At 57.5% G+C, this 230,686-nt stretch carries 198 protein-coding genes, 2 tRNA genes and 6 pseudogenes (2 of these 206 only partly in view); 98 read left to right on the top strand and 108 right to left on the bottom strand.

Translation table 11 applies throughout. From position 1 onward, the window contains the following. The 5 genes from ABFX35_RS05640 to ABFX35_RS05620 form a co-directional block, all read left to right on the top strand. A protein-coding gene (locus ABFX35_RS05640) for an ABC transporter permease (RefSeq protein ID WP_346079734.1) crosses the window boundary here: on the top strand, nt 1–495 show its 3' portion. Its footprint begins 369 nt before the window's first position; only the last 495 of its 864 coding nucleotides appear in the window; the start codon falls outside the window, past its left edge; it ends in the stop codon at nt 493–495. Beyond that, nucleotides 492–1,304 (top strand): ABC transporter ATP-binding protein, encoded by an 813-nt coding sequence (locus ABFX35_RS05635; protein ID WP_346079732.1) that lies wholly within the window; start codon nt 492–494, stop codon nt 1,302–1,304. Before ABFX35_RS05640 ends, ABFX35_RS05635 begins: the two co-directional genes overlap by 4 nt. Nucleotides 1,305–1,372: 68 nt before the next feature. Next, the gene (locus ABFX35_RS05630) at nt 1,373–2,743 is read left to right on the top strand and encodes an arylsulfatase (protein ID WP_346079730.1); all 1,371 of its coding nucleotides are present in this window, start codon (nt 1,373–1,375) and stop codon (nt 2,741–2,743) included. A gap of 5 nt (nt 2,744–2,748) precedes the next feature. Continuing rightward, nucleotides 2,749–3,735, top strand: coding sequence for a formylglycine-generating enzyme family protein (locus ABFX35_RS05625; RefSeq protein ID WP_346079728.1), 987 nt, complete (start codon nt 2,749–2,751; stop codon nt 3,733–3,735). A 47-nt stretch (nt 3,736–3,782) separates the two neighbouring features. Then, nucleotides 3,783–5,027: an anaerobic sulfatase maturase gene (locus tag ABFX35_RS05620; protein WP_346079726.1), complete on the top strand. Its 1,245-nt coding sequence runs from the start codon at nt 3,783–3,785 to the stop codon at nt 5,025–5,027. On the opposite strand, the gene ABFX35_RS05615 is transcribed toward ABFX35_RS05620, so the two are convergent. The 6 genes from ABFX35_RS05615 to ABFX35_RS05590 form a co-directional block, all read right to left on the bottom strand. Then, nucleotides 5,024–6,097 carry an iron-containing alcohol dehydrogenase family protein gene (locus tag ABFX35_RS05615; RefSeq protein WP_346079725.1) on the bottom strand — a complete coding sequence of 358 codons (1,074 nt, stop codon included), beginning with the start codon at nt 6,095–6,097 and terminating at the stop codon, nt 5,024–5,026. The genes ABFX35_RS05620 and ABFX35_RS05615 overlap by 4 nt on opposite strands. A 345-nt stretch (nt 6,098–6,442) precedes the next feature. After that, the gene (gene tldD / locus ABFX35_RS05610; RefSeq protein WP_346079723.1) at nt 6,443–7,900 is read right to left on the bottom strand and encodes a metalloprotease TldD; all 1,458 of its coding nucleotides are present in this window, start codon (nt 7,898–7,900) and stop codon (nt 6,443–6,445) included. A gap of 17 nt (nt 7,901–7,917) precedes the next feature. Further along, on the bottom strand, nt 7,918–9,291 hold the full coding sequence (locus ABFX35_RS05605; protein WP_346079721.1) for a TldD/PmbA family protein: 1,374 nt from the start codon (nt 9,289–9,291) through the stop codon (nt 7,918–7,920). Between the two features lie 2 nt (nt 9,292–9,293). Next, a complete protein-coding gene (locus tag ABFX35_RS05600) occupies nt 9,294–10,547 on the bottom strand; it encodes a thioredoxin family protein (RefSeq protein ID WP_346079719.1) in 1,254 nt (417 codons plus the stop codon). Between the two features lie 19 nt (nt 10,548–10,566). Beyond that, nucleotides 10,567–12,282: an ABC transporter ATP-binding protein/permease gene (locus ABFX35_RS05595; protein ID WP_346079717.1), complete on the bottom strand. Its 1,716-nt coding sequence runs from the start codon at nt 12,280–12,282 to the stop codon at nt 10,567–10,569. A gap of 11 nt (nt 12,283–12,293) precedes the next feature. Further along, nucleotides 12,294–14,726, bottom strand: a complete 2,433-nt coding sequence (locus ABFX35_RS05590) for a TonB-dependent siderophore receptor (RefSeq protein WP_346079716.1) — start codon at nt 14,724–14,726, stop codon at nt 12,294–12,296. Nucleotides 14,727–15,289: 563 nt separating this feature from the next. Here ABFX35_RS05590 and ABFX35_RS05585 point away from each other — a divergent pair. The 5 genes from ABFX35_RS05585 to ABFX35_RS05565 all read left to right on the top strand — a co-directional run bounded on the left by ABFX35_RS05585 (nt 15,290) and on the right by ABFX35_RS05565 (nt 19,051). Beyond that, on the top strand, nt 15,290–15,808 hold the full coding sequence (locus ABFX35_RS05585) for a sigma-70 family RNA polymerase sigma factor (RefSeq protein WP_279027180.1): 519 nt from the start codon (nt 15,290–15,292) through the stop codon (nt 15,806–15,808). A gap of 11 nt (nt 15,809–15,819) precedes the next feature. Further along, entirely contained in the window at nt 15,820–16,776 is a 957-nt protein-coding gene (locus ABFX35_RS05580) for a FecR family protein (protein ID WP_279027181.1), read from the top strand. Between the two features lie 131 nt (nt 16,777–16,907). After that, entirely contained in the window at nt 16,908–17,759 is an 852-nt protein-coding gene (locus tag ABFX35_RS05575; RefSeq protein WP_346079714.1) for an energy transducer TonB, read from the top strand. A gap of 58 nt (nt 17,760–17,817) precedes the next feature. Further along, nucleotides 17,818–18,573 carry a MotA/TolQ/ExbB proton channel family protein gene (locus ABFX35_RS05570; protein WP_346079712.1) on the top strand — a complete coding sequence of 252 codons (756 nt, stop codon included), beginning with the start codon at nt 17,818–17,820 and terminating at the stop codon, nt 18,571–18,573. Between the two features lie 52 nt (nt 18,574–18,625). Continuing rightward, nucleotides 18,626–19,051, top strand: coding sequence for an ExbD/TolR family protein (locus ABFX35_RS05565; RefSeq protein ID WP_183096545.1), 426 nt, complete (start codon nt 18,626–18,628; stop codon nt 19,049–19,051). A gap of 70 nt (nt 19,052–19,121) precedes the next feature. On the opposite strand, the gene ABFX35_RS05560 is transcribed toward ABFX35_RS05565, so the two are convergent. Continuing rightward, nucleotides 19,122–19,310 carry a hypothetical protein gene (locus ABFX35_RS05560; protein WP_147439825.1) on the bottom strand — a complete coding sequence of 63 codons (189 nt, stop codon included), beginning with the start codon at nt 19,308–19,310 and terminating at the stop codon, nt 19,122–19,124. Between the two features lie 77 nt (nt 19,311–19,387). After that, entirely contained in the window at nt 19,388–20,716 is a 1,329-nt protein-coding gene (locus ABFX35_RS05555; RefSeq protein WP_346079710.1) for a CapA family protein, read from the bottom strand. Between the two features lie 218 nt (nt 20,717–20,934). Between ABFX35_RS05555 and ABFX35_RS05550 the strand changes: the two genes are divergently transcribed. The 3 genes from ABFX35_RS05550 to ABFX35_RS05540 are packed head-to-tail and all read left to right on the top strand — an operon-like array spanning nt 20,935 to nt 23,145. Further along, the gene (locus ABFX35_RS05550; RefSeq protein ID WP_279027187.1) at nt 20,935–21,726 is read left to right on the top strand and encodes a transporter substrate-binding domain-containing protein; all 792 of its coding nucleotides are present in this window, start codon (nt 20,935–20,937) and stop codon (nt 21,724–21,726) included. Between the two features lie 7 nt (nt 21,727–21,733). Next, nucleotides 21,734–22,402 (top strand): amino acid ABC transporter permease, encoded by a 669-nt coding sequence (locus ABFX35_RS05545; protein WP_095844882.1) that lies wholly within the window; start codon nt 21,734–21,736, stop codon nt 22,400–22,402. Nucleotides 22,403–22,413: 11 nt separating this feature from the next. Further along, nucleotides 22,414–23,145 (top strand): amino acid ABC transporter ATP-binding protein, encoded by a 732-nt coding sequence (locus ABFX35_RS05540; protein WP_279027189.1) that lies wholly within the window; start codon nt 22,414–22,416, stop codon nt 23,143–23,145. 63 nt (nt 23,146–23,208) lie between these two features. Here ABFX35_RS05540 and ABFX35_RS05535 read toward each other — a convergent pair whose 3' ends face one another. Then, nucleotides 23,209–25,530 (bottom strand): molybdopterin-dependent oxidoreductase, encoded by a 2,322-nt coding sequence (locus tag ABFX35_RS05535; protein WP_346079708.1) that lies wholly within the window; start codon nt 25,528–25,530, stop codon nt 23,209–23,211. Nucleotides 25,531–25,943: 413 nt separating this feature from the next. Here ABFX35_RS05535 and ABFX35_RS05530 point away from each other — a divergent pair, with 413 nt between their 5' ends. Genes ABFX35_RS05530 through ABFX35_RS05510 form a run of 5 tightly spaced genes read left to right on the top strand, consistent with a single transcriptional unit; the run spans nt 25,944 to nt 31,428 of the window. Then, nucleotides 25,944–26,924: a sugar ABC transporter substrate-binding protein gene (locus ABFX35_RS05530; protein ID WP_279027193.1), complete on the top strand. Its 981-nt coding sequence runs from the start codon at nt 25,944–25,946 to the stop codon at nt 26,922–26,924. A 47-nt stretch (nt 26,925–26,971) separates the two neighbouring features. After that, entirely contained in the window at nt 26,972–28,471 is a 1,500-nt protein-coding gene (locus tag ABFX35_RS05525) for a sugar ABC transporter ATP-binding protein (protein ID WP_346080862.1), read from the top strand. Then, the gene (locus ABFX35_RS05520; protein ID WP_095844886.1) at nt 28,468–29,454 is read left to right on the top strand and encodes an ABC transporter permease; all 987 of its coding nucleotides are present in this window, start codon (nt 28,468–28,470) and stop codon (nt 29,452–29,454) included. The genes ABFX35_RS05525 and ABFX35_RS05520 overlap by 4 nt, the downstream gene beginning before the upstream one ends. After that, nucleotides 29,454–30,458 carry an ABC transporter permease gene (locus tag ABFX35_RS05515; protein WP_346079705.1) on the top strand — a complete coding sequence of 335 codons (1,005 nt, stop codon included), beginning with the start codon at nt 29,454–29,456 and terminating at the stop codon, nt 30,456–30,458. The genes ABFX35_RS05520 and ABFX35_RS05515 overlap by 1 nt, the downstream gene beginning before the upstream one ends. Before the next feature lie 19 nt (nt 30,459–30,477). After that, a complete protein-coding gene (locus tag ABFX35_RS05510) occupies nt 30,478–31,428 on the top strand; it encodes a carbohydrate kinase family protein (protein WP_346079703.1) in 951 nt (316 codons plus the stop codon). A gap of 27 nt (nt 31,429–31,455) precedes the next feature. Here ABFX35_RS05510 and ABFX35_RS05505 read toward each other — a convergent pair whose 3' ends face one another. Genes ABFX35_RS05505 through ABFX35_RS05495 form a run of 3 tightly spaced genes read right to left on the bottom strand, consistent with a single transcriptional unit; the run spans nt 31,456 to nt 34,642 of the window. Then, entirely contained in the window at nt 31,456–32,484 is a 1,029-nt protein-coding gene (locus ABFX35_RS05505) for a 2-hydroxyacid dehydrogenase (RefSeq protein ID WP_346079701.1), read from the bottom strand. 2 nt (nt 32,485–32,486) lie between these two features. Continuing rightward, on the bottom strand, nt 32,487–33,980 hold the full coding sequence (locus ABFX35_RS05500) for an FGGY-family carbohydrate kinase (RefSeq protein ID WP_346079699.1): 1,494 nt from the start codon (nt 33,978–33,980) through the stop codon (nt 32,487–32,489). Between the two features lie 50 nt (nt 33,981–34,030). Beyond that, nucleotides 34,031–34,642: a methylthioribulose 1-phosphate dehydratase gene (locus tag ABFX35_RS05495; protein ID WP_346079697.1), complete on the bottom strand. Its 612-nt coding sequence runs from the start codon at nt 34,640–34,642 to the stop codon at nt 34,031–34,033. Between the two features lie 442 nt (nt 34,643–35,084). On the opposite strand from ABFX35_RS05495, the gene ABFX35_RS05490 reads away from it, so the two are divergent. The 7 genes and pseudogenes from ABFX35_RS05490 to ABFX35_RS05460 all read left to right on the top strand — a co-directional run bounded on the left by ABFX35_RS05490 (nt 35,085) and on the right by ABFX35_RS05460 (nt 42,815). Beyond that, nucleotides 35,085–36,116: an LLM class flavin-dependent oxidoreductase gene (locus ABFX35_RS05490; protein ID WP_346079695.1), complete on the top strand. Its 1,032-nt coding sequence runs from the start codon at nt 35,085–35,087 to the stop codon at nt 36,114–36,116. Further along, on the top strand, nt 36,113–37,270 hold the full coding sequence (locus ABFX35_RS05485; protein ID WP_346079693.1) for an amidohydrolase: 1,158 nt from the start codon (nt 36,113–36,115) through the stop codon (nt 37,268–37,270). The genes ABFX35_RS05490 and ABFX35_RS05485 overlap by 4 nt, the downstream gene beginning before the upstream one ends. 70 nt (nt 37,271–37,340) lie before the next feature. Then, a pseudogene (locus tag ABFX35_RS05480) lies at nt 37,341–39,633 on the top strand (NtaA/DmoA family FMN-dependent monooxygenase). A 10-nt stretch (nt 39,634–39,643) separates the two neighbouring features. Beyond that, a complete protein-coding gene (locus ABFX35_RS05475) occupies nt 39,644–40,165 on the top strand; it encodes a GNAT family N-acetyltransferase (RefSeq protein ID WP_346079691.1) in 522 nt (173 codons plus the stop codon). After that, entirely contained in the window at nt 40,165–41,097 is a 933-nt protein-coding gene (locus ABFX35_RS05470; RefSeq protein WP_346079689.1) for an amino acid ABC transporter permease, read from the top strand. Before ABFX35_RS05475 ends, ABFX35_RS05470 begins: the two co-directional genes overlap by 1 nt. Beyond that, nucleotides 41,081–41,872, top strand: coding sequence for an amino acid ABC transporter ATP-binding protein (locus ABFX35_RS05465; protein WP_095844897.1), 792 nt, complete (start codon nt 41,081–41,083; stop codon nt 41,870–41,872). The genes ABFX35_RS05470 and ABFX35_RS05465 overlap by 17 nt, the downstream gene beginning before the upstream one ends. Before the next feature lie 13 nt (nt 41,873–41,885). Further along, a complete protein-coding gene (locus ABFX35_RS05460; RefSeq protein WP_279028985.1) occupies nt 41,886–42,815 on the top strand; it encodes an ABC transporter substrate-binding protein in 930 nt (309 codons plus the stop codon). 39 nt (nt 42,816–42,854) lie between these two features. Here ABFX35_RS05460 and ABFX35_RS05455 read toward each other — a convergent pair whose 3' ends face one another. Continuing rightward, on the bottom strand, nt 42,855–43,877 hold the full coding sequence (locus ABFX35_RS05455) for an LLM class flavin-dependent oxidoreductase (protein ID WP_279028983.1): 1,023 nt from the start codon (nt 43,875–43,877) through the stop codon (nt 42,855–42,857). A gap of 340 nt (nt 43,878–44,217) precedes the next feature. Between ABFX35_RS05455 and ABFX35_RS05450 the strand changes: the two genes are divergently transcribed. Genes ABFX35_RS05450 through ABFX35_RS05435 form a run of 4 tightly spaced genes read left to right on the top strand, consistent with a single transcriptional unit; the run spans nt 44,218 to nt 48,094 of the window. Beyond that, nucleotides 44,218–45,036: a transporter substrate-binding domain-containing protein gene (locus ABFX35_RS05450; RefSeq protein ID WP_279028982.1), complete on the top strand. Its 819-nt coding sequence runs from the start codon at nt 44,218–44,220 to the stop codon at nt 45,034–45,036. 19 nt (nt 45,037–45,055) lie between these two features. Then, nucleotides 45,056–46,576: an amino acid ABC transporter permease/ATP-binding protein gene (locus ABFX35_RS05445; RefSeq protein WP_279028980.1), complete on the top strand. Its 1,521-nt coding sequence runs from the start codon at nt 45,056–45,058 to the stop codon at nt 46,574–46,576. Further along, on the top strand, nt 46,564–47,256 hold the full coding sequence (locus ABFX35_RS05440; protein ID WP_279028979.1) for a GntR family transcriptional regulator: 693 nt from the start codon (nt 46,564–46,566) through the stop codon (nt 47,254–47,256). The genes ABFX35_RS05445 and ABFX35_RS05440 overlap by 13 nt, the downstream gene beginning before the upstream one ends. A gap of 1 nt (nt 47,257) precedes the next feature. Further along, nucleotides 47,258–48,094 (top strand): urea carboxylase-associated family protein, encoded by an 837-nt coding sequence (locus tag ABFX35_RS05435; protein WP_346079685.1) that lies wholly within the window; start codon nt 47,258–47,260, stop codon nt 48,092–48,094. Between the two features lie 49 nt (nt 48,095–48,143). Here the strand turns inward: ABFX35_RS05435 and ABFX35_RS05430 are convergent, their stop codons facing one another. The 9 genes from ABFX35_RS05430 to exaC form a co-directional block, all read right to left on the bottom strand. Further along, complete coding sequence (locus ABFX35_RS05430; protein WP_346079683.1) at nt 48,144–48,584, bottom strand: GFA family protein; 441 nt, start codon at nt 48,582–48,584, stop codon at nt 48,144–48,146. A 44-nt stretch (nt 48,585–48,628) separates the two neighbouring features. Next, nucleotides 48,629–49,345 carry an ABC transporter ATP-binding protein gene (locus ABFX35_RS05425; RefSeq protein WP_346079681.1) on the bottom strand — a complete coding sequence of 239 codons (717 nt, stop codon included), beginning with the start codon at nt 49,343–49,345 and terminating at the stop codon, nt 48,629–48,631. After that, nucleotides 49,342–50,217, bottom strand: coding sequence for an ABC transporter ATP-binding protein (locus ABFX35_RS05420; RefSeq protein ID WP_095844902.1), 876 nt, complete (start codon nt 50,215–50,217; stop codon nt 49,342–49,344). Before ABFX35_RS05420 ends, ABFX35_RS05425 begins: the two co-directional genes overlap by 4 nt. Next, nucleotides 50,210–51,499 (bottom strand): high-affinity branched-chain amino acid ABC transporter permease LivM, encoded by a 1,290-nt coding sequence (livM, locus tag ABFX35_RS05415; protein ID WP_279029366.1) that lies wholly within the window; start codon nt 51,497–51,499, stop codon nt 50,210–50,212. The genes ABFX35_RS05420 and livM overlap by 8 nt, the downstream gene beginning before the upstream one ends. A gap of 10 nt (nt 51,500–51,509) precedes the next feature. Then, a complete protein-coding gene (locus ABFX35_RS05410; RefSeq protein WP_095844904.1) occupies nt 51,510–52,424 on the bottom strand; it encodes an ABC transporter permease subunit in 915 nt (304 codons plus the stop codon). Nucleotides 52,425–52,531: 107 nt separating this feature from the next. Continuing rightward, the gene (locus tag ABFX35_RS05405) at nt 52,532–53,650 is read right to left on the bottom strand and encodes a branched-chain amino acid ABC transporter substrate-binding protein (RefSeq protein ID WP_346079678.1); all 1,119 of its coding nucleotides are present in this window, start codon (nt 53,648–53,650) and stop codon (nt 52,532–52,534) included. 1,356 nt (nt 53,651–55,006) lie between these two features. Then, nucleotides 55,007–55,717, bottom strand: a complete 711-nt coding sequence (locus ABFX35_RS05400) for an extensin-like domain-containing protein (protein WP_346079676.1) — start codon at nt 55,715–55,717, stop codon at nt 55,007–55,009. A gap of 89 nt (nt 55,718–55,806) precedes the next feature. Then, nucleotides 55,807–56,832, bottom strand: a complete 1,026-nt coding sequence (gene adhP, locus ABFX35_RS05395; RefSeq protein ID WP_346079674.1) for an alcohol dehydrogenase AdhP — start codon at nt 56,830–56,832, stop codon at nt 55,807–55,809. A 38-nt stretch (nt 56,833–56,870) separates the two neighbouring features. Continuing rightward, nucleotides 56,871–58,391 carry an acetaldehyde dehydrogenase ExaC gene (gene exaC / locus ABFX35_RS05390; RefSeq protein WP_346079672.1) on the bottom strand — a complete coding sequence of 507 codons (1,521 nt, stop codon included), beginning with the start codon at nt 58,389–58,391 and terminating at the stop codon, nt 56,871–56,873. A gap of 277 nt (nt 58,392–58,668) precedes the next feature. Between exaC and ABFX35_RS05385 the strand changes: the two genes are divergently transcribed. Both ABFX35_RS05385 and ABFX35_RS05380 read left to right on the top strand, forming a co-directional pair. Then, nucleotides 58,669–60,456 (top strand): sigma-54-dependent Fis family transcriptional regulator, encoded by a 1,788-nt coding sequence (locus ABFX35_RS05385; RefSeq protein ID WP_346079670.1) that lies wholly within the window; start codon nt 58,669–58,671, stop codon nt 60,454–60,456. A 21-nt stretch (nt 60,457–60,477) separates the two neighbouring features. Further along, nucleotides 60,478–60,871 (top strand): annotated as a pseudogene (locus ABFX35_RS05380) (alkaline phosphatase); the annotation flags it as partial. An 84-nt stretch (nt 60,872–60,955) separates the two neighbouring features. Here ABFX35_RS05380 and ABFX35_RS05375 read toward each other — a convergent pair. The 16 genes from ABFX35_RS05375 to phnF form a co-directional block, all read right to left on the bottom strand. Then, entirely contained in the window at nt 60,956–61,273 is a 318-nt protein-coding gene (locus ABFX35_RS05375; protein ID WP_346079668.1) for a chorismate mutase, read from the bottom strand. A 42-nt stretch (nt 61,274–61,315) separates the two neighbouring features. Next, complete coding sequence (locus tag ABFX35_RS05370; RefSeq protein ID WP_095844912.1) at nt 61,316–61,939, bottom strand: LysE family translocator; 624 nt, start codon at nt 61,937–61,939, stop codon at nt 61,316–61,318. A gap of 79 nt (nt 61,940–62,018) precedes the next feature. Continuing rightward, complete coding sequence (gene phnE / locus ABFX35_RS05365) at nt 62,019–62,897, bottom strand: phosphonate ABC transporter, permease protein PhnE (protein WP_346080860.1); 879 nt, start codon at nt 62,895–62,897, stop codon at nt 62,019–62,021. Next, on the bottom strand, nt 62,897–63,763 hold the full coding sequence (phnE, locus tag ABFX35_RS05360) for a phosphonate ABC transporter, permease protein PhnE (RefSeq protein ID WP_346079666.1): 867 nt from the start codon (nt 63,761–63,763) through the stop codon (nt 62,897–62,899). The genes phnE (ABFX35_RS05365) and phnE (ABFX35_RS05360) overlap by 1 nt, the downstream gene beginning before the upstream one ends. A 136-nt stretch (nt 63,764–63,899) precedes the next feature. Next, nucleotides 63,900–64,829 (bottom strand): phosphonate ABC transporter substrate-binding protein, encoded by a 930-nt coding sequence (gene phnD, locus ABFX35_RS05355; protein WP_121555269.1) that lies wholly within the window; start codon nt 64,827–64,829, stop codon nt 63,900–63,902. 46 nt (nt 64,830–64,875) lie between these two features. Then, nucleotides 64,876–65,709 (bottom strand): phosphonate ABC transporter ATP-binding protein, encoded by an 834-nt coding sequence (gene phnC, locus ABFX35_RS05350; protein WP_346079663.1) that lies wholly within the window; start codon nt 65,707–65,709, stop codon nt 64,876–64,878. 105 nt (nt 65,710–65,814) lie between these two features. After that, entirely contained in the window at nt 65,815–66,564 is a 750-nt protein-coding gene (gene phnP, locus ABFX35_RS05345) for a phosphonate metabolism protein PhnP (protein ID WP_346079661.1), read from the bottom strand. Next, entirely contained in the window at nt 66,561–67,097 is a 537-nt protein-coding gene (gene phnN, locus ABFX35_RS05340; RefSeq protein WP_279025223.1) for a ribose 1,5-bisphosphokinase, read from the bottom strand. Before phnN ends, phnP begins: the two co-directional genes overlap by 4 nt. After that, on the bottom strand, nt 67,097–68,233 hold the full coding sequence (phnM, locus tag ABFX35_RS05335; RefSeq protein WP_346079658.1) for an alpha-D-ribose 1-methylphosphonate 5-triphosphate diphosphatase: 1,137 nt from the start codon (nt 68,231–68,233) through the stop codon (nt 67,097–67,099). The genes phnN and phnM overlap by 1 nt, the downstream gene beginning before the upstream one ends. After that, nucleotides 68,230–68,934, bottom strand: coding sequence for a phosphonate C-P lyase system protein PhnL (gene phnL / locus ABFX35_RS05330; protein WP_279025227.1), 705 nt, complete (start codon nt 68,932–68,934; stop codon nt 68,230–68,232). Before phnL ends, phnM begins: the two co-directional genes overlap by 4 nt. A gap of 57 nt (nt 68,935–68,991) precedes the next feature. Then, a complete protein-coding gene (gene phnK, locus ABFX35_RS05325) occupies nt 68,992–69,753 on the bottom strand; it encodes a phosphonate C-P lyase system protein PhnK (RefSeq protein WP_095844919.1) in 762 nt (253 codons plus the stop codon). Next, complete coding sequence (locus ABFX35_RS05320; protein WP_279025230.1) at nt 69,743–70,591, bottom strand: alpha-D-ribose 1-methylphosphonate 5-phosphate C-P-lyase PhnJ; 849 nt, start codon at nt 70,589–70,591, stop codon at nt 69,743–69,745. Before ABFX35_RS05320 ends, phnK begins: the two co-directional genes overlap by 11 nt. Then, entirely contained in the window at nt 70,584–71,660 is a 1,077-nt protein-coding gene (locus ABFX35_RS05315) for a carbon-phosphorus lyase complex subunit (protein ID WP_279025232.1), read from the bottom strand. The genes ABFX35_RS05320 and ABFX35_RS05315 overlap by 8 nt, the downstream gene beginning before the upstream one ends. Next, nucleotides 71,660–72,235, bottom strand: a complete 576-nt coding sequence (gene phnH / locus ABFX35_RS05310; RefSeq protein ID WP_279025234.1) for a phosphonate C-P lyase system protein PhnH — start codon at nt 72,233–72,235, stop codon at nt 71,660–71,662. The genes ABFX35_RS05315 and phnH overlap by 1 nt, the downstream gene beginning before the upstream one ends. Then, nucleotides 72,232–72,681, bottom strand: coding sequence for a phosphonate C-P lyase system protein PhnG (phnG, locus tag ABFX35_RS05305; protein ID WP_346079655.1), 450 nt, complete (start codon nt 72,679–72,681; stop codon nt 72,232–72,234). Before phnG ends, phnH begins: the two co-directional genes overlap by 4 nt. Beyond that, on the bottom strand, nt 72,682–73,398 hold the full coding sequence (phnF, locus tag ABFX35_RS05300; protein WP_346079653.1) for a phosphonate metabolism transcriptional regulator PhnF: 717 nt from the start codon (nt 73,396–73,398) through the stop codon (nt 72,682–72,684). It lies immediately after the preceding gene. Nucleotides 73,399–73,766: 368 nt separating this feature from the next. Here phnF and ABFX35_RS05295 point away from each other — a divergent pair, with 368 nt between their 5' ends. The 3 genes from ABFX35_RS05295 (at nt 73,767) to ABFX35_RS05285 (ending at nt 76,394) form a co-directional block, all read left to right on the top strand. Further along, nucleotides 73,767–75,215: an alkaline phosphatase gene (locus ABFX35_RS05295; RefSeq protein WP_346079652.1), complete on the top strand. Its 1,449-nt coding sequence runs from the start codon at nt 73,767–73,769 to the stop codon at nt 75,213–75,215. Between the two features lie 77 nt (nt 75,216–75,292). Beyond that, nucleotides 75,293–75,784: a hypothetical protein gene (locus ABFX35_RS05290; RefSeq protein ID WP_346079651.1), complete on the top strand. Its 492-nt coding sequence runs from the start codon at nt 75,293–75,295 to the stop codon at nt 75,782–75,784. 427 nt (nt 75,785–76,211) lie between these two features. Further along, nucleotides 76,212–76,394 carry a hypothetical protein gene (locus ABFX35_RS05285; protein ID WP_279025245.1) on the top strand — a complete coding sequence of 61 codons (183 nt, stop codon included), beginning with the start codon at nt 76,212–76,214 and terminating at the stop codon, nt 76,392–76,394. On the opposite strand, the gene ABFX35_RS05280 is transcribed toward ABFX35_RS05285, so the two are convergent. Beyond that, entirely contained in the window at nt 76,391–77,287 is an 897-nt protein-coding gene (locus ABFX35_RS05280; protein ID WP_346079649.1) for a LysR substrate-binding domain-containing protein, read from the bottom strand. The two genes, ABFX35_RS05285 and ABFX35_RS05280, sit on opposite strands and share 4 nt — an antisense overlap. A gap of 96 nt (nt 77,288–77,383) precedes the next feature. On the opposite strand from ABFX35_RS05280, the gene ABFX35_RS05275 reads away from it, so the two are divergent. Further along, the gene (locus ABFX35_RS05275; protein WP_346079648.1) at nt 77,384–78,796 is read left to right on the top strand and encodes a pyridoxal phosphate-dependent decarboxylase family protein; all 1,413 of its coding nucleotides are present in this window, start codon (nt 77,384–77,386) and stop codon (nt 78,794–78,796) included. A 475-nt stretch (nt 78,797–79,271) separates the two neighbouring features. After that, nucleotides 79,272–79,901: a transcriptional regulator RcsA gene (gene rcsA / locus ABFX35_RS05270; RefSeq protein ID WP_279025249.1), complete on the top strand. Its 630-nt coding sequence runs from the start codon at nt 79,272–79,274 to the stop codon at nt 79,899–79,901. Nucleotides 79,902–80,107: 206 nt separating this feature from the next. On the opposite strand, the gene dsrB is transcribed toward rcsA, so the two are convergent. Continuing rightward, nucleotides 80,108–80,308, bottom strand: a complete 201-nt coding sequence (gene dsrB, locus ABFX35_RS05265) for a protein DsrB (protein WP_279025250.1) — start codon at nt 80,306–80,308, stop codon at nt 80,108–80,110. Nucleotides 80,309–80,633: 325 nt separating this feature from the next. Then, on the bottom strand, nt 80,634–80,846 hold the full coding sequence (gene cspE, locus ABFX35_RS05260; RefSeq protein WP_095844931.1) for a transcription antiterminator/RNA stability regulator CspE: 213 nt from the start codon (nt 80,844–80,846) through the stop codon (nt 80,634–80,636). A 384-nt stretch (nt 80,847–81,230) separates the two neighbouring features. Between cspE and ABFX35_RS05255 the strand changes: the two genes are divergently transcribed. Continuing rightward, complete coding sequence (locus ABFX35_RS05255; RefSeq protein ID WP_279025252.1) at nt 81,231–81,440, top strand: hypothetical protein; 210 nt, start codon at nt 81,231–81,233, stop codon at nt 81,438–81,440. A gap of 153 nt (nt 81,441–81,593) precedes the next feature. After that, nucleotides 81,594–82,604 carry an NAD(P)H-quinone oxidoreductase gene (locus ABFX35_RS05250; protein ID WP_346079645.1) on the top strand — a complete coding sequence of 337 codons (1,011 nt, stop codon included), beginning with the start codon at nt 81,594–81,596 and terminating at the stop codon, nt 82,602–82,604. Between the two features lie 36 nt (nt 82,605–82,640). Here ABFX35_RS05250 and ABFX35_RS05245 read toward each other — a convergent pair whose 3' ends face one another. Continuing rightward, a complete protein-coding gene (locus tag ABFX35_RS05245) occupies nt 82,641–83,048 on the bottom strand; it encodes a YidB family protein (RefSeq protein ID WP_279025256.1) in 408 nt (135 codons plus the stop codon). A 515-nt stretch (nt 83,049–83,563) separates the two neighbouring features. On the opposite strand from ABFX35_RS05245, the gene ABFX35_RS05240 reads away from it, so the two are divergent. From ABFX35_RS05240 to yjiA, 4 genes are all read left to right on the top strand, one after another. Further along, the gene (locus ABFX35_RS05240; protein WP_346079642.1) at nt 83,564–84,484 is read left to right on the top strand and encodes a Kdo(2)-lipid IV(A) acyltransferase; all 921 of its coding nucleotides are present in this window, start codon (nt 83,564–83,566) and stop codon (nt 84,482–84,484) included. Nucleotides 84,485–84,766: 282 nt separating this feature from the next. Next, the gene (locus ABFX35_RS05235) at nt 84,767–86,917 is read left to right on the top strand and encodes a carbon starvation CstA family protein (RefSeq protein ID WP_346079640.1); all 2,151 of its coding nucleotides are present in this window, start codon (nt 84,767–84,769) and stop codon (nt 86,915–86,917) included. 65 nt (nt 86,918–86,982) lie between these two features. Then, on the top strand, nt 86,983–87,186 hold the full coding sequence (locus tag ABFX35_RS05230; RefSeq protein WP_004953088.1) for a YbdD/YjiX family protein: 204 nt from the start codon (nt 86,983–86,985) through the stop codon (nt 87,184–87,186). An 18-nt stretch (nt 87,187–87,204) separates the two neighbouring features. After that, complete coding sequence (gene yjiA / locus ABFX35_RS05225; RefSeq protein ID WP_346079614.1) at nt 87,205–88,176, top strand: GTPase; 972 nt, start codon at nt 87,205–87,207, stop codon at nt 88,174–88,176. A gap of 212 nt (nt 88,177–88,388) precedes the next feature. Here the strand turns inward: yjiA and ABFX35_RS05220 are convergent, their stop codons facing one another. From ABFX35_RS05220 to ABFX35_RS05210, 3 genes and pseudogenes are all read right to left on the bottom strand, one after another. Beyond that, nucleotides 88,389–88,718 carry a YciI family protein gene (locus ABFX35_RS05220; RefSeq protein WP_346079613.1) on the bottom strand — a complete coding sequence of 110 codons (330 nt, stop codon included), beginning with the start codon at nt 88,716–88,718 and terminating at the stop codon, nt 88,389–88,391. Between the two features lie 150 nt (nt 88,719–88,868). After that, a pseudogene (locus ABFX35_RS24150) lies at nt 88,869–89,105 on the bottom strand (DUF4260 family protein); the annotation flags it as partial. Between the two features lie 1,619 nt (nt 89,106–90,724). Further along, nucleotides 90,725–90,814: transfer RNA gene (locus tag ABFX35_RS05210), tRNA-Ser, on the bottom strand. A 92-nt stretch (nt 90,815–90,906) separates the two neighbouring features. On the opposite strand from ABFX35_RS05210, the gene mtfA reads away from it, so the two are divergent. From mtfA to ABFX35_RS05190, 4 genes and pseudogenes are all read left to right on the top strand, one after another. Beyond that, nucleotides 90,907–91,680, top strand: coding sequence for a DgsA anti-repressor MtfA (gene mtfA / locus ABFX35_RS05205; RefSeq protein ID WP_346079611.1), 774 nt, complete (start codon nt 90,907–90,909; stop codon nt 91,678–91,680). 117 nt (nt 91,681–91,797) lie between these two features. Then, nucleotides 91,798–91,873: transfer RNA gene (locus ABFX35_RS05200), tRNA-Asn, on the top strand. 161 nt (nt 91,874–92,034) lie between these two features. Next, nucleotides 92,035–92,497: pseudogene (locus ABFX35_RS05195) on the top strand (tyrosine-type recombinase/integrase); the annotation flags it as partial. Beyond that, nucleotides 92,496–92,639: pseudogene (locus ABFX35_RS05190) on the top strand (P-type conjugative transfer protein VirB9); the annotation flags it as partial. The pseudogenes ABFX35_RS05195 and ABFX35_RS05190, both read left to right, overlap by 2 nt. A gap of 182 nt (nt 92,640–92,821) precedes the next feature. Here the strand turns inward: ABFX35_RS05190 and ABFX35_RS05185 are convergent. Next, nucleotides 92,822–93,793 (bottom strand): MFS transporter, encoded by a 972-nt coding sequence (locus ABFX35_RS05185; RefSeq protein ID WP_346080858.1) that lies wholly within the window; start codon nt 93,791–93,793, stop codon nt 92,822–92,824. Between the two features lie 53 nt (nt 93,794–93,846). Next, nucleotides 93,847–94,020 carry a hypothetical protein gene (locus tag ABFX35_RS05180; RefSeq protein WP_346079609.1) on the bottom strand — a complete coding sequence of 58 codons (174 nt, stop codon included), beginning with the start codon at nt 94,018–94,020 and terminating at the stop codon, nt 93,847–93,849. 139 nt (nt 94,021–94,159) lie between these two features. On the opposite strand from ABFX35_RS05180, the gene ABFX35_RS05175 reads away from it, so the two are divergent. Continuing rightward, nucleotides 94,160–95,047, top strand: coding sequence for a LysR family transcriptional regulator (locus ABFX35_RS05175; RefSeq protein WP_346079607.1), 888 nt, complete (start codon nt 94,160–94,162; stop codon nt 95,045–95,047). Nucleotides 95,048–95,459: 412 nt separating this feature from the next. Here ABFX35_RS05175 and ABFX35_RS05170 read toward each other — a convergent pair whose 3' ends face one another. Then, nucleotides 95,460–95,828: a winged helix-turn-helix transcriptional regulator gene (locus ABFX35_RS05170; RefSeq protein ID WP_346079605.1), complete on the bottom strand. Its 369-nt coding sequence runs from the start codon at nt 95,826–95,828 to the stop codon at nt 95,460–95,462. Nucleotides 95,829–95,912: 84 nt separating this feature from the next. On the opposite strand from ABFX35_RS05170, the gene ABFX35_RS05165 reads away from it, so the two are divergent. Next, on the top strand, nt 95,913–96,695 hold the full coding sequence (locus ABFX35_RS05165) for an NAD(P)H-dependent oxidoreductase (RefSeq protein ID WP_346079603.1): 783 nt from the start codon (nt 95,913–95,915) through the stop codon (nt 96,693–96,695). A gap of 58 nt (nt 96,696–96,753) precedes the next feature. Continuing rightward, a pseudogene (locus ABFX35_RS05160) lies at nt 96,754–96,912 on the top strand (hypothetical protein); the annotation flags it as partial. A 259-nt stretch (nt 96,913–97,171) separates the two neighbouring features. Here ABFX35_RS05160 and ABFX35_RS05155 read toward each other — a convergent pair. From ABFX35_RS05155 to ABFX35_RS05140, 4 genes are all read right to left on the bottom strand, one after another. Next, on the bottom strand, nt 97,172–97,942 hold the full coding sequence (locus tag ABFX35_RS05155) for a YdcF family protein (RefSeq protein WP_346079602.1): 771 nt from the start codon (nt 97,940–97,942) through the stop codon (nt 97,172–97,174). 100 nt (nt 97,943–98,042) lie between these two features. Next, complete coding sequence (locus tag ABFX35_RS05150) at nt 98,043–98,933, bottom strand: oxidoreductase (protein ID WP_346079600.1); 891 nt, start codon at nt 98,931–98,933, stop codon at nt 98,043–98,045. A gap of 97 nt (nt 98,934–99,030) precedes the next feature. Then, nucleotides 99,031–99,702, bottom strand: a complete 672-nt coding sequence (locus ABFX35_RS05145) for a hypothetical protein (protein ID WP_346079599.1) — start codon at nt 99,700–99,702, stop codon at nt 99,031–99,033. Between the two features lie 160 nt (nt 99,703–99,862). Beyond that, nucleotides 99,863–100,795: a nucleoside recognition domain-containing protein gene (locus ABFX35_RS05140; RefSeq protein ID WP_346079597.1), complete on the bottom strand. Its 933-nt coding sequence runs from the start codon at nt 100,793–100,795 to the stop codon at nt 99,863–99,865. A 579-nt stretch (nt 100,796–101,374) separates the two neighbouring features. Between ABFX35_RS05140 and ABFX35_RS05135 the strand changes: the two genes are divergently transcribed. Then, nucleotides 101,375–101,704 carry a DHCW motif cupin fold protein gene (locus ABFX35_RS05135; protein ID WP_346079595.1) on the top strand — a complete coding sequence of 110 codons (330 nt, stop codon included), beginning with the start codon at nt 101,375–101,377 and terminating at the stop codon, nt 101,702–101,704. A gap of 408 nt (nt 101,705–102,112) precedes the next feature. Here the strand turns inward: ABFX35_RS05135 and ABFX35_RS05130 are convergent, their stop codons facing one another. The 3 genes from ABFX35_RS05130 to ABFX35_RS05120 all read right to left on the bottom strand — a co-directional run bounded on the left by ABFX35_RS05130 (nt 102,113) and on the right by ABFX35_RS05120 (nt 104,028). Continuing rightward, nucleotides 102,113–102,274 carry a hypothetical protein gene (locus ABFX35_RS05130; RefSeq protein WP_346079593.1) on the bottom strand — a complete coding sequence of 54 codons (162 nt, stop codon included), beginning with the start codon at nt 102,272–102,274 and terminating at the stop codon, nt 102,113–102,115. Nucleotides 102,275–102,418: 144 nt separating this feature from the next. Continuing rightward, the gene (locus ABFX35_RS05125; RefSeq protein WP_346079592.1) at nt 102,419–103,285 is read right to left on the bottom strand and encodes a TetR/AcrR family transcriptional regulator; all 867 of its coding nucleotides are present in this window, start codon (nt 103,283–103,285) and stop codon (nt 102,419–102,421) included. Between the two features lie 113 nt (nt 103,286–103,398). Then, nucleotides 103,399–104,028, bottom strand: a complete 630-nt coding sequence (locus tag ABFX35_RS05120) for a TetR/AcrR family transcriptional regulator (RefSeq protein WP_346079590.1) — start codon at nt 104,026–104,028, stop codon at nt 103,399–103,401. 289 nt (nt 104,029–104,317) lie between these two features. On the opposite strand from ABFX35_RS05120, the gene ABFX35_RS05115 reads away from it, so the two are divergent. Both ABFX35_RS05115 and ABFX35_RS05110 read left to right on the top strand, forming a co-directional pair. Continuing rightward, entirely contained in the window at nt 104,318–105,364 is a 1,047-nt protein-coding gene (locus tag ABFX35_RS05115; protein WP_346079588.1) for a NagC family transcriptional regulator, read from the top strand. A gap of 189 nt (nt 105,365–105,553) precedes the next feature. Then, nucleotides 105,554–107,098, top strand: a complete 1,545-nt coding sequence (locus tag ABFX35_RS05110; RefSeq protein WP_346079586.1) for a nucleoside hydrolase-like domain-containing protein — start codon at nt 105,554–105,556, stop codon at nt 107,096–107,098. Nucleotides 107,099–107,203: 105 nt separating this feature from the next. Here the strand turns inward: ABFX35_RS05110 and ABFX35_RS05105 are convergent, their stop codons facing one another. The 3 genes from ABFX35_RS05105 to ABFX35_RS05095 are packed head-to-tail and all read right to left on the bottom strand — an operon-like array spanning nt 107,204 to nt 110,600. Next, on the bottom strand, nt 107,204–108,553 hold the full coding sequence (locus ABFX35_RS05105) for a peptidase (protein ID WP_346079584.1): 1,350 nt from the start codon (nt 108,551–108,553) through the stop codon (nt 107,204–107,206). 2 nt (nt 108,554–108,555) lie between these two features. Further along, the gene (locus ABFX35_RS05100) at nt 108,556–109,932 is read right to left on the bottom strand and encodes a hypothetical protein (protein WP_346079582.1); all 1,377 of its coding nucleotides are present in this window, start codon (nt 109,930–109,932) and stop codon (nt 108,556–108,558) included. Nucleotides 109,933–109,940: 8 nt separating this feature from the next. Further along, complete coding sequence (locus ABFX35_RS05095) at nt 109,941–110,600, bottom strand: O-methyltransferase (protein ID WP_095844962.1); 660 nt, start codon at nt 110,598–110,600, stop codon at nt 109,941–109,943. A 176-nt stretch (nt 110,601–110,776) separates the two neighbouring features. Here ABFX35_RS05095 and ABFX35_RS05090 point away from each other — a divergent pair, with 176 nt between their 5' ends. Beyond that, on the top strand, nt 110,777–111,424 hold the full coding sequence (locus ABFX35_RS05090; RefSeq protein ID WP_279027122.1) for a TetR/AcrR family transcriptional regulator: 648 nt from the start codon (nt 110,777–110,779) through the stop codon (nt 111,422–111,424). Between the two features lie 45 nt (nt 111,425–111,469). Here ABFX35_RS05090 and ABFX35_RS05085 read toward each other — a convergent pair whose 3' ends face one another. From ABFX35_RS05085 to ABFX35_RS05070, 4 genes are read right to left on the bottom strand one after another with little or no spacing between them, the layout of a single operon-like run. Then, the gene (locus tag ABFX35_RS05085) at nt 111,470–112,891 is read right to left on the bottom strand and encodes an efflux transporter outer membrane subunit (RefSeq protein WP_346079579.1); all 1,422 of its coding nucleotides are present in this window, start codon (nt 112,889–112,891) and stop codon (nt 111,470–111,472) included. Nucleotides 112,892–112,897: 6 nt separating this feature from the next. Further along, a complete protein-coding gene (locus ABFX35_RS05080; protein WP_346079577.1) occupies nt 112,898–115,996 on the bottom strand; it encodes a multidrug efflux RND transporter permease subunit in 3,099 nt (1,032 codons plus the stop codon). Further along, nucleotides 115,993–119,217, bottom strand: a complete 3,225-nt coding sequence (locus ABFX35_RS05075; RefSeq protein ID WP_346079575.1) for an efflux RND transporter permease subunit — start codon at nt 119,215–119,217, stop codon at nt 115,993–115,995. Before ABFX35_RS05075 ends, ABFX35_RS05080 begins: the two co-directional genes overlap by 4 nt. Beyond that, nucleotides 119,214–120,440 (bottom strand): MdtA/MuxA family multidrug efflux RND transporter periplasmic adaptor subunit, encoded by a 1,227-nt coding sequence (locus ABFX35_RS05070; protein WP_346079573.1) that lies wholly within the window; start codon nt 120,438–120,440, stop codon nt 119,214–119,216. The genes ABFX35_RS05075 and ABFX35_RS05070 overlap by 4 nt, the downstream gene beginning before the upstream one ends. Nucleotides 120,441–121,059: 619 nt before the next feature. Here ABFX35_RS05070 and ABFX35_RS05065 point away from each other — a divergent pair. From ABFX35_RS05065 to ABFX35_RS05055, 3 genes are all read left to right on the top strand, one after another. Next, nucleotides 121,060–122,094: an FUSC family protein gene (locus ABFX35_RS05065; protein ID WP_346079571.1), complete on the top strand. Its 1,035-nt coding sequence runs from the start codon at nt 121,060–121,062 to the stop codon at nt 122,092–122,094. 269 nt (nt 122,095–122,363) lie between these two features. Then, nucleotides 122,364–123,074, top strand: a complete 711-nt coding sequence (locus ABFX35_RS05060) for an oligogalacturonate-specific porin KdgM family protein (protein WP_346079569.1) — start codon at nt 122,364–122,366, stop codon at nt 123,072–123,074. Continuing rightward, the gene (locus tag ABFX35_RS05055) at nt 123,037–124,356 is read left to right on the top strand and encodes a histidine-type phosphatase (RefSeq protein WP_346079568.1); all 1,320 of its coding nucleotides are present in this window, start codon (nt 123,037–123,039) and stop codon (nt 124,354–124,356) included. The genes ABFX35_RS05060 and ABFX35_RS05055 overlap by 38 nt, the downstream gene beginning before the upstream one ends. Nucleotides 124,357–124,396: 40 nt before the next feature. Here ABFX35_RS05055 and ABFX35_RS05050 read toward each other — a convergent pair whose 3' ends face one another. The 3 genes from ABFX35_RS05050 to ABFX35_RS05040 are packed head-to-tail and all read right to left on the bottom strand — an operon-like array spanning nt 124,397 to nt 126,779. Further along, entirely contained in the window at nt 124,397–124,912 is a 516-nt protein-coding gene (locus tag ABFX35_RS05050) for a ClbS/DfsB family four-helix bundle protein (RefSeq protein WP_346079567.1), read from the bottom strand. A 44-nt stretch (nt 124,913–124,956) separates the two neighbouring features. Further along, the gene (locus ABFX35_RS05045) at nt 124,957–125,799 is read right to left on the bottom strand and encodes a PhzF family phenazine biosynthesis protein (protein WP_346079565.1); all 843 of its coding nucleotides are present in this window, start codon (nt 125,797–125,799) and stop codon (nt 124,957–124,959) included. A gap of 38 nt (nt 125,800–125,837) precedes the next feature. Further along, nucleotides 125,838–126,779, bottom strand: coding sequence for a LysR substrate-binding domain-containing protein (locus tag ABFX35_RS05040; RefSeq protein ID WP_346079563.1), 942 nt, complete (start codon nt 126,777–126,779; stop codon nt 125,838–125,840). A 93-nt stretch (nt 126,780–126,872) separates the two neighbouring features. On the opposite strand from ABFX35_RS05040, the gene ABFX35_RS05035 reads away from it, so the two are divergent. After that, the gene (locus tag ABFX35_RS05035) at nt 126,873–127,355 is read left to right on the top strand and encodes a GNAT family N-acetyltransferase (RefSeq protein ID WP_346079561.1); all 483 of its coding nucleotides are present in this window, start codon (nt 126,873–126,875) and stop codon (nt 127,353–127,355) included. A 36-nt stretch (nt 127,356–127,391) separates the two neighbouring features. Here the strand turns inward: ABFX35_RS05035 and ABFX35_RS05030 are convergent, their stop codons facing one another. From ABFX35_RS05030 to ABFX35_RS05000, 7 genes are all read right to left on the bottom strand, one after another. Further along, a complete protein-coding gene (locus ABFX35_RS05030) occupies nt 127,392–128,828 on the bottom strand; it encodes a glycoside hydrolase family 1 protein (RefSeq protein WP_346079559.1) in 1,437 nt (478 codons plus the stop codon). 199 nt (nt 128,829–129,027) lie between these two features. Then, the gene (locus tag ABFX35_RS05025; RefSeq protein ID WP_346079557.1) at nt 129,028–129,891 is read right to left on the bottom strand and encodes a ribokinase; all 864 of its coding nucleotides are present in this window, start codon (nt 129,889–129,891) and stop codon (nt 129,028–129,030) included. Nucleotide 129,892: 1 nt separating this feature from the next. Further along, nucleotides 129,893–130,750: a MurR/RpiR family transcriptional regulator gene (locus ABFX35_RS05020; protein WP_095844977.1), complete on the bottom strand. Its 858-nt coding sequence runs from the start codon at nt 130,748–130,750 to the stop codon at nt 129,893–129,895. Beyond that, on the bottom strand, nt 130,750–131,721 hold the full coding sequence (locus ABFX35_RS05015) for an ABC transporter permease (protein WP_121555080.1): 972 nt from the start codon (nt 131,719–131,721) through the stop codon (nt 130,750–130,752). The genes ABFX35_RS05020 and ABFX35_RS05015 overlap by 1 nt, the downstream gene beginning before the upstream one ends. 49 nt (nt 131,722–131,770) lie before the next feature. After that, the gene (locus ABFX35_RS05010; protein WP_346079554.1) at nt 131,771–133,264 is read right to left on the bottom strand and encodes a sugar ABC transporter ATP-binding protein; all 1,494 of its coding nucleotides are present in this window, start codon (nt 133,262–133,264) and stop codon (nt 131,771–131,773) included. Between the two features lie 19 nt (nt 133,265–133,283). After that, a complete protein-coding gene (locus ABFX35_RS05005) occupies nt 133,284–134,324 on the bottom strand; it encodes a sugar ABC transporter substrate-binding protein (RefSeq protein WP_279024783.1) in 1,041 nt (346 codons plus the stop codon). Nucleotides 134,325–134,384: 60 nt separating this feature from the next. Next, the gene (locus ABFX35_RS05000; protein WP_346079552.1) at nt 134,385–135,365 is read right to left on the bottom strand and encodes a TIM barrel protein; all 981 of its coding nucleotides are present in this window, start codon (nt 135,363–135,365) and stop codon (nt 134,385–134,387) included. 297 nt (nt 135,366–135,662) lie between these two features. Here ABFX35_RS05000 and ABFX35_RS04995 point away from each other — a divergent pair, with 297 nt between their 5' ends. From ABFX35_RS04995 to ABFX35_RS04975, 5 genes are all read left to right on the top strand, one after another. After that, on the top strand, nt 135,663–136,577 hold the full coding sequence (locus ABFX35_RS04995; RefSeq protein WP_346079550.1) for a ketopantoate reductase family protein: 915 nt from the start codon (nt 135,663–135,665) through the stop codon (nt 136,575–136,577). 332 nt (nt 136,578–136,909) lie between these two features. Continuing rightward, nucleotides 136,910–138,499, top strand: coding sequence for an MFS transporter (locus ABFX35_RS04990; protein ID WP_279024765.1), 1,590 nt, complete (start codon nt 136,910–136,912; stop codon nt 138,497–138,499). 24 nt (nt 138,500–138,523) lie between these two features. Further along, on the top strand, nt 138,524–139,663 hold the full coding sequence (gene bglB / locus ABFX35_RS04985) for a beta-galactosidase BglB (RefSeq protein WP_095844982.1): 1,140 nt from the start codon (nt 138,524–138,526) through the stop codon (nt 139,661–139,663). 155 nt (nt 139,664–139,818) lie between these two features. Beyond that, on the top strand, nt 139,819–140,580 hold the full coding sequence (gene kduD, locus ABFX35_RS04980; RefSeq protein WP_346079547.1) for a 2-dehydro-3-deoxy-D-gluconate 5-dehydrogenase KduD: 762 nt from the start codon (nt 139,819–139,821) through the stop codon (nt 140,578–140,580). Between the two features lie 33 nt (nt 140,581–140,613). Next, nucleotides 140,614–141,252, top strand: coding sequence for an RpiB/LacA/LacB family sugar-phosphate isomerase (locus ABFX35_RS04975; RefSeq protein WP_346079545.1), 639 nt, complete (start codon nt 140,614–140,616; stop codon nt 141,250–141,252). Between the two features lie 56 nt (nt 141,253–141,308). Here ABFX35_RS04975 and alr read toward each other — a convergent pair whose 3' ends face one another. The 7 genes from alr to ABFX35_RS04940 form a co-directional block, all read right to left on the bottom strand. After that, nucleotides 141,309–142,538: an alanine racemase gene (gene alr / locus ABFX35_RS04970; RefSeq protein ID WP_346079543.1), complete on the bottom strand. Its 1,230-nt coding sequence runs from the start codon at nt 142,536–142,538 to the stop codon at nt 141,309–141,311. Between the two features lie 405 nt (nt 142,539–142,943). Next, nucleotides 142,944–143,927, bottom strand: a complete 984-nt coding sequence (locus ABFX35_RS04965; RefSeq protein ID WP_346079541.1) for an XdhC family protein — start codon at nt 143,925–143,927, stop codon at nt 142,944–142,946. Further along, nucleotides 143,927–144,499 carry a nucleotidyltransferase family protein gene (locus ABFX35_RS04960; protein ID WP_346079539.1) on the bottom strand — a complete coding sequence of 191 codons (573 nt, stop codon included), beginning with the start codon at nt 144,497–144,499 and terminating at the stop codon, nt 143,927–143,929. The genes ABFX35_RS04965 and ABFX35_RS04960 overlap by 1 nt, the downstream gene beginning before the upstream one ends. Beyond that, nucleotides 144,500–148,093, bottom strand: coding sequence for a molybdopterin cofactor-binding domain-containing protein (locus ABFX35_RS04955; RefSeq protein WP_346079537.1), 3,594 nt, complete (start codon nt 148,091–148,093; stop codon nt 144,500–144,502). After that, complete coding sequence (locus tag ABFX35_RS04950) at nt 148,086–148,616, bottom strand: (2Fe-2S)-binding protein (protein WP_279024753.1); 531 nt, start codon at nt 148,614–148,616, stop codon at nt 148,086–148,088. The genes ABFX35_RS04955 and ABFX35_RS04950 overlap by 8 nt, the downstream gene beginning before the upstream one ends. A 54-nt stretch (nt 148,617–148,670) precedes the next feature. After that, the gene (locus ABFX35_RS04945) at nt 148,671–149,141 is read right to left on the bottom strand and encodes a MarR family winged helix-turn-helix transcriptional regulator (RefSeq protein ID WP_279024752.1); all 471 of its coding nucleotides are present in this window, start codon (nt 149,139–149,141) and stop codon (nt 148,671–148,673) included. Between the two features lie 80 nt (nt 149,142–149,221). Then, nucleotides 149,222–150,274 (bottom strand): 2,5-dihydroxypyridine 5,6-dioxygenase, encoded by a 1,053-nt coding sequence (locus tag ABFX35_RS04940; protein ID WP_121555068.1) that lies wholly within the window; start codon nt 150,272–150,274, stop codon nt 149,222–149,224. Nucleotides 150,275–150,586: 312 nt separating this feature from the next. On the opposite strand from ABFX35_RS04940, the gene ABFX35_RS04935 reads away from it, so the two are divergent. From ABFX35_RS04935 to ABFX35_RS04920, 4 genes are all read left to right on the top strand, one after another. Beyond that, on the top strand, nt 150,587–151,735 hold the full coding sequence (locus tag ABFX35_RS04935) for an FAD-dependent monooxygenase (protein WP_279024751.1): 1,149 nt from the start codon (nt 150,587–150,589) through the stop codon (nt 151,733–151,735). After that, a complete protein-coding gene (locus ABFX35_RS04930; RefSeq protein WP_279024750.1) occupies nt 151,732–152,553 on the top strand; it encodes an alpha/beta fold hydrolase in 822 nt (273 codons plus the stop codon). Before ABFX35_RS04935 ends, ABFX35_RS04930 begins: the two co-directional genes overlap by 4 nt. Further along, nucleotides 152,550–153,185 carry an N-carbamoylsarcosine amidohydrolase gene (locus tag ABFX35_RS04925; RefSeq protein WP_279024749.1) on the top strand — a complete coding sequence of 212 codons (636 nt, stop codon included), beginning with the start codon at nt 152,550–152,552 and terminating at the stop codon, nt 153,183–153,185. Before ABFX35_RS04930 ends, ABFX35_RS04925 begins: the two co-directional genes overlap by 4 nt. 160 nt (nt 153,186–153,345) lie before the next feature. Beyond that, nucleotides 153,346–154,656 carry an MFS transporter gene (locus ABFX35_RS04920; protein ID WP_346079532.1) on the top strand — a complete coding sequence of 437 codons (1,311 nt, stop codon included), beginning with the start codon at nt 153,346–153,348 and terminating at the stop codon, nt 154,654–154,656. Here the strand turns inward: ABFX35_RS04920 and kdpE are convergent. The 6 genes from kdpE to ABFX35_RS04890 all read right to left on the bottom strand — a co-directional run bounded on the left by kdpE (nt 154,653) and on the right by ABFX35_RS04890 (nt 162,594). Beyond that, nucleotides 154,653–155,342, bottom strand: coding sequence for a two-component system response regulator KdpE (gene kdpE, locus ABFX35_RS04915; RefSeq protein ID WP_095844997.1), 690 nt, complete (start codon nt 155,340–155,342; stop codon nt 154,653–154,655). The genes ABFX35_RS04920 and kdpE overlap by 4 nt on opposite strands. A 15-nt stretch (nt 155,343–155,357) precedes the next feature. After that, the gene (gene kdpD, locus ABFX35_RS04910; protein WP_346079530.1) at nt 155,358–158,051 is read right to left on the bottom strand and encodes a two-component system sensor histidine kinase KdpD; all 2,694 of its coding nucleotides are present in this window, start codon (nt 158,049–158,051) and stop codon (nt 155,358–155,360) included. Nucleotides 158,052–158,128: 77 nt separating this feature from the next. Then, on the bottom strand, nt 158,129–158,698 hold the full coding sequence (kdpC, locus tag ABFX35_RS04905) for a potassium-transporting ATPase subunit KdpC (protein ID WP_279024781.1): 570 nt from the start codon (nt 158,696–158,698) through the stop codon (nt 158,129–158,131). Between the two features lie 18 nt (nt 158,699–158,716). Next, complete coding sequence (kdpB, locus tag ABFX35_RS04900) at nt 158,717–160,786, bottom strand: potassium-transporting ATPase subunit KdpB (RefSeq protein WP_095845000.1); 2,070 nt, start codon at nt 160,784–160,786, stop codon at nt 158,717–158,719. A 27-nt stretch (nt 160,787–160,813) separates the two neighbouring features. After that, the gene (kdpA, locus tag ABFX35_RS04895) at nt 160,814–162,505 is read right to left on the bottom strand and encodes a potassium-transporting ATPase subunit KdpA (RefSeq protein WP_346079527.1); all 1,692 of its coding nucleotides are present in this window, start codon (nt 162,503–162,505) and stop codon (nt 160,814–160,816) included. Then, nucleotides 162,505–162,594 carry a K(+)-transporting ATPase subunit F gene (locus ABFX35_RS04890; protein WP_121525186.1) on the bottom strand — a complete coding sequence of 30 codons (90 nt, stop codon included), beginning with the start codon at nt 162,592–162,594 and terminating at the stop codon, nt 162,505–162,507. The genes kdpA and ABFX35_RS04890 overlap by 1 nt, the downstream gene beginning before the upstream one ends. Before the next feature lie 290 nt (nt 162,595–162,884). On the opposite strand from ABFX35_RS04890, the gene ABFX35_RS04885 reads away from it, so the two are divergent. Then, the gene (locus tag ABFX35_RS04885) at nt 162,885–163,226 is read left to right on the top strand and encodes a hypothetical protein (protein WP_346079525.1); all 342 of its coding nucleotides are present in this window, start codon (nt 162,885–162,887) and stop codon (nt 163,224–163,226) included. 1 nt (nt 163,227) lies between these two features. Then, on the top strand, nt 163,228–163,734 hold the full coding sequence (locus ABFX35_RS04880; RefSeq protein ID WP_346079523.1) for a glycine zipper family protein: 507 nt from the start codon (nt 163,228–163,230) through the stop codon (nt 163,732–163,734). Nucleotides 163,735–163,756: 22 nt separating this feature from the next. Here the strand turns inward: ABFX35_RS04880 and ABFX35_RS04875 are convergent, their stop codons facing one another. Then, a complete protein-coding gene (locus ABFX35_RS04875) occupies nt 163,757–164,686 on the bottom strand; it encodes an aldo/keto reductase (RefSeq protein ID WP_346079521.1) in 930 nt (309 codons plus the stop codon). A gap of 381 nt (nt 164,687–165,067) precedes the next feature. Between ABFX35_RS04875 and ABFX35_RS04870 the strand changes: the two genes are divergently transcribed. Then, nucleotides 165,068–166,177: a YncE family protein gene (locus ABFX35_RS04870; protein WP_423783646.1), complete on the top strand. Its 1,110-nt coding sequence runs from the start codon at nt 165,068–165,070 to the stop codon at nt 166,175–166,177. A 49-nt stretch (nt 166,178–166,226) separates the two neighbouring features. On the opposite strand, the gene gss is transcribed toward ABFX35_RS04870, so the two are convergent. Continuing rightward, on the bottom strand, nt 166,227–168,098 hold the full coding sequence (gene gss / locus ABFX35_RS04865) for a bifunctional glutathionylspermidine amidase/synthase (protein WP_346079519.1): 1,872 nt from the start codon (nt 168,096–168,098) through the stop codon (nt 166,227–166,229). A gap of 223 nt (nt 168,099–168,321) precedes the next feature. Here gss and yghU point away from each other — a divergent pair, with 223 nt between their 5' ends. Next, entirely contained in the window at nt 168,322–169,188 is an 867-nt protein-coding gene (yghU, locus tag ABFX35_RS04860) for a glutathione-dependent disulfide-bond oxidoreductase (protein WP_346079517.1), read from the top strand. A 10-nt stretch (nt 169,189–169,198) separates the two neighbouring features. Here the strand turns inward: yghU and ABFX35_RS04855 are convergent, their stop codons facing one another. The 6 genes from ABFX35_RS04855 to ABFX35_RS04830 all read right to left on the bottom strand — a co-directional run bounded on the left by ABFX35_RS04855 (nt 169,199) and on the right by ABFX35_RS04830 (nt 176,163). Beyond that, the gene (locus ABFX35_RS04855) at nt 169,199–170,527 is read right to left on the bottom strand and encodes an NAD(P)/FAD-dependent oxidoreductase (protein ID WP_346079515.1); all 1,329 of its coding nucleotides are present in this window, start codon (nt 170,525–170,527) and stop codon (nt 169,199–169,201) included. A 54-nt stretch (nt 170,528–170,581) separates the two neighbouring features. After that, a complete protein-coding gene (locus tag ABFX35_RS04850; protein WP_230469408.1) occupies nt 170,582–171,466 on the bottom strand; it encodes an ABC transporter permease in 885 nt (294 codons plus the stop codon). A gap of 7 nt (nt 171,467–171,473) precedes the next feature. After that, the gene (locus ABFX35_RS04845) at nt 171,474–172,424 is read right to left on the bottom strand and encodes an ABC transporter permease (RefSeq protein ID WP_279026993.1); all 951 of its coding nucleotides are present in this window, start codon (nt 172,422–172,424) and stop codon (nt 171,474–171,476) included. A 59-nt stretch (nt 172,425–172,483) separates the two neighbouring features. Continuing rightward, complete coding sequence (locus ABFX35_RS04840; protein ID WP_346079513.1) at nt 172,484–174,154, bottom strand: peptide ABC transporter substrate-binding protein; 1,671 nt, start codon at nt 174,152–174,154, stop codon at nt 172,484–172,486. A 52-nt stretch (nt 174,155–174,206) separates the two neighbouring features. After that, a complete protein-coding gene (locus ABFX35_RS04835) occupies nt 174,207–175,538 on the bottom strand; it encodes an NAD(P)/FAD-dependent oxidoreductase (RefSeq protein WP_279026989.1) in 1,332 nt (443 codons plus the stop codon). Nucleotides 175,539–175,632: 94 nt separating this feature from the next. Then, entirely contained in the window at nt 175,633–176,163 is a 531-nt protein-coding gene (locus tag ABFX35_RS04830) for a MarR family winged helix-turn-helix transcriptional regulator (protein ID WP_346079511.1), read from the bottom strand. Between the two features lie 379 nt (nt 176,164–176,542). Here ABFX35_RS04830 and ABFX35_RS04825 point away from each other — a divergent pair, with 379 nt between their 5' ends. Together ABFX35_RS04825 and ABFX35_RS04820 are read left to right on the top strand one after the other, a co-directional pair. Beyond that, nucleotides 176,543–178,159 carry an ABC transporter ATP-binding protein gene (locus ABFX35_RS04825; RefSeq protein WP_346079509.1) on the top strand — a complete coding sequence of 539 codons (1,617 nt, stop codon included), beginning with the start codon at nt 176,543–176,545 and terminating at the stop codon, nt 178,157–178,159. A gap of 163 nt (nt 178,160–178,322) precedes the next feature. Next, a complete protein-coding gene (locus ABFX35_RS04820) occupies nt 178,323–179,225 on the top strand; it encodes a MurR/RpiR family transcriptional regulator (RefSeq protein ID WP_279026986.1) in 903 nt (300 codons plus the stop codon). A gap of 39 nt (nt 179,226–179,264) precedes the next feature. Here ABFX35_RS04820 and ABFX35_RS04815 read toward each other — a convergent pair whose 3' ends face one another. Beyond that, nucleotides 179,265–181,319, bottom strand: a complete 2,055-nt coding sequence (locus ABFX35_RS04815; protein ID WP_346079506.1) for a TonB-dependent siderophore receptor — start codon at nt 181,317–181,319, stop codon at nt 179,265–179,267. 279 nt (nt 181,320–181,598) lie between these two features. Between ABFX35_RS04815 and ABFX35_RS04810 the strand changes: the two genes are divergently transcribed. After that, the gene (locus tag ABFX35_RS04810) at nt 181,599–181,841 is read left to right on the top strand and encodes a hypothetical protein (protein WP_346079504.1); all 243 of its coding nucleotides are present in this window, start codon (nt 181,599–181,601) and stop codon (nt 181,839–181,841) included. Here the strand turns inward: ABFX35_RS04810 and ABFX35_RS04805 are convergent. The 4 genes from ABFX35_RS04805 to ABFX35_RS04790 all read right to left on the bottom strand — a co-directional run bounded on the left by ABFX35_RS04805 (nt 181,838) and on the right by ABFX35_RS04790 (nt 185,074). Beyond that, entirely contained in the window at nt 181,838–183,019 is a 1,182-nt protein-coding gene (locus ABFX35_RS04805; protein WP_346079502.1) for a CobW family GTP-binding protein, read from the bottom strand. The two genes, ABFX35_RS04810 and ABFX35_RS04805, sit on opposite strands and share 4 nt — an antisense overlap. 20 nt (nt 183,020–183,039) lie before the next feature. Next, a complete protein-coding gene (locus ABFX35_RS04800) occupies nt 183,040–183,459 on the bottom strand; it encodes a TraR/DksA C4-type zinc finger protein (RefSeq protein ID WP_346079500.1) in 420 nt (139 codons plus the stop codon). 131 nt (nt 183,460–183,590) lie between these two features. Continuing rightward, on the bottom strand, nt 183,591–184,232 hold the full coding sequence (locus ABFX35_RS04795) for a TenA family protein (RefSeq protein WP_279026998.1): 642 nt from the start codon (nt 184,230–184,232) through the stop codon (nt 183,591–183,593). Further along, entirely contained in the window at nt 184,232–185,074 is an 843-nt protein-coding gene (locus ABFX35_RS04790) for a BtpA/SgcQ family protein (protein WP_279026997.1), read from the bottom strand. Before ABFX35_RS04790 ends, ABFX35_RS04795 begins: the two co-directional genes overlap by 1 nt. A gap of 29 nt (nt 185,075–185,103) precedes the next feature. On the opposite strand from ABFX35_RS04790, the gene ABFX35_RS04785 reads away from it, so the two are divergent. Next, a complete protein-coding gene (locus ABFX35_RS04785) occupies nt 185,104–185,973 on the top strand; it encodes a ribokinase (protein WP_346079498.1) in 870 nt (289 codons plus the stop codon). A gap of 6 nt (nt 185,974–185,979) precedes the next feature. On the opposite strand, the gene ABFX35_RS04780 is transcribed toward ABFX35_RS04785, so the two are convergent. Beyond that, nucleotides 185,980–186,927 (bottom strand): ABC transporter substrate-binding protein, encoded by a 948-nt coding sequence (locus tag ABFX35_RS04780; RefSeq protein WP_346080854.1) that lies wholly within the window; start codon nt 186,925–186,927, stop codon nt 185,980–185,982. 380 nt (nt 186,928–187,307) lie between these two features. Between ABFX35_RS04780 and ABFX35_RS04775 the strand changes: the two genes are divergently transcribed. From ABFX35_RS04775 to ABFX35_RS04740, 8 genes are all read left to right on the top strand, one after another. Then, nucleotides 187,308–188,327 (top strand): LacI family DNA-binding transcriptional regulator, encoded by a 1,020-nt coding sequence (locus tag ABFX35_RS04775; protein WP_346079495.1) that lies wholly within the window; start codon nt 187,308–187,310, stop codon nt 188,325–188,327. A gap of 364 nt (nt 188,328–188,691) precedes the next feature. Next, nucleotides 188,692–189,438, top strand: a complete 747-nt coding sequence (locus ABFX35_RS04770) for an ATP-binding cassette domain-containing protein (RefSeq protein ID WP_346080851.1) — start codon at nt 188,692–188,694, stop codon at nt 189,436–189,438. A gap of 20 nt (nt 189,439–189,458) precedes the next feature. Continuing rightward, nucleotides 189,459–190,460 (top strand): ABC transporter permease, encoded by a 1,002-nt coding sequence (locus ABFX35_RS04765; RefSeq protein ID WP_346080849.1) that lies wholly within the window; start codon nt 189,459–189,461, stop codon nt 190,458–190,460. Between the two features lie 3 nt (nt 190,461–190,463). Then, entirely contained in the window at nt 190,464–191,543 is a 1,080-nt protein-coding gene (locus ABFX35_RS04760; RefSeq protein WP_346079493.1) for a phosphotriesterase family protein, read from the top strand. Between the two features lie 13 nt (nt 191,544–191,556). Further along, on the top strand, nt 191,557–192,312 hold the full coding sequence (locus tag ABFX35_RS04755; protein ID WP_346079491.1) for a glutamine amidotransferase: 756 nt from the start codon (nt 191,557–191,559) through the stop codon (nt 192,310–192,312). Further along, nucleotides 192,312–193,433 carry a M20 family metallopeptidase gene (locus ABFX35_RS04750; protein ID WP_346080847.1) on the top strand — a complete coding sequence of 374 codons (1,122 nt, stop codon included), beginning with the start codon at nt 192,312–192,314 and terminating at the stop codon, nt 193,431–193,433. The genes ABFX35_RS04755 and ABFX35_RS04750 overlap by 1 nt, the downstream gene beginning before the upstream one ends. A gap of 469 nt (nt 193,434–193,902) precedes the next feature. After that, complete coding sequence (locus tag ABFX35_RS04745; RefSeq protein ID WP_346079489.1) at nt 193,903–194,835, top strand: AEC family transporter; 933 nt, start codon at nt 193,903–193,905, stop codon at nt 194,833–194,835. Nucleotides 194,836–194,929: 94 nt separating this feature from the next. After that, a complete protein-coding gene (locus tag ABFX35_RS04740; protein ID WP_279028305.1) occupies nt 194,930–196,603 on the top strand; it encodes an acetolactate synthase large subunit in 1,674 nt (557 codons plus the stop codon). Between the two features lie 38 nt (nt 196,604–196,641). Here ABFX35_RS04740 and ABFX35_RS04735 read toward each other — a convergent pair whose 3' ends face one another. Next, nucleotides 196,642–197,802: a glycerate kinase gene (locus ABFX35_RS04735; protein ID WP_346079487.1), complete on the bottom strand. Its 1,161-nt coding sequence runs from the start codon at nt 197,800–197,802 to the stop codon at nt 196,642–196,644. A 19-nt stretch (nt 197,803–197,821) separates the two neighbouring features. Continuing rightward, a complete protein-coding gene (locus ABFX35_RS04730; RefSeq protein ID WP_121525191.1) occupies nt 197,822–198,601 on the bottom strand; it encodes a 3-ketoacyl-ACP reductase in 780 nt (259 codons plus the stop codon). A 482-nt stretch (nt 198,602–199,083) separates the two neighbouring features. On the opposite strand from ABFX35_RS04730, the gene ABFX35_RS04725 reads away from it, so the two are divergent. From ABFX35_RS04725 to ABFX35_RS04705, 5 genes are all read left to right on the top strand, one after another. Beyond that, the gene (locus ABFX35_RS04725; protein WP_346079485.1) at nt 199,084–200,199 is read left to right on the top strand and encodes a sugar ABC transporter substrate-binding protein; all 1,116 of its coding nucleotides are present in this window, start codon (nt 199,084–199,086) and stop codon (nt 200,197–200,199) included. A gap of 188 nt (nt 200,200–200,387) precedes the next feature. Beyond that, nucleotides 200,388–201,350: an ABC transporter permease gene (locus ABFX35_RS04720; protein WP_121525193.1), complete on the top strand. Its 963-nt coding sequence runs from the start codon at nt 200,388–200,390 to the stop codon at nt 201,348–201,350. Between the two features lie 5 nt (nt 201,351–201,355). Continuing rightward, nucleotides 201,356–202,861 carry a sugar ABC transporter ATP-binding protein gene (locus ABFX35_RS04715; RefSeq protein ID WP_346079483.1) on the top strand — a complete coding sequence of 502 codons (1,506 nt, stop codon included), beginning with the start codon at nt 201,356–201,358 and terminating at the stop codon, nt 202,859–202,861. 20 nt (nt 202,862–202,881) lie between these two features. Next, nucleotides 202,882–203,898, top strand: a complete 1,017-nt coding sequence (locus ABFX35_RS04710; RefSeq protein WP_095845043.1) for an ABC transporter permease — start codon at nt 202,882–202,884, stop codon at nt 203,896–203,898. Nucleotides 203,899–203,913: 15 nt separating this feature from the next. Beyond that, a complete protein-coding gene (locus ABFX35_RS04705) occupies nt 203,914–204,957 on the top strand; it encodes a zinc-dependent alcohol dehydrogenase (protein ID WP_346079481.1) in 1,044 nt (347 codons plus the stop codon). Nucleotides 204,958–205,029: 72 nt separating this feature from the next. On the opposite strand, the gene ABFX35_RS04700 is transcribed toward ABFX35_RS04705, so the two are convergent. Continuing rightward, complete coding sequence (locus tag ABFX35_RS04700; RefSeq protein ID WP_346079479.1) at nt 205,030–206,058, bottom strand: aldo/keto reductase; 1,029 nt, start codon at nt 206,056–206,058, stop codon at nt 205,030–205,032. Between the two features lie 205 nt (nt 206,059–206,263). On the opposite strand from ABFX35_RS04700, the gene ABFX35_RS04695 reads away from it, so the two are divergent. Further along, a complete protein-coding gene (locus ABFX35_RS04695) occupies nt 206,264–207,772 on the top strand; it encodes an acyl CoA:acetate/3-ketoacid CoA transferase (protein ID WP_346079477.1) in 1,509 nt (502 codons plus the stop codon). Between the two features lie 731 nt (nt 207,773–208,503). On the opposite strand, the gene ABFX35_RS04690 is transcribed toward ABFX35_RS04695, so the two are convergent. Continuing rightward, entirely contained in the window at nt 208,504–209,658 is a 1,155-nt protein-coding gene (locus ABFX35_RS04690) for a nucleotide disphospho-sugar-binding domain-containing protein (protein ID WP_346079475.1), read from the bottom strand. 737 nt (nt 209,659–210,395) lie between these two features. Here ABFX35_RS04690 and ABFX35_RS04685 point away from each other — a divergent pair. The 4 genes from ABFX35_RS04685 (at nt 210,396) to ABFX35_RS04670 (ending at nt 215,799) form a co-directional block, all read left to right on the top strand. Continuing rightward, a complete protein-coding gene (locus ABFX35_RS04685; protein ID WP_346079474.1) occupies nt 210,396–211,913 on the top strand; it encodes an MchC protein in 1,518 nt (505 codons plus the stop codon). Continuing rightward, nucleotides 211,894–212,331 (top strand): toxin-activating lysine-acyltransferase, encoded by a 438-nt coding sequence (locus tag ABFX35_RS04680; protein WP_428832164.1) that lies wholly within the window; start codon nt 211,894–211,896, stop codon nt 212,329–212,331. The genes ABFX35_RS04685 and ABFX35_RS04680 overlap by 20 nt, the downstream gene beginning before the upstream one ends. 104 nt (nt 212,332–212,435) lie before the next feature. After that, nucleotides 212,436–213,710: an HlyD family secretion protein gene (locus ABFX35_RS04675; protein ID WP_346079472.1), complete on the top strand. Its 1,275-nt coding sequence runs from the start codon at nt 212,436–212,438 to the stop codon at nt 213,708–213,710. Further along, entirely contained in the window at nt 213,703–215,799 is a 2,097-nt protein-coding gene (locus ABFX35_RS04670; protein ID WP_346079470.1) for a peptidase domain-containing ABC transporter, read from the top strand. The genes ABFX35_RS04675 and ABFX35_RS04670 overlap by 8 nt, the downstream gene beginning before the upstream one ends. 1,438 nt (nt 215,800–217,237) lie before the next feature. On the opposite strand, the gene ABFX35_RS04665 is transcribed toward ABFX35_RS04670, so the two are convergent. Beyond that, nucleotides 217,238–217,882 (bottom strand): TetR/AcrR family transcriptional regulator, encoded by a 645-nt coding sequence (locus ABFX35_RS04665; protein WP_121554738.1) that lies wholly within the window; start codon nt 217,880–217,882, stop codon nt 217,238–217,240. Nucleotides 217,883–218,208: 326 nt separating this feature from the next. Here ABFX35_RS04665 and ABFX35_RS04660 point away from each other — a divergent pair, with 326 nt between their 5' ends. From ABFX35_RS04660 to ABFX35_RS04640, 5 genes are all read left to right on the top strand, one after another. Further along, complete coding sequence (locus ABFX35_RS04660) at nt 218,209–219,726, top strand: aldehyde dehydrogenase family protein (RefSeq protein ID WP_346079468.1); 1,518 nt, start codon at nt 218,209–218,211, stop codon at nt 219,724–219,726. A 22-nt stretch (nt 219,727–219,748) separates the two neighbouring features. Then, nucleotides 219,749–221,335: a GMC family oxidoreductase gene (locus tag ABFX35_RS04655; RefSeq protein WP_346079466.1), complete on the top strand. Its 1,587-nt coding sequence runs from the start codon at nt 219,749–219,751 to the stop codon at nt 221,333–221,335. Between the two features lie 114 nt (nt 221,336–221,449). Then, nucleotides 221,450–222,199 carry an electron transfer flavoprotein subunit beta/FixA family protein gene (locus ABFX35_RS04650; RefSeq protein ID WP_095845051.1) on the top strand — a complete coding sequence of 250 codons (750 nt, stop codon included), beginning with the start codon at nt 221,450–221,452 and terminating at the stop codon, nt 222,197–222,199. 1 nt (nt 222,200) lies between these two features. Then, a complete protein-coding gene (locus tag ABFX35_RS04645) occupies nt 222,201–223,130 on the top strand; it encodes an electron transfer flavoprotein subunit alpha/FixB family protein (RefSeq protein WP_095845052.1) in 930 nt (309 codons plus the stop codon). Nucleotides 223,131–223,153: 23 nt separating this feature from the next. Then, the gene (locus tag ABFX35_RS04640) at nt 223,154–224,803 is read left to right on the top strand and encodes an electron transfer flavoprotein-ubiquinone oxidoreductase (RefSeq protein ID WP_346079463.1); all 1,650 of its coding nucleotides are present in this window, start codon (nt 223,154–223,156) and stop codon (nt 224,801–224,803) included. Between the two features lie 500 nt (nt 224,804–225,303). Here ABFX35_RS04640 and ABFX35_RS04635 read toward each other — a convergent pair whose 3' ends face one another. Together ABFX35_RS04635 and ABFX35_RS04630 are read right to left on the bottom strand one after the other, a co-directional pair. Then, nucleotides 225,304–226,149 carry a sugar phosphate isomerase/epimerase family protein gene (locus ABFX35_RS04635; protein WP_346079461.1) on the bottom strand — a complete coding sequence of 282 codons (846 nt, stop codon included), beginning with the start codon at nt 226,147–226,149 and terminating at the stop codon, nt 225,304–225,306. 76 nt (nt 226,150–226,225) lie between these two features. After that, nucleotides 226,226–227,359, bottom strand: coding sequence for an acyl-CoA dehydrogenase family protein (locus ABFX35_RS04630; protein WP_346079459.1), 1,134 nt, complete (start codon nt 227,357–227,359; stop codon nt 226,226–226,228). 276 nt (nt 227,360–227,635) lie between these two features. Between ABFX35_RS04630 and ABFX35_RS04625 the strand changes: the two genes are divergently transcribed. Continuing rightward, nucleotides 227,636–228,799 carry a dihydrodipicolinate synthase family protein gene (locus ABFX35_RS04625; protein ID WP_279026088.1) on the top strand — a complete coding sequence of 388 codons (1,164 nt, stop codon included), beginning with the start codon at nt 227,636–227,638 and terminating at the stop codon, nt 228,797–228,799. A 65-nt stretch (nt 228,800–228,864) separates the two neighbouring features. Here ABFX35_RS04625 and ABFX35_RS04620 read toward each other — a convergent pair whose 3' ends face one another. Together ABFX35_RS04620 and ABFX35_RS04615 are read right to left on the bottom strand one after the other, a co-directional pair. Then, nucleotides 228,865–230,376, bottom strand: coding sequence for an MFS transporter (locus ABFX35_RS04620; protein WP_279026090.1), 1,512 nt, complete (start codon nt 230,374–230,376; stop codon nt 228,865–228,867). A 144-nt stretch (nt 230,377–230,520) separates the two neighbouring features. Beyond that, on the bottom strand, nt 230,521–230,686 hold the end of the coding sequence (locus tag ABFX35_RS04615; protein ID WP_346079456.1) for an aminotransferase-like domain-containing protein. The gene runs 1,241 nt beyond the window's last position; only the last 166 of its 1,407 coding nucleotides appear in the window; its start codon lies beyond the right edge, outside the window; the stop codon is at nt 230,521–230,523.

The raw sequence follows: 230,686 nt of genomic DNA, 5'->3' as shown, positions 1-230,686 counted from the left end.
ATGCCGGCCATTGAGGTCTTGCGGCCCATCCCCGCCATTGCCTGGGTGCCGATCTCTATCATGCTCTGGCCCACCAGCGAATCCAGCATCATTTTCATCACCTTTGTCGGTGCGTTTTACCCGATTCTGATAAACACCATCCACGGCGTACACATGCTGGACGAGGTGTTTATCCGTGCCGGGCGCAGCCTGGGCACCAGCGAGTGGCAACTGTTATGGCATGTGGTGCTGCCAGGCAGTATGCCCAGCGTGTTCACCGGGCTGGAAGTGGGGATGGGCGTCGCCTGGGTCTCTCTGATTGCGGCGGAGATGATCTCCGGGCAATACGGCGTGGGTTATTTCACCTGGGAATCCTATTCATTAGTGAACTATCCCTCAATTGTGTTGGGCATGATCACCATCGGTCTGTTGGGGTTGATATGCAGCGGCGCCATCAGGGCCATTGCCCACTTTGTTTTACCCTGGCGCATCGACATTCACGGGAGGAAACTATGAACGTTAGCCATAAAGGCCGGGTGGAATGCCGCAACGTCGGGGTGGTTTTCGGTGAGGCGGAAGCCCGCACCACGGCGATCGGCGATGTGTCTCTCACCGTGCAACCCGGTGAATTTGTGTCGTTGATTGGCCCTTCTGGCTGCGGTAAATCAACGCTGTTGAATATCGTCGCGGGGTTTACCCAACCCAGCCGCGGCCAGGTCACGCTGGACGGCGCGGCCATCACCAAACCGGGGCCGGAACGGGGCATGGTGTTCCAACAATACTCGTTGTTCCCCTGGCTGACGGTAAGGAAAAACGTGGAGTTCGGTTTGCGCATGGCCAGCATGCCGACGGCCCAGCGCGCGGCCACTGCGCGTACCTTGCTGAGCCTGGCCGGCATGCTGGCATTTGAAAACCACTATCCCGATCAGCTATCAGGCGGTATGAAACAGCGCATCGGCATTGTCCGGGCGCTCGCCACCAATCCCCAGGTGGTGCTGATGGATGAACCCTTCGGCGCTCTGGACACCCAGACCCGCAGCGTGATGCAGGAAGTGCTCACCGCGATCTGGCAGAAATTCAGGCTATCGGTGCTGTTTATTACTCACGATATCGAAGAAGCCATTTTCCTCTCCGATCGTATTTATGTCATGACGGCCCGGCCCGGGCGCATAAAAGCCGAAATCACCGTTCCACTCTCCCGGCCGCGCACGGCGCAAATGACCGATAGCCCCGAGTTCAACACGCTGGTCAGGGAATTGAAAGGGCTGATCCGCGAGGAATCGTTGGCCGCCATGGGAGCCGAATTATCCGAAGGCGGCCCGTAGGGTGCCAAGCCATACACCGACGAGTTTTAACCACGTTTCATTATTAAATCACCAGAAAGGAGCTGAACATGACGGTACGCAAGCCCAACATTTTATTTTTTCACGTGGACAACCTCGGGATGGGAGAACTGGGCTGTTACGGCGGGGGGATCCTGCGCGGCGCAGACACCAAAAGGATGGACGATTTCGCCAGGCAAGGGCTGAAACTGACCCATTACGTGGTTGAGCCGCAGTGCACCCCCACCCGTTCGGCACTGATGACCGGCCGCTACCCTATCCGCTCCGGCAACCATACCATTGCGCTCGGTGGCAATGCCGGCGGCCTGGTGTCCTGGGAGAAAACCATCGCTGAAATCCTGGCAGACGAAGGCTATGTCTCGAGTTGCCAAGGGAAATGGCATATCGGCGCTGAAGATGGCCGTTGGCCGACCGATCATGGCTTTGATGAATGGTATGGCCCACTGCGCACCTATGATGAATGCATGTGGTTGGAGGATCCCCATTACGTGCCGGAACGTGACGGCTATTCCTACATGCACGAAGGCCGTAAGGGCGAAGGCTGTCACCCCATTTTAGATCAGCAGTTAACCCTGCAAATGAAGAAGGACTGCGATCTGGAATACCAGAAGCGCGGCATCGACTTTATGCAGCGCAGCGTGGCGGCAGATAAGCCATTCTTCCTTTACTTCAACCACTCGCTCATGCATTTCCCGATGCTGCCGCGGGACGAGTTCGTGGGCAAAAGCACCAACGGCGACTGGGGCGATTGCCTGCTGATGTTGGATCATGATTTCGGCGTATTGCTGGATCAGTTGGATAAGCTGGGTATTGCCGACAATACCATTGTGGTGATGTGCGGTGATAACGGTGCGGAAGATCATCTGGCTGGCCGCGGCACCGGCGGTTTCTTTGATGGCTCTTATTTCAGTTCAGCGGAAGGCGGGATCCGCACCCCGCTGTTGATGCGCTGGCCAGGGCATATCCAGCCGGGCACCGAGAGCAATGAAATGGTTCACGTCACCGATATGTTTACCACTCTGTTGGGGTTTGCCGGCAGTGAACCACCGAAGGATCGGCTGATCGACGGGATCGATCAACGGGCGTTTTTCCTAGGGGAACAGCCGGTTTCCAATCGGGAGTCCTGCATGGTGTGGTTGAACGATGAGTTGCATGCCGTTAAATGGAAAGATTTCAAAATCAACTTCAAACGGCAACAGCATTTCCACGATCCTGAACTGCCGCTGGGCTTCGCCCGTATTACCCATTTACAGGAAGATCCCAAAGAGCGCGAAGCCGTTAATCAGCGCTATGTGCGGTGGTGGGTGATGCAGCATGCCCATCGGGTGGTGCATGATTTCGAAGAGAGTGTGAAACAGGAAACGGTGATCCCGCCCGGCGCACCGCTCGATTTCGTGCCGCGCAAAACGCCGGCCGAGTAGCCGCCATGAAAATCTATAAACCGGCCGGGGCAATCCCCCCGGCATCCTTAGCAAAGGCCTGTCATGCCGCCCCCGAGCACACCGCAATTGGCCGCCGCGAAGGTATGGTATGGATCCCATCAGGCGAATTCCTGATGGGATCGGAACAGTTTTATCCGGAAGAACGCCCTGTTCGGCGCGTGCAGGTGGCCGGCTTTTGGATCGATCCCTGCCCAGTTACCAACGCACAGTTCGCACTATTCACCAACGAGACCGGCTACATCACGGACATGGAACAGGCGCCCGATGCCGCCCTGTACCCGCAGGCATCCCCCGCGTTACTGGTGCCGGGCTCGCTGGTTTTTACACCACCGGCTGGCCCGGTGAGTTTACAGGACTACCGGGCCTGGTGGGCCTATGTGCCCGGTGCTAACTGGCGCCACCCACAGGGGCCAGAGAGTAGCATTCAGGGGCGGGAACAGCACCCGGTGGTACAGCTCACTTATGGCGACGCCAGCGCTTACGCGGCCTGGGCAGGAAAGGCGCTGCCAACGGAAGAAGAGTGGGAATACGCCGCCCGCGGCGGGCTTGATGGCGCCGCTTACGCTTGGGGAGATGAATTCACCCCCGGCGGCGCCATGATGGCCAACACCTGGCAGGGGCAATTCCCCTGGGAAAACCTGGCGCAAGACGGCTTTGAGGGAACCTCGCCGGTGAAATCCTTTCCCGCCAATGGTTATGGGTTATATGACGTCACCGGCAACGTCTGGGAATGGACCCGTTCGCTTTTTGCCCCTCGATCGGCTGCCGTTAGGAAAAAGCGCTGTTGCCTTCCCTCCAACGGCCTTGCTGCCGATAGCCGTAGGGTGGTGAAAGGCGGCTCACATTTGTGCGCGCCGAATTACTGTCTGCGCTACCGGCCGGCAGCGCGGCAAGGGCAAACGCTGGATACCGCCACCAGCCACATCGGCTTTCGCTGCGTTGCCTATGCCAGGCACACGAGTGAACGTTAGCCGCAAGCTGCGTGCCAGTTCACCCAACGAGGTAAGGAGTTTCAGGCATGACGCATCCCTTTCACCTGATGGCCAAACCCACCAGCTATCAGTGCAATTTGGCCTGTGATTACTGTTTTTATCTTGATAAAGGCATGGGCTGCCTGCCGGCAGGTCGGCCTTTCCGCCATATGGAAGAGAACGTGCTGCGCGCCTACATCCAGCAAAATATCGCCAGTTCGCCGACTGCGGAGGTGGTGTTTGCCTGGCAAGGGGGCGAACCCACATTAGCCGGGCTGGATTTTTACCGCCGCGCACTGGCTTACCAGCGCCAATACGCCAACGGGAAAACCATCCGCAACACCCTGCAAACCAATGGGGTGCTGCTTGATGATGCCTGGGCAGCCTTTTTGGCAGAAAATCAGTTTCTGGTTGGCATATCGGTTGATGGGCCACAGGCCTTGCATGATAAATACCGCAAAAGCCGAGCCGGGAAGTCCGTGTTTCAGCAGGTGATCGGTGCGGTAAAACGGCTGCAACACCACCAGGTGACGTTTAACCTGCTGGCGGCGGTCAATAATGAAACCGCCAAAGCGCCGCGGGAAATATACCATTTCCTGACGCGGGAACTGGGCGCCGACTTCCTGCAGTTTATTCCCATCGTGGAGCGTGACGACCAACGCAAAAGGCCGCCGTTGGGCGAGTTAATCCATCCACAGGCCCTGGGGCAGCATAGCATCACCCCCTGGTCGGTGAGCGGTGAAGCCTACGGGGAGTTTCTGATCGCGGTGTTCGACGAATGGGTGCGGCACGATGTCGGGGAAAAATTCGTGCAGCTATTCGACTGTACCCTGGCCGCATGGGTGGGGGCAGATCCTGGCCTGTGTGTGATGCAACCCAACTGCGGCCGGGCCCTGGTGATCGAACAAAATGGGGATATCTACAGCTGCGACCATTTTGTCTACCCGGAACAGCGGTTGGGAAACATCCTGGTAGACAACCTGGCGGCACTGGTGGACGGTAAACAGCAAACGAATTTCGGCGCGCAAAAATCGGTGTTGCCGCCGGATTGTCGGCAATGCCGCTACGGTTTTGCCTGCCACGGCGGCTGCCCCAAACACCGCATCCTCTTCAAACAGGGCGGCGCGCATAATTTTTTATGCGCCGGCTACCGCGCCTATTTCCAGCATGTGGAGCCTTATATGAACTTTATGGCGCAGCAGTTACAGCTGCGCCGTTCACCGGCCAACGTCATGGCCAACGTTGGCGCCATCGCCGCAGCCCAATATCCCCCAGCCCCACGGGCTGGCTAAAACAAGCGATCCGTGGCCAGCAATGCCTGCTCAATCGCCGCTGGGGCGAGCGAGAAAGGCAAACGGGCGGCGATATCCGCGGAGAACTTCGCTTCGCGCGCAATCGTTGCAAAGGCCGCCGCACGATCGCCCGCCAATGGTGCCAGCGTGAGCGGCGCATCATACTGGCGCAGCAAAGACAGCAGCTTTTGATCTGGCTGCCCGTTGCCGTTTGCCAGCAAAGACTGCACCAGTAAGCAAAAGCCGACTATTTCGCCATGCAGCAACGCATGTACTTCGGGTTGATAGGTCAGCCGGTTGTGGATCACATGCGCCACGCCGGGCACCGGATCTTTACCGCTCATACTATTTGCCAGCCCCGCCAGCGCGATATTGGCGTCAATCACCTTGATCAATGCGGGGGTCACCTGTTGGCGCTGGTTATCGCGCACCGCCGCCGCACCGTATTGTTCGAAGGTATCCAGCGCCATTTTCGCCGCCTGCACTTTAAGACTCAGTGCCAGGCTATCGCTGTCTTTCTGCTGGTAAAGAACATATTCATACCATTTGGCCAGCGCATCAACGATGCCGGCCTTCAGATAACGCGTGTTGCTCTGCGCGATCACTTCGCTGTCCACCAACACCATCAGGGGCATATGGCTTAACATCAGGCGGCGATCCTGGCCGCCCTGCGGGTGGTAGATAATGCTCATCGGCGACCAGGCGGCGCAGGTGGCGGCAATTGTAGGAACCGTCACCGCCGCCACGCCATCCAGCGCATTGGCGACCGCTTTGGCGCAATCCAGCACCCGCCCGCCGCCAATCCCCAATACCAGCTCGGCGCCAAATTGCTGCACACGCGCCTGATGCAGGCTAATGGCAGCGTCGCTACATTCTCCTTCAAAGAAACTCAGTTGGTAGTTTATGCGGTGCGCCTGCAGGCTGGCTTCCAACTGCGGGTTTACCGCCTGCCAGGCATGGGGCGTGGTAAGGATGGCGATGGTGCTAGCGTGCGGCGCAATGTACTCCCCCACGCGGCCAGCCAAGCCAGGCTGCTGCAAATAGATGTTCGGCGATTTTATCGTAAGCACGTGTATACCTGTTTTATTAATGATAAATAACCGGCGTCAACAGCCCTTTCCCGGTGGGGAATAATCAAAACCTTATCGTAAAAATAAAGGCTGCCATGGCGGGGCATTAACCGAATAGCTGTGTTATTCCCAGCATGCTACGAGAAAGGAAAAAATAAGCAACGGCTGAACGGCTATTTCAATTTCGCAAATTTGCATATAGATAGATTAAATTCGGCAATAGAAAATAAAAGGTTTACGGGTTGTGCTGGATCAACGCAGTTATTCGATATCTATAAGCGGCTCATGGCGATGCGATGTTTCTCGGCCTCGCCGGTTGGGTGCCGCAAGCGGCACCTAAGCCGATCAGCCCTGCCGCGTCCCCCCCACCACCAGGTTATCCACTTTCAGCGTCGGCTGCCCCACGCACACCGGCACGCTTTGCCCGGCCTTGCCGCACACGGCAGTACCGTGATCCAGCGCCAGATCGTTGCCGACCATGCTGATTAACTTCAGGGTTTCCGGGCCATTGCCGGTCAGGGTGGCGCCTTTAACCGGCGTGGTGATTTTGCCGTCTTCAATCAAATATGCCAGCGCGGTCTGGAAGCTGTACTGGCCACTGACGATATCCACCTGCCCGCTGCCCAAATCGGCCAGATACAGCCCGCGTTTCACCGAGGCGATAATTTCCTCCGGCGCATATTGCCCGTTGCGCATAAAGGTATTGGTCATGCGCGGCATCGGCAAATGCGCATAAGACTGGCGGCGGCCATTACCGGTAGGCGGCAGCTTCATCAGGCGCGCGCTCAGGCTGTCGTGCATATAACCTTTCAGGATACCGTCTTCGATCAGCGTGGTGCACTGGGCCGGGTGGCCTTCATCATCAACGTTCAATGAACCGCGCTGCCCGGCCACGGTGCCATCGTCGACGATATTCACGCCGGGTTGCGCCACCCGTTCGCCGATGCGCCCGGAATACACCGAGGTGCCCAAGCGGTTAAAGTCACCTTCAAAACCGTGCCCCATCGCCTCATGCAACAGCATGCCGGGCCAGCCAGCAGCAATCACCACCGGCATACTGCCGGACGGCGCGGCGATCGCCGCCAGATTGATCAACGCCCGATGGACGATCGTACGTAACGCAGCCTGTACATGCTCATCCTCGAACAGCGTGAAATCGCCACGCCCGCCGATGCCGCTACTGGCTGTCTCGCGTACGCCCTGTTGTTCAACCACCACGCTCATGCGCAACACCAACATCGGCCGGATATCCGCCGCCTGGTGGAAATCATGGCGCAGAATATAGTTAACCGAATGGGTCAACTCCAGGCTGGCCGTCACCTGCACCACCCGCGGATCAATCGCCCGCGCCATGTGGTTGATTTTCTCCAACAGGCCGATTTTCTGCGCGGCCTCACAGGCCAACAACGGATCGTCGGCGATAAAATTCAGCCGCTGCGCGCGATCGGCCGGCAATGCAACCCGAGCGCGTTTCCCCGGTGCGGCTATGGTTTTGACCGAACGGGCGGCATCCAGCAGATGCTGCTGGTCGATATGCTGGGAATACGCGAATGCCGTCTGGTCTTCTTCCACCGCCCGCAGGCCGAAGCCCTGATCGACATTAAAGGAACCGCCTTTCACCACGCCGTTTTCCATCGCCCAGGTTTCACGGCGCAGGCTCTGAACAAACAGATCGGCATAGTCCACCCGGTGCGCCAGCACCTGATCCATCACCGCCTGTAAATCGGCGTCGCTGATGCCGTACGGTTCCAGCAGTTGCTGTTTCGCCTGCGCCAGATGCAATGTTGTTACTGATTCACTCATGATAAAAATCCTCTGGCTTAGCGCCCCGCCACCTGCAGGCTATCGATTAACACGGAACCGCTGGTCAACGCGCCCTGGGTCAGGGTATCGGCGCCGACGGCAACGATGTTGAGGAATATCTCCGCCAGGTTGCCCGCTACCGTCACACCGTCAACCGCGTGGCGAATTTCGCCCTCTTCCACCCAAAAGCCGCGCAGGCTGCGGGAGTAATCCCCGTTAATCAAACGTGCTCCGCCGCCGCTGAAACTGGTCACCAGCAGGCCGGTATGGAGCTTTTTCACCATGGCGGAGAAATCATCGCTGGCCTGGGTGCGGCTGCTGCGCAGGATCAGGTTGCCCGGCCCGGAACCGTTGCCGGTGGGTTCCATCCCCAGGCGGCGCGCGGCATAGGCGGACAGGAAGAAACCGCGCAGGCTGCCGTTATCCACCACCCTGCGCGCCACCCCGCTGATGCCGTCGCCGTCGAATGCCCGGCTGGCTAACCCCTGCGGGACAAACGGATCTTCCTCAACGCTGATATGCTCGCTGAAAATACGCTGGCCGAGGCGCTCGGCCAGGAAGCTGTTTTTGCGATACAGCGCCGCGCCGCCGGCCGCCTGCACCAGGTGTTCAAGCAGCGACAGAGCGCTGCGCGCATCGAACAGCACCGGGCAGCGGCGGCTGCCGGTCAACGGCGCAACGTCGAGCGCGGCCAGCGCCCCGCTGCCGGCCCGTTGGCCGATCGCCTCCGGCGCCATCAGTGACGGCGCAAGATGCGATTGTGAATACCAGAAATCCAGTTGGCTGCGGCCCTCTTTTCTGGCCAGCGCTTTGGCACTCATCACGTGGCTGGTTTGCCGGCCACCCTCGGCGAATCCCTGGCTGTTCATCAGGAACCACTGGGATTGGCCGCTGCGCACCCAGGCGCCATCGCTGACCACCCCCGCTCCCGCCGACGCAATACCGCTCTCAATACGTTGGGCCAGCGCCTGTGCGCCGGTTTCGTCCACCGCCCAGGGGTGCCACAGATCCAGTTCGCGCGGCGCCTGGCACAGATACTGCGCCGGCGGCAGCCCGGCAAACGCGTCCTCGCCGGTATAGCCGGCAATCCGGCAGGCGGCCTGAACGGTTTCGCTCAGGCGCGCCGGTGAAAAGTCAGTGGTGCTGGTGGTGCCCTGATGCTGCCCGCGATAAACCGTCAGCGCCATGCCGGACTGCGCATCACGGGTGCGCGCCCGCAGCCGGCCCTGGCGCATTTCAATCAACAAGCCGTTGCTTTCGGAGAAAATCACCTGCGCGGCAGAGGCGCCGGCCTGGATCGCCTGCGCGATCACACTGTCGGCCAGTTCCGCCAGTTGCCGTTGGCTATGGGCAAAGGTATTCGCCATGGTGGCCTCCTGGTCATCAGTCATGGTTAAAACTCCGGCGCTTCGGCCAGCAAGCGGTTGAGTTCCTGCTGCATCCGCACTTTCACCGGCAGGAAAAGCTGCGGGATGCTTTGATGGAAAGCGTTTTCTTTAGCGAGGAATTCCGCATTTTCCGCCGCCCACGCCGCCCTGAGCGCCGCGATCTCATCCTGGCTCAGCTTACCCTCTGGCGATTGGCGCTCTTTTTCGTTAAACCAGCCCATGCGTTTACCCGGCGTGGCCCGATCCTCATCACTCCACCCCGAGAGGATCTCCAGGTGTTGGAACTGCGCCCAGTGGATGTTGATCGCGATATGGCCCCATGTATCGCCCTCGGTGGTGACAGGCACCGGCGACAGCAACTGCAACAGCGTGGCGAACATCTGTTCCAGTTGGCGATCCGGCCGTTGATAGCCCTGCCGTAACAACGCCGCCTGTTCGCCCACCGCCGCCCAGGCGCTGGGCGCGGTTTCACGGCCCGCAAGCCGATCGGCGCACAATGCCTGCCAGCGTGCGAGCAACTGCACCAGTTGCGGATCGCGCAAATAGCTGGCCCAGGGCGCCGATGCCTCGCTAAACCACCAGTGCATAAAGCGCAGCGGCACCAGCCGGTAATCCTTGCCGGCGCGCAGCGCCGCGAACAGCGCCGCCATCTGCTCCGCCGTCAGATAACCGCAGATATCGAGCAGTTGCCCAATGGCGATGGGCAACCCGGTGATGCGCTCAAAGGCCTGGCTGTCAGCCTGATGGACCATCGAGGCCGACGTGCTGCCCTTGCCGTCAATCCAGAAACTGCCCAGCCCCACACTGATATCGCCCGCCGCCGCATGGCCAATGGCGCGCTGGGCGATGAAATCGTGCAGCCCCTCGTCGCCATAAAAACTGGCCCAGGCCAGCGCTTCGGTATGCGCCACCGTCGGTTGCGCGCTCACATCCACCTGGTGCCCGGCCAGCCAGGCGTTAAGCTGCCCCTGGGACAGCGCGCCTACCTGCCGCTCCGGCTGCGCGTCTCCCTTGAACAACAGCAGCGTAGGAATACCGCGCACGCCAAAACGCGCCATAACCGCCGGGTATTTTTCCACATCGATCTTGGCCACCAGCAGTTTACCCGCGCTGTTTTTTGCCAGCTTGTCGATAATCGGCGACATCGTGCGACAGGGCACGCACCACGGCGCCCACAGATCGACCAGCACCGGCAATTTCGCGGCGGCCAGGAAGCTATCCAGGCTGGCGTCGGTTAATTCGTTTGGTTTATTCAACATTTGGGATCCTGTCTCGGTGTTAACTGCCCCGTTCGGGCGTCAGGGTAAGCGTATGCTGGTGGAAGTGCTCCAGCTCTTTGCGGTGAGCCACACTGATAATGGTGCTGTTGGGAAGTTGCTCAATCAGTGCCTGGTAGAGCTGGCTTTCCGTTTCCGGATCCAACGCGCTGGTCGCTTCATCAAGGAAGATCACATCCGGGCGATGTAACAGCACCCGCGCCATCGCCAACCGCTGCTGTTCGCCGCCGGACAATACCTGCTGCCAACGATCGAATTGGGTCAGCGAATCAACCCGCTCTGCCAGGCAACAGTCCACCAGCGCCTGGCGGTATTGCTGATCGGTAAAGGTTTCCGGCTCATCGGGATAAGCCAGGGCGCTTTTTAGCGTGCCGACCGGGATATAGCTTTTCTGCGGCAAAAACAGCATGCGCGCCGCCGCGGGGCGGGTGATCTCACCCACGCCAAACGGCCATAGCCCGGCGCAGGCGCGCAGCAGCGTGCTCTTGCCGCTGCCCGAACGGCCGCGCACCACCCAGCGTTCGCCTGCCGCGGCCTGCCATGCCGGCAGGCGTGCAAGCACCGCGCCGTCCGGGCGTTGCAAGGTGACATCCTGGCAGCGTAGCGCCGCGCCGTGGTTTTCCAGCCGGATGCCGGCAGGCTGATCGCGGGCCTTATTTAACGCCCACAACATATCCCGCAGCCGGTTGGCCAGGGCCATCCAGTTGGTGAAGGATTGATAAGCCTGAGGGAAAAAACCAAGCGTACCGAGCACCGTTCCATAGGCCAGGGTAATCTGGGTCATGCCGCCCAGGGTGATTTGCCCCGAGAGCAATAACGGCAGCGCCAACAAGGTCGGCAGCGGTGAAAAGGCCTGGGTGAACAGACTTTGGAAAAACCGCAGCTTAAAGGTTTTGCGCATCATCAGCAGGGTATTGGCCCGTACCCGCTCGAAGCGAGACAGCAGCCGTTGCTCCTCGCGTTCACCACCGCCGAAAAAGGCAATTTGCTCGGCGTTTTCGCGCACTTGCATGCCCAGGAAACGGAAATCCGCCTCCACCGTCTGTTTATTCATATTGACGCCAATCAGCACTTTGCCTAACCAGTGGCTCAGCGCCAGGTGGAGAAATGAATAGAGATAGACGGCAAAGACCATGTAACCGGGGATCGACAATGTCGTGTCCCCCAGGGGGATAGATAACGCGCCGGACAGATTCCACAAAATAACGGTAAACGTTACGGTATTTACCACCACATGGATAATGTTGGTGGAAAGGTTAATGGTGACGTCGGTAAAAAGATTAATATCCTCCGCAATACGCTGATCGCCGTTACTGATTAAATTATCCCGCTCCAACTGGTAATACGCGGAGCGCTGGGTCCAGCGCTCCACATAGCGGGTGGTCATCCAGGTGCGCCAGCGCAGAGTCAAATAATCAATCGCCAATACGCTAATCAGCGGCAGTAATATCGAAATACTACCGATGACCAGGGTTTCCACCATGGTGGTGCTGATTAGCGGCCAATCAAGCGCCACCAACGCGTCGGTTAACTGCCCTTGCAGCTTATTCAAAGCGACATGGGCATAAGTCCCGCTGAAATTAATTGCCAAAATCACGGCAATTAACAATAAAGCCAGCCACTTTTCCGACGATACCCAAAAAGGGCTAATAAGCTGCCATATGCCCGGCCGTTTGCCCTCGCCGGGCAGCGTTTTATCGATTGAATGTTCCGTCATATTTTCCATAATCAGAACGAGTACGTCACAGATAAGCGCGCGGTACGGCCCGGTTTGACGCCGATATAATTCACCGAGGTTGAGTAATAGTAGAGATCGCGATCAAAGATATTGTTCACGCCCAACGTTACCGTGTACTTCGGCTGGTGATAGAAAACGGAGGCGTCGGTTTGCGCCCACCCGCCCATCTTGAAGTAATTATTGGTCGAACCGTTCCAGGTATCGCTGGCCGCCTGCACGCCGATGCCCGCCCCCAGCCCCTGGAACCGCCCTTCCTGCAGTTCATAGGTGGTCCAGATACTGCCGGAATGTTTTGGCTGCGCGGTAACCCTTGCCTGGGATGTCGCGCCAGTAACTGAGGAATTGTCCGGATCCTTAGGCTGAGCAAAGGTATAGCTGGCGGTAATATCCCAGCCCGGCAAGATCCGGCCGTTCAAATCAAAATCGAAGCCTTTGCTCTCCCGCCCTTCCGCACCAACCGCATTACCGGTGATATCGGTCACGACCACGTTTTTCTGCACGATATGGAACGCTGCAGTGGTGATGGTCAGATTATCATCCAATAAACTGAATTTAAGCCCGACTTCCTTTGACTTGCCGGTTGAAGGATCCAACTGTTCGCCGGTAAGGGTATTTATCGTCCCTACGGTCGCAAAACTGTTTAGTAAGTTGGCATAAGCCGTGATTTCCGGCGTGATATCGAAACTGACGCCATAGCTCGGCACCCATTGGGTGACATTTTTCTCTGACGTTTTGGTCGTTGTTGTGCGCAAAGACCATTTAGCCTGTTTGACGGACAGTTGGAAATGCAGCCGATCCCAGAAATCGATCTGATCCTGGAGGATCAGCCCCTTCTGATACTGCAGCATGGTATAGGATTTATAGCTGGGATCCGGGATCGCCGGGAACGAGATGCTGCCGGGATCGTTATAATTAGCGGTGGTGTAAATTCTGCCGGAAGGTAAATCCCAACTGGTGGTTTTCGCACGCTGGAAGTCGTAACCAACCAGAATATTATGGGTCATCGGCCCTATAGAAAACTTACCACGGATATCATTTTGCAGGCTGATGGAGTTCAAATCCTGCTTATTCCCCAGTTCATGGGCGGTTAATGTGCCATCAGAGCTTGCTCCGTACAGTTCATGCAGGCGATAGTTTGTGGTGTTGTCAAGATAGGTCGCCTTGCTGTTAAAGGACCAGTCGTCGAACAAATCCTGGTTCAGTTCGTAATAAACAGTCTTGGCATTAATGGAGAAATGGTTGTCCTTATCGCCCAGGCGATATTCAGGCAGGCGTTGGATACGGCCATTGCTGTACAAGGTGGCCGCCGGTCCGGACGTTCTGCCAGTATTAAACTCCGCCCCGACTTTAAAATTGGTGCTATCCGTCACCCAGGCCAGCACAGGGGCGACATACTCACCGCGTTTACCGTTAAAATCAGGGAAACTGTTATCCGCCCGCATGGTGGAAGCATTAAAACGGTAAAGGAAGGTTTTGTCGTCGTTCAGCGAGCCGCCCAGATCGATGGCGTTTTTCACTTCGCCATATTTTGACACCTCAAATTTATAGGTGTGCAGCGGATCGGCGGTTGGCGCTTTACGCACCACGTTGACCGAACCGGCTGGCGAACTGTTGCCTGCCAGCACCGCCTGAGGGCCTTTTAGCACTTCTACACGTTCAATGCCGTCGATACTGGAATAGCCGGTCGCGCTGCCGTTCACCGTGCTGTTGGGGTTGGAGACGCCGTCGGTCGAACCGCCCGTCACGTTAAAGCCGCGAATATTTATCGTGTTGAGCCCCCGGTTGCCGCCCTGCATCGTGACACCGCCGGCGTTGCGCAAAGCATCTTCCACCGACACAGCCTGACGATCGTCAAGCAGCTTGCGGCTCACCACCTGCACCGACTGCGCCGTCTCTTGCAAGGATAAATTAGTGCGGGTAGCGGTGCTGGACGTCGACGGGTTATACACCGTGGCATCTTCGCTTTGATCCGCGCTGCCAACAACGGTAATGGTCGGCAGCGTTTGCCCGCTGTCCTTTGCCGCCTGCAAATCCGATGCGGCAGCCGTCGGCATTGCCGTGGTAACGGCATCGATGGTCAGCGTGCCGTTAGCCGTCGTGGTGACGGAAAGCGGTGTGCCCTGCAACTGGTGCACGATCGCCTGTTCAAGCGTGAAATTGCCATCAATGGGTTTAGCCTGGTAAGGCGCCACCAGCGTGGGATTGAAAGAAATGGTCTGCTGGCTCTGGCGCGCAATCGTCAGCAGCCCTTGTTCCAGTGAACCGGCCTGCACCGAAAAGTGTATTGGCGTGGCCGCTGCTGCGTAGGCCGCCTGTGGCAGCAATAATGCAACGTTTGCCGCGGCAAAGGTGATATTGATCGCCAACGCCAACTGGCTTGGGCTAAAACGTTTCTTCCAACCACTCTGCAGTGCATCACTCATTAATTCTGCTCCCGGTGAAAAGGCAAATGTTTTGCGACGCCATAGGGTTATGGCTCAGTTAGTTTTCTCAGTGTGTATGTGCAACGGGGGGCGAAATGTGTCACCGGATAGTGAATATTTTTTTGCGATAAATCGTTTTTTTGTATCTAATTAACTAATTCATTTACGTTTTTTTTCGCTAATACGCGTTGCCGTTACGCATTCCACGGCAGGCATGCTGCCCAATAGAGGGGAAAATTACGCCAGCAGCGCACCACGCAAGTGCAAACTGATGGCTTATTGCCCACTCGGCTATCCGTTATTGTGCAATCTCACATTTCTTGTGCTGGGCATATAACAAAAGTTGCCTTAGTAAAGAAAAAAATATACTTATATTCTATAGATATAAGCTAGAGATAAATATTATTGGCTCGTTTATTGCTGGGCAGGTTTGAATTAACCTTCCGCTTTGCACACGGTGCCTCCGTGGCTAAGAACGGCGCCATTCCAGGATCGGCGGTAACGATCCTTTTTGCGGCCTGTGAAAGGTTTTACGCTAAGAATTAAGAAAGACGGATGAGACAATGCCTGCCGAATTTACCAGCCGAACAGATGCATTAACGCTAATTTTTCGTAGCGATTACCGGTGGCTCACGGATAAGCTGAGACGGCGGATCAGCCATGGCACCGGTGCGGAAGATATCGCCTCCGAAGCCTTTGTTCGGCTGGCGGCAATCCCGGATTTGCTTAAAATCCGGGAGCCACGCGCCATGCTCACCACGCTGGCCCAGCGGATATTGTATGAAACCTGGCGCCGGCGCGATCTGGAGCAGGCATATCTCAACGCGCTGGCAAGCAACCCGCAGCATTGCCATCCTTCGCCGGAAGAGCAAGAGATGGTGATCGAATCCTTGCTGGCCATTGACCGCGCGCTGGATGGTTTGTCTGTTAATGCACGCAAGGCGTTTTTATTTAATCAGCTAGACGGTATGACCTATGCTGAGATTGCTAAAGAGTTGAACGTTTCGGCCAGCATGGTGCGCAAATACGTGGCGAAAGCGCTCACCAACTGTTACCTGGCGACCGCCGGCCAGACTGAGTAACCCATAAAATAATGAGAGCATGCCAACGCCCCGATCCCGCCGCCCAACAAGCCATCGAATGGATGGTGTTGCTACGCTCTGGCGAAGCCACGGATGAGGATTTCCGTGAATACGAACGCTGGCGTTATGCCGATGCCAGCCACGACGCCGCCTGCGCCCAAATAGAAACCACGCTGGGAAAAATTCAATCACTGACGCATACCATGCCAAGTGAAAACGTGCGCCAGACCCTGCTCGCCCCCTCCAGCCGCCGCAAGTTTTTGCAAAACACCCTGGGCATTGCCGCCGTAGCCGTGGTTGGCGGCCTGGTGGTGAACCAAAAATATCCGGTGCCTTACCTGTTGTCTGATATTCACACCAATACCGCCCAACGGCGGCGGATCGAACTAAACGACGGCAGCGTTCTGGATATGAACGCGCGCACGGCGCTGAATATCGCGATCAACGATAGCCTGCGCAACGTTGAACTGCGCACCGGCGGCTTTATTGCCGATGTGGTGAATGACGCCAGGCCGTTTAATGTGAATACCGGGATGGGGCGCATCTTGGCAAGCGAAGCGCGTTTTAACGTGCGCCAGGAATCCGGCGGCATCCATCTGGCGGTATTGGAATCCGTAGTTAAAGTGACTAACCTGCGCGGCGAAAACCGGCTGCTCGAAGCCGGCCATGGTCTGTGGTTCAACCATGACACGCTGATGCCGGTCGCCATTTCCCCTTATGCCGAAACCGCCTGGACCCAGGGCCGGTTGGAAGTGCAGGATGCATCGCTGAGTTCGGTGATCGATTCGCTAAGAAATTACAGCCCGGCGATTATCCGCCTGGATCCGGCGATTGCCAGCCTGCGCGTCAGCGGCAACTTCCCGCTGGACGATGTGCCATACACGCTTGATGCCCTGGCGCAAACCATGCCGATCGCCATTACCCGCACCACGGGGTATTGGATCCGCATCACCGCAGCCGACGCGTGATCTCGCTTTTTTTCCACTTTTTTATCCTGGCCGGTGTCACTTTTGCTTCCTCATTGCACATACAAGATAAGTTCCCCCCGATTGCGGATCGTGCCGGTTAGCAAGCAGTCAGGATTTATCGAGAGGTCGTGGTGAAAGCACAGCACCTGATAGTGAAAGAAAGGATTGAAGTGCCGAAAAGCGCAGCGCCCGCCATGCTTTTTCCCATTGGGCTTGCGGCGGCGAAAAAAGATCGCGTGCCCAAGCTGGCGATTGCAGCCGTAGTGTTAGTCCACTTCGTGCTGATTGGCGCGGCGATTACGCACACCACACAATACCGGCCGCTGGACATCATCAACCCTGCCGAACAAAGCAGTGTGCAGGTGACCATGGTCGAAATGCCGCAGCCCGAACCGCCGCCGGCCCCTCAGGCGGCTACCGAAACACCGGCGTTGTTGACGGCGGAAAATAGCGAACGCGAAGTGGCGCAAAGCGAAGAGGCGCCGCCAGAGCCTACGCCTGTCGCACCGCCGGTGCCGCCAAAGCCGAAACCCAAGCCCAAGCCCACCCCCAAGGTCGAGCCAAAACCCAAACCGGTGCGTGAAGTCACGCGTCCGGTGAGCGAAGAAAAGCCCTTGCCGGTACAAAACGCCAGGGTCGCCGATAAGGCCGCGCTGCAAGCGACGGCCAAGGGTGAAATGCTAAAAAGCGCGCCCAACGCCACGCCGAAAATGGTTTCGACCATTGGTTGCATGGTGCCGGCGCCGGACTATCCTCGCAAGGCCAAACGGCTGCGCCAGGAAGGTGAAGTGTTGATCCGCCTGGCGATCAACGCCAACGGCAGCCTGGGGCGCGGCGAAATCGCCCGCAGCAGCGGTTATCAAGATCTTGACCAGGCGGCGCTGGCGGCGGTTTCCGGCATACGCTGTAACCCGTATCTGGAAAATGGCCAGGCGATTTCCGTGATGACGATTCAACCCATTACCTTCAAGTTACCCCGTTAGCCCATCTGGCGGTGGATGACCATGACCGATAGCGTTTATTGATAATCGAGGAAGCAAAATGAATGAGTTTGGCATTGAGCACATTTGGCAGCAGGGCGACATCGTTACCCGCTCGGTGGCCCTGGTCCTGCTGGTCATGTCCGTGATGTCCTGGTCGGTGATTGTGATTAAATGCATACAGGGCGCGGGGTTACGCAAAATCGCCCTGCGCACCAAACACCGTTTCTGGAGCGAAAAAACGCTGCCGGCCGCCATCGACTCATTAGGCAACAGCGCGAATAACCCGTTCCGCGATCTAGCGATAGCCGGCCATGCGGCGATGTCCCACCAGTACAATATCGAGGCCGGCATCAGTAACAATCTTGATATCAGCGACTGGCTGGCGCGCGAGCTGAAAAACAGCATTGACGACAATAGCGCGCGCCTGCAATCGGGCCTGGGTATCCTCGCCTCCATCGGCAGCACCGCGCCATTCGTTGGCCTGTTGGGCACCGTATGGGGCATTTATCATGCACTGCAGTCCATCAGCATGGTCGACCAACCGGATCTGGCCCATGTCGCCGGCCCGGTCGGCGAAGCGCTGATCATGACGGCGTTCGGCCTGTTCGTGGCTATCCCGGCCGTGCTGGGCTTTAACACCATCAGCCGGCGCAACCGCACCTTGCAGCATGCCATCGCCCGCTTTGCCCATGATCTGCATGCCTATTACCTCACCGGCTCGCGCATTACCTCCACCGAGGTTACCGAACTGCGCGCTGTCGATGCGCAAACCGCCCATCGCGTCCAGCCGTTCCGTGCCGGCCAGTCGGTGTAATGGCAAGTAAAATAGCCCTAATGGGATAGGCTCTAAGAGGGGAAAACGAATAATGAGTATGTCAGGCAACTCGCAGTTCGAAAGCGAAGACGACGGGTTGGTCAACGATATCAACATGACGCCGTTTATCGATGTCATGCTGGTGCTGCTGATTGTATTTATGATTACTCTGCCGGTGATCAACCACGCGGTAAAAGTCAATCTGCCCAAGGCGAACGCCAGCGCGCTGGAAAAAGACCCTCAGGCCATTGATATTTCGGTGCTGGCCGACGGTAGTATCGCCTGGGATAAACAGCCCGTTGACGACGCCACCTTAAAATCCCGGCTGGAAGAAACCGCCAAACGGCCACAACTGCCCCATCTGCGTATTTACGCCGACAAGGCCGCGGAATACGGCCGCGTATCCTATGTGATGACCAGCGCGCAGAGCGTCGGCCTAACGAAGTTTGATTTCGTCGTCGATAAAAATGCGCAGTAAACCGCATCGCCCCACGTAACGCCGCACCGCTGGGCCGGCGTTACGCCCCTGGTGGGCGGGAAAGGGTGTATTACCCCAGCAGCTGTTGTAACCGCCGGTCGTAATTGTTCAGGAAATCCCGCATCAAACGGAAGCATTCGGTTTCTTCATAATCCACCGTAGCCACGCCCGTCTCATCAAATTGATAAATCCGCGCGTTGGGGTATGAGGGAAGACTAAAAGGGTAGTGGTCAGCATCCATGCCTTCGAGTCCTTTCATCTCAAGTTTGATTAAATAATGAAAAACGGGAATAACCTGAGGTTATTCCCGTACATGACGTTTGTTTAATACAAACCTTAGGCAGCGCTGAATGTCACCAGGCCGCTGGTTTCATCATAGCTAAACTGCGTGCCGTAGCGTTCGCTCAGCCGCATGAGCAGCGCGGCGATTTCATGCCCCTGCTCGGCGGTGACGATCTGCGGCAGCCCGCGCGACAGTGGGCGCTCGCGGTTCATCCCCAGATCCAGCGGCAGCAGTTGGCAAGCCAACCCGCCTTCCACCAGATCAAATATCGCCAAGGCATTTTGAGAAAAACGCGCTTCAGCGTTAAAACCGATAAACTCGCCCGCGCTGTTTTTCGCCCGCGCTTTATGCAGATCCGAAGGGCGTGCATTGGCCGGGTGACCATAGGCTTCATACATTTCCGGCCCGATGATCGATTCGCCCGCTTCAAATTCCATCAACAGGCTGCCGAGGTTATAGAAAATCGGTTTGCCGTGATACAGCTCGATGCCGCGCATAAAGTGCGCGCCGTGGCAAACCACCGCGTCCGCGCCGGCATCCACGGCACGGCGGGCAAAGGCTTCGATAAACTCCGGCGCGTTGGGGGAATACCAACTGTCGTTGTCGCCTTCATGGGTGTGCAGGCTTACCAGCGTGAAATCACTGCGATTTGCCGCGTCGCGAATGCTGTGTTCATTGGCCAGGCAATCCTGTTCGTTGAACCAGGTGCGCACCTTCGCCTGCTCGCCGCGTTCAATCTGCAATGAGCTTTCAAACAGCGAACCGAACTTGAATTCGTCATCGCCCTTATCCGCCATCACTTCAACCCGCATCCCCTCGCGCACGCTTTCGTCAATTCCCAGCAGCCGGGTGATGTTCTTCAACTGCTCAAATTGCTCATCGGGCAGCACATAAGCACGCCCCCAGCGCAGCGGGTTCAAACCGGGGCGGGCAACCGTGCCGGCGCCGGCGTTGGCCGCCAGGAACACTTCAGAACGCGTCGAGCCCAGCGCCACAACGGCGACCCGCCCTTTTGCCGTATCCAGGAAACGCGGCAAACGGGCATCATCCAGATTGCGCCCCAGCCCGCACGGGATCAGCCCACGTGCTTCCGCCGCCTCAATGGTGCTCACCACGCCTTCCCAGCCGAAATCGCCGGTATGGTTATTGGCGAAAGACACCAGACGAATGTTCAGATCGGCGAACTCATCGAGCGTTGCCGGTTTAACCGCCGTAATATAACCGCGGCCGGCGGCTGGCGGAATATTCGGCTGCGGACAGCTGAATTCTGCGTTAGCAAATACGGCGTCTGCGCTGGCGAGCAAATCAATAACTCTTTTATCCAGCCGATTTACCATATTTCGGCTGGAAAATAATAAATCGCCACAGGCTATAATTCTCATCGGTTCCCCTGGTTTACTTATAGATTAAACCATTAAATATTTATGGTTATTTCGTTCTACTGATAAAATCATAAAGCTTTTCGTCATTGTTTCCTCTAGCTTATTGCATTATAACTTATACCAAATATGAATAATGCCGGCTTTACCGGATCCTATACACTAGCGGTTTGTTTTCATCACATATAATAATCAGATCTCAATAAATCCAGGGTAAAATAATGAAAAAATTCAATAAAGGAGTGTTATCCTCTGTTGTGCTCGGCGTGTTGTTATTGGCCGGCTGCGATAATTCTGATAACAAACCAACGGATGAAAAAGTGCTGCACGTGGGCACCTTTGGCGTCAGCATCGGCTTCTCTTACAAGCAAAATGGTAAGGACTACGAAGGCTACGACATCGCCACGGTCAATGCCGTGGCCAAAAAGCTGGGGTATTCACGCGTTGAGCTGACCACCGCCGACATGACCGGCCTGTTCGGCATGCTCGACTCCGGCAAAATCGACACGATCGCCAACCAGGTGGAAGTGAATGACAAGCGCCGTGAAAAGTACCAGTTCTCACAAACCTACATTTATTCCGGCGCGCAGTTGGTGACCCGCAAAGACGATAACAGCATCAACCGCATTGACGATTTAAAGGGCAAGCGCCTGGGGGTTGACGTCGGCAGCAGCAAGGAAAACTTCCTGCGTAAAAATTACCCGGATGCCGGGATCAATATCCACACCTATGACGAACCCAGCGCCATCATCCAGGACGTCGCCCTCGGCCGTCTTGATGCCTACATCATGGACCGTGCCGGCGCGCAGCTGTTGATCGATAACTCTCGCCTGCCGTTAAAACCTTCGGGCGAGCCGGTATATCGTTACCAGGAAGCGTTTCCGTTCGTGAAGAATGAGAAAGGCGATGCGCTGCGCAAACAGTTCGATGAAGCGCTCACGGCGCTGAAAAGTGACGGCACGCTCAGCAAGCTGTCGCAGCAATACCTCAAACAGGATGTAAGCAAGGAATAATAAGCGCATGAATTTTGATCTGAGCTTTATGCTTGAAGCTTTTCCGGTACTGCTCAGTTACTTGCCCATGACGCTTTTCCTGGCGGTAACCTCTATGGTTATCGCCTCGCTGATGGGTATGGTTCTGGCGCTGATCATCCGCAACCGGATTTTTATCCTTACCGCCGCTGCGGAAGTGTATATCTCGTTCTTCCGTTCCGTGCCGACGCTGGTGACGCTGTTTATCTTCTATTTTGGTATTCCGCAGTTGTTCCCCGGCATCAGTATGATGAACGCCATTTCCGCCACCATCATCGCACTGAGCTTCAAGAATGCCGCTAACCTGGCGGAAGAGTTCCGCGGGGCAATGAACTCAGTGGATAAAGGCCAGATGGAGGCGTGCCTGTCCGTTGGCTTAACGCGCTGGCAGGGGTTCCGCCGCGTCGTGCTGCCGCAAACCGTGCGCGTCGCCGTGCCGGGCATGAGCAACTACCTGATCATGCTGATTAAAGAATCGTCGCTAGCGTTTACCGTCGGCGTCACCGAGATCTTTTCACAAACCAAGATATTGGCCAGCAACTCGTTTCGTTTTCTTGAAAGCTACCTTGCCGTGGCGCTGATTTACTGGGCGGTCACCATCCTGTTGACCCTGTTACAGAAACGCATTGAGCGCCGGCTCAATCGCCCGTACCAATAAGGAGGCTGCCCATGTTAACGATCGGCCATTTAACCAAATCCTTTGGCGACAACCGTGTGTTGAACGATATTTCGCTGCAGATCGATCAAGGCCAGGTGGTGGCGATTATCGGCCCTTCCGGCTCCGGCAAATCGACGCTGCTGCGCTGTATCAATCTGCTGGAAACGCCGGACAGCGGCACCCTGAAGATCGCCGATACCCAGGTTACCGCCGGCAACATCAGTAGGCAGCAAGAGAATGAATTGCGCAAACATACCGGCATGGTGTTCCAGCATTACAACCTGTTTAAAAACAAGACCGCGCTGGAGAACGTGACGGAATCGCTGATCATTGCGAAAAGAATGCCGAAGGCCCAGGCAAACGAGATCGGCTATGCCCTGCTGGATAAAGTGGGGTTGCGCCACAAGGCAGACAGCTACCCGGCAACGCTGTCCGGCGGCCAACAGCAGCGCGTTTCCATCGCGCGGGCGCTGGCGGTTAAGCCAAAGGTGTTGTTGTTTGATGAACCCACTTCCGCGCTCGATCCGGAACTGGTCAATGAAGTGCTGCAGGTTATCCGTTCGATTGTCGATCACCAGACCACCATGATCCTGGTGACGCACGAAATGTCATTCGCCAGGGACGTCGCCGATCGGGTGATCTTCATGGCCGACGGCGAAATTGTCGAAGACAATAGCGCTGCGGCATTATTCGATAACCCGCAACACCAACGCACTCGCCGCTTTTTGCAACCGGGGTTGTAAACCCCGTCCATGACTGCATTATCGCCCGCCACGGCGGGCGATAATGCGTGAAACCTACGCTGGCTACAGCGCAGTATCTGCTTCGACGAACGCCGGCGGATCAAAAGCCGTGATGGGCGGCAGCGGTTCGCGCCAGCGCTCAATCTCCACCCAACAGCTTTGGGCGCTGCATCCTTGCCCCAGGCGGGAACTTCCCCGATCTTCGGTCAACACGTTCGGGTTGCCGTGTTTATCAAGCGAGCCAGGAACGCGCGGGTCCAGCGGATCGTACCAGGCGCCGGTGGAAATCTGCACCACGCCGGGCAGGATCTGGTCGCTGATATGCACGCCGGCCAGGATCGCACCGCGTTGGTTAAACACGCGCACCACCTCACCTTCCGCAATGCCGCGGGCGCGGGCATCCGCCGGGTGCATCCACAACGGCTCGCGGCCGTGGATCTTGGTCGCGCGGCTGACGCTGCCATGATCGTACTGGCTGTGCAGGCGGGTGCGCGGCTGGCTTGATAACAGATGCAGCGGCCACTGCTGCGCCATGCGCCGCTGTGCCTGGGCTTCTTCCTCATCCCACCACGGGTGGCCGGGGCATTCACTGTAGCCGAACCCGGCGACCGTCGCGGAATACAGCTCTATCTTTCCGGAAGGCGTTGAAAGCGGAAAGCGCTGCGGATCGGCGCGAAAATCCGCCAGGAACACCTGCCGCCTGGCGGGAGGCGCGAACTCCAGCTTGCCCTGCTGCCAGAAATCGTCAAAATCGGGTAATTCCACCCCCTCTTCTTCTGCCCGCGGGCGCGAATCGTCATACAGTTTGCGCAGCCACTGATCGGGATCGCGCCCTTCGCTGAACTGCGAGTGAAAGCCCAACCGCTCCGCCAGCCCGCAGAAAATGGCGTAATCATCGCGGGCCTGCGCCACCGGTTCGATCAACTGGCGCATCGCGATCATAAAGCCGTCATGGCCGCCGCTGCCGATATCGTTGCGCTCCAGCGAGGTGGTCACTGGCAGCACAATGTCGGAAAACTTCGCCTGCGCGGTCCAGAACTGTTCATGTACGATCACCGTCTCCGGCCGGCGCCAGGCTTCGATCAGGCGATTGAGATCCTGATGATGGTGGAACGCATTACCGCCGGCCCAGTACACCAGGCGGATATCCGGATAATGAAGATGCTGCCCGTCAAACTCATAGCTGCCGCCGGGGTTAAGCAGCATATCCGCGAGCCGCGCCACGGGGATCACGGTATTCACCTGGTTCTCGCCGCTTGGCAGGCGCGGGCCGGAAAAGGCGATGCGTTCGGCTCCCGCCAGGTTGGTGCAAGCATAGCCAAACGCCAGGCCGCCGCCCGGCGTACCGATTTGCCCCAACAGGGCCGTCAGAGCCACGGTGGCCCAATAGGCCTGCTCGCCCTGGCGCGCCCGCTGTATCGACCAGGAAATATTCACCATAGTGCGTTTCGCCGCCATGGTGCGGGCCAGTTCGACGATCTGCGCTTCGGCAATGCCGGTAATGGCGGCGGCCCAGGCGGGGGTTTTTGCCACGCCGTCGCGCTCCCCCAACACATACGGCTTCAGTTGCTCGAAGCCCGTGGTGTGGCTGGCGACAAACGCCCGATCGTAACGTTCTTCGGCAATCAGCACATGGCAGAGCGCCAGCAACAACGCGGTATCGGTGCCCGGCTTGATCGCCAGCCACTGCGCATTGCTCACCGCGCTGAGATCATTTTTCACCGGGCTGAGATTGATAAATTGGACGCCATTGCTTTGCATCCGCTCGAGCCAGTATTTCAGCATGTGGTCATTGGCGCCGCCGCCGTTGACCTGCGCATTGCGCAGCGGCAAGCCGCCAATGGCGACGAACAGCTCGCAATGCTCGGCTAACACCGACCAGTGGGTATGCTGCTTATGCAATGGGCTGAGTGGGCCAAGGATATGCGGTAGGATGCGTTCGCCGGCGGCGCTGCTGTAGGTGTTGGTGCTGGCGGTATAGCCGCCGTAGCTTTTTAGAAAGCGGTGCAGTTGGCTCTGGGCATGATGGAAGCGCCCGGCGCTGGCCCAACCATAGGAGCCGCCGAAAATCGCCTGGTTGCCGCAACGCTGTTTCACCGATTGCATTTCGCGCGCCACCAAATCCAGCGCCTGTTCCCAACTGACTTCCACGAAGGGTTCCTTGCCACGGCCATCGCGTGCGGCGGCCCCGTGCTGGAGATAGCCCAGGCGTACCGCCGGGCGGCGGATGCGGGTGTTGCTGGTGACGGCACCGGCTAAAGACAGGCCGATGCGCGAGGGGTTTTTGTCCCATTCCACCGGCGAAACCGACGAGATGTGGCCGCCCTCGGTGGCCACACGGTAAGTCCCCCAGTGCATCACAGCCAGGTTATGCTCCGCTTTCATTCATTCATCACTTTTCAATATGTTTAAGGGCGCTATCATAAAGCGGCCACCAGCGAAAAATAAACTGCCGGCAGCAATAAAATATCCCGCCGGTATGAAAACCACTGGATAATAATCTGTGTTTTTGGCCGTTTTATGGCATTAACCCTAGGCCAAAAGCGGCCATCAGGTTTTTTAAGTTGTTTTTATCTTGCAAATTTATTCGCCGCGAGATAATGGCACACAAAAATAATGGCTTAATGGCCCTGCGGTTATTTGCAACGCCAATCCGTGGCTATTTTCATTTAGGCGTGTGCGCTTTATTCCATTTGATATTCCGGGAATAAGTTAGACGTTTTTTTTATTTGGGCTTGTCTGGGGTTATTGTCATTCTGTCAGCCTGCTGACCCATAACACTCTGGATGATAATAACAATGACGCTTAAAAAAAGACTTTTACCTGCAACCGCCGGTCTGTTGTCACTCGTTTCGGCAGCGATTCACGCCGCCGACGCACCATCGCTACAAGGGAAAACCATCGGTATCGCCGTCGTCGGCACCCAGCACTTCTGGGATCGCGAAGCCTATAAGGGCGCAACCGAAGAAGTCGAAAAACTGGGCGGGAAAGTGATCGGCGTTGACGGCGGCCGTGATAATCAGGTACACGCCAATAACCATGATATTTTGCTGGCACGCAAAGTGGATGCGGTCATCAGCATCCTGGGCGACAGTGCCGTAGAGCCTAAATTCAAAGCGCTGCGCGCGGCGGGCATCCCGGTTTTCACCGTGGATCATGTTTCACAATACTCTATTAATAATACCACCTCCGATAACTATACCCTTGGCTCGACCATTGGCCGCTATACGGCCGATGAATTAGGGGGTAAAGGCAACGTGGCGGTATTTAATGCCTTCTCCAATTCCCTGCGCATTTGCGGTATTCGCTACGATCAATGGAAATACGTGCTGAAGGATTACCCGGATATCCACATTATTCAGCCGGAATTGGCCGAACAGTTTGCCAATTCACCTGAAGATGCGCGCAAGAAAACCCTGGAATTATTAAGCCAATATCCAAAAGGCAAACTGGATGCAATTCACGTCGCCTGCTGGGATCAGCCGGCCATCGGCGTGGTTCAGGCGCTGGAAGAAACCGGGCGGGATAAAGACGTCAAAGTGACCGCGATTGACGCCGGCCCGGAAACGCTGGAAATCATGGCGGAAAAAGACAGCCCGTTTGTCGCCAACATCGCCCAACAGCCGCACCTGATCGGCCAGACGTCCGCCGATAACGTCGCCCGCTATTTCGCCGGGGCAAAACTGCCGATCCAGACCTTCATCCCGGTGGTGCCGGTGAAAGGGCCGGAAGAAGCGAAAGCCGTTTACAAACAACTGGGCTACGGTGAGTTGAAGTAGTGAACACCAATACCACGCACGGGGGAGCGCCCCCGTCTGGCCTGGTGATGCACCAGATCAGCAAACGCTTTGCCAACGTGGCCGCGCTCAATGCGGTCACCTTAACCATCAACCCCGGTGAAATTCACGGCTTGATCGGCGAGAACGGCGCCGGTAAGTCCACCCTGATTAAAATTCTCGCCGGCGTCTACCAGGCGGACGGCGGCAGCATAACCCTGGACGGCGTCAGCCTGCCGCAGGGCAAACCCGCCGCCATCGAAGCACTGGGCATCCGCGTTATTCATCAGGAGCTGAACCTGATCCCCCACTTCACCGTGGCGGAGTCGGTGTTTCTTGGCCAGGAGTATCGGCGGGCAGGCGGCTGGCTCAATCGCCGGCGCATGATAGCCGCCACCGAAGCCTTCTTCCGCAGCACCTGGCAGTTGAATATCGACGCCCGGCGCCTGATCCGTGATCTGAGCCTGGCAGAACGTAAACTGGTGCAGATTGCCCGCGCGCTGATCGATGGCGCCGCGCGCCTGGTGGTGTTCGACGAACCCACCGCGCCGCTCGAGGCCCATGAAGCGAGCCTGGTTTCCGCCGCGATCGTGCGCCTGCGCGAGCAAGGGATCGCCATTCTGTATATTTCCCACTATCTCAATGAGATCGCCGCGCTGTGCGATCGGGCGACGGTATTACGCAATGGCGAAGTGGTCGGCTACCCGGACCGCGATCTGCTGCAAAACACCGATGCGGTGATCAACCTGATGGTCGGGCGGGATATCGAACAGCTCTATACCCCGCGCCAAAACGCCGCGGCCGCCGCAAGCACGCCGCTGTTGGCGGTCAGGGGGCTTTCCGACGGCCGCCAGTTGCACAACGTCAGCTTTGAGGTAAAGCCGGGCGAGATTGTCGGCGTGGCGGGCCTGCTGGGCGCCGGCCGGGATATTCTGATCGATACGCTGTACGGGCTGAAAACCGCCAAACAGGGCGAGATCGTGCTCGACGGGCGCCCGCGCCGCATCACCTCCCCCAAGCAGGCGATCCGTGCCGGCATGGCGCTGGTGCCGCGGGATCGGCGTCATCAGGGGCTGATCCTGCCGTTTTCCGCAGCGGATAACATTAATCTGGCCTCGCTGCCCAACACGGCCACGCTGGGCTGGGAACGGCGCGCGCTGGCGCGGCAAAAGGCACAGGACTGGATTACGCGGTTAAGTATTCGTCCGGCCCGCCCGGAGATCCCGGTGCGCTATATGAGCGGCGGTAATCAGCAGAAAGTGATCCTGGCCCGTTGGCTGGGCACCGATGCACGCCTGTTTATTCTCGATGAGCCAACGCTTGGCGTGGACATTGGCGCACGCAGTGATATTTATCAGCGCACCCGGCAACTGGCCGAGCAAGGCAGAGCGGTGCTGGTTTCTTCCAGCGACGCCACCGAACTGCTGGGCCTGTGCGACCGTATTCTGGTGATGTGGCGGGGTGAGCTGGTGGCGGATTTGCCCACGGCAGCGCTAACGCTGGATGCCTTGTTAGTGGCAATCAATGGTGGACAGGAACAACCGGTATGAGCACTGATATCCAGCCGCGCGGCGCGCTGCGCGCCTCGGCGCTGATTGAACGATTCCCGTTAATCTTATTCTTCGCCCTGCTGATTTGGCTCAGCATCCAGTCGCCGTGGTTCCTTAGTTGGCAAAACATCAGTTTAATGCTGGTGCAAAGCGTGCCGCTGGCGATTTTAAGTTTTGGCCTGGTGTGTGTGATCGCCGTCGGCGGTGATGACGTGGTGTCCGGCGGCATCGATCTCTCCTTACCGGCGATCGCCGTGTTGGGCGTGGCGTTGCTAAGCCTGGGGATGACCGAATGGCTGCTGCCTTATCCGTTGCTGCTGGCCTTGCTGGCGGCGGCGTGCCTGGCGTGCGGGGCGATCAACGCCCTGCTGGCGCTGGTGGCCGGGCTGCCGCCGCTGCTGGCCACGCTGTCAACCTCCGTGGCGTTTACCGGCCTGACCGATCTGCTGACCGGCCAGCGACGAATCAGCGTCAGCGATCCATTGATGGTGGCGTTTCGCGACGACAACCTGTTCGGCCTCCCCTACCCGCTGCTGTATTTGCTGGCGGTGTTTCTGCTGTTCCAGTATCTGGTGCACCATTCACGCTTCGGCCAGCATATCCAGGCGGTGGGCGGCAACCACGATATGGCGCAGATGTGCGGGCTGAATGTGCGTGGGCTGACGTTCAGCGTTTGGCTGCTGGCCGGCGTAGCGGCCGGGCTGGCGGTATTCCCCTTATTGAGCCAGGGTTCGGGCAGCAGCAGCGGCACCGCCACCCCGTTGCTGCTGGAAACCGTGCTGGCGACCTTTATCGGCGCCGCCTTTTCCCGCCGCCGGGTCGTTACCATCTGGGGGGCATTGCTCGGCGCCGTGTTGGTCAATGCCCTGTCCAACGGGCTGGGGCTATTGGGGGTGAATATTTTCTGGATGGGCGCCATTAAAGGCGCGCTGATCCTGGTGGTGCTGGCGGCCTCCGCATTGCAGCACAAAGGGGGCAAATAATGCGTTTATTCACCTTGATGCGTGCCGGCACGGCGGAAAACACCGGCCGCACGCCGCTGGCCTGGCTTTCGCGCGCGGGGTTCGCCCTGATCACGCTGCTGGTTATCGCGCTGTTCAACTGGGCCAACCCGGTTTTTTTAACGCTGGGTAACTGGGGCAACCTGCTGCAAGGCTGCGCCATCTTGCTGATCGTGGCAATGGCGATGACGCTGATCGTCAGCGCCGGCGCCATCGATCTTTCCGTCGGCGTGGCGCTCGACTTCGGCGCCGCCTTCGCCCTGGTGGCATTGAAAACCTGGCAACTGCCCTGGGAGATCGCGGTGCTGTGTGCCCTGCTGGGGGGCGTCACCATTGGTTTGCTCAATGCGTTTTTGATTCTGGTGTGCCAGATCAGGCCGTTTCTCGCCACGCTCGGCACCTGGTTTATCGCCAGCAGCGTGGAGCGGATTTATACCGACGGCGGCGGCGCCATTTCCTACCGGCGGATGGCGCCGGAATATCACGATCTGGCGGTGGGCAATCTGTGGGGCATCCCCACGCCGATTGTGATTGTGCTGGTTCTCTGGCTGGCCGCCTGGCTTATCACCGAACGCACGCTGTTCGGCAAACGGGTGCGTGCCGTGGGGCAGAACGGCGAAGCCGCGCGTATCGCCGGGATCCGCGATCGCCAAACCCTGTTTTGGGTGCTGATCGCCGCGTCGGCGTTGTGTGCGGTCGGTGGGGTTATTTTGTCCGCTAACCTGCGCCAATTTACCCCGCTGGCCGGGCAGGCCTACCTGATGGACGCGATCGCCGCGGTTTTCATTGGCACCGCATTTAATCGCCAGGGGCGCGTCAGTATGGCCGGCACCCTGGGCGGGGTGCTGTTCCTTGCCGTTATCGACAATGGGCTTAACCTGATGGGGCTCAATTACCTGGTTAAAGATGCGCTGATCGGGGTGATCCTGGTGGTGGCATTGGCCGTTTCATTTTGGCAGGCGCGCCTGCGCCAGCACCGTTACTGATTTTTAAGGAGATTGGGCTATGTCTTCCCCGTTTGACGCGGTTTTCGTCGGGCTTACGATTCTGGATATTGCCGGGCGGCCGGTAAGCGGCATTCCTGCCGGCGGCGGCGTGCAGTTTATCGAGCAGATCCGCCTTAACCCGGCCGGCACTGCGGCGGGCGCAGTGATCAACGCCGCCAAGCTCGGCATTAACACCGCGGCCGTCGCCTGCCTGGGCTATGACGAAAAGGCGGATTTTATTCTCAGCAGCTACCGCCGGCTGGGCATTGATTGTTCGCTGATCCAGCAAACCGCCAACAAGGAAACCTCCGCCACGCTGTTGCCGATCCGCCCTAACGGCGAACGGCCGGCGTTGCACTGCCGCGGCGCTTCCGATGAACTGTTTGTGGCGGACGACCAGTTCGACCAAGTGCTGAACTGCCGCTTCCTGCACCATGGCGGAACCGGGCTGCTGGCCGCAATGGATCAGGGGCAAAGCGCCCGCCTGCTGGCGGCGGCCAAGCGGCGCGGCGTGGTGACCAGCTTCGATTTGATCGCGCCGAACAGCGAGACGTTGGCCTTATTGCGCCCGCTGCTGCCCCACGTTGACTATTTTATGCCTTCCCTTGAAGAGGCCGCTTTCCTCTCCGGGCTGCAGGATCCTGCGCAGATCGCCGCATTTTTCTTTGCGCTTGGCGTCGGCAACTGCGTTTTCAAAGATGGGCCGCACGGTTCATGGCTGTTCACCCGGGAAAAAGCGCAGCATATCCCGGCCTGGCAGGTTACCGCACTGGACACCACCGGCTGCGGCGACAGCTACTGCGGCGGTTTTATTGCCGCACTGGCGCGCGGGCTGGCGGTTGAACAGGCGTGCCAGGTGGCCTCGGCGGTGGCGGCGCTGGTGGCGACCGGGCTCGGCTCGGATGCGGGGGTGGTGGACTGGGAACACACGCAGGCGTTTATGGCCAACACGCCGGTGTACGCCGGGTAATCAACCGGGGCCTGACGGCCCCAAGTCTTAGCGCCAGGCGTACAACAGCGGCTCACCGGCCACATAGCGCTGCAAATCCGCGGCGATCATGGCGGTGTGTTTTTGGATGCTTTCACGCGTTGCGCCGGCGATATGCGGGGTAATGATGACGTTATCCAGCTCATTGATGAACGGGTGCTCACGCCACAACGGTTCCTGATGGTAAACGTCCAGCGCCGCACCGCCCAACGGCCCGTGGCGTAGTGCCGCAATCAGATCCGCTTCCACGACCACCGCGGCGCGCGAGGTATTAATCAGCAACGCGCCGGGTTTCATCGTGCTCAGCAGTTGGGCGTTGACCAGGCCATCGCTGTGCGGCCCGCTGCTCAGGTGCAGGCTGACAATATCGGCCTGGGCAAACAGTGCCGCCAGCGTGGTTTTCTGTAGCCCCGGCTCATCAATATCCTCCGCAGCAACGAACGGATCGACCAGCAGAATATTCATGCCGAAGGCTCGCGCGATACGCGCCACCCGGCGGCCAATGTTGCCATAGCCAACCAGCCCCAGCGTTTTATTACGCAGCTCGCCGCCTTTAAACACTTCATACGGGCTCTCCGGGCTAACGTCCCACACCACATCGCGCCGCAGCCCCGCCTGGGTTTGGGCTTCGCTTTGTGCCTGGCGCGTGAAAGCGCCACGCTTTAACGCCGCGTGGGCCTGGGGAATATGGCGCATTAGGCTGAGCATCAGCCCGAGCGTTAACTCCGCTGCGGCGTCGGCATTGCGCCCCGGCGTATACAGCACGGTGATCTTGCGCGCACGCGCCGCCTGAATATCAATATTCACCGGGTTCGCACGGGTGCAGGCGATCACCTGCAGGCGCGGGCAGGCGGCGATCACCTCCGCGGTGATATCGTCGTAGCTGGTGACCAATACCTCGGCATCGTGCGCCAGCGCGACCATCTGTTCGGGCTGGAGTTTCGGTTTGCCGAGCGCCCACCCGGCCACCACCAGCTCCCCCAGGGCATGGAACGGCTGCAAATCGCCGGCATATTCAGCGGTAAAAACGATTTTCATGATTAGTTTTCCTGAGAATGGAGGCTTTGTAATGCGTCGTGCCTTGCCTGCCACACCGGCTGCAACCGTTCACGCAACAGGCGATAGACCGGGAACAAAGTGCGGTAGGTGGCATGCGCCTGCGGGTTAGGCAGGTAGCGTGTCTGTTCGATATCCGGGGAGTGGCTGAGCGCCCCGACGCTGCGGGCGGCCAGAATCGCCGCCCCGCGGGCGCTGAGTTCGTTAAAATGGCTGGCCACCACGGTTCTGCCGGTACAATCGGCGATGATCTGCAGCCAAGTGGCCGAGGCCGCACCGCCGCCGGTCAGGTACAGGCTACCGTCATTGGGGTAGCCCTGCAGCGAATCGACGATCGCATAGGCCAACCCTTCGAAGACCGCGCGTTGAAGCTGCGCGCGGGTGGTATGCTGGCCCACGCCAAAATACCCCGCCCGGGCGGTGGGGCTGAAAAACGGCGCCCGTTCACCGTTCAAATACGGCTGCCAAAAGACGCCGCCGCTGCCGGGCGCCACGGCGGCGACCTCGTGCTCCAACGCCACCAGATCCGGCGCCAGCGAGATCTGCTGTTGCAGCCAGTCGATATTAGGGGTGCCGGCCTGCATGGGGAACAGGTTGATAAAGCTGCCGGCTTCGGTGTGCGTCACAAACCGGGTGCCGCTGCTGACGGTTTCCCGGCCATGGCAGACGATGCCGGTGCAGCAGGTGGTGCCGAGAATGGTGTAGATATCGCCGTCGTTAATCGCGCCGCATCCCAGCGCGGCGCTACACACATCCAGCGCGCCGGCGGCAATCGGCGTGCCGGCCGCCAGGCCGCACAACGCGGCCACCTCTTGGCGCAGAGTGCCGGCCTGAGCATCCGGCGGCAACAGCGGCGGGAATAATGGCCGCAGGCTTTCCAACTCCAGTTCTTCCAGCATCAGCGACGAAAGCGCGCCGGTGGCCTGATTGAGCAACGAAGCGCTGGCGTCGGTAATGTCCAGCGCGGCGACGCCGGTTAAACGAAAGCGAACCCAGTCCTTGGCACAGAACAGGTAACGCGCCGCCGCCAGCCTTTCCGGTTGAAAGCGCCGGAGCCAACAGAGTTGCAGGCTGGTGTTGCACGGTTGCAGATGGGTGCCGGTTTCGGCGAACAGGCGCTGATCAAGCCCTGGCCGGGCGAGCAGTTCCGTCATCAGCGCATGGCTGCGGGTATCACTCCACAAGATGCCGGGGCCGACCGGGTTGCCCGCCTCATCGCTAAGCCAAACCCCTTCCCCCTGCCCCGCCAGGCCGATGGCCCTGATCTGCCCCTGTTGCAGTTCCGGCGCCTGCGCCACGCGGCTTAAGGTGCGTAACACCGATTGCCACAGTTGCTCCATATCCTGTTCCGCCGCCCCATCGGGCGCCAGGTTCGGGCGGGTGTTCTCCGCCGCGCTGGCGATAGCCTGAAAATCACGGTTAAACAGCACGGCCTTAACGCGCGACGTGCCGATATCAATGCCCAGAAACAAATCCATACACGAAGACTCACTGTTGTCAGGCCAGAAACGCTGGCGCTGGCGTGCGGTTAATCACGCTCGTAGAGGCGGCGCTGCATCTCGCATTCGAAGAGGAATTCCAGGCCTTCCAGGTGGCGTTTGGCGACGTTGACGTCTTCCCCCCAGCAGGTCAGGCCGTGGCCGCGCAGCAGGAAGCCGTATTGCAGTTGGTTCGCCTGCGCATAGCTTTCGATGCGGCTCGCCAGCGCGGCAATATCCTGATCGTTATCAAAGATAGCAATCGGCACGCTGGCCAGGTGGCTATGCTGGCCGCTGAGCGTTTTTTGCATCTCATAGCCCTGCAGCACCAGTTGCGCGCGCTTCTCAATGCGCGACAGCACGGTGGCATTCACCGTATGCACGTGCAGCACCACATTGGCCTGCGGGAAAAGGCGGTAAATCAGGGTATGCAATCCGGTCTCGGCAGAAGGTTTGCGCCCCGACGGCGCCTGATTGCTGGCAATCTCAACCTGCAGGAAATCGGCCGGGGTCAGGCTGCCCTTATCCCGGCCAGACTCACTGAGCCAGCACCACTCGCTGTCCTGGCGAAGCGACATATTCCCGCCGGTTGCCGGCGCCCAGCCCTTGGCGCCAATCCAATGACAGGCGGCCACCAACTGCGCCAGTTGTTCTTGCCACATACAAATTTCCTCACTTAAAACGTGCGCCCGAGAGCCGCCGGCAGCCAATAGGCTCGCCGCCCGCGGTATGAAATATTTAGGGTATAAATGGCTGATTTTTCGATGCTATCATCGCGGATCGCTTTGGGCAATATTACTCATTTATATGAAAAAAGAATTTCATATTCCGTTTTAGCATATTAATAAATAGCCAAAATAATTCGACAAGCAGGGAACCAGCAGAAAATAAAAACGACTTTCACAGGATAATTTCACCGCGGAACACAACGCTTTTGCGTTTTCTCCCGCAACGTGAAGTAGGCCGGGTATAGCTTAATATCCTTATTAAGCATGCATAAATTTCCTCAAAATTTTAACTTAGGATATGAGAATTTAATATTTCTCCTGCGGTAGAGATAATTCTAATAATAATTTCACATTACATGATGCAGAGAAATTAGGGATGTCCTACCGACTGAGTATTCTTGATAAAAGCCCACTGGCGGAAGGCGAACATGCCGAACGGGCATTGCAACGGACGCTGGCCCTTGCCCGCCAGGCGGAAAGCTGGGGTTACCACCGTTTCTGGCTGGCGGAGCACCACAACAGCCCGCGGCTCGCCAGCCCGGCGCCCGAAGTGCTGATCCCCTGGCTGCTGGCCCATACCAGCCATATCCGCATCGGTTCAGGTGGCGTGATGCTCCAGCATTACAGCGCTTATAAGGTGGCGGAAAGCTTCAATTTATTAGCCAATCTGGCGCCGGGGCGCGTCGATTTGGGCATCGGCAAAGCGCCGGGCGGTTTGCCGCTGGCAAGCCGGGCGTTACAACGCGGGATCGATCCGGCGTTGCGCGGCGACTTCGCCGAACAGTTGGCCGAACTGGATACCTGGCTGAGCGCCGCCTCACCGGCTACCGAGGACAGCGATACGCTGTTGGCCACGCCGCTGCCGCGCATCCCCGCGCAGCGCTTCCTATTGGGCGCCAGCGAAGAGAGCGCCCGGCTGGCGGCTCGCCTCGGCTGGCATTTCGTGTTCGCCGCGCACCTTAACGGCGATCGCAGCGCGCTGCAGCGTATCCGTGCGCTGTGGCGAACGCTGAATAGCACGGGGCAGTTTATTGTCGCCGTGCAGGCGATTGTCGCCGCCAACAGCCAGCAGGCGCAGGCCCTCGCCCGGCCAGAGCCGCTGTGGCGGGTGGAGCTGGAAAATGGCCAGCACGTCACGGTATTAACCCAGGAACAGGCCGAGACCTTCGCGCGCCAGGCGGAAAGCCCGGTGCGGCGCATCGAACCGCGTGAACCGTCGTTGCTGAAAGGCACCGCGGCGCAGGTGCATGCCGAACTGGCCGCCCTGCATCAGGCGTTCGGCATTGATGAATTTATTATCGACACCCCAATCGAAGACGGCCAGGCGCGGCTCACATCCCTGCAGCTTCTGGCCGAATACGCCCGGCCGACCGCCGGCACCGACCTGTTAACCGAGGAGGCTTCGTGAGCTACGCGACTGAAAAACAGCTGATTGAATGGCGCAGAGAGCTGCACCAGCATCCTGAATTGTCGAACCAGGAATTCGCCACCACGCAGCGCATCCGCGGCTGGCTGCAACAACACGGGGTGCGCCTGCTGCCGTTTGATTTGCCCACCGGCGTGATCGCCGAAGTGGGCCAGGGCGAGACGCAGGTGGCGCTGCGCGCCGATATCGACGCCCTGCCGATCGATGAAGCCAGCGGCGTCGCCTTCAGTTCCCGCAACGCCGGGATCATGCACGCCTGCGGGCACGATATTCATACCAGCGTGATGCTGGGCGCCGCGCTGCTGCTCAAGCAGCGCGAGGCGCAACTGCCCGGGCGGGTGCGGATTCTGTTCCAACCGGCCGAAGAGCAGTTTGGCGGCGCCGCCCGGCTGGTGAAGGCCGGCGCGCTGGAGGGGGTGAAGGCAATCTTCGGTATGCATAACGAGCCGGGGTTGCCCATCGGCACCTTCGCCACCCGCGCCGGGGCGTTTTACGCAAACGTTGATCGCTTCGCTATCCGCGTCGCCGGTAAAGGGGCGCATGCGGCTCGTCCGCACGAAGGCAAAGACGCCATACTGATTGCCAGCCAATTGGTCAACCTGCTGCAAAGCGTTGCCAGCCGCAGCATTGATACTCTGGAATCGGTGGTGGTCAGCGTTACGCGCATTCAGGGCGGCAATACCTGGAACGTGCTGCCGGAAAGCGCCGAACTGGAAGGTACGGTGCGGACCCACAATCCACAAGTTCGCCTGGCGGTGGAAAAACGCGTGCGCCAGATCGCCGCAGGGCTGGCGGCCAGCTTTGATGCCGAGATCGAGGTGCAGTGGTTTGCCGGCCCGCCGGTGCTGGTCAACACCGCCCGCTGGAGCGAGTTCGCCAGCCGCGAAGCGGCACAATCCGGCTACCAGACCCGCACGGCCGAGCTGCATATGGGCGGCGAAGATTTCGCCATCTATTTGCAACACATTCCCGGCGCGTTCGTCAGTATCGGCAGTGAAAGCCAATATGGTTTACACCATCCGCGTTTTAACCCGGATGAAGCGTTGATTGGGCCGGCGGCGCATTATTTCGCCCGGCTGGCCGAAAATGCCTTGATCAATATCGCGGCGGAAGAAAACCAGTCCGCCCTGGCCTAAATAATCGTTGAATATCAGGGTAGCGTTTACGCTATCCGGGGCTGCTTTATCTTTTTTTCAGGAATGTATTATGGCGACAAGAGAATTACGTTTGGGGACAATAATACAAGGCGCAGCGGGAAATATGTCCGCCTGGCGCCACCCGGCGGCCAAGGCCGATGCCAGCATTAACTTTGATTTCGTAAAAAGCGTGGCGCAAAAAGCCGAACAAGGGAAATTTGATTTTCTGTTCGTGGCGGACGGGTTATATATCAATGAAAAATCCATCCCGCATTTTTTAAATCGCTTTGAACCGATCACGTTATTATCCACGCTGGCCGCCGTGACCCGTCATATAGGCCTGGTCGGTACCCTGTCCACCTCTTACAGCGAGCCCTTTAACGTGGCGCGCCAGTTTGCCAGCCTGGATCACCTGAGCGGCGGGCGCGCAGGGTGGAATGTCGTGACGTCGCCATTGGAAGGCTCCGCCAAAAACTTTTCCCGCGCCGCGCACCCCGAGCATGCCCTGCGCTACCGCATTGCGGATGAATATCTGCAGGTGGTGAAGGGGTTATGGGATTCCTGGGAAGCCGGCGCGTTTGTGCGCGATCAGGCCAGCGGGCGTTTCTTCGATCCGGCAAAGCTGCATCCCCTTCATCATCACGGCGACTTTTTCCAGGTGGAAGGCCCGCTCAATATTGAACGCACGCCGCAAGGCCGCCCGATTATCTTCCAGGCCGGCGCCTCGCACGATGGTAAACAGCTAGCCGCACGCCACGCCGACGCCATCTTCACCCACCAGCACACGCTCGAAGACGCGCAGGCCTTTTACCAGGACGTGAAATCCCGGCTCGAAGCCTACGGGCGCCGGCCGGAGCACCTGCAGGTATTCCAGGGGGTAAGCGTGATTGTCGGCAGCGACGCCGCGGATGTCGAACGGCAGTACCAGGCCACCGCCGCGTTGGTGTCGATAGAGAACGCGCTGAACTACCTGGGCCGCTATTTCGAACACCATGATTTCAGCCAGTATCCGCTCGACGCCCCCTTCCCGGACATCGGCGATCTGGGGCAAAACAGCTTCCGCAGCACCACCGATGAAATCAAGCGCAACGCACGCGAACGCGGCCTGACCCTGCGCCAGGTGGCGTTGGAAGCCGCCACGCCGCGCCCGCTGTTCCACGGCACCCCACAGCAGGTGGCCGACGGCCTGCAACACTGGTTTGAACAGCATGCAACGGACGGTTTCATCATCAACGGCGGGACACCGGACACCTTCCCCCGCTTTGTCGATCAGGTGGTGCCGCTGCTACAGGCCCGTGGCCTGTTCCGCCGCGAATACCCCGGCGAAACCCTGCGCGCCAGCCTCGGCCTGCCGGAGCCGGCCAATCAGTTCGCCGCCAACAATAATAAACAATAATCGCTGATAACGAGAAAACGCTATGCAGATAAAAACGCCACTCCTGGCCGCCGCCGCGCTAATGGTGTTCGCCCATACGGCGCTGGCCAATGCTGAATCCGTCAGTATCAACGGGCATGCCGTCAGCCTGGAAGCCAATAAAACTCCCATCAATACGGTGAAAAACCCCCAGGCCATCGCCGCGATCCCAACCGGATACCGCTTCGCCCACCCCAACACCTTTACCGTGGCGATAGCGGCCCTGAACTCGCCGCCGCTGACGGTATTTTCCGATGACAACAAAACCCTGCTCGGCAGCGAAGTGGATATCGCGCGCCTGGTGGCCGACAGCCTGGGGCTGCAGCTCAACGTGGTGCCCACCTCATGGGAAGACTGGCCGCTGGGCGTCACCTCCGGCAAATACGATGCGGCCATCAGCAACATCACCGTCACCAAAGATCGCAAGGCGAAATTCGATTTCGCCACCTACCGCCAAGACTCACTGGGTTTTTACGTCAAAACCAGCAGCCCGCTCAAAACCATCGCCAAGCCGGAAGACATTGCCGGCCTGAGGATCATCGTCGGTTCCGGCACCAATCAGGAAGCGATACTGCTGGCCTGGGATCAGGCCAATAAGGCCAAGGGGCTGAAGCCCTTTACTCCGATCTACACCAAAGACGATGCCGCGCAAACGCTGGCGCTGCAATCTGGCCGCGCGGACGCCTACTTCGGGCCGAACGTGATCGGCGCCTGGAAATCGGCGCTGACCGGCACCACCCGGCTGGTCGGCAGCGTCAATGGCGGCTGGCCGAAGGCGGCGCACATTGCCGTCACGCTGAAAAAAGACAGCGGCCTGGTGAATGCGGTGCAACTGGCGCTCAACGGCGCGATCGCCAACGGCGACTACGACAAAGTGCTAAGCCGTTGGGGCGAGAGCGTAGAACGTATCCCCGCGTCTGAGATTAACCCCGCCGGTTTAGGTGATTAAGGAGCGCAGCATGTCTGGAATCACTTTTCGGGTTGTATCGCCAGAAGCGCCAGAGCTGCAACCGATATTAAGCGGCCTGTTTGATGAATACGCCGCGCGCTACGGGGATTACTTTTCCCGCGATCAGGAGCAGGAACTGACCGAATGGTATTTACCGCCGCACGGGCTGTTCCTGCTGCTGGAACAAGACGGGGAAATTATCGCCACCGGCGCCTATAAACCCTACGCCGTGCAGACCGCGGAGCTAAAACGCATCTGGACACGGCGCGATCTGCGCCGCCAGGGGCTGGCGGACCGGGTCGTCAACGAGCTTGAGCGACGGGCCGTGAGCGCCGGTTACCGGCAACTATTTCTCACCACCGGCTTTCGCCAGCCGGAAGCGGTGCGGCTATACCTGAGCCTGGGCTATCAGCCGCAGTTCGATATTCACCGCAATCCTGAAGAGTACAGCCAACCGCCGTTTGACGGCCGGCTGCGTTTTATCAAACCTATCGGCGTGGCCGTGCCCGCCGCAACCGTGAAGGAGGCGTGATGACGACGCCATCAACCCACCGGGTACAGGTTGTGCCCGCGCGTTACCCGCTGCGGCTGTTGGGCGCGGCGGTGGCGCTGTTCCTGTTGGCCGGCGTGATTCAGTCCATGGCGCTGAACCCACGCTGGGAATGGGCAGTGTTCGCCCGCTGGTTCTTTGATCCGGTGATCCTGGAAGGGCTGGCGCAAACGCTGTCCCTCACGCTGGTCAGCACCCTGCTTAGCATTGTGCTGGGCGGGCTGCTGGCGCTGGCCAGGCTCTCCCCATCCTGGCTGCTGCGCGGCCTTGCCTGGGGCTATATCTGGCTGTTCCGCTCGCTGCCGCTCATTGTGGTGCTGATTATTCTTTATAACTTTTCCTACCTGTACGACTCGCTGTCGTTGGGCATCCCGTTCACCGCCCTGAGTTGGGGCCACTTCCAGACCATTAACGTGCTGGGGCAATACACCACCGCGGTGGTAGGGCTGACCCTGGTGCAAAGCGCCTATACCGCAGAGATTATCCGCGGCGGTTTCCAGGGGGTGGATCACGGCCAGTACGAAGCGGCCGCCGCACTGGGGTTGCCGGCCTGGCGGCGCACCTTGCGCATTATCCTGCCCCAGGCGCTGCGCACCATTTTGCCCGCCGGCTTCAACGAAATCATCAGTCTGGCCAAAGGCACGGCGATGGTATACGTGCTGGCGATGCCGGAGCTGTTTTACACCATCCAGATGATCTACAACCGCACGCAAGAGGTGATCCCGTTGCTGATGGTCGGCGCCGTCTGGTATCTGGTGATCACCAGCGTACTGTCCGCCATTCAGCACGTGGTGGAGCGCTGGCTGGCGCGCAGTGAACGCCGTTCGGTGGCCAGCCTGCTGCCGGAGACATTCCGTTGGCCTGCGCGCACCCGCCGCCCCCCACAGGAGACCGCCCATGCCCCACTCCCTTAATGCCGCCGCAACTACGCAAGGCCATATCGCGATTACCCACGTAAGCAAATACTTTGGCCGCCACAAAGCGCTGGATGACGTCAGCCTTGAGCTGGCACCCGGCTCGGTTACCGTGATTATCGGCCCGTCCGGCTCGGGCAAATCGACCCTGCTGCGCACCATTAACCACCTGGAGCGGGTGGATGAAGGGTTTATCCAGATTGACGGCGAGTACATCGGCTACCGCCGCAAAGGGGATAAGCTCTATGAGCTTAAAGAGAAAGACATTCTTCGCCAGCGGATCAACGTGGGGTACGTGTTCCAAAACTTTAACCTGTTCCCGCATCTGACAGTGATGGAGAACATCATTGAGGCGCCGATCGTGCACGGCAAACTGAATCGTAAAAACGCCATCGCCCGCGCCGAACGCCTGCTGGACGTGGTGGGCCTGCGCGACAAGGCCAACGCCTGGTCGCGCCACCTTTCCGGCGGCCAGCAGCAGCGCATCGCCATTGCCAGAGCGCTGGCGCTGGAGCCGCGAGTGATGTTGTTCGACGAGCCGACTTCGGCGCTGGATCCGGAGCTGGTGGGGGAAGTGCTGGCGGTGATCAAGAAGCTGGCGCAGTCCGGTACCACGCTGGTAGTGGTCACGCATGAAATCGGCTTTGCCCGCGAAGTGGCGGACAATGTGGTGTTCATGGTGGACGGGCGCATTGTGGAACAGGGCAGCACCGATCAGGTGTTAAACCACCCGCAGCACCCGCGGACCCGGAATTTTCTCGCCAGCGTACTTTAAGCAAGGAGTGCTCATGTCAGGCTATGACTCACTGTTCATCCGGGGCGCCGCCCCGGTTCTTGCCCTCGGCCTGGTTGCCATCGCCGCGCCGGCCAGCGGCAAAAACACCCTCGATCTGCTGGCGAACGAAACCCCGATCCACGCCCCGGCCAACCCACAGGCGATCGCCCTGCTGCCGAAGGATTATCGGTTTATCCAGCCCGGCAGCCTGACGGTGGCGATCCAGACGTTAAGCTCGCCGCCGCTGTCCCTGCTGGCCAGCGACAATAAAACGCGGATTGGCAGCGATCCGGACATTGCCCGGCTCCTGGCCGACAGCCTTGGGCTGCGCCTGAACCTGATCCCGGCATCCTGGGAGGACTGGCCGCTTGGCATCACCGCTGGCAAGTATGACGTCGCCCTGTTTAATATCGCGGTGACCGAACCGCGCAAGGAGAAGTTCGATTTCGCCAGCTACCGGGTCGATCCATTGGGCTTTTTAGTCAGCGTAAACAGCCCGATTCAACGCATTAGCGAACCGAAAGATATCGCCGGCCTGCGGGTGATTGTGGGATCGGGAACCAACCAGGAAAGGATTCTGTTGAAGTGGGATGCCGAAAACCGCGCCGCCGGCCGTGCGCCGGTCACCCCGATTTACCTGACGGACGATGCCTCCGCCAGCCTGTATCTGCAAGCGGGCCGGGCCGACGTGCAGTTTGGGCCGCACTCCGCGCTGGCCTATAAATCCGCGTTAACCGGCAAAACCCGCTTGGTGGGCACCAGCCCTTACCGCGCCTGGGTCGCCACCACCACCAAAAAGGGCAACGGCCTGGCGCCGGCGCTGCAGGCCGCGATTAACGGCGTTATCACCGGTGGCCAGTACCAGCAGGTGCTGGCGCGCTGGGGGGAAAGCGGGGAAGCGATAAACGCTTCCCAGTTAAACCCGCCGGGGATCAGCTATTAGGCTCGCCCGTACTCGCCCCCCGCTTCTGCCGGGGGCAACCTAGCGCCAACCCAGCCCAGGCGCAACGTGGGTCAGGATCGCTTCAATTACGTGCGCGTTATAGTCCACGCCCAGTTGGTTAGGCACGGTTAACAGCAGCGTATCGGCTTCTGCGATCGCTTCGTCCTGCGCCAACTGTTTGATCAATGCATCCGGTTCAGCGGCGTAGCTGCGGCCGAACACCGCGCGGGTTTTCTCGTCGAGAAAACCGATGGTATCGCCTTCACGGCCGCTATTGCCGAAATAGGCGCGATCCCGCTCGTCCACCAGCGCAAAAATACTGCGGCTGACCGACACCCGCGGTTCGCGGGTATGCCCCGCTTCTTTCCACGCCGCGCGATAGGCGCGGATTTGCTTCGCCTGCTGAATATGGAAAGGCTCGCCGGTTTCGTCGTCTTTCAGCGTGGAGCTTTGCAGGTTCATGCCGAGCTTGGCGGCCCACACCGCCGTCGCATTCGAGCCGGCGCCCCACCAGATGCGATCGCGCAGGCCGGCGGAAAACGGTTCAACGCGCAGCAGCCCCGGCGGATTGGGGAACATCGGCTGCGGGTTGGGCTTGGCGAAGCCTTCGCCACGCAGCACATCAAGCAGCACTTCGGTGTGGCGCCGCGCCATGTCGGCATCCGTCTCGCCTTCGGCTGGTTGATAGCCGAAATAGCGCCAGCCGTCGACCACCTGCTCCGGCGAGCCGCGGCTGATGCCAAGCTGCAAGCGCCCCCCGGAGATAAGATCGGCCACGCCGGCGTCTTCAGCCATATACATTGGGTTTTCATAGCGCATATCGATAACGCCAGTGCCAATCTCTATACGCTGGGTCTTCGCGCCAACGGCGGCCAATAACGCAAAAGGAGAACTAAGCTGGCGGGCAAAGTGGTGCACGCGGAAATAGGCGCCGTCGGCCCCCAAATCTTCTGCCGCGACGGCAAGATCGATGGATTGCAGCAAGGCATCCGCCGCTGAACGGGTGCCCGATTGCGACGAGGGCGTCCAGTGGCCAAACGACAAAAATCCAATCTTTTTCATGGCGTAATAGTCCTTATGTTGGTTCAGCATGGCGTACAAGCCCAAAAGCGCCGCCCCGTTGAACAACAGGCATCACGCCGCTTCGCCCTGCCGGTTTTATCAAACCCTCATCATAGTCTGTTTCTAAAAACATAAGGATGCCAATCGAGCGATTTTTTACTCTGCGGGCAGCCAAATCGAACCGCGATGGTGCAAGCCATGCACACTTTCCATGTTTACCCGCATCATTTTGGCGCCTTTTGTCTTGCGTGAACGTTAACCAATGCGTTCCCTCCCAGTTAATTAATATTTGGCACGAATAATGCTTATGCATTGTTGAACAAAAATCAGGGGGTTCACCATGAAAAAATACGCTGCCGCACTATCAGCATCAACCTTGTTACTGGCGGCTTGTTCCACCCAGGCCGCTACCTTAAAAGCCGGTGAGTTAAGTATCGGTTCCGATTTAACCTACCCACCGTATAACTTTTTGAAAGACAAAAAACCCGCCGGCTTTGACGCTGAATTTATGACCATGCTGGCGGAAAAAATGGCGCTGAACCCGGTGGTGAAAGACACCCGTTTCGCCAGCCTGATTATCGGCCTGAAAAGCCAGCGCTTCGACGTCATCGCTTCCACGCTTTACGTTACGCCGGAACGCGCCGAGCAGGTGGACTTCATTCCCTATATGAAAACGGGCGGCTCGTTGATTGTTCAACACGGCAGCAATTGGCAGCCGCAACAACCGGAAGATCTGTGCGGCAAAAAGGTGGGTTCGATCAAGGGCGGTGCCTGGATCCCTCGGCTGAACAAGGTTTCCACGGAGTATTGCCAGCCTAAGGGGCTCGGCAACGTTGAAGTCAAAGAATTTCCTTCCTCACCGGAAGTCACCCAGGCGCTGCTTTCCGGCGCGATCGCCGTGCAGTACGAAGATGCCGCAGTGGCCAAAGCGACGGTGGAAAAAACCGGCAACCGCCTCGGCATCAGTTCAAATACGCTGCTCTACCCGGTGGTGGTGGGCCTGGCGGTGAATAAGCACAACACCGAATTGCGCGGCCAGCTCACCCAGGCCTTCGATAGCGTGGTGGCATCCGGGCAATATCAGCAATTGCTGAATAAATACAATGTCCAGATGCCGGATGCACAAGAAGCCAAGCAAGCGCTGGCCGGTACGTTATAAGCATTAAAAGGAGCGGGCGATGCAGTTTGACTGGCATTATCTATTAGGGCTCTTAACTTTTGCTGATTTCTGGCAGGCCAGTTGGCTGGTGGTGCAGTTGAGCCTGCTGACGTGGGTGTGCGGCGTCATTCTGGGGCTGATAGTGGCATTTGCCCGCCAGTCTCCACATCGGTTTCTCAGCAATCTGGCCGCCGTATACATCTGGCTATTCCGCAGCCTGCCGCTGCTGGTGTTGCTGATTTTCATTTTTAACCTGCCGCAAATATGGCCCGATAGCGGCGTGCTGCTGGGCAACCCGTTTATCGCCGGCGCACTGGCGCTGATTCTAAGCGAAACGGCTTATATTGCGGAAATACACCGTGGTGGGTTAATCGCCGTCCAACGCGGCCAGTTTGAAGCCGGCAAAGCGCTCGGCCTCAGCAAAGGGCAAATCCGCCTGAAAATAGTGATCCCACAGGCATTTCGTATTTCACTGCCAACGCTGGTGAACGAATTCATCACCATCGTCAAAATGACTTCGCTGGTTTCGGTTATCTCGCTGGCGGAAATTCTGATGGTCGGCGAACGGCTGTATACCGATAACTTCAAAGTGATGGAAACCATGCTGGCGGTGGCTTTCTATTACGTGCTGATCGTGACGATTTTTGAACGCCTGTTCGCCTGGCTGGAACAACGGCTGGATATCCAGCGGCGCACACCGGGACTGTTGGATGTGCTGCGCGTGCGCCCGGCGTTGCCGCAACCGGCGCCCATCACACGCCGTGCCACCAGTGCAGCGGCCAAGCCGATACTGGAGCTCAAAAACATTCAAAAAGCATTTAACGGCAAAACCGTACTCAACGGTATCGATCTGAACGTGCGCCCCGGCGAGGTTATTGCCATTATCGGCCCTTCCGGCTCCGGCAAAACCACCCTGATTCGCACCATTAATGGGTTGGAGACGCTCGATGGCGGCTCAGTAAGGCTATTGGGGCACCCGTTTATCGACGCCGGACAAGCAGAAAATGCTCTGCCCTGGCGCGCGCGTATCACCAAGCTGGGCATGGTATTCCAGAGCTTTAACCTGTTCCCCCATAAAAATGTGCTTGAAAACCTGATGCTCGCGCCGCTGGTGCACTTTCAGGAGGAAAAGGTGCCGCTAAGGCAGCGCTGCCTGGCCATGCTGGATAAGGTCGGCATGCTGGAGCACGCCAACAAATACCCGCATCAGCTTTCCGGCGGCCAACAGCAGCGGGTGGCGATCGCCCGCACGCTGGTGATGCAGCCGAGCGTAGTGCTGTTTGATGAGCCCACCTCCGCGCTGGATCCGGAGCGTGTGACCGAAGTGCTGGAGGTTATCGCCCGCTTAGCCGATGAAGGCATCACCATGTTGATTGTCACCCATGAGATGAAATTTGCGTTTTCCATCGCCGATCGGGTGGTGTTTATGGAGCACGGCAATGTGGAGATAGACGCCGCGCCCGGCGATATTCTGCAAATGCGCGATCATCGGATTCACCGTTTCATTCAGGATATGGGGCCAAAAGCATGCTCAGTTTAAAAATTGAAATACCGGAAGACGCCTCGCTGGAGAATGTTCCCGCCTTCCAACGCATTGCGATACTGCTGCGGGAAAATATCATCAACGGCAACCTGCGGGCAGGCCAGGCGCTGGCGGAGAACGAACTGACCACGCTGTGCGACACCTCGCGCAACACCCTGCGTGAAGCGCTGCGTTTTTTGCATGGCGAAGGGCTGGTCAACTACCACCACAACCGTGGGGTGTTCGTTTGCCAGTTCACACAACGCGACGTGCGGGATATTTATAAGGCTCGCCGCCATCTGGAAGTGCTGGCAATACAGGCCGCCGACACCATCAGCGCGTTTCATCTGCAAAAAATGAAAACGCACCTCGATCAATCCGCCGCCGCCGCCGATACCAATGACTGGCGTACCTTCGGCACGCACAGCCTGCGTTTTCACCAGCGCATTGTCCATATGCTGGGCTGCGCCCGCTTTAACGATTTTTTCAGCGTGCTGCTGGCGCAACTGCGCCTGCTGTTCGCCACCGGCGAACACGAGCCGAGCTTCCAACGCCCCTGGCTGGAACGCGATCGGGCGTTGTGGGCGCTATTGTGCGAACAACGCAAAGAAGAAGCCTGCCAGGCGCTGACCGCCTATCTCGAACAGTCCGAACAACAAATTATGCGTGCGTTCAACACGCGAATGAATGGAGTTTAATATGCCTTCTTATCCTGCCGCATACCAAAGCACCAAAGGCTCCGCCTTGGATGTCGACCGCGATTTTTATCAGGCGCTGGCCGACGGCAAGCGGGTATTGACCGCGCAGCATCGGGTGCCTATCCGCACCGGCTTCGCCTGGGAAGTGCCGGCCGGGCATCTGTTCCGCATCACCACGCCGGAAGGCCCGCAGGTGGGCGATTTGAATATCTGGAACCGCCATAACCCACGCGAGAGGATGTGGGTGGCGCGCACCCGCCAACTGCAGCGCGCCCATTTGTCCACCTTTGATCGCCTGTGGTCGAACCTGCCGTTTATGCGCCCGATCGCCACCATTACCGCCGACACATTGGCGGACTATGGCATTGATGAACACGGCGGGCGGGTGCACGATCTGCTGGGCACCCGCTGCGATCCCTATGTGAATAAACTGCTGACCGGCGAAGACTTTGACTTTCACTGTCACTCCAACCTGACGCGGGCCGTGCAGCCCTACGGGCTAACCGAGTTTGACGTGCACGATGTGATGAACGTGTTCCAGTGCACCGGCCTGAACGATGAGGACAAATACTTTATGAAGGCCTGCCCGGCACGCAAGGGCGATTACCTGGAGTTTTTTGCCGAAATCGATCTGCTGTGCGCCATTTCCACCTGCCCGGGCGGTGACTTATCGCTGCCGATGTGGGGGGATGACGCGCAGGATACCCTGTCCGTCTGCCGCCCGCTGGGGATCGAAATCTATCGGCCGGACGCGGCATTGCTCACCGGCTGGCAGCCCCCCGCTCGCCCTGACTACCAGGGCAACCACGGCCTGCACCTGCAAAAGAGCAATGGCTAACCCCGGCACATCCAGGTGCGGCCCAACGCCGCACCTGCCTGGCTGGCGGTTAATGCCCGCCGCCGGCCACTGCCAATGCCGTTAACAGACTATCCAGCGATTCGGGGCCGCCCGCATGCGGGTTTTCACCCCGGGTATGATCCCATTGCATGCTGTCATCCACGCAGAAATCGCCGATGCACACCAGGGCTGCATCCTCCGCCAACAGGCCAATCGGCACCCAGACATAAGGCCCAGCGTTGAGCAGGTTAGGCACGGTTGAGCCACAGTCGGCGCAAAAATCATTGCGGTAGCCGCTAGGTTTACGCCAACTGCGCACCGTTTTCTCACCGCTAAGCCAGCGAAAATCCGCCGCGTTAACCAGAGTCGCCGCATTATGACCAACGCCGCTTTGCCGACGGCAAAGCGAACAATGGCAGCGGTAAAAAAACCGCACCTCAGCGTTCAACGCAAAACGAACGGCGCCACACAGGCACTGGCCAAACGGCATACTCATTGCTCCTTAAAAAATGCGCCTAATAAAAATTACCCTGATTATGCCCCGCCCAGATAGGCCTTGCGCACTTCCTGATTGCTCAGCAGTTCCGTGCCCTGGCCGCTCAGGCGAATCTGGCCATTGACCATCACATAGCCGCGATCGGAGAGCTTCAGCGCGTGGTTGGCGTTTTGCTCCACCAGGAAGATCGTCATCCCTTCCTGCGCCAGTTCGCGCAGGATGCTAAAGATCTGTTTGACGATCAGCGGCGCCAACCCCAGGCTGGGTTCATCCAACAGCAGCAGCTTTGGCCGGCTCATCAGCGCGCGCGCAATCGCCAGCATCTGCTGCTCACCGCCGGACATGGTCATTGCCCGTTGGTTGCGCCGCTCCTTCAAGCGCGGGAACAGCGCGAACATACGCTGTATGTCCTCATCAATATAATGATTGCCTAGGGTAATGGCGCCAATCAGCAGGTTTTCCTCCACGCTCATATCCGGGAAAATACGCCGCCCCTCCGGCACCTGGGCGATACCGTTGCTGGCGATAAAGTGCGTTGAGCGCCGGCTGATATCCTGCCCCTGAAACAGGATCTGGCCGCCGCTGATGCGCGGCTGGCCAAAGATAGACATCAGCAGCGTCGATTTACCCGCGCCGTTGGCGCCGATCAGCGCCACCGTTTCCCCCTGATGAACCTGCAACGACACCTGTTGCAACGCCTGTATCGGGCCGTAGTGCACATCCACATCGCGAAATTCCAGCATCACATCACTCATCCCGCCAGTTCCTCCTCATCGGCGCCCAGATAAGCGGCGATCACGCTGTCGTTATTTTGGATCTCCTTCGGCGTACCGCGGGCGATCACGTCGCCGTGATCGAGCACGATCACATGGTCTGAAATTTCCATCACCATGCCCATATCATGCTCAATCAGCAACACGGTAATGCCGTGCTGCTGCCGCAGGAAACGAATAATCCGGCTCAAGGTCGCCGTCTCTACCGGGTTCAGCCCCGCCGCCGGTTCATCAAGGCAGATCATCTCCGGCACGGTGCACATGGCGCGGGCAATCTCCAGCCGGCGCTGCTGGCCGTAAGACATCTCGCCCGCCAGCCGGTTGGCGCAGTCCACCAGTTCCACGACCTCAAGCCAGTAGAACGCGCGATCCAACGCTTCGTTTTCCGCTTTGCGGTAGGCCGGCGTATTAAACACCCCGGCGAGCAAGTTGCGGTTGCTCAACATGTGCTGCGCCACCAGCAGGTTTTCCACCACCGACATCTCACGGAACAGGCGAATATTTTGGAAGGTGCGCGCCAGCCCGGCGCGGTTGACCAGGTGGGTACCGCCGAACATTTTATAGTAGAGGCGCGCGCCAAGCTGGGCGGGTTTAATCCAGTCATCGGCGCGGAAACGTTGCCCCAGCACGCGGATCACATCCGTGGGCCGGTGCTGCGTATTGAGCAAAATGCGGCCGCCGCTGGCGCGATAAAACCCGGTCAGGCAGTTGAACACTGTGGTTTTGCCGGCGCCGTTGGGGCCAATCAGGGCGGTGATGGAACCGCGCGCCACCTCCAGATTAACGTCGTTTAGCGCTTTGATGCCGCCGAAATGCATCATCAGGTGCTCCACACGCAAAATCGCATCACTCATGGCGCACCCCCTGCCGCGGCGCAAAGCTGCTGCGGCCAATGCGCACCAACCCGCGCGGCCGCCAGATCATCATCAGCACCATCAGCACGCCGAACAGCAGCACACGGTATTCGGCGAAGCTGCGCAGCAGCTCTGGCGCCACCGTCAGCACGAACGCCGCCAGCACCACGCCCAGGGTGGATCCCATACCGCCCAGCACCACAATCGCCAGGATCAGCGCCGATTCAAAAAAGGTAAAGGAGGTGGGGTTAACAAACCCCTGATAGCTGGCGAAGAACACCCCGGCAATCCCGGCGGTAGAGGCACCAATCATAAATGCCGAAAGCTTGACCAGCACATGGTTCAGCCCCAGGGAGCGGCAGGCGATCTCATCTTCGCGCAGCGCTTCCCAGGCCCGCCCAATCGGCATGCGTGTGAGCCGGTGTTTAATGAACAGCACCAGTAGCACCACCAGGCACAGCACCGCGTAAATAAAGATAAACTTCATGTTGGGGTTGTAGCTCAGGCCGAAAAACTCATGGAAAGGCACCCCGCCGTCGCGGGCGCGGCGGGTAAACTCCAGCCCGAAAAAGGTCGGCGACGGCACGGAAACGCCGTTCGGCCCGCCGGTCAGCGATACCCAGTTATTGAGCACCAGGCGGATGATCTCGCCAAAGCCCAGGGTGACGATCGCCAGATAGTCGCCGTGCATACGCAGCACCGGGAAGCCGAGCAAGGCGCCGGCCAGCGCTGCCATCAGCGCCCCCAGCGGCAGCATCGCCCAGAATCCCAGCCCAAGGTACTGGTACCCCAGCGCCAGACCATAGGCACCGATGGCGTAAAACGCCACGTAGCCCAGATCGAGCAGCCCGGCCAGCCCCACCACAATATTCAGGCCCAGCCCGAGCAGCACGTAGATCAGCCCGAGGATCGCCACCGTCAGTAAATATTTGCTGGCAACGAACGGCAGCAGCAGCGCCAGCACGGCAAACAGCGGGATAATCCAGCGCAGGTTGCTTTTGGCGCCGAGCGGCCGCACATAGACGCCGTCGTTGCCGCCCTCAAAGCGGGCCTGTAGCCTGCGCCCCGGACGGGTTTGCAAAAACAGGCTCAGCAACAGGCGCCCAGCCATCACGATGGCGATAATCCCTACCAGCCGCTGCGGTTCAAAATTAAAGCTGTAGCCATTGAGCACAATGCCAACGATAGGGCCGAACACGATCAGCGCAATCAGCCCCGCCAACACGGCATCCATCAGGCTGCGTTTGATATCCAGCCCTGGGTGTACTTGGGTTTGTGACATAACGGCTCCTTCACACTTTGGCGATCATTGGCCGGCCCAACAGGCCCTGGGGGCGGAAAATCAGGATCACCACCAACAGTGCGAACGAGAAAACGTCTTTGTAATCAGAGTTCACCATGCCGGCAAACTGCGCTTCGGCCACGCCCAGCAACAGCCCGCCGAGCATGGCGCCCGGCAGCGAGCCGATCCCACCCAGCACCGCCGCGGTGAACGCCTTGATGCCGATGATAAAGCCGACATAGAAATCGAAGGTCCCGTAGTTCATGGTGACCAGCACCCCAGCCAGCCCGGCCATCGCGGCCCCGATCACAAACACCGTCGAGATAACCCGGTCGGTATTAATCCCCAGGATGGACGCCATTTTGCGGTCCTGCTGGGTGGCGCGGCACACGCGCCCTAACCGGGTGTGCTGGATGATATAGGTGAGGATCGCCATGCCCAGCAGCGAAGCAACCAGAATGAACACTTTGGTATAGGTGATCTGGATGATGCCGCCGTCGAAGTTGATGCGGAACACGCCGTCGAGCAACGTCGGGATGCCCTGCTGGCGCGGCCCTTGGCTGATTTGCGCGTAGTTTTGCAAGATCAGCGACATGCCGATGGCGGAAATCAGCGGCGCCAGACGGGTAGAGTTGCGCAGCGGCTTATAGGCGATACGCTCAATCACCCAGCCGTAAACGGCGGTCACCACAATGGTAAAGGCCAGCGTGCCGAGGATCAGCAGCGGGAAAGATTGCAGGCCGAAGAAGGAAAGCAGCGCCAGGCCAATGGCGCACAGGTAGGCAGAGATCATATACACCTCGCCATGGGCGAAGTTGATCATGCCGATAATGCCATACACCATGGTGTAACCAATGGCGATCAAACCGTATACCGCGCCCAGGGTCAGGCCGTTAACCAACTGTTGCAGAAAGAAAACATCCATAATAAGCAGTCTCGCCTGTGGCAGGCCGCAAGCTTAACAACAGGCGGCCAAAAGGGGTTGGGGTACAGGCCCACGTCACATGGGCCCGTTGCTGCGCCAGCCGGGGATCACAGCTGGTGGTATTTCCCTTGGTCATCCCACTGATAAACCACGTAGTCGGACACTTTCAGATCGCCTTTGCTGTCCCAGGCTTTTTTGCCCATTACCGTATCCACATCGTGCGATTTCAGCCACTCGCTGGCTTTGGCGCTGTCTTTGCCGCCGGTGGCGCTGAAAGCCGCGGCGATGGCCTGGATCGACGCATAGGAATAGAGGGTGTAGCCTTCCGGCTCAAAGCCCGCGGCCCGGAACTTGGCGATCACTGCTTTGCCGTCCGGGATCTGGCGAGGATCGCTGCCGAAGGTCATCAATACACCGTTGGTGTACTGCGGCCCGCCGGCGGCGGTAACCAACTCTTCCGTCACCACACAGTCGCCGGAGAAGAACTTCGCCTGCACGCCCTGCTCACGCATTTGGCGCACCAGCGGGCCGGCCTCTGGGTGGCAGCCGCCAAAGTAGACCACGTCCGGCTTCACCGAAGCGATTTTGGTGACCAGCGCATTGAAATCTTTTTCACCGCGCGACAGGCCCTCATACATCACTTCTTTGACGCCGCGTTTGGCAAGCGCCGCCTTGGCCGCATCCGCCAACCCCTGGCCGTAAGTATCTTTGTCGTGGATGATGACGATGTTTTTCGCCTTCAGTTTGTCGATCATATAGTCGGCGGCAATCCCACCCTGCTGATCGTCGCGGCCGCACATGCGGAACATGTTGGTCATGCCGCGTTCGGTAATCTGCGGATTAGTGGAACCCGGGGTGATCGCCAGAATACCGGCTTCGTCATACACTTCGGAGGCTGGCATGGTGGACGATGAGCAGAAATGCCCCACCACGGCGGCAACGTGTTCCTGATCCACCAGCCGGTTGGCAACGGCCACCGCCTGTTTCGGTTCACAGGCATCATCCCCCTGTACCAGCTTGATCTTTTCCCCCTTGATGCCCCCAGCGGCGTTAATATCCGCGGCAGCCTGTGAGGCCCCACGCCAATATTGATCCCCATAGGTGGCATTCGGGCCGGAGAATGGCCCGGCAACGCCAATAACAATATCGGCATGAGCATAGAAAGCAGAACTAAAACAACCGATAAGCAGAGCAGCGAGCGGACTTTTCATCAATTTCACTGACATTATTCTTTTCCTCAGCACTGTTTTAGCGGACGCCGGCGGCGTGGAGTAGTCACGTTTATGTGTAGATAGAAAAAATAAATTACGCGAGGGCTTAATGAGACGCCCCCCACAATTCACTAGCAAAAATCCCGCCAGTATTGAAATACCGCCGTTTTTTTTACTTTTCTTGCGCCATCAGGGGGGAAAAGGTTAAGCACTGGCGAGCAAAGCAGGCATAACGGCGGGATTTGGGCATTCAGTAAAGCTGGTCGCCGTAGCGCATAGGCCAGCAGCGGTTGGTTTGCACCATTCAGGTGCAACGTCGGGGCATACGGTGGTGGTATCGGCTGTGATGTGGGTTAATTCATTAATCTCAAAGACGATTCATGTGGTGAGTGGAGCACGGGTGTGGAAGCCATTGAAGGCGCCGAACGGCGGAACGTAGCATAGGCGAAACCGCCAGGACGGCGGTTTCAGGCGAGACAGGCAGGGACGCCTGTCGTAGCCGGCCGTTCATGCGTAGTGACACAGTGAGGGCAGCCGCGCCGCGGCCGCCTGATATGGCGCAGGCGCGGGTCGTTAGGGGCCGCGCCCACGGCCCCTAACTCGGGCGAGGGCTGCGGTGCGACAAAAAACGGCCGGGTTATAGCGACCGAAACCCTCGCGGTCAGGGCAAAGAACGTTGCTAAAACAGTACTCTGCCGTCACCAGCGTAAGTGGAATTGCCTTAATCGTACTGTGTTTCTTTGCGGCCATTGCACACGGCAATTGTCAGGGCCGAAGGCCCGGCCCCGACACCCCGGCCTGCGCTTAACATGGCCTGCCCGCTGCGCGGGTACCCTCGCCGCGTCCCCGTCGCCGGGCGGGTCGGCCGTCCGTGGCCGATTGCCCCTGGCAACGGTGCCTTGCTCGGCAGCCCAAGATGCGCGCTAAACGTCAACACCCCAATCTATCGCCACCGGGCAACCTAACCTTCGGTTTTGACATAAGTTAATCCCAAAGACAACGCATTTGGTGAGTGGAGCACCGGGGTTGAAGCCATTGAAGGCGCCGAACGGCGGAACGTAGCATAGGCGAAACCGCCAGGACGGCGGTTTCAGGCGAGACAGGCAGGGACGCCTGTCGTAGCCGGCCGTTAATGCGAAGTGACACAGTGAGGGTAGCCGCGCAGCGGCCGCCTGATATGGCGCAGGCGCGGGTCGTTAGGGGCCGCGCCCACGGCCCCTAACTCGGTCGCAGGCTGCGGTGCAGCAGAAAACAACGACGTTGTGGCGACCGAAACCTTCCCCGGCCCCAACAAAGAACGGGCGCGGGCTGCAGCGCTGCAAAAAACAACGGCGTGGTGGCGACTGAAACCTCACCGAACCACATCAAACCTCACCGACCTGGAACAGAACACAGCCCAAAACCCCGCATGCCGAAATGAAAATGGTTGGCGTGCGCCGCGTTATAATCCGGCCCCAACGCATTGCCGAAATAATCACATCCCGCCAGATTCAACTGCCGGAGCAGCGCCGCCTTCTCCGCCGGCCGCTGCCAGTTATCCAGCACGCTAAGCCGCTCGCCGTTTTGCAAGTGGAAGGCCGCCAGGTCCCAGGCTTCCGCCGTGGCATGTTCGCTTAGCCGCCCTTGCGCCCGGTGGTAAACGTTGCGGCACGCATAGCTGCCCAGATGGTCAATCCGCACCAGCGGCGAATTCAACGGGCTTTGCGCGGTGAGAGTTTTCGCCTCCATCACAAACATCGTACTGCTGACCGCCATCGCGCAGCTGCTGAGAAAACTGCTGCTTAAACCCACGCCGGCAAATCGCTGGATGCGCACCGGCGCCGGCAGTGGACAGTTGCCCGTCACCGGGGCGGCGGTGCTGAAAGTGACGAAACCGGCGGCGCGGGCGCGCTCCAGCACCGCCATACAGGCGGCCGGATCGTCAGCCAGGCGTTTGAGCTTGTAGCGAGTAATCAGCGTGGGCGGATCGCTCACCGACAGCGGCGCAAAAGGGTTATAGGCCGCCGGCAGATAACGCAGGCCCCAGGGCAACAAGAGCGCCAGCGCCGCAATAATCAGTACCCATCCCAGCAGGAGCTTCACGTTAGCGCGGTTCCTTACGATAGATTAGTGATAAGGAACCAGTATAGAGCATGCGGACAAGGCCGCCGGCAAGCGGCGGCCTGGCGGGGTTACAACGACATATCAACCACCACGCGGCCGGTAATATGGCCTTCGCGCATGCGGGTGAAGATATCGTTGATGTTTTCTAACGGCTCGGCCGTCACCTCCGCGGCCACTTTTTTATGGCCGGCGAAGTCCAGTGCTTCCTGCAGATCCTTACGCGTGCCGACAATCGAACCGCGCACCGTGATGCCGTCCAGCACCATATCAAAGATCGAAAGATCGAACCGGCCCGGCGGCAACCCGTTGAGCACCATGGTGCCACCGCGGCGCATCACGGTCGTCGCCTGGGCGAACGCCTTCGGCGAAACGGCGGTTACCAGCACGCCATGCGCCCCGCCGAACTGCTCATGGAACCAGGTACCGGGATCAACCTCTTTGGCATTGGCGACCACCGTGGCCCCCAGCTTTTTGGCAAATTCGAGCTTGTCGTTGTCGATATCCACCGCCGCCACGTTCAACCCCATGGCGCGGGCATACTGGATCGCCAAGTGCCCCAGGCCGCCAATGCCGGAAATCACCACCCAGTCACCGGCTTTGGTGTTGGTCATTTTCAACCCTTTGTACACCGTCACGCCGGCGCACAGGATCGGCGCAATGCCGATAAAGTCGACGCCTTTGGGCAGGATCCCCACATAGTTGGCATCCGCCAGGCAATATTCCGCAAAGCTGCCGTTGACCGAGTAACCGGCGTTTTGCTGGGTGTGGCACAGGGTTTCCCAACCGCCCAAACAGTGTTCGCAATGCCCGCAGGCGGAATAGAGCCACGGAACGCCAACCCGATCGCCCTCTTTCAGGTGTTTCACGCCTTTGCCGACGGCCACGATATGGCCCACGCCTTCGTGGCCAGGAATAAAGGGCGGGTTGGGTTTGATCGGCCAGTCGCCGTCCACCGCGTGCAGATCGGTATGGCAGACGCCAGTGGCCTCGATTTTGATCAGGATCTTGCCTGGGGTAATTTCCGGCACCGGTACGTCGTCAATCACCAACGGTTTGCCAAAGGCGTTAACCACAGCGGCTTTCATCTTTTTCATAGTAAACCTCGTATTTTGTAGGGATAACAGGGCGTTTTCTAGAACAGACCGAGCGGCTTGGTGTCATAGCTCACCAGCAGGTTTTTCACCTGCTGGTAGTGCGACAAGGCAATCTTGTGAGTTTCCCGGCCGATGCCGGAGTTTTTATAACCACCGAAAGCGGCGTGTGCCGGGTAGATGTGATAGCAGTTGGTCCAGACGCGGCCGGCCTTGATGGCCCGCCCCATGCGCCACACCCGGTTGGCATCCAGCGTCCATACGCCGGCGCCCAGGCCGTATTCGGTGTCGTTGGCCAGCGCAACGGCTTCCGCCTCATCTTTAAACGTGGTGATGCCGATCACCGGGCCGAAAATTTCCTCCTGGAAACAACGCATGCCGTTGTGCCCTTTGATCAACGTCGGGTGGATGTAGAAACCGTTGCGCAGCGCGGCGTCGTGCCGCACCTGCGAGCCGCCGGTCAGGATCTCGCCGCCCTCGTTTTTGGCGATCTCGATATAAGAAAGGATTTTGTCGAACTGCTCTTTCGATGCCTGCGCGCCAACCATGGTGGCGGTATCAAACGGATCGCCTTTGTGAATGGTGGCGATGCGGGCGAGCACCTTCTCCACAAACTGCGGGTAAATCGACTCCTGCACCAGCACGCGCGACGGGCAAGTGCACACTTCACCCTGGTTGAAGAAGCCCAAAATGACCCCTTCCACCGCCTTATCAAGAAACTCCGGCTCGCCGCGGAAGATATCTTCAAAGAAAATATTGGGCGACTTGCCGCCCAGCTCTACGGTGCTGGGGATAATGTTTTCTGCCGCGCAAGACAGAATGCGCCGCCCCACCGGGGTTGAGCCGGTGAAGGCGATTTTCTCAATGCGCTTGCTGCGCGCCAGGGGTTCACCCACTTCAATGCCGTAGCCATGTACCACGTTCACCACCCCAGCCGGCAGCAGATCGCCAATCAGCTCCATGAGCACACAGATGCTAAGCGGCGTTTGCTCGGCCGGTTTCAGCACCACGCAGTTGCCCCCGGCCAGCGCCGGCGCCAGCTTCCAGGCCGCCATCAACAGCGGGAAGTTCCAGGGGATAATCTGCCCCACCACGCCGAGCGGTTCATAGATGTGATAGGCCACCGTGTGCTGGTCGATTTCCGCCACGCTGCCTTCCTGCGCGCGCAGGCAACCGGCAAAGTAGCGGAAATGGTCGGCGGCCAGCGGGATGTCGGCATTCAGGGTTTCACGGATCGGCTTGCCATTATCCCAGGTTTCCGCCAACGCCAACGTTTCCAGATGCTTCTCAATGCGATCGGCAATCGCCAGCAGCACATTGCTGCGCTCCTGCACACTGGTTTTCCCCCATGCGTCTGCGGCGGCATGGGCGGCGTCCAACGCCAGCTCAATATCTTGCGCGTCGGAGCGCGGGAACTGCGCCACATCTTCACCCGTTACCGGTGTGGTATTGGTGAAGTAGTTTCCGGAAACAGGTTCAACAAATTTACCGCCAATGTAATTCCCATAACGCGTTTTAAAAGCGATACGCGCACCGGGCTGTCCAGGATGAATATATTTCATGGGAAGCTCCTCATCAGAAAGTGACGCTACAGTGGCCACACGCGCAATGCGCCGGCACCGTGAGGCATAAGCATCTCTTATGCCAACTGAGGAAACTTATTGAGGAAAAGCCCTAAAAATCTGTTTTAACAAACAGTTATCAGAAAAAGACCGTGAACAATTGAACAAAATAATGGCAAAAAGATGATTTACTGTTTCGTTTTTGTGTCGCATGTCGCAACAACAAATACACCAAAATGATACATAAAAATCACATTGAATTATCCTGGAGCGCGCGATGCCACAAAGAATAGCGAGCCATTCCCGGCATTCTGTACCCTGCGTCACGGCCCCCCACCTCTCCGGCCTGCTGACCGACTCCTGGCAACGCAGCCAGCGTTACGGTCTGTGCCGTGATGACGAAGCGCTCCCCTATCTGCCCAGCGCCCTGCTTAAAGAAGCTCAAGAACAAAACCACTGGATTGTCCCTATCGCGCGCCCGTTGCTCCGGCGCCTGACTGCCGAGATCGTCAGGCGAAACGCCATTCTGGTGCTGGCGGATGCCTCCGGGCTGGTGCTGGAAACCTGCGGCAATCATGATTTTCTGCATAAAGCAGAGCGTGTCGCCCTGGCGCCGGGCAATCTGTGGGGAGAACATGCCCGTGGCACCAACGCGATCGGCACCGCGCTGGCGTTGCATACGCCCTGCGAAGTGGCGGGCGACGAGCATTTTCTGGCGCAAAACGCCACGCTCTTTTGTTCCGCCGCGCCGTTATTTCGCCCCGACGGCCACATCGCCGGCATTTTGGATCTGTCCGCTCCCGCCCAACAGCCCCATCACCATGCCGGCAGGCTGATCCGCCAGGCGGTGTGCGATATTGAATACCGCTGGGTGAAAAGCACCGTTTCCGCCCGGCGCTGGCTGCTGCGGCTGCACAACGATAGCAGCCAGCTCGGCAGCACGCAGGAACTGCTGCTGGTGTTTGAAGACGATGTGTTGATGGCGGCCAACAAGCTGGCCATGAATGCGTTCCACCTGGCGCCAAAACACATCGGCGCCATGCAGTTCAACAGCCTGTTTGCACAATGCCCACCGGCAGGCGGCCTGCAAACGCTGCTGGCCAGTAACCAGCAACGGTATTTCGCCACCCGTTCCGCGCCGGCGCAGCGTTATTTCTCGCTGGCGCCGGCGGAAGAACCCCTCGAAGATAACGGCATCAATAAAGAGAAGGCGCTGCGGATACTCAACGCCGGCATCGCCTTATGCATCACCGGTGAAACCGGCTGCGGCAAAGAGCACTTCAGCCACCGCCTGTATACCGCCAGCAAATGGCAGCACGGGCGTTTTGTGGCGATCAACTGCGCGGCGCTGCCGGAAAATCTGATTGAGTCCGAGCTGTTTGGCTACGTTCCCGGCGCTTTCACCGGCGCCAACCCCAAAGGCTATATTGGCAAACTGCGCGAAGCCGACGGCGGCGTGCTGTTCCTGGATGAAATCGGCGATATGCCGCTGACGCTGCAGACCCGTCTTCTGCGGGTATTGCAGGAGAAAAGCGTCACGCCGTTGGGCGGCAGCCGCGCCTTCCCGGTGAATTTCGCCTTGATCTGCGCCACCCACCGCGATCTTGCCGCGATGGTGCAGGCCGGCGAATTCCGCGAGGATTTGCTCTACCGCATTCAGGAGTACCGCCTGCACATTCCGCCATTGCGGGCATGGCCGCAGGTGCCGCGCCTCATCCGCCGCCTGTGGCAGGAGCTGGGCGCAGAGCAGCGCGACATCGCACTGCCGGAAGAGGTTGTAAGCCACCTTGCGCGCCAACCGTGGCCAGGCAACGTACGCCAGCTGCTGAGCGTGCTGAAAGTACTGCTGGCGCTGGCCAATGACGGCGACAGAATTAGCCTGGCGGATCTGCCGCAGGAGATCGATCCCCCTCTCCCTCCACAAAGCGCTCCCGCGGGGCCGGAGGCGCTGGATGAACAGGCGGCGATTCGCGCAGCCAACGGCAATATGAGCCTGGCGGCGAAAAAGCTGGGGATTTCCCGCAGCACGCTCTACCGCCGGCTGGAACGGGCGAACTGCCAGTAGCTTATCTTCCTCTGCACCGCGCAGTGCCTGGCCACAGCACTGGAAAACGGCGGCAAAGGCGCCATCGCCGAACAGCCGCTGGCCGCGCGTGCCGACGTCACCTTCGGCGGTGAGAAAACCTTCAACGAAACCGCCAGGGCGGGAAAATACCAGGGTAAAACGCTGCACGAGCAGGCGCAGATGCTGGGATATCAGGTGGTGAGCGATGTTAACGGGCTGAGCGGCCTGACCAAAGCCGATCATCTGTACGGCCAACCCGCAACGCACGGTGGATACGCCTTCGCTGGCACAGATGACAGATAAAGCCATTGAGTTGCTGAGCAAAAATGACAACGGCTTCTTCCTGCAGGTGGAAGGCGCATCCATCGATAAACAGGATCATGCCGCCAACGTCATTGGCCTGACCGATCAGACCGATCTGTTCTACACCCTGCACGACGCGATGGGCATCAAATAACGTCTGTGCGGCGGCGGTGACGGTTCCGCCGCCGCAATGCGTTTATCGCGAGGTGGTTTGTTGCTCTGACCAGTGGGACATTTCCTGGGCAATAAACCAGCTCACCAGATCGCGGTACATGTTCTCAATCACCGCGCCATCCAGCCCGCACGCTTGCGCCCACTGGCGCCGTTGCGCCAGCATACTATTGAAGCGCGCCTGCACCTCATCCGGGGTGCTTTTAAACGGCGCCGCCGCTTTTACATAGCCAAAGCGCAGCCCAAGCAGGCGGATCACTTCCTGATCCAGCGCGTCAATCTCGTGCCTGATCTCCGCCATATTGGCGCAGTTTTCCGCTGCAACCGTTTGTTTATAGGTCATGTATTCCTCCCTGGATAAATGAAAAAATTCGTTATTGCCCTTTCAATTACGGCGCCAGACGGCCAGGCCGCCGGCAAGAAAAAACATCAGTGCGGCGCTGATGCGATTGAGCCTTTTTAAGCCGGCCACCGTGAGCAAGCGCGCAGCCTGCATGCCGCCAAAGGCGTAAAGCAGCATGATAGCCACATCTATCGCCACCGTTGTGCAGGCAAACGCAACGTATTGCGGCACCAGGGGATGATTGACAACGATAAACTGCGGCAGGAAAGCGGAAAAAAACAGCAGCCCTTTCGGGTTTGACAACGCCGCCAGCAGGCTTCGCATAAACGCCCGCTTGCCGCTGCGCTGGGTGGCCGGCTCACCGGCCAGCGGTTTTAACATCGCCGGCGTTGAGCGCCATAACTTCCAGGAGAGCCAAAAAAGGTAGCCGGCGCCAAGCCATTTGACCACTGAAAACAACGTGTTGGAGGCAAGCAATAGCGAGCCTAGCCCCAGCGCCACCATACCAATCAGGATAAAATCGGAAAGCGCTGCCCCGGCGACCCCCATCAAAATAACTTTCTTGCTTTTGCTCACGCCGTTTGTCAGTGCGAGCAACATGGTTGGGCCGGGTATCACCGTAACCGCCAGCGATGCCAGCGCGTACATCAACACGGTTGTCAACATTGTACCACCTTCAAATAACCCATCGTATTAGTACAATGATACGCTTTTAACCCCGGCAGGCAACGGCTGTGGCCCACGCTTATTCGCCCTGATTAAACAGCGGGATATCCTTACCCACAATATAGCGCTGCCGCAGCCGCGCCGAGATGGCATCCATCACCATGACGATCACCACCAGGATCAGCGTGATAAACATCACCACATCCCAGTTCCACAGGCGCATGTTTTCCGCATAAACCAAGCCAACGCCCCCGGCCCCGACAAAGCCCAGCACCGCGGCGGAACGGGTGTTGGATTCGATCAGGTACAGGCTCAGTGCTAAAAACGTCGGGAAGGATTGGGTAAAGATGCCGAAGCGGTGCTTTTGCAACACGTTGGCGCCCACCGCATTCAGGCCACGGCTCGGCGAACGCTCCAGCGCCTCATGCCCTTCGGCATAGAGTTTGCCGAGCAGGCCGACATCCTGCATAACGATCGCCATCACCCCGGCCAGTGGCCCCAGCCCCACGGCACGCACAAATATCAGCCCCCAGATAGCCATATCGATACCGCGGAAAATATCCAGCAGCCGGCGCACCAGCAAAGCAATCGGCCGCAGCAGGCGGCCCTGCATCACATTGCGGGCGGCAAAGAATGAGATCGGCAACGCCAGCAGCGTGGCGGTAATGGTGCCGGCAAACACAATCGCCAGCGTAATGGCGATTTGCGAGAGATAGTAGCCAAACGGCCAGTTAACAAAATCTTTCCAGATGAACATACGGGCAAAATAACGCCCCAACTGCTGAACACCATTGATCCACTGCGCCCCACTGATACCAAACGCATGGAAAAAAAACAGGTAATAACACACGATCGCCAGTATCAGCAAAGTCACGCGGCGCAAATACCGCCGCTGTATCTGGAACAGTTCCGGGTGTTCGGTTTTCATGCGTGCCACATCGGGCTGTACAACCGCCATCATGCTGCTTTCCCCTCTACCACAACGCGCCGTAAACGGCCGGAGATACTGTCCAGCAAGGACACCACAATGATAATCAGCAACAGGGTGATGCTGACCTGATCGTAACGATCGAGCTTGATGTTGGTCATCAACTCCTGGCCGATACCGCCGGCGCCGACCAGGCCGAGAATGGTCGAGGAGCGGAAGTTAATCTCCATACGCATAAAGCTGTAGGAAAGAAAGATCGGCTTGACCTGCGGCCAATAGGCAAAGCGCATCCGCTGCAGCTTGCTGGCGCCGCAGGCCGCCAACCCGCGGACCGGCTTGTCCGAGACGCTTTCAATCGCCTCATAAAACAGCTTGGTCAAACTGCCGATAGTGTGCAGCGCCAGCGCCAAAAACCCGGGGATGGCGCCGATGCCGAACGCCATCACGAACATCACCGCCCAGCCCAGCTCCGGCATGGTGCGCAAAAATGCGACCACCGCCCGGATAGCAAAGCGCAGCGGCGCCGGGCTTTGCGTGTTGGCGGCGGCGAAAAAAGCCAGTATCGCCGCCGCGATGACCGCCACCACGGTAGCGGCCAGTGCCAGTTGCAGCGTTTCCCAAATCAGCGGCAGCTGTATGTGCAAACGGTAGCCCCAATAGGCCAGAGAGCCTTCGGTGCGGCCATCGGCGAACAGCAGCCGCCAGTGCAGCACCGGCAGCGTTTCACGCAGGTAGTCAAAGAAGTTCGGCAACGCATGCCAGATGGTCGCCAGATTGAATTCCGCCACCTTGCCGGCGCCAAGAAACAGGCCGGCCAGCAGCAAAGACCAAAGCAAGGCATCACGCTTTTGCCGCCCTTTGATCTGTTGGTAATAGCGCTCAAAATCGTTATTCAAAACAGTATCCTGTATGCTCTTAATCAGCCGTCGGTCGCCCCGCACACTGTTTGCCCTTCCCTGACGCAAAGCCGGGCTACGGCTTACGCCGCACCCGGCCAGTCCCGCCGTTCAGCAGGGGCGCAATAGCCAACCGTTAACCGCGGCCGCCCTTCATCAATTCGCGTTTCAAGTCGATGATGTTTTGATAGTCGGCCAGGGTTGCCGGGCCGATATGCTGCGTGCCGCCCATCGCTTTAATGAAGCAGGCGTGCTGTTCTTTATCCAGCTTGTGAATGGCGGCAACCACTTTTTGTTTAAAATCCGCCGGCAGCTTGTTGCTGACCAGCACCGGGCCGTTCGGGATCAGCGGCGATTGCCAGATAATGCGGATTTGCTGCATCAGATTGGGGTGATCCATCCGGATCAGGCGGGTAAAGGCACCCACGGTATAGCCGGTGTTGTAATCCCCCACCATCGATGTCCAGGTAACGGCGCCGTCAAACTGGCCGTTCAGCACACCGAGGATGTCCTGCTCATGGCCGCCGGAGAAGGTGACGCTGGAGAAAAAGTTGTTGTATTTGTCGTCGCTATTGCCGCCAAACGTCTTTTTAAACGTTTGATCGGGGATCAGGAAGCCGGAGGTGGAATCCGGATCGGCAAAGCCAAAGGCTTTTCCTTTCAGATCTTCCAGTTTTTTGTAGGGGCTGTCGGCTTTGACCACCACCACCGAATGATAGCCGCGTGACTGGTCTTTATCGTCAACCGCGATCCCGACGATATCCACCGCGTTAGGATCTTTGAGATACACCGAGGCAAAAGATGACGGGGACATACTCAGCACCAGGTCCACTTTGCCGCCCAGCAGCCCTTGGATCACGCCGGTGTAGTCGGAAGAGTTGCGCAGCCGGGTCTCAACGCCCAGCTCTTTATCGAAGAACTGTTTGACACACTGATTATCGCCGATCTGCTGTGTGGCATTCTGCCCGCCCAATATCCCCAGGTTAAGCTCTGTGGGGGCCGCAGCAACGCCAAATGCCATCAGCGCGCCGGTTAACATCGTGGTCAAACCAAGGATCTTTTTCATGTTGTCGCCTGCTGTTGTATTAAAAAATAAAGGGTGCAAAAAAGTGTTAATTCAGTTGATTAACCTCATCGCCATACAGCGTCTGAAGCAGCGTTTCGTCTAATTGTGTGGGGTGGCCGTCAAACACAATGCGGCCTTGGGCAATGCCAATCACCCGCGTACAGTGGCTTTTCACCAGCTCAACCGAATGCAGGTTGACCATCACACTGATCCCTTTCTGGCTCACTTCGCTTAGCACATCCATGATGCGGCGGGTATTTTTCGGATCGAGCGAGGCCACCGGCTCATCGGCCAGCAGGATTTTTGGCTGCTGCATCAGTGCGCGGCAAATCGCGACGCGCTGCATCTGGCCGCCGGAGAGGTTTTCCGCACGCTGCAAAGCCTGCGGCAACATGTTTAACCATTGCAGCAGTTCAATGGCGCGGGCGCGGTCTTCGTCGGAGAACACGCGGAAGATGGATTTGAGCGTTGAGGTTTGGCTAAGGCGGCCGAGCAACACGTTGGTGAGCACATCCAGGCGGGGTACCAGGCAAAAATCCTGGAAGATCATACCGCAGTCCGTGCGCCACTGGCGCATTTGGCGGCTGTTGAGCTTGATCACATCCTGCTGCTCGCCGTTAGCGCCGTAATTGATGATTTCGCCGTCAGTGGCGGGAATGGTGCCGTTGAGCATGTGCAGCAGCGTCGATTTCCCCGCCCCGGAGCGGCCGATCACCGCCACTAACTCGCCGGCGTGCAGATCGAAGTTGATATCGTCCAGTACCCGGCGCTGCGCCGTCCAGGCTTTGCCCAGCCCGCGCACGGAGAGTACCCGTGCCTGGCGGACCGGCCGCAGCGGGGTGCTGTATTCAGGAGCGGATTTCAATAGTGCCTGTGCCATCTTGGTATCCGTTTATTAAACGTGAAGGTTGCCACTTATTAAGGGCAAGCAATGTGATGTCTTTATGACCGTTAAATGATTAAAAGATGAACAAACCACGACAACCTATAACGCCAGGATCTGGCCGTCGTAAGCCGCGGCCACCCCGGGCGGCAAAGCGTTATCGATCAGCCAGTTATCCACTTCATGGCTTAAATGGGTTAACCAGCACTGCGCGGGTGATAGCGCCTGGCGGATCGCCAATGCCTGAGTGACATCGTTGTGGTTGCGCGGCGCGGGCTGCGTGGGTGGGTGGCTGCAGTCCAGCACCAGGTGCGTGAGCGGCTGCGTGCGCAAAAACTGCAGGCTTGGCGCCGGCAAGCCGGCGGTGTCGCACAGCCAGGCCAACCTTCGGCCCCGGTAATCAAACAGGTAGCCGTAGGTCAACTTCGAGTGAATCAGCGGGATGGGCGTGACGCTCAACGCCCCGAACGCCATCGCCACAAACGGCGTGACCGGCGGCTGAAAGGCCAATAACCCCGGGTGTTTGAACAGATCGTCGCAACCGGCGTCATCCGGCGGCCCATACACTGGGATAGCGGCGCCCACGCCCCAGCGCAGCGGGAACAGCCCCTGAACGTGATCCATATGGTAGTGGGTCAGCAGGATGCGCTGCAGCTCGCCAGGCCGAAAGCGCTGTTCAAGATGGCACTGCCCGGCATCCAGCAGGGTGCTCTCCCCGTCACACTGGATCAGCGCGCTACAGGGGCCGCGCCGGTATAACGGCAGTTGCTGGGCCCGCCGGCAGCTCGGGCAATCACAGCCAAAGACCGGCACCTGTTGCGCCCCGCCGGTACCCAAAAAGGTGAGCCTCATGCGTTTTCCTCCAGCAGCCGGCGCAGCGTCGCCACCGTGGCGGCCAACGGCCCGTCGTTACTCAACTGCAGGCCGTGCTGCTGCGCGGCTTCGCGGGCGCGCAGCAGCCGTTGTTCAATCTCGCTGTCGCTTTCCCGCCCACGCTCACGCAGGCGCTGCGCCAGTACTGCCGCCGAGACCTGCAGGCACACCGGCAGCAACCGTGCGCCATAGCGCGCCGCCGCCTGCGGCAGATGCAGCCTGGAACCGTTGACGATCACATCCCACCCCTGCGCCAGCCACAGATCCACTTCGATTCCCAGCGCATAGCGGTAGCGGTGCGCCTGCCAGTCAAGGGCAAACAGCCCGCGCGCCCGGCGGCGCAAAAATTCGGCTTCGCTCAGCGCCAGATGATTTTCACCGCCGGCGTCCGCGGCGCGGGTGATATAGCGGTGCGCCACCAGCATATTGTCAATCGGCTGTTCGCGCAGCGCATTGAGCAGGCTGTCCTTGCCCGCGCCCGATGCGCCCATCAGCCAGATTAAGCGCGCCATCAGTACACCTTCCGGCCTTGCGCCCACACATGCCGGACATGCGCATGGCCGTGCCGGGTATGCGCCAGCACCAAATCGGCACGCAGCCCTTGCGCGATCACGCCGCGATCGCGCAGCCCAACGGCGTGCGCCGGGTTGCGCGTCAGCAGCGCCACAGCGCGCGGCAGGTCATAGGGGGCGCTGTCATCCTGGGCCAGGCGGAACGCGGCATCGAGCAAGCTGGCGGGATAATAGTCAGAGGAAAGAATATCCAGCAGGCCCTGTTGCGCCAGCTGTATCGCCGAGACGTTGCCGGAGTGCGAACCGCCGCGCACCACGTTGGGCGCCCCCATCAACACCAACAGCCCCAGTTCACGGGAACGCTGCGCGGCGGCCTCGGTGGTCGGGAATTCGGCAATGGCGCTGCCAATCTGCTGCGATTCGTCAACGTGTTCCGCCGTCGCGTCGTCATGGCTGGCCAGCGCAATCCCCCGTTCGCGGCACAGCGCGGCGATCGCCCGCCGGTTGGGCTGCGACCAGAGGGCCGCCAGACGCGTCTGTTGCTCCTCAAACTCGGCCATCTGCTGGTTATTGAGATGGTATTTGCCCTGAAAGTACTCGCGGTATTTCTGCAACGAAGTGTACTGGCGCTGGCCGGGGGAATGGTCCATCAGCGATACCAGCGATAGCCCGGGCGTATGCATCAATTGCTCAAATAGCGGCACCGTGGCGTCATACGGCAGCTCGCAGCGCAGATGCAGCCGGTGTTCGGCGCGGTTCAGCCCCTGTTCCTGGCTATGGCGAATGGCATCAATCATCTTGGTGAGGTTATCAAGGCGGTGGCCGCCGTCGCGCACATCGCCCACGGCGATCGCGTCCAGCACGGTGGTAATGCCACTGGCTACCATCAGCGCATCGTGGCTGCTCATCGCCGAATAGGCCGGCCAGTCAACCTTGGGGCGCGGGGTAAAAAACTTGTCGAGGTTGTCGGTATGCAGCTCAACCAGGCCCGGCAGCAGGAAGCCCCCTTCACCGTCTAGCGCCTCGGGCAACGCACTGCCAGAATCGCTGATGCTGCCGATCAGCCCGTCCCGTATCTCTAACGAACCGCAAACGACCTCATTTTCCAACACTAACTGAACGTTATTGATAATCATGCTTGCATTTCCTGGTGGAGAGGCTTCATTACGTGCAGGCGATCGGCCAGGCGCTCACGTACGGCATCATCGTGGAAAATACCGACGATGGCGGCGCCGCGCGCGCGGGCTTCTTCGATCAACTGCACCACGGCATCGCTGTTGGCGCTGTCGAGAGACGCAGTGGGTTCATCCAGCAAAAGGATCGGGTAATCGGCGATAAAACCGCGCGCGATATTCACGCGCTGCTGCTCGCCGCCGGAAAACGTCGAGGGCGCCAGCCCCCACAGCCGCTCCGGCACGTTGAGCCGGGCCAGCAACCGTTTGGCGCGCGCTTCGCACACGCTGCGTTCAACGCCGCGCTCCAGCAGCGGCTGGATCACCACATCCAGCGTGGAGGTGCGTGGGATCACCCGTAGAAACTGGCTGACCCAGCCAATGGTATCGCGGCGGATGGCCAGCACCTGCCGGGCCGGCGCGTCGACCAGGTCCACCCAGTTCGCATGGTGCTTCACCCAGATATGGCCGCTGTTGGGGTGATAGTTGGCGTATAACGAGCGCAGCAGCGTGGATTTGCCGCTGCCGGAATGGCCGTCCAGCACTACGCATTCGCCGGCGTTCACCTCCAGGCTGGCGTCGTGCAGCACCGGCAAGGCCACGCCATGCTGATTGTGTAGGACGAAGGTCTTGCAAAGATGTTCAACGCGAAGTTGTGTGTTCATGTTGTGCTCCAATTGGTCGCCACCCGCCGCGCCGGAAAAGCCGCGGCGGAATGCACATCAGCCCAGGACAGACGACACCAGCAGTTGCGTATAAGGGTGCTGCGGATCGTCAAGCACGCGGTCGGTCAGGCCGCTTTCCACCACCCGCCCCTGCTTCATCACCAGCAGCCGGTGCGCCAACAGGCGCGCGACGCCCAGATCGTGCGTGACAATCACCACCGCCAGATTCAGCTCGCGCACCAGGGTGCGCAGTAAATCCAGCAGGCGCGCCTGCACCGACACATCCAGCCCGCCGGTCGGCTCATCCATAAACACCAGCTTCGGCTGGGTCACCAGGTTGCGGGCGATTTGCAGGCGCTGCTGCATGCCGCCGGAAAAGGTGGTGGGCAAATCGTCAATGCGTGAAACCGGGATCTCCACATCCTGTAGCCAGCGGCCGGCCTGCCGGCGGATCTCGCCATAGTGGCGCTGGCCCACCGCCATCAGCCGCTCGCCGATGTTGCCGCCGGCCGACACCTGTGGGCGCAGGCCGTCCAGCGGGTGCTGGTGCACCACGCCCCATTCGGTACGCAGCAGGCGGCGCCGTTCGCTTTCACTCATGCGGTAGAGATCGCGCCCCTGGTAATCGACCTGCCCCTGCTGGGGAGTTAAGCGCGCCGAGATGGCGTGCAATAGCGTGGTTTTTCCCGAGCCGGATTCGCCGACGATACCCAACACTTCGCCGGGGAAAAGCGAAAACGAGACCTCTTCAAAGCCCTTGCCCGGCGCATAAAGGTGGGTAAGGTTGTTTACCGCAAGCAGCGGCTGTTCACTGTTCATGTGTTTTTTCCTGCTGCTGATGGCAATAATCGGTATCCGAGCAAACAAACATGCGCGTGCCGCTGTCATCCATCACCACTTCGTCCAGGTAGCTATGGCGCGAACCGCAGAGTGCGCAAGGCTGCTCCCACTGTTGGACGCTGAAAGGATGATCGTCAAAATCCAGGCTTTCCACCTTGCTGTAAGGCGGCAATGCGTAGATGCGCTTTTCACGCCCGGCGCCGAACAGCTGCAGGGCCGGCATCATATGCATCTTGGGGTTATCGAACTTCGGAATCGGCGACGGATCCATTACATAGCGGTCATTCACCTTCACCGGGTAGGCGTAGGTGGTGGCGATATGGCCGTAGCGGGCAATGTCTTCATACAGCTTCACCTGCATAACGCCATATTCTTCCAGGGCGTGCATTTTGCGGGTTTCCGTTTCACGCGGTTCGATAAAGCGCAAAGGCTCGGGGATCGGCACCTGATAAACCAGGATCTGATCTTCCCGCAGCGGTGTTTCCGGAATGCGGTGGCGGGTTTGGATCAGCGTCGCCTCGGTAGTGCGCTCGGTGGTGGTCGCGCCGCTGACGCGCTGGAAGAAGCGGCGAATCGACACCGCGTTGGTGGTGTCATCCGCCCCCTGGTCAATCACCTTCAGCACATCGTTTTCGCCGATCAGGCTGGCGGTCAGTTGAATGCCGCCGGTGCCCCAGCCGTAGGGCATCGGCATTTCGCGGCCGCCAAACGGCATCTGATAGCCGGGGATCGCCACCGCTTTCAGTATCGCCCGGCGGATCGCCCGCTTGGTTTGTTCGTCCAGATAGCCTGGGTTATAACCGCTCAACTCACGCATCGTTATTCTCCTGGTATTCCTGGCGCAAGCGCTTCAACAGTTCCAGCTCGGCCTGGAAATCGACGTAGTGCGGTAACTTGAGGTGCGAAACAAAGCCCGCCGCTTCGACGTTATCGGCATGCGACAGGACAAACTCTTCGTCCTGCGCCGGGCTGGCGACGCTTTCCTGATGCTCGGCGGTTTGCAGGGCGCGATCCACCAGCGCCATCGCCATCGCCTTGCGCTCCGAGCGCCCGAACACCAGCCCATAGCCGCGGGTAAAGTGCGGCGCAGCCCCTGGCGCATCGGTAAAACCGTTGACCATTTCACATTCGGTCAGCAGGACTTCACCGATCTCCAGCGCAAAGCCCAATTCTTCCGGTGCGATCTCGACCGTAACAAAGCCGCTGCGGATCTCGCCGGCAAAGGGATGGGTGCGGCCATAGCCGCGCTGCGTTGAATACCCCAGCGCCAGCAGAAAACCCTCATCGCCGCGCACCAGCTGTTGCAACCGGGCGCTACGGGGCGCGGGGTAACTGGGTGGCTCGCGGGTGATATCCAGCGGTTCGCTGCCGTCATCTTCTTCAAGCGCGGCGAAGCCTTCGCGGGTCATCAGATCAAACATGTGCGGGCACGGCGCCTGCTCCGGCGCGTCGCCACGTTGCGGCACCGGCGCTTCACCGCTGGCCAATAGCGTGAAATCCAACAGACGGTGCGTGTAATCGTAGGTGGGGCCAAGCACCTGCCCGCCGGGCAAATCCTTGTAAACCGCCGAGATGCGGCGCTCGATGCGCATGTTCCCGGTCGCCAGCGGCTGGCTGTCGGCCAGGCGCGGCAGCGTGGTGCGGTAGGCGCGCAGCAAGAAGATGGCTTCCACCAGATCGCCGCTGGCCTGTTTGATGGCCAGTGCGGCCAGATCGCGGTCGTAAATCCCGCCTTCGGTCATCACGCGATCCACCGCCAGCCCCAGTTGCTGTTCAACCTGCCGGCAATCCAGCTCGGCCACCTCACGCGTACCGCGGCGCAAATCCTCCTGCAAGCGGTGGGCATTTTCGATGGCTTTTTCACCACCCTTAACGGCAACGTACATCAGCACACCTCCACATGCGTGGTGCGCGGCAGCGCCATTAATGCCGTGCCGCTGGTCAATATCAGATCGATACCTTGCGGGAAAGCGTTGGCGCGCTGGCACAGGTAGCGGCATAGCGCTGCCGGCAACTGTGGCGCGACGGTGCGCGGCGCCTGTAGCCCCGGCCCGCTCAGACGCAACGGTTCCCCACCGGCCAGCGCGGCCACGTCGATAATCACCGTGGTGCTTTTCTCCGGCGCCAAATCGTCGCCGGCGGCAAAGCGTGAAAAATCGATTGCCGAAGAGGCCTGGATCAGAGCGAAAGGCGCGGCCTGATCCTCGGCCAACGCAGCGCCGGTATGAAACCGCAGGTTGCTGCGCACGGCGTCATCGCTTAATGCGGCGTCGAGCCATACCGGGGTTTCATGATCGACCAGCGTCAACAGCGCCGCCGTAGCCGCCGGCGATACGCTTCCCCAGCCCTGCTGCAACGGCAGCGCCACCACCGTTCCCGGTTCGCTCATCGCCTTCAGGATGCGGCGAAAGGCGTGCTGGGCATCGGCCACCGGGTGATTAAAACTTGCCTGTAATGTCATGCGTTATCTCCACGTACCAGCGTAAAGAAATCCACCTTGCTACTGGCGATTTCACGGGCGCGCTGCAAGCGCAACGCCTCCCGCTGCGCCGCCAGCGGCTTGATTAACTGTTCCTGCAACAGACTGTGGTTCTCACTCTGCTGCAGTAAGGCATCAATCACCGCACAACGCTCGGCATGCGCCTTATCGCGCCCCGCCACATAGCTGTAGCCACAGGTGCCGTCGGCCAGGCGCACCACGGCGCGGGTGACGGTCATATCCCCCAGCACGAAGCGCTTGCCGGTGCCCCCCATGCGCGCCTGCAAACGGGCCAGGCCGATCTCCGGCGCGCGCAACAGCTGATACTGCAGCTGCAATTTGAGGGGCTGCCAGCGTTTTTCCAGCTCTGCGGCCGGGCTGTGGGCCAGCACGGAGAGCCACTGTTGGCGTTGCTTTAACTGTTCCATTCAATGCTCCAGCGTCAGTTCAATCATGTCGCCGCGGGTCAGGCTGATGGAGTATTCCGCCATTTCACCGCTTGCGGTTTTGTTGAGGGTGCGCACGCACAGCAACGGCGCTTGCGGTTCAATTTCCAGCAGCCGGCTCTCTTTCGCCTGGGCCTGGCGGGTGCTGATGCGCGTTTGCGTGCGGATCAACACTTGATCCAACCGTTGCGCAATAAAATCGTGCAGTGAGCCGCTGCGGAACTGTTGCAGTTCGGGCCACCAGGCAAGCTGCGGCAGAAAGTGGTTAATCACGCAAACCGGTACGCCATTGACCCGGCGCAGAGTGCGCAGGTGGATCACGCTGTCGCCTTCGCAGCAGGCCAGGGAGGCTGCCACGTCCTGGCTGGCAGGGCTAAGCACCGCCAGCAACCGTTCGCTGCTAGGCTCGCTGCCCTGCTCCAGCAGGTTCTGGCTAAAGTGGGCCTGCGCATGCAGCGGGTAGTCATAGGGGCGCATCAACACCAGGATGCCGATGCCGTGGCGGCGTTGCACCAGCCCTTTTTTCACCAAATCGTCCACCGCGCGGCGCAACGTATGGCGGTTAACGGCATAACGCTCCGCCAGTTGTTTTTCTGAAGGCAGATAATCGCCACTGCGGTAATGGGCGCGTAACTCCGCTTCCAACTCGGCGGCGACGGCCTGGTAGACAGTGGTCGGATGTCTGGACAACTGCGGCATAAGAAAAATCTCCACGGCAACATTAGCTCTTGGTGCAAACCAGCAGGATGAGCAATACACCTTAAGATAGGGCTATACCCTGCAAGAGAAATGTGACCGCGGCATGAAAGCCAGATGTCGGCTTGATGAATAAATCATCACATTGGCGATAGCAAAAGTGCGGATTTATGGCTGCAAGCCGCAGCCAGCAAGGGATAACGCCGGTTTTAGTATGGGGTCTGGCGGGCAAAATAACGGCGGGCAAAGCGCACAGATCCGCACGCTGTCATTTTTCTGTTTTATTTTCATCAAAAAAATGTCATCAACAGCGGATAACGTAACGCTGGTTTATCAAAATGTAAAAATTCACTACAAGGGTTTTCGATTCCATGCGTATATACTCAACCGCCCTGCTGACGTTTGCGCTCAGCTTCCCTCTGGTAACCCAGGCCGCTGAGCAAAACACGGCTCCGGTTAAGGCTAAAAACGTTATCCTACTGATCACTGACGGCGCCGGCATCAATACCTGGCATGCCGCCAGCTATTACCGCCACGGCGCATTAGGCCACGAAGCCTATGATGACTTCGACGTGAAGTTGTTTGCCTCCACCTATCCGCTGAATACCTCTAACGTTCCGACTCGTACGCAAAACGGCGCCGTCACCTTCGATGCCGATAAGATCTGGACCAAAGACAAATCTGATAGCGTGTTCAAAGGCAGCCTCGGCAACTACCCCGGCTTCTTCTCTGGCTACGATTATCTGCGTGCTGATTTCACCGACAGCGCGGCGGCCGCCACCGCGCTGGCATCTGGCCACAAGACCTATAACAACGCCATCAACTGGTCCAACGATGATAAGAAGCTCAAGCACATCGGCGAATACGCGGTAGAAAACGGCAAAGCGTTGGGCGTCATCACTTCGGTGCAATGGAGCCACGCCACGCCGGCCGGCTTCCTGGCGCATAACGTCAGCCGCAACGAATATGCCGCTATCGGCAAAGAGATCATTGATTCCGGCCTGGCCACGGTGGTCATGGGCTCCGGGCACCCGTTCTATGACGAAAACGGTAAAGCCACTACGCCGAAAAATGACAAGGCCTATCGCTACGTTGGCGGTAAGGAAGAGTGGGATCGTCTGGTGGCGGGGAAAACCGCTTATAAGCATATCGAAACCAAGGCTGATTTCGTTGCGCTGGCCAACGACAAGTTGAATATGGGCAACAAAACCAAGCTGATCGGCACCGTGCAGAACCACGCCACGCTGCAGTTCAACCGCGATGGCGTCGCCGCCGGCAACCTGCTGCCTAACCAGCCGGATCTGGCAACCATGACTAAAGGGGCGTTGAACCTGGTGGCTAAAAACCCAGCCGGGTTTATGCTGATGGTGGAAGGCGGCGCGGTAGACTGGGCGGCCCATGCCAACAACCTGCCCCGCCTGATCGAAGAACAAATCGACTTTAACCGCGCGGTTGAAACGGTAACGGAATGGGTTGAAGAGAACAGCTCCTGGGATGAAACCCTGGTGATCGTGACCACCGACCACGGCAACGGCCTGCTGCTGGGGCCAGACTCCAACAGTGATGCGTTCTCCGACATTGTTAATCAGGGCGCCGGCGCACTGCCGCTGGTACGCTGGCACACCGACACCCACACCCGTGAACTGGTGCCGGTATTCGCCAAAGGCCCTGGCGCGGACTTCCTGACCAGCGTCGCCAAAGCAAACGCCGGGCTGGCCGCTTACCACGTGCCGGAAGAAAACCAACAGTACGTCGATAATACCGATATCTTCCGCACGGTAGCCAATGCCTTCGGCATTAACACCGCGCAACAGCAGTAAGCCTGAAGCAACGCCGCACGCAGCCTGACGCGTGCGGCGTTGTGTTTTCTCGCTTTATCACGAGATGTAAGACATTGATGACTATTTCAGCATTAACCTCAATCCGCACCCGCTGGCCGCATGCGCTTATGCTCTGCGGCCTGCTTTTGCTGCAAGCCCTGCCCGCCGTACATGCCGCAGAACGCCCCACAGTGCCCACGGCCAGCACCAATGCCGAAGCGCAGGTGATGCGCGCCATCCGCAAAAACGGCGAATTGACGGTCGATTTGCGTTTTGAAACCACCGCCGATACCTTCGGCGGCGAGATCATCTACGGCAACCTGAAGCCTGAAGATTGGAAAAACCAGTTCTACGTTGAAGCCAACGGCCAACGCTGGCCACTCAGTAGCGAAGGCCAGCAAAAGGCCCCGGCGGAACTGCGCCTGAACTTCAGTTACGATCGCAAAAAGAACCCGCGCGTGGGTACCTGGCAAGGCAAGTTTGTCGCCCCGCCCGCCACGGTGACCGAGGTAACGCTGAAGCTGCCGGGATTAGCGCCAATCCCGGCAATCCCAATTACCGATCGCTAAACCACGCCAACCCACGCCAAATGGCTGCATTTGGCGTGCAAAAAACAGCCTAAGGTTTATACCCAAAATAATTCGAGTTGCAGGCAGGCGGCTTTGCTGCGACAAATTCGTCAGGAACGAATTTGACTGGCCTCTGGCCAGCCTCCGGTGAGAGACAAGGATGTCTCTCATCAATCCCCAAGAGCTTACTGGAGTAATTGACTGGGGTGAGCGACAAATCTGCCGGGAGCTGATTTGAACGCTGTTGGCAGCGGCCCCATCGGGGCGAGGCCCAGGGATGGGCCGAGTAATAAAGCCAACACACCTGCAACTTGAAGTATGAAGGGTACAGCTATCGATTCTATACGCCAAAGCGACTATTCATTATTTTCTATTTCCCTACACTAGCCTCGTTCGCAGTGACTTTTCATTCTTCGGGGGCTAATACATGTACAACTTTTCACGCTATCAGGCAAAAGAGCTGGCGCTGGCTTATATGAGCGGTAAAAAGCACGATCTCTCACCGCAGGAGTTCCTGCAACAGTTAAAAATCACCGAAAAATCATTCGACCATCTGTTGAAAACCGGGGTTGAACTGCCTGCGCACGAAGTGATGGTAAAGAGCTTCTAACCGCCGCCTGCTCTGCCTGCTGAAGCCAGTTCACGCTGCAGCCAGAGCAATAAGGCACGCACCGCTGTGGATTGTTCAGCGCTTTTCGGCCACACCAGATAATAATCGTTATCTTCCAGCCGGCGTGGCGCCGCCAGCGCCTGCAACGCCCCAGTGGCCAACGCATCCGCAACGAGCAGCGTTTTCACCAACGCAATACCAAACCCCTGCTGCGCGGCTCGCACCAGCAGGCTGGCATCGTTAAACAGCGCCAATTGTTGGCCGCACTCAGCTTTACCCTCTGCCTGCCACCAGCAGCGCCAGGGCACTACATCATGCGCCAACAGCGGTAAAGCCCGGTCGCCCTGTGTGAATTCCACCTGCCACTGTTGCGCCACCGCAGGCGCCGCAACCGGCACCACATCGCCGGGGGCAATCCATTCAGCATGCAGCCCCGGCCACTGGCCGCCACCGATGCGGATCGCCGCATCAAAGCCACCCCGCGCCAGATCCTGTACGCGAAGAGAAGCATCGATATCCAGCGCAATCTCTGGGCAAGCCTGCCGCAAAGCCGGCAAGCGCGGCAGCAGCCAATAATGGGCAAATGAAGGCAGCACGCTGATACGCAGCATCTGGCTTGCCGCCACGCGGCGCACGCGGCCAATCCCTTGTTGCAGGGCGGTTAGGGTGTGTTCCGCCACCGCCAGCAGTTCACGCCCGGCGGCATTTAGCTTTATCCCGCGGCCCTGCCGTTCAAACAAAGGGTGGCCTATCGCCCGCTCCAGCTGTTGGATTTGTTGGCTGACGGCACCGTGGGTCAAATGTATCTGTTGTGCCGCTGCACGCAGGTTTTCCAGCCGCGCCGCCACAACAAACGCCGGCAGCAGATGCAAAGGGAAACGTTCAAACGCCATTGGTTAGCCTTGTTAACCAGAAAGGTTATTTATTATCGATTTTAGCGCCGCAGTAAAGGCATTATGGTGGAGCATCCTTGATTATCGGAGCGCCTTATGCACCCACGTTTACAGCAGGATTTAGTCCAACTACCACAAATTCTTGAATATACCTGCACGTTGGCGCAAGAATTCCTGGCCAATATCGCCACCCGCCCGGTATGCCCAGCGCCTGAACGGCAACAGCTACAGGCTGAGGAGAGTTCGCTGGCTGAAAACGGCGAAGGCGCGTTAGCAGCACTGGCACACTTCTGGCAACGCTATGCAGCAGGGTTGTCCGGCAGCGCCGGCCCACGTTACTTCGGCTTTGTGACCGGCGGCAGCACCCCGGCGGCACTGGCAGCAGACTGGTTGGTTAGCGCAACCGACCAGAATAGCCAGCTAAGCCATGACACGATTGCCGCAGCCGTTGAACTGGCGACCATTGAACAGCTAAAGGCGTTATTGGGGCTGCCGGCGGCGTTCACCGGCAGTTTTGTCAGCGGCGCGACCATGGCCAACTTTACCGGCCTCGCTATCGGCCGCCAGTGGTTGGGCCTACAGCGTGGCATCGACGTTGCCCGGCAAGGTCTGTGGGCGCTCGGCCCCCTACAGGTTTTCTCTGCCAACCCGCACTCCAGCAGCGTTAAAGCGCTCAGCATGCTGGGGATTGGCCGCGAAGCGCTGACGATCGTTGCTACCCTGCCCAACAGCGAAGCTATCGATCCGCTGGCACTGGAGCGCCATCTGGCCGCGGGCAACGGGCTGCCCACGTTGGTATTGGCCAGCGGCGGCACGGTAAATACCGCCGCCTTTGACAACCTGCCTGCCCTGCTTGCACTGCGGGAACGCTACCCGTTCTGGCTGCATGTTGACGCCGCGTTCGGCGGTATCGCCGCCGGCTCCGAACGCTATGCTCACCTGTTGGCGGGTTGGCAGCAGGCTGACTCGATCACCGTCGATGCCCATAAATGGCTTAACGTGCCTTATGACAGCGCCATTCAGTTAACCCGCCACCTGGCAGTGCAGATGCAGGTGTTCAACAACCACGCCAGCTATCTGGAGGCGGCCGAGCTGCGCCCGGATAACTACCTGCACCTGACGCCAGAGAACTCTCGCCGTTTCCGTGCCCTGCCGCTGTGGATGGCGTTTAAAGCCTATGGGCGTAGCGGAATACGGGACATCATTGAACGCAACGTCGGCCTGGCACAGCAGTTAGGTAAAGCGCTGGCGGCCAGCCCCGGCTTTCGCCTGCTGGCCCCGGTTAGCCTGAATATCATCTGCTTCGCCCTTGAGGGAGTACAAGGCGATGCCGTGGCCGCTCGTGACCGTTTTCTCGCCCGCCTTGACCGCCATGGGGCGGTACGTTGTACCCCCACCGCTTACCACGGCCAGCCCGGTATCCGCGCCGCGCTGGTTAATTGGATGACAGGGGAACACGATATCCAGATCGCGCTTGACGCAATACGCACCTGCCGCCAGGAAGCCTGATAACCAACCGCGGAGTTCCGCGGTTCAATTTAACGTAACCGGAAGGTGGTAAATGGCAGCCGGCCAGCAATAAGTTAACCAAAAAAACAACATTTAATTCACACCACCGGTGTCATACCATAGAGAAACTGGGTAGTTCAGAAAAGGAAATCATGAATTTTTTTTAAGAATTTTCCCATAAGTAAAAATAAAGCACACCGGACTACAAGCCGAGGGACTGACATAGACCAGTAACATAAATGGCTATCACGCGGCAGCCGGGCGTTGCCGCAGAAAAACGCCGCCCTCAAAATCATCAGCATTACTTAAGATAAACTTACAAGTTCAGCATTCAACTACAATTATCAATAAAATATCGTTGAGTACGCATGCATTTGTTGATAGAACACTCTTATAACATACCTTTTGTTTTATTTTTTTATCGCCATTTTGTCATATAGCCGCAGTAAAATGGATTTAAATGGGGGGGAATAATATGCCAACAATCATTATGGATTCTTGCAGTTATACCCGACGGGGCTTAACAGACTATCTGGCCGCGCACGGGGTAAAAAAAAAGCACATCAATGCCATTGTTGATATTGATGAACTGCATGAGAAATGCAATAGCCACAAACCCACGCTGGTATTTATTAACGAAGACTGTTTTATACATGAGGCCAACGCGACCGAAAGAATAAAACACATTATCTCCCTTCACCCCGACACGTTGTTTTTTATTTTTATGGCGATAACCAACGTACATTTTAATGATTATCTGTACGTGCGTAATAATGTCATTATCTCATCAAAATCGATCAAGCCAGAAACCATGAACCTGCTGCTCAGGCACTACCTGGAAGGCAAACCTTCACGCAGCGAAAAAGTACCGCTTGATCAAACGCCTGTCACGCTAAGCCAAACTGAATCAAATATGTTGCGGATGTGGATGTCCGGGCAAGATACCATTCAGATATCTGATCAGATGCAAATTAAAGCCAAAACGGTTTCATCGCACAAAGGCAATATAAAAAGAAAAATTAAAACGCATAACAAACAGATTATCTATCATGTGGTGCGTTTAACCGATACATTGACGAGTGGTATATTTGTTAACAGCCGCTAGCCAGGCCAAAAGGCGTCTACAGTACGCATTTTCTCAGCCAGCCAATTGATGAGTGTGGCCTGCACTCCGCGATCAAAGGACAGCAAGGCGCAGCAGGCATTTGCATTTTTAATATACCCAAACCCTACACAACCTATAATTAGCGCACTATTAACTATGCATGCGTGAAAATGGCCGGCACGAACCGGCACAGGCGGGTAAAATCGTTATTTATCAGCAGAGGAAACCGGCTCAACAAAGGTGCCGTCGTGGCTGTCAATCTCGTTGAAAAACCATACGCCCTCTGGGTAGTTCTCCAAGGCAACCAGATACATTATCCCTTCGCTGAACTCTTCAACCGCCAGCACCACACCTTCACGCCGCGGCCCACCGTCTGTCTTTACCGAAACCCGATCGTTAACCTTCATGATTTACCTCATTATCAACAGGCCTGCCAGTGTATTACAGAATAGCGGGGAAAATATACCGTTGCCGCCGAGAGGAAGCCTGTAGCGGGCGAGCGCCTGGTTTCAGCACGTTAACCTTTTCACTTCCTTAACGTTTTAATCACGGAATCCTGATCGCACAACGAGTAAGCTCTTTCCCCAAGGTGCTTCCCCCCAGAGAAGTGCCTGTTAATAAAGAAGAAGTAACAAGGAAATTTCGCCCGCCGGCTTGCGGGCTTTTTTTTTGCCCAAAAAACAGGCATAAAAAAACCCGCCTTAGCGGGTTCTTGTTAATCAGCAGAGCTGATTAGATAGCGGTAACGTTAGCCGCTGAAGGACCTTTAGCGCCGTTCTCGATGGAGAACTGTACGTTTTGGCCTTCTGCCAGCGTTTTAAAGCCTTGATCCTGGATTGCAGAGAAGTGTACGAACACGTCTTTGCTGCCGTCTGCAGGGGTGATGAAACCAAAACCTTTAGACTCGTTGAACCACTTCACTTGACCTTTGATCAGGTTAGACATAATAATTTCCTTCGATATAAAATTTAAGCCACCATGGGCATGTTATAGCCGGTCATCAGTTACTTATGGAGGCACTAGAAAGAAATTCGTCAGATGAAGTGCTATCGAGGATAACGCTTTAAATTTGAACCACTTTAATCAAGATGTCGTGCATAAATAGGTCTGTACCACAGGCCAAGGACATTAACGCACGCTCACCAATGAATAGCAACTCTTTTTGTTGCCGAGAGCGAAAAAGACCGGCCAACTGTACAGAGTTTGTCTCTTCTGATGCGCAATGCAGCACCCGCTCCGCCTGTCATCCCCCTGTCACATAACTGACACACAGCCGCCTTATAATCACGTGCAGTTATTCCTAGCGGTGCAACTCCAAGGATTTTGTATATGACGACGATTAAAGCGGCAAGCCACCAGGAAGCAGAAAGCCTGATCCGCGCTGGCGTAGCCAAAAAAATCGAACTGGCCTACGACATCGGCAGCGATGATTTCTTTCAACTTGCCAGCCAATGGTGTGATAAAGGCGCCAAAATCACCAAAGGCAAAAAATATTTCATCGTTTCTCTAAAAGGCTTGCGCATTCCCCCTAACGACTGATCCCCCCACCACCCTATCCGCCTATCGGGCAATAAAAACCGCTCTTCCTGATCATTCCCTCATCGGGGATTTCTGTAAGCTGGCAACACCATTGACCGCCGGCAATGTCAGCCGGCGCGTGAACAGCCTAAACCATCACGATGAGGAAACGGTATGCCGAATGATGCGTCATTGCCCGTCACCATGAAAGCCATCGAAATCCGCCAGCCAGGTGAACCGGACGTATTGGTAATGACGGAACGCCCGCTGCCCACGCTGGCACAGGGGGAAATTCTTGTGCGGGTTGCGGCGGCGGGCGTTAATCGCCCTGATGTACTGCAGCGCCGCGGCCAGTATGCGCCACCGCCAGGCGCTTCCGACATTCCGGGGCTGGAGATCGCCGGCGTTGTGGTCGCCATCGGCCCCGGCGCCACCCGCTATGCCATTGGCGAACAGGTTTGCGCGCTGATTGCCGGGGGCGGCTACGCCGAATACTGCAAAGTGCATGAAAGCAATGCCCTGCCGGTGCCGCAGGGCTTTAGCCTGCTTGAAGCCGCCGCCATCCCGGAAACCTTTTTTACCGTTTGGGTTAATGTGTTCCAACGCGGCCACCTGAAAGCAGGGGAAACCGTGTTGATTCACGGCGGCACTTCCGGCATCGGCACGGTGGCGACCATGCTGGCAAAGGCCTTTTGCGCAAGGGTGATCACCACCGTCGGCTCGGAAGAAAAACGCCAGGCCAGCCTGGCCCTGGGGGCGGATGTGGCCATCAACTACCGTACGGCGGATTTTGTTGAGCAAACCCGACTGGCCACCGATGGCAAAGGCGCGAACGTGATCGTCGATTTAATCGCCGGGGACTACGTCGCCAAAAACTACCAGGCGGCGGCGATGGACGGGCGCATCGTGCAAATCGGCACGCAAAACGGCATCGCCAAAGAACTGAACCTGATGCCGATGTTGGTTAAACGCCTGACGCACAGCGGCTCTACCCTGCGGCCACGCAGTGTGGAAGACAAAGCGCAGATTGCCGCCGACCTGCAGCAAAAAGTGTGGCCGATGATGGAACGCGGCGCGCTGAAACCACAGATATTCCAAACCTTCCCGCTGGAACAGGCCGCAGCCGCCCACGCGCTGATGGAAAGTAGCGCGCACATCGGCAAGATCATGCTGGTGCTTGAGTAACCCGAACTCCCGTAGCCTGGCTACGGGAGCAACCGGTTAGCGGAACAGTTTGTCGACCATGTTGGCCAAATCATCATGCTTCACTTCGCCATCCACCGAGGCTTTATCTGTCAACAGCGGCAGCCATTGCGCCAGCGTGTCAGATGCCTGGGCCGGTTCAACCCCCAGCTGGTTCGCCAACTGCGCAATGGCATCGTTGCCCAACGCCTGCTGCACCAGGTTACCGGTGATCGCCTGGTTTTCCCCGTTGCCCAACCAGGAACCGACGATTTCGCCCAGTTGCCCCTGCTGGAGCTTATTCAATATCGCCTGCAGGCCCCCTTGCTGCTGAACCCATTGCATAATGGCGGCAATATCGATGCCCCCTTCGCTGCCCTGGTTTTTCAAAACGTCATTCAGAACATTACCTAATACGCCACCCAAGGCGCCATCTAACAGACCCATAATAATTCTCTTTCCGATCGCCAGCCGCAGCCGTGCGATATTCCCTCACCTCAACCAGCGCCGTAGTAAAAGCACGCCGCTGGCATCCTGATACACCCTTGCTGTTATACCGAAAACAACAGCCAATGGCATTAATCGCAGCTATGTTAGCGATTGTTTATCCTTCTGGCGATAGACTTGCTATGAGCAGCCTTCCGTACACAGGTGTTTATCCCGCCTTACTTTAAACGGTAGTAAGAAGGCCTTACGGTGACTCAACCTATTTAGGCTATATCGCGTTTTATTGACACAATAACAACGTGGAATATATATACAAAATAATGGTTGCGGGTAAATATTATTTATGGCTGGCTGCGGAGTGTGTTTTTTAGCCATATTTTCCCTAAATACACCGCCCCCGAATATAAAGCGATGGCATTATTGGAAAAAAAGCACGGTGAAAGTATGCTTACACTAGGCTAAATAAACTATTCAGGTTGAGGGCTAGCGCCAAAATACCAGGAAGATAAAAGGCAATGTTATTAACCCCCAAGTTTGATCGCGCTTTTCTACATCCCCGTTACTGGCTGCTATGGTTGGGCCTTGGCGTACTTTATCTTTTAGTCTTGCTTCCCTACCCGGTCATTTACCGGCTGGGCCATTGGCTGGGGCGAATTGCCATGCGCTTTATGCCACACCGGCTAGAAATAGCCCGGCGTAATCTGGCGCTCTGCTTCCCGGATATGCCGGTGCAAGAGCGCGAGGCGCTGATCGTCAAGAACTTCGAATCCGTGGGCATGGGGCTGTTTGAGGTTGGCATGGCCTGGTTCTGGCCCGACTGGCGGATTGCCCGCTGGTTCCAGGTCAGCGGGATGGAGAATATGCACCAGGCCCGCCAGAACGGCAACGGCGTTTTATTGATCGGGCTGCATTTCCTGACGCTGGAACTGGGCGCACGTATTTTTGGCATGCAAAACCCCGGCATCGGCGTGCACCGCCCGCACAATAATAAGCTGATGGAGTGGGTGCAAACCTGGGGGCGGTTGCGTTCGAACAAATACATGATTGACCGCAAGGATGTGAAGCGCATGATTCGCTGCCTGAAACGGGGCGAGATCCTCTGGTATGCGCCGGATCACGACTACGGCCCCCAGAGCAGCGTATTTGCCCCCTTCTTTGCCGTCGAAAAAGCCGCCACAACCACCGGCACCTATATCCTGGCGCGCATGGCTCGCCCTGCCATCGTGCCCTTTGTGCCGCGCCGTTTGCCGCACGCCAAAGGCTATGAGCTGATTGTGCAGCCACCGTTGCAACAGTTCCCGCTGAATGATGAAACCCAGGCCGCCGCGTATATGAACCGCGTGGTGGAAGAACAGGTGTTGCTGGCCGCTGACCAATATATGTGGCTGCACCGCCGCTTCAAAACGCGGCCGGAAGGCGAGCCTTCGTTGTACTAGGCTGTGCCCGCAATAGCGCGTGGTGCCGCGGTTTATAGCGGCACCCGGCATCGTCACCCCCTCACTCACTTTCTTGCAAACACGCCGGGCAAAAACAGCCACGCCACTCACGGCGAAAAACCAACCGCTTAGCGCCCCATGTAACCACTCACTGATAATCCGCTGCCTTGCCGTATCCGTGGTTGCGATGATGGCGTACCTCTTCTCCCTGCTGCGAACCCCACCGGCCCCCTGGCTGGATGTTGCAGCAAAATTTACAGCTCAAATAATTAAAGGTGTCTCATGAAAAGAGATGGAATTTTAAAACATGTCCCGTGGATGATATTAGGGGTCATCGGTGCGGCCTGCCTGGGCGTGGTGGCCCTACGGCGCGGCGAGCACATCAGTGCGCTATGGATTATCGTCGCCTCCATCGCGGTGTATCTGGTGGCGTACCGCTATTACAGCTTGTATATCGCCACCAAGGTGATGAAGCTGGATGCCAACCGCGCAACGCCGGCCGTGGTCAATAATGACGGCCTGAACTACGTGCCGACCAACCGCAATGTGCTGTTCGGCCACCACTTCGCCGCGATCGCCGGCGCCGGCCCGCTGGTCGGCCCGGTGCTGGCCGCGCAGGTGGGCTACCTGCCCGGCACGCTGTGGCTGCTCGGCGGTGTGGTGTTAGCCGGGGCAGTGCAGGACTTTATCGTTCTGTTTATTTCTTCACGCCGTAACGGCGCTTCGCTCGGCGAGATCATCAAGGAAGAAATGGGGCCGATCCCCGGCACCATTGCCCTGTTTGGCTGCTTCCTAATCATGATTATTATCCTGGCGGTGCTGGCGCTGATCGTGGTTAAAGCCTTGGCGGAAAGCCCGTGGGGGGTATTCACCGTTTGCTCAACGGTGCCGATCGCCCTGTTTATGGGCATCTATATGCGCTATATCCGGCCCGGGCGCGTGGGGGAAGTGTCGGTGATCGGCATTCTGCTGCTGGTCGCTTCAATTTGGTTCGGCGGCGTCATTGCGCACGATCCTTACTGGGGCCCGGCGCTGACGTTCAAAGACACTACTATTACCTTCACACTGATCGGTTACGCGTTTATCTCTGCACTGCTGCCGGTATGGCTGATCCTGGCGCCACGCGATTATCTGGCGACCTTCCTGAAAATCGGCGTTATCGTCGGGCTGGCGATCGGCATTCTGATCCTTAACCCAGAACTGAAAATGCCGGCGGTCACCCAGTTTGTCGACGGCACCGGCCCGGTATGGAAAGGCACGCTGTTCCCCTTCCTGTTTATCACCATCGCCTGCGGCGCGGTTTCCGGTTTCCATGCGCTGATCGCTTCCGGCACCACCCCGAAACTGCTGGCCAACGAAACCGACGCGCGCTTTATCGGCTACGGCGCCATGTTGATGGAATCCTTCGTCGCCGTGATGGCGCTGGTGGCTGCCTCCATCATTGAGCCAGGGCTGTATTTCGCGATGAACACCCCGCCGGCCGCGCTCGGCATCACCATGCCCGATCTGCATAAGCTGGGCACCGAAGACGCGCCAATGATCATGGCTTCGCTGAAGGATGTTACCACCCATGCAGCGGCAACCATCAGCAGTTGGGGCTTTGTCATCAGCCCGGAACAAATCCTGCAAACCGCCAAAGATATCGGCGAACCCTCGGTGCTGAACCGAGCCGGCGGCGCGCCAACGCTGGCGGTGGGCATCGCGCATGTGTTCCACCAAATCATTCCAGCGGCGGATATGGGCTTCTGGTACCACTTCGGTATCCTGTTTGAGGCCTTGTTCATCCTGACGGCGCTGGACGCCGGTACCCGTTCCGGCCGCTTTATGCTGCAAGATCTGTTAGGAAACTTTGTGCCATTCCTGAAAAAAACCGACTCGCTGGTTGCCGGCGTTGTCGGCACCGCCGGCTGCGTTGGGCTGTGGGGTTACCTGCTGTACCAGGGTGTGGTCGATCCGCTCGGCGGGGTGAAAAGCCTGTGGCCGCTGTTCGGCATCTCCAACCAGATGCTGGCCGCCGTCGCGCTGGTATTGGGCACCGTGGTGCTGATCAAGATGAAACGCACCAAGTACATTTGGGTGACGGTAGCACCGGCCATTTGGCTGCTGATCTGCACCACCTGGGCGCTGGGGCTGAAGCTGTTTAGCGACAACCCGCAGTTGGAAGGCTTCTTCTATTTGGCTAACGAATACAAGCGCAAAATCGCCGAAGGCGGCGATCTGAGTGCCCAGCAGATTGCCAACATGCAGCATATCGTGGTTAACAACTACACCAATGCTGGCTTGAGCATTCTGTTCCTCGTGGTGGTTTACAGCATCATCTTCTACGGCATCCAGACTGCGCTGAAGGCGCGCAAAGCCCCAGAGCGCACCGACAAAGAAACGCCATATGTGCCGGTTCCTGAGGGCGGCGTCAAAGTTTCGTCCTCGCACTAATGGTGATTTAACCGATACCCTGCATAATGAAGGTAAGTTATGCAGGGTATATTGGGAGAAGGCAGATGTTTGGAAACCTTGGCCAGGCCGGGAAGTATCTAGGGCAGGCGGCGCGAATGCTGGTTGGCGTGCCTGACTACGATACCTATGTGCAACACATGAAAGATAACCACCCGGACAAACCGGTGATGACCTACAAAGAATTCTTCCGTGAACGCCAGCAAGCGCGTTACGGCGGCGACGGCAAAGGCGGCATGCGTTGCTGCTAGGCCGAATAAGGATAAACCATGGAACCCATTGCAGTTACCCTACTGACCGGCTTTCTCGGCGCCGGGAAAACCACCCTGCTACGCTATATTCTGAACGAAGAACACGGCTACAAAATTGCGGTTATTGAAAACGAATTCGGCGAGGTGCCGATCGACGATGCGCTGCTCGGCGATCGCGCCAGCCGTATCACCACCCTAAGCAACGGCTGCATTTGCTGTAGCCGCGCCAATGAACTGGCCGATGCGCTGCTGGATCTGCTCGATGGTATTGATAACGGCCAGCTGGCGTTTGACCGGTTGATCATTGAATGCACCGGCATGGCCGATCCCGGGCCGATCGCCCAAACGTTTTTCGCACATGAGGTGATCTGCGAACGTTTCCTGCTCGACGGGATTATCACCCTGGTAGATGCCGTTCACGGCCAACAGCAACTCGATCAATTCAGCATCGCGCAGGCGCAGGTGGGCTATGCCGATCGCATTTTGTTAACCAAAACGGACGTTGCACCGCCACCTGAAAGCGAAGCGCTGCGCCAGCGCCTGCAACGGATGAATGCGCGCGCACCGGTTTACAACGTGACCCACGGCCAGATTGATCTGGCGGTGTTATTCAACGTGGAAGGCTTTATTCTGAACGATCGCCTTAACATCGCCACGCCAGCCTTCCGCCTGATCCCACAACCGCAAAATAACATCCAGTCGATTGTGGTGTATCTCGATCGCCCGGCGGCACTGGGGCAAATTTCCGATCTGATGGAAAACCTGCTGTTGCAATATGCCGATAGCCTGCTGCGTTACAAAGGCATTCTCTGGATTGAAAACGAGCCGCGCCGCCTGCTGTTCCAGGGCGTTCAGCGCCTGTATAACGCCGACTGGGATCGCGAATGGGAGCCGGATGAAGAGAAAAAAAGCACCCTGGTGTTTATCGGTATCAACCTGCCGGAAAACGAGATCCGCGAGGGCTTTGCCGGGCTGAACGTGCTTCAGTAAGCGGCAACAGCATGGTGTTGCTGGCATGGGATATTTGTTCAGGCCCGTAGCGGGATAATTTGGAATAATTTGCCGATTTCGCGTTTTTATCCCACGAGCAGCAGGCCTTCATCGGCACCTGACATACAGCATTCGGGCATAGCGTTCAGCGTGAGCGCCAATGCCTGGATGCTGCATAGTTCATCACTCATGCCATCCCCCGTGAATACGCTTCAGTCCAATAAATCTTGCAGTTCGCTGACTGTCGCTCCGCTGGATAATTCAGCCAGATGACCAAACAAAGGATCCCACTCCTGAATATCCAGTTCCGTAATGAGATTTTCCCGAGAAAACGGATCGGTATTAATCATCGCTTTTACTTCTTCAACGGTGTCCGCCTTGAAAATGAGAAATCCTGCACGCAACGGGGTATTTTTCAGGGGGCCGGAGGCAATGAGCTTTCCTTTCTGAATAAGATCCTTCAGATAGAGCACGTGTTCCCGAACAAACGTATTCCACTCTGTTCCGGCTGGGTGATCCATTCTGACAATGTAAATACTCATTATTTTTCCCTCAATGTATGCATGGTGTCTGGTGAGTGTAGTGAATAACCAGGAGGGTTAAAATGGCCGGATAAGAGGTACTGAAACAATCAGGTGTTGTTAATGCCAAATAAAGCTTGGCCGCATTAGCGCGCCAATCAGGCCCGGTTGTCAGGTGCCAGATCGCGCACGGCCGATGGGGCCCAGATGTGTAACGCCAAAGCCTGTGGAATATTTAAGGCCATAGCCTAGCGCACGGTCAAAGCCGATGTGGGCCACCCATATAATACCGGCAGTTACCGCCATGGGCATCGACAAAAGAATACCCGCTGCTAATATCGCCAAGGCATCGATGAAAGAATGCGCGAAATTGTACAACAACGCACCAATCCTTGAACCTGCTAAGTAACCACATAACGAAAAACCAACTCATTGTAACCAGAAAAACCACGTCTTCGATGTGGTTTACACGAACCGTCATATAGAATTCTATTCATTGAGCCGGGTAAAAGTTCAGTATCCAACACGCCTGGGCTTGTCTGCATTCTCATATCCTTCCTCTGCCGGGCATTCCCCAATCGGCGTGCGGTAGAAACGAAAAAGGCCACACCGAAGTGCAGCCTTGTGATTGATGCGAGTTGTCGCCAGAGGATCACCTACCGCAACATACCGCAACATACCGCCTGCGAGTAGATTTTCTATTGGCTATTCTTCTTTGGTATTCTTGGCACCGGATAGTGATCAGACCAATCTGGTCTTTCTCCAGACATAATAGCCCGCCGTTGTACAGGGCCTACGCCCTGATTCATATCAGGCATAGTCTTCGGCTTTTTTTCTATCCCGATAGTTTGATTATCAGCACATCCTGTCAACGCCAGAACGGCGAAAGTAAATAAAGCATACCCTTGCATAGTGCGTATCCCCCCCTCCTTCCGTTGTGTCGGGAACTGCCCCCCATTTTTTACTTACTATCACAGCAATACTAATACTGCTAATGGAGAGCAGGTGAATCATTACCGTGACATGGATAACACTTCCATGCCTTTATGCGACAAATACCATACCTATCACTAAGTTGTGTGGCTAAATAACCACTGCTGGCAGATTAAATCTATTTTTTGAATCCCACAACAAATTTATCGCTTAATTATCACAGCTAATGAAATGATATATCGAGAACACTCCTGAATACTTCCGTTAAATCCAGCATCAAAATATCCGTCTGGCTTACTTTCATTGGCGACAGCGAAATAACCACATCATTATACCGGGTATTATTACCCACGTGAAATAACAACGACATAAGCTGTACACTGGGATCGGTGTATACACAAAATCATTCAAGATGCATCAAGGCGGCAAGTGAGGGAATCCCAGGAAGTATAAATAACGCTGTAACGGGGTTTCTAAACACAGCCAACAAAAGGTAACCTTAAGGATGACGTGTATATTCTCTTTCGACATCCTGCCGTAAGGCTTCTGGATATCAATTAGCGCCCTCATTTTTCAGTTGCAAAGGAAAATGCAACTATTGCTTAGCAATGTGGTTTTCACAACTATTCCTAAGAGCACCGATATTCAATAAAATAATTTATTATGCTTTTTCTTGAGGCTATAAACGTTTTCTTTCTGGACATATCTATCCATTTCGAACTCTACGTCCAGCATATACTCTAAATAATTGAGTTGCAGGACAAAACGCAAAAGCGTATTTGAACAGCGCTAGCGCTGGCCCTATAAGGTTGAGGCCGTATGGCCGAATCACGTGGCGACGCAGCGAGTCCGTCCCCAAGCGCTTACTCAGGTATGTGAATGGGGTAAGCAAAGGTAAGCAGAAATTCAGCGGGCATAAGACAGAGGCTCCAGTGCTCGCCTATGATCGAAAAATCATGATAGCACCGACACCAGATCGCAGCAGAAAATGAATATTTATGCAAACGGGTGGGTATTTTTTCTGCGCGGATTTTCTCACTTTTTCTCATTGCGATACTTATCACAGAAAAGTTAGCGCGTAAGTGATTGAATAATGGCGGAGAGAGAGGGATTTGAACCCTCGGAAGGGTTACCCCTTCAACGGTTTTCGAGACCGTCCCGTTCAGCCGCTCCGGCATCTCTCCAATAAGTGCTTGCTATCATGCACCATTTTACGGCACTTTTGTAGAGAAAGCCCCCAGCCGGATGTTCAAGTGACGACTTTACGAGCAACACGATGATTAAATGGCCGTGGAAAGCAAACCAACCGCAAGCGGAAACGCTTGCCTCTTGGCAGGATGCCCTGGCAATCCCCCTGCTGTCTCTGTTGAGTGAACAAGAACAGCGGCGGTTAATTGCCGTTGCCAGCCAGTTAATGCAAAACAAACGTATTGTGCCGTTACAAGGCCTGGCGCTGACATCGCAAATGCAGGCGCGCATCGCCCTGCTGTTCGCCTTGCCGGTGATGGAACTCGGGGCTGAATGTCTGGATGGCTTCAACGAAATCCTGCTTTACCCTTCGCCTTTTGTTGTTGAGGACGAATGGCAAGACGACATCGGCCTGGTGCACACAGGGCCGGTGGTTCAATCGGGCCAGAGCTGGGAGCAAGGGCCGATCGTACTCAACTGGCAAGATGTGCAAGACTCATTTGATCTCTCTGGTTTTAATCTGGTGATCCACGAAGCCGCCCACAAGCTGGATATGCGCAACGGCGGCATTGCCACCGGCATTCCCCCCATCCCGATGCGCGATGTCGCGGCCTGGGAGCACGATCTGCACGCCGCGATGGACAATCTGCAAGAAGAGATTGATATGGTGGGTGAAGAGGCAACCAGTATGGATGCCTATGCCGCTTCCGATCCCGCCGAATGCTTTGCCGTGCTGTCGGAGTATTTTTTCAGTGCGCCAGAGTTGCTGGCCAACCGCTTCCCTGCCCTGTACCAGCATTTCAGCCGTTTCTACAAGCAGGATCCGCTGGCGCGTATACAGTGCAGCCTGGGCGATAATTAATCCTGGCGCTGCTCACCACCCGCGCATTGTTCAGATGCTGAGCAGTCGCGCTGAATTTGCCAATTTTGCGTTGACACTCTTCGGGGGGCTGGATATGATGCGCCCCGTTCACACAATTCCTCTGTAGTTCAGTCGGTAGAACGGCGGACTGTTAATCCGTATGTCACTGGTTCGAGTCCAGTCAGAGGAGCCAAATTCTTGTTGTCATGCCGCTTTGCGAATCCCTATATGATTCAGATTCAATAAGTTAGCGTGAAAAGTCTTCCCGGTGCATTTTCAGTTTTCCCTCCGCATCGGGAGAATTTGGTGGTCAGATTTGGGGTCAAGTTGGTTCGATGACGGAGTGACCCCCAAATGTCTCTTAACGACTCAAAAATCCGCAACTTAAAACCATCCGCTAAACCTTTCAAAGTTTCCGATTCTCACGGTCTGTACCTACTGGTTAATCCAGGCGGTTCACGTCTCTGGTATCTCAAATATCGTATCAATAAAAAAGAATCCCGCCTCGGCTTAGGTGCCTATCCTGATGTCTCTCTGGCTGATGCTCGTCAACAGCGCGACGGCATCCGCAAACTGCTGGCGCAGAATATCAACCCTGTGCAGCAACGAGCCGCTGAAAAAGCGGCTCGTTCACCAGCAAAGAGTTTCAAGACCGTGGCGCTGAGCTAGCATAAAAGCAACAGAACCTGGTCGGAGAACCATGCCGCCCGCCTGCCGCCTGCTTGCCAGTATGAACAATCACATCTTCCCGGCGATCGGTAATCTGCCGATAACAGAACTGAAAACCCGACGCTTCATTGCCCTTCTGAAAGGTATTAATGGTGGTGCGTTCTCTGTCGCCGCGCCTGGTGCTGCGCTACGGCAATGCGGCGGTCGGGATTGAAAACACGGCATTCGGCAACGCGACCGTGGCTAACGGCGATACCGTCTCCCCCGCAGTCACGCTGGAGGCCAAATGACCGATAAATCTACCCTGGAAGACGCGCAAAAAACCACGGCGGAGCTCGAAGCCGAGGCGCGCGAACGCGCGGCAATGGCGAGCCAAGAACCGGGGTAGATCGGCATATGCCGGTGCATTGCGAAACCTGACCCGCATCCCTCTTTACAGGCCCCTATGAGGCTATTAGGAAATGGGGCTTTTTCAGCGCTTACGTACCAATGCTTTATTCATGAGAAAGACCGTCCCAAGCAAAGAAACGATCAGGATGCCAATCGTCACCCATGCGAAGGAAGTTGAACCCGTCCGATCAAGCAAGATGCCGCCAACAACTCCGCCAGCAGCAACCGCCGTATTCCAGCCAGTTGTGTACATAGACTGGGCCACATCCACCGAATCTCCGGCGAAGCGAGACAAAGCGGTTTGCGTAATCGTGGCGAATCCACCTACAGCAAGCCCCCACACCACAACGGACAGATAAACCATGTGTGGGTTGTCGCCCCACAAGCCAAGCAGCAAGGATGCAACAGCAAATACGGCGATGCTGGCGACAGACAGTAATTGCAGCCTGCGGTCCACCATAGCGCCAACGATCCACAGGCCAACGATGGAACCCAGACCAAAGAAAAACAGTACGAGATCCACCTTCGCGGACAGGCCCGAGGACTGAAGGAATGGCTCGATATAGATGTAGAGAATGTTGTGGGCCACCACGAAAGTAAACACCACGAACAGTACGGAGCGGATACCAGTCTTCATGAAGACGCCAGCCAAGGACTGACGCTGTTCCCGGTTCTGTCCAGGAAAGTCCGGCACGACGGCCAACACCCAGACGATGAGCAGCAAGGCCAGCCCGGTCATCAGACCAAAAGCGCCTTGCCAGCCAATAACCCGGCCCAGCAATGCACCCAGCGGCACGCCCAGCACCAGCGCGATGGTTGCGCCAGCCCCGGAAATTGCAATGGCACGCCCGTTGAAACGGGCCGGCGACATACGTACCGCATAGCCTGCCAGCAACGACCAAACGATGCCGCCGAAAACCCCCGCGAAAAAGCGTGCTACCAGCGAAATGCTGTAGTTATTTGAAAGCGCGGTCACGAAATTCACAAGGGCAAAGCCGAGGATCGCTACCAACAGTAATGGCCGCCGCCGCATACCTTGAGTCAGGGCGGTGATGGGAATGGCCGCGACCAGAGCCCCTACAGCATAGGCCGTGATGAACTGGCCTGTCAGGCTGTCAGGCTGTCAGGCACATTCAAGCCTTCGGCGATGGAAGACAGCAAGCCCGCCGGCATGATCTCGGTCAGCAGCGTAATGAAGGCTGCCATCGCCAAGGCCAGTAACCCTCCTATGGGCAATCGTTCGGGGCTCTTGTGCAGTGCAGATGCAGTCATCTGATTCATCAATCCGTTCCTCAATTCACAGTGGTTCTTGCTCTTTGCAGAGCACGCCATCGCAATAGTGAGGGACTGCATATAAAAGAAAAATGGGCTACAGTACACAATATTTGTGACTTTAAAGTCATCAATAGGACGGTGCAATATGGAGAACTTGGGTTCTCTTGATGTCTTTGTTCGTGTTAGCGCATCCTGCAGCTTTACGGCTGCGGGACAGCAGTTGGGCATCTCAGCCTCAGCGGTCAGCAAAGCCATTGCCCGACTGGAAAAGCGGGTCGGCGTGCGCCTGTTCCACCGATCCACTCGCGCGGTTAGCCTGACGCCAGAGGGCGCGCTGTTTCTGGAACGCTGCCGCCGAATCCTGTCCGAAGTCGAGTCCGCCGAAGCGGAGTTGATGCAGACCCGCGAAGCACCACGAGGCAAGCTGCGCATCAGCCTGCCGTCCGTCGGGACGTTTTTCATGCCCAGGCTGGGAGATTTCAAGCGGCTTTATCCCGCCATTGAACTCGACATTGACTACTCAGATCGGCTGGTCGAAGTCATTGAGGAAGGCTTCGACGCTGTTATCCGCACAGGAACGCCCAGCGATTCCCGCCTGATTGCGCGGCGCCTGGGAGCTTGCCGCAAGGTCATCGTTGGCGCTCCGGCCTATTTTGAGAAGGCGGGCATCCCGCTCAAGCCCGAAGACCTGGCAAACCACGCCTGCCTGCTCTATCGCTTTCCCAGCACCGGCAAACTGGACGTTTGGCCGCTGGGGCGAACAGCCGATATGCCTGCTCTTGAACTACCCGCCAGCATGGTGACGAATACCCTTGACCCGCAACTGTGCTTCGCAGAACAAGGTTTAGGACTCGCCTGTATCCCTGAGATTGCCGTACGCAAACAACTACAGGAAGGCCACCTGATGACGGTACTGGATAGCTACACTCAAGCGGAAATGGTGTTCCATGTTCTATGGCCGTCCAGTCGGCATCTGTCGCCGAAAATTCGGGTCTTCGTGGACTTCATTGTGGAGAACCTGTTCCCGCTTTGACTACGCTGACGCAATGACGGATGCCCTCGGGCTTGTCTCTACATCGGTCCTTATGTGGCCCTTGGCTCATCGACAGCAAAAGACACCGAGACATTGAAATTAGCCTAATCCATTGGTGCATTTGAACTTTTTACGGTGTCACCATTACAGAAAAAACTTGATAACGGACATTTCTCATGAGTCTAGCCCGTATGTTACGGCCTTCAGCGAGAATACGCCGGAGCTGGTGCAACTGCCGGCATTACACTCAGCGTCATTCGCCTGCTTTCCCTCCGTGCAGCAGGCGTCCCTGTCCAGCGTGCTGACCATGCCGATTTTCTTCTGTGATATTACGAAAGATAACTGATAGCTAAAGAAACGTCCCAACCGTTGATACTTAACGTTGAAGCATGAATTAAGCACGATAAAACCACTAAAGGTCATTATTTGCGTCATACTCTTCGCGCGCAGCATCAAGCGCTGGAAAATTGTTTTCCGCCCATCGGTCCAGCGAGGCAAGCGTCTCCACAAGAGAATACGCTACGTCAGTGAGACGATATTCGACGCAGGCCGGTTTTTCGAAATAGTCATACCGCTCAACCAAACCGTGCCGTTCCAGTTGCCGCAAGGTCTGAGTAAGCATTTTCTGGGAGATGCCTTCTATTTTGCGTAATAACTCCCCATTTCTCATCGGTTTTGTAGCTAAAAGCGGCAATATGAGCATCACCCACTTACCCGATATCAATGCCAGTGCATCACGCGCCGAACACTTCTCTGAATAAACATCGCCAGGAAAAGCCATTGTAGTGGTTACCTCTAGGTACGTAATTGCAAATGAAATCTAAACACAACAATATACCAGTACATATCGTTATGGAGATTTATTATGAATGTACTGATTGTGACAGCGCACCCTGAGCCGAGCTCATTTAACGCCCATCTTGCCGCTAAAGCCTCTGAAGTTTTCTATAAAGAAGGATGTCATGTTGAGATGATTAATTTATATGAAGAAAATTTCGATCCCTTCGAGAGAAAAATACACTATCAAGACAGGAAAAACGTAAAAAAGTTTGATCCAATGCAAGAGCAACGGCACCACTGGAAGGCAGCAAAACTGCCATCAGAAATTAAAAGGCATGTAGAGTTACTGAAAAATACGGATGTACTCATACTCCACTTTCCCTTCTGGTGGTTTGGAATGCCAGCCGTATTAAAAGGGTGGATGGACAGAGTATTCGTATACGGGGGGCTTTACGATAGCACTCATCGTCATGAAAACGGTGTCATGAAGGGAAAGCGGGCTTTGCTGACGGTAACAGCAGGCTCTTCGGCTAATGCATGCGGTCATAATGGACGTGATGGTAATATGCAATTAATGTTGTGGCCGCCAATGCAGGCCTTGCAGTATATCGGGTTTACCATACTGGAACCTTATCTGATTTATGGTGTTCGTGGCGGATTAGAAGATCACGACCAGATGGAGCAGGATTTACGCCTTAAGAAGGAAGTCCTGAATTTTGAAAACCGACTCATCAACCTTCAAGCATGGCCCGAGGTTATATTTAATAAAAATGATGATTTCAGAGAAGACATGACACTGAAACCAACCGCCACAGAATATAGCCCTTTTGTTCGTCACTGCCCTGACGCCTGGCAAGCCAACCGCTGAAAAATCGATAATTATTAATTCAGATGCGTTGGGGTGAGTTGCCAATAAAGGAGGCACCATGATGTTAAATAAGCTTGCCGCTTCGCTATCGCCGATGGTGAATGGCGCGCTGGCCTTTATTGATATTACGCAACAGCATCAATTGATGCTGGCGCTATTATCGGGACTGACCCTGCCGTTTTTCGCCTCAATGAAAAGCGATAGGCGATCCCAGTCAGAGGAGCCATTTTAGAGAAACCAGATACCTACGGGCGTCTGGTTTTTTGCTTTTTATCAATGGCTATTCCTTCCCCCACGTCTACACACGCCGGTTAAAACCCACTCGAAGCTGAAGCTGCGTAACTGTGCTGGTAAAAATACGAGTAAAGCTGGTTCTATTTCGTTTTTACCAGTAGATACTGATTTCAACCTATTCCTGTCAGCGCGATGCCAACAACATTGAGAAGCGCGATTACGTAATACCATCAGGCGAGCCGTTAGCGAACGATTTCCACCAGTTTGCTATCTCCGATGAGACGCTGCCACGCATACTCGATTTCTTCAGGAACATCAACATGGCCTATGAATCCTGCCCCTAATGGGCCGTAACCAGACACATCATCTCGAAGACGTTTAACCTCACCTAATATCATTGAGATGTAGCGATGAAGCGCCCATGCGCCGTAGCATTGCGCGCCAGTAATAATCGGCTTGTTGCCTGCCATGATTAAATGGGGTTTAAAAACCGGCCAGTTAATAAAACGCCCCGCGATATTTTTCTTCTTCCAACTGAATTCGAAAGATTCATAAGTCCGGCGTTGCATCAGTGGATCTTGCACAAGGATGATCGTTGATGGCGACAAATTATGCTGCAATATCAGCTCCCTACTGAAATCAGCATTCTGCCCACAGTTGGTTGATTGATTCTCAACAAAAATCTTATTTTTCGGTATGCCGAAAATTCGCTCGGCAATATCCGCAAGGATCTCTGCCTCACTTTTATTTTCGATTTCAATGGCAGTGGTCAGGGGATTATTTTTAACCGCCTGCCGCAGAAGCGCCGTTGAATGCCCAATCCCCCCACTAAAAAGTACCGAGATACCAGTTTCAGCAATAAACCGCATAGCGCCGGTAATATTAGGCATGATCGCATGGCCTGCCAGGATGAGCAGATCCGGACTGATACTTTCAGAAACAGCCAGTTCGTCAGGTGAAAGCCAATCTGCCAGCATATTCAGATCGTGGATTACACCACTAGATAAATTCATAACGACCTCTTTCTTTGTCGCTCTGGGGATCAAGCCAACACGCCACGCTTCAACATGGTCTGCACTGGTGTGCGAGTGCCTGAATGACTCATCTGAATGATTACCCCGGCCCGTCGCTACCTGCCGCAAGAAGAGGAACGATGATATCACTGAGCGGCGTCGGGATACCGTGCATACGCCCACGGCGCTGCACCACACCATTACGAATATCCCATTCCAGCGGGCGCTCCGCCTGTCGGTCGGCGAGGATCGAGGTGCCTAAATCAGCCGGGGCGCGATGAAAACCATCCACAATCTCCTGCGGCACGTCATCGCTTAGCGTTGCGCCTTCGGCTCGCGCAACGGTGAGACATTCACGCAAATACGCTAACGCCAGTGCGGTGATATCGGGGCGCGTAAACATGCCGGCACGGCGGTTCGCCAGCACCATCAACCCCGCCACCGCGTTCTGAAGCAGTTTGCGCCAGGCGATAGCGGTGAAATCCGCCGCCAGCTCGACTGAACAACGTGTGCCACTAAGCGCGCTGAGCACCAAATTCGCCGGCGGGGAATCCGGCAAAGTGAGCCGCGGTTTAGCACGCAACCATACGGAAGCATCCGGTTCACGCTGTGCCGGGAACCAGACTACCGAAGGCAATACCGTAGCGCCACATACGTAAGGTGCAAGCAGGCTCTCCTGCTCAACACCATTTTGCAGCGCGCACACCACAGTGCGCTCATGGCATAAGGCGGCCAGCCACGGCGCGGCCGCATCAATCTGCGTGGTCTTTACCGCAACAAAAACCAGGTCAAACGGGTGGGCACTCTCCGTCGGATGGGTAAGCACTGGCCCAGGAACAATAATCTGGCCGCCATCGTAGCGCAGTTCCAACTGCGAATGCGCAGTACGCCCGCAAAGGAGTGGCGTACGCCCCACCTCATGCAGCGCCGCCGCAATGGTCGTGCCAATAGCGCCTGGCCCAATAAGCGCAATGGTTGGATTCAAAGGCATCGTTTCATCCTCCTGATCCTCATATGCTGCCCTGCGGCATTAGCAAGGCGCATACCAAGATTTCATTGAACAACAACGACGCACCTTGACGTTGAGGCTATTCGGTGGTCGTCGCCGGGGTTGTCGTTTCTGGCACTGAGGTGGTTGTCGGCGTTGATGTTGTTGCTGGCGTCGAGGTCGTCGTCGGCGTGGTTGCTGCTGGTGTGGATGTCGTTTCTGGCGTAGTGGTTACGGCCGGAGCCGCCGTCGTTGAAGGCGTGGTTGTTGCGGCCGGAGCCGTCGCCGTTGAAGGCGTGGTAGCCGGGGCCGTTGCAGCAACCGGGGCGCTAACGATCACTTTCGTAGACGGCCCAACGGTGAATTTAGGCGTTTTACGCGTTATGGCATAATTAACGTGCTGCTTGGTGTGCGGCTCCGTCGTCACCTCTACCGCAGGAATGGTTACACGGCCCACTAAAGAACGCGCATAACCACCGATTTTATGTTTGCCCTCACTGACGTGCAACTCAACGGTTTGGCCAATAGCAAGAATACCCGCATCAATACCATCAACCGTGACGTAGATCGGCTCACCATCGTCTGCCGGCGTGGCAACATGAGTAACGCTGACCAGCGTAGGTCCGGTAGAAAAATCGACGATTTTAGCTTCCGCCGGGGTCAATACTGCACTCACCGAGGACTTGGCCGCTGAAGTTGCCGCGGTGATCTTCGCACATCCGGTCAACGTAAGCGCAGCGGTGATGGCAATCAGGGTGAAACGGTTAATCATGTTGGCAACATCTTCCTATCAGATTTTTGTGGCTTGGTTAACATCATAACTGATAACGATATTGAGATGAATGTCAGGCTGATGGTCTTAACAAAAACCAGACAAAATGAATATCCCTCTCACATCTTCCTGATAGGAACACGCCGTCACCGCTGTTGTATCAAAAAAGTGCCAGATGCAGAAGCGTGCGCACTAAAATGCCGAACATCGCGCCCGGTGCGGCATAGCGGAAAACCCGGGTGAATCGCGATCCAGCGCCGAGAAATATGCCAATCCCAGGTAAATCAAAAGTTTGTACCAACAGCCCTGAAGAGGCGTTAATTTGGCTAGCGGTAATTTTGCCTTGCTGAACCAGATCAGAAATCACGCCGAAGTAGGCGGTGCCGCCTGCCAGACATTTCACCAGCGTCGGCATAACGAATACCTCTGGGATCCCCATCGCCGCCAGCAGCGGCGACAGCAAATGCTCCAGCCCACTCACTACCCCAGCCGCTGTCAGCATGCCTACGATCACCATCGATAAGAGCAACATCGGCACCGAGCCCATCGCCAACCGGATGGCGTCTGAACCTGCGCCATTGATAATCCCGATAATCCCGCGGGCCGTCTGCTCTTCTGGCCGCGCCGCCTCTAAACGGGCACCTTCCGCCATTGACAGCTTTCGCCCCAGCCAGTGGTAGGTCAACGCTGCCGCACTCAACCCACCGATGATGGAGATCGCGATCGCGGCGCCCCAGTGCAAGCCGAAAGGCGTTAACGGATAAAACGTGTTGCCCTGCCCCATCGCGAAGACCATCGCTAACGTCGCCGCCAGATGGCGGTCGGATACCCCACGCTTCTCCATGATCGATAGCGTGGCCAGTGGTGCGGCAAAACTCACGAAGTTGAGCTGAATCATGGCAAAGGTGCTCATACCGCTAAGCCCGAAGGGCCGCAACAATGGCGTCATCCACTTAACGACGATGTCCAAAACGCCTTTGACTTCGAGAAATTTCATGATGACCAGCATCACGACCATGATGGGGAGTAGCGTATACAGCGCGACATCAACGGAAGATTTCCCCGCTGAGATGATGATTCCGATTACGTCCATGACCAAACTCTTTCGGGCCACTTATTTATTGAACGCGTACCTTAGCACCATCATGCGGGATTAAACAGAGGGTGCCATTTTTTTAACGAAGGGAAACACAACCTCAGGCCGATAATTACGGCCTGATGCAACCAGCCTGCTTTCTGTGCACAGAGAGGCAGTGTTCGCAGTTGATCATTAGCCAAGCGGCGCACCATAGCGTTGCTTTACCAACGCCAGGATTACAGTTGTGCTGCATACCGGCTGAGCCGCCACCACCCCGATACATGTAGCCAATTTACGTGCTTCCTGAAGGAATTCACGAGAATGCGAAGTTCAGCCTCGAACTCATTTTCTTGCATCCATAATTTAGATAAAAACATAAAGAATCCGTCAAATCATAGTCAAAAAAACCTTCAAGCATGCATATACTTTTATTAGCACGACACTTTCACAGATGGTAATAGTGGATATCATCTATTTTATTTAAATTTTTTATAAAAATTGGCTATAACTCGGAGAGGGACGATAGAAGCATAGACTTATTTATAATTCCATGTTAGTTATAAAACTATGACCCCACTATCAATGGTAAAACATATGAATATAGATAATCTCCCGTTCGGCATTACAAACTGGTCAGAAATCGAGCCAACCAAACATTCTGGTGATATCGGGTTTGCTTTATGGAGAACACAGAACTTCGGTAATATAAGAGTCAGATTTGTTGAATATTCTGAAGGATATGTCGCCGATCATTGGTGTAAAAAAGGCCATATACTGCTATGCCTTGAAGGCGAGCTGCACACAAAATTGGATGATGGGCGTACTTTTATTTTAACACCAGGCGTGAGCTATCAGGTAGCCGATAACGCTGAAGCCCATCATACATCTGCACCAAATGGTGCGAGATTGTTCATCGTAGACTAAGTAAAATCCGCCTTCACCGAAGACGTGAGTGACATGGCCCTCCAGCAAGGGGGCTCTCAATTGCTGTTGTCTTTCTGTTTCATCTTTCGCTATTGTTCCTGATACTGGATATATCTGCAGATAATTACTTAGTTGTATCTTACCGAATCCATAATATCCTCTTTTTGCCAAGCGTGATTTCCCATATTTTCCTTTATCAGACACAGAAATTTCGCAAACAGTATTATCGCCCTGTCGTGCTGAAATAACATGAGAAAATAGCCACAGAGCGGCAGCACCACGGCCTGTGAGGGAGATATCCTAAGCTACTCCGGTTAAAGAGCGGCTCATTTTTATAAGGCGGCGACAGTAAATTTTGCAACTACTTTCCTGACCTGGCTACTTAAGTGCCGGGAAAGATATATAAAATCACAACGTATTAACATTATCATCATTACTTTTACCTTTCATTATGGGAACGATAGGCTTGTATTTAATATCCAATAAGCTTTTGTTTTTATAATCTCTTTTTTTCTTTCTCCCTGGCCAATACATTAATATATCGGAGATCAAATCAAGCAGTTCCATCATCTATATCGTCCTTTTTCTCAGACTGTTCGCACAGCTGCTCCGGTGGTCAAATTCGGGGGCACTAGGCTGGTCGCCATAAATCCTACTTTACACCAGCATTGAATATCAATCGGCCATTAACGCAATCCGGTACGGATGCCATGCTCATTCCCCCCCTTTGGCGTGCCCTCGTGTCGCCCCAGGCCTCACCGCAGCACCGTACAGGAACACATGCACCGCTTCGCGAACCATTTTTCTTATCTGGCACAGGTTGATGGGTTCGGGCTCCCGCTCCAGCAGGCGTATTTCACCGACGGCAAAAAAAAGCGAGAGTAGCTGTTGGGCCATTATGCGCGGATCGCCCAGCCGGATTTCCCGGCGAACCATAGCGATATCCAGCGCTTGTGTGAGTTTTTCCAGCGCATCGCGAAAACCCGCTTCATAAAAAAGCAAACCAATATTCGTGCATGCGGCATCGGATAAAACACGGCGATAGATATCCAGCGCATCCCGATCGTCTTGCAGCACAAGCAGCATCCGCACGCCAAAACGGGTGAGCATGGTACGCAACGGATAACTCTGCGTGTCGGATATCACGGATACGGCCTGCGTTAAATGCCGGGTGGCATAGGTGCGGATCACTGCCGTAAGCAGTTCCTCTGGATGGGCAAAATGGTTAAGCAACGCTCGCTCGGCGCAGCCCAGGCGGGAAGCCAACAGCCGGAATGTTAATGCCTCGTACCCCTGGCTTTGAAGTATCGCAGCCGCCTCAGTGATGATGTGTTCCCTTAGGATATCCGAGCCCTTTCTCATGCTCTCCTCCGTTGTTGCTGAATGTAAAGAAACCCTAAATCCAGAAACATTTTTTTGGCAAAGCGATGATAGCAACGAAAAACCACCCCGTACAGTTATAATCAATATCGCCTTGATCCCCCGGCGTTCCCTGGTGGTCGGCAAGGGGTTTGCGCCCGTGCTTTCATGAAGCAGATAAGGTGAAATAGCCCCATGGCCTGAACCGTAAAGGCAGATCATACAGAATGAGAAATGCCGGCTCTGAAAGGCCGAGGGCGGGCCTATTCAGAGGGATGTAGGTGCCATAATGCGCAGACAGGCGATGGGGAAAACAGAGCGATCTCGGGTAATGATTATTTATTCTCTTCCCGCGGTATTGCGCCGTTCAAAAATAACCGGACGGCACCTTTGACCATTTGCTTGATTTTCGCGTTGGTAAAACGCGGCAGTTCGCGCTCAAAGAGGAGCGTATCCGTCTCGGATTTAACCAGAGCGGTAAATTGTTTTGCCCGCAGCATTGGCTCACCTTCGATCAGCTCACCTTTTTGCATGGCTTCTCTCATGACCTCGGCCAGCGCTTCCATGCTTTGCCGAATGCCGGACTCGCGAAAACGTTCGCCAATATCGGAATGCCCGGCCTCGCCCACCACCACACGGTAAATCTGCAACGCCTGATTGTCGCCGGTAAGCACCTGAAGCATCCGTTCGCCAAAGCGGGTAATCTTTTGCTCAAGCGAGAGTTTTTCACTGCCAGGCGCCACCAACTCGGCAGCCGCTTCCGTCAAAAAATTTGCGCTGAATTTACGGACTACCGTTTCAAACAGCGCTTCTTTCGATGAAAAATAGTTATACAGGGTCGCCTTAGAGCCACCGACACGCTTGGCGACTTCATTCATTGACGCGCGCTCATAGCCGATCTCCTGGAAAACCTGCGCAGCGGCGGCAATGATGGCCTCTCGCCGTTCTTCTGTTAATGTTCTCATGCAATCTCCTTGGGTTTGCTGAAGCGTTTACCATCAGCAAAACGCACCATATAACTAAACAGTACAGTTTATAAGCCATGATGCCACGTTAATACGGCCAACGTTAAGACATGCATCATGTCTTGAACAAATGTTCTCATAAACGCAATAGAGATAAACTATACCACATGGTTCAGTTATTAATAACCCCTCTCTGCTTTAGCAAATGTTAAAATATTTGTTGGTAATACGAAAGAAAATGATTCTACAACAACGCACTGTGTGAGAATAAAATGCTAAGGTATCGGCTGTGCGCTTCTACCTTGCGGGGCTGATCATGGACTACAAACAGCAAATTCTGAATATTCTGCATAGCACCCCAGCCTCGCGGGTGGCCATGACCAAAACGTTGAATATCACCCGCGCCTATATGACCAAGCTGACTGCGGCGTTGCTCAGTGATGGCATCATCGAAGAGTGTGAGGTGAAAGACGCTCCGCTGGGGCGCCCGCAACAGCTGCTGGCCGTAAAAACCGGCAGGCTGTTTAGCATCAATGTCATGATCAGAACCTATGGCCTGCAGGCCTCGCTCAACGATTACAACACCACCCGGCCAGCGCTGGCCACGGCAAACTATCCGTTGAGCGGCCCGATGAGCGCGCAACGCCTGGCTGAAATGCTCGATGCGTTGGCGGCGGAGCTATGCGCCCAGGCCGGCGTGGTGCGCGAACGGGTAAAAGCCCTTGGCGTGGCGTTGCAGGGCGGCATCGAACAACACTCCGGCGTCGTGAGGTGGTGCCCGGTGCTGGAAGAGCGCAATATCAACCTGCGCGATATTATTTGCAGCCGCAGCGGCATTGCAACGCAGATCGTCAATATCGCCTGGTGCTCATGTTACATGATCAATAAGCGTACCCATTCCCGCGAATCCTGGGTGGCATTTATGCCGGGCTTCGGCAGCCTGGGGTTTGGTTATTGCATCAATGGCCAACCGGGCTTGGGCGACAACGGTTTCTACCCTGAAATCGTCCATTTGCCCTATGCTTCCGGGCTGGAAAACGCCTTTTTGTTCGATCCCGCCACGCCGCAACAATCCGCACAACGCACGGCCGAAGCACTCTATTTTGCCATCTGCTGTACCGCGCCGATACACAACATTAAGCGCGTGATCCTGACCGGCGAACTGTTTGAAGACTACGCGGATTTGATCATGCCAATCACCCATCGTCTATTGCGTGAAAACCCCAGCGAGCATATCAACACCATCCGCCTGGAATACATGAAAGCCAGCTACAACTACAGTATGGTCGGGCTGGTTCAGCTCAGTTCAGACGCCATCACCGCCACCCTGCTTTAAACACGCCGCAGAGCCCCTTCCTGCTATGGCATTGCGCCCCGGCGGCAGATCTCTTTTTTGTGATTCAATTAGCAAAAATGATTTTTATTTTTTACTTTGTTTCCACTGTTAACTAATGTGTCCTCATCCGCTATTCATCGCCTCACAAAGAAAAATAATTCATTGATTTCATTAGCCATGAGGTTCCCAATGATCAAAGTAACGCACAACGCCATCACCAAAGGTCTGTTGCTTATCGCCCCGGTGTTGTTCACTGCGGCGCTGCCTGCCGCCGCGGTTGCCAATGAGTCTATGCAGCAGATCGCCGGCAAAACCCTGCCCTACCAGGAAAAGCCGCGCGTTTTCATCCTGAGCGATATTGGTAACGAGCCGGACGACCAAATGTCGCTCACCCGTTTTCTGCTCTATAGCAACGAGCTGAACGTTGAAGGCCTGGTCGCCACCACCTCCACCTGGCAACGGGAAAAGGTGCATCCTGATATGATTGAGCTGATGGTGAACCACTACGCCGAGGTGCAACCGAACCTGCTGAAACACGATCCGCACTACCCTGCCGCTTCGTTGCTGAAAACGCTGATCGCCTCCGGCCAGCCGGCTTACGGCATGGCCGCTACCGGGGAAGGGAAAAATACCCAGGGTTCGGATTTGTTGCTGAAATCGATTGAGAAAAGCAGCGATCCAGCCCACCCGCTCTTCATTAACCTCTGGGGCGGCGCCAACACCTTGGCGCAGGCGCTGCTTGATCTGTCGAAAAAACATCCGGCGGCGCAGGTAGACGCCCTGACGCGGAACCTGGTGGTCTATTCCATCTCCGATCAAGACGATGCTGGGGCGTGGGTCAGGCAGCACTACCCGCAGATCACCTATATCGTCGATCCATCCAGCCAAAACGGGGAAGACTACGCCCGCGCCACCTGGACCGGCATCAGCGGCGACAAATATTATCGCAATGCGCCCGGCGCGGATTTCACCACGGTTTCGCAAAGCTGGCTGGATAAAAACATCCGCAGCAAAGGGCCGTTGGGGAAAGGCTATCTGCAATATGCCTTTATTATGGAAGGCGACACGCCAGCGTTTCTCGGCCTGATCCGCAATGGCCTCAACAGCGAGATGAACCCCGGCTGGGGTGGCTGGGGCGGCCGCTACATTGTGCGCCAGCCGCAGGGTGAAACCCGCCCGATCTGGAGCAACGGCGGCGATTTCTTCCCAGGCAACCCCAACGCAGCGGATACGGTCATCGGCAGCGACGGCCAGCAATACACCTCTAATCAGGCAACCATCTGGCGTTGGCGCACCGCATTCCAGCATGACTTCGCCGCCAGAATGGACTGGAGCATAAAAGACTATGCCGCAGCCAACCATAATCCACTGGCCGTGGTGAACGGTAAAACCGGCAAAGAGGTGCTCAACATCACCGCCCACGTTGGGGAAACCGTCAAGCTGAGCGCGAAAGGAAGCCACGATCCAGATGGCGATAAACTTAGCTATAACTGGATCCGCTACCCGGAAGCCACCTCCGCGATTTCCCACCAGGTGACGATGGATCAGATCGTCGGCAAGTCGGGGGAAGATTTCCTGCAAAAACCACAGGTGCTGGCATTAGGGGCGAATGGCAAAGAGACGATAGACGTGCAGGTGAAAAATAAGGGAACGGAACATATTATCCTGGCCGTAACCGACGATGGCAGCCCGGCCTTAACCGCCTACCGCCGCATCATCATTACGGCGCAATAACCGCACGCATTCAACACCGGCACAGCGTTCGCTGCGCCAAACAAAAAGCCACGGCGCCTTCATGCTTGCCGTGGCTTTTTTCATCGTGCCGCCTGGCTAACCGCCCTATTTATGCTGGCGGAAGATCCACTCCCGAATCGGCTCAATGGTGTAGGCGATTCGCCAGGTGTTGCGATGGCCGCTGGCGCCGGCGGCGGACTGGCCCTGCGGGATCACGGTGCCTTTGCGGAAAGTCACGTAATTTATCGGGTTGTTCTCCGCCGTAATTTTGTCGAAGGCGGCGCGGAACTGCTCCGGCGACCAGGTACCGTCCCAAACCGCACGGCTGATCTTCGCCCCGGCCTTCTCCAGGTTGGCGGTGATGGCGTTCTGCCCAGGGTAGGCTTTGTCGTCATCCTGCGAAACCAGGATCCACAGTTTCTGCCCGGCGAGCGGCGTCACCAACGCCGGATCCCATTGGCCGGCGACTAAAAACGAAGCGGCGAAGAAACTCGGATATTTGATGTCCATGGCGATCGACATCATGCAGCCGCCGGATTGGCCGGTGGTATACAGCCGGTTGCGGTCAATGCTGTATTTCTCCGCCAGCGTCTTGATCAACGTAATGGTGATATCCAGCATATCGGAGGTTTTTGAATCGTCATCGGCGATGATTTCCGCATACTGCGGCGCCAGAACGAAACACGGCCGTTTGGCCTGATCGGCTGGGCTGGCCCAGGCTATCGCCCCTAATCCCTGATACAGCGTCGTCCGCGTCACATCGCTGGTTGCGCCCGCATCGTGCATAAACAACACCAGCGGATAGGCTTTGTTGGCATCATAGCCTTTCGGCACGAACAGGTTGTAACGCAGCAGCTTGCCGGTCTTTGGATCGTGGAATTCCAACGGCTGAAAATCATCAACGATCGGGTTTTCCACCTGCGTGGTTGCCAGCGCCTGGCTGCTGGCGGGTATCACATCACCGTTTGCCAGCGTGACGGGCGCCGCCTGCAACACCTTGGCCGCCGCCGTTTTGTAGACGGTGTCATAGGTAGGAATATCCCCCGCGTTGCCGGGGCCGCCGCCTTTCATCCCTTTGCCAGCATCCTTGCCTGACGCGCCCTGCGGCTGCACTTTCTCAGCCAGCGTGGCGTTGGCATCCTCGGGCGATAGCGTCACGATCGCAAAGCGCCCTGCCTGCGCACGATCGGCCGGGTTAGCCGAGGTGCTGGCGAAAACACCAGTGACCGTCCGCCCTTCCACCTGGAAGCTCGCCGCCTGTAAATCCGCGCTGTTGATCGGCGCATCGTACTCCACGGCGACCGCCGCCAACCGAATGCCATCGCCGAATACCTGCGTGATGGCGGTCGCGCTCTTCGCATGCAGAGCCCCATTTTTGGCAAACACTGGAACATTAATCGCAATCAAGGCCCCGGTGCATACCCCCATAAGCAGGAATTCCCGACGTGATGGCATCTTTATTCTCCTTCGCCGTTTCTGGCTTTCATTTGTTTCAGTTTATCGACTATCGCCGCTGCAGCCGCTTCCGCCGCGCCTTTGGCATAGGGCGAATTGCGCGCTTCATAAGTGAAACGCGCATAGCTTTGCGCATCGGGCAGGTATTTGGCCGCGCCGTCGACCATGGTGGCGACGAGGGTCTGCGGATACGGCGATGCCGCACGGATCTGTGCGCCAACGCGGGCAGCCAGCTCTGGCTGCATTCCCACCAACACCATGGCGCCAATACGCATCATTACGAGCGGTACAGCACGCGTTTTGGCACTGGGCGGATAGTTGAACGCGGTAACGGGGCCGGTGGGCCGATCTTCCGGCGTAATCTCTTGCGCGGCCACGTTTATCTGCGCGCGCCGTACCGCCAGCGAGGCCTGGGATGCCGGCGTAATTTGCCCGGCAACCTGCACCACGCCGGCGCCGAGCCGCTCGCCCAGCAAATCCACCAGCGTGAACCCCGCTTCGTGCACATCAATTTGGCCCACGCTGCCGTCGCCGTTGACGACGTGGCGGTTGGCCTGCAAATACGGCGCCTGATCCCCGGCCGCCCCCACCAGGAACAGCGCAACGGTATCCGAACCGTAATGTGCCTCAACGTAACGCGCCGCGGCGCCGGCAAGATCGGCGGAAATCAACTTCCCGCCGGCGGCCTGCTGCGAGCCGTCCATGATCGACGACTGCACGGCAAAGTTCATCAGCAGCGCCAGCGGCTTGCCATCACGGCCATCAATGCGCAATACGCCGAGGAAAGGATCGGCAAAACCGGCATCGTTGGCCCCCAGCCACCAGCCGTGCGGCGTCGGCACGTCGCGGTTCACATTCACCCGGCTGGTGCCGGCGCCAAAGCCCAAACGGGCTGGCTGCAAACTGGCGTTGGCGTGCTCCGCAGCGGTGCGCAACGCGGCAAGCACCGCGCGCCAGGCGGCTTCATTACGCACGGTGTCCGTACCAGCGGGCGCTTGCCCGGCCGGAAAAATATGCGGAGTGGAAAAGGTGTGGCTGGCGCAAACCAGCGTGTTGTCAGGCGGCACGCCCGCCACCTCGGTCAGGATGGTTTTTATCGCGCTGATCATGCCCTCGGCGATCGAGGTCAGATCGACAACCACGATGCTCAGGCGTTGGCGGCCGTCATCCAGCAGCAACACGCGGACGGCCAGCGGATCGTGCACGCCGGCAAAGCCGTCCAGCGGGAAAAGTGCGGCGGGAAAGACGATCTCCGCCCGCCCGGCGCCAGCCCGGAGCGCCGATGCCATTGCCGTGCCTGCTGCCGCGACCAACGGTTGCAGCAGCGCCGCCGCCCCCAGGCCGATGCCCGTTAACAGAAATTGCCGCCGTGATTGCATACCAGACCTCAACCGACCTTCAGCGCCAGCTCCGTGCCGCGTTTGATCGGCAGGGTGACGGAGATAAACCCATTAGCAGGATCGCGAATGTATTCCAGGAAATCCGGCTCGGCATTATCGTTCAGCACATAGCCGCCGGTGCGTAACTGCGGCGCGATAATCTCAATGATCTGGCGAGCGAGCGAAGGCCCCTGCTCAACCGGCCAGCCGTCGATCAACGCAAAATCGATAGGTTCGCCAAGGTCGCGCAGCGTTTCGCGTGCGTCGCCCACGCGAATATCCGCATAGTCCGCCAGCCCGGCATCGGCCAGATTGCGCCGCGCCACATCGACCTTCGCCTGCACATACTCCGCGCCGATCACCAACCCACCGCCGTTGTCGCGCATCGCGGCGGCAAAATACAGCGCCGACATGCCAACCGAGGTCGCAAAATCCACCACCCGTTTCGCCCCCATGCCGCGGCACAGCAGGTATATCAGATCCCCCTGATCGGGGTGAATGGAAAAACCGTAATCGGCGAAGGCCTCGGGCGCCTTGCCCGCAGCGCCCTGAAACGCACCCGGTTCCGGGAAACGCCGCGCGGCGTTCATCCGGGCGATAACCTCAAGAACGCGGGGATCCCGGATAGGGCTTGGCCCTGTTCCCTGGGATGGAATAGCCTTTGGCATGATCAACCTCCGTTACCTCATCTAACCGTAGCAAAGCAACCCAGGCCGCTCAAACGCGGCCGATGTTCGCCGCAAGCCGGGCCTGCCTTGAAGAAAGTCTTGCCCACTGATATGGTACTAGAATAGTACCATATTGTAGCCGATGCAGGCTGTCAATGAGAAAACCAGGAGAACAGATGGACGTCACCCCCAAAAAAACCACGCCCAAACGCGGGCGGCCAAAAGTGTTCGGGGAACAGGAACGCCGGCAGTCCATCATCGCCGGGGCCTATGAGGCCTTTATCGAACTGGGGTTTGCGCGCACCACAACGGCCGTTATCGCGGCAAAAGCCAAAGTTTCCAAACGCGCGATCTATGAAGTATTCAGTAACAAAACGGCGCTCTTCGCCGCCGTGATACAAGAGAAACAACACCTGATCCTGGCTCTGCCGCGCCCGCCGGGTGAAGCACTGCCGCTGCTGGAAACGTTGATCGAAATTTTCCGCCTGAACATTGATCAGGAAACCGCCCGCGCGCGTGAAGCGATACTCAATTTGATCGTCAGGGAATCTATCCAGTTCCCCGAGCTATCCGATTACCTCTACGAAAACGAAATCATTCGTTCACGGGAAGCGCTTATCGAATGGCTCCAACTGGAGGCTGAACGCGGTCGTATGGTGGTTGACGATCCCGAGCTCTGCGCCGGGATGCTGATGGATATCGTATTTGGTGCGCTGCTGCCGCGCAGAAGAACACAACAGGCGCCGGACTATGTGCGCCGCGCGGCGCACATTAAACAACGGCTGGCGATATTCCTGCGCGGCATCCAGGCTGGCCCGGCATAACGCCCGCCCGCCGACATCAGGGGAAGGCATGCCGCGCCGGCGCCGCTATGGCGCCAAGGTTTTCGCATCCCAGCCGCCGCCCAGCGCCGCAATCAGTTCCACGCTGGCCACCCACTGCGTGCTTTGCAGCGACAGCAGGCTTTGCTGCTGGCTCAGGCTGGCGTTTTCCGTAGTGGCGACGTCCAGGTAATCAATCATACCGGCCTCATACTGATTGCGCGTCACGCGTGCCGAATCCTGCGCCGCAGTGGCGGCACGCTGCTGCGCGGCCAGCTCATCCTGCAGGGTATTCAACTGCACCAGATAGTTTTCCACCTCGGTAAAACCCTGCAGCACCGCCTGGCGGTAGCTGGCGACGCTGGCATCATAGGCGGCACGCGCCTGTTCAACCTTCGCCGACGTCGCGCCAAAGTCCAGCAGCGTGCCGCTCAGCTCCGGCCCGAGCGACCAGACGCGGTTCGGCAATGAGATCAAATTATGCAATGCCGAACTGGTGAAACCGCCGCTGGCGCTCAGCGTCAGATCCGGGTAGTAACCGGCGATCGCTACCCCCACCGCCGCATTCGCCGCCGCCACGTTGCGCTCGGCATAGGCGATATCCGGCCGGCGCTGCAACAGTTCCGATGGCAGCGCATGTGGGATCGCCGGCATGGTTGCACTCAGCGGCGCGGCGGCCAGGCTGAACTCCGCCGGCGTTTTGCCGATCAGCAGCGCAATCGCGTGTTCCAGCTGCGCCCGTTGCCAAACATAATCCAGCGCCGATGCTCTGGCGCTCTCCAGTTGCAGTTGCGCCTGCGCCAGCGTGCTGCGTGATTCGGCGCCGGCCTGATATTTGTTGTTGATCACCTGTAGATAGCGTTCATAGGCCTGCACGCTCTGCTGATACAGGGCGATTTGCTGATCCATGATGCGCAACTGGAAGTAATCCTGCGCCAGCTCCGACTGGGCGCTCAGGGTAATGTTGGCCAACTCGGCCTGGCTGGCCTGCGCGCTGGCCTTGTTCTCTTCCAGTGTGCGGCGCAACTTGCCCCACAGATCCAGCTCCCAGCTGGCGCTGGCCTCGGCCGAGAAACTGTTACTGACGGAACGCTGGCTGGAACCGCTGCTGCTGGCCTTGCTGCCGCTGCGGGTGCCCGAGCCGGTTCCGCTGATCGTTGGGAACAGATTGGATCGCGATTCCGCCGCCAGCGCTTTAGCCTGGCGATACAGCGCCTCATACTGCGCCACGTTCTGGTTCGAAATACTCACCTGGCTGAGCAACGACGATAGCGTGGCATCGTGATACACTGCCCACCATTCGCCCTTGTTGACCTGATCCTGCGGTTTAGCCTGCTGCCAGCCTTTGGCTTCCTTATACTGCAACGGCACGCTGGTGGGAGCCGGGCGCTGATAATCGGGCCCCACGGCGCAGCCGCTGAGCACCAGGGCAAGAAAAAGCGGAGTAAAGGCAATATTTTTCAGTTTCATAAACGGTTATTCAGCATGGCGCAAACGCTGCCACTGACGACGAGTGGCGCGGCTGGCGCGATCAAGATAAAGGTACACCACCGGCGTGGTGAACAGCGTAAGTAACTGGCTGAGCGCCAGGCCACCGGCAATCGCCAGGCCCAGCGGGCTGCGCAAATCGGCGTCGCCGCCGCTGCCCAGCGCCAGGGGCAGCGCGCCGAAGAACGCCGCCAGTGTGGTCATCATAATCGGGCGGAAACGCATCAGGCAGGCCTGGGTGATCGCCTGCTGCGGCGACATGCCCTGCTGGCGTTCGGCCATCAGCGCAAAGTCGATCATCATGATGGCGTTCTTCTTCACGATACCGATCAGCAACAAAATACCGATCAGCGCGATCACCGTAAGCTGGGTGTTGGTCAACAACAGCAACAGCAAGGCGCCCACGCCGGCCGACGGCAGCGTTGAAAGAATGGTCAACGGGTGGATATAGCTTTCATACAGCATGCCCAGCACGATATACACCGCGGCCAGCGCCGCCAGAATCAGCCACGGCATGGTGGCGGTCAGTTCGCCGAACTCACGAGCTGTGCCGGTGAAACCAGCCTGCACGTCGCTCGGCAACCCGATCTGCGCCATGGCGTTTTTGATCAACACCTGCGCCTGCTCCAGCGAAACGCCGTCCTGCAGGTTGAAAGCGACGGTACTGGCAGCGGATTGCCCCTGATGCGCTACCGACAGCGGCGCGGTGTCGCTGCTGAAGGTCACGAAGGCAGACAACGGCACCTGATCGCCGTCGTCGTTCACCACGAACAGCTCTTTCAGCGTATCCGGATCGCGGGTGAAGGTGTCATCCACCGACATCACCACGTGATACTGGTTGAGCGTGTGATACAGGGTGGCAATCTTGCGCTGGCTGAAGGCGTTATTCAGCAGGGTATCGAGCATATTGACATCAATGCCCAACCGCGAGGCCTTGTCGCGATCGATATTGATCATCACTTCCTGCCCGCCGTTCTGCGCGTCGGAATCCACGCTGGTCAGTTGCGGGATCTGCGCCAGCGCCGCCTGCACTTTCGGCGTCCAGGTACGCAGGGTACTGAGATCGTCCGCCTGCAGGGTGTACTGATAGCTGGCGTTGGCGCTGCGGCCGCCGACGCGCAGATCCTGCGCGGCCATCAAAAACAGTTGCATGCCGGCCAAATGTTGCGCTTTGGCACTCAGGCGGTTGGCGATTTCGCTTGCCGTGGCGCTGCGCTGGTTAAAGTCTTTCAGATGCACGAAGAAGTTGGCGCTGTTGCGCGAACCGAACGCGCCGCTGCCCATCGACGCCATCACCCCGTCCACGTCCGGATCTTCGGCGATCAGTTTGGCCGCCTGTTGCAGCTTGGGCTTCATCGCCTGGAACGAGATGTTCTGATCGGCGCGCACCATGCCCATCAGCAGCCCGGTATCCTGGGTCGGGAAGAAGCCTTTCTGCACCACGGTGTAAAGGAAAACGTTGAGCATCACGGTCAGCAGCAGGCTGAACAACGTCAGGCGCTGGTGCTTCATCACCCAGCCCAGCCCGCGTGCATAGGCCGCCAGCAAAGCGTTGAGCTGATTTTCAATCCACTGGTACAGCGGATGCGGCCGTTTCGTCACCGCCGGTTTGCGTTTCAGCAGCCGCGAACAGAGCATCGGCGTCAGCGTCAGCGACACCAACATCGAGATCAACAGCGACACCGTCAGCGTCACCGCAAATTCACGGAATAACCGCCCTATTACGCTACCCATCAGCAGGATCGGAATAAACACCGCCACCAGCGATAAGGTCATCGACAGCACGGTGGAGCTAACTTCCCGCGCCCCTTTCAGCGCCGCCCGCACCGGGCTAAGGCCGGCTTCGATATAGCGGGTGATGTTTTCCAACACCACGATGGCGTCATCCACCACAAAACCGGTGGCGATAATCAGCGCCATCAACGACAGGTTATCCAGGCTGTAATCCAGCAGATACATCACCGCACAGGTACCGATCAGCGATACCGGCAGCGCCAGCGCCGGGATAATCACCGCCTGCACATTGCGCAGGAACACGAACACCACGGCGATCACCAGCAGCACGGCGATCAGCAGCGTCTCTTCGGTGTCATACAGCGAGGCGCGCACGGTGGTAGAGCGGTCGACCACCAGCTTCAACTGGGTATCCGCTGGCAGTTCCTTTTGCAGATCAGGCAGCAATGCTTTGATCGCATCAATGGTTTGCAGCATGTTGGCGCCCGCCTGCCGCGTCACGCCAATCATCACCGCCGGCTGTTGGTTGTAGTAACCGGCCTTGTATTTGTCTTCGATCGCATCATAGACCGTCGCCACGTCGCTCAGATGGATCGCCCGGCCGTTCTGATAGCTGACCACCAGGTTGCGATACTGCGCCGCTTTATCCAGTTGGCCGTTATTGTCCACCACCCACGATTGGCTGTTGCCGTTCAGAATGCCTTTGGGCAAGTTGGTGGTGCTGTCGGCAATGGCGGCGCGCACCGTATCCAACGAAACGCCAAAGTGGGTCAGCATCTGCGGCTGCAGATCGATACGCACCGCCGGCAGCGCGCTGCCCATCAGCGACACCTCGCCGACCCCCTGCACCTGGGCGATTTTCTGGTCGATCTTGCTGTCCGCCAGATCGTAGAGTTCGCCGGCCGGGCGCGTTGCCGAAGTCAGCGCCAGCATCACGATTGGCGCATCGGATGGGTTGGCCTTGCGGTAGGTCGGCAGCGTCGTCATGCTGCTGGGCAGCAGGCTGCGGGCGGCGTTGATCGCCGCCTGCACGTCGCGCGCCGCGCCGTTGATATCGCGGTTCAGTTCAAACTGCAAAATGATATTGGTGCTGCCGGACGAACTGCTGGAGGTCATCTCGGTAATCCCGGCGATCTGCCCCAGCGCCCGCTCCAACGGCGTCGCCACGGTGGCGGCCATGGTTTCCGGGCTGGCGCCGGCCAATGAGCCGGTCACCATGATGGTGGGGAAATCCACCTGCGGCAGCGGCGCCACCGGCAGCAGGCGATAACCCAGCATGCCAAGCAACAGGATCGACAGCGTCAGCAACAACGTGGCGACCGGACGGAAGATAAACAACCGTACCATATTCACTCCCCGCCCTGAGACTGCTGCTGCGCTTTACGCATATAGCGTTTCCCGCGCTGCGCCAGGCCGTCGAACCACAGATAAATCACCGGCGTGGAGAACAGCGTCAGCACCTGGCTGACGATCAAACCACCGACGATCACCAGCCCCAGCGGCTGGCGCAGCTCCGCACCGGAACCGGAAGCCAGCATCAGCGGCAACGCGCCAAGCAATGCCGCCATGGTGGTCATCAGAATCGGCCGGAAACGCAGCAAGCAGGCCTGATGGATCGCTTCACGTGGGCTAAGGTGCTGATGGTTCTCGGCCTCAAGCGCAAAGTCGATCATCATGATGGCGTTCTTCTTGACGATGCCGATCAGCAAAATCACGCCAATCAGCGCAATCAGGCTGAATTCGGTGTCGGCCAGCAACAGGATCAGCAGTGCCCCCACCGCCGCCGAAGGCAGCGTCGACAGGATAGTGATCGGATGAATAAAGCTTTCGTACAAGATGCCCAGCACCACGTACATGGTGAGCAACGCCGCCAGAATCAGCCACAGCGTGTTGCTGTTGGCGCTCTGGAAGGCGGAAGCTTCCCCCTGGTAGCGCAGGGTAATGCTCGAAGGCAGTTCCAGTTGCTTGCTGACCTCGGCAATCGCCTGCTGCGCGTTTTCCAGCGAATAGCCGTCATTCAGATTGAACGACACCGTGACTGCCGGGAACTGGTTCAGCCGCATATGCATCAACGAACCAGGGCGCTGATGAATGGTGGCGATCGAGGTCAGTTTCACCATGTTGGCCGTCGAACTGCTTGAGCTGGTCGAACTGGTTGACGACGACGTGGAGGACGTTGAGCTCGTAGAAGACGTCGACGTCGACGTTGAGGATGAGGATGACGAACTGCTGCTGTCGGAAGACACCGTACTGGCCAGCCAAACGTCATCGAACGACGCAGGGGACTGCTGATAGGCCGGCGCCACTTCCAGCACCACTCGGTACTGGTTCGACTGGGTAAAAATGGTCGAAACCAGGCGCTGCCCGAAGGCGTTGTATAACGCGGTATCCACATCGGAAGCGGTAATGCCGTAGCGCGCCGCTTTATCGCGGTTCAGCTCAACATAGGCCACCTGCCCCTGATCCTGCAGGTTGCTGACCACGTTGTTGAATTCCGGGCGTTTTGCCAACGCCGCCACCAGCTGCGGCGACCATTTCACCAGGTTTTCGCTGTCGGCGTCATCCAGCGTGAACTGATACTGGCTCGGCGTCACCTGGTCGTTCACCGTCAGATCCTGCGCCGATTGCATATACAGCTCGATGCCCGGCACGCTGCGCACTGCTTGTTTCAGCTCGGCGATCACCGTGTCGGCGCGATCGTCGCGCTCATCGAACGATTTAAGATTGATTTGCAGGCGCCCGCTGTTCAGGCTGGTGTTGTTGCCGTCGATACCGATGGTAGACGACACGCTCTCAACCGCCGGATTCTGCAAAATCACATCCGCCAGCGCCTGTTGCCGCTTGGCCATTTCACCAAAAGAAACATCCTGCGATGCCACGCTGATCCCCTGAATCAACCCGGTATCCTGCGTCGGGAAGAAGCCTTTGGGGATAATCAGATAAAGCAGCGCCGTCAGCACGAAAGTGCCCAGCGCCACCAGCAGCGTCAGTTTCTGATGGTTAAGCACCACCGTCAGCAAACGATCGTAGCCGTGGATCAGCTTGTCGAAAAACTCCCCGCCCTTGCGCGAAAAGCGCGACTGTTTTTCCGGCGGGATGTGGCGCAGCAAATAAGCGCACAGCATCGGGGTTAAGGTTAACGACACCAGCATCGACACCAGTATCGCCACCGCCAGCGTAATGGCGAACTCACGGAACAGCCGCCCGACCACATCGCCCATAAACAGCAGCGGGATCAGCACCGCAATCAGCGAGAAGGTCAGCGAGATGATGGTGAAGCCAATCTGCTGCGAGCCTTTCAGCGCCGCTTGCATCGGCGTTTCGCCCTCCTCCAGCCGGCGGGAAATATTCTCCACCACCACGATGGCGTCATCGATAACGAAGCCGGTGGCGATGGTCAGCGCCATTAGCGACAGGTTGTTGAGGCTGAAATCGGCCAGATACATCACGCCGAAGGTGCCCACCAGCGACAAGGGAACCGCCACGCTTGGGATCAGCGTCGCGGCGATATTGCGCAGGAACAGGAAGGTCACCATGATAACCAGCGCAATCGACAGCATCAGTTCGAACTGCACGTCGCTGATTGAAGCGCGGATGGTCTGCGTGCGATCGGACAATATCTCCATTTTCACGCCATCCGGCAGCGCCGCCTGCAGCGTCGGCAGTTGGGCTTTAATATTATCCACCACCGAGATGACGTTGGCGCCGGGCTGGCGCTGCACGCTGATGACAATCGCCGGGCTGCGGTTAGCCCACGCTGACTGATAGCTGTTTTCCGACGCTTCTTCAATATGGGCGATATCGTGCAGGCGCAATGCCGCACCGTTCTGGTAAGCCAGAATCAGGTTGCCGTACTCTTCGGCGGTGCGCAGTTGGTCATTGGCATCAATGGTGACCGAGTGGTATTTACCATCAAAACCGCCCTTCGAACCGTTAACGTTGCTGTTGCCGATCAGCGTATTGACGTCTTCCAGCGTCAATCCCCGCGCCGCCAGCGCTTTCGGATCCACCTGCACGCGGATTGCCGGTTGGTGCCCGCCGGCCAACGTCACCATACCCACGCCGGAAATCTGCGACAGCTTGAGCGCAATACGGGTGTTCACCAGATCCTGCACTTTGATCAGCGGCAGGGTATCGGAGCTGGCGGCCAGAGTGATCACCGCGCTATCCGCCGGGTTAACTTTTTTATAGGTCGGCGGATTGGGCAGATCGCTTGGCAGCAGGCTGTCGGCGGCATTGATGGCCGCCTGCACTTCCTGCTCGGCAACGTCCAGCGACAGATCGAGCGAAAACTTCAGGGTGATCAGCGAAGAACCGCTGCTGCTGTTGGAGGTCATCTGGCTCAGGCCAGCCATTTGCCCCAGTTGGCGCTCCAGCGGCCCGGTCACGGATGACGCCATGACGTCCGGGCTGGCGCCCGGATAGAGCGTCGTTACCTGGATGGTAGGATAGTCAACCTGCGGCAGGGCGGAAGTCGACAGTGTGCGATAAGCAAAAATCCCGGAAATCAACACGCCGACCATCAATAAGATGGTCGCGACCGGGCGCTCAATAAATATTCGTGACGGGTTCATTGAGCCTTAGCGCTCCCACTGGCCGCGCCGGTCTGCGTCTGTTCCGCCGTCACCACACTGACTTTGCTGCCGGTGGCCAGGCGATCGACACCTTCCGTCACCACCCGATCCCCCGGCGCGACGCCGGAAATAATCGCCCGCTGGTCGTCACCGAAGCTCGGCCCGGTTGCCACCACCTTGCGCGTTACGGTGTTGTCTTGGTTGATCACGAAGACAAAACTGCCGTCGCTGCTAAGCTGCAGCGCCTGGGAAGGAATTACCGTCGCCTGCGACAGCAGGCCGATTTGCAGCCGCACGTTGACGAACTGGTTGGCGTACAGCGCCTCATCCTTATTATCGAACAGGGCTTTTAACTGCACGGTGCCGGTGCTGGTATCGATGCTGTTGCTGATGAATTGCGCTTTGCCCTCGGCAAGCTGCGTTTTGTTATCCTGATCAAACGCGGTTACCGGCATGCTCTGCCCGTTATGTAACGCTTTCAGCAGCACCGGAATATTGCTTTGCGGCACGCTGAAGGTCACCGCCGCGGGTTGAGTTTGCGTAATGGTAACGATGCCGGTGGTATCGCTGCTGGTCACCATATTGCCCGCATCCACCAGCCGCAGGCCCACGCGCCCGCTGATCGGCGCCGTGATGCGCGCGTATTCGATATTCAGCTTGGCGGCGGCAATCTGTGCTTCATCGGCTTTAATCGCCCCGCTGTACTGCCCGACGGTGGCGATTTGCGTATCCAGATCCTGGCGGGAAAGCGAATCCTGCGCGAACAGCTTTCTGTAACGGGCCAACGTGAGCTGCGCGCTTTTCAGCAGCGCCTGGTTTTCACTCAGCTCGGCCTGGTACTGCGCCAGCGTGGCCTGGTAGCTGCGCGGATCGATCTGCGCCAGCAACTGGCCGGCTTCCACCTTCTGCCCTTCGGTAAAATAGACTTTCATGAGCTGGCCATCAACCCGGCTGGTCACCGTTACCATGGCGTTCGGCGTCACCGTGCCCAGGGCATTGAGGTACACCGGCACATCAGCCTGGGTGGCGGTTCCGGCATGAACCAGCGTATTGCCACCGCCCATCATCATCCGGCCAGGCCCGCCGTGACCACCTGGGGCACGCATACCGGTTTGGCCGCTCTGCCCTTGTGGCCACAGGCGCCAGACCACGCCGGCAACGATCAGAACCAAGATAACAAGTAACAGAAGTTTCAATAATCGAGAACGCGATGGCTTAGTCATGAAAATCTTAATGTTGATGAGAAAAGGACACCTCACCCACTTGCGGGATAAGGAAAGTATATACCCTTGATACTTCACGTTGCCGATGTGCTGGCTTTGCGGCAACCCGAATTATTTTGGGTATCTACACAAAATCATTCAAGATGCATCGAGGCGGCAAGTGAGGAAATCCCCGGGAGCAGAGATAACTCTGTGACCGGGGTTTCTGAACGCAGCCAACAAAGAAGCAACTTGAAGGATGACGTGTATATACCCTTCATACTTCAAGTTGCAGGTGTGTTGGCTTTCCTCGCTCACCCCAGTCACTTACTCCAGTAAGCTCCTGGGGATTCGCTGCGTTGCCGCCTTCCTGCAACTTGAATTATTTTGGGTATAGATGCTTATTATCGTCAACTATGTTAGCTGCTTTCTATAGCTGAACTGTAAGGTTTTCGTTAAAAGGCTTCAGTATTTCCAGCAGCCGGCGGATGCACCCACGGCCAGCCGCCGCCAACAGGCGTGGATAACCTCAACAAGCCCCCACCGCGCCATGCAATTTGTTCCCCCTTCCCCCGCCGCCCGTTAGGCTACACTAGGCTTTAGGATACGCCCGTTGCCCATCAGATTCAGGAGACACCGTTTGCCGATTCGCCTTCCCATCACCTTGCAGCAGGATATGTTGCTGGGGCTGTGCTGCTTGCCGGCCATTATCGTGATTTACCTGGTCGGCTTTGCACTGGATCGCGTCCCGGCGGCAAGCGTGGTGGCAAGCGGCGCATTAACGCTGGCGTTTGGCGCCAACAAAACCTGGGGCGGCTCAGCGTTTTCATTGCTCATCACCACCACGCTAGGGCTGGCTTTTTCGTCCTGGCTGGGCTGCCTGACGGGAAACGTTTTACCGTTGTACATCGCCGGCGCCATGCTGTATGCCGGGGTTTACGTCACGATGGCGAACGTGGACAGCAGCGCCTGGTGGATGGTGCTGCAATGGGCGATCGCCTATCTGGTTTCCGGCTATTTCGCCGGCTCCGCGGAACACGCCGCCGCCCGTGCGGCCATGACGGGCGGCGGCGGCCTGCTGCAAATGCTGTTTCTGGCGTTGATCTTCCGCCGTTACGGCTTCCACCGGCAAGATTTCAGCCCACGTTCCTGGCTGCGTTTTTTGCGCATCACCACCAGCAAATACAAGCGCAAGATCCATCTGCAATGGTCGATTTTTTACGCCCTGCTGACCATGTGCCTGGCATTAAGCACCGTTGAACTGCTTCATATGAAAAATGGCTACTGGGCCGGTATGACGTTGCTGTTTTGCCTGCGCAACAACTATAAGGACACGGTGGAGCGGGTGCAGGCGAGAGTGCTGGGCACGCTGATGGGCAGTATCCTGGCGGCCACGCTGATAGCTTATTGGCACAGCCCGCTGTTGCTGGTCTGCGGGTTTATTTTGTTTGGCTATATCGCCTTTACCTTTTCCTATTCGCTGATTTCAAAATCCTATTTTATCTTCACCTTTTTCGTCACTCTGATGGTGGTGTTTATGATTTCCAGTCTGGGTTTCTCACAGGTGGATGTCGCCACGCATCGCCTGGAATCAACCGCGCTCGGCGGGATATTTGCGATCTTTGCCGTCATGATGACCCGTCTGTTTACCCGGCGGCAAATCGTCAATAAATGAACCGCGATTGCCGCGCCGAAGAATAAGCGCCAACCCCAGGCATAATGGCCTGGTAATGTTCTCACGACAATCCTCCCCCTGAAATATAAATGGCACTACCATAATTAATGTTTAAACATTTCAGTATGAATAATAATTTTTCATGAAGATTTTATTAAGAAAAGAATAGTTCCCCCTTGGTGTCTTGCTTTTATTTTTTCGCGCTGAAAAAATAGCGCCTTCGCAGGACATTATATCCTAAATAATTATCAATTAGCTGAACAAGACAAATGTATAATCGTAATTTATTTCTTTTCCCCTGTTTGCTTTTTTCCATAAATGCTCATGCATTATCGCTCTCTTGGGCGCACGAATTCGCCGACGTTACCCGTGAGCATACCGATAAGTTTGAATTAAACCACAGCTTTGAAAACGGCCTTGGCGTCTCGACGGCGCTTGAGTACTCACCGCGCGAAACCGAAGACGGCCGCAGCGGCCAGGCGTTCAACCATTTAAAAAATAAAAAGAAGGTGTTCGGCATTGATTATGCGATTAATGCGCCGGCTAACTTTACGCTAACGCCCGGCCTGTCGCTCAATCTGTATGATGAGAAAAAAACCTGGAAGCCGGGGTTAGAGATCCGATGGGATTATAATAAATCGCTGGCTTTCGTCACGCGCTACCGCTATGAAATAACCGACTATGATGAAAAACCTACCAAACACACACACCGTATTGATATCGGTGCCAAATATAAAATACAACCGGTAACACTGATCTATAAATACGCACGTTACTTTAGCGACAAACCAATTTATGCTAAAAAAGACACCGACTATAAGCACGAGGTGGCCATGAAGGTTAAATTCTTCACCCATTGGAAATATGTCATGGAAGTCAGTAATGAGTCAGTGGCAAAAAACAGCGAACGCCGGCAGACGGTCTACACCACGGGGGTTGAATATGCTTTTTACCCCCCGCCAATACGGCCACATGTATAAACACATGCTCAGCGCCGCCCTGTTAGCCCTGAGCGCCTCGTTGTTGGCCGCCACCCCGGCGCATGCGGCAGGCGAACGCTACACGCTGGAAAAAGTGGTGATGCTGAGCCGCCACGGCGTGCGCCCACAAACCGACACGGAAAAGCTGAACAAGGCCACTGGCCGGCAATGGCCGGAATGGAACGTCGAGGACGGCCACCTTTCCGGCCACGGCTACGCCGGCATGGTTAACCAGGCGGCTTACCAGATCGCCAGTTGGCGCCGCGCCGGGTTAGCGCTCGGGCCGGCGTGCCCACCGGCCGGTGCGGTGTTTGCCTGGGCTAGCCCACTGCAACGCACCAGAGCCACCGCGCAGGCGCTGCTTGACGGCATGTTTCCCGGCTGCGGCCTGGCCGCCGGCCACACCCGCAACCGCTACGATCCACTGTTTCAAAGCGTAGACATGGGCCTGGCGAAGCCGGATAAAGCGCTGGCCAGGCAGCAGATCATGGCGCGCATGGGCGGCAGCGAAGCCGCGGCGGCCGCGCATTATCAGCCCGACGTGGAACGCCTGCGCGCCGCGGTTTGCGCCGACGATACGCAAGCGTGCGCCTTCCTGCACGAACCGTGGAAGCTGGTTGAGAAAGAAAACGGTTTTGCGCTGAAAGGCCCGCTGTCGCCCGGAGCGAATATCGGCGAAACTATCCGCCTGCAATACAGCGAAGGGTTGCCGCTCAGCCAGGTCGCCTTCGGCCATGCCGCCAACGCCAAACAGGTGGCGGCTCTGATGGCGCTACACGCGGCGAAATACGATTTGATCAGCGATACGCCGGAGCTGGCGCGCCATGGCGGCACATTACTGATGGCACAGCTCGCCACCGCACTGAAGCAGGGCACGCCGCTGGAACAGCCGGCCGCCAAAACCCCTGCCCCACGGCTCACGCTGTTTATCGGCCATGACACCAATATTGCGCAAATCCACACCATGCTAAACATGAACTGGGCGCTGGGGGAATACCCGCCCAATGACATCCCGCCGGGCGGCAGCCTGGTTTTTGAACGCTACCGCGATAAACGCAGCGGCCAACGTTTGGTGCGCTTGGCGTTTACCGCCATGTCACTGGATCAGTGGCGCAGCCTGCACCGCATAGACGCCACCCACCCCATGCTCAGCAAGGATTACAGCGATAAGCATTGCCATAAAACCGCGCACGGAACGCTGTGCCCGCTCGACCACGTGCTGCAGATGATGCAACGCGCACAGGTTGCCGGCATCAACACCCCTCAGCCGATTTTCCAGTAGGGGCTAACACCAGCGCCAGGCTAGGCTGTGTCATGCATTATTACGGGACACAGCCTACTTTTCGCAGTGCGTTTAGCCTGCCGCTGGCGTTCTTATACGGTGACGCCGTGTTGAACTGAATCATCCGGCCGCGCGTCCATTTGCCGTACCACGGCTGGCCGTAGAGCGCCTCATCGCTAAAGCCGTCAATCAACGCGATAATCTGCCGTTTATTATCGGCAAGCCGCATCAGCAGGGCGCCGTAGTCCGTAATCTGCGTATAATCACGGTAAAACTTTTGCGCCAGCAACCCCAATTGGTTCCACTTAAAACCGTCTTCGGGGAAGGCGATTTCAAGGCCTTGCCTTTCTTTCGCATGCCAGGACAAAACCAGTTCCCCCCAGCCAATCAGATAGGCCACCAGTTGGGCAACGCTCATTACGCTGCCCTTGGCATGCCCCGGCATCAGCGGCTCAAACGCCTTTTCTGCCGGTATGTCGGCCAGTTTTTTCATCAGCAGCGCGAAATTGCTGTTCACCGCTTTGATCAATGCGCCTTTTGATTCCGGCACGGCCATCGTCACTTCCTTTTGTTTTCCCTGCCATAATCGGGGGCAGCCGGTTACTCCGCCGTCATCCGGCGCGCGGTGCCGGAAACACGGATTGACGCCCCCGTAACCGGGGTGATGTCAGCGTGAATACGCGAAGGCATCCCCATATCCTCACCCTGAATAATATCGATCGCCCCGGCGTGCGGCCAGGCAATATCCCGCAGATAACCCGCATAAGCGGCCGCCGCCGCGCCCGTTGCCGGATCTTCATACACCCCGCCGGAGGCGAACGGATTGCGACAATGAAAGCGCTGCGGCGTTTGCGCATAGGCCAACATGATGGTGGCCCAGCCCTCACGCAGCATCAGCGCCTGCCCGGCGGCGATATCGTAATGCATGGCCGCCAGCGCTTCACGCGTGTTGAGCGTCAAGGCAAAGTGATCGGCGCCGCCATGGATACGCGCCGGTGGGATCGCACTGCTGACATCACCAGGCGTATAGCCAAACAACGCCAACACTTCGGCCACCAGCGGCGCTGAAGCGGGCGCGCTATGGGTCGGCGGCGACTGCAACACCGCTGAAAGCCGGCCTTCGGCCTGCGCCCCTTCAACGGTGATCGTCGCCTGATTAAGCACCAGAGTAAATACCCCGTTCCCCTGGCGCAGAGCCAACGCCGCGCCCAGGGCGATGGTCGCATGGCCGCAAAACGGCACTTCCATCTGGGGCGAGAAATAGCGCACCCGCCAGCCCTGTTCACAGGGCGCCGCGAAAACCGTTTCCGAATAGCCCACGTCGGCCGCGATCCGCTGCATCTCGGCAGGATCCGGCAGTTGTTCGGCGATCAGCACCCCCGCCGGGTTGCCGCCCGTCTGACCATCGGAAAACGCGGCAATACGTAAAATATCAATGCTCAACGGATCTTCTCCTGCCCAAGATGAGATGCCGGTGCGGTTCACTCGCCCGCAACAGCCAATGCGCCGGGAAAAGCCAGCGCGCGGATTTGCTCGGTTAGCCAACGGTTGGCCTCGCGGCGTTGGTTACGCCGGTGAGAATAGATTTTGATCCGGTACGGCGGCACGTAAAACGGCAATTCATGTATCGCCCAATGGTGCAATGGCACCAGCTGCCGGGCGGCAAACGCCGGTAGCGTCATAAACAGCCGGCTCTGGGCGATGATAAACGGCGCCGCCAGCAGCGAAGGCATGCGCAAAGCAATGGTGCGCTGCCGCCCCAGTTTATCCAGTTCGTAATCAATCGCCCCACGCGCCTCGTTCCAGGGGGTGATTACCACGTGCTTTGCCGCCAGGTATTCGGCCAGCGACAGCGGCGTGAGATTATTGCGCTGCGCTGCCGCGGTGATGGCGACGTAGCGATCCTCCATCCAGTCAATCTCGTCAATATCCTCATGCAGGCTATCGGTAGATTCGGTGAAACCCAGCGCGAAATCAATACGCCCGGCCAGTAAATCCTCGATCGCCACTTTTTGATCGCCATGCAACAGTTGAAACTGCAAATGCGGCGCGCGCTCCTGCAGGGCGGCCATTAACGTCGGGAAAAGGCAAAACGCGGTGTAATCGGTGACGGAAAAGGTAAATTGTTCATGGCTGTGCAACGGCGCAAAGCGCGGCTGGGTATTCAGCTCGCGCTCCAGGGTGCGCAAGCTGTCGCCGATGGTCGCCGCCAGGCTTTCCGCCAATACCGTTGCGCGCATTTGTTGGCCGGAGCGGTAAAACAGCTCGTCGTTCAGCGCATTGCGCAGGCGCCCCAGTGCGTGGCTTAAGGCCGAGTTACTCATTGCCAGCTCGTCCGCCGCGCGCGTAACCGACTGGTGGCGATAAATGGCGTCAAAAACCAGCAGCAGGTTGAGATCCATCCGGCGTAAATAAGAATGCATAAAATTCACTGTCTATTGATGATATTGCACTTCATGCAGTATAGAGCAGTGATTATGATGACGCATCACTGATAAACACACTGGAAAACCATCATGACATTACACATCCGCCCGGCGGAAAAGCGCGACGCCGCCACTATCTTTTCGTTCATTTGCCAACTGGCCGAGTATGAAAAGGCGCTGCACGAGGTGAAAACCACCCCGGCGGAAATCGAAGCAACGCTGTTCGGCGAGCGGGCCGCCACCGAAGCGTTGATCTGCGAATCGAACGGCACGCCAATCGGCTTTGCGGTGTTCTTCAGCAGCTATTCCACCTGGTTGGGCCGCAATGGCATCTACCTGGAGGACTTATACGTCGCCCCTGAATACCGTGGCCAGGGCGCCGGGAAAGCCTTGCTGAAACACATTGCGCAACTGGCCGTCGCGCGCGGCTGCGGCCGGCTGGAGTGGAGCGTGCTGGACTGGAACCAACCGGCGATCAACGTGTACAACCGGCTGGGCGGCGAACCGCAGGCGGAGTGGATCCGCTACCGGTTGGAAGGGGACTCTCTGCACAACATGGCTACCGCGCAATGAGGCTTGCCGCCCCGAGCCCTCGGGGCGGCCTGGCGATTAGCCGATATCATTGCCGTTGGTGGCGATCACCTTCTGGTACCAGTAGAAAGATTTCTTCTTATAACGGTTGCCGCTGCCGGCGAGAGTATCGTCCAGATCGACATAGATCAGGCCGTAGCGCTTCGACATTTCACCGGTGGACATGCTGACCAGATCGATACAGCCCCACGGGGTATAGCCCATCAGCTCCACGCCATCCTCAATCGCTTCGGCCATCGCTTCAATGTGCTGGCGCAGATAATTGATGCGGTAATCATCGGCCACATAGTGGTTGGCGTCCGGCTGATCGATCGCCCCCAGGCCGTTCTCGACGATAAACAGTGGCTTTTGGTAGCGATCATACAGCTGATTAAGCGCGATGCGCAGGCCAACGGGATCGATCTCCCAGCCCCACTCGCTGGCCGCCAGGAATGGGTTGCGCGCCCCGCCCAGCAGGTTCCCCTGCGCCGCCTGGCTATCCGGGTCGGTCTTATTGACCGTCGACGACATGTAATAGCTAAAGCCGATGTAATCCACGGTATGCTGCCGGATTAACGCCAGATCGCCAGGTTCGATGGCCAATTCCACACCGAGCGTTTCCCACAGGCGTTTGGCATAGTAAGGGTATTTGCCGCCGGCCTGCACATCCGCACAGTAGAAGTTGAACGCCTGCGTTTCTTGCAGGGCGGCCAACTGGTTAGTAGGGTTGCAGTCATAGGCGTAGGTGGTGGCGTAGAGGATCATACAGCCGATCTGGATATCCGGGCGGATCTCATGGGCGATTTTCACCGCCATACTGCTGGCAACAAACTGGTTGTGCCAGGCCTGGAATTTGGCCTGGGCCTCCAGCGCGCCGGTCTTGACGATCAGCCCCTGGCTCATCACCGGGAAATGGGCGGCACTGTTGATCTCGTTGAAGGTCATCCAGTATTTGACCTTGTGGCCAAAGCGCGCCAGCACAGTGCGGGCAAAGCGTTCATAGCAGGCGATCAACGCGCGGTTTTTCCAACCGCCATAGGCGGTGGCCAGGTGCAGCGGCATTTCATAGTGGGAAATGGTTACCACCGGTTCGATACCGTGCGCAATACAGGCGTCAATCACCCGATCGTAATGGCGCAGGCCGGCTTCATTCGGCGTTTCTTCGGTGCCATTCGGGTATATCCGGGTCCAGGCGATGGAAAAGCGGTAACACTTAAAGCCCATTTCGGCAAACAGCGCGATGTCTTCGCGAAAGCGGTGATAATGGTCGATGCCTTTATGGTTAGGGTAGCTGTACTTTTCCGGCTCAATGGTGAAGTCAAATTCGGCCGATGAAACAATATTTAACCGCTGCTTGCCGCCTGGAATCGCATCGACAATCGACAGCCCCTTTCCCTCCTGATCATAAGCCCCTTCAACCTGGTTGGCGGCCGTAGCGCCACCCCATAAAAAGCCTTGCGGAAACCGATTTTTCATTGAGTTCGTCTCTGTATGAACGCGGGTTGTGTCACAGCACTCGCTGGCCCGTGCGGCCAGGCGGCGCTATTTGGCTAGCCATCCGTCCTTGCGCGATGGCGGCGCACAGAGATTCTAAAATAAAAGCAGGGAAGCCGACAGCCCGGCGGGCGGTTAGCGCCCCCAACCGCAGCCGGGGGCGAATAACCTCAAGAGAGAGTCAGGAATGTGGGCGCGAAACGTGCTCGGCGGCGGCCTGATTTGCGTTGGCCACCGCCTGCGCCAGAGGGTGGCCCTGTAACAGCGAGGTGCACAACATGCCCATAAAGCAGTCGCCGGCGCCGTGGGTGCTGATCAACACCACTTTCTGCGCCGGCAGGGATTGGCTGCGCTTCCCCGCTTCACAGAAAGCCACGCCGTGTTCGCCGGCGGTGACCACCACCGCCGGGTAGGCCTGGCTCAACGCTTCGGCGGCGGCGCAGGCACCGGGCAGATCCGGCACCGGGATGCCGCTCAGATCCCGCGCTTCCACCGCGTTGACCACCAGCAGATCGATACAGGATTGCAGGGCTGTGCTCAGCGCCCGGGCGGGCGCCGCATTCAGGCACACCGTCACGCCGCGCTTTTTCGCTTCGCTGGCCGCCTGCAGGTTCACCGCCTCCGGCACCTCGTTTTGCAACAACAGCATGCTCACCTGGTTCCACACGGCATCATCATGAAACAACTGCGGATCGATATGGTTATTGGCGTTTGAAACCACCACCGCGCCATAGTCGCCTTCCGCATCCGTGATCGCAACGCTCATGCCGGAGGGCGAGGCGGCGGTCACTGCCACCTGCGCGTGGTCTACGCCGTGCTGGTTGAGCACCGAGAGCAAAAATGTCCCCTGGGAATCCGCCCCCACCGCACCGGCGAAGCTCACCTGCGCCCCGGCCTTGACCGCCGATACCGCCTGGTTGCCGCCCTTGCCGCCGAATTTATAGGAACAGGCGCTGCCGATAACCGTTTCCCCCTTTTCCGGGCGGTGATGCGCCTGCAGCATGATGTCGTAATGGAGACTGCCGGTAACGAGTATTTTACCCATGTTAATATTCTCGTAGGTCCTGAACCGCCTGCTGGGTTTTCATCAGGTTCTTTTCGGCCTTCTTCAGATCCTTTTGTGCAATCGCCACAAACAGTGCATCCAGTATGTTCAACTGGGCAATGCGCGACGCTGCATTTTCCCCAAGCAAATGCGATCCCTGAGAGGTTGAATTGAGCACCACGTGCGCATTGCGCGCAATGGGCGATTCGGCATAGTTGGTGATGGCAATCACTTTGGCACCGTTACGCGCGGCCAGTTTGATCGGATCGTTCACCGCACGGGTTGCGCCGGAATGGCTAATGGCGATCACCGCGTCATCATCCGATAAAACCGCCGCTGACATCAGCATAATATGGGCATCATCATAGACCGTTGTTTTGATCCCGATTTTGAGCAATTTATGCGACAAATCACGGGCGACGGTTGCCGAACCGCCGACGGCATATAAATCGATGTGCCTGGCTTTAAACAAAATGTCAGCCGCACGGTTGAATTCAGAAATATCCAAAATAGAAATGGTTTCTTCTATTGCCTGAATAGAGGTTCTGAATACTTTTGCCAGTAATTGTTCCGACGAGTCATCGGGCTCAATTTCCGCATGTAAGCCGGCCACTTCAGAATAGTTATAATAAATTAAACTACTTCTAAATTCCCGGAAACCTGAGAAATTAAGTTTCTTGGCTAATTTCACTACCATTGCCTCAGAAACATTATTCCCCTGAGCAATCTCTTTTAACGACGTTTGCTCGGACAAATCCGTTTTCGAAGTAATTGAATCGACAACTTTCCTTTCCAATGGCGTCAGGTGTGGCAATCGCATGCGAATTTGAGCACCTATTGCTCGCGGATCTTGCTTCATTACTTGCCTCTTGTCGCTCTGTCAATCAACATCGCTATAATAATTATAAGGCCAGTAGCAAGCAATTGATAAAACGCCTGAATATTCAGAAGCGTCAAACCGTTACGCAGCGCCCCCAGAATAATGGCGCCGATCAGGGTACCGATAATGCTCCCCTTGCCCCCCATCAGCGAAGCGCCCCCGATGGCGGCCGCCGCGATAGCGTCCAGTTCCCATAAATTCCCCATCGTCGGTTCGGCGGCGCCGAGGCGGCCAATCAGGATCAGCGAAGCCAAAGAAGCCAACACGCCGGAAATAACAAACACCGTCACCTTGGTTCTTTTTACCGGCACCCCGGCCACGCGGGCGGCTTCTTCATTGCCACCGACGGCAAGAATATATTCACCCAGCGGGGTTTTATTCATCAAGACCCACAAAATGACGGCAATGGTGATAACAATCACAATCGGCGCCGGCACCCCAAACACCGTACTGTTGATCAGGGTACGGAACTCCACCGGAATGCCAAAAATCGGGTTGCCGTTCGTGAAGATCAGCGCCAGCGCGCGGAACAGGGACAAGCCGCCAAGGGTCACGATAAACGGCTGCAGCCCGGCGTAAGCCACCAACGTACCGCTGAACACCCCGCACATCGCCCCAATACCCAGGGTCGCCATCACCGCCAGCGGCACCGGCACGCCGGCCACCATCAGCGTGGCGCCGAGCACCGCCGACAGCGCCGCCGTCGGCCCCACGGAAAGGTCGATGCCGCCGGAAATGATCACCAGCGTCATCCCCAGCGCAATAATGCCGTTAATAGACGATTGCTGCAAAATATTCAGCAAATTAGGCACGGTCCAAAACATCGGTGAAAGAAAAGAGAAGGTGACGACAATAATGAGCAAACCAATAAGCGTACCGGCATCACGCAAATTAAACTTAAACAGCGATGCTGGGTTTGCTTTTGGCTGAGTATTACCTTGTGCCATCATAATGATTACCTTAGTGATAAATGCAGGTTACAGTTACAGTGGTTATGTTTTAAGTCAGATCGTTAATCGCATAGCGTGCAATATTTTCTTCCGTAATCGCATCGCCTTTCAGTTCTTTGGTCACCTTCCCTTCACGCATGACCAATACGCGATCCGAGATGCGTATAATTTCTGGCATCTCTGAAGAAACGACCACAATCGCCTTTCCCTGCCGGGCCAGTTTTTCTATCAGATTATAAATTTCCGACTTGGCTCCGATATCAATCCCCCGGGTTGGCTCATCAAATAAAAACACTTTATTATCCGCGGCAACCCAGCGGCCGATTATCACCTTTTGCTGATTACCGCCGCTTAGAGTGCCGATAGGTTTATCAATATTTAACGGCCGCAGTTTCAGATCGCTCATCACTTCCAGCGCAATCTGGTTTAAGCGCGCGTTTTTCAGCAGCCCATAGCGGGTGAATTTCCCCATGGAAGGCAGCGCCATATTCATTTTCACCGCCCGTTCCTTAATGATGCCCTCTTTTTTCCGATCTTCCGGCACCAGGCCAATCCCGGCACGAATCGCGCTGCTGACGTTGAGGTTTTTCACCGGCGCGCCATCGATCAGCACGCGGCCGCTGGTTTTGGCGTCAATCCCGGCGATCAGTTTTAGCAACTCGGTGCGCCCGGAGCCCACCAGCCCGGCGATGCCCAGCACTTCCCCGGCCTGCACGCTGAAACTGGCCGGCAGCACGGCGCTATCGCGCCCCAGTTCTTCGATCCGCAGCACTTCCTGATCCGTGACGAACGACTGGTGCTGCACTTTCTCAATCTTGCGCCCCACCATTTTGGTAACGATGCTCTCTTCCGTTTCGTCGCAGATATTCACCACGCCGACCTGTCTGCCGTCGCGTAAAATCGTGGCGCGATCGCACACCTTAAAAATCTCGTTCATCTTGTGCGAGACATAAATCAGCGAGACGTTCATGGATTTCAGATCGGAAATCAGCTCCGCCAGCCGGTCAAATTCGGTCGGCGTCAGGCTCGACGTCGGTTCGTCCATGGCGATGATTTTGGCCTCATCCAACAGCGCACGCGCGATCTCAACAATCTGCTGCTGGGAAACCTTCAGGTTTTTAATCGGCTCGTCGGGATTAATGCTCGGATCCAGCCGCCGCAGGATCGATATCGCCCGCGCGTACTGGGCCTTTCTGTCGACGAACCACCCTTTATATTTGGTCAACGGCCGCCCAAGAAACATATTCTGCGCAACGGAGAGTTCGGGAACGTGCTGCAATTCCTGGTGGATCATCGCAATCCCGGCGCGGCGCGCGGAAAGCGGGTTTTTCATCTGAATCGCCTGGCCCTCCACGCTGATTTCACCGGAGTCCGCCGCCCGCACGCCCGAGAGAATATTCAGTAGCGTCGACTTGCCCGCGCCGTTTTCGCCAATCAACGCATGCACTTCGCCGCGCCGGACTGAAAAATCAACGTCCTGCACTGCCGCCACGCTGCCGTAGGTTTTATTGATGCTGCGCATCGTTAAACAGAACTGTTCCATACCCCCTCCGTTGCCTTGCTTAGTGCTGCTCAAGCAACTGGCGCAGCTTGGCGTTGTCTTTGGTCGAGAAAGCATCCGCGTTTTCTTTGGTGATCAACGCCTGCGGGGTGGAAACCACGCGCGAGAGTTTCTGGCCGTCGATCAGGCGCAGCATCACTTCCATCGCCACTTCGCCGGTCAGCACCGGGAAGCTATCTACCGTGCCGGTCAGCTCACCGCGCTTGATCGAGGCATAGGCATCAGAGATACCGTCGGTGCCAAACACTGCCACCTGGCTGGCTTTGCCCAGCGAGCGCACGGCTTCCACAACCCCCAGCGCCATCCCGTCATTGTTGGCATAAAAGCCAATCAAATCCGGGTGCTGCTGCAAAATGGTAGAGGCGGCGTTGTAGGCATTTTCACGGCTCCAGTTGGCCGGAATGCTGGCCACCACGGTGAACTTGCCGTTGGCTTCGATCGTTTCCCGGAACCCTTTGGTGCGCTGCGCTGCGGCGTAAACGCCCGGTTGGCCTTCGATAACCGCCACCTTGCCGCCTTGCGGATGGTGTTTGATAAACCAGTCGGCAACCCTGACGCCGTTATCCTTCTGAACGTTGCCCACGTAATACTGCACGTTCGGCATCACGGCATCGTTCACATTCACCACCGGAATGCCTTTGCTTTTGGCAACTTCATAGGCCGGCTGCAAATTCGCGTCAGTCTGCGGGGAAACCAGCAGGCCATTAAACCCTTGGGAAATTAACGTTTCGGCAATGGAGAGCTGGCCCAGTTGATCGTCTTCATTGGCCGCGGCCTGGTAGGCCAGCGTGAAGCCGTACTTTTTCGCCACGTTTTGATAGCCTTCACCAAGCGAACGCCAATATTCATTGGTCAGCGTTTTGGAGACGCCACCGATCTTCAACTTGCTGTCAACGGCGGGCAATGGGCCATACTTGGTGGCCAATTGCGTCCAGTCGGTGCGATCCGGCTCGGTGTCGGATTGCAGCGGCGGCAGGTCCGCCGCGTAAACGCTGGTGCAAAACAGGGTAGAAGCGAGTACAGAGAGTAATTGTTTTTTCATCATCTATCTTTCCTGTTGTTATTGATGGAAATACCGCAGTGGGCTGCGGCGGTGTAGGGATTATCTGGCCAGCATCAGGTCGTTGACGATCTGCTGTGAAGCCACCGCATCCTGCCGGCCAATGGCCGCCAACAGTTCGGCGTTGCCTTCCAGTTTTTCGCACAGCGCCAACAGGCGGGTCACCGTGGCGATATTGGTTTCTGCTTCACGCACCGGATCAAGGCCGCTGGCATCCGGGAAGGTATCGAAGTAGTAAGCGCCCTGATAACCGTCGCGCTTCATCTGCCAAAGGAATTCCAGCGTGGCGCGCGGGTTGACGGAAGCGACCATCAGGCCATCATCGCGCTTGCCCCAACCGTCGTTCAGATCCAGGCCGAGCAGGCGTGAGCGGCGCGCCACCATGGCGGCGGCAAAGGCCGGGACTTCATTGGCAAACAGCACATGGGCAAAATCAAGGGTGATGCCCAGGTTGCGGCAGCCGGCCTCTTCCACCGCCAGCAGGCAGGTGGTGGCGTTAGGGAAAATGCTGAAGGCGCGGGGTTCGTTGGGCTTATATTCGATGCTGATGTCGATATCCGGCGCATACTCCGCCACTTCGCGCACCGCGCTGACGGCATCTTCCCAGATTTTTTTGTAGTCTGCCTGGAAGCAGTAATCAAAACCGTCCTGCCCCATCCACAGCGTCATGAGACCCGAGCCGAATTCGCGGCCGGCGTCAATGCCGCGCTTGGTCAGTTCGATCGCCTGACGGCGGATTTTTGCATCCGGGTTGGTAAACGCGCCGATTTTAAACTCCGGCGCGTCCCAGCGCATTTGCATACCGTTGACCGCCAGCCCCACGTCTTCAATCTTCTGACGCAAGGTCTTCAGATCGTCGGTGATGTGCTGGGGATAGTTCAGATCCAGGTGGGTCAAGCCTTTCACCGTTCCGGCACGTTCAATCATTTGCAATACCGACGGCTTGCCCTTCAATCCCGGCCAGTAGCGAAAGGCCCCTGACGCAAAGGAGTTCAGACGTGTGGCAAATTTAATTTCCGACATGGGGTGTCCTTCATGTGTTGACTCGTAATGTACTTTACTTATTCACAAATATTAGTGAACTAGTGCATTACTATCATTGCGCGCTGGCGGCTGCAAGATCGCTGGATGTTTAAATAATCAATTTGCGAAGTGATTCACGAATTTGCCCATAGAGGCCGGCAAAGGCGGTGAGTTTGCACAATGCGCGGCCTTTCGCCGAAAGCGCTATCGCAGAGCACGGGCCAACGGCGCGCATGCTATTGCACCGCGTCTTTTGCTATAGTCTTTTTTACCTTGAACTCTTTAGCGGACAACAATATGCGCATTCTCGTGGTGGGCGCCGGGGCAACCGGCGGGTATTTTGGCGCCAGGCTGGCACAGGCCGGCAGAGACGTAACCTTCCTGGTGCGGGAAAAACGGGCGGCGGCGCTGCAGGCGAGCGGCCTGAACGTCATCACCCCGCAAGGCAACTTTTCACTAAGCCCGAACATCGCCCGGGCGAAAGATCTCAACGCGCCTTTTGATCTGATCCTGCTGACGGTGAAAAGCTTTGGCCTCGCCGCCGCATTGGACGACATCGCACCGGCGGTGGGCGCCAATACCACCATCATGCCGGTGCTGAACGGCATGGGCCACCTGGCCGTGCTTAAGCAACGTTTTGGCGCCGAAGCGGTTATCGGCGGGTATTGCAAAATCAACGCCACAGTGGATGCCGACGGCAATATCGTGCAGATGACCCCGCTGCATGATATCGCCTATGGTGAACTATCCGGGGAGCACAGCGAACGCATTCGCCAGATCGACGCACAGTTCCAGGGGATTGGCGTTAATGCCCGCCTTGCTGACGACATCACCCGCGAAATGTGGGAAAAGTGGCTGTTCTTGTCCAGCCTGGGCGCCATCACTTGCCTGATGCGCGGTAATATCGGCCAGGTGGCGGCGGCCAGCGGCGGCAAAGCCTTTGCCACCGCCCTGATCCACGAAATTGCCGCGACCATCAAAGCGGGCGGATACCGTGAGCGCGAAGGGATGGTGGCCAGCACCATCAATGCGCTGACCGACACCGATTCGCCGCAAACCTCATCGATGTACCGCGACATGGTGCAAGGGTTTGCGGTGGAAGCCGACCACATTATTGGCGATCTGGTGCGCATTGCCGCCGCCCATGCGGTGAATGCCCCATTGCTGAATGCCGTTTACACCCACCTGTCGGTGTATCAGCAGGCAAGATAATCCCCCCGCCAGTGCCGTGGGGCCTGATAAGCCCCATGCCTGGCTGCCCATACCTCCCCTTTTCGTCTTCCGTCTTCCGTCTTCCGTCTTCCGTCTTCCGTCAGACTTACATTTCATGTTTTTAAAACAGTGTTTCATTAAAAATAAAATACGATTTTTAATTTATTGAGAGGTTGGCCACCCTATTCTTTTCACCGCTGCCATTAAATACGCCCCTATGGCAAAAACACAAAGGCTAGCGATTGCACATCCCCCTACCTTACAGATGCACCCCCACTGATCGTACCTATGGCGGGAACACGACGTCTCTTATGGCTATGGGAATAACAGTCATGAAAAAAAGAAAAATCGGACTTATTAACTATTTGGCCTACGGCTCGGGCGATTTCCTGGGCGCGGGCACCACAGCATTAACCGCCGCCTGGCTACTCTACTTCTACACCACGTTTTGCGGCCTTAGCCCCATTGAAGCCACGTTTATCTTCGCCATGGCCAGGGTGCTCGACGCGGTGGTCAGCCCGCTGATGGGCTACCTGACCGACAACTTTGGCGGCACCTGGCTGGGCAAACGCTTCGGCCGCCGCAAGTTTTTCATCCTGCTCGGCATCCCGCTGGTGTTCAGCTACAGCCTGATGTGGGTGGGCCATATGGACTATTGGTACTACCTGTTTACCTACCTGTTCTTCGACGTGATCTACACCATGATCCTGGTGCCCTATGAAACCCTGGTGCCGGAGATGACCGATGATTTCAAGCAAAAGACCAAATTCTCCGGTGCGCGTATTTCCCTGGCGCAGCTTTCCGCCATCCTGGCGGCGTTTCTGCCGGGGATCCTGCTGAGCTATTTCGGCAAGGACAACGCGGTTTCCTTCTTCTATTCCAGCATGGTGTTTTCCATCATTTGCGCCTGCGTGCTGACGCTGGTGTATTGCTTTACCTGGGAGCGCGCGCCGGAGCAAAAATCAGCCGCCGCCCTGCAGGCCGAGCAACAAAAGCTTACCCTGCGCCAAAGCCTGAAGCGCCTGAACGTTGAGCTGACCTCCACGCTGCGCATCCGCATCTTCCGCCAGCACCTGGGCATGTATCTGGGCGGCTACATCGCGCAGGATGTCTTCAACGCGGTCTTCACTTACTACGTGGTGTTTGTGCTGATGCAGACGCCGTCGATGGCCTCCAACCTGATGGGGGTGATGGCGATCATGCAGTTCATCGCGGTGATCGGTATGATCCCACTGTGCATCCGCTTTGGCCCGGCGCCGTCTTACCGCGTCGTCACCGCCCTGTTCGGCCTGAGCGCCATTTCTTACGCCATTCTGTACTACGCCAACCTTAGCGATATCTTCTCGTTGCTGCTGCTGATCTCCGCCCTGGCAGGGCTGGGGCGCGGCGGGATCAACTATGTTCCCTGGAACATCTATACCTACATTGCCGACGTGGACGAGGCTATCACCGGCCAGCGGCGCGAAGGCATTTTCGCCGGCATCATGACGCTGACGCGCAAGGCCTCGCAGGCCGGCGCCGTGATGCTGGTCGGCATTATCCTGCAACTGTCGGGGTTTGTTTCCGGCCAAAGCGCCCAAACCCCCGCCGTCAGCCACACCATCCTGCTGGTGCTGTGCTTCGGCACGTTAGCGGTGCTGACCCTCGGCTTTATCATTTCGCTGCGTTTCAAACTGAACCTCGCCACGCACAGCGTATTGCGTGAAGAAGTCGCCAAAATGCGCGCTGCCGGCCAGGTGGTGCCAAACCACATTACGCCGCAGGCGCGCACCACCGTCGAAATGCTGGCGGGCATGCCGTATGAGGCCCTGTGGGGCAACAACAATATTGGCTATCTCAACCGCCATAAGCCGGCGATCGCCGTGAGCGTGAAGCCCGCCGACGGCGATGACGCCAAGCACGCATCCCCTTATCAACCCTGATTAATCTTTACTGAGAGCCGCATTATGCTGATATACCCCGTAAAACATAGCCCACTGTTGCGCCAGCCAGAACGCTTCATCAGCCGCGAAGCGCTGCACCAGTTGATTCAACGCCTGGTGGACAACCTCATCCACATTACGGACGACAGCGGTGAATTCTTGTTACGGCTTGACGACGGGCGCGTGATTGATACCAAAGGCTGGGCCGGCTGGGAGTGGACGCACGGCGTGGGCCTGTACGGCATTCACCGGTATTTTCGCCTGACCGGCGATAGCGCGCTGAGCGCCATCATCGACGACTGGTTCGCACAACGCTTTGCCGAAGGTACGCCGACCAAAAATGTGAACACCGTCAGCCCCTTCCTCACGCTGGCCTATCGCTACGAAGAGACCGGCAACCCGCAATGGCTGCCCTATCTGGAACGCTGGGCCGAATGGGTGATGCACGACATGCCGCGCACGCCGCGCGGCGGCATGCAGCACGTCACACTGGCCGAAGAGAACCATCAACAGCTGTGGGACGACACGCTGATGATGAGCGTGCTGCCGCTGGCCAAAATCGGCAAATTGCTGGATCGCCCAGCCTATATTGAAGAGGCCAAATACCAGTTTTTCGTCCACACCCAGTACCTGATGGAGCGTGAAAGCGGCCTGTGGTTCCACGGCTGGACTTTCGACGGCAACCATAATTTCGCCCGCGCCCGCTGGGCGCGCGGCAACAGTTGGTTGACCATCGTGATCCCGGAATTTCTCGAGCTGCTGGATTTGCCCGAGCAGGACGCTACGCGGCGTTTTTTATTGCAGGTGCTCGAAAGCCAGGTGGCCGCGCTGGCGCAATGCCAGGATAGCAGTGGGCTGTGGCACACCCTGCTGGACGATCCCAGCTCTTATCTGGAGGCCTCGGCCACCGCCGGTTTCGCCTTCGGCATACTGAAAGCGGTACGCAAGCGTTATATCGCCCCGCATTACCAGGCCGTGGCGGAAAACGCGTTGCGCGGGCTGGTCGAGCGGATTAACGCCGACGGCGAACTGACCCAGGTGTCCTTCGGCACCGGCATGGGCAAACAACTTGACGACTACCGGCAGATTCCGCTGACCGCCATGCCGTATGGCCAGGCGATGGCGATCCTGTGCCTGGTGGAATATCTGCATGTCTATCTGTAAACACGCTGGGCTTGTCTGCCCCGGCACAAGCCCGCGCCGCCTGTCGAGGGGCGTACTTCCATATTAACCGGGTGAATATATACGAAATGATCCAAGCCGCGTCGAGGCGGCCTGAAGCATGAAATGTATATGCCCATAGCACCAAGGAGAACAGAATGAGTCTGGAGAGTTTCTCGTTGCACGGCAAAGTCGCCATCGTCACCGGCTGCGACACCGGGCTAGGCCAGGGCATGGCGCTCGGCCTGGCTCAGGCCGGTTGCGATATCGTCGGCATCAATCGGGTACCGCCGCAAGACACCGTCGCCGGCGTCACCGCACTCGGGCGGCGCTTTTTAAGCCTGGAGGCCGATCTCAGCCAACAAGAGGCGTTGCCGGCGTTGATGGCGCAGGCGGTGGCGGAATTTGGCCATATTGATATTTTGGTCAATAACGCCGGCATTATTCGCCGCCAGGACGCACTGGCGTTTAGCGAGCAGGATTGGGATGACGTGATCAACCTGAACGCCAAAACCGTATTTTTCCTTTCACAGCTGGCCGCGCGCCAGTTTATTGCCCAGGGCCAGGGCGGCAAGATCATCAACATCGCCTCAATGCTCTCTTTTCAGGGCGGTATTCGGGTGCCTTCCTATACCGCATCCAAAAGCGCCGTGCTGGGGTTAACCCGCCTGATGGCCAATGAATGGGCGCAGCACGGCATCAACGTTAATGCGATTGCCCCTGGTTATATGGCCACCGATAACACCCGGCAACTGCGTGACGATACTGAACGCAGCCAGGAAATCCTGCAACGTATCCCAGCCGGGCGCTGGGGTGAGCCTGCCGATCTGGCCGGCCCGGTGGTTTTCCTCGCTTCATCGGCGGCGGACTATATCAACGGCCACACCCTGGCCGTCGACGGCGGTTGGCTGGCGCGCTGATGGCGACGCCGGCACATTTTTGAGGAGATAACGATGAACATTGCATTAATGATGGAAAACAGCCAGGCAGGCAAAAACGCACTGGTGCTGGAACAGCTGCAGGCCGTCGCCGATACCAACCACGATCGGGTCTTTAACGTCGGCATGAGCGACGAGCAAGACCACCCTCTGACCTATATCCACCTGGGCATCATGGCCAGCCTATTGCTGAATGCGCAGGCGGTGGATTTTGTGGTGACCGGCTGCGGCACCGGGCAAGGGGCGCTGCTGGCGCTGAATCTTCACCCGGGGGTGATCTGCGGTTACTGCATCGATCCCGCCGATGCCTTCCTGTTCGCCCAGATCAACAACGGCAATGCCATCTCGCTGCCGTTTGCCAAGGGCTTCGGCTGGGGCGCAGAACTGAACCTGCGCTATGTTTTCGAGAAGCTGTTTAGCGGGCGCCAGGGAGAAGGCTACCCGGTGGAGCGCAAAGCGCCGCAGGTACGCAACGCGGCCATCCTGGGCCAAGTGAAAAGTGCCCTGCTGAAAGACGACTACCTTGACGGCCTGCGAGCCATCGATCCGGCCTTGGTGCGCACCGCCATCGGCGGCGCGCGTTTCCAGCAGTGCCTGTTCGAACAGGGCAAAAAGCCAGAGGTTCTGGCCTTCGTTGAACAGTTGCTCAAATAACGGCCCCACGCCGCGGTGGCCGGCACAACGGCCACCGCGCATCACGCTCCCCAGGGTTATTTCACCAGCACCTTGTGGTTGGAGTTGCCCCAGATGGTATAAAGATCCGCCAGCAAGGCGCCGTTAATATCTTCAAGTTCGGCCTGGCTGATCTCCTCATTGCCCTGCTTGCCGAACAACACCACTTCATCTTCCATTTTCACATTGGGGATATCGGTGACGTCCACCATCAGGGTATTCATCGAAACCTTGCCCACCACGGGCGCGCGTTTGCCGTCGATCAGCACAAACGCCTTATTGGTAAATACCCGGCGATAGCCGTCTGAATAGCCCACCGGAATATTGGCCAGGAGCGAATCACGTTTCAGCGTATAGGTTTTATCGTAGCCGACCGTATTCCCAGCCGGATACGCGTTAACACTGGCCACTGCCGATTTGAACTGCATAACGCGCTGGTACTCCGTGTGGCTGGGAACGGTATCGCCGTACAACGCGCCGCCAACCCTGACCATATCAAGCTGGGATTCAGGCACTTCCAGGGTGGCGAAGGAATTGGCCGCATGCAGAATCAACTTGCTGCGATCCAGCCCCGCGGCCTGAATCAACCATGCCGACTGCTGGTTGAATTTTGCCAGGTTTTGCCGCACATCCTCTTTTTCCTCCACCGGGAAGTGCGTCATGATGCCAACCAGGTGCAGTTTAGCCAGCCGGGTAATGCCGATGGCATCCTGTTTGCCTTGTTCAGTGGAAACGTCCAGGCCGTTGCGGCTCATACCCGCCGCGTTTAGCCCGAGATGTATGGCAATAGTCCGATGATGGCGGGCGGCGATGGCGGCGACCTGCTGCGCATGCGCCAAGTTGCCCACCAGCTCTTCAATATGAAAAGGCAGGCCCGCTTCAACCTCGCCAAGGGTCGCCGTGCGCAGCCGCATCAGTTGGCCCTTATAGCCGCTGGCGCGCACCGCTTGCGCCTCTTCGTTGCTGGTGATGCCAATGCAGTTCACACCGCTTTTTATCACCTGCGGCATCAGCAAACGGATGCCATGACCATAGGCGTCGGCCTTCATCACCGCGCAAAGCCGACTTTTCGCATTCAGATAACGCTGCATGGTTTCAATATTATGCTGAAATGCCGGCTGAGAGATTTCCACCCAGGAATGATATTGCGTCAGTGATTTTGCCAACGGAGGAATAACCACTCCGGTATTCGTTTCCTTTGCCAACAGGGCACTGCTATTTAACGCCAAAGAGATTGCAAGTACGGAAAATGCTACTTTAAACTTCATATTTTAACCTTATATTCACTCATTTTTTATTTAAAAAACCACCCATCACACAACGGTTGTGTAGCATCAACCGTGCCAATCGCGGCCATGATGAGCACCAGAAGGTTTTCCTGATAAAAACAAGGTGATAGAGTGAATAACAATTCACTTTGCATGGCTTTATATTAACAAAACCAGCAAAAACCCCTCCATTAATAAATAGGGACAAAAAATAGCCAATCGGTTGAGAGCATAATTTTTCCGCATACAGACAACGGCAGAAGAAAATATTTTTTGAATAACCAAGGTTTATATGCACTAAAATAGAACAGCGCAGGGATCAACACGGTGCAATAGAGGCCGATATATTGGCGGCATCAAATATACCCTTGATACTTAAATTGCAGGTGTGTTGGTTTTTCTCGCTCACCCCGCCGGTGATTGCAGCCGGTTCTTTGCCATCACAATCTGCGCCATCACCGCCAGGGCGATCTCCGCCGGGGTTTTACTGCCGATCGGCAAACCAATCGGCGCCTGGATACGCGCCAGCTCGGCCGCGCTCAACCCACCAACGGTTGCCAGCCGTTCACGCCGCCGCTGGCTGTTGCGTGCGGAGCCCATCGCGCCAATGTAAAACGCCCGGGTATTAACCGCCTCGGCCAGCGTCAGATCGTCAATGCGCGGATCGTGCGTTAACGCCACGATGGCGCAGCGCGCGTGGGCGCTTTCCAGCTCCAGATAGCGCGCCGGGAAACGCGGTGAAAAGCGCAGCGCCGCTTCAGGGGCCGGGAAATCCTGGCGAAACTGCCGCTGTTGTTCTTCACGGTGCTCACACAGCAACACCTCAAAACCCAGCATCTGCGCCAACAGGATGCAGTCATGAGCAACCGCGGAATAGCCGGCGACGATCAGCCGCGGCGCGGCGCCCATCGGGATAACCACCTGTTCGCCCTGCCAATGGATCTGCTGGCCTGCCGCCCCGCCGGCATCCCACTGCCAACCGGCGCGCTGGGGAAGCGTGATGCGCCGCACCAGCGCCTGCCGCCCCTCCAGCGCCGCCAGCATCGCCGCCAGCTGTGGCCGATCGGCGGCCGTCATCCGTTCCACCAGCACATCAATACTGCCGCCGCACGGCAAAGCCACGGCCGCCGACAACCCGCCCGCGCCGTAGCGAATAATCTGGCTGTCGGCGGCAAACGCCCCACGGCTCAAACGGGTGATGAAATCATCTTCAATACAGCCACCGGATAAAGAGCCGCTGAACGCCCCGGAGCGGGTGGCCGCCAGCAGGGAGCCCGGCACCCGCGGCGCCGAGCCATAGGTATGTAAGACCGTGCACAGCCAAACAGGTTGGCCGCTTTCCAGCCAGCGCTGCGCCTGGCGGACGACGCGGATATCCAGTGATTCCATCAGTTGCCCTCGCTAATGGCCTGCCAGTCGCCCGGCAGATCGACATCCTGTACACAGCCGGCGTCATCCACCGGCAGTAAATGGCAGCCCACGTGGCGCATCAGTTGGCGTGCCCCCCATTCCCCACCGAGCGCCAACAGCGCCTCGCGCTGGTCGGCCCGCCAGCCCACGGGATGCCCCGGTAGCCCCTGATACACCGGCCGCATACAGGCATATTGGCCCAGCGCGGCCAAGACCCGCCGGCAGGTTTCAATGCGCACGGCGGGCATGTCCGCCAGCAGTATCAGCCAGCCTTCGGCATCCGGCGTTGCCGCCACGCCGGCCGCCAGCGATTGCGCCAGCCCGGCACTGGCCAGTTGCGTCACGCCACAACCGTGAATCTTCGCTCGCGCCGCCAGCGGTGAACCCGGCCGGGTGACGGCCTGCACCGGCAACCCCAGCGCCAACGCCCGGCGTAAACTGACGTCAAACAACGGTTGCCCATCCGGCCCTGCGGCCAACAGCTTGTGGCAGCCCGCCGCTGCCCGGTAGCGCCGGCTTTCACCGGCCGCCAGCAACAGTACCGTAACCATTTAGTGGCTCCCCGGGTGAGCGCGCACCTCGGCAACCGCCGATTGCAAATCTGCCCATGCCGGCTTATCCGGCGCGTAGCGGTGGCGGACCCAGGCGGCCAAATCCGCCACCTGCCGATCCGAAAAGCTGCCGCCAAACGCTGGCATATAACCCAGATCGCCCGTCGCCGGTTCGGAAATGCCATACAGGATCACGCGGATCAGGTTATCCGGCGCCGTACTGTGCACACTGGTATTGTTGGCCATGCCCGGGCTGACGCCATACAGCACCGGCCCGCCACTGTCGGCGCTGTGGCAGGCCTGGCAAGCGCCGTTGAACAGTTGCTCGCCGCTACGCAGCGCGCGCAGGCCGTCAGGCACCGGCGGCGGATTGGCGGCCAGCGGCGCTGTCTGGGGCGCAGGCGTTGGTGCCGCTGCGCCTCCCTGCGCCGCCAGGTAGTGGGCGATCGCCCGCACGTCGCTTTCCGGCAGCGTAGCCAATTCGCTGACCACCGGCCCCATCGGCCCGGCTGCCACCCCGTGTTCGCTGGCATAGCCGGTGCGCAAATACTGATACAGTTGCGCTTCCGTCCAGGGTTTGGGCGCCACCGACAGCCCGTTCAGCGCCGGCGCATCCCAGCCGTCGACGTTGCCGCCGGCCAGAAAATCGGCGCCGCCCTTTTCCGCCCCCAGCGCGTTGCGCGGCGAATGGCAGGCGCCGCAGTGCCCAAGCCCATTGACCAGATACGCGCCGCGGTTCCACTGCGCGCTTTGCTGCGGGTCGTTGCGGTATTCGCCACGGCCAAGAAACAACGCATTCCAACCGGCCATCAGCGGGCGCAGGTTAAACGGGAAGCGCATGTCATTTTCCGGCGCCGCTTGGCGCACCGCCGGCCGGGACATCAGCCAGGCATAAAGCGCCTGCATATCGGCATCGCTCATCAGGCGAAAAGAGGTATAGGGAAAAGCCGGGTAAAGATGGCGCCCATCGCGGCTGATGCCCTGGCGCATGGCGCGATCGAAGGCGGTGAACGACCAGGCGCCGATGCCGGTTTCCACATCCGGGGTAATATTGGTGCTGTACAGCGCGCCGAACGGCGTGTCCATTTTCAGGCCGCCGGCATTGGTGGCGCCGTGTTCGCTGGTGTGGCATACCGCGCAGTCGCCCGCCGCCGCCAACTGCCGCCCACGTTCCAGCGTCGCCGCCGACCAGGTATCCGCCGCCGGCGTGGCGATCGGCGCAATCGCGCTGCGCCACGGCAACACGGTGGTGACCAGCCCCACGGCCGCCCCGACGATGCCCGCCACGCCGCCCAGCAGCCAGCGGCTAAAGCGGGGCTTTTTTGCCGCCGGCCCTGCCAGCCGGCCGCTGTCTTCACTGTCTGGGCCGTTGAGCGCCACCCGTAGCTTATCCGAGGTGATCGGCAGTTCGCGAAAGCGGATGCCGGTGGCATCAAACACCGCGTTGGCAATCGCCGCCGCGCTGGGCACCGAAGCCGATTCGCCGGCGCCCAGCGGCGGCTCCTCCGGCCGCGGCATCATCATTACATCCACCGCCGGCACTTCCGGGAAGGTCAGGATCGGGTAACCGCCCCACTCTTTGCTGGCGATGGTCGATTGTTCAAAGGTGACGTTTTCCTTCAGCACCCGGCTGGTGGATTGGAGCACGTTGCCGTGGATCTGGTGGCGCACGCCGTCCGGGTTGACCATCATGCCGGCGTCGTGGCCCACCACGATGCGCGTTACGGCGATTTCGCCGCTCTGTTTATCAATGGCGACATCCGCCACCCAGGCCGCCCAGGCGGCGCCAAAGCCAGGGAACTTGCTGTGAATGTAACGGGCATAGGCAAAGCCGCGCCCTCGCAGCACGCCGTTGGCATCCGGCTGCGGCGCGGCATCGGCGCGCGGCGTCCATTCAGCGCGGGCGGCGGTGCTGCGAATTAATTCAGCGGCCCGTTCATCCTTTATATAGCGCAGGCGGTACTCCACCGGATCGACGCCGGCCGCCGCCGCCAACTCATCCATGTACGACTCATGGGCAAAGGTGTTCGGCATCGCCGATACGCCGCGCATCCAGGAGGCGCGCACCAGCGGCGCCATGTCATTGATGGTGATGCGCATCGCCGGGTAGTCATAGGGCGGGATGCTGGTGCGATCCCCCATTTCATAGGCCTGGGCAATCGGCTCCACCCGGCCGGTCAGCAGCAACGCCAGCGTGGGCGCGCCGTTGGAAGGGTACGAGGTGGCGAAGTCGTACACCGCCGGGTTGCCGGCGGCGTCCAGCCCGCCGTCCACCTCCATCAGTTGTGCGCTGCCCTTCGGCTCCCACAGGTGCTCCTGCTCGCGGGTCAACTGCACGCGCACCGGCCGCCCCACCGCCCGCGAGAGCAGCGCCGCATCGGCGCAGACGTCATCCGCGCAGTTGCGGCCGTAACACCCGGCGGCCTCCATTCGGCAGATCTCAATCTGTGATTCAGGGTATTCCAGCAGCCAGGCCAGATCGGCCCGCAGCAGGTGCGGGTTCTGGGTGCCCGACCAGACCCGCAACGCTTCCGGCCGATAGTCCGCCAGCGCGCACGAAGGGCCGATCGAGCCGTGCATCTGGTACGGCCACAGATAGCTGCGGGTAAAGCGGCGTTCCAGCTTCGCCAGCGCCGCGTCAACATCGCCGGTATCGTGCACCACCCGCTGGCTGCTGGGGTTGTCGCGCAGCGCCTGGGCGATATCGCGCATGTCCGGCAGTTGCTTTTGCCACGGTTTCCATTCGACCTGCAGCGCACTCGCCGCCTTGGCCGCCTGCTCTTCGCGCTTGGCGACGATGCCGATAAAGTCACGGATCACCACCACGCTCACAATGCCCGGAATATGGGCGATTGACGATTCATCAACCCCGATCAGGCTATTGCCGACGAAATCCCCACTGTCATAGCCGGCATAGGGTGGGCGCACCACCCGGCCATGCAGCATATCCGGCAGGCGCATATCGTGTACGTAGGTGGTTTCGCCGGTGGCCTTGGCGGGAATATCCACCCGCTGTGAGGAGGTGCCGACCAGGCGATACGCCGCCGCCGGCTTGAGCGGCGCGCTGCCGCTGATAAACAGCTGCGTGCGGCGCCCGGCCACCAGCTCGCTATAGCGCAGGCGTTGGCCGTCGGGGGCGATAATTTCGCCGTCGTTCAGCACCAGTGCTTCCTGCGGTTGGCCAAAGCGCGCAGCCGCCTGTTGCAGCAGCCAACGCCGCGCCTCGGCGGCGGCATTGCGCAACGGCACGGCGGAAATTTGCAGCGTGGCGCTGGCGATCGTCGCCCCCTGATTGGGCGCGCGAGCGGTGTCGCCCAGCACCATCGTCACCTGTTCCATACGCAGATACAGCTCTTCGGCGACGATTTGCGTCAGCGCCGTGCGCACGCCGGTACCCAGATCGACATGGCCGTTAAAGGCATAAACCTCGCCGCTGTCGCACAGGGCGAGAAACAGCCCCAGCTCCGTAGGCTGTTGTTTCGGCGTGCTGCCTTTCGGCACTGGGCCGGAAGGCGGCTGGATATGATCGACAATCAGCAACACACCCTCGCGGGCCAGTAGCGCCGCCTGGGTAGGCGAAGGAGCGTTAGTCATGGCGGGGATCCTTACGGCAAAGTTCAGCGGCGCGCCGCACGGCGCGCAAAATTTCCAGGTGGGTGCCACAACGGCACAAGTTGCCAGAGAGCGCCCGGCGAATTTCGCTTTCCGTCGGGGCAGGGTTGCGGCGCAGCAGCGCTGCGGTGGTCATGATCATGCCGTTAAGGCAGTAGCCGCACTGGGCGGCCTGTTGTTCGATGAAAGCCTGTTGGATGGGATGTGGCGCAGCACGGCTGCCGAGCCCTTCAAGGGTCGTGATCTCACGCCCGACCAGGCCGGCGGCCGGGATCACACAGGCGCGTGCGGCAACGTGGTTAATCATCACGGTGCAGGCGCCGCATTCACCCAGCCCGCAGCCGTATTTCGGGCCGTTCAGGTGCAGATCGTTACGCAGCACCGCCAGCAGGCTGGTGTCTTTAAAGGTGGTAAAGCGCCGTTCCTGCCCGTTGACCCGCAGCGTAAATGACACTTCCGGCAATAGACGTACTGCGATTAACTCACTATCGGGGCGCCCTTTCATGATGCTCCGTTCTCCGCTTCGGCCACGGTGACAGCGGCCAGCAGAGCAGACGCCTTACTCTATCTGGACATCACCGTCATCCAACATTTTTCTTAACAGATACACCAGCGCAATGCGTTCGGCCGGATTGAGCCGGGCCATCGTCAGTTCGCTGATGCGCAGCGCGTGCGGCACCGTGGCTTCCACCAGCGCCGCGCCGGCCTCGGTCAGCGCGACGATCACTTTGCGCCGGTCGTAAGGATCCGGGTTGAGCGCTACCAGGCCGCGCGCCTTCAGCCGTTCGACAATGCCGCGGATGGTCGCCTGGTCCACCGCCGTGACGCGCACCAGATCGGTTTGCGCGCTCGGCCCCAGATCGCGGACGGCGCACAGGGTGATGAACTGCACCGCGGTCAGTTGGGCATCGCCCACGTTTTGCTGAAAAATCGCCTGGTGCCGCTGGTATACCTTGCGCAACAGGTGCCCCACCTGCTCGGTATACTGATATGCGCACGGCCCTGCGGCGTTGTCCGGTAAACTTGTCATCGTGTTTCCCTATCGGGTCAGAAAGCCTACCGGAATAGTACAAAGCCGCGATCCCGGCGGCAATGTACATCTGCGCGCCCTTAGCCGGCGCGCGAAGCCGCTGGCGCGATGACATCGCCGTCGGCCACCACCGTTTCACCATCCAGGCTGATATCACAATGGCGCAGCGCAATGTCCATATGGCACGGCGTTTTGCGCGTTCCTCCCACCTCGGTATTCGGGCCGGTGGAAAACAGGAAGTTGCCGTAAAACGCCCGCGCATCCATGCACATACCGTCGTTGCGATCGTGCAGCCCCATCGCCGTCCACTGCGCCCGCGGCTGCAACCCCCAGCCGATGTGCGAAATGCCGTACACTTCCGGATCGTTAAAATACTTCATGTAATCACGCAGGTATTCCGCCTCAAAGCCGCCGTGAATGGCGGTGACGAAGCCCTTATCAATCTCCAGCGTAATGCGCTCGCGGCAGTAAGTTTTAAACGGCAACAGGATATCGCCCACGTCCAGCACCAGCGTCCCTTCCGCCTGTTCTTCGTTCGGCCAGGTAAACAAAAAGCCGCTCGGCCAGTGATCCCAACGCCCTGGTTCATCGGCAAAGCCGTATTCGGTCACGGTGGGGTACTGCCCCAGCGGCGCGCGAAAATCGCTGCCGGCGCGGGATTTCACCTGCATCACCCGGGCTTTTTCCAGCACCGCCGCCGCCGCCATCACCCGCGCTTTGTCCTGTTCATTAGGCAACATTCGTGCCAAAACTTCCGGCGGTTCCACCGCCAGCAGAATGCGGGTGCCGGTTTTCAGGATTTGCTCCTGCTCCGGCGAATGCAGCAGCATCATGGTATCGACAATCAGATCCGCCGCTTCCAGCGCCCGCTGCGCCGCGGTATTGCCGGTCAGCGCGGTGTCGCCGCACCAGGCCGTCATGTCGTTGCCCATCGCCCGGGTATGGTTGAAGGCCGGCAATTCCACGGTATACACCTTGGCGCCAAGCCGCAGCGCGGCGTCGGTGGCCGCACGCACCGTGCGCGGATCGGAATAGTGGCTTTTCAGTATTGCTACGCTTTGCGTGGCATCAACCCGGGACAATCCCAGCACCTGCTCAAACATTTGCCCTAACTGGCTGTCGTTCACTGCCATGTCGTTCTCCTCGTAACGGTTTGGGTAACCACCGCCGCACACTGCTTAAATTAACAACAAATTAAAGTGAATACGCTTTAATTAACTTATAGGCCAACTCATTCACCAAATGCAACACGCGATAACCACGCATAAGAAAATCCTATTTTATCCTCACACAGCAATGGGTATAACGTTAATTTAACAAAAACAAGCGTGACAATAACCTGATGAATCCTTTTGTTAACATGATTATTTATAGTGTATACACTTTAAATATCTGCTTAATAAAACCCGAATCACAGGTGAACACGCTCACGATGAGGATGGGCTATGAGCAGTAATCAACGGATCGCAGTAATCGGCGCGGGGTTAGGCGGCGCGGCGGCGGCGGCGCTATTACAGAAAGCGGGATTTAAGGTGGATGTCTACGAGCAAAGCCCGGCGTTTTCACGGCTGGGCGCCGGCATCCATATGGGGCCAAACGTGCTGAAGATCTTTCGCCGCATGGGGATTGAAAAGGCGCTGGAGCAAATGGCATCCCACCCTGATTTCTGGTTCAGCCGCGAGGCGCAAAGCGGCGACTATCTGGCGCGCATCCCCCTGGGCGACTACGCCCGCCAGCACTACGGCGCCGCCTATGTCACCGTGCACCGCGGCGATCTGCAAGCCCTGCAGATGACTGCCCTCACCCCCGGCAGCGTGCATTTCGGCAAATGTTTACAGCAGGTGGACGATAACGGCAGCGATGTGCATCTGCGCTTTAGCGATGGCAGCGAGGCACGGGCAGATGTCGTCATCGGCGCCGATGGCATCAACTCGAAAATCCGCGAGCACCTGCTGGGCGTGGAAGCGCCGACCTACAGCGGCTGGGTAGCGCATCGCGCGATGATCAGCGCCAGCCAGTTGGCGAAGTATGATTTGCGCTTCGAAGACTGCGTGAAGTGGTGGTCGGAAGATCGTCACCTGATGGTTTACTACACCACCGCCCGCCGCGATGAATACTACTACGTCAGCGGCGTGCCGCACCCGGCCTGGGATTTCCAGGGCAGCTACGTCGACAGTAGTCAGCAAGAGATGTACGACGCGTTCGCCGGCTACCACCCGACGGTGCAGGCGCTGATCGCCTGCAGTGAACAGGTGACCAAATGGCCGTTGCTTAACCGCAAGCCGCTGCCGTTGTGGAGCCAGGGCCGGCTGGTACTGCTGGGCGACGCCTGCCACCCGATGAAGCCGCATATGGCGCAAGGCGCGGCGATGGCGATTGAAGATGGCGCGATGCTGGCGCGTTGCCTGGCGGAAACCGGCCTGGCGGATTTCACCACCGCCTTCCGGCTGTACGAAGCCAACCGCAAAGAGCGCGCTTCGCGCGTACAGGCGGTGTCGAACGCCAATACCTTCCTGCGCACTCAGGAAGATCCGGCCTGGGTGTATGGCTATGACCTGTACGCACAGCCGCTGAAAACGGAGAGCGCCGCATGAGCCAGTTTCTGTACGGCGGCAACGTAACCGCCAACGGCATCCGCCAGCACTATCTGCGCTACGGCGGCAAAGGCCCGGCGCTGCTGCTGATCCCCGGCATCACCAGCCCGGCGATTACCTGGGGCTTTGTGGCCGAACGCTTGGCCGAACGCTATGACACCTGGGTGCTGGACGTGCGCGGCCGCGGGCTGTCCGCCAGCGGCCCGGCGCTGGATTACGGCACCGATGCCTGCGCCGACGATATCAGCGCATTCGCCGCGGCAGTCGGGCTGGAGGAATACCACCTGATGGGGCATTCGATGGGCGCGCGCTTTATCCTGCGCGCCGCCGTGCGCCACCCGGCCGGGGTAAAAAGCCTGACGCTGATCGATCCGCCGGTCTCCGGGCCAGGGCGGCGGGCCTATCCGGGCAAACTGCCCTGGTACGTCGATTCCATCCGCCAATCGCTGCAGGGGATGGATGCCGACGCCATGCGCGAATACTGCCCCACCTGGACGGAAGAACAGCTGCGGCTGCGCGCCGAATGGCTGCACACCTGCTATGAACCGGCGATCGTCAAAGCCTATCACGATTTCCACGAGGTGGATTTCCATCGGGATTTGCCGGCGGTGACGCAGCCGGCCCTGCTGATGGTGGCGGGCAAAGGCGGCGTGATCCAGCCCGACGATCAGGCCGAGCTGTGCGCGCTGCTGCCGTCGCTGGCGGTGCGCCACGTGCCGGACGCCGGGCATATGATCCCCTGGGACGACTTTGACGGCTTTTTCGCCGCGTTAGGCGATTTTCCGCTGCAGGCGCAACACGGGGGGCAGGCCAAATGAGCGATCCACAGGCAAATTATCAGGGCGTGTGGGGCAACCGCATTGGTTTTGGCCAGCGCCCGGCACTGCTGATGATCGATTTTATGCAGGGCTACACCACGCCCGGCGCGCCGCTGTTTGCCCCTGGCGTGGTCAGCGCCGTGGAACACGCGGCCGTGCTGCTGGCCGCGGCGCGCAGTGCGGAAATACCGGTTATTCATACCAATATCCGCTATCATCCCCCTCATTTCGCCGACGGCGGCATGTGGGTACAAAAGGCGCCGGTGATGAAAAGCATGGTGGAAGGTAACCCGCAGGCCACCTTCTGCGAAAGCGTCACCCCTTTGCCGGAAGAGCTGGTGATCAGCAAACAATACGCCAGCGCCTTTTTCGGCACCGCTTTGGCTTCCCTCTTGCATACGCAGGGTATTGATACGCTGCTGCTGGCCGGCTGTTCCACCAGCGGCTGCATTCGCGCCAGCGCCGTTGATGCCGTGCAGCACGGCTTTCGCACCATTGTCGTGCGTGAATGCGTCGGCGATCGCCATCCGGCCCCGCATGAGGCCAACCTGTTCGATATCGACAGCAAGTATGGCGACGTGGTTAGCCGGCAGGAAGCCCTCAACTATTTGGCCACCCTGGCGCAGGCGTAACCGCCCCATTGGCCACCCGGCACATTGCGCCGGAAACTGATGTAAATCCTGGTGCGGGCTGTTATAACGCGCCTTATCCGCCCCCAGGCGGAACACATTCACCTGCAGATCGCTCCCTGTCAGCCGGGGGATCCAGACTGCCATTGCCGGAGATGTAAACATGGCTATTGCATACCCACGCCCTTCTCAGGAAGTGCACGCAACATCGCCGTTGCTGTACCGCAAAATCACCTGGAGACTGATCCCGTTTCTTTGCCTGTGTTACCTGGCCGCTTACCTTGACCGCATCAACGTGGGCCTGGCCAAGTTGCAAATGGCCGATCAGTTGGCGTTGAGCGAAGCGGCCTTCGGTTTGGGCGCCGGGCTGTTTTTCGTCGGTTATATTCTGTTCGAAGTGCCGAGCAACCTGGTGCTGCAGCGCGTCGGCGCCCGGCTGTGGATTGCCCGCATCATGATCAGTTGGGGGCTGCTTTCCACCGCCACCATGTTTGTCACTACGCCGATGCAGTTTTACGTTATCCGGTTCCTGCTCGGCGTTGCCGAAGCCGGCTTCCTGCCGGGCGTGCTGTTCTATCTGACCATGTGGTTCCCCAGTTGGCGCCGTGGCCGCATCATCGCGCTGTTTATGCTGGGGCTGCCGCTGTCGAGCGTGATCGGCGGGCCGCTGTCCGGCTGGATCATGGGGCATTTCGATATGCGCCACGGCCTGCACGGCTGGCAGTGGCTGTTCCTGCTTGAGGGCCTGCCAAGCGTGCTGCTGGGCATCATGACCTTCTGGATGCTGCCAGACCGTTACCAGCAGGTGAATTGGCTGAACGCCGAAGAAAAACAGCAGTTAGCCAGCGATCTGAAGCGCGATGAGGCCGAAACCGACCACACCAACCACCGCTTTCGCGACGGCTTTTTCAACCTCAAGGTGTGGATGCTCGGCGGGATTGATTTTTCGATACTGCTCAGCGCCTATGCCATGGGCTTCTGGATGCCTTCGTTTATCAAAACCGCCGGGGTGGCGGACATCACCCACATCGGGATGCTGACCGCCATCCCAAGCATCGCGGCATTGCTTGGCATGCTGCTGATCGGCGCCAGTTCCGATCGCCACCGCGAACGGCGCTGGCATATCATCGCACCGTTCTGGATTGGCGCCGCCGCCATGGCCGCCAGCACCTTTTTCACCCATAACGTCTTCGCCACCGTACTGCTGTTTTCCGTGGCGCAGGCGACGATTATCGGCGCGGTGCCGGTGTTCTTCAGCCTGCCGGCCACCTTCTTGCGCGGCGCGGCGGCGGCCACCGGCTTTGCCCTGGCCTGCTCGCTGGCCAACATTGCCGGGCTGGTGAGTAATTCGCTGATGGGGTTGGCTATCGATCTGACCGGCAGTGGCAGCGGCGCGCTGTGGGCCTTCGCCGCCTGCCTGCTGCTCAGTTCACTGCTGGTGGTGGCGCTGCCGGCGCGGGTGGTGAACCGCTAAGGCATGAAACGGTAACCGACGCCGGTTTCCGTCAGCAGATGGCGGGGCCGCGCCGGATCGTCTTCCAGCTTCTGGCGCAGGTGGCCCATGTAGATGCGCAGGTAGTGGCTGTGTTCCACGTAGTTTGGCCCCCAGACGTGGCTCAGCAACTGGCGCTGCGTGATCACTTTGCCGGGGTTGGCCAGCAACTCGGCCAGCAGGCGGAACTCAATCGGCGTCAGGTGCAGCGCTTCGCCGTTGCGCTGCACCTGGCGGTTGATTAAATCCACCGTCACCTGCGAAAACGTCACCAGCGGGCTTTCTTGCTGGCTGCCGGCATGGCGGCGCAGCGCCACCCGCACTCTGGCCAGCAGTTCACCGATACCGAACGGCTTGCTAAGATAATCATCCGCCCCGGCGTCCAACGCGGCGATTTTGTCTTCTTCAGCATGGCGCGCCGACAGCACAATCACCGGGATGGCGCTCCACTGGCGCAGATCGCGGATATAGCTCACCCCGTCGCCGTCCGGCAACCCCAGATCAAGAATAATCAGATCCGGCTTACGCGTACCGGCCTCGATCAGGCCGCGCTGCAGCGTTTCGCTCTCAAACACCCGCAGCCCTTCGTTTTCCAACGCGGTACGCACGAAGCGGCGGATCTCTTTCTCGTCTTCGACAATCAGAATATTGGTTGGCGTGCTGGTCACAGGTCCCCTTCGGCGTTATGGCAAATCAAAACGTTCTTCATCCATTAGCGGCGGTGTTTCCAACGGCAGGCGGAAGTTGAAGCTGGCGCCGCCGTTGGCGCCGTTTTCCGCCCAAATGCGCCCGCCGTGTATTTCAACAATCGCACGGCAAATCGCCAGCCCCAGGCCGACGCCGGGGATCGCCGACTCTTTGTTGCCGCGGGCGAACTTATCGAAAATCTGCTGCACCTGCTCCGGCGGGATGCCGGGGCCGTTGTCCCAGACCTCCACCGCCAGCCAGCCCGGCTGCACGCGGGCGCGGATGCCCATCATAGCATCGGGGCCGGCATACTTGATGGCATTTTCCAGCAGGTTGCTAAACACCCGCTCCAGCAGGCTGCCGTCGCAATTGATCAGCACCATGGGCGCCGGCAGCTCTACCTTGATCTGGCGCGGGCTAAGCAGCGGTTCAAGCATATGCAGCGCGGCGCCGACGATCTCTTCCAGCGATTGCCACTCTTTGCGCAGGCTAAAACCGCCGGACTGCAGGCGCGCCATGTCCAGCAGGTTATTCACCAGCCGGGTGGTGCTAAGCACCTGCTGGCGCATCTGGCCGGCCTGATGCGCCTGGGATGAACCTTCCGCCGCCAGGGCCTGCGCCAGCAGTTCGGCCTGGCCCAACAGCACCGTCAGCGGTGTGCGCAAATCATGGGACAGCGCCGCCAACAGTGAATTGCGCAGCTGTTCGCGCTCCGTATCCAGCCGCGCCTGTTCCGCGCTGTGCGCCAGGTGCAAGCGCTCCAGCGCACTGGCGATCAGCACGGTGAAGGTCTGCAACAAGCGCTGCTGCTCCGGCACCATCAACTGGCGCAGGCTTTGTGGCTCGATCGCCAGCAGACCGAAGGTGTGCTGCGAGGCTCGCAGCGGCAACAATTGGTAAGGCAACGCCGGCAGGGTATCAGTGCCGGCGCCGGCCGGCTGGCCTTTATCAAAGCTCCAACGGGCGATCGCTTCATCCACCGCCTGCAGGCTATTCTCGCCGCCCTGTGGCTGCAAGCGGCCGTCTTCCTGCGGCAACAGCAGCGCGGCCTTGGCCTGAAAGCTGCTGGCCAGAAAATGGCTGCTGGTCTTGGCGATATCCGCCGCGGTCAGCGATTGGCTCAGGCCATGCGACATTTCATACAGATAGCGGGCACGCTGTTCGCGGTAGCGGGCAACCCGCGCCTGGTAGCGCACCCCGGCGGTCAGGTTGCCGACGGTGATGCCCACGATCAGCATCACGCCGAACGTCAGCAGGTATTGCACATCGCTGACCGAAAACGACCATTCGGGCTGGACGAAAAACAGATCGAAGCTGGCAACGTTAATCACGGCCGCCAGTACCGAAGGCCAGCGGCCGAACAACAGCGCGATAATCACCACGCCGAGCAGATACACCATCACCAGGTTGGCCTGGTCAAAGCCCGGCAGCAGCCACTGGAAAAACAGCGTGATCAACGCACACAGCGCAAACGCCACCGCGCAGCCACGCAGTTGAACGCGCCATTTGTCGCCCATCGGGCGGCTATCGGCTTCCTTCACCGGCGGCGGCGTGCAGGTTTCCTCCAGCGCCACCACCAGCAGATCAACATCCGGGCCGAGCCTGGCGAGCCGATCGGCAAAGCGGCGGCGCAGCGGCCAGCGCCGTTCGGGCCGCCGGCCAATCACTATCTTGCCCAGGTTATGCTCACGGGCATAACGCAGCACCGCACGCTCTGCGCTGGGATCGGCCAGGGTCGCCGTCTCTGCCGACAGATCCTGCGCCAGCTTCAGCGCCCGCAGCACAGCGCGGCGCTGGCTTTCCGGCAGGCGATGCAGCTGCGGCGTTTCCACATACACCGCGTGCCACTGGCAGCCAAGCCGCGCGGCCAGGCGGGCGGCGATACGCACCAGCTTTTCATTGCCGCCGCCCGGCCCGATGCACAGCAAAATGCTGTCGCGGGTGTGCCAAACCTTGTCCTGGCCGAGCGGATCGCGGAAGGCGCGCATCTGCTCATCCACCCGATCGGCGGTGCGGCGCAGCGCAAGCTCACGCAGGGCGATCAAATTGCCCTTGCGGAAAAAGTGCTCGATGGCGCGCTCGGCCTGGCCGGGGATATACACTTTGCCTTCGTTCAAACGCTGGCGCAGATCGTCCGGCGGCAAATCCACCAGCACCACCTCCGCCGCCTCGTCAAATACGTGGTCGGGCACCGTTTCACGGATCTGCACCCCGGTCACGCCGCAGACCACGTCGTTCAGGCTTTCCAAATGCTGCACATTGACCGTGGTCAGCACGTCGATGCCGGCATCCAGCAGCTCTTCCACGTCCTGCCAACGTTTGGGATGGCGTGACCCCTGCGGGTTACTGTAGGCCAGCTCGTCGATCAGGATCAGCGCCGGGCGGCGAGCCAGCGCCGCGTCCAGATCGAATGCCGCCAGCACCCGCCCGCGGTGGCGAATACGCTTTGGCGGCAACTGCGCCAACCCGGCCAACAGCGCGGCCGTTTCGCGTCGGCCGTGGGTTTCCACCACCCCCACCAGCACATCCAACCCCTGGGCGCGCTGGCGCTGCGCTTCTTGTAGCATGGCATAGGTCTTCCCCACGCCGGCGCAGGCGCCGAAAAACACCTTCAGCCGGCCGCGCGGCGTTTCATTCGCCACCGCCAGCAGGCTGTCGGGATCGGGGCGTTGCGGTTCCTGCTCTACCATCGCTGTTCCTTTATGCTTAACGCAAACGGGGCCAAGATATCAGCCCCGGAGTATTGCCCCCTGCCGGGGCGGCGCGATTATTTCAACGCATCCAGCGCCATGTTCAATGACAACACATTAACCACCGTTTCGCCCATAAAGCCAGGGAAGGCGCGCACGGTGTGCTGTTCAATCAGTTTCGCTACCGTGGCAGGCGGCAGGTGGCGGGCGCTCGCTACGCGGGCCGCCTGATAGTGCGCCGCCGCCAGCGAGATTTGCGGATCCAGCCCGCTGGCCGACGCGGTGAGCAAATCGACCGGGATTGGCCCCTGCATCGCCGGGTTCGCCTGGCGCAACGCGGCCGCACGCGCGCTGACGGCCTGGTCTAACGCCGGGTTGCTGGCGGCCAGGTTACTGCCGCCCGAAGCCAGCGCATTATAGGCAGAATCGGCGGTGGCCGACGGCCGCCCCCAGAAATACCCCGGCCGGCTAAACGGCTGGCCGATTAACGCCGAGCCGGCCACCCGGCCCCCTTGGTACAGCAGCGAACCATTGGCGCGCTCGGCAAACAGCAGTTGCGCCAACCCGGTCGTCAACAGCGGGTAGGCGATACCGGTGAGCAGCGCCAGCACAACCAGCATCACCAACGCAGGACGTAAATAAGCCATCATAATTTCCTCGTTATCTTAACCCGCGAGATGCAGGCCAACCAGCAACAGATCGACCAGCTTAATGCCGGCAAACGGCACCAACAGGCCGCCGACACCGTACAGCCATAAATTGCGCCGCAGCAGCGCCGCCGCGCTCATCGCCTGATAGCTCACCCCTTTCAGCGCCAGCGGGATCAGAAAAACGATCACCAGCGCGTTGAAGATCACCGCCGACAGGATGGCCGAAGCCGGTGAATGCAGTCCCATCACATTCAGCGCATTCAACTGCGGATAGGTGGCGGCGAACGCCGCCGGAATAATGGCGAAGTACTTCGCCACGTCGTTGGCGATGCTGAAGGTGGTCAGCGAACCGCGCGTCATCAGCATTTGTTTACCGATGTGCACCACTTCGATCAGCTTGGTGGGGTTGGAGTCCAAATCAACCATGTTGCCCGCTTCCTTCGCCGCCTGGGTGCCGGAGTTCATCGCCACCGCGACATCGGCCTGCGCCAGCGCCGGCGCATCATTGGTGCCGTCGCCGGTCATCGCCACCAGCCGCCCTTCCGCCTGGTACTGGCGGATCAGCGCCAGCTTGGCTTCCGGCGTGGCCTCGGCCAGAAAATCGTCCACCCCGGCTTCGGCGGCAATCGCGGCGGCGGTCAGCCGGTTATCGCCGGTGATCATCACCGTTTTAATGCCCATTTTGCGCAGTTCGGCAAAGCGTTCCTTAATACCGCCTTTGACAATGTCTTTTAGCGCGACCACCCCCAGCACCCGCGGCCCTTCGGCCACCACCAGCGGGGTGCCGCCGCTGCGTGCCACGCTTTCCACCAGGTTATCGACCGCCGGCGGGAAGTGCCCCTGGTTGGACTCCACGTATTTGCGGATGGCATCCACCGCGCCTTTGCGGATCGCCCGCTGTTGCACGTTGACGCCGCTCATCCGGGTTTGGGCGGAAAACGGCACGAAGGTGGCGTTCAGCGTATGCAGATCGCGCTCGCGCAGGTTAAAGCGCTGTTTGGCCAGCACCACGATGCTGCGCCCTTCCGGGGTTTCATCCACCAGCGAAGCCAACTGCGCGGCGTCTGCCAGCGCCTGTTCTTCCACGCCCGGCGCCGGCAGGAACGACGAGGCCTGGCGGTTGCCAAGGGTGATGGTGCCGGTCTTATCCAGCAGCAGCACGTCCACGTCGCCGGCGGCCTCTACCGCTCGCCCGCTGGTGGCGATCACATTGGCGCCCAGCATGCGGCTCATCCCGGCCACACCGATGGCGGACAACAGCCCGCCGATGGTGGTGGGGATCAGGCACACCAGCAGCGCCACCAGCACCGTAATGCTCACCACCGTGCCGCTGCCCGCCGCCGCCACGCTGTAAGCGGAAAACGGCAGCAACGTCGCGGTGGCCAGCACGAACACGATGGTCAACGCCACCAACAGGATGGTCAGCGCCACTTCGTTCGGCGTTTTACGGCGCTTGGCCCCTTCCACCATGGCGATCATCCGGTCAAGGAAGGTTTCGCCGGGGTTGACGCTGCACTGCACCACCAGCCAGTCGGACAGTACGCGGGTCCCGCCGGTCACCGATGAAAAATCGCCGCCGGATTCGCGGATCACCGGGGCCGATTCGCCGGTGATGGCGCTTTCATCCACCGACGCGCCCCCTTCCAGCACTTCGCCGTCGCAGGGGATGGTATCGCCGGCTTCCACCAGCACCACGTCGCCTTTACGCAGGCTTTCCGCCGGTACCTTTTGGCTAGCGCCTTCACGGTCCGGCGAGGCCAGTTTTTTCGCCCAGCGGGTTTTTTTCGTGCCTTTCAGGCTTTCCGCCTGCGCCTTGCTGCGCCCTTCCGCCAGCGCTTCGGCCATGTTGGCGAACAGCACGGTGAACCATAGCCATAATGCAATGCTGCCGGTGAAGGCGGCATCGCCCTCGGCGTTGCCGGTCAGCATCGCCAACCAGATACCGCTGGTCAGAATGCTGCCGAGATACACCACGAACATCACCGGGTTGCGCCATTGCACGCGCGGATCGAGTTTTTTCACCGCGTCGAATAATGCGCGGCGCACCAGAGCAGGCTCAAACAGTGCGCGTTGTGTGCGTGTCATCGATTTTCTCTCTCTTGATAACGGTGATCAGTTAGCCAGCCAATGCTGTAAATGCTCGGCCACCGGCGCCAGCGCCAGCGCCGGAATGAAGGTCAGTGCGCCCACCAGCAGCACCGTGCCGATCAGCAAGCCAATAAACAGCGGCCCATAGGTTGACAGGGTGCCGTTGCCCACCGGCTGCCGCGGCTTCACGCTCAGTGAACCGGCAATCATCAATACCGGGACGATCACCCCGAAGCGGCCGACCAACATGGCGAACGCCAGCAGCAGGTTATAAAACGGGGTGTTGACGCTCAGCCCGGCGAATGCGCTGCCGTTGTTGTTGGCGGCGGAGGATACGGCGTACAGCACCTCGCTCAGCCCATGCGCGCCGGGATTCAGGATCCCGGCACGCCCGGCGGCGGTGGCGATCGCCAATGCGCTGCCCAACAAGACCAGCGTTGGAGTGATCAGGATCGCCAGCGCGGTCATTTTCATCTCGTACACGTCAATCTTCTTGCCGAGGTATTCCGGCGTGCGGCCAATCATCAGCCCGGCGATAAACACCGTCAGCAACACGAACAGCAACATGCCGTACAGGCCAGAGCCGACACCGCCGAACACCACCTCGCCTATCTGTATCAGCCACATCGGCACCATGCCGCCCAGCGCGGTGAATGAATCCAGCATGGCGTTCACCGCACCGCAGGAGGCGGCGGTGGTCACCACGTTAAACAGGCTGCTGGCGAGAATACCGAAGCGCGCCTCTTTGCCTTCCATATTGATGTTGCTTGCGCCGCCCAGCGCCGAGAGGTGCGGGTTGCCCGCCAGTTCGGCGGTCATCACCGCCGCGACCGCCACCACGAAGATCAGGCTCATCGCCCACAGCAGCGCGTGGCCCTGGCGGTTTTCACCGGCCAGTTGGCCAAAGGCCAGGCACAGGGCACAGGGGATCAGGAACGTCGCCAGCATCTGCACCATGTTGGTCAGCGCCGTTGGGTTTTCAAACGGATGGGCGGAGTTGGCGCCAAAAAAGCCGCCGCCGTTGGTGCCCAGCATTTTAATCGCCTCCTGCGAGGCCACCGGCCCCATAGGCAACACCTGCGCCGCGCCCTCCAGCGTTTGCAAATGCAGGTACGGCTGCAGGTTCTGCAACACGCCCTGACTGACGAAAAACAGCGCCAGCAGCAGGGAAAGCGGCAGCAACACATACAGCGTGATACGCAGGATATCCAGCCAGGCGTTGCCGACGGTGGCGCTGCCCTGGCGGGTTAGCGCGCGGATCAGCGCAAAGGCCACGGCAATGCCGCTGGCGGCCGACAGGAAGTTTTGCACGGTCAACCCAGCCATCTGGCTGAAATAGCTCAGGGTATTTTCACCGCTGTAGGCCTGCCAGTTAGTGTTGGTGACAAAGCTGACGGCGGTATTCAACGCCAGGTGCCATGACAGCCCCGGCATCCCCTGCGGATTGAGCGGCAGCACGCCCTGCGCGATCAGCAGCGCAAACAACAACAACAGGCCGAACAGGTTGAACAGCAAAATGGCCAGCGCATACTGCCAGCCGTTCATTTCCGCCTGGTTGCCGGCGCCACAGCAGCACCACAGCACGCGTTCAAGCGGCCGCGCCACCGGCAAGGGTTCGCCTTCGATCAGCCGTGCCAAAAAGCGCCCCAACGGCTGCGCAAGCACCAATAGCGCCAGCAGGAAGCTGGCGGTCAATAAAAACGCCTGTGCCGCCATCAGAAATCCTCCGCATTGAACAGGGCGTAAACCAGGTAGCCCAATAGCAGCAGCACCAACAGCCCACCGCCAATAACGCTGATATTCACAAGACACCCCCACAGGTGTGATTTTGGATAGAGGGAGTCTAGGGTGAGGGGTAAAAAGAAGATGAAAAAATAGCGCTGCGGGCTGTAAAAAAAGTATAAAAACGGCAACCTTTCCCGCCGCATTAGCGCCGATCGCCACCTTGATGCGCGCAAACCCGCCAGGTGTATCTGCCCATTAAACAAACACAAACTTGCTGATTCTTCTTATCAGTATCTTTAAACACCGTTGCAGGACACCGCGCCACGGGCGGCCTATAGTGCCAAAGCCGTTATCATTTGCGGAGAGGATCATGAGAAAGATGAAGAGTGCCTTGTCAGTGGCCGGCCTGCTGGTGATGGCCAGTTTCAGTGCGCCGATATTTGCCTGGCCGCATGGGCCTGGCCCGGGGAGAGATTACCCCTGGGGCCCGCCGTTCGTGCCCTGGGGCGAGGTGATTATCGACTACCCGCCCCCGCCGCCGCATGTGATCTACGTTGAGCCGCCACACCCGCAGGCATGGGTGGAAAAGGCGCCGCATTATCGCTACTACTGCCCCGATCCGGCCGGGTACTATCCGCAGATCGCGCGCTGCCCGAGAGGATGGATGAAAGTCGTGGCCGATCATGCCCAACCCGATAGAGAAGATGATTAAAATGAAAAAGGCTTATACGCAGTTGTCGCTTTTGCTTGCAGGCGTTGCGCTGGCCGGCTGTGTCTCAACGCCCACGGCGCCTTCGGTGATGGCGATGCCGGGCAGCAGCAAATCTTACGAACAGTTCAGGCTGGATGACGCCACCTGCAGGAACGCGGCCTACAACACCCTTGGCGGCGCCGCCGACGCCTCCAACAACCAAGGCCTGGCCACCGTCGCCGCCGGTACCGTCATCGGTACGGCCGCCGGCGCGCTGCTTGGTTCAGCCGGTGGCCCACGCGGCACTGCCAACGGTGCGGCGATCGGCGCCGCCGGCGGGCTGCTGGCCGGCACGGCGGTGGCCAATGGCAACGGCGGCTACAGCCAGGGTTCGCTGCAGGATCAGTACGACGTCATTTACATTCAATGTATGTACGCCAAGGGCAACAAGGTGCCGCAGTCATACACCTGGGATGAACGCACCGAGCAGGACGCCGCGCCAGAGGTGCCGCCCGATTACCATCCCTAACGCTTGCAACCGGCTGGCGCGCTCAGGCAAGGGCAACCAGTGCCCTTACCTGCTGCGGGCTTAGGGCCGGCCCGTTGGCCGCCGCCGCATTTTCGGCCATGTAACGCGGGTTGCCGGTGCCCGGTATCGCGCAGGTCAGCGCCGGGTTGGCGAGCAAAAACTTCAACGCCAGTTGCGCCCATGACGCCGCGCCCACCTCGGCGGCCCAGGCGGGCAACGGCCGGGAAGCCAACCGGCGCAGCAGGCCGCCGCCGCCAAATGGCGTATTACAAATCACCGCGACGCCGCGCGCCTGCGCCAACGGCAGCAAACGCGCTTCGGCGTCACGATCGTCCAGCGCGTAATTGATCTGCAAAAAGTCCAGTTCAGTGCTGTTCAGCACCTTTTCCAACGCGTCATAAGCCGTGCTGGTGTAGTGCGTCACACCGATATAGCGGATACGCCCCGCGGCTTTCATCTCGCGCAGCGCCGGCAAATGCGCCTGCCAGTCCACCAGATTATGAATTTGCATCAGATCGATGCGATCGGTTTGCAGCAGGCGGAAAGATTCTTCCATCTGCCGGATGCCGGCCATGCGGCCTGAAGTCCATACCTTGGTGGCAAGAAACGCACGCGGCCGTGGCTGACGCACGCTCAGCAGTTCCCCCACCGCCTGTTCCGCCCGCCCATACATCGGGGAACTGTCGATCACGCTACCACCAGCGGCAAACAGCGCATCCAGCACGGCGGGCAGTTTGGCATAGTCACTGCTGCCGGGGCTGACGTCAAAGCTGCGGTAGGTGCCAAGCCCGATCACCGGCAGTGCCTCCCCACTGCTGGGAATAGGCCGGGTGGGCATCGGCCGGGCCTGTGGCGTGGGGCCTGGCGGCGCCCCGGCGGCCACCCGCAACACCCCGCCGGTGGCGCACACCGCCGCCAGGCGCAACAGTTGGCGCCGATTCAACGCGGCCATCGCCCGCCGCCCTCCCGCCGGCGGCAACGCGGGCAGCCCAATGCCGCCCCTTTCAACTGATTGTTTGTGGTATCCATCGCGAACCCCCGTGGTGAACAAACCCATTGGCAACTGATATGAATATAGTCGCCCTGGCCTGCGGCAGGGCCGACGCCCCCACGACGATGGCGGTAACCGCGGATATTTACATTTACTTACACCATAAATGATAATAAGCACGATTATCATTTATATGGCATGCGTTTTTTAGGCTATGGTGGGGGCGTTATGCCGCACTGGCATAACGCTCATTACCACCGGAAAAACAGCAAGATACCGCAGCCGGTTGACTATCAAGAATGGATTGCCGCCGAGCGATATCGTGCATTTACTATGGAAAGTATGATGATAAAACACCCGTTTACTCCCCGTATGCCGCTGCTGGCAGTGGCCATCGTGGCGGCCTTCACCTTGACGGCCTGCCAGGCGCCGGCCCCGAAGGCCGCCGTGCAACCCCCCGCCGCCGCAACGCCTGCCAACGTGCAACAAAATGAGCTGGGGGATGGCCTGTACGAAATGGCCTACAGCCAGCCGGCGCAGGCTATTTTTGTCGCCAGCGCGCAATCGTTCAAAGGGGTTAACGGCGGCATAGTTTACCGCCTTAACCCGGCAACGCTGGCGCTGACCGGCACCACCCATACCGATCTGAAAAACTTTGGTATGGCGATCGATCCCGCAGGCACCACGCTGTATCTCACTAACACCCTCGATGGCGGCGTTACCGCCGTGGATACCGCAACCGGCAAAGTAAAAAATCGCCTGTTGATCGGCGATAAAAACCAAAAAGGCACCTTTTACGGCGCACGTGAAATTATCTATCATGACGGCGCGTTGTATGTCGGCGGCGTGCGCGATCCAGGCGTCATTTGGGTTGTGGACGCGAAAACCCTGGAGCTGAAATCGCGCATCAAAAACGCCGGCAAATGGGTGACGGGGTTGTTGTGGTCGCCGACGGCTCAGCGTATTTATGCCGCCAACGGCGGCGGTGAAATCCTGGTGATCAACCCGCGTAATCAGCAGATCGAAGCGCGCTGGCGGCCGGACGACGGCAAGGAATACCTGTTCCTCAACCTGGCGGAAGATCCCGCCACCGGCCGGCTGTTTGTGACCGACAATTCCAAAGCGAAAACCACGCTGGTGTTCGATGAGCACAGCGGCAAGGTGATTAAACGGTTGGATACCGGCGACGCGCTGGGCATCAAATTCAACCCGGTGCGCAACGAGCTTTACATCACGCAACGTGCAGCCGGCAAGGTATTGCAGGTGGATGCCACTAGCTATGCGGTGAAACAGAGCTGGACGTTCGAGCCGCACCCGAACAGCCTGCTGGTGTCGCCGGATGGCCAAACGCTGTACGTGACGGTGAAACAAGATTTGAACAAAGATACCTCATCCAAAGGGCCGGATAAGGTGGTGCGGATCCCGTTGAACCCGGCGGCGCCGGCACACTAGGAATAATGCAGCCAGCCATGCTGGCTGCATCATCAGGCGGCCCTCCGCCCTACTTCTGGTTATCCTTCAGCACAATCAACGGCTCAATATCGCTCTCTTTTTTGATCACCAGCGAATCATCGCCGCGCAGACAGGTGCCGGCATAGTTGCCGCCAACGGTGAAGGTGCAGACCTGAATATACTTACCGGCAACCTTTGGCAGGCACCACAGTTGCTGGTAGATATTTTTGCGATCGACAAACTGGCCGGAAGTCTGATCGAGCACCTCATCATGATGGCTGACCAGATCGATGTTGCTGCCGCAGCGCCCGGAAATCGGTTTGATCGCGTAACCGGTTTTCGCCAGCTCGTCATTGACCACAAAATCGGTATCCAGCAGGTAGCGGTGGTTCGGGAACAGCGACCACAGCACCGGCAGGATCGCTTTGTTGCCCGGGATCACCGTCCACAGCGGTTCGAAAACCATCACTTCGGGGCGCATCAGCACGTCAATCAGGCGCACTTCGTGATCCGGGCGGCCGGTGCGGATCGGCACCGCCGCATATTCGGCGGCGCTGACTTCGCGTACCTGTTCAATCACTGTCTCCCAGGCCCAGGTTTTCCACACGCAGTTCACCAGCCGGCCGTCGCCATCAATAAGCTGCCCGGCGGCATCCCAGCTCAGCTCATCAAGCCCGTAGAGGATTTTGCTGTCGAAGCCGGCCTGCGTCAGCGAACGCTGCATAAACTGGGCGTGGTAATTCTCTTCCAGATCCGCATCCTGCATGATGTGCACAAACGGCCGTGCCAGGCTGTGTTTCCACGCGCCGGTCAGCTCGCCGAGCAACTCTTCCCCAGGGTTGTAGCCTTGGCCGCTATAGCCCTTTTGCAACCACTGTTCGAGGATCAGCCCGCATTCGGTGTGGCAGGATGCGGAATCCGCATTGTATTCGTACACTTTCAAGCCGCGTTCATCCATGCAGAAATCCATGCGGCCGGTGATCATATCGTGCCGGCGGCGCTGCCAAGAGAGGCGTAAACGCGGCCAGAGAATTTTCGGAATATCAAACAGCGCCAGCAAATTGTCATCTTTCAGCACCTTGTCAGTCGCGTGCAGGTACATCAGATGCAGTTCATTGGTCGCCTTGTTCAGCTCCTGTTCGGCGCTTTCGGTAATGGTGAAATATTTATAGGGATCCTGGTTGATAATGTGGCCGCCGTTAGCTTGCACATAGGCCATCTGTAACGGATCCTGCTCGTTGAGCCATTTACCGTCGAACTGGCCGTGGTTTTCCAGCCGGGCGCCATGAATGACCAACTCTTCACCGGGAATACCTGGCTGCGGCAGGCTGTGCGTGGTGTCGTCGGTCTGGATCATCCAGCCGAGGATGGTGGTGTCATCGAAGGTATCGCGAAGGGTGTAATGGCCATCGGCCACCTCAAGCGCCAGTTCGCGCGTCCACTGCTGCCCCTGCGGCAACAGTGCGTCAACCACGTTCTGCTCGGCAATGCGCACTTTATTGCCCCGCAACTGGGTGATCACCGCCACGTGGCCGGTTTTACTGAACTCGCCGCCTTTTTGCCAGATCAGCAGCGCACCGGCTACCGGCGGGCGGCGCGAGCCGTTGGCAAAGGCCTGTAAAGGCAGGATATCGTCGTTCACCACCTGGCGTAAAAAGCGCAGCGAGAAGATTTCATAGGCCATACCGACATCGGTAAAAACGAAGCCATAGGTCAAAAACAGAAAGCGGCGGGCGAACTCCACGCACTGCCACTTGTGCCCCATGTATTCGTTATCGATATAGCTGCGAAATGAAGCGTCATCCGGCAGGTTTTGCCGATCAAGACTGCTGTAATTTGATGAATAAATCGCTACGCCACCTGGCGCATACCCCAACAACGTGCCAAACGGTGCATCGTTGTCTGCTGTTTCCTTACTCATTACCTGACCTTACCTTCATGCTGCCCAGACAGCCGGCCGAAGAAAATCCCCTGAGAGCCCCGTCCAGGCAATAGCTGAAACAAGAGAATTATCATAGCACCGCTGGCGCAGGATGACGGCGCCAAAGCCGAGAATCCGCACTTTTTAGCGCCGTGCCGGCCAGGCAGGCACGTTCGCCAACACCTGTTAAACTACCTGAACATCCATCAACAAGGCAGGCAACATGTCAGACAATCACTATCAACCGCCAAAGGTATGGGAATGGAAGCAAGATAACGGCGGCACGTTCGCCAACATCAACCGCCCGGTTTCAGGGCCGACGCATGAAAAGGCCCTGCCTGTGGGTCAGCACCCGCTGCAGCTTTACTCGCTGGGCACGCCCAACGGCCAGAAAGTGACCATCCTGCTCGAAGAGTTGCTGGCGCTCGGCGTTAGCGCAGCGGAATATGATGCCTGGCTGATCCGCATTAACGAAGGCGAGCAATTCTCCAGCGGTTTTGTTGCCGTCAACCCCAACTCGAAAATCCCGGCGCTGAGCGACCATTCCACCACGCCGCCGATCCGCGTATTCGAATCCGGCAATATCCTGCTGTATCTGGCGGAAAAGTTCGGTCACTTCCTGCCGCAGGACCTGGCCGGACGCACGGAAACCCTGAACTGGCTGTTCTGGCTGCAAGGTTCCGCACCGTTCCTTGGCGGCGGTTTTGGCCATTTTTACAACTATGCGCCGGTGAAAATCGAGTACGCCATCGATCGCTTTGCCATGGAGGCCAAACGCCAACTGGACGTGCTGGATAAACAGCTAGCGCGCGGCAGGTACGTAGCGGGCAACGAATACACCATTGCCGATATGGCTATCTGGCCGTGGTACGGCAACCTGGTGCTTGGCAATGTCTACAACGCGGCGGAGTTTCTGGATGCCGGCAGTTACCCCAACGTGCTGCGCTGGGCCAACGATGTCGGCAACCGCCCGGCGGTCAAACGCGGGCGCATCGTTAACCGCAGTTTTGGCCCGCTTGATCAACAACTGCATGAACGCCACGCCGCCAGCGATTTCATCAACAATACTGAAGATAAGCGCCAGGCATAGCCGCAGCGGCTCACAACCAGTGCTGCGCGCGGATCCGTTCGCCATCGCTAAAGCGCGCCAGGCGGAACGGGTGTGGATCCACACTGGGGGGGGCGCCGGTCGCCAAATCCGCCATCAGTTGGCCGGCGCCCGGCGCGATGCCGAAGCCGTGCCCCGAGAAGCCGGTGGCCAGAAACAGCCCCGGCACCGCCGGCACATCGGAAATCACCGGAATGGCGTCCGGCATGGTGTCGATCATGCCGCCCCAGCTTTGCGCAATCGGCAGCGGCGCCAGGGCGGGGAACGCCTGCAGCAGATTATCGGCGATGCGCTGCACCGCCCGTGGATCAATTTGCGGATCGAGCACCCGAATGTGTTCATAAATCGACACCCTATCCGCCTGGCCCGGCCGCCAATACAGCAGCTCTTCCATAAAGCGCCGGCCTAGCCGCAGCGACAGCGTCTGGCGCTCCACCCGATAGGCCGGCATAAACAAACGGGCAAAGCGCAGCGAATCCGGGGTGATGTCCGCTTTGCTGGTCATGGAGCTTGCCACCGTCAATCCGCCATCCAGCCGTTTACGCAGCGCCACCGTGCCCAGACTGATGCAACTGCCGGGATCAAAATCCGTCGGCCCGGTACGAAACACCGTCGACAGCACCTTAAGCTGCGGCAGGGTTACGCCGCAGCCTTGCATCAGCAGCCGCGACCAGGCGCCGCCGGCCACCACCACAGTGCGGCAACGGATGGCGCCGCGCTCGGTCACCACTTCGCTAACGCGCCCCCCCGCCCGCTCGATGGCGCGCACGGCGCAGTGTTGCTGTAGGTTCAACCCCTGCGCCATGGCGTGGGCCACCATCGCTGGCGCCGCTTTCTGCGGTTCTGCCCGCCCGTCCAGTTCAGTAAACAGCGCGCCCTGCACGCCGGCGCTCAAACCGGGCAGCTTATGTTGCAACTGGGCCTGCGTCAGCCATTCGCTGTGTATATCGTGCTGGCGCGCCTCTTGCACCCAGTGCTGGAAGCGCTGATGCTGCGCATCGCTGCGCGCGGCATAGCCGATGCCGGTGATGCGAAAGCCGGTTTCCCGGCCCAGGCGTTCATTCATCCCCTGCCATAGCTGCATGCTAAGGTTGATCAGCGGCAGCTCGCGCAGATCGCGCCCGGTGCGGCGGCACCACCCCCAGTTGCGGCTCGATTGCTCGGCCGCCACCAGGCCCTTTTCCAACAGCACCGTCGGCACGCCGCGCGCCACCAGCGCCAGCGCCGTCGCCACCCCCACGATCCCGCCGCCAACCACCACCACTTCCGTTTCATGCGGAAATTCAGGCGATGACACCACCAAATCAACATTCGGCCCCATAGTTCCCCCACCTCAATGATTCTCTTCTTCGATCCCGTTAACCGGGTACTCGGCCTAGTCGCTGCGGGCATCCAGCGCGTCGCGCAGGCCGTCGCCAATAAAGTTGAAGCTGGTGACGGCGAGCGTAATCGCGATGCCCGGCGCCAACGCCAGCCAGGGTGCACGCACCAGATACTGTTGGGCGCCGTTCAACATGTTGCCCCAGCTGGGTAACGGCGGCTGAATGCCGTAACCCAGGAAGCTGATGTAGGCTTCAAGCAAAATGGCGCGCGCCACGGTGAGCGTGGCGGCCACGATGATCGGCCCGATCACGTTGGGCAACAGTTCACGGAACATGATCCAACGGTTCGACAGCCCCAGCATCCGCGCCGCCAGGATAAACTCACGCTCGCGCAGTGAACGGACTTCGGCCTCCACGATGCGCGCCACCTCCATCCAACTGGTGACGGCGATAATCACGGTGATCATCAGCGGGCTGGGTTTAATAAACGCCGCCAGCGCCAGTAGCAAAAAGACGCTGGGAAATGACAGGAAGGCATCGACCACGCGCATCAACAGGTTGCCGATGCGGCCGCCGAAATAGCCCGCAGTGATGCCGATCGCCACGCCAAACAGAATGCTAAGCAGCATGGAAAAGAAGCCCACCAGCAGCGAAATACGCCCGGCCATCAGCAACCGCGCCAGGGTATCGCGCCCCAGCGGATCGCTGCCCAGCAGGTGCCAGCCGGTCAGCGGCGGCGCGAAACGGTTGCGTAAATCGATATGCAAATCGTCAAACGGCAACAGCAGCGGGCCGAAGGCGCATGCCAGGGTCATCAACACAATCATAATCAGCCCGGCGCAGGCCATACGATGGCGCAGAAAGCGGCGCAGCGTACGGCTGTGCCACCAATGGTGCGCGGAAGAATGCGCGGTTATAACCGAAGAAGCGGTCATCATCGTCTCCTTATGCGGGGCGAATACGCGGATCGATCACGGCGGTCAGCACGTCTGCCAGCAGGTTGCCCAGCAACACCAGAATGGCGGAGCACATCAACAGCCCCATCACCACCGGGTAATCGCTGTAGCCCAGGCTGTCGAGAAACAGCCGCCCCATGCCGGGCCAGGTGAACACCGTTTCCGCCACCAGCGCCCCGCCCAGCAAGGTGGGCAATTGCATCCCCGCCAGCGTGATCATCGGCAACAACGCGTTGCCCACCACATGCTTCATCAACACCCGGCGCGGCGTTAGCCCCTTGGCTCTGGCGGTTTTCACAAAGTCCTGGTTGATCACATCCAGCGTTGCGCTGCGCATATAGCGGCTCCAGATCGCGACATCGACAAAGGTCAGCACCAGCACCGGCAAAACCAGGTGCCGCGCCACATCCAGCACCGAGCCATCGCCCATGGTGTACATATTGCCCGCCGGCAGCCATTGCAGCTTCAGCGCAAAAACATAAATGGCCACCAGGCCGAACCAGAAGGTGGGAATGGAAAGCGCAATCATCGAGGCGACGGTGGCGATTTCGTCAAACAGGCTGTAGCGCCGCACGGCGCTGCGGATACCCACCCAGGTACCGATGGTGGCGGCCAGCACGCCGGACGTCACCATCAGCAATAAGGTGGCGGGAATATGGGCGAAAATAATCGTCAGCACCGGCTGCCCGTCCCGGTATGAGCGGCCCCAATCGCCGCGCAGCAAATGGCTCAGCCAATCCAGATACTGCACCGGCAGCGGGCGGTTCAGCCCCATCTGCTCGGCAATGCGGTGCAGCGCCTCCTGGCTCATGCCGGGGGTGAGCGTGTACTGCGACAGCGGGCCGCCCGGCGCCAGATTCAGCGCCGCGAAACCGATAAGCGAGATCAAAAACAGCAGTACAACGCTTTGCCACAGCCGCCGTATCAAAAAGTTCAGCATGATCACCTCTCCACCTGAATACATCCCGCCGGCAGCGCGCCGCCGGCCGCTGAACGCGATTAGCTATGCCAATACCAGGTGCCCACGTTCCAGCTGTCGATACGCACATTGATATTCGGAATAACGTTTTCGATCCCCTGCTTATGCCCGCGCACGGTAGCAAACGGGAACAACGGCAGGAAAGGCATATCCTGGCGCACGATTTCCTGGATTTTCATATACACCGCCTTGCGCTGTTCCGGCACGAAGGTGGCGCTGCCTTCGCTCAACAGGCGGTCAACTTCCGGGTTTTGATATTGGAAGGTGTTCTGCCCTGAGCCCCCTTTGGCCGGGATCGCGGTAGAACGCATATAGTCGGAGGTGTCCGGATCGGCACCGGTCAGGAAGTTCAGCCCGACGATGGAGGAATCAAACTGCGACATCATCCAGAACTCCCCCCACATCACCGCCGGCGGCAGGTTGGCGATTTTCATCTCAATGCCCACCTCCTGGAAGGTTTGCTGCAGGAACTGCTGCATTTGCTCGCGCAGGTGGTTGCCTGCGGTCGTGGAGTTGTTAAACGACAGACGAACGCCGTTCTTTTGGCGGATGCCGTCGGAACCAGGCTGCCACCCGGCTTCATCAAGGATCTGTTTGGCCTTATCGAGGTTGAACTCATGCTTGGGCAACGCAGCGTTGTAATACTGGGAGCCAACCGGCATATAGGTTTCCGTTGGCTTCGGTAGCCCATAGTAGAGGGAATCGATGATGGTCTGCTTATCGATGGCGTAATAGATCGCCTGGCGCACCGCCAGCTCCTGGAACTGCGGCTTGCCCAGGTTAAAGGCGAAGTTTTCCACCGTCGCGCTGGCGACGACCTCCACCGCCTTGCCCGGCAGCTTTTTGGCGTCGTCGTAATGATCGGCCGTAATCCACTGTAGGCCGACCACATCAATATCCCCTGATGCGAACTGGGTATACATCACGTTCAGATCGGGGATGTACTTGTAAATGATCCGTTCCAGATACGGCCCATCGTTGAAGTAGTCCGCATTGGCCAGCAATTCAATATGATCGCCGGGGATGCGCCGCTGCCATTTGTAAGGCCCGGTGCCCACCGGCGCATTGTTGAACGGCGCGGTGTTCTTGTCGGCCAGCGGCCCAAGAATATGCTCGGGCACGATGAAGGTTGACGCCAGAATCGAGGTATAAGGCGCGAAAGGTTTCTCCATGCGCCAGGTGATTTCCGTTGGCGAAACCACCTGGATATCCCGCACCAACTCATGCCCGGTTTTACGCCAACTGCGGAAGTTGGGATCTACCAGCAGCTCAAGGGTGAACTTCACATCCCTGGCGGTGAAAGGCTGGCCATCATGCCATTTAACGCCGTCGCGCAGTTTGATGCGAAACTGCAGGCCATCGGCAGAGATGCCGCCATTCGCCACCGTCGGCACTTCCACCGCCAGCGAGGGGGTGAAATTGCCCTGCGGATCGATGGCAAACAGCGGATCAAATAAACTGAAGTGCAACCCTTCATCAACTTCGATATGCGGCAAATGCGGGTTGAACACGGTGGGCTCCTGCGAGAAACCGATAATCATCTGCCCCTTGCGCTGGGCCGGCGGGGCCGCCTGCGCGCGCCCCACACCAAACAGGTTGGGCAGCGCCAGTGTGGCCGCGCCGGCCGCCATATAGATCAGCGCCTTGCGGCGGGAAAGCTGGGGTAATGCGTCGGTAAGCTTATCGGTCATCGTGATTCCCTCGGTTTAAGGTCTGACAAGGCCATCGCGGCCAGGCTAACGATCAAATGCCGCTGATGATGTCGATTTTGGAACCGTCTGAAAAACGTGAAAAACGAAACGCCCTCGGATCGACAATCGGTGGCCTGCCCAACACCAGATCCGCCATCAACCGCCCCGCCGCCGGCCCAATGCCGAAGCCGTGGCCGGAAAAACCGGTGGCGATAAAAAAGCCCGGCAGGCTATCCACCGGCGAGATAACCGGCACCGCGTCCGGAACAACGTCGATGTACCCGGCCCAGCGCTGGGCAATGCGCGCCTGGTTGAACTGCGGAAAATGGCGTTTAAGCTGCTCAAACGGCCGCTGGGAAAGCGCCATGGAAGGCTTCGGATCCAACACCCGACAGTATTCAAACGGGCTGGCTTCATCCATCGCCCAGTGTCGGGCAAGACGTGCTTCATCCAGAAAGCGCCAGCCAAGGCGCGGCCGCAATGAGCGCCATTCGCTGCGCAGCGCCGGTAAAAACGGGCGCGCATGGCGGAAGGAATCGGGCACGATATCCACGATGTTTTTATGCCCGGACGCCACGGTATAGCCGCCATCCTGCCGTTTGCGGATGGCAAAACCCTCATACCACAGCGCTTCTTCCGGCCCGCCCGCCAACGGAGCGGTGCGCAACACGCTGTTCATCACTTTCAACTGCGGCAGGCGCAATCCAAAGCGGCCGGCAAACAGCCCGGACCAGGCGCCGCCAGCCAATACCACGCTTTGGCAGGCAATGGCGCCGCGCTCGGTAATCACCGCGGAAACCCGCCCGGCGCTGGTTTCAATGCCGCGCACTGCGCACTCGGTCAAGATCGCCGCCCCATGGCGGCGCGCCGCTTCGGCCAGCGCCGGCGCCACTTTTTGCGGTTCGGCCCGGCCGTCTTCCGGCGCGTACATCGCGCCCAGCGGCACCACCGGCGTGGCCGGAAACCGCTGCTGGAACTGGCGGTTATCGAGCATATGCGTGCTGAAGGCGTAATCGCTGATGGATTGGCACCAGCGTTGGCTCTCGGCGACCTCTTTTTCGCTGTGGCAGGTAAAGACAATGCCTGCACGCTGATAGCCGGTATCCGCAGCCAACCGGCTATCCAGGGTTTGCCAAATCTTCAGCGCCTCTACCATCAGCGGGATCTCCCGTGGATCGCGGCGCGAAAGCCGCACCCAGCCCCAGTTACGGCTGGATTGCTCATGGCCGATACCGCCCTTTTCGCACAGGGCCACGCTTACCTTCTGTTCGGCAAGCTCCAGCGCTGTTGCGGCGCCGATAATTCCCCCGCCAATCACCACGACATCGACGTTTTTTGGCAATGCGCCATCGCCGTGCACAGGCACCACAAAAGGTCCAGGCATTATTCTGCTCTCTGTTCCGATGGGAAAAATAAAATCGCCCGTATATTTAACGCCGCCATGCTATTTGCATCGTGCTGATTGCAACGGGAATGAATTAATATTCTTGCGCGGCCCATTCAAATGCGCCGTTATCATGCAGCACCCGTTTAAGGATATTAATCACAAAGCCCTTTTCACGTTCAGAAACCGCCTGGAAAAATGTCTCTTCCTGTTCCGCAACCAGCTTGGTGACTTTTGCCGCCAGTTCCTGACCGTGTTCGGTGAGATAAAGCGCCTGCGAACGGTTATCGTCGATAGCAACGCTGCGGATTAATAACCCCTGGTTTTCCATTTGATTTAATAGCCGGCCCATGGCGGAACGATCGCGCATGATCACTTCGGCGATTGCCGAGGGCCGAATGCCGGGATAGCGCGCAACAATTAATAATGTGCTGATTTTCCCCGTTCCTTTCGCCACTTCCAGCCCGGCCAGCTTTTTATCCAGATCGCGCGAGACGGCGATATTGGTGCTGCGGATATAAAAACTCAGCAGTTGCCCCAGCACGCCCAGATCCAGCGCCTCGGTGCTGTGGCGGCCCACTTTCTTTTCTTGATCTGCCATCGACACCTCACGAAAGATATCCATAATCAACACCAGAAAATAACAACCGCCCACGCAAGGTTGCAAAATTATTATTGGTAGGTTAGTAGACAATTACAACTAATTTAATCATAGCTTTTTCTTATTCTCTTTGGTGCATTCAGCGCCGTTGCCCCCAATACCCCGCCACTGACATTTACCCTTTGGGAAAACTCTTCATTAATCAACCAGGCTGCGGTTATTCCCCCAAAACACCACCCATAATAAAAACATATTTTATATATCAGCGACGGCTGTATAGGGTATGAGTTAATAACAATCACCTTACATAATCTGTTAAATAAATACTTGCGCGCCAGGGGGAAGCCGCTGGCCCGGAAACGGTGCTTTACGTCACGCACGTTAGGGAAAGAGGTCGCTTGCCATGACACAGACTCAACCAGCCCCGACGCTGTCGGTGAAAAACTTAACCGTTGCCTTGCCGGCGGGCATGGATCGTCAATATGCGGTGGAAAATCTCTCGTTTGCACTCTATCCCGGTGAAATTCTGTGCATTATCGGCGAATCCGGATCCGGGAAATCCGTGACGGCGCATGCGGCGATGGGGCTGCTGCCGAAGGTGCTCACGGTGCAACACGGTGAGATATGTCTGCACGGTAAAGATCTGCTGCAGGAAACCCCGGCCGCATTGCGCAACCTGCAGGGGCGCGCCATTGCGATCATATTCCAGGATCCGCTCTCGGCGCTGAACCCGATCATGACTATCGGCCAACAGATCGTCGAAGTGATGGAAGCGCACAAGGTCGGCACGCCCGCATCACGCCAGCAAAAGGTGCTTTCCCTGCTGAGCGAAGTGGGCCTGCCAGACCCGTTGACGGTGCAACATCAGTATCCATTCAACCTCTCCGGCGGCCAGCGCCAGCGGGTGATGATCGCCATGGCGCTGGCGTTGGATCCGGATGTGCTGATCGCCGATGAGCCCACCACCGCGCTGGACGTCACCACCCAGGCGCAAATCCTGCAGTTGATCCGCACGATTCAGCAACGCAAACGCATGAGCGTGATGTTTATTACCCACGATTTCGGCGTGGTGGAAGAGATGGCCGACCGCGTGCTGGTGATGCAAAAAGGCCGCCTGGTTGAGGCCGGCGATGCGCGCCAGGTGCTATCGCAACCGGTTCATCCCTATACTCAACAGCTGATTGCCGCAGTACCGCGCATGGCCAGCCAGCCCAAACAGGCTAAGGAAAGCAGCCCGATCGTGCTGCAGGTGAATAACCTGCAGAAAACCTATAACGCTTCAGGCGGCTGGTTGACGAAGAAACGCCAAGTGCGGGCGCTTAATAACGTTAACTTCACCATCCACAAAGGCAAAACGCTGGGGATCGTCGGGGAATCCGGCTCGGGGAAATCGTCTTTAGGGCGCATTCTGGTCAAACTGCTGGCAGCGGATTCCGGGCAGATTCTGTTTGACGGGCGCGATATCGTGGCGATCTCCGAAGCGGAATTTCGCCCGCTGCGCCGCTGGATTCAGATGATATTTCAGGATCCTTTTGCCTCCCTCAATCCGCGCCAAACCATCGGCACGATTTTATCGGTCGGCCCGCTGACCCACGGCGGCATGAGCCGCCATGAAGTGCGGGAAAAGGCGCTGCGGCTATTAGCGCTGGTTGGGCTGGATGAAAGCGCCTATAACCGCTACCCACATGAGTTCTCCGGCGGGCAGCGCCAGCGCATCGGTATCGCCCGGGCGTTAATGTTTGATCCGGTATTGCTGGTGGCCGATGAGTCGGTTTCCGCGCTGGACGTTTCCGTTCAGGCGCAGGTGCTGCAGTTGCTGGCCGACGTGCAGCAAAAAACCCAGGTCGCCATCATGTTCATCACCCACGACTTGCGCGTGGCGAGCCAGATTTGCGATGAAATCGCCGTGCTGTACAAGGGCGAGATCGTTGAGCAAGGCACCCCGCATGAGGTGTTCTTTTCCCCACACCATCCCTATACCCAAAAGCTGGTGAGCGCCATCCCCGGCAGCGAACGTTAAAACGCTTCATCGCATTGCCGCGGATACCGGCAATGCGGCCAAGCATTGACTCCCCCCGCAACATTATCCATCATGCGGCATACCGGCGGGTATTAACGCTTATCAAAGCGCCCATCCCCGGCCAATGAAGAGTACATCGTGATACAACCTGACTGGTCATACCGTGAAAACGCTAAACGCTAAAAGAAAGCATGCGCCGCTAGATCTGTACGGCGAACGTTTGCGTAACCGTAAACACCTGTTGTCCCCGCGTTTGTATGCGGTTGCCATGTATATCGATCAGCACCGCAGCGCCGTTCTGGATCACACCGCCATTGAGATAGCGGCGGAAACCCACACCTCGGACGCGACAGTGGTGCGGGCCATCCAGGCGTTGGGCTTTTCCGGCCTGCGCGATCTGAAAAACGTGCTGACCAGCTATCTGGGGCAGGCGCTCTCCCCCGCCGCCAAAATGGCCACGACGATCAATGCGTTAAAACCCGACGTTAACGCCAGCATCGACTTTGTGCTGGAGGGTTACCGGGTAACCTGCGAAATGCTGGCCGATGAAAAAAACCGCCGGGCGTTGGCGCAGGCGACGGCCTTGCTGCAAGGGGCGGCGCGCGTAGCGGTGTTCGGGCTGGGCGCCTCCGCCATTCTGGCGGAATACACCGCCCGGCTGTTCAATCGCAATGGCACACCGGCCTATGTGCTCAACCGCACCGGGGTATCCTTGAACGAACAGCTCATCGTCATGGCGCCGGGGGATGTGCTGATCATGATGGCGCAGCGCAGCGCTCACCGCGAAGGCGTCACCACGCTAAATGAAGCCCACCGCCTGGGCATACCGGTGATTTTGCTCACCGGCACCCACGATTCGGCGTTCAGCAAGGAAGCCGATACGGTGATTTTCATTCCCCGCAGCGCGCAGCCGGGGAAAATGCCGGTTCATGGCACCCCGCTGGTCGGCCTGGAGATTTTGGTATTGGCGCTTACCGCCGCTTCCCCGCAGGTACCACTGCAAACCATGAACCGGCTTTATGAGCTGAATAACTCGATAACCAAACCCAAAAAGCCGGTGCGATAACCGCCCGCCGATCGGCAGGCGTTATCGCCCGGCGCGGCATCAGAAGTCGACCGAAGCCTGCACATACATCACCCGCGGCTCGCCGACGCTGACGCGCAGGTTGCCGGCGCTGGATTCGTAGTATTCCTTGTTGAACAGGTTGTTTACATTCAGCTTCAGCTGGGTGTGTTTGCCGATCAGATTATTGTCCCAGGCGACAAACGCATCAGCCACGGTGTAATCCGGCATGGTGAAGCTGTTTTCCGGATCGCCCGCCCGGGCGCCGACATAGCGGCCGCCGCCGCCAACGCGCAGTTCGCCCGGCAGCCAGTTAAAGCGCAGCGTATGGGTAAGGTACAGGCTGCCCATATTGCGTGGCGCGTTCACCAGGCGGTTGCCAACGTTATCCGGGTTGACATCGTCTTCGACGATCTCGGTTTTGTCGTAGCTGTAGTTGGCGATAATGTTCCAGTCCGGCACCGGTTCGCCGTTCAGCTCAAACTCAACACCGCTGGAGCGCGCTTTGGGAATATTGCGCGTTACGCCGTTGATATAGACCGACATATCCTTTTCATCAATACGATACAGCGCCATTGTTGCCGAAAGGGCCGGCGTCACTTGCCATTTGCCGCCAACTTCATAAGTCGTGCCTTTCTCGGTCGCGGCGACGTTGCCGTCGTCGTCGGTCTGCGTCGACGGGGTGAAAGAGCGGCTATAGCTGCCGTAAAGCGATACGTCCGGCGTCAGTTTATACACCAGGCCCAACTGCGGTAAGAAAGTATTACCGCGATCGTTAAGGGTCGATTCCGGCGAGACAAAGCCGCTGCTGGACGTTTGGGTATAACGCTGGAAACGCCCCCCCAGCACGGCGATCCACTTATCGTTCAGATGAATGCTGTCTTTGGCGAACAGTGAACGGCTGTACAGGTTGGTGCGCAGATTGCTGTTGCTGTCGCTATAAGTGCTCGCATTGAGCACGGGCTCCTCGCCATAGACCGGATCGTACATATTGAACGTCTTCGATACCGTACCGCGCCAGGAATAGGCTTTGTAGGTTTCATTTTGTTCATAATCCACGCCCAGCATCAGATCGTGCTGCATTCCCCACAGTTGCGGGCTGCCGCTGACATCCCAGGAGACATACTGCGTCTGGTGATTAAAGCCGCGGTTGGCGTCTGCCCGGCGCGAGACGATGCCGGTGGTGGTATCAATCGCCGTCGCCCGCACTTCATTGCTGTCGTAACGCCGTTGCATCCACGCGTAGTTCAGGTGGGTTTCCCAGGTATCATTCAGCGCCCAACTGCCATTGATATTCAGCCGCTTGTTTTTCCCCCAGGCGTGGTTTGCGCTGTCGTCCAGCCGCTGGTTGTACGGCACATTAACAGGCTTGCCGTCGATAAACGCGGTGCCGCGGTCATACGGAATATCGTATTTATATTCCACATAGCCAATATTGAAAGAGGCGCGATCGCCATACCAACTCAGCGACGGCGCGATCAGGGTGTGTTCGCTCACGCCGAAATTGCGCCAATAGTCTTCGCGTTGGCGTTCAGCAATCATCCGGAATGCGAAACCGTTGCCCAGCGGGCCGGTGACGTCAACCATGCCCGAGCCCCCGCCAAAGCTGCTGGTTTGCCCGCTGATATGGGTATTCCAACTGTACTGGGGCTTTTTGCTGATCAGGTTGATCACGCCGCCGGGGTTGAGGATGCCATACATCAATGAGGCCGAGCCTTTCAGCACTTCGATGCGGTCAATCGAAGCATCCATCGCCAACCCTTGGTTACTGCGAACGCCATCGATAAAAACGGAACCGTCGGAGTTGGCGCCAAAACCACGTTTGACAAAACCGTCTTCTATGCCGCCCAGGGTATTGCCCTGCGCAATGCCACTGACAAACTTAATGGCATCATTAACCTTTTTAACCTGGTAATCCTTGATCACCTGTGGTGTGACCACGCTGATCGACTGCGGCGTTTCATTGCGTGGCGCCGCCGTGCGGCTGCCCGTCGTGCTGCTGTCGCTACTATAGCTGCGGTTGGCATCCGCAGTACCGCCGGCGGCGGTAACGGTGAGCGTTTCATCCGCGGCATGGGCGCCACTACAGATAGCCATCACGCTCAACGCGAGCAGTTTCTTACGTAATACTGGGGGAACGGGAAAAGCAGAAGACAAAAAACAACGGTTAATCATCATGTTATCTCAAAACTCGGGATGAATTCCGTTGATTATAATGGTAATGGATGTAGTAATGCTTATCAAAAGCATTACTGAATTACAGTGCGCATGGTGTATCCCCCTGATTGGCGCCCAAAGCGCCTGGCTCGTTTGATTGATGGGCGTTCTGGCCGGGCGGTGCTATGATTACCACCAAAATGACACGGAGGCGTTGCCATGAAACTCAAACTGTCGCTGGCCCTGCTGGCGTTTATCGCAACCCACGCTGCGGCTTTTCAGGCGAAAATCGCCCCCGAAAGCCAACCGGCAGCGAATGGCGCCGGCGCGACGGAACAGCCTTTTAACGGCTTCCACCTTATGGCGTTGCAAGCGCAGCGCCCTGGTGGTCAGTGCAGCGCTGTATCAATCAATGGCTGCGGCTGCCCCTTCTGCACCCAATTGCGCAACATCGGCCGCTAGGCCTTGAGCCTGGCCACCTTGCTGGGCCAGGGATCGGCAAACTGGCCGCCCGCCGCCCACCAGTCAATTTCTTCCGGCGTGAGAAAGCATTGCCGCAGCGCGGCGGCGAACGGCTCAACCTGATCGCACCGGCCGATGACCGTCAGGCTACAGCGCCGGTCGCCAAAGCGCCCCGGCATGCTCGCCAACTGTTGCTGCAAGATCCGCCGTTCGTCGGCGTTCAACCAGCCATCCTGATGGGCCAGCACGCCCGCCTTCCAATAGCTGATGAACTCCAGGCTGATGCGCCCGGCGGCCTGGTTCCACAGCAGCGCCAGATCGTCCCGGCTCGGCAACCAGAAAAACCCTTTGCTGCGGTGAATACCGGCCCCGAGGTATTGATGATAGGTATCCCACAGGCGCTGGGGATGAAACGGGCGATCGTCTTCAATCACCCGTGATGCGAGAGTAAAGGTTTCGTTCTCGACCTGCTGTTCCAACTCATCCACCAGCCTGGCCACACGATAAAAATCGTAATCCGGCATGGCCAGCACATCGTCCAGCTTCAGGTTACCCCAGCGGGTAGCGACAACCGCCACGCCGGGGTTTATCGGGTGAATAGCATGGGCGACAGCCAACACGCGCGCCGCCGGTAAATGATCGACTTTGGTCAGCAGCAGATGGCTGCAAAACAGGATTTGCTCTGCCAGCAGGTTTTCCATACCGCGCCGCCCCTGCGCCAGACGAGCCTGCCAACGCGGCAACAGGGCGGCGCCCGCGGCGTAGTCGTTATCCAGCATGGCGGCATCCACTAACGAGAGAACCCCTTTCAGCGCCACCCGCGGATGATCGCGCAGCCGCTTAATCAGCGGCAATGGGTGGCTGCTGCCGGAAGTTTCGAGAAAAATATGGTCAAAACGTTGGCTTGCCAGCAAGGTTTCCAGCGCAGCATCCAGCTTTTGGATGCCGCTGCGGCTGCTGATGCTGTCGGCGGCAATCGTCACAAAGTTCTGCTTGTTGGCCGAGACGATCTCGCTGTTGGCAACCAGCACGCCGTCCACGTCCAGAATACTCATATCATTGACAATCACACCGATCGCCAACTTTTGTTGGTTGGCCTGGGCCAGCAGGCTTTTCAGCAGCGTGGTTTTCCCCGCCCCGAGAAAGCCGTTCAGTATGGTTAACGCGGTTCGCGCCATGACTCCTCCGCCCGCAGTGGCTATTTGCGGTAATGTGCCTCTTTGTTTTCCTGCCGGGTTTTCGCATCGATACTCAGTTCGGCGGTGGGCCGCAGCAGCAGGCGGCGCAGGCCAATGGCTTCGCCGGTTTCCCGGCAGTAGCCGTACTCGCCGGCCCTGATGCGCTGCAGAGCTGCATCCAGTTTGGGCAGCAACCGGCTTTCACGGTCGATTTGCCGGAACAGGAAACGTAGCTCCTCTTCACGGGCGGCCTGATCGCCTTCATCGCCCTTGGGTTCGCCGGGCTGAAGCCCGGCCTTCAGTTCATCAATGTGCTGTAATAATGCAGCGCGTTCAGCCAGTAATCGCTGGTGGAAAAACGCCCGTTGCCGAGCGTTCATATACTCCTCCGCGGGCATGGTCAGGATGAGATCTTCTTCTTGTGTTGCGGTTTTTGGCATACCACGCTCCTGGTTAGCTTGGCTTTAATTGGATATGTTATAACATAACAAAACCAAAATACCAGAACAGGAAAACAACCGAGCAACGGGCCAACGGCTTCCCACCATCGGCCCGGCGCGTAAGATGTGCTTTATTCCCAGGCGGCGCTGTGAAAGTCGATTTCCCAGCGCAGCACATCGCCGTACAAGCTTGAAAGCCGCTGCCTTTCATCTTCATCCAGCGCCAGCGCACAGGCATCCAGTTCGGTTTTCAACCTGTTGGCCTGTTGGAAAAACGTGGCCGCTGCGTGCATTTCCACCCACTGGCGCAGATCGTCATCTTGCTGGGGGCGCTGCGCCGCGCGCGCGCACCAGTGGTAATACATCCATTCCGCGCCAAACATCAGGGTGATGATTTCCGGATACCCCCCTTGCCGCGCGGCGTGCAGCATCCCCTGTTGGAAATGTTGTACGCCAACTGGGGCCGGCAGATAGCTCGCCCGGTTGATGCACCGCTTCGCCAGTACCGTTTCAAACCAGCTGATTTGCGTATCCACCAGCTCGTTTAGCCCGCCGATAAGCCAGCGCTGGCGTTCCGTATCCGGCGCATGGCTTATCCCCAAAGCCAAAATCGCCACGGCGGTGGCGACAAAATCACCTTCATAAACCAGGTAACGGTCAAACACTGCCGCCGGTAGAACGTCGTTTTCAATCGCACGCACAAAACGGTGCTGCTGCATGGCTTGCCACCCCGTTTGGTGTTCGCGCAACAGGCGTTCGCTGAACGATTCCATCATGCCTCCAACGCCGTTTTCGCCACGGACATAAAGTGTTTAACCCGCGCCGGCTCCACCGGGTTCCACCACACCCCGTCCTGTTTCAGCGCGCTGGCGACGATCACCCCTTGGGTACGGCCCAGGATCTCAACCACATTGCCAGGGGTCACGCCCGAGCCCACCAGCAAAGGTAAGGACGTCGCGCTGCGTATGTCGTCAATTTCACTGAGCGTGGCGCTGTCGCCGGTGCGCTGCCCGGTGGCGATCACCGCATCCGCTTCAAAAAACTCAACGTCACGGGTTAATTCCGCAATGGCGCGATCGGCGACGATCGCATGGCTGCCGTGTTTAACATGGCTGTCGGCAAAAACCCGGATGTGCTCGGCCCGCAGTTGGCTGCGGTAGCGCAGGGCCTTCGCCGCCGCACCTTCAATAAACCCTTCGTTGGCGATGTAGGCATTGGCCCACTGATTAACGCGAATAAAATCCGCGCCGCCGGCCAGCGCCGTCGCCAACGCGGGGATAGCGGCATTGGCCAAAACATTAATCCCCAGCGGCACCTGAAACCGACGGCGGATATTATCGGTAATCACCGCCATCAACGCCGCAGTTTCCGGGCCGATATCTTCGGGTTTGGAAAATGGAATATCGCCATGATTTTCTATAATCAAACCGTGAACACCGCCGGAAAGATAATTTTCAGCATCATATAAAGCGCGATCGATAATATCACTCACTGTTTTACCACGGTATTTTGGAGCCCCAGGGAAAGGCGCACAGTGAATAACGCCAATCACTGCTTTACTTCGTGAAAAAATATCTTGAATAGCGCTGTTTTTTTCTGCTGATATAGAACCCATCATTGACCTCTTATTAAAAGGAAATGGTTATGCATATCTATGTTGCCGGTAATATTACCGTGGATGAAACCTGGCAATGTGAAACATTGCCCATCAAAGGTGAATCCCTTCTGGGTAAAAAGATCTTGCAGGATATCGGCGGCAAAGGAGCAAACCAGGCCATTATTTTATCCCGCTGCGGGCTACCGGTCACTTTAATTGCCGGGCGCGGCGACGATCATTACGGGCAGTGGATAAAAGAGAATCTCCGTAATGAAACGCTGGCATTTTACCCGCCCACCCCATTAGCCACACATACCGATACCTCTATTATATTGACTACCGCCGATGGCGATAATGCGATCGTGACCGGCAGTGAAGCCGCCGAACGGCTGACGACGGAGATTATCCTCCAGGCGTTGGGCCAGGCCCAACCGGGGGACGTGCTGTTGCAACAGGGCAATTTCTCCGTCGCAAAAACCCGTGCGCTGTTCGCCTTTGCCCGTCAGCGAAAGATGCTGACGGTATTTAACCCCTCACCGGTGCAGGCCGGCTTTGCCGCCTTGTGGCCGCTGGTGGACATCGCCGTGCTTAACGAGCACGAAGCCCGCCTGCTGGCGCCCGATCCGGCCACAACCCAGGTGGTGATCACCCAAGGCCCGCAGGGCGCGGTGCTTTATCACCAGCAGCAGCGCACGCACGTGCCCGCCTGCCCCGCCGCCGCCGTCGACACCACCGGCGCTGGCGATACCTTCCTGGCCGTGATGCTGGCCTCTGCCTTGTTGCGCGGCGGCCTGCCCGACAAGTTGGCGCTGCTGCACGCCAGCCGTGCCGCCGCGCTCACCATCGGCCGCCGCGGCACCTACCGGGCATTCCCCAACGGCGCCACGCTGGCGGCGCTGCTGCATAGCGGGCAATAAAGCGGGTTATTTAAACAGCGAGCGGTAAGCATCCACGTTGGCTTTTGTCACCACCGTAGCCGGCACCAGAATGTTTTTTTCCACGCTTTGGCCGCTGGTTAGCGCATTAAGCGCTTTCACCGCTTCACGGCCCATGGTTTCAGGATCCTGCTGCAACACGGCGGCCACGTAGCCGGCATCAATGCCGCTGATAGCGCGGGCAGTCAGATCCCAACCAAAGACCTTGATATCCCCTTGTTTACCCTGATTTTCCACCGCCGCAATCGCGCCAAGCAGCGCCGGCTCGCCGGTGGCATAGATAGCGGTAAGATCCGGGTTGCCGGTGATCAGGTTTTCTGCCGCCGTCATGGCGTCGTCCTGAATATTACGCCCATCCACCACATTGGCGACGGAAATACCGCTATGGCCTTTCAGGGTGTCTTCAAAGCCTTTTTGGCGGGCATTTTGGATCGCGGAATTGAGCGCGCCGACAATACCGATGCGCGCTTTGCCGGCGCTGTTTTTATTTACATAATCGAGGAAGTAGTTGCCGATAATTTTCCCGCCTTCGATATTATCTACGCCCACCTGGGAAGCCTGCGGCCCGGCAGGCAGAACGGCATCAATAGCAATGACCGGGATATTTTTCGCGGCGGCTTCTTTTACCGCAGGCATAATGCCATTAACATCAATAGCATCCACCAGGATCCCCTTCACCCCCTGCTGAATATAATTTTCGATCGCATCGTTTTGCGCTACGGGGTTATCGTTGGCATTAAAAATAACCAGGTTTTTGCCCGTGGCTTTGGCCTCTTCCTGGGCGCCTTTATTCATCAGATTAAAAAATAATGCCTGCTGGTTAATTTGCACCAGTGCGTAGGTGGGGGCGGCGGCAATCGCTTTGCCGATAAATAAAGCAGAGATAACCAGTGCGCTGGTAATAAGCCGTTTATTTCCGGTGTTGAATAACATGATAAATGCCCTCGATAAAAGTTGATTCCCCCGGCCGCACGGCAGCAGTGGGATGTTTTTTAGCGGGCAAATAGCGGAGCGCAGCGCCAAAAAAGGCGCGGAGGCAACAAAACAAAGCGGCTTTTCCTCTGGCACTCCGTTGGCAGTGAGGGAAAGCGAAAGCCGGCACGGCTTCGGGAACAGGTTAATAAAATTCTCTGTTTAACGCCTATTGTCAAGTAATAATTTCCTCACTGCCCGCGGGGCGACAAAAAGCTGTATGCCGGCGGGTTTTTTATGTTACTGGTAATATCCGGTAGCCACCGATGACGCAGTCTGGCTCTTTCATGCTTCACGTTGCAGATGCGTTGCCGCCCTTGCGCAACTCGAATTATTTTGGGTATATGATTAAAAAACGGGTTTTACTTGCCGACGTCGCGAACCTGGCCGGGCTTTCCAAGGCCACCGTATCGCGCTATCTCAACAACAGCCTTGTCCTGCCGCAGCAAACTGCAGCGCGGATAGAGGCGGCTATCCATCAGCTAGATTATCGCGGCAACAGCCTGGCACGGCGCCTAAGCAAAGGGGGCAGCGAAACCCTGGGGCTGGTGCTGCCGGACATCACTAACCCGTTTTTCGCCGAACTGGCGGACGCCGCGGAAGAAGCCGCATCGGCGCAGGGCTACAGCCTGGTGCTGTGCGTCACGCGTAACGATCCGGAAAAAGAGCGTCAGTTTATCCGCTGGCTGGATACCTGCCAGGTGGATGGCTTACTGTTCACCACCAACCGCCCGGACGACGGGCTGCTGCGCCGCGAGATCCAACGCCACTCGCGCATTGTTCTGCTGGACGAAGACATCCCCGGCAGCCGCGCCCCGAAAGTGTTTGCCGATAACCAACAGGGCGGGCGGATCGCCACCGAGCAGTTGATTGCCGCCGGCCACCGGCGCATCGCCTTCGTCGGCGGGCCGGACGCGCTGATGAGCGTGCGTGAACGCTATCAGGGGTTTTGCGAGGCGCTAGAACAGGCTGGCCTGCAGTGCCCACCGGAGTGGGTGATGCATGGCGAATACCAGCGCACCTACGGCACCGATGCGCTGAATATCCTGTTCAGCGCACGGGAAAAACCCACCGCCATCTTCGCCGCCAGCGATTATCTGGTGCTCGGTATCCTGGACGGGCTGCGCGCGCGCAACCTGCGGGCGCCGGAAGCGCTCTCCGTGGTCGGCTTTGATGACGCCAGCTACGCAGACTTTACCCAACCGCGAATCTCGACCATCCGCCAGCCGGCCCACCAGATGGGCCACACCGCCGTCACGCTGATGCTGCGTTTGCTGCATGGCGAAACGGTGCCCGAACTGACGCGCCTGCCGGTGGAATGGATCGCCCGGGATTCCATTCTTCCCCTGCCCGCCGCGCGCTAAAATAGCGCAAATATTGCACGCTTTTAGCGCAACGGCATCGCCCCGTTGCCTGGCCTTCCCTGCATTTAGTAAACCGGTTTACTCACCTACCCGATTTTATTGAATGATTATCATGCCGTTAGCGGTTTCTGCACGCCCCTTTGGCCGATTTGGCATGCTTGCTGCTTTAGCCCGGTTGGCGAACAAATAGCGAACATCGCGGGAAAAGCAGTAACCGCCTTTTACGTGTCACTTTTTAGTAAACCGGTTTACATGATGTGGATCGGTCACGTGGCACCCGGCGGCACCGGCACAGCAGCATCCACCGTCAACAGACCTTGGGAGTACTGGCATGCAACAACAGGCAATCCCCGCCCGCGTCGAAATGGTGAACATCACCAAGACGTACGGCTCGATACGCTCCTTACGCGGCGTTAACCTGCGTCTGGCCCCCGGTGAAGTGCTGGGGCTGGTGGGTGACAACGGCGCCGGTAAATCAACGTTAACCAAAATACTGTCCGGCGCGGTGGTGCCAACCAGCGGCAGTATTCGGATCGACGGCGCCGAGCAGCAGTTTCTCTCACCGGCGGACGCCCGCCGCTGCCATATCGAAATGGTGTATCAGGATCTTTCGCTGTGCGACACCGTGGACGTGGCCGGCAACCTGTTCATGGGGCGCGAACCCACCAAAAAGATCCTCGGCGTGCCCTTTCTCGATCAGGAAAAAATGCACGCCGACGCACGGGAAATGCTTAAAGGGCTGGGGATCTCGATTCCCGATACACGCCTGATGGTGCGCAACCTTTCCGGCGGCCAGCGGCAGGCGATCGCCATTGCGCGCGCGGCGGCGTTTTCGCCCAAGGTGCTGATTATGGATGAACCCACCGCCGCCCTGGCGGTGGCGGAAGTCGAAGCGGTGTTGGCGCTGATCAAACGCGTCAGCGCCCGTGGCGTCAGCGTTATTTTGATCACCCACCGCCTGCAGGATCTGTTTCTGGTCTGCGATCGGATCATGGTGATGTACGAAGGCACCAATACCGCAGATCGCAATGTCGCAGACACCGATCTGGGGGAGATCGTCAATCTTATCGTGGGCGATAAATTCACTGCCCATTCGGCTCGCGCCCATTAAGGGAATCAACGATGAGTATGATTAATATGACCAGCCCGCGCATGCGCCAACATTCATTGCCCAAGCGAATATTGCATAACCACTCCGGCGTGGTCAGCATCGCGCTGTTTTTTATCTTCTGCTGCGTGGTGTTTTCGCTGATCACCAGTAATTTCCCAACCGGGAACAACTGGCTGAATATCATTCGACAAACCGCGCCGCTGCTGATTGTCGCCAGCGCCATGACCTTCGTCATCACCACCGGCGGGATCGATCTTTCCGTCGGTTCCACGCTGGCGCTGGTGGGCGCGCTGTCGGCCATCGCCCTGAATCAGTGGGGGCTGCCCTGGCCGGTGGTGCTGATCGGCGGGCTGTTGGTCGGCGCGCTGGTGGGGCTGATCAACGGCTTTTTTATCGCCTGGGAAGGCATACCGGCGTTTATCGTCACCCTGGCGACGCTGGCAGTGGTGCGCGGGATCGCATTGCTGATCACCCAAGGTTATTCTATCCCTATCCCGGCAGACAGCGCCTTTACCTTTATGGGCCGGGCCTGGGTGCTGGGTATTCCGATGCCGGCGCTGATTGGCATTGTGGTGCTGATCGTCGCGCATATCGCACTGAACCATATGCGCTTTGGCCGTTATGTCACCGCGATCGGCGCCAATGCCGAAGGCGCGCGCCGCAGCGGCATCAACACTAAAGCCGTCACCCTGCGGGTCTATATGCTCAGCGGCATGGCCGCCGCGTTGGCCGGGATGATCATCACCGCCCGCCTGGGCAGCGGCTCCTCCAACCAGGGCGAGGGCTTTGAATTGCAGGTGATCGCGGCGGTGGTGCTGGGCAGCACCAGCCTGTTCGGCGGCTTTGGCACCATTATCGGCACCCTGTTGGGCGCACTGTCCATCGCCGTGATTCAAAACGGGCTGATCCTGTCGCACATCTCACCGTTCTATACCCAGATCGCCACCGGCACCATTATTCTGCTGGCCATCTGGCTGAACACCCGCATCCTGAACCCAACGCGTTCACCGGCAAAGGGGTAGGCCATGAAAGGATCGATTTTTCGCCACCCGGAACCGCTGCCGGTCGGCGTCGGCAGCGGTTATGTGATGACGGTGCTCGGCCCGCTGCCGGTGGCGCAGATGGGCGTAACGCTGATGCATGAGCATATTTTACTGGATGCCGCCGGCAAATGGGTGCCGCCCTGCTGCTGCAGCGAACGGCACATCGCGGAAATGCCGGTGCGGATGGAAAACCTGGGCGAACTGTCCCTCAATCCGTTGATGAGCAGAGACAACTGCCAGTTGTTCGACGTCGATTTGGCCATTGAAGAGCTGATGAAATATCGGGCGCTGGGCGGGGAAACGGTGGTGGATCCGACCAACATCGGCATCGGCCGCGATCCGAAGGCGCTGCAGCGCATTTCAAGGCTCAGCGGGCTGAATATCATCATGGGAACCGGGCTATACCTGGAGCCTTCGCACCCGCAGTGGGTCAAGGAGATCGGCGTCGACGCCCTTGCCGAAAAGCTGATTTATGATCTGGGCGGGCGGGAAGAAAAACCCGAGGTGATCGCCGGGCTGATCGGCGAGATCGGCATTTCCAGCCGCTTCACCCCGGATGAAGAAAAATCGCTGCGTGCCGCCGGGCGCGCCAATGCCGCAACCGGCGTGCCCATCGAAGTGCACCTGCCGGGCTGGGAGCGCCTGGGGCATAAGGTGCTGGATATTTTGGCGGAAGAAGGCGCCGATCTGCACCATACCGTGCTTTGCCATATGAACCCCAGCTTCGCCGATAAAGCCTACCAGCGCAGCCTGGCCGCTCGCGGGGCGTTCCTGGAGTACGACATGATCGGCATGAGTTATTACTATGCCGATGAAGCCGCCCAGTCCCCTTCCGATGAAGAAAACGCCCGCGCCATCCGCGAACTTATCGATGACGGTTTTATCCATCAGCTGTTGCTGTCGCAGGATGTCTTTTTGAAAACCATGCTCACCCGCTACGGCGGCCACGGTTATGGCTACATCCTTAAGCACTTTGTGCCGCGTTTGCGCCGCCATGGCATCAGCGGCGAACAGTTGGAAACGCTGATGATCACCAATCCGCAGCGTGTTTTTGGCGGGTAACAAGGAGAAAATAATGCAAAAGACAGTATTACTGGTCGGTGAGTCCTGGAACAGCAGCGCCACCCACGTAAAGGGCTTCGATCAGTTTTTTACCTCCACCTGGCACAGCGGCGCGGATGCCTTTCTCGACGCGCTGGCGGACAGTGACTATCAGATCACCCATATGCCGGCCCACGAAGCGCAGAGCCGTTTTCCAACCACGCTGGCAGCGTTGCAGCAGTGGGACGTGATTATCCTTTCGGATATCGGCGCCAACACCTTGCTGCTTCATCCGGATACCTGGCTGAAAAGCCGCCGCACGCCGAACCGGCTGGCACTGTTGCACGACTACGTCGCCGCAGGCGGCAACCTGATGATGATTGGCGGCTACTTCAGCTTCCAGGGCATTAACGGCGCGGCGCGTTTTCGCAATACGGCCGTTGAAAAGGTATTGCCGGTGCGTTGCCTGCCCTGGGATGACCGGGTGGAAGTGCCGGAAGGCTGCTACCCCGAGCTGCTGGCGCAGCACCCGGTGTTGGAAGGGCTGCAAGGCGAATGGCCGTGGTTGCTGGGCTATAACGAAGTGGAAATGCACCCCGAGGGGCAACTGCTCGCCACGATAGCCGGCAGCGGCCACCCGCTGATCGCAGTGCGCGAGTATCAGCACGGGCGTTCGCTGGTCTGGACCAGCGATATGTCGGCCCACTGGCTGCCGGAAGAGTTCAGCGCCTGGGAAGGCTACCGCCGCCTGTGGATCAACTGCCTGAATTGGTTAACCCGCGTATGCTGATGAACGATGCCGCTCTTGCGCTGGCCAGGCAGCTATTGGGCTTTAATACCATCAATCCGCCGGGTGACGAACAGGCCTGTATGGCGTTCCTGGCCGGCTGGCTACAGGCCCGCGGCTTTGAGGTGGCGCTGCATGAATTCGGCGATAAGCGCGCCAATCTGGTTGCCGTCATCCCCGGCCAACAGGCCGGAGCGCCGCTCGGCTTTACCGGGCACCTGGACACGGTGCCGTTAGGCAATCAGCCGTGGCGCTACGATCCTTTCGGCCATGATGTGGAAGACGGCAAACTGTATGGCCGCGGCGCGAGCGATATGAAAGCGGCGATTGCCGCGTTTGCCTGCGCCTGCGTGCGCCACCGCCAGCAGATCCAGGCGGGCTGCGGCGTGGTGTTGTTGCTAACGGGCGGGGAAGAAACCGGCTGCGACGGCGCCAAAGCGCTGATGCAACACGGCCCGCTCCCCGCGCTCGGCGCGTTGATCGTCGGCGAGCCGACCGCCAACTACCCGGTGATCGGCCACAAGGGCGCGCTTTGGCTGCGTTGTGAAACCCAGGGCAAAACGGCGCACGGCGCCATGCCGGAATTGGGCATCAATGCCATTTATCTGGCGGCGGACGCGCTGGTGAAAATCCGGCATTTTTCCCCCGGGCCGCCCCATCCGCTGATGCGCCAACCCACGCTGAACGTCGGCAGGATCCAGGGCGGCTTGAATATCAATTCGGTTCCCGACAGAGCGGCGTTCGACGTCGACATCCGCACCGCCCCCAATCTGCAACACGATGAAATCTGCGGCCGGCTGCACAGCCTGCTGGGAAGCGGCGTTAGTCTGTCGCCGCTGGTCGATCTGCCGGCCGTGCTGACGGAAGCCGACACGCCCTGGATCCAAACCCTCTACCGGCTATGCCAGCCCTACCATGATGCGCCGCTGGCGCCGCGCATCGTGCCCTATTTTACCGATGCCTCGTTGCTGTTGCCGGCGCTTAACCACCCACCCTGCGTGATTATCGGCCCCGGCGAGCCGGCCATGGCGCACCAGACGGATGAATATTGCGAGCTGGAAAAACTCCGCCACGCCGAAGAACTGTACGGCGACATTATTTTATCCTGGATGAATAAACAGTAACGGTGAAAAACAGCCTGCCTATATACCCAAAATAATTCGAGTTGCAGGAAGGCGGCAACGCAGCGAATCCCCAGGAGCTTACTCCAGTAAGTGACTGGGGTGAGCGAGGAAAGCCAACGCATCTGCAGCTTGAAGTATGAAGGGTATAGCGGGTTAACGCCACTTTGCCCATGCATGACTGTGCATGGGCTGCGGCCCTGCGCGAAAAAACCAGGAAAATTAACGCCCGCCTAATAATTAATTCTACATTGAATAACACATGATAGAAATTATCTTTATAAAAAATTCATTAAAAAGTAATCAGGTAGAATTATTGCTATTATCCTGCCACTAATTGATGAATACCATGAGTTAAGAATGAAATAATGAGTTATTTCATTTCAAAAAATAACAGCACTTTTCGTCGAGCCAAAATAAAAATAACGGCGTAGGGTCACTATTACGTTGTTTATTGAATAAGGCATGCGCTGTGGAAGAAACAATTATTGCATCACTGCTGCCCATCGTCGTGACGCTATTTCTTGGTTTTTTTGCCGGCTGGCACCATGATTTCGACTCCAAACAGGGCGCGGTGCTTAACCGCATGGTGATGTTGTATGCCCTGCCGCTAACGCTGTTTGCCGGCATGATGGGGGTGGAACGTGCAACGCTTCTGCAACAGGGCACCATGGCGCTGCTGCTGGTGATCGGTATGGTGGGCGGCTACGCCGCCGTTTTTATCGTCTCGCGCTATCTGTTCCGCGTTGCCAGTAAAGTCGCCGCCTTGCAGGCGCTGGCGATCGCCGGCCCGGCGGTGCCTTTTGTGGGCGTGCCGGTGCTGGGCTTCCTATACGGTGGGTTAAGCACCGTGCCGATAGCATTATGCAGCATCATAATGAACCTGGTTCAGGTGCCCATTACGCTGCTGATACTTTCACACGGCGCCGCAGATTCGGCCGGCGGGAATAAAACCTTTCTCGCCAATATTAAGACGACGCTCAAAGAACCGGTCGTGTGGTCGCCTATTTTAGCGTTTATACTGCTGCTGTTGAACGTGCATATTCCAGGCCAAATTCGCTCATCGTTGCAATTATTGGGTAGCGCCACCGGTGGTGTGGCGCTATTTGCCTCCGGGATTATTTTATATTCCTATCACGTCAGCCTGAACCTGACGGTGGTGCTTTCCGTACTGGCGAAAAATATTCTGCTGCCGGGGCTAATCCTGCTGTGCGGGCTGGCGATGGGCGTCATCGGCAATACGCTGAATATTTCCGTGGTTACCCTGGCGATCCCAACGGCGTCCATTTGCGTCATTCTGGCGGTGCAATATCACACCGCCGAGCAGGAAATGGCATCCACATTATTTTTCAGCACCATTTGTTCGATTATCACCATGGGCGGGCTGCTCATCTATTTGCACTAAGAGCGCCGCCCAACAGCGTTGTTACACGGTTATTTGGGCCTTGGCCCGCGCGCAAAGCCGCCAGGGTACACACCTTCTTTAACGGAGAGTTGAGATGAACACACCGAATAGCAAACAGAAGAATGTCGCAGAATTTATTGTCTCTTGTCTGGAAGCCGAAGGCGTTAAATACGTCTTTGGCATCCCCGGCGAGGAAAATATCAAACTGGTTCGCGCCGTCGCCGCGTCCGAACATATCCGCTTCATTCTGGTGCGCCATGAGCAAGGCGCTTCCTTTATGGCGGATATTTACGGGCGCTTAACCGGCCGGGCCGGGGTTTGCACGGCCACGTTGGGGCCGGGCGCCATCAACCTGCTGCTCGGCACCGCCGATGCGCAAACCGATTCCAGCCCGCTGGTGGCGATTTCCGCCCAGGTCGGCCTGAACCGCATCTATAAAGAATCGCACCAGATTGTCGATCTGGTTTCCATGTTCAAACCGATCACCAAATGGGCCGATGTGGTGCTGACGCCGCATGCCGTGCCGGAAATGGTGCGCAAGGCCTTTGCGCTGGCGCAGGAGGAACGCCCCGGCGCCACCTACCTGGCGATCCCGCAGGATGTGGAAAGCGCCGTCATGCCCGCAGAACTGCGGCCATTAACGCCAACCCGCGCCACACAAACCTACCCTTCTCCGGCCGCGGTCGAAAGCGCCGTGGCGCTGTTGCGCGCCGCGCGCAACCCGGTGATTCTGGCCGGGCACGGGGTTGCCAGAACCGGCTATGCGCCGGCGCTGGAAGCCTTTGCCGAACGTTACCACCTTCCGGTCGCCACCACCTTTATGGGCAAGGGTGTGATTAGCGATCGCAATCCTCTGGCGCTGGGGGTGATTGGGTTTATGCAGCACGACTATGAAAACTTCGCCTTTGATCAAGCGGACCTGATCTTATCCGTCGGTTATGAGCTGCAAGAGTTTGCCCCAGAGCGCATGAACCCGCACGGCGATAAAAAAATCATTCACGTTAATACGTTTTCGCCAGACACCGATGCGCATTACAGCGTGGACGTCAGCATTGAAGCCGATATCGGCCTGTGCCTGGCGGCGCTGGCCGGGAAGCTGGGCGACAGCCCACTGAAAGCGCAGGAAAACGTGGCGAAGATCCGCGATTTGCTGAGTAATGAGCTGAAAAAAGGCCAGGCCAGCAGCGATTATCCGCTAAAACCGCAGCGTATCGTTGCCGATATCCGTGCCGTAATGGGTGACAACGATATCGTGCTGGCGGATACCGGGGCGATAAAAATGTGGATGGCGCGTTTGTATCCCACCTACCAACCCTTGACCTGCCTGATTTCCAACGGCTTGTCCACCATGGCGTTTTCCCTGCCGGGGGCGATTGGCGCCAAGCTGGCCTGCCCGGAACGCCAGGTTCTGGCGGTGATGGGGGACGGCAGCTTTATGATGAACTCACAGGAAATCGAAACGGCGGTGCGTGAAAAGATCCCGCTGACGGTGCTGATCTGGGTTGATGAAAGCTATGGCCTGATCAAATGGAAAATGGATATCGAAGAAGGCTCCCACGACAGCGTGGATTTCACCAACCCGGACTTTGTGAAATACGCCGAAAGCTTTGGCGCCAAAGGCTACCTGATTGACAGCGCGCAGGCGCTGCGCCCGACGCTGGAAAAAGCCCTGCGGGAAAACGGCGTCTCGGTGATCGCCTGCCCGGTCGATTACAGCGAAAACATGAACCTGATTAACACCCTGGGCCAGCTTAGCATCGCCCTGTAAGCCCTGCAGCGCCCCTGTCAGACACCGGCAGGGGCAGTTCAGCCGCCCACCGGCAGGGTTTGCCGTTTGGCGCCCAGCAGCCACAGCGCCGCAAGATTATAGGCGGCGCTTTCCAGCAAGTTACTTGCTTCACGCAGCGCCTGCTCATAGGCGATCACCCCAGGCACCAGCGAAAACGCCGCCGTTAACCCCAACGTATACAACTGTTCATAGCCGGCGCCCAAACTGCCGGCCAGCACCACGCACGGGCAACCTTGCGCCGCCGCCCGGCGCATTATCCCCGCCGGCGCCTTGCCGTTGGCGGTTTGCGCGTCAATGCGCCCTTCCCCGGTGATCACCAGATCGGCGCCCTGCAGATGATTATCAAAATCCAACGCATCAAGGATCACCTCGATCCCCGGCCGCATATGCGCGCCCAACAGCGCAATCAGGGCGGCGCCCAGCCCACCGGCGGCGCCCGCGCCTGGATAATCGGCAATACGCTGGCCGGTTTGCGTGCTGATGACAGCGGCAACATGCTGCAAATTCGCCTCCAACTGCGCCAGCATGGCCGGCGTGGCCCCTTTTTGCGGCGCGAAAACCGCCGTTGCGCCGCGCGGCCCCACCAGCGGGTTGGTCACATCGCAGGCCACCTGGAGCGCCACGTGGCGCAGGCGCGGATCCAGCCCGTGGGTGTCGATCGCCGCCAGCGCGTTTAACGCCCCGCCGCCGCGGGCGATCTCTTCGCCCTGCGCATTGCGGCAACGGGCGCCCAACGCCTGCAACATGCCGATGCCGGCATCATTGGTGGCGCTGCCGCCCAATCCAATGATGATGTGGCTCACCTGATGATCCAGCGCCGCGCGGATCAGTTCCCCAACGCCAAAGCTGGTGGCCAGCAACGGGTTACGGCTTTCCGGCGCCACCCATTGCAGGCCGCAGGCAGCGGCCACTTCGATCACTGCCGTCTGCCGATCGCCCAACAGGCCAATGAATCCGGCCACTGGTTCCCCCAGCGGCCCGGTGACCGGCACCGGCACTTTCCGGCCGCCGGTGGCCGCCAACAGCGCATCGACAGTGCCTTCGCCGCCATCCGCCACGGGCAGCTTCACCGTTTCCACCCCCGGGATCGCCCGTTGCACTCCGCGCGCGATCGCCTCCGCCACGGCACTGGCGCCAAGGCTTTCCTTAAAAGAGTCTGGTGCAATAATCACTTTCATCGGCCGTCCTCCCTGTGCGTCAGAAACGTGGCACCAACATACCGCCGTCAGCGCTGATGGTGTGCCCGGTCAGGTAAGGCATACCGCCGCTGGCCAGGGTTTTAACGATCGTGCCGATCTGGCCCGGAGTGCCCAGCGCGGGGAGCAACGTCAGCCCGGCATCAACCCGCTGCTGGTAGCTTGCCAGCGACGGCTGCGTCATTTCCGTCACGATCAGGCCGGGCTGGATATCAAATACCTGCACCCCGGCCTCGGCCAACCGCCCGGCAAACAGTTTCGCCACCATGGCGGCGCCCGCCTTGGAAACACAGTATTCGCCGCGGTTGATTGAGGCCGCCACCGCATTTGACGAGGAGACAACGATCAGACTGTAGTGCAGATGCGCCGCGAGCGGGCCCGCCAGCAAGCGCCTGGCGAACGCCTGGCAAAAGAAAAACGCCGCCCGCGTGTTAACCGCCTGGCAGCGATCGTAGCTTTCCGGCGTAACCTCAAGCAGATCACCGCGCTGCAACACCGAAACCCCGGCGTTATTCACAAAGGTGGTTAGCGGCCCCAACGCGGCCTCCGCCCGTTCGAGCATCGCGGCATGCTGGCTGATATCCGCCACGTTCCCCGGCACCGCCAGCGCTTGCACGCCGCAGCCGGCCAGGCGCGCAACCGCGGCGCGCAGCTCGTCGGAATCCTGATAGTCATTCAGCGCAATGTGGAAACCAGCCTGCGCCAACTGCCAGGCAATTTCAAAACCGATACCGCGGCCACCGCCGGTAATAAAGGCCACCTGTTGAGTCTGTTGTTCCATCACTGTTACCTAAATGTTTGATAAAAGTGCCAGGAAGCATAGCGCCAATATCGCCATTTTGTAAATATATAGTTACTTACTTATCTTGTTTAGGATCCTTATTGCAGGGATATGAAACTGTTAGCGTTGATTCGCCGATGTTTTGTGATTGATATCCCAAACACAGGTAAAAACCGGCGCCACCAAGCCGATAATAAAAATCATTAAAATCATAAAACTAGCTTATTTCCCCAGCGATCAAAGAGGGAAAAACGCGCTATGCCATCCGCTATAAAAAATCCCACTAACCGTTTTTAAAACAGATGGTTAACTAAAAAATAAATCACAATTCAGGCAGGAATAAACACCGCCGCCGGGGAGAATTGCCATTTGATCACCTGGGTGTTATATCATCACTTGTAAGTAATTAGTTACTTACATGTAAATAAAAAAATACCCTACCCACTGTACCCGAAGGCTTCACCACAACAGGAACCAACGCCATGTCATTTATTAAAAATTTCATCGAAAAAAGCGTGGTTAGTCGCCGTGAATTTATTCTGAAAAGCGCGCTCGGCCTGGGGAGCGTAGCCGCATTACCGCTGAGCGCGCCGTTGTCGAAAGCCTTTGCCGCCAGCGCGCAACAATTCACCCTCGCCTGGGGCTACCGCGATCCCGACAACGCCTACTGGAACGCGATTGCCGCCGGCGGGCGCGCCTATGCCCAAAGCCAGAACGCCGATATGGTCAGCCTGATCAACGGCGGGAACAATGAAAAAGTGCTTTCGGATGTCAAAGCGCTGCTGGCCAAAACCCAGGGGAAACTGGCGCTGGCCGCCGACGCCAACGATGCGCCCAACGCCCGTGCGGTGGTGACGGCCTGCCAGGAGCGCGGCGCTTTCATCAGCACCATCTGGAACAAAACCGACGATCTGCACCCCTGGGACTTCGGCGATAACTATGTGTGCCACATTAGCTGGTCGGATTACGAACCGGCGCAACAGTGCGCCCAGATCCTGTTTGAGGCGATGGGCAACAGCGGCGGTATTGTCGGGCTGGGCGGCATCGCCTCCAACATTCCGGCCATTGAGCGCAAGGCCGGGCTGATGCAAAAATTGAAGGAACACCCGGAGATCAAACTGCTCGATTGGCAGGATGCCGACTGGAGCACCTCCAAGGCCAATGACATGATGGCCACCATGCTGACCCGCTTTGGCGACGACATTAAAGGCATTTTCTCCGCCAACGACAGTATGACCCTCGGGATTATCGAAGCGCTACGCGCTGAAGGCCTGGCCGGGCAGATCCCGATTGTGTCCTACGACGGCACCCCCGACGTTGTCAAGCTGTGCATCGCAGGCGAGGTGCTGTGTACCGTCAGCACCAGCCCCTACTGGGCCGGCGGCATCGCGCTGTCGTTGGCGCACCATGCCGCTATCGGCAGTTTTAAACCTTCGGCGGAACCCCACGAACACCGCGAATTTTATGGCCCCACGGTGTTGATTACCAAAAATGACGCTCAACAGTGGTACAAGGAAAATATCGACAACACCCCAACCGTTGACTGGAATAATTATTGGGCGCAGTCAAAAGGACAAATTAAATACCGCAACTTATAAACCGTTGCCACACGCCAAGGATCAATCGCTACTTGTTAATAATATAGCCAAAATAATTCGAGTTGCAGGAAGGCGGCAACGCAGCGAATCCCCAGGAGCTTACTGGAGTAAGTGACTGGGGTGAGCGAGGAAAGCCAACACACCTGCAACTTGAAGTATGAAGGGTATACCTTTATAAAAGGTGGAATATGTCACAATTGCATGTTAAAGACCTATTGCGCAAATGGGCGCCGGTGATGGTGTTATTAATGCTCTGCATAATAATTAGCGCCATTAACCCCAGCTTTTTATCCATGCGCAATTTCTCACGTATTATGACCGCCACCGCGGCGCCGTTAATGGTCGCATTAGGCATCACCTTTATCATTATCATGGGCTCAATCGACCTTTCCATTGAGGGCGTTTTAGCATTCAGCGGCGCATTGCTGGCAATGATGATGATTCACTGGGGAGGATTTACCGGGCTGGGTTATCTCGCTATTCCGGCTACCTTATTATTGTCCGCCGGCCTGGGGCTACTGACCGGTATTATTCATATCAAACTTAAAATCCCCTCTTTTTTGGTTAGCCTGGGGGTTGGCTTTAGCCTGGTGGGCGCCACCATGGTGATCACCGGCGGGGAGCGTATTCCGCTGGCGGATCCGGTATTCCGCCTGCTGCTGACCGAGCGTTATCTTGATTTCCCGCTGATGGTGTATTTGGCCTGGATCGGCTTTTTTACCGCCTGGTTTATCCAGGAGTACACCGCGCTGGGGCGCAACTTCTATGCGGTGGGCGGCGGTGAGCACCTGGCCTACGCCTCGGGGCTGCACGTTAATCGTATCCGCGTGCTGGGCTTTGCCCTGGCCGGCGCGTTCTATGGCCTGGGGGCGATTTTCGCCGTGGCACGCCTGGGATCGGTGGCCAGCAACCTGGGCGATGGCTACGCCTTTGTGGCGATTACCTCGGTGGTGGTCGGCGGCACTTCGCTGATGGGCGGCAACGGCGGGGTCTGGCAAACGTTGATCGGCGTGCTGATCATCAACGTTATCAACAACGGCATGGTCCTGGTGGGTTTCCCCACCTATATCCAGCAGGGGGTGTTGGGCGCCCTGGTGATTGTGGCCGTGGCGCTGGTTACCCAGCGTAAACGCTTACAAATTGTGAAGTGATCATCATGCTTGAATTCAAAAATGTAGGAAAGACCTTCCCAGGCGTAATTGCCTTGCAAAACATCAATCTGCAAATAAAACCCGGCGAAATCGTCGGGCTGGTCGGCGAGAACGGCGCGGGTAAATCAACGCTGATGAAAATTATCTACGGCGCCTATCAGCATGACAGCGGCGAGGTGCTGATCGACGGTAAACCGGTGGTACTGCGCACGCCGCGCGAAGCCATGATGAAAGGCATCGGCATGGTGTTTCAGGAACAATCGCTGATCGCCAACCTGACGGTGATGGAGAATATCTTTCTGGGTTTTGAGCAGCCGTTTAAAACCCTGGGCGTGATTAACTGGAAACGCATGGCGAAAGCCGCACGCCAGCAATTGGCCAAGGTAAAGCTGGATATCGATCCAAAAACCATTACCGCCGAATTGTCTTTTACCCAACGGCAATTGGTTGAGCTTGCCAAAGTGCTGACGCTGGAAGAACGCAGCGATGGCCAGCTGATTATTTTACTTGATGAACCAACATCGGTATTACCTGCAAAAGAGATTGATATTCTTTTCGATTTAGTGCGCGAATTAACCAGCCGCGCTTCATTTATTTTTGTCTCGCACCGAATGGATGAAGTTATTAACCTGGCCGATCGCATTTATGTCATGAAAGATGGGCAAATAATGGACATGGTTACACGTGATAAATTTGACGTCGCGGCAATCCAGCGTAAAATGGTCGGCCGTGATATTGATCAGCGTTATTTTCGTGAACATCGGAAAGTGGCTTATAACGCCGAGAAATTATTACTCGAGCTAAAAAATATCAGTTTGCCGGGCCACTACAGCAATATTTCATTACGCCTGCACGCCGGGGAAGTATTAGCGCTGGTAGGCACCGAAGGCGCCGGCACCGAAGAAATTATTCGCACCGTTTTTGGCCTGGCGCAGCCCGAACAAGGCGAAGTCACGATTTATGGCAAACCGGTTAAGGCATTTTCCCCGGCCTACAGCATCAGCCGGGGGGTCGGTTATATCCCCCGCGAACGCAAAGTCGAAGGTATTGTGGAAGGCATGTCGGTGGCGGAAAACATCACGCTGGCCAACCTGCACGACTACGCGCGCGCCGGCGTGCTGGCGATAAACACCGAGCGCCGGCTGGCGCAGGAATGGGTCAGGAAACTGGCCGTCAAAACAGCGTCCATTGATACCCAGTGCGGCAAACTCTCCGGCGGCAACCAGCAAAAGGTGGTGTTGGCCAAATGGCGCACCGCAGGCGCCAGGATCATTTTGCTCGATCACCCCACCCGAGGGCTGGATATCGGCGCCAAGGAGGATGTGTACGATCTGGTGCGTGATTTCACCGATGAACAGTGCGGCGTGTTGCTGATTGCCGATTCACTGGAAGAGGCCATCGGCCTCGCTCATACCATCATCGTGTTTAAGGATGGCAAGCGGATGCAGCAGTTCGATTGCTGTGGGGCCAATCCCCCCGGCCAATATGACTTGTTGCAGCATATCGTATAGATTACAGAGGTCTGACCCCGATGAAAATTAATCGTACCGAGCCGCTCGTCCTCGCCGCCGCCAACCCGGCGCAGAGCAAAAAACGCCTGGATGCTGTTTCGTTCGACACACTAAAACGTTACCTGCCAATCCTGACCCTGGCCATTCTGGTTATGCTGGTGAGCCTGTATAACCCCGATTTTCTCCTGCTCAACAACCTATTCCAACTGCTGCAGGATGCTTCTACGCTGTTTATCATGGCGCTGGGCATGACGTTCGTTATCTATATCGGCGGCATCGATCTGTCGGCGCAATCGATCGCCAGCATGTCGACGGTGGTGCTGGTGGTGCTGCTGACGCAGATCGGCATTCTGGCGCTGCCCGTCGCTCTACTGGGCGGCGCGCTGTTCGGCTGCATTTCCGGCTGGGTGCACACGCGCTTTAAAATCTCTTCATTCATCACCACTCTGGCGATCGGCGGCGTGGCCTACGCCACCGGGCAGGTGCTCTCGGGCCAGCGCGCCTTCTATATTCCGGCGGATATTCGCAATGAAACCGTCGGCTGGATGACCGGCACCCTGTTTAGCCTCCCTAACGAGATCGTGATCGCCACGGTGTTGCTGCTCGGCGCACTGTTCGTTGAGCGCAGAACCACGCTCGGGCGCCAAATGAAGGCCATCGGCGCCGGCGAAGCCGCGGCCTGGGCCAGCGGCGTGAAGGTGATGAAAGTGAAAATCATTACCTTCGCCATCGCCGGCGCGTTTTCCGCTTTCGCCGGCATCCTGTTGGCGGCCCGCCTTTCCGGCGCCTCGCCGACCATGGCAGACCAATTTTTGTTACCCGCCATCGTCGCCGTGTTGCTGGGCGGCACGCCGCTGACCGGCGGTGTCGGCGGGGTTCTCAATACGCTGATCGGCACGTTAATCGTGGCCGTTATTCGAACCAGCATGACTTATTTGAACGTGGAAGCACAGGCGCAGCAAATCTTCTTCGGCGCGCTGATGATCGTTGCCATCGCTTTCACTATCGACCGTTCAAAAATGATTACCGTAAAATAAATAGAGGAAAAATTTATGATCCCAGCCACAATGAAAGCCGCCGTGCTGACCGCACCGCACCACTTTGAGATCCAGCAGGTGGCCGTGCCCGAATGCGGCGAAGACGAGGTGCTGATTCGCGTTTCGCACTGCTCGGTCTGTGGCACCGATATGCACATTTTCAACGGCCACTACTCGGCGGACAAACTGCCGTTAATCCCGGGCCACGAGTTTGCCGGCGAGATCGCCGCCACCGGCGCACGGGTTTCCGACATCAAGCTGGGCCAACGGGTGATCGCCGATATCAATATCGGCTGCGGCCACTGCTTTTACTGCCGCCGCAATGAGATCCTCAACTGCAAAGACGTGCAGCAAATCGGCATCCACCGCAACGGCGCCTTTGCCGAATACGTGGCGGTGCCGGCGCACCTGGTGATCCCGATCGAAGATAGCCTGTCCTACAGCGAAGCCTGCCTGACCGAGCCGTTCTCCTGCGTGGTGCGCGCCCACAAAAAAATCCGCCTGAGCGTTGCCGAATCCGTGGTCATCATCGGCGCCGGCGCCATCGGCAACATGCATATTCAACTGGCGCGCCTGCTAGGCGCCGCGCCTATTATCGCCGTGGAATTGAACCCGCAGCGCGCCGAGCTGGCGAAACGCTGCGGCGCCGATGAAGTGATCACCAACCCCGAAGGGGCGCTGGAACGCATTCAAAGCCTGACGCAGGAGCGCGGCGCCGATGTGGTGATCGAAAGCGTCGGCCACCCGATGCTGTACCAACAGGCGTTGACCTTTATGCGCCCCGGCGGGCGGCTGCTGGCATTCGGCCTGACCGATGCGGCCACCGACATTGCGGTTAAACCGCATGACATCATTTTGAAGGAACAGGGCATTCAGGGCAGCGTGGCCGGGATGGGGGAAGATATGTATCAGGCGCTGCAGTTGCTAAGCCACCAGCGCTTTGATACCGAACCGTTCTGCTCGGGCATTCGGCCGCTGGATAGTATTCAGCAGGTGTTCGACGAGCTGAAAGCCGCGCCGAAGTACCTGAAAATGCAGATACAAATCGCCGCTAACTAAGCCTCGCTTTGCCGCGCGATCGGCAAAGCATCATCCGCGGGGGCAGCCGAACCAGGCCGCCCCCGCGCTGTTTCAGGCCGATACCGCGCCGGGCGTGGGCGCAGCCTCATGCAACAGGCCCTGTTCGCGCAGCGTCTGCCAGAAATCATCCGCTATCGGCGCCGCAATCCACTCCAGGCAATTTTGCAGTTGCGCCGCATCGCGGGTGCCGGGCACGATGGTCGGCACGCATGGGTGCGCCAGCACAAACTGCAACGCGGCGGCCGGCAGGCTGACCTGATAGCGACGGCAAACCTGTTCGATTTCAGCCACCTTCTTTCGCACCTGCGCACTGGCCGGCCCATAGTTGTATTTGGCGTTTTCCACCGCGCCGGTGGCCAGAATACCGCTATTAAACCCGCCCCCGACCACCACCGCGGCGTTGCGCGCTTCACACAGCGGCAGGAAGTCATCCAGCGCGTCCTGTTCCAGCAGGGTGTAGCGCCCGGCCAACAGGAAGCAGTCAAAATCGCCCTGCTGCAGCGCGGCATGGCATACCTGCCATTCGTTTACCCCCACGCCAATCGCCTTCACCACGCCTTCATCGCGCAGCTGCGCCAACGCACGGTAAGCGCCTTCCATCGCCTGGCGGAAATAGTGCGGCTGCCGATCGCCATGGGTATAAACATCACAATCATGAATAAACGCAATGTCGATGCGCTCCAGCGCCAGGCGCTGCAGGCTGTCTTCGATCGAACGCATCGTGCCGTCGTAGCTGTAATCAAACACCGCCTCAAACGGCAACGGCTGCACCCATACCCCGGAGTCGATTTCCGCCCTTTTTTTCGGCTTGAGCAAACGCCCGACCTTGGTCGACAGCACAAACTCATCGCGCGGATACCAGCGCAGCCCGTGCCCGACGCGCGCTTCGCTTAACCCATGCCCATACATCGGCGCGGTGTCGTAATAGCGGATCCCGTTTTCCCAGGCCAGGTGGATCATTTTGTCGGATTCGGCTTCGCTGATCGGCCTGAATATATTGCCGATGGGCGCGGCGCCATACCCCATCGCCGTTACCTCAATGCCGGTGCGGCCCAAAAAACGCTTCTTTGCTGGATTCATATCACGGCTCCTGTGCGGGAGAAAAAGAGATTCACATTCAGCATACAAATAACTAACAGGATAGTTATATAAGAAGATATGTTTTAAAAATGTTAACTCGCCTGCAAAGCGTTATTTTTCCCATTGCCCGCCCTGCTCTTTCTTGACATTGTAACTAACCAGTTAGTAATTTTATTGTGAAGCCCTGTTGAAGAGGAAAAGGACCATGAGAGGAAAGTTGGTGCAGGTGGACGATGCGGTAGCGCGGATCAAAGATGGCGCCACCGTTGCTTTTACCGGTTCAGGCGGCGGTTTACTGGAAGCGGATTACGTGATGGCGGCGCTGGCCGAGCGCTACCGCACAACCGGGCACCCGCGGAACCTGACGCTGATCCATGCGCTGGGCATTGGCAACGGCAAAGGGAGCGGCCTGGGCCGCATGGCGCTGCCGGGCATGGTTAAGCGCATTATCGGCGGCCACTGGTCCTGGGCGCCGGAGCTGCAAAAAATGGCGCGCGATAACGAAATAGAAGCCTATTGCCTGCCCACCGGCATCATCATGACGCTTTACCGGGAAAGCGGCGCCGGCCGGCCGGGGGTGATTTCCACCGTCGGCCTGGGCACCTTTGTCGATCCGATCCATAACGGCGGCAAATGCAATACCCTCACCCAGGAAGAGATCGTCACGCGGATCACGCTTGATGGCAAAACCTACCTGCACTATAAGCCGTTCCACATTGACGTGGCGATTATCCGCGGCTCGCAGGCCGATCTGGACGCCAACATCTCCACCAGCGAAGAACCCGCCGATCTGGATATTTACGCCGTCGCCCTGGCGGCTCACAACGCGGGCGGGATCGTGATTGCCCAGGTGAAATCGCTGCAGCAGGCCCACTTCACCCCGGCGCGCAAGGTCAGTGTGCCCGGGGTGATGGTGGATTATGTGGTTGAATATCCGCAGCAGCAGCAGAGCTACCTGGGCGAATACGATGCGGCGATCTCCGGCCAGGCCGCGCCGCCGGAGCAAAAAAGCCCGCCGGTACAGCCGGAGGGGATTCGGCGCATCGTTTCTGCGCTGGCCGCACGCGAACTGCGGCCCAATATGCGCATCAACTATGGTTTCGGCATTCCCGGCGGCGTTTCGGCCATGGCCGATAAAACAGTGGTGGATTCCTGCTGGGAGATGGTGGAACAAGGCATCCATAACGGCGAGCTGCTGGACGGCGCTCTGTTTGGCGCCGCGCGCTACCCGCATGCGATCGTCAGTTCGCTCGATCAGTTCGATCTTTTTAGCGGCGGCGGGCTGGACATCACGTTCCTCGGCATGGGCGAAATGGACGCCGAAGGGAACGTCAACGTTTCGCAACTGGGCGATACCATCGTCGGCCCCGGCGGGTTCATCGACATCACCTGCGGCGCGCAAAAGGTGGTGTTCTGCGGCACCTTTGAGGCCAAGGGGCTGGCGGTTGCCCAACGCGGCGATGCCTTGCATATCGAATCTTACGGCCAGTTGCCCAAGCTGGTTGAAAAAGTCCGCCATATCACCTTCAGCGGCCCAGAAGCGTTAAAACGTGGCCAGGAGGTGATCTACATTACCGAACGCGCCATTTTCAAAATAACCGACGAAGGGCTGGCGCTGATTGGCAAGGTAAAAGGCACCGATCTGGAACAGGATATTTTGCAGCGTATGCAGTTCCGCCCCAGAATCGACAACGTGCAGGACATCGCCCTGTGAACGCAGACCGTTAGGCGGTATACAGCCCCAGGCGCCCGGCATTAGGAGGCGCTATTAACGGTTGAGGACAGTTCGACGACCGGCAACGTTGGCTGCATGTGCAGGCGTAAAAACGCCCAACAGAACATCAGTCTGTTGGGTGTTGCAATTAGGCTGTGTCCCGTAATAAATCGTGGTGCCGTCGTTACATCCAAAGCCCGTTATCATGCTCTGCAAATAATCCAGTGTAACTGCCACCGCATTAAAGGTGATCAATCAGACAGTGACCGAACTCGTTAATAAAGCAGCTCATCGCCAACCGTCAGTTCTGGCTCAGCGTATACCATTCTTTTGAAGCATCCTTGATGGCCAGATAAATTATCTTCCGCACTGAGCCATCTGTCGGGAACATCTTGCGCTTTTTGATGGCCCCATGGATGAAACGAAGGTGATCGGTCCATTCAGCGCTGGTGCCCTTTCGACAGTTAATTTCCTCAGCATACGGGAAAACGTATTGAGGTCGGCTTCGATTTTAAAGCCTTTAGCCAGTTCAGTCGCGAGGGACTGAAGTTTCTCATCTATAGTCTGCCTGTCTCCCTTACTGGAGTGCATGTAACAAAGACAGGCAATTACACAATTTTAATTACGGTCTCGAATTTTAAGGAAGAAGCTGTCCGTCAGATCATAGAATGAGGCTTGATTATTTACCGAATGTTCTACCTGTTTTTCACTGATATTCCTGCAGTCGATTTCTATCGTAATAATATTTGGCTATGACAACAAATTAAATCACGGCTAACCTCACCCCCTTTGAACCATGTTGAAATTTCTTGCGCAACATCGTTTGGCGTTGGCTGCTCGGCCATTTCTTCTGCAACCTCATGGGCAAATTTATATAGAGCTGAATTATGGAGAAATAAATCAATTAATTCTGAGGATAATCCTGAGGGCCCTGGTACTATTCCGCACCCGCGATCAACTACAGCTCGGGCATTTACTGGACGATCAGCACCCTCACCAAAAATAATCTGAGGGATCCCAGCTCGCAAGGCTGTCAATGTATTACCGGCCCCGCCGTGATGAATAAACCCATCAGCCCCAGAGAGAAACAATCCCATTGGAATCCAGTCAACCAGACGAACATTTTCTGGTAATGCGCGCAAATCAGAACGAGCATTCTCAGAAAGATGCAAAATTATTTCCGCATCAATCTCATCTGCTGAATCCATTACCCATGCAATCAGATCAAGACCATCAATCATTGGCTTCACCGTACCGAGGCTTACCAGTAAACGCCTGCGACCAGGGACTCTTAGCCACCACGCTTCGCTGACAGCACCACCATTATAAGGTACATATTGCATGGGAATAACAGGTTCGCCGTTATTCTGTAGCATAGTCATGCTTGGAGGCGTTACGTCTATCCATGCAAGATCTCGCTGAGGAGATTTAACTCCATGGCGTAAATAAGCATTGAGCAGCGTGCGAGTCATGCCTTTGGTATGGCGTGGCGTATGAGCAAAACCAACTGTTTGCATAACAGTGGGAATACCAAACTTAGAAGCAAGAAGCGGCCCAATTGGCGCCAGCGGAGGGTACACAATCAAATCAGGCTGCCAACCAGCGGTAAACTCAACCAGCAGATCTGTCATTTCATCACTAAAAAAAGAAAAATCGCCAACTATCCCCTTTGTCTTACGCATTTCAGCCCGATAACGATATTCTGCCTCTGAATCAAGGTCAGGTGCAGCATCAAATGCCATCAATCCGGCTTCTGCAACTTTACAGGCAAATTTACCAGCACTGGCAACAACAACCTCATGCCCTGATGTGCGGAAAGCCTGGGCAAATGAGATAATTGGGTAGAGTAAACCGAAAAGCGGAGGTCCAATAAAGAGCACACGCATGGGAATTCCCTTCATTTAATATATTTTATGTCAGTAACATAGATTCCAATAAGATGTATAAATCTAATCTTTGAGGTAAGACGAACTTATACCTTTGTTATTCCAATCAAGATTCTTTAGTTACAAAGTTAAAATAAATTTGTTAAATTTATTTTAACTTTTGAAAATAGCAACACATCCATAAGCATTTAGCTTCATCGGATAAGACTATTAGCTTAGACTCGTCACCTAATTACACTAACGATTACCCAACAACAAATCAAGAAGCAATAATTATAAAAATCGATCAATGGAATATAACCCTATGAAACAGAACCGGACAAAACACTAAAAACAAAAAATATCAAAAAGTCAATTTCAAATTAATATTTTTCTTTTTTTTAATATATTAAAGTGTTTCTATTTGTAATTTAATTTAGACCATTGACTCCGCATTTTTACTCTGATAGGCTCACCAATAAATGATAATGATTATTATTAGTGGATTAGCAATCAGCCTTGCTCTATGAATTATCTAGCTATTTTAATCTTCTAAGGACAAATCGACTCTAATGAAATACTCACCTACAGTTATAATTTAATGTGTAATTAATTATATCTTAATTCATACAAGACAGAAGGTTTTCATACTAGTGTAATTTTTCATCATTTTAATTACCGAAGATGCGTTAGTACTTAATGCTTTTCACACAGAATATAGACAGTGTTTTACTCGGGTAATTGATGGAGAGGATCTAATGATAAATCCCCCTCTTTTTCTGGAGAAATTGACAGCAAATCTTGTGCCGTTCTTTGCCAGAAAAGTTGATTCTGAGATTATATGGTGTGCATCGAATGTCATTGACAGTGAGGAGCTGCAAGAAAATTGCAGTTATTTGATCGATCCTGGCAGCAATTCTCCTTCTCGTATATTTCATGCTGAGCGGTACGGCGGTAGTGGCTTGCAGCGTAACGGTGGCGGCGCCCGTTGTGGTCTCTTTGGGCAATATCAGATAAAAGGTATTGGTGCAAACCCATTAGTCGGTGATGGCACTGATTGGAGTCATGGCAGTGGTGCATTGGGTGTCAGTGAAGCGATTTATGAAACCGTATGGAGTGAGATACTGGATGAGCTACTGCCCTACGGCGCGGTGAAAGTGCAAGCGGTTTTACTGACCAATAGTTATCTCAGTATCTCCTCAAAAAATTCAAAACAGTCTTCTCGTCGTGCCCTACTGGTGCGTGAACCGGTAGTTCGCCCAGCACATTTTGAACGTGCTCCCTACTTCAGGCCACAGATGGCGTTCGCCGGACAACTAATGCATGATGCGCGACGAGTGCGCGCGGTGATTAGCCAACTTCCTGCATGTTTACCTACACCACAAGCCGGCTTTAGCCCAGAAGCTTATGCCGATTCACGGATCTATTGTATCGAAGGGTTAAGTGAACTGGCACAGCGCTTAGCCTGGCAGATGGCATTTTGTCGCACACGTTTTCTTAAAGTTACCACCTCCCCTTCAAACATCTCTATAGATGGAAAGTTATTGGATTTCAATGGATTAGGGTGTCTATTTCCCAGCAATTATTGTTACGACTTTAGCTATCAGCTCCGGCTCAAAGAGATGATGAAAGAGCCAGCGATATTGCGGAGAGGCTTATCCAATCTTTGCCTTTATCTTGGAAAATATCTGTTTGATCCAACGTTTACTCAAATTGCATGCCAACAAATTAACCAATCGTTTGAACAAGCATTCCAATCAGCCTGTTACCACGGTTATCTATCTTTACTGGGCATTACCATAGACTCCGTATCTAGAGCATCAGTCCCTGATGTATTTATCAATCTGGTCGAGAGTTTTCTTCAACTGCTTGAAAACCGTCGCTACGAACTGTTTCATTCACTACAGGATGGTCGGAATCTGTCTGCGCTTGAAAGGCTGGTTAAGCAACTCTATAGAGAGACCACGGATGAGAAATTTCAAAATGATAGTTATTTTCGGCAACTACAACTTTGCCTGAAAGCGGCCCGACCACTTTTAAATCAAAATAGTACAGAACTGGAGCGCATAGCACTTGCACGACTTCAGCCCAGGGCCAGTCTTTGTAAGCTACAGATGTTTAAGGAGATAAATCATCTAATTGATTTGTATAGCAATGATTTACCATCACTGCAACAGGCGGTCTCTGCTATGGTCATTAAAAAGCAGACTTTCGCCAGAGAAGCATTAGGATCTCATGTTCATAGGAATAAGAATTATGATGCAACACGTCAATGAATCGTTTGATGACCGGACTGAGTGGTCAATTCATGAGCAGATTGGTTTTGCAGTGAGTTGTATGCTCAATAATCGCAACTATAGCTTATACCCTATATTGAGTATTCAACGCTGGACCGAGTTTGCTATCAATCACAAACAAATAAAGTTTCTCTTCGGCGCGAATAATCAACCTTTGGCTTACATAACATGGGCATATCTAGAAAGAGACACAGAAAGTAGAATGCTACATGATCCAAAGTTCAACCTTCATCCATCGGAATGGAATGAAGGGGGGAGGATTTGGATCCTTGATTTTTGCTGTAAACCAGGTTACTCACGTGAAGTGATTAAACTATTATCAAAAATTCGTCCTTGGGGTGAAGGGCAAGTTCGCTGGATCAACAGAAGGAGCCGGGGAGTTATGACGAGATCATAAAAAATGTTCATTTAAAGACACCATACCTAATGATGGTCACGATATAACTTCCAGATTTCGAATTAACTAGAATAAATAGTAATATTTAATTAAGGAAGAAAACCTTGTTCCGTCCGGATGCTGTACAACACAAAAATGGGCAATGGCATGGAAGAGCACTGTTATTGCCAGGAATTCCCTTATGGCTGGTGATAATGGGATGCTTTATTTTTATGAGCGCATTGATAACCTTTTTGATTGCAGGAACATATACCCGTCGGGTCAATGTTGATGGGGAAGTCACTACCTGGCCTCGTGCAGTAAATATATACTCTGGTGTACAGGGTGTTGTAGTAAAACAGTTTGTTCATGAACGCCAAGATATAAAACGCGGCGATCAACTTTACCAGATAGATATCAGTAGAAGTACCCAAGATGGTGCTGTTAGTGATAATAAACGTAAAAATATCGAAAATGAACTGATACGCGTTAACAATATTATCTCCCGCTTGAAAGAAAGTAAAAAAGTCACACTGGAAACTCTAGAGAAACAGTACCAGCAGTACAGTAATGCTTTTATACGCTCTTCAGATATTGTCAAACATGCTCAAGAAGGCATAAAGATAATGAAAGCGAATATGGATAGTTACCGTAATTATCAAGCGAAGGGACTAATAACCAAGGATCAGTTATCTTACCAGACAGAGATATATTACCAACACCAAAATAGCCTCCTCAGTCTGAGCGGACAAAATGATCAAAATGCCCTGCAAATGACCAATATAGAGAGCCAGATCCAGACACAGGCAGCAGATTTTGATAATCGCATCTATCAGACAGAGCTACAGCGCTACGATCTGCAAAAAGAGTTGGTAGACGCTGACGTTAGCGGCACCAATATTATCCGTGCACTCTCCGATGGCAAGGTTGATTCTATGAACGTTACCGTTGGACAGATGGTGAATGCTGGGGATAGCCTGCTCCAGTTGATTCCTGAGAATATTAATCACTTTTATTTGGTGCTTTGGGTACCGAACGATGTCATCCCTTATCTCACTATCGGTGATAAGGTCAATCTGCGCTATGAAGCTTTTCCTGCAGAAAAGTTCGGACAATTCTCCGCCTCGATAACCGCAGTCAGCAGCACACCGGCCTCAACTCAGGAAATGTTGACTTACCCTGGATCCCCTAAAATAACCCCGGACTCGCCAGGCCCATGGTACAAAGTTGTGGTGTCACCGGAAAAACAATTTATTGTTTATGGTGGTAAATCAATGCCACTGGAAAATGGCATGAAAGCTGACAGTACTCTTTTTTTGGAAAAGAGAAGAATTTATCAATGGATGCTCTCTCCTTTCTACGATATGAAACACAGCGCCATAGGACAGGTCAATGAATAGCAGTCTGTTCCACAACATCATTAGTCAACTTGATATTCGGTGGCGGCAGCGTGTACCGATTGTTCATCAGACCGAGTCTTCCGAATGTGGCCTCGCTTGCTTAGCGATGGTATGTGGTCATTACGGAAAAAATATCGATTTGATCGCATTGCGTCAGCAATTCAATTTATCCGCACGGGGTACCACACTCCTTGGTATTAATGGCATAGCAGAACAACTGGGGATGTCCACACGTGCACTATCTCTTGAACTAAATGAAATCAGCTCATTAAAAGCCCCCTGTATTCTGCATTGGGACTTTAATCATTTTGTGGTACTTGTCGCTGTACAGCACAATAAATATATCCTGCATGACCCAGCCAGAGGGCGTCGGGTGGTTGGTCAGGAAGAGTTATCAGCATATTTTACTGGTGTGGCACTGGAAATCTGGCCCGGCAGCGAATTTACTGCAGAGGCTGCGAAAGCAAGAGTCAAACTGAGCACACTGGTAAACAGCGTTTACGGTATCAAAGCCACATTGGCAAAAATATTCTTTCACTCAGTGGTGATCGAAGCTATCAATCTGATCATGCCGATCGGAACACAGCTGGTGATGGATCATGCCATTCCGGCTGCTGACCGGGGTTTGCTTACTTTAATCTGTGCCGGACTTATGTTTTTTATTCTGCTGCGTGCAGCCACCGGCACGATGCGCGCTTGGTCATCGCTAATGATGGGGGCATTGATTAATGTGCAGTGGCAGTCAGGTCTATTCAACCACCTGCTCAGACTGCCTTTAGCTTATTTTGAACGACGTAAACTTGGCGATATTCAATCCCGCTTTACTTCACTGGATACGTTACGTACCACCTTCACTACTAGCGTTGTGGGGGCAATTATGGACAGTATTATGGTTTCCGGTGTTTTAGTAATGATGGTGCTGTATGGTGGTTATCTTAGTTGGGTTGTTTTGGGTTTTACTACAATTTATATTCTTATTCGTTTGTTTACTTACAATTATTACCGACAAATGTCAGAAGAGAGTTTAGTCAGAACTGCACGAGCCAATTCATATTTTATGGAGACACTTTATGGTATCGCAACTGTAAAAATTCAAGGAATGGCAGAACGACGTGGTACCCACTGGCTAAACCTGAAAATTGAAGCTATTAACTCCGGCATCAAACTCAACAAAATGGACTTGTTGTTTGGCGGCATCAATACTTTCGTCGCCACCTGCGATCAAATTGCCATTTTATGGCTGGGTACCAACCTAGTAATGGATCATCAGTTGACTATCGGCATGTTTGTTGCTTTCGGCTCGTTTCGTGGTCAATTCTCTGATCGGGTAGCCTCACTTACCAATTTTATGTTACAGCTGCGCATAATGAGTCTACATAATGAACGCATCGCGGATATCGCACTGCATAAACGTGAGGAGAAAAAAACTGACATTATTACCATTTCCCAAGGACAGCCTGCTGCTCTTGAAACAATTTCGGTTAATTATAGTTATGACAGTCAATCTTCCCCAATATTAACTGATGTCAATTTATCTATTATACCTGGTGAAAGCGTGGCGATTGTTGGTTCATCAGGCTCAGGTAAGAGTACGTTGATTAAAGTATTATCAGGGCTGTTTGAACCAGCATCAGGAAAAGTACTAGTGAATGGTATTGATATTCGACAGATGGGATTGAATAATTATCAAAAAATGATAGCTTGCGTGATGCAGGATGATCGTCTTTTCTCAGGATCAATTCGTGAAAATATCTGTGGATTCAGTGAAAAAATGGATGAGGCATGGATGGTCGAGTGTGCACAAGCCAGCTATATCCATGATGTTATTATGAAGATGCCCATGGGCTATGAGACCCTCATTGGTGAATTGGGTGAAGGGCTTTCCGGTGGACAAAAACAGAGAATTTTTATAGCACGCGCCCTGTATCGCCGACCGGCAATTTTATTTATGGATGAGGCCACTAGTTCATTGGATACTAATAGCGAACGTTCAGTTAACGGTGCGATAAAAAACATGAATATAACTCGAGTTATCGTAGCTCACCGAGAGAAAACATTGAAGTCTGTTGATAGAATTATTTACCTATGAGTAAATATTAACTCCCCCACATTAACTTAGAGAGATTTAAAAATATGAAATAAAGAATTTATATCCTTATCATAGATGAAAGTCTGTTTTAATTAAGTTAACCTTCAAAAAAGGAACGGTTATGAGAGCATTAACAGTTGTAGAAATCGGAAGTGTGTATGGCTCGGGTACGGCGGGAGATGTTCTCTCGGATGGGGCTAATGGTACAGCAATCGGTACGGGATTCGGTAGCGCCGCCGGTCTTGCTCTTGCGTCGGAGGGGGTTGAAGCTGGAGTCATCGTAGGGGGAGCGATTGGCGCAGCGATCGGTGGCGCAATTGGGCTCGGGATCGGCATCTACGAATCCTATGATAGTGATAGTTCAAGCTCTTCCTCTTCTTCGGGATCTTGATCTAGACAGAGTTAATTTAATTGACGAGGTAGTAAAATAGCTCATAATTGATTTTTTATGCTTCTTTGCGTGCTCCATTGCAACGGGACATATAATTAAATCTGCTATGCGACCAGAGACAATGGTTAAAGAGGAATCTTTATGATCATTTGTTAAGTATCGTCGTTTTAAGTTTATATTAATTTAGAATTATTCGACGAACTGAATCTGGTCGCAAAAATGAGAGCCCAGGTTTTAATATCCTTACAAAAAGAGGTAATATGTTAATCATAGTTAGTAAGTTTTTATATTTTATAGCACTGGCGATTTGTATTTGTAACTCTGTGGTAGGAACATTTACAATTTTCACCAGCGACAGACCCTTCGACTTAGGAAAATTGATTCAATACTATATCCCTACCATGTTATTAATCGTATTTTATTTTTTTGTAATTAGAAAAAAAATGCATTAATAACCGGTCTAGGTTTGATACGGGTTAATGGAATAAAGACGATAACTACGCTCCATGAAAATCAGGCCAACGGTCGGTTTAATTTCAGGAGCGTTAACTATTCTGAACTACGACAAAGATATCACATCATAAACATGTCATTATTTTTTACAAAAAATAGACTATGGTTGGGATAGGTTCTTACGAAACCCTGTATTAATATGGTAATGTTCAAACTACCAACTAAATTTATTAGTCATTATGATTATAACAATCATAATCCTATATAATACAGTGTAAATGTAAATATTTTTGTCAGATCGCTTATTTTGATATTAATAAAAATAAGTAGTCATTATTAGTGACCGCATGGATAATCCAGTTCAGCGACGCAATAGCATTCGTGGCGTCAATATGCTGTCTTCTGTTGCTGCCGGTCATAATAAATCCACGTGCAGGTGTTTTACCGCCAGCAACCAGGTTCGCCTAAACAGCAAATGCAGGCTACGCCCCATACTGATTTAATCGGGGTTTCGCAAACAGAACGGCGGGTGGAATTGAAGAAAAAACCGCCGCGGCTGGCACAGCGGGCGGTTTTCAATGGTAAAGGCTGCCGTCAGGGCTTCAGAATACGCATAATGGTGTCGATGTTGAAATCCAGGCGTTTTTGCAACGCATCGGGATCCATAAAGTTGCGGTCAAACAGGATGGCGCCGGTGTATTTATTGGTGAAGTAATAGTAGCTCACCGCCGCGATGGTAATGATCAGTTGTTCCGGATCCACCCCCGGCCGGAAGATCCCTTCCTGCGCCCCGCGCTCGAGTATATTGCCCATCAGGCCGACCATCGATTGCTGCGCCGATTTAATCGCCTCGGATTTTTTCAGGTGCACCGCGCGGTGGAGGTTTTCGCTGTTGACCAGCGTGAGGAACTCCGGGTTTTTCAGGTAGTAGTGCCAGGTAAAACGCACCAGGGTTTCAATCGCTTCCTGCGGCGGCAACCGCTCAAGATGCAGCTTCTTTTCCGCCTCGCGGATGTCCAGGTAGGAATCTTCAACCACCTTCTGAAACAGCTCTTCTTTGCTGCCAAAATAGTGGTAGATCATACGTTTATTGGATTTTGCCTTTTCAGCAACGATATCAATACGCGCGCCCCCCAACCCTTTTTGCGCAAACTCCCGCTTTGCCGCTTTAAGAATCCGCTTCTGCGTTGCAACGGGATCGCGTACCTGTGTTGGTTTTTCGGCTGTTATTTTAGTCATTTCTCGTTTTTTATCGCGTAGATGGCCTGTGATTACATCTTTATCACTTTATGGAAATCAAGAGAATTTTTCCACTTTATGTTTTTTCTGCTAAGCGGATAACAATTTTATTACAAAACCCCTTACTCCCCCCAGACGATGCCAAAACCCGTGCTAGTATATGTAACTAATTGGTTATATATGGTGTGAAATCTTTTTTCTAAACAGACGATTAATTGCAAATGCAACCAATACAGCCGGCTAGCCGCATGCAGCCCGCGCCGCTGGCCCACCGGGCGCACACCGCACCGTGCGCCGGCCTGTTCAAGAATGATGAGAGGGAGAATATGGGTAACTTTTTTCATAATGTTGACTTGAATCATCCATTGCTGCCGGCAAAAGCACATGAGTTCCAAATGTTCATCAATGGCGAATGGACCCAAGGGCACGCAACGGCGTTTTTCACCCGCAATAGCCCGGCGCACGGTATCCCGGTCAGCCGCTATCCGGCCGGCACCGCCGAAGATGCCGATGCCGCCATTCAGGCCGCGCGCCACGCCTTTGATTCCGGCGTGTGGTCGCGCCGCAGCGGCGCAGAACGCGCGCAGGTGCTGCTTGCCACCGCACAGCTGATCCGCAAGCACCTCGATAAGCTCACCCTGCTTGAAACGCTGGAAACCGGCAAACCGCTCGGCCAGGCGCGCGGCGAGATCCTGGGGGCGGCCGATATCTGGGAATACGCCGCCGGGGTGGCGCGCAGCATCAGCGGCGACAGCTTCAACAACCTTGGCCAGAATATGTTCGGCCTGGTCACCCGCGAGCCGATCGGGGTGGTCGGTGTGATTACGCCGTGGAACTTCCCGTTCTTCATCGGGGCGGAACGCTACCCTTATATTCTGGCGGCCGGCTGCACGCTGGTGGCGAAAGCGGCCGAGATCACCTCCGGCACCACGCTGCTGCTGGCGGAGCTGCTGCAGGAGGCCGGCTTGCCGGACGGGGTATTCAACGTGGTGACCGGCGCCGGCAACGTGGTCGGCCAGCGCATCACCGAACATAACGACGTGGATATGGTGTCGTTCACCGGTTCCACCAGCGTGGGCCAAAGCACGCTGCGCGCCGCCGCCGGCAATATCAAGCGGCTGGGGCTGGAACTGGGGGGCAAAAACCCGCAGATCGTGTTCGCCGATGCGGATCTGGATGCCGCGCTGGACGGCACGCTGTTCGGCTTTTTATTCAATACCGGCCAGTGCTGCGTCAGCGGCAGCCGCCTGCTGGTGGAGCGCTCAATCCATCAAGCCTTCTGCCAGCGCCTGGTTGAGCGGGCACAGCGGGTCAAGATTGGCGATCCGCTGCACGAAGCGACCCAGGTCGGGGCGATCATCAGCGAAAAGCACCACCAGACCATTTTAGGCTATATCGCCCAAGGCAAAAAAGAAGGCGCGCAGTTGCTGACCGGCGGCAACGCCATTGCCAGCAACGGCGGTTGGTTCATCGAACCGACCATCTTCGACAACGTGACGCCCGAGATGGCTATTTTCCGCGAAGAGATCTTCGGCCCGGTGCTGTGTGTCACCCCGTTTGACAGCGACGAAGAAGCCATCGCCATCGCCAACGACTCCTGCTACGGCCTGGCCGCCAGCATCTGGACGGCCAATCTGGATCGCGCCATTCAGGGGTTCCGGGATTTGAAGGCCGGCCGTTTGTGGGTGAACACCACCATTGCCGGCGGCCCCGAGCTGCCCTCCGGCGGCTTTAAGCAATCCGGTATCGGCCGTGAAAGCGGCACCTACGGCGTTGACGAGTATACCGAACTGAAATCGGTCCATATCCAGTTGGGGCAACGCAATAAATGGCTGGCTGATTGAGTTAATTATCGGGGAATCAGGCATGTACGATTATATAGTTATTGGTGGCGGTTCGGCCGGCAGCGTGCTGGCGGCTCGGTTGAGCGAGCAACAGGCATGCCGCGTTTTGCTGGTTGAAGCCGGCCCTAGGGATACCAACCCTTACATTCACCTGCCGGTGGGGTTCAGCAAAATGACCGGCGGCCCGTTGACCTGGGGTTTCCATACCGCTGCCCAGCCGCATATGAACCAGCGCGAAATGCTGTTCGCCCAGGGGCGCGTGCTGGGGGGCAGCAGCTCGATCAATGCCGAAGTCTTTACCCGCGGCAACCCGGCGGACTATGACCGCTGGGCCACGCAGGAAGGCTGTGAAGGCTGGTCGTTTGCCGATATTCAACGCTATTTCATCAAGGCGGAAGACAACGATACCTTTTCCGCGCCCTGGCACGGCAATGGCGGGCCGCTCGGCGTATCCAGCCCGATAACCCCTAACCTGATGAGCAAAACCTTCGCCAAAGCCTGCCAGCAGGCCGGGTTGCCCTATAACCCCGATTTCAACGGTGAAAAACAGGCGGGCAGCGGGCTTTACCAAACCACCACCCGCCATGCCCGCCGCTGCTCCGCCGCCGTGGGCTACCTGAAAGATGCGCGCAAACGCAAAAACCTGACCATTATCACCGGCTGCCAGATCGTCCGGCTGTTGGTGGAAAACCAACGGGCGGTCGGCGTGGAAGTGGTGCGCAACGGCCAGTTGCAGCAGTTGCGCGCCAGCGGCGAAGTGATCGTCAGCGCCGGCGCAATTGGCTCCCCCAAGCTGTTGCTGCTTTCCGGCATCGGTCCGGCGGATAGCCTGCGCAAATTGGGCATCCCGGTGGTGGCCGATCTGCCCGGCGTCGGGCAAAATCTGCAGGATCACCTCGGGGTCGATCTGATCTACGAACTGCGCCAGCCGCTGAGCTACGACAAATACAAACAGCCGCACTGGATGCTGTGGGCCGGGCTGGAATACCTGCTGTTCCGTAAGGGGCCGGTTTGTTCAAACATTGTCGAAGGCGGCGCCTTTTGGTCTGTTGATCCGCAATCGGCAACGCCGGACACCCAAATCCATTTCCTGGCCGGCGCCGGAGTGGAAGCCGGCATCCCGCCGGTCAAGTCAGGCTCCGGCGTCACCATCAACAGCTACTTCCTGCGCCCACACAGCCGGGGCAGCGTTAGCCTGCGCACCGCCAACGCCGCCGACGCCCCGCTGATCAACCCCAACTACCTTGCCGATCCGCGGGATCTCAAGATGACGGTGGCGGGCATCAAACTGATGCGCGAAATCATGGCGCAGAGTGCCTTCGCCCCCTACCTGCGCCGTGAACATATGCCGGGCGACAGCGTGCAGAACGACGCCGCGCTGGAAGACTATATCCGCCAGTTTGGCCGCACCTGCTACCACCCGGTCGGCACCTGCAAAATGGGCGGCGATCCGCAGGCCGTAGTGGATACCGCCCTGCGCGTACACGGCATTGCCGGGCTGCGCGTGGTGGACTCTTCGGTGATGCCAAGCCTGGTCAGTTCCAACACTAACGCCCCGACGATTATGATCGCGGAGAAAGCCAGCGATCTGATTATCGCAGCACGTTAATCACGGATGTTACGCCGGCTCCCGCGGGCAAAAATCGGTTGAATTTATAACTAAATAGTTATTTACTTAAGTGTAAAACAAGAACCCTATACCACCTTGAAGGGGAATAAACTGATGAAAATTCTGGTACCCGTCAAACGCGTTGTCGATCACAACGTCAAGGTCAGAGTAAAGAGCGATCACAGCCAGGTCGATCTGGCCAACACCAAAATGGCGCTGAACCCTTTTTGTGAGATCGCGATAGAAGAAGCCGTGCGGCTGAAAGAAAAAGGCATCGCCAGTGAGATCGTGGTGGTGACGATTGGCCCGGATGCCGCACAGGAACAACTGCGCACCGCCCTGGCGATGGGCGCCGATCGCGGCCTGCTGATCGCCTGCGATAGCCCGCTGGAACCACTCACGCTGGCAAAAGTGCTGGCAAAGGTGGTGGAACAGGAACAACCGCAGCTGATCTTAATGGGCAAACAGTCGATCGACGGCGATAACAACCAAACCGGGCAGATGCTGGCGGCCCTGTGCGGCTATCCGCAGGCGACCTTCGCCGCAGCGTTAGCGATTGAAGGCGGCGAGGCACTGGTGACCCGTGAGGTTGACGGCGGTCTGCAACGCCTGGCGCTGTCTCTGCCGGCGGTGGTGACCACCGATCTGCGCCTTAACCAACCCCGCTATACCTCTCTGCCGAACCTGATGAAAGCAAAACGCAAACCGCTCAATGTCACACCGTTTAGCGACTACGGCATTGAACCGCGCACGCACGTCAGCCTGCTGAAAGTGGAAACGCCACCGGCCCGCCAGGCGGGCGTTCAGGTAGCCAACGTCGACGAACTGATCGATAAGCTGAAACACCAAGCGAAGGTAATTTGATATGCATACATTACTTCTGGCCGAACATGATAATGCCACGCTAAATGCCGTCACCCTGAATGCCATCAGCGCCGCACAGGCGATCGGTGGCGAACTCACCGTGTTGGTGGCGGGCGAAAATTGCCGGGCAGTAGCCGAACAGGCCGCGGCGGTGACCGGCGTTACGCGCGTACTGCTGGCGGATAACGCCGCCTATCGGCACCCGTTAGCCGAAAATATCGCCGCATTGCTTGATACGCAGCGCAGCGGCTACAGCCACCTGATGGCCGTCGCCAACGCCAATGGCAAAGACATCATGCCGCGCGTCGCCGCGCTGGCCGACGTAGCGCAAATCTCTGACATCATCGCCGTTGAAAGCCCCACCGTCTTTAAACGGCCAATTTACGCCGGCAGCGTTATCGCCACCGTGGAAAGCCATGATGATCCGGTGGTGCTGACGGTGCGCGCTTCCAGCTTCCCGGCCGCCGCTGCGGAAGGCGGCACAGCGCCGATAGAACCCCTTGAGCAAGCGATTACCGGCGGCGGCGCCCGCTTTGTCGGTGAAGATCGGGTGGTTTCCCCACGGCCGCAGCTTGCCACCGCGCGCGTGGTGGTTTCCGGCGGCAGAGCGCTGGGCAGCCGGGAGAACTTCGCCCTGATCGAGCAGTTGGCCGACAAACTCCATGGCGCGGTGGGCGCCTCGCGCGCCGCGGTCGATGCCGGCATGGTGCCCAACGATCTGCAGGTGGGGCAAACCGGCAAAGTGGTAGCGCCGGAGCTGTATATCGCCGTGGGCATTTCCGGCGCTATCCAGCACCTGGCCGGGATGAGCAACTCAAAGGTGATTGTCGCCATCAACAACGACGAAGAAGCGCCGATTTTCCAGATTGCCGATTACCGCCTGGTGGGCGATCTGTTTGAGGTCGTGCCGCAGTTGATTGAGCGGCTTTAAGCCGCACGGCAAGGGAGGTAGCAATGGAACGTGAATCAATGGAGTTTGACGTCCTGATCGTCGGCGGCGGGCCCGCCGGGCTGTCCGCCGCTTGCCGCCTGATGCAAATGGCGCAACAGCAAGAGCAAACGTTGAGCGTCTGCGTGATCGAAAAAGGCGCGGAGATCGGGGCGCATATTCTTTCCGGCGCAGTATTCGCGCCGCAGGCGCTGGACGAACTGTTCCCCGACTGGCAACAACGCGGCGCGCCGCTGGATACCCCGGTGACGGAAGATGCGCTGTATTTACTGCGCAACGCCGACCAGGCCTGGGCGATCCCCAACGCCCTGATCCCCGCGCCGATGCACAACCAGGGCAACTACGTGATAAGCCTGGGCGAGCTGTGCCGCTGGCTGGCCAGGCAGGCGGAAGCGCTGGGCGCGGATATCTTCCCCGGTTTCGCCGCCGCCGAGATATTGTTTGACGAGGCCGGCGCGGTCAGCGGGGTGCGGCTGGGTGACATGGGGGTGGACGCCGCCGGCCATCACAAACCGGGCTTCACGCCCGGGATGGATTTGCGCGCGAAATATACCCTGTTTGCCGAAGGCTGCCGCGGCCACCTGGGCAAACAGCTGATCGCGCGTTTCAACCTGGCCGCCGACAGCGATCCGCAGCATTATGCGATAGGCATCAAAGAGCTGTGGGATATTCCGGCGGAAAAAAGCCGCCCCGGCCAGGTGATCCACGCCTCCGGTTGGCCGCTGACCGGCGATGCCTCCGGCGGCAGTTTTCTTTACCATACCGCCAACAATCAGGTGGCGGTGGGGTTGATCGTCGATCTTAACTACCGCAATACCTGGCTTAGCCCGTTCGATGAATTCCAGCGCATGAAACACCACCCGGTTTTCAGCCAGGTGCTGGCGGGGGGTAAACGCGTCGCCTATGGCGCGCGCGCCATTACCAAGGGCGGCTTTAACGCCCTACCGAAAATGCACTTCCCCGGCGGTTTGCTGATTGGCTGCGATGCCGGCACGCTCAATTTCGCCAAGATCAAGGGGAGCCATACCGCAATGAAATGCGGCATGCTGGCCGCCGAATCGGTGTATGCCGCGCTGCAGGAGTCGCCAGACGGGCAACGAGATCTGGCCGAATTCGCCACGCGCTTTAACCATTCATGGCTGGCCGATGAACTGCGCCAGTCACGTAACTTCGGCCCGGCGCTGCACCGTTACGGCACCCTACTGGGCGGGGTGTTCAATTATTTCGATCAGAACTGGTTCAAGGGCAAACTGCCGTTTACGCTGCACGATCGTCAGCCCGATCATCTGCAGTTGAAACCCGCCAGCGAGTGCGTACCGATCCACTACGCCAAGCCCGACAACGTGCTAAGCTTTGATAAGCTCTCTTCCGTCTATCTTGCCAATACCGCCCATGACGAAGACCAGCCCTGCCACCTGAAACTGCGGGATGCGCAGGTGCCGCTGCGGGATAACCTGCCCCGCTACGCCGAGCCGGCCCAGCGCTACTGCCCGGCCGGGGTGTATGAAATCGTCGAGATCGCCGGGGAGAAGAAATTTCAGATCAATGCGCAGAACTGCGTGCACTGTAAAACCTGCGATATCAAGGATCCGGCGCAGAATATCGTCTGGACCGTGCCGGAAGGCGGCTGCGGCCCGAACTATCCGAATATGTGATGCACCGCCCTCCTCCCTCTGCCCTCTGCCCTCACCCCAACCCTCTCCCAAAGGGAGAGGGAGTATACCGTGCCCGCTGTGGCAGCATACGTAATAAGGCAGACTTGATCGCAGCAAAGCAATGCCCAATCAATACACGACGCTGGGCAGCTCCCTCTCCCTCTGGGAGAGAAAGTACACCGTGCCCACTGTGACGGCATACGTAATAAGGCAGGCTTGAAATACCGAACCAACACACGGCGTCGGGCAGCTCCCTCTCCCTCTGGGAGAGGGAATACACCGTGCCCGCTGTGACGGCATACGTAATAAGGCCGGCTTGAAATACCGAACCAACACACGGCGCCGGCCGGCTTCCTCTCCCTCTGGGAGAGAGAGTACACCGTGCCCGCTGTGACGGCATACGTAATAAGGCCGGCTTGAAATACCGAACCAACACACGGCACCGGCCGGCTCCCTCTCCCTCTGGGAGAGGGTTGGGGTGAGGGAAAACATCCCCCCATTCACACCACACTTTCAAAGCGTGTGATACAAGTGGCCAGCGTCTCGGCCGGCGGGCGCAGCCACCAGTTATCGCGGGAAAAAATCTCCACTTCAATCAAACCGCCGTAACCGGCCTTTTCAACCTGCGCGCGAAAAGCCGGCAGGGCGATGACACCGTCCCCCATCATGCCGCGATCGTTCAACATATCGCGCGTCGGCACCAGCCAGTCCGAAACATGGCAGGCCAGCAATAACTCGCCCGCCTCGAGCAGATCCTCATCCAGCGTGGGCGACCACCACAGGTGATAGGCATCAGCGGCAATGCCCGCGCTGGCCGGATATTCGTGGTTGATTTGCCGGCACCACTGGATCGCCTGCGCCAGCGTCACCAGGCAACTGCGCTCGGCGCAGTACATCGGGTGGAGCGGCTCCAGCGCCAGCGGCACGCCGCACTGGCGGGCATGCTCCGCCAGACGCATCACCCCTTCCAGCGCCTGATCGCATACCGCCGGTAGCACGGTATTATCAGCACTTAAGCCCCCTACCACCAGGATATAGCATTGCGCCCCCAGCTCCGCCGCATCATCCAGCGCCCGCAGATTGATCGCCAGCGCCTGCTCGCGCGCCTGCCGGCTCGCTGCGGTGAAGTAATGGCTGCGGCAATAGCCGGTCACCGTGAGCCCGGCGGCGCGGATCAGAGCGGCGGCGCGCTGCACCCCCAGCGCCTCTACCTCCTGGCGCCAAGGCGCGATACCGCCGATCCCGGCCTCGGCCAGCAGATGAATGGTTTGGTCCAGCGGCTGCTGGTAACCCAAGGTCGCGGTGTTGATCGCCAGCAGATCGCGGCGCCCTTTCAGTTCACGCATGATGTTCCTCGTCGTCTTTATGCCGTTGCAGACAGGAAAGCGCGTTCCCCCGGCCAAGCGAGGGAACGCCGCGGCGTCAGGCCAGTAAATGGCGCGCAATGATCATGCGCTGGATTTGGTTGGTGCCTTCATAGATCTGGGTGATTTTGGCATCGCGATAGAGCCGCTCCACCTCTACGCCGCGGATATAGCCGCTGCCGCCGAAGATCTGCACCGCATTGGCGCTATGCTGCACCGCCACATCGCCGGCAAAGCACTTGGCCATTGAGCAGGCAGCGGTGGCGTCGGCCGCGTCAGTGTCAATTTTATAGGCGGCGCTGTGCACCAACAGGCGTGCGGCTTCGGTGTCTTTGGCGATGTCCGCCAACATAAACTGCACCGCCTGGAACCCGGCAATATTCTGGCCGAACTGTTCGCGCTGTTTGGCATATTCCGTGGCGGCCTCCAGCCCGGCGCGCGCAATGCCGACTGCCAACGCGCCGATGCCCACGCGCCCTTTATTCAGCGCGCTCATCATCATGTGGAAACCACGGTTTTCCGCCCCCAGCAGCGCATCCGCCGGCAGTTGCACCTGGTTAAAGTGCAGTTCGCCCACCTGCGACGAGCGCTGCCCCATTTTGTGCTCTTTCGGCCCTTTGGATACGCCAGCCAGCGCGCAGTCAACGATAAAGATGCTCATGCCACGGTGGCCGGCTTCTTTGTCGGTGCGCGCCAGCACAAAGGCCACATCGGCCACCGGGGCGTTATGGATCCACAATTTGCTGCCATTCAGCACCCAGCCGTTTTCGCTGCGCGTCGCTGTGGTTTTCACGCCGGAGACGTCGGAACCCGCCCCGGCTTCCGTGATGCAATATGCCCCTTTCAGCGAGGCATTAAGCAGGCCCGGCAGCCACCTGGCGCGCTGGTTATCATTGCCATGCTGCGACAACAGCGTGCCCAGCAGTTCAACCAGGCCGCACTGATCGGCCACTGACGCATAGCCGCGCGACAGCTCTTCCATCACCACCGCATAGGCCACGACATCCAACCCGACGCCGCCGTAGGCTTCCGGCACGGTGATGCCGAACAGCCCCAGTTCCCCCATCTGCTGGTAGATATCACCGGCAAAACGCTCTTCGCGATCCAGCTCTTCCGCCTGCGGGCGGATCACTTCGTCGGCAAACTTACGGGTCATATCGCGAATCTGTTGATGGATCTCAGTTAAATACATGGTTCCCCTCCCACCTGTTGATACTCGGTATCATCATCGTTACATTACGGTTAAATTAAATAACTAGATAGTTACTACAATCTACAGGTGAATAAGTCAATGCCCGTCGGCGATAACTGTTAGCTGTACAACAGAATTTTGCCGCTTGTCGCCACGGCGCATTCTGCCGCCTTGACCGAGCGAACACTCTGGCCGGCCGGCGCTTGACTTTTAAACAATCGATGAGTAAACATGAACCACAAGTAACTAAACAGATAGTTTATAAGGAACAAAAATATGTCTACCCTACGCCTGCCGGACCGCCACGGAAATCTTGCCGACTATCAACTGCTGGGCGCCGCCCCGGCGTGGCCGGAAACGCCGCCGGCATTCAACCGCATCGCCTATGCCGCCGCGCACGTGGTGATTGCGCCCGAAGCACAAACGGCCAACTGGCTTGAAAAACCCGCCATCGACTGGGATGCCACCCTCGCCTACCGCCACCATCTGTGGCAATTGGGTTTTAAAGTAGCCGAAGCGATGGACACCGCCCAGCGCGGCATGGGGATCAGTTGGCCAATCGCACGGGAGTTGATCGTCCGTTCGCTGGCGGCGGCCAAAGCGACGCCGGGCGCCGATCTTGCCGCCGGCGTGGGTACCGATCAGTTAGACGCCAATGCGGCCACGTCGCTCGATCAGGTCATCGCCGCCTATGAAGAACAGATGGAGTTGGTGGAACAGCACGGCGGCCGGATAGTGCTGATGGCCAGCCGGGCGCTAGCCAAGGTAGCAACCGGCAGTGAAGATTATCTGCGGGTGTATAACCGCCTGTTGCAACAGAGCCAGGGCAAGGTGATCCTGCACTGGTTGGGGGACATGTTTGATCCTGCGCTCACCGGTTACTGGGGCAGCACCGACATTGATCGCGCCGCCGATACGGTGCTGGCGATCATTAATGCCAATCCCGGCAAAGTGGAAGGCATCAAGATGTCGCTGCTTAGCAAAGAGCGCGAAATCGCCTTCCGCCAGCGCCTGCCCGCGCAGGTCAAAATGTATACCGGCGACGACTACAACTATCCGGATTTGATCGAAGGCGAACAGGGGCACTACTCCCATGCCCTGCTGGGGATTTTCGACGCCATCGCCCCTGCCGCCAGCCAGGCGCTCAATGCGCTGGCGCAAGGGGATCGTGCGCAATATCATCGTATCCTTGCGCCCACCGTACCGCTGGCGCGCGAGATCTTTAAAGCTCCCACCCAATATTACAAGGCGGGCGTGGTTTTTCTCGCCTGGTTGAATGGCCACCAGCGCCACTTTGCGATGGCGGGCGGCATGCAGGCCGCGCGTGAAATCAGCCACTATGCGGAAATCTTCCGCCTGGCCGACCAGGCCGGGCTGTTGCACCAACCGGAGTTAGCGCTGCAAAGAATGCAGGCGCTGCTTAAAATATACGGTTATTGAAAAGCGTAAAAAAGCGCTGCCGGTGATCATCGGCAGCGCTTTTTTTTATCATCCGATTGCGGGCGTTAATCGGGGCAGCGGTTGTAATAGGCCACCGTGTTATTGCCCCACAGTTGTTCGTACGGCAGCCCGGTGATTTGTTCCAGGATCTGCTGATCTTCCCCCGACAGGCTGCCGGCCACCGGCCCGCCCGCTGCCTGCATCTGCGTACAGCAGGCGCGCAAAACCGCATGGTTTTTCACATTCAGGATAAACCCGCGTGAAACCACATAGCCGCCTAACAGCAGCAACAGCGTGCCGCCGCACAGCACCAGCAGGATCACCTGGTGCACACTTTCAGGCTGCTGGTTTTGCCCCGGCATAAACCCGGCGGCCTGCAACAACAGCCCCACCACCATGATCGCCCCGGCCTGGGAGGCTTTACGCGTCATGGTCATCACGCCGGCAAAAATCCCTTCCCGGCGTTGGCCGGTGATCGCCTCATCAACATCCGCCATGTAGGTATAGGTATTCCACGGAATATAGTTGATGCCCCCGCGCCCCACGCCGGCCAAAGCCGACACCAGCATCAGTAACAGCAGGCTGTTGTGATCCCCCAGCCACAGCAAGCCATAGGCGGCGCAGGCCATACCGAACAGCACCACGGAAAGCCGATATGCCGGCGCCGGCCCCCAAGAAATACACAGCGGGATCATCGCGAGCACGGCGACAAACTGTAATACAGACATGATGCCGAGCAGCTCAGACGACACCGTCGCCGTTTGGTAAATCACAAAAATCACGTAATAGGCGAACACCGCATTAAAAAGATCCTGTGCGATAAACCCGCCCAGATACATCCCCAAATGCTTGCGGAACATTTTCACCTTCAGGGTAGAGAACACTTCGGCGACAAATTTCCTGGCGGTATGGTTAAAAGCGGATTTTTCGCCGTCTTCAACCGCCGCTTCGGCCGGCCGCGGCCTTTCCCAGGTGTAGCAATACACCAGGCACAGCACGACGGCGCAGATAACGGCCACCACGATGCCGGAATAAAAAAACACCCTGGCGTTATCCTTGCCATACCAGGTAAAGAACAGCCCGGGCAAATACGCCGCCACAATATAGGACACCTGGGCGAAGGCAATCCGCGCGCCAGAAAACTTGGTCTTTTGTTTGAAATCATTGGTCATTTCAGGCACCAGCGTCTCATAAGGCACCAGCACCATGCTGTAGACGATTTCAAACGCCAGGTAGGTGATCAGGTAATAGAAATAATTCATATCACTGACCCAGATAAAGCAGTACGAGAACACCGCGGGTATCCCCAACAAGATAAAGAATTTGCGCCGCCCAAAGCGCTTGCCCAGCGCGGTTTTGCCAAAGTTATCGGTAAAAAAGCCCATCAGCGGGCTGGCGACGGCGTCAAAAACGCGCGCAATGGCGAAAATGGACGCCGCTTCGATCGCGGTGAGGTTACAGAAGTTGGTGTAAAAGAACAGTAGCCAGGCGCCGGTCAGCGCCGTGGTGCCCATGCCGAAAAAATCCCCCGAGCCATAAGCCAGGTAGTGTTTGAGTCTGACCTGCGGTATCGCCATAAAACCATCCCCGTGAGTGTTATGTTTTTGTTAAAAAAACATACAACACCCACTAAGTTAAGTATCTAACCTGTTGGTTACTTTATGATCGAGATCGCAATAATAATTAGTTGGTATAGCTTATGTTTTTGATTGTTATCAGCCTTATTTTTTTGCAGGAATGCACCACTTCGCCAACGATTGCAGGGCACTGTCGACCTCGTCATTCCAACCAAAACCGGCGTTTAACCGCAGGCAGTGATCGAAACGGCGATCGGTGGCAAACAGGTGGCCAGGGGCAATGCCGATGCCCTGTTCACGCGCAATGCGC

Origin of the sequence: Gibbsiella dentisursi (assembly GCF_039539505.1) — a bacterium.
GTDB lineage: Bacteria > Pseudomonadota > Gammaproteobacteria > Enterobacterales > Enterobacteriaceae > Gibbsiella > Gibbsiella quercinecans.
This window is presented reverse-complemented; position numbering and strand designations above follow the sequence as displayed.

Bases quoted from the DNA above. Each gene is read 5' to 3' on its own strand.
- ABFX35_RS05635 (WP_346079732.1), top strand. From the start codon at position 492: ATGAACGTTAGCCATAAAGGCCGGGTGGAATGCCGCAACGTCGGGGTG.
- ABFX35_RS05630 (WP_346079730.1), top strand. From the start codon at position 1,373: ATGACGGTACGCAAGCCCAACATTTTATTTTTTCACGTGGACAACCTC.
- ABFX35_RS05625 (WP_346079728.1), top strand. From the start codon at position 2,749: ATGAAAATCTATAAACCGGCCGGGGCAATCCCCCCGGCATCCTTAGCA.
- ABFX35_RS05620 (WP_346079726.1), top strand. From the start codon at position 3,783: ATGACGCATCCCTTTCACCTGATGGCCAAACCCACCAGCTATCAGTGC.
- tldD (WP_346079723.1), bottom strand. From the start codon at position 7,900: ATGAGTGAATCAGTAACAACATTGCATCTGGCGCAGGCGAAACAGCAA.
- ABFX35_RS05605 (WP_346079721.1), bottom strand. From the start codon at position 9,291: ATGACTGATGACCAGGAGGCCACCATGGCGAATACCTTTGCCCATAGC.
- ABFX35_RS05600 (WP_346079719.1), bottom strand. From the start codon at position 10,547: ATGTTGAATAAACCAAACGAATTAACCGACGCCAGCCTGGATAGCTTC.
- ABFX35_RS05595 (WP_346079717.1), bottom strand. From the start codon at position 12,282: ATGACGGAACATTCAATCGATAAAACGCTGCCCGGCGAGGGCAAACGG.
- ABFX35_RS05590 (WP_346079716.1), bottom strand. From the start codon at position 14,726: ATGAGTGATGCACTGCAGAGTGGTTGGAAGAAACGTTTTAGCCCAAGC.
- ABFX35_RS05585 (WP_279027180.1), top strand. From the start codon at position 15,290: ATGCCTGCCGAATTTACCAGCCGAACAGATGCATTAACGCTAATTTTT.
- ABFX35_RS05580 (WP_279027181.1), top strand. From the start codon at position 15,820: ATGAGAGCATGCCAACGCCCCGATCCCGCCGCCCAACAAGCCATCGAA.
- ABFX35_RS05570 (WP_346079712.1), top strand. From the start codon at position 17,818: ATGAATGAGTTTGGCATTGAGCACATTTGGCAGCAGGGCGACATCGTT.
- ABFX35_RS05565 (WP_183096545.1), top strand. From the start codon at position 18,626: ATGAGTATGTCAGGCAACTCGCAGTTCGAAAGCGAAGACGACGGGTTG.
- ABFX35_RS05560 (WP_147439825.1), bottom strand. From the start codon at position 19,310: ATGAAAGGACTCGAAGGCATGGATGCTGACCACTACCCTTTTAGTCTT.
- ABFX35_RS05555 (WP_346079710.1), bottom strand. From the start codon at position 20,716: ATGAGAATTATAGCCTGTGGCGATTTATTATTTTCCAGCCGAAATATG.
- ABFX35_RS05550 (WP_279027187.1), top strand. From the start codon at position 20,935: ATGAAAAAATTCAATAAAGGAGTGTTATCCTCTGTTGTGCTCGGCGTG.
- ABFX35_RS05545 (WP_095844882.1), top strand. From the start codon at position 21,734: ATGAATTTTGATCTGAGCTTTATGCTTGAAGCTTTTCCGGTACTGCTC.
- ABFX35_RS05540 (WP_279027189.1), top strand. From the start codon at position 22,414: ATGTTAACGATCGGCCATTTAACCAAATCCTTTGGCGACAACCGTGTG.
- ABFX35_RS05535 (WP_346079708.1), bottom strand. From the start codon at position 25,530: ATGAAAGCGGAGCATAACCTGGCTGTGATGCACTGGGGGACTTACCGT.
- ABFX35_RS05530 (WP_279027193.1), top strand. From the start codon at position 25,944: ATGACGCTTAAAAAAAGACTTTTACCTGCAACCGCCGGTCTGTTGTCA.
- ABFX35_RS05525 (WP_346080862.1), top strand. From the start codon at position 26,972: ATGCACCAGATCAGCAAACGCTTTGCCAACGTGGCCGCGCTCAATGCG.
- ABFX35_RS05520 (WP_095844886.1), top strand. From the start codon at position 28,468: ATGAGCACTGATATCCAGCCGCGCGGCGCGCTGCGCGCCTCGGCGCTG.
- ABFX35_RS05515 (WP_346079705.1), top strand. From the start codon at position 29,454: ATGCGTTTATTCACCTTGATGCGTGCCGGCACGGCGGAAAACACCGGC.
- ABFX35_RS05510 (WP_346079703.1), top strand. From the start codon at position 30,478: ATGTCTTCCCCGTTTGACGCGGTTTTCGTCGGGCTTACGATTCTGGAT.
- ABFX35_RS05505 (WP_346079701.1), bottom strand. From the start codon at position 32,484: ATGAAAATCGTTTTTACCGCTGAATATGCCGGCGATTTGCAGCCGTTC.
- ABFX35_RS05500 (WP_346079699.1), bottom strand. From the start codon at position 33,980: ATGGATTTGTTTCTGGGCATTGATATCGGCACGTCGCGCGTTAAGGCC.
- ABFX35_RS05495 (WP_346079697.1), bottom strand. From the start codon at position 34,642: ATGTGGCAAGAACAACTGGCGCAGTTGGTGGCCGCCTGTCATTGGATT.
- ABFX35_RS05490 (WP_346079695.1), top strand. From the start codon at position 35,085: ATGTCCTACCGACTGAGTATTCTTGATAAAAGCCCACTGGCGGAAGGC.
- ABFX35_RS05475 (WP_346079691.1), top strand. From the start codon at position 39,644: ATGTCTGGAATCACTTTTCGGGTTGTATCGCCAGAAGCGCCAGAGCTG.
- ABFX35_RS05470 (WP_346079689.1), top strand. From the start codon at position 40,165: ATGACGACGCCATCAACCCACCGGGTACAGGTTGTGCCCGCGCGTTAC.
- ABFX35_RS05465 (WP_095844897.1), top strand. From the start codon at position 41,081: ATGCCCCACTCCCTTAATGCCGCCGCAACTACGCAAGGCCATATCGCG.
- ABFX35_RS05460 (WP_279028985.1), top strand. From the start codon at position 41,886: ATGTCAGGCTATGACTCACTGTTCATCCGGGGCGCCGCCCCGGTTCTT.
- ABFX35_RS05455 (WP_279028983.1), bottom strand. From the start codon at position 43,877: ATGAAAAAGATTGGATTTTTGTCGTTTGGCCACTGGACGCCCTCGTCG.
- ABFX35_RS05450 (WP_279028982.1), top strand. From the start codon at position 44,218: ATGAAAAAATACGCTGCCGCACTATCAGCATCAACCTTGTTACTGGCG.
- ABFX35_RS05445 (WP_279028980.1), top strand. From the start codon at position 45,056: ATGCAGTTTGACTGGCATTATCTATTAGGGCTCTTAACTTTTGCTGAT.
- ABFX35_RS05440 (WP_279028979.1), top strand. From the start codon at position 46,564: ATGCTCAGTTTAAAAATTGAAATACCGGAAGACGCCTCGCTGGAGAAT.
- ABFX35_RS05435 (WP_346079685.1), top strand. From the start codon at position 47,258: ATGCCTTCTTATCCTGCCGCATACCAAAGCACCAAAGGCTCCGCCTTG.
- ABFX35_RS05430 (WP_346079683.1), bottom strand. From the start codon at position 48,584: ATGCCGTTTGGCCAGTGCCTGTGTGGCGCCGTTCGTTTTGCGTTGAAC.
- ABFX35_RS05425 (WP_346079681.1), bottom strand. From the start codon at position 49,345: ATGAGTGATGTGATGCTGGAATTTCGCGATGTGGATGTGCACTACGGC.
- ABFX35_RS05420 (WP_095844902.1), bottom strand. From the start codon at position 50,217: ATGAGTGATGCGATTTTGCGTGTGGAGCACCTGATGATGCATTTCGGC.
- livM (WP_279029366.1), bottom strand. From the start codon at position 51,499: ATGTCACAAACCCAAGTACACCCAGGGCTGGATATCAAACGCAGCCTG.
- ABFX35_RS05410 (WP_095844904.1), bottom strand. From the start codon at position 52,424: ATGGATGTTTTCTTTCTGCAACAGTTGGTTAACGGCCTGACCCTGGGC.
- ABFX35_RS05405 (WP_346079678.1), bottom strand. From the start codon at position 53,650: ATGTCAGTGAAATTGATGAAAAGTCCGCTCGCTGCTCTGCTTATCGGT.
- adhP (WP_346079674.1), bottom strand. From the start codon at position 56,832: ATGAAAAAGATGAAAGCCGCTGTGGTTAACGCCTTTGGCAAACCGTTG.
- exaC (WP_346079672.1), bottom strand. From the start codon at position 58,391: ATGAAATATATTCATCCTGGACAGCCCGGTGCGCGTATCGCTTTTAAA.
- ABFX35_RS05385 (WP_346079670.1), top strand. From the start codon at position 58,669: ATGCCACAAAGAATAGCGAGCCATTCCCGGCATTCTGTACCCTGCGTC.
- ABFX35_RS05375 (WP_346079668.1), bottom strand. From the start codon at position 61,273: ATGACCTATAAACAAACGGTTGCAGCGGAAAACTGCGCCAATATGGCG.
- ABFX35_RS05370 (WP_095844912.1), bottom strand. From the start codon at position 61,939: ATGTTGACAACCGTGTTGATGTACGCGCTGGCATCGCTGGCGGTTACG.
- phnE (WP_346080860.1), bottom strand. From the start codon at position 62,897: ATGGCGGTTGTACAGCCCGATGTGGCACGCATGAAAACCGAACACCCG.
- phnD (WP_121555269.1), bottom strand. From the start codon at position 64,829: ATGAAAAAGATCCTTGGTTTGACCACGATGTTAACCGGCGCGCTGATG.
- phnC (WP_346079663.1), bottom strand. From the start codon at position 65,709: ATGGCACAGGCACTATTGAAATCCGCTCCTGAATACAGCACCCCGCTG.
- phnP (WP_346079661.1), bottom strand. From the start codon at position 66,564: ATGAGGCTCACCTTTTTGGGTACCGGCGGGGCGCAACAGGTGCCGGTC.
- phnN (WP_279025223.1), bottom strand. From the start codon at position 67,097: ATGGCGCGCTTAATCTGGCTGATGGGCGCATCGGGCGCGGGCAAGGAC.
- phnM (WP_346079658.1), bottom strand. From the start codon at position 68,233: ATGATTATCAATAACGTTCAGTTAGTGTTGGAAAATGAGGTCGTTTGC.
- phnL (WP_279025227.1), bottom strand. From the start codon at position 68,934: ATGAACACACAACTTCGCGTTGAACATCTTTGCAAGACCTTCGTCCTA.
- phnK (WP_095844919.1), bottom strand. From the start codon at position 69,753: ATGAACAGTGAACAGCCGCTGCTTGCGGTAAACAACCTTACCCACCTT.
- ABFX35_RS05320 (WP_279025230.1), bottom strand. From the start codon at position 70,591: ATGCGTGAGTTGAGCGGTTATAACCCAGGCTATCTGGACGAACAAACC.
- ABFX35_RS05315 (WP_279025232.1), bottom strand. From the start codon at position 71,660: ATGTACGTTGCCGTTAAGGGTGGTGAAAAAGCCATCGAAAATGCCCAC.
- phnH (WP_279025234.1), bottom strand. From the start codon at position 72,235: ATGACATTACAGGCAAGTTTTAATCACCCGGTGGCCGATGCCCAGCAC.
- phnG (WP_346079655.1), bottom strand. From the start codon at position 72,681: ATGGAACAGTTAAAGCAACGCCAACAGTGGCTCTCCGTGCTGGCCCAC.
- phnF (WP_346079653.1), bottom strand. From the start codon at position 73,398: ATGCCGCAGTTGTCCAGACATCCGACCACTGTCTACCAGGCCGTCGCC.
- ABFX35_RS05295 (WP_346079652.1), top strand. From the start codon at position 73,767: ATGCGTATATACTCAACCGCCCTGCTGACGTTTGCGCTCAGCTTCCCT.
- ABFX35_RS05290 (WP_346079651.1), top strand. From the start codon at position 75,293: ATGACTATTTCAGCATTAACCTCAATCCGCACCCGCTGGCCGCATGCG.
- ABFX35_RS05285 (WP_279025245.1), top strand. From the start codon at position 76,212: ATGTACAACTTTTCACGCTATCAGGCAAAAGAGCTGGCGCTGGCTTAT.
- ABFX35_RS05280 (WP_346079649.1), bottom strand. From the start codon at position 77,287: ATGGCGTTTGAACGTTTCCCTTTGCATCTGCTGCCGGCGTTTGTTGTG.
- ABFX35_RS05275 (WP_346079648.1), top strand. From the start codon at position 77,384: ATGCACCCACGTTTACAGCAGGATTTAGTCCAACTACCACAAATTCTT.
- rcsA (WP_279025249.1), top strand. From the start codon at position 79,272: ATGCCAACAATCATTATGGATTCTTGCAGTTATACCCGACGGGGCTTA.
- dsrB (WP_279025250.1), bottom strand. From the start codon at position 80,308: ATGAAGGTTAACGATCGGGTTTCGGTAAAGACAGACGGTGGGCCGCGG.
- cspE (WP_095844931.1), bottom strand. From the start codon at position 80,846: ATGTCTAACCTGATCAAAGGTCAAGTGAAGTGGTTCAACGAGTCTAAA.
- ABFX35_RS05255 (WP_279025252.1), top strand. From the start codon at position 81,231: ATGACGACGATTAAAGCGGCAAGCCACCAGGAAGCAGAAAGCCTGATC.
- ABFX35_RS05250 (WP_346079645.1), top strand. From the start codon at position 81,594: ATGCCGAATGATGCGTCATTGCCCGTCACCATGAAAGCCATCGAAATC.
- ABFX35_RS05245 (WP_279025256.1), bottom strand. From the start codon at position 83,048: ATGGGTCTGTTAGATGGCGCCTTGGGTGGCGTATTAGGTAATGTTCTG.
- ABFX35_RS05240 (WP_346079642.1), top strand. From the start codon at position 83,564: ATGTTATTAACCCCCAAGTTTGATCGCGCTTTTCTACATCCCCGTTAC.
- ABFX35_RS05235 (WP_346079640.1), top strand. From the start codon at position 84,767: ATGAAAAGAGATGGAATTTTAAAACATGTCCCGTGGATGATATTAGGG.
- ABFX35_RS05230 (WP_004953088.1), top strand. From the start codon at position 86,983: ATGTTTGGAAACCTTGGCCAGGCCGGGAAGTATCTAGGGCAGGCGGCG.
- yjiA (WP_346079614.1), top strand. From the start codon at position 87,205: ATGGAACCCATTGCAGTTACCCTACTGACCGGCTTTCTCGGCGCCGGG.
- ABFX35_RS05220 (WP_346079613.1), bottom strand. From the start codon at position 88,718: ATGAGTATTTACATTGTCAGAATGGATCACCCAGCCGGAACAGAGTGG.
- mtfA (WP_346079611.1), top strand. From the start codon at position 90,907: ATGATTAAATGGCCGTGGAAAGCAAACCAACCGCAAGCGGAAACGCTT.
- ABFX35_RS05180 (WP_346079609.1), bottom strand. From the start codon at position 94,020: ATGAATCAGATGACTGCATCTGCACTGCACAAGAGCCCCGAACGATTG.
- ABFX35_RS05175 (WP_346079607.1), top strand. From the start codon at position 94,160: ATGGAGAACTTGGGTTCTCTTGATGTCTTTGTTCGTGTTAGCGCATCC.
- ABFX35_RS05170 (WP_346079605.1), bottom strand. From the start codon at position 95,828: ATGGCTTTTCCTGGCGATGTTTATTCAGAGAAGTGTTCGGCGCGTGAT.
- ABFX35_RS05165 (WP_346079603.1), top strand. From the start codon at position 95,913: ATGAATGTACTGATTGTGACAGCGCACCCTGAGCCGAGCTCATTTAAC.
- ABFX35_RS05155 (WP_346079602.1), bottom strand. From the start codon at position 97,942: ATGAATTTATCTAGTGGTGTAATCCACGATCTGAATATGCTGGCAGAT.
- ABFX35_RS05150 (WP_346079600.1), bottom strand. From the start codon at position 98,933: ATGCCTTTGAATCCAACCATTGCGCTTATTGGGCCAGGCGCTATTGGC.
- ABFX35_RS05145 (WP_346079599.1), bottom strand. From the start codon at position 99,702: ATGATTAACCGTTTCACCCTGATTGCCATCACCGCTGCGCTTACGTTG.
- ABFX35_RS05140 (WP_346079597.1), bottom strand. From the start codon at position 100,795: ATGGACGTAATCGGAATCATCATCTCAGCGGGGAAATCTTCCGTTGAT.
- ABFX35_RS05135 (WP_346079595.1), top strand. From the start codon at position 101,375: ATGAATATAGATAATCTCCCGTTCGGCATTACAAACTGGTCAGAAATC.
- ABFX35_RS05130 (WP_346079593.1), bottom strand. From the start codon at position 102,274: ATGATGGAACTGCTTGATTTGATCTCCGATATATTAATGTATTGGCCA.
- ABFX35_RS05125 (WP_346079592.1), bottom strand. From the start codon at position 103,285: ATGATCTGCCTTTACGGTTCAGGCCATGGGGCTATTTCACCTTATCTG.
- ABFX35_RS05120 (WP_346079590.1), bottom strand. From the start codon at position 104,028: ATGAGAACATTAACAGAAGAACGGCGAGAGGCCATCATTGCCGCCGCT.
- ABFX35_RS05110 (WP_346079586.1), top strand. From the start codon at position 105,554: ATGATCAAAGTAACGCACAACGCCATCACCAAAGGTCTGTTGCTTATC.
- ABFX35_RS05105 (WP_346079584.1), bottom strand. From the start codon at position 108,553: ATGCCATCACGTCGGGAATTCCTGCTTATGGGGGTATGCACCGGGGCC.
- ABFX35_RS05100 (WP_346079582.1), bottom strand. From the start codon at position 109,932: ATGCAATCACGGCGGCAATTTCTGTTAACGGGCATCGGCCTGGGGGCG.
- ABFX35_RS05095 (WP_095844962.1), bottom strand. From the start codon at position 110,600: ATGCCAAAGGCTATTCCATCCCAGGGAACAGGGCCAAGCCCTATCCGG.
- ABFX35_RS05090 (WP_279027122.1), top strand. From the start codon at position 110,777: ATGGACGTCACCCCCAAAAAAACCACGCCCAAACGCGGGCGGCCAAAA.
- ABFX35_RS05085 (WP_346079579.1), bottom strand. From the start codon at position 112,891: ATGAAACTGAAAAATATTGCCTTTACTCCGCTTTTTCTTGCCCTGGTG.
- ABFX35_RS05075 (WP_346079575.1), bottom strand. From the start codon at position 119,217: ATGAACCCGTCACGAATATTTATTGAGCGCCCGGTCGCGACCATCTTA.
- ABFX35_RS05070 (WP_346079573.1), bottom strand. From the start codon at position 120,440: ATGACTAAGCCATCGCGTTCTCGATTATTGAAACTTCTGTTACTTGTT.
- ABFX35_RS05060 (WP_346079569.1), top strand. From the start codon at position 122,364: ATGTATAATCGTAATTTATTTCTTTTCCCCTGTTTGCTTTTTTCCATA.
- ABFX35_RS05055 (WP_346079568.1), top strand. From the start codon at position 123,037: ATGCTTTTTACCCCCCGCCAATACGGCCACATGTATAAACACATGCTC.
- ABFX35_RS05050 (WP_346079567.1), bottom strand. From the start codon at position 124,912: ATGGCCGTGCCGGAATCAAAAGGCGCATTGATCAAAGCGGTGAACAGC.
- ABFX35_RS05040 (WP_346079563.1), bottom strand. From the start codon at position 126,779: ATGCATTCTTATTTACGCCGGATGGATCTCAACCTGCTGCTGGTTTTT.
- ABFX35_RS05035 (WP_346079561.1), top strand. From the start codon at position 126,873: ATGACATTACACATCCGCCCGGCGGAAAAGCGCGACGCCGCCACTATC.
- ABFX35_RS05030 (WP_346079559.1), bottom strand. From the start codon at position 128,828: ATGAAAAATCGGTTTCCGCAAGGCTTTTTATGGGGTGGCGCTACGGCC.
- ABFX35_RS05025 (WP_346079557.1), bottom strand. From the start codon at position 129,891: ATGGGTAAAATACTCGTTACCGGCAGTCTCCATTACGACATCATGCTG.
- ABFX35_RS05020 (WP_095844977.1), bottom strand. From the start codon at position 130,750: ATGAAGCAAGATCCGCGAGCAATAGGTGCTCAAATTCGCATGCGATTG.
- ABFX35_RS05015 (WP_121555080.1), bottom strand. From the start codon at position 131,721: ATGATGGCACAAGGTAATACTCAGCCAAAAGCAAACCCAGCATCGCTG.
- ABFX35_RS05010 (WP_346079554.1), bottom strand. From the start codon at position 133,264: ATGGAACAGTTCTGTTTAACGATGCGCAGCATCAATAAAACCTACGGC.
- ABFX35_RS05005 (WP_279024783.1), bottom strand. From the start codon at position 134,324: ATGAAAAAACAATTACTCTCTGTACTCGCTTCTACCCTGTTTTGCACC.
- ABFX35_RS05000 (WP_346079552.1), bottom strand. From the start codon at position 135,365: ATGTCGGAAATTAAATTTGCCACACGTCTGAACTCCTTTGCGTCAGGG.
- ABFX35_RS04995 (WP_346079550.1), top strand. From the start codon at position 135,663: ATGCGCATTCTCGTGGTGGGCGCCGGGGCAACCGGCGGGTATTTTGGC.
- ABFX35_RS04990 (WP_279024765.1), top strand. From the start codon at position 136,910: ATGAAAAAAAGAAAAATCGGACTTATTAACTATTTGGCCTACGGCTCG.
- bglB (WP_095844982.1), top strand. From the start codon at position 138,524: ATGCTGATATACCCCGTAAAACATAGCCCACTGTTGCGCCAGCCAGAA.
- kduD (WP_346079547.1), top strand. From the start codon at position 139,819: ATGAGTCTGGAGAGTTTCTCGTTGCACGGCAAAGTCGCCATCGTCACC.
- ABFX35_RS04975 (WP_346079545.1), top strand. From the start codon at position 140,614: ATGAACATTGCATTAATGATGGAAAACAGCCAGGCAGGCAAAAACGCA.
- alr (WP_346079543.1), bottom strand. From the start codon at position 142,538: ATGAAGTTTAAAGTAGCATTTTCCGTACTTGCAATCTCTTTGGCGTTA.
- ABFX35_RS04965 (WP_346079541.1), bottom strand. From the start codon at position 143,927: ATGGAATCACTGGATATCCGCGTCGTCCGCCAGGCGCAGCGCTGGCTG.
- ABFX35_RS04960 (WP_346079539.1), bottom strand. From the start codon at position 144,499: ATGGTTACGGTACTGTTGCTGGCGGCCGGTGAAAGCCGGCGCTACCGG.
- ABFX35_RS04955 (WP_346079537.1), bottom strand. From the start codon at position 148,093: ATGACTAACGCTCCTTCGCCTACCCAGGCGGCGCTACTGGCCCGCGAG.
- ABFX35_RS04950 (WP_279024753.1), bottom strand. From the start codon at position 148,616: ATGAAAGGGCGCCCCGATAGTGAGTTAATCGCAGTACGTCTATTGCCG.
- ABFX35_RS04945 (WP_279024752.1), bottom strand. From the start codon at position 149,141: ATGACAAGTTTACCGGACAACGCCGCAGGGCCGTGCGCATATCAGTAT.
- ABFX35_RS04940 (WP_121555068.1), bottom strand. From the start codon at position 150,274: ATGGCAGTGAACGACAGCCAGTTAGGGCAAATGTTTGAGCAGGTGCTG.
- ABFX35_RS04935 (WP_279024751.1), top strand. From the start codon at position 150,587: ATGAGCAGTAATCAACGGATCGCAGTAATCGGCGCGGGGTTAGGCGGC.
- ABFX35_RS04930 (WP_279024750.1), top strand. From the start codon at position 151,732: ATGAGCCAGTTTCTGTACGGCGGCAACGTAACCGCCAACGGCATCCGC.
- ABFX35_RS04925 (WP_279024749.1), top strand. From the start codon at position 152,550: ATGAGCGATCCACAGGCAAATTATCAGGGCGTGTGGGGCAACCGCATT.
- ABFX35_RS04920 (WP_346079532.1), top strand. From the start codon at position 153,346: ATGGCTATTGCATACCCACGCCCTTCTCAGGAAGTGCACGCAACATCG.
- kdpD (WP_346079530.1), bottom strand. From the start codon at position 158,051: ATGGTAGAGCAGGAACCGCAACGCCCCGATCCCGACAGCCTGCTGGCG.
- kdpC (WP_279024781.1), bottom strand. From the start codon at position 158,698: ATGGCTTATTTACGTCCTGCGTTGGTGATGCTGGTTGTGCTGGCGCTG.
- kdpB (WP_095845000.1), bottom strand. From the start codon at position 160,786: ATGACACGCACACAACGCGCACTGTTTGAGCCTGCTCTGGTGCGCCGC.
- kdpA (WP_346079527.1), bottom strand. From the start codon at position 162,505: ATGGCGGCACAGGCGTTTTTATTGACCGCCAGCTTCCTGCTGGCGCTA.
- ABFX35_RS04885 (WP_346079525.1), top strand. From the start codon at position 162,885: ATGAGAAAGATGAAGAGTGCCTTGTCAGTGGCCGGCCTGCTGGTGATG.
- ABFX35_RS04880 (WP_346079523.1), top strand. From the start codon at position 163,228: ATGAAAAAGGCTTATACGCAGTTGTCGCTTTTGCTTGCAGGCGTTGCG.
- ABFX35_RS04875 (WP_346079521.1), bottom strand. From the start codon at position 164,686: ATGGCCGCGTTGAATCGGCGCCAACTGTTGCGCCTGGCGGCGGTGTGC.
- ABFX35_RS04870 (WP_423783646.1), top strand. From the start codon at position 165,068: ATGATGATAAAACACCCGTTTACTCCCCGTATGCCGCTGCTGGCAGTG.
- gss (WP_346079519.1), bottom strand. From the start codon at position 168,098: ATGAGTAAGGAAACAGCAGACAACGATGCACCGTTTGGCACGTTGTTG.
- yghU (WP_346079517.1), top strand. From the start codon at position 168,322: ATGTCAGACAATCACTATCAACCGCCAAAGGTATGGGAATGGAAGCAA.
- ABFX35_RS04855 (WP_346079515.1), bottom strand. From the start codon at position 170,527: ATGGGGCCGAATGTTGATTTGGTGGTGTCATCGCCTGAATTTCCGCAT.
- ABFX35_RS04850 (WP_230469408.1), bottom strand. From the start codon at position 171,466: ATGATGACCGCTTCTTCGGTTATAACCGCGCATTCTTCCGCGCACCAT.
- ABFX35_RS04845 (WP_279026993.1), bottom strand. From the start codon at position 172,424: ATGCTGAACTTTTTGATACGGCGGCTGTGGCAAAGCGTTGTACTGCTG.
- ABFX35_RS04840 (WP_346079513.1), bottom strand. From the start codon at position 174,154: ATGACCGATAAGCTTACCGACGCATTACCCCAGCTTTCCCGCCGCAAG.
- ABFX35_RS04835 (WP_279026989.1), bottom strand. From the start codon at position 175,538: ATGCCTGGACCTTTTGTGGTGCCTGTGCACGGCGATGGCGCATTGCCA.
- ABFX35_RS04830 (WP_346079511.1), bottom strand. From the start codon at position 176,163: ATGGATATCTTTCGTGAGGTGTCGATGGCAGATCAAGAAAAGAAAGTG.
- ABFX35_RS04825 (WP_346079509.1), top strand. From the start codon at position 176,543: ATGACACAGACTCAACCAGCCCCGACGCTGTCGGTGAAAAACTTAACC.
- ABFX35_RS04815 (WP_346079506.1), bottom strand. From the start codon at position 181,319: ATGGCTATCTGTAGTGGCGCCCATGCCGCGGATGAAACGCTCACCGTT.
- ABFX35_RS04810 (WP_346079504.1), top strand. From the start codon at position 181,599: ATGAAACTCAAACTGTCGCTGGCCCTGCTGGCGTTTATCGCAACCCAC.
- ABFX35_RS04805 (WP_346079502.1), bottom strand. From the start codon at position 183,019: ATGGCGCGAACCGCGTTAACCATACTGAACGGCTTTCTCGGGGCGGGG.
- ABFX35_RS04800 (WP_346079500.1), bottom strand. From the start codon at position 183,459: ATGCCAAAAACCGCAACACAAGAAGAAGATCTCATCCTGACCATGCCC.
- ABFX35_RS04795 (WP_279026998.1), bottom strand. From the start codon at position 184,232: ATGGAATCGTTCAGCGAACGCCTGTTGCGCGAACACCAAACGGGGTGG.
- ABFX35_RS04790 (WP_279026997.1), bottom strand. From the start codon at position 185,074: ATGGGTTCTATATCAGCAGAAAAAAACAGCGCTATTCAAGATATTTTT.
- ABFX35_RS04785 (WP_346079498.1), top strand. From the start codon at position 185,104: ATGCATATCTATGTTGCCGGTAATATTACCGTGGATGAAACCTGGCAA.
- ABFX35_RS04775 (WP_346079495.1), top strand. From the start codon at position 187,308: ATGATTAAAAAACGGGTTTTACTTGCCGACGTCGCGAACCTGGCCGGG.
- ABFX35_RS04770 (WP_346080851.1), top strand. From the start codon at position 188,692: ATGGTGAACATCACCAAGACGTACGGCTCGATACGCTCCTTACGCGGC.
- ABFX35_RS04760 (WP_346079493.1), top strand. From the start codon at position 190,464: ATGAAAGGATCGATTTTTCGCCACCCGGAACCGCTGCCGGTCGGCGTC.
- ABFX35_RS04755 (WP_346079491.1), top strand. From the start codon at position 191,557: ATGCAAAAGACAGTATTACTGGTCGGTGAGTCCTGGAACAGCAGCGCC.
- ABFX35_RS04750 (WP_346080847.1), top strand. From the start codon at position 192,312: ATGAACGATGCCGCTCTTGCGCTGGCCAGGCAGCTATTGGGCTTTAAT.
- ABFX35_RS04740 (WP_279028305.1), top strand. From the start codon at position 194,930: ATGAACACACCGAATAGCAAACAGAAGAATGTCGCAGAATTTATTGTC.
- ABFX35_RS04735 (WP_346079487.1), bottom strand. From the start codon at position 197,802: ATGAAAGTGATTATTGCACCAGACTCTTTTAAGGAAAGCCTTGGCGCC.
- ABFX35_RS04730 (WP_121525191.1), bottom strand. From the start codon at position 198,601: ATGGAACAACAGACTCAACAGGTGGCCTTTATTACCGGCGGTGGCCGC.
- ABFX35_RS04725 (WP_346079485.1), top strand. From the start codon at position 199,084: ATGTCATTTATTAAAAATTTCATCGAAAAAAGCGTGGTTAGTCGCCGT.
- ABFX35_RS04720 (WP_121525193.1), top strand. From the start codon at position 200,388: ATGTCACAATTGCATGTTAAAGACCTATTGCGCAAATGGGCGCCGGTG.
- ABFX35_RS04715 (WP_346079483.1), top strand. From the start codon at position 201,356: ATGCTTGAATTCAAAAATGTAGGAAAGACCTTCCCAGGCGTAATTGCC.
- ABFX35_RS04710 (WP_095845043.1), top strand. From the start codon at position 202,882: ATGAAAATTAATCGTACCGAGCCGCTCGTCCTCGCCGCCGCCAACCCG.
- ABFX35_RS04705 (WP_346079481.1), top strand. From the start codon at position 203,914: ATGATCCCAGCCACAATGAAAGCCGCCGTGCTGACCGCACCGCACCAC.
- ABFX35_RS04700 (WP_346079479.1), bottom strand. From the start codon at position 206,058: ATGAATCCAGCAAAGAAGCGTTTTTTGGGCCGCACCGGCATTGAGGTA.
- ABFX35_RS04695 (WP_346079477.1), top strand. From the start codon at position 206,264: ATGAGAGGAAAGTTGGTGCAGGTGGACGATGCGGTAGCGCGGATCAAA.
- ABFX35_RS04690 (WP_346079475.1), bottom strand. From the start codon at position 209,658: ATGCGTGTGCTCTTTATTGGACCTCCGCTTTTCGGTTTACTCTACCCA.
- ABFX35_RS04685 (WP_346079474.1), top strand. From the start codon at position 210,396: ATGATAAATCCCCCTCTTTTTCTGGAGAAATTGACAGCAAATCTTGTG.
- ABFX35_RS04680 (WP_428832164.1), top strand. From the start codon at position 211,894: ATGATGCAACACGTCAATGAATCGTTTGATGACCGGACTGAGTGGTCA.
- ABFX35_RS04670 (WP_346079470.1), top strand. From the start codon at position 213,703: ATGAATAGCAGTCTGTTCCACAACATCATTAGTCAACTTGATATTCGG.
- ABFX35_RS04665 (WP_121554738.1), bottom strand. From the start codon at position 217,882: ATGACTAAAATAACAGCCGAAAAACCAACACAGGTACGCGATCCCGTT.
- ABFX35_RS04660 (WP_346079468.1), top strand. From the start codon at position 218,209: ATGGGTAACTTTTTTCATAATGTTGACTTGAATCATCCATTGCTGCCG.
- ABFX35_RS04655 (WP_346079466.1), top strand. From the start codon at position 219,749: ATGTACGATTATATAGTTATTGGTGGCGGTTCGGCCGGCAGCGTGCTG.
- ABFX35_RS04650 (WP_095845051.1), top strand. From the start codon at position 221,450: ATGAAAATTCTGGTACCCGTCAAACGCGTTGTCGATCACAACGTCAAG.
- ABFX35_RS04645 (WP_095845052.1), top strand. From the start codon at position 222,201: ATGCATACATTACTTCTGGCCGAACATGATAATGCCACGCTAAATGCC.
- ABFX35_RS04640 (WP_346079463.1), top strand. From the start codon at position 223,154: ATGGAACGTGAATCAATGGAGTTTGACGTCCTGATCGTCGGCGGCGGG.
- ABFX35_RS04635 (WP_346079461.1), bottom strand. From the start codon at position 226,149: ATGCGTGAACTGAAAGGGCGCCGCGATCTGCTGGCGATCAACACCGCG.
- ABFX35_RS04630 (WP_346079459.1), bottom strand. From the start codon at position 227,359: ATGTATTTAACTGAGATCCATCAACAGATTCGCGATATGACCCGTAAG.
- ABFX35_RS04625 (WP_279026088.1), top strand. From the start codon at position 227,636: ATGTCTACCCTACGCCTGCCGGACCGCCACGGAAATCTTGCCGACTAT.
- ABFX35_RS04620 (WP_279026090.1), bottom strand. From the start codon at position 230,376: ATGGCGATACCGCAGGTCAGACTCAAACACTACCTGGCTTATGGCTCG.